Origin of the sequence: Spirosoma endbachense, from assembly GCF_010233585.1 — a bacterium.
Taxonomy (GTDB): Bacteria; Bacteroidota; Bacteroidia; order Cytophagales; family Spirosomataceae; genus Spirosoma; species Spirosoma endbachense.
Genome location: NZ_CP045997.1, coordinates 6,614,360 through 6,845,045, shown reverse-complemented (window position 1 = coordinate 6,845,045; position 230,686 = coordinate 6,614,360). Strand labels below are relative to the sequence as shown.

Here is a 230,686-nt window from a genome sequence, read left to right as displayed (position 1 = left end):
TGGACACTCGAACTCGCATCCTACCTGGAAGATGCTCCCTGGCCTGCCACCAAAGACGAACTGATTGACTATTCAATCCGCTCTGGCGCTCCACTAGAAGTTGTTGAAAACTTACAGGAGCTTGAAGATGACGGCCAACCTTATGAAAGCATCGAAGAAATCTGGCCGGATTATCCGACCAAAGATGATTTCTTCTTCAATGAAGACGAGTACTGAGCCATCCGGACAGTCTTCACATCAAAAAGGCGTGACCCATTTATTCATTGAGTTACGCCTTTTTGTTTATATGCTGAGCGAATAACCTGCTTATCCAGCTCCTGATTATTCTTCTTTAACGCTGGCTGGTGCGCTCTTCACCGTGCGGTCGTATTTTTTTGGCGCGTACAGAAAACCGAATGCTTCGGCCCCTTCTTTCGTATGAACTTTGTGGTGAATGTAATGCGCCCGCATGATGCGCTGCATGTATCGGCCACTGGTATCGACCTTCATCTTCACCCGCCGATGAACAATGATATCATGAAACACAAAGTAAAAGAAACCATATAGCGTTACACCAGCACCGATCCAGGCCAGAAAATCCAAGGCTGGAACCTCAACGCCTATGATGATAAGACTGATAGCTGTCAGGCTGAAAACAACCGCAAAGAAGTCGTTTCGCTCAAAAAAACCCTTATGATGGTTGTGATGATCGCGGTGCCAGGTCCACAAAAAGCCGTGCATGACGTACTTGTGTGTGAACCACGCTACACCCTCCATGAACAGAAAAGTCCCTAGAACCAAGGCAACGTTTAGCAGCATTTTTGTGTTGGTTAAGTAGTACAAAGGTAACTGGGTAGCTTGAGTAATTCGTTGCCTATGAATGGCGTTAATCATTTTTTATGACTAATTACTCCAGGTGTCAGCTCGCCAATAACGAAGTAATAACGGTTTGTTTTATTGAAAAGTTGGGTTGACCAGACCGACTTTTTAACGAAAAATAGAGATACGTAACAACCATTTGCATGTTTGGGGAAAAGCCGTATCTTTATCCCAATTCAGTACTCAACCAGATGAACCCATCGGTTATGGACTATCAGGCGCTTAAAAACCTGGTTAGACGGGGAGAGGGTAGCAATTTAGAGTTCAAACTGAAAACGAACCATCCCGAGAAAATTATCCGGGGTGTGGTCGCTTTCGCGAATACAAACGGCGGCATCATGCTGATAGGCATCGGTGACGATAAGAAGATTGTCGGGCTGAAATACGCCGACGAGGACGAGTACCTGCTCGTTCGGGCAATCAATAAATACTGCTTCCCGCGGATTAGCTACACGATTGAGCGAGTTCAACTCTACGACGAACGCGAAGTTCTCGTGATTCGGGTACCCCCCAGCCCAACTCGCCCCCATTACATTATCCCCGATCCGGCCGAGCCCGAAAATAAAAAGGCATACGTACGTGTCGCCGATAAATCGGTTCAGGCCAGTCGCGAAGTGCGCGAGATCCTAAAGGGTGAACAGGCTGATCGTGATATTCGCTTTAGCTATGGCGATAAAGAGCATAAGCTAATGCAGCATCTCGGCGAACATAACAGCATTACAGTCGATCTGTTTGCCTCCATTGCCGGAGTTTCCCGCCGAATTGCCTCCCGAACACTCGTTTTACTTGTATTGGCCAACGTCCTCGAAATTCACCCGAGTGATGTGGTCGATCAATACACGACACGATCCGTGTAGATAACTAAAAAACAAGGTCACTCCTGCGTCAATTCTTCCGAAAATGGCGCAGGAGTGACCTTGCTTGATTAAAAGCTGTTCAATAGCTCCTCTATTTGCGCATAAGTGTACTGCAACTGTTCATCGGTTGTACAGTATGGAGGCATCAGATAGAGTACATTACCCAGGGGGCGCATGAGCACCCCCCGATCGAGCAAAAAGGTATAGGCGCGGTCGCGAACGCTGTTGAAATAAGACGTTTGCTCACCAAGGGTTAAGTCAAAAGCGAGTAATGTGCCGCACTGTCGGATGTTAGCTATCGTTGAATACTGCCTCAATCGTTGGCTAAACGCTGCGTGGCTTTTGGCGATACGCTGAATACTGGCCTGTGTCTCATCCGATAATAACAAGTCCATACTGGCCAGAGCCGATGCACAGGCTACAGGGTTGGCAGTAAAGGAGTGACCGTGGAAAAGGGTTTTGGTCTTATCGCTTGACAGAAACGCGTCGTAGATAGCCTGCGTACAGGTCGTTATGCCCAGCGCCATTGTTCCACCCGTTAACCCTTTCGATAGACACATCAGATCAGGCTTTTCTGGCAAATGATCAGTGGCAAACAGCTTGCCGGTTCGGCCAAAACCCGTCATCACCTCATCGGCAATAATGAGCGCCCCCTGTTGGCGGGCCATCTGAAACAATTCGTTTAAAACGCCTGGCTCATACATAACCATGCCGCCAGACCCCTGCACCAAAGGCTCTACAATGAAAGCCGCGATCTCATCGGTGAATAACTCCTTCGCCTGCTCGATAACGGCCTCTTCCTGTCCGGCAATTGGCGCCGGTAAATACGCCACATCGAATAGAAAGGGGACAAATGGAGCAGTAAAGGCACTTCTTCCGCCAACAGCCATAGCACCGAATGTATCGCCATGATACGCTCCCTCCAGTGCAACCACTTTAAATCGCGGCAGACCAAGATTATGCCAGTACTGAAAGGCCATTTTCAACGCTACTTCGACGGCTGTCGATCCATTGTCAGAGTAAAAAACTTTTGACTGATTTAGTGGTAAGATACTGAGCAGCCGCTCGGCCAGCTCGACGGCAGGCTGATGCGTAAAACCCGCAAAAATGACGTGTTCCAGCACCTGTAACTGTTCTGAAACCCGCTGGGCAATGTAGGGGTGCGCGTGGCCATGCAGATTTACCCACCACGACGCAATCATGTCGAGGTATTCGCGACCGTCGGCGTCGTAGAGCACCGAACCGCTTGCCCGCACAATCGGGATCGGTAACGGTGCCGTTTGCATTTGTGTGAATGGATGCCAGATCACAGCTTTATCGCGCTCCGATAAGCTCTGTAAACTGGTTGGCGTAGTGTCGGATAACATCCTTGGTAAGACTGGTTTCCTGCCCGATTCGGCCCAGACAGGGAATGATTGTATAATTCAGAATAAACGATTCGGAGGTGGTAACGGTTGGCCCGTTAAAGACGATTCCTGCAATTGGAATGTTTCGGCTACGGCAGCACTCGATCGACAGTAATGTATGGTTTATACTGCCCAGATAGTTGCGGGAAACCAGTATAATTGGCAGCCCAAGCCGCTGAACTAAATCAATATTCAGCTCATGTTCGTTGAGTGGAACCATTAATCCGCCTGCCAATTCGACCACCAGCGCGTTGCTGGTTCGCGGTAACGTAATCGCGTTTAAATCGATGTGAACACCATCCAGGTCGGCGGCTGCGTGTGGTGAAAGCGGTTGCGAGAGCCGGTATGCTTCCGGATGAAACTGCGTGGTCGAGTTACTAATTAGTTGGCGAACCGTTTCGGTATCTGAATCGTCGGCGGCTCCTGATTGAACGGGTTTCCAGTAGTCGGCTTGCAAGGCTTCAACCAATATGGCTGAGACAACCGTTTTCCCGATTTCGGTACCGATACCAGCAATGATAAACTGAGCGGGTAATTGGGCTGAAATCATAGATGTACTGCGTTAGTGAGAGCTGACTGAAAGGCCGAAACTAATCGATCAATCTCTTCGGTCGTGTTAAAGAGGTGAATACAAATACGTAATCGTTCCTGTCCAACGGGCACTGTTGGACTCAGAATGGCTCGTACGTCGAACCGTGCCCGTTGCGCTTCGCTGGCAATATGTCGGGCATAGTCATTACCCGGCACAATCAGACCCTGAATGGGTGACGAACTATTAGTCCAGGTAGTTTCGGGTAATTGACTGGCTACACGCTGATGAAAATACTGGATTCGCTCATGTAGGCTTTTTCGGGCGTTTGCTGAAAGTTGGACAAGTTGATGGGCACAACGGATGGCCAGTAGACTATGCGGTGGAAGAGCAGTTGTATAAATAAATGGCCGGGCAAAATTGATCAGGTAATTGCGAAGAACGGAAGATCCGACAACGGCTGCACCATGAACGCCCAATGCCTTCCCGAACGTATGTACACGGGCCAGTATCCGATCTGCCAGACCCAACGCCACCACCATGCCTTCGCCATTGGGACCGTAAACGCCGGTTGCATGCGCTTCGTCGACGATCAGAGCCGCTCCATATCGCTCACACAGAGCAACAATTTCAGTTAATGGAGCCAAATCACCATCCATTGAATAAACCGACTCAATAGCCACAAAAACCTGACCTGATTGGCCTGACCTGGTTGTTTGCTGAAGCTTTGAGTCGAGATCGTTCAGGTCGTTATGGCGAAAACGGTGGCGACTCGCATAGCTGAGCCTTGCCCCATCGATCATGCTGGCATGGACAAGTTCGTCTGTCAGGAGGGTGTCATTCGCTTGGGGCAAACAGGCAAGCAGACCCAGATTGGCATCGTAACCCGAGTTAAAAATCAGAGCGGATTCGGTCTGATAAAAGGATGCCAGTTCATCTTCAACAGCAGCCGCCAGATACGTTTGACCTGCCAGCAGCCGAGAGCCGGTTGCACCCGTTCGCGCATCGGACGCGCTGGCGTCTGCCTGCTGAATGGCTTGTTTCAAATCGGCCGATCGGGCGAACCCGAGGTAGTCATTCGAGCAAAAATCGATCAGGTTATCAGCCGTGCGGAGTTGACGCAACAAACCATTTTGCTGTCGGATTTCCAGCCGTTCGGAGAGCGTATTTATGATGGAATGTGTCAGTTCAGACATGACCGCAAAGGTAAAGGGGGCTGGTCATACGATTGATTGTAAAATCGTAATATTCTGGAAATGTGAATAAAGTAATAGTTATCCACAAACAGAATGTGGATAACTATTCTGAAATAGAATTATTTCGATAAAAAATAATTTAATGGCCTGACAGATGGACAAACCTTTATGCTAAATGATTGTTACTCACTGATTTTAAGAACAAGCTTACCGAATTGTTTTCCTTCAGTCATTTTACGCATTGCCTGTTCAGTATCGGCCAGGGGAAAGACTTCATCGATTACCGGAACGAGTTGTTTTTCAGCTACAAATGAGACCATGTCGGCAAATTCATGTTCTGTACCCATCGTTGAACCAAAGATGTTTAACTGTTTGAAAAATACCTTCGCCGGTACAATATCAGTGATATTACCCGTCGTGCCACCGTAGAACGCAATGCGCCCGCCCGGCGCAGCCACATCCACTAGCCGGGCAAATCCAGGTCCGCCAGAACTGTCGATTATCACGTCAAAATAGCCCCGGTTGATGCCGCTCTGCGGACCACCGCCGGTTTGTGTCATGAGCGTTTTTGCCCAATCGGATTCCTTGTAGTTTACACCACCCCTGGCACCTAATGTCTTGGCCCGTTCCAGTTTCTCATCGGAGCCTGATGTTACCCAAACTTCGGCACCGGCTGCCACCGCGAATTGCAAAGCAAACAGGGCCGCCCCTCCACCAATACCTGTTATCAGTACTTTTTCGGGCGTGTTGCTACCGGTTGCATGTAATCCGACGCGGGTCATGAGTGTACGCCAGGTGGTTAGGCCCACGAGAGGAAGAGCTGCCGCCTGCTCGAATGATAGATGTGCGGGCTTATGATGAATGTATCTGGCATCGACAACCACATATTCGGCAAACGTACCGTTGTCGGGCATTCCCAGAATTCGAAAATCCGGCCCATAGAATTTCGGGTTAGGACCCCAGTTGTGCCCACAATTGATGATAACTGCCTGACCACGCCAGACGCGGTCAACACCTTCGCCAACCTCAACCACGACACCGGCGCCATCGGAACCCAGAATGACAGGCAATTTAATTCCTGGATACAAGCCTTCCTGAATAAATACATCACGGTGATTGAGGGCCGCAGCTTTGAGTTGAATAAGGACCTGGCCCGGCCCGGCGGTAGGTGTTGGCATATCAACGTACTGGATGGGCTGATGTATGCCGGGGAGATAAATCGCTTTCATGAGTCAACGAGTGATTGCGTGATGAATGACTAACGTAATTCGGCGTGTCTTGCTCTTTATATTTGCTCAATTAATTCAGACTGGGTTATGATCACCTACAGGGAGGCAACTAGTAACGATGCAGAGCAGATCGCCAGACTACATAGCCTTAGCTGGCAGCAAAACTACGGAGGTATTTGGAGCGATGAATTTCTGAATGGTAATGTACTTGAAAATAGACAGCAGGTTTGGCTGGAACGACTAAGTCAACCAGCAGTTAATCAATATGTTATCGTTGCTGAGTCGGATAAGGTAATCTACGGCTTTGCCTGTGCCTACGCCAACAACGACCCCCATTGGGGAACGCTACTCGATAATCTGCATGTTCGTATGGAGCAGAAAGGACAGGGAATAGGCACAGTGCTCATCAAACTGGCGGCTCGTTGGGCATACGACAAAAATCCTGATTCAGGCTTCTATTTGTGGGTATTACCCCAAAATACAAGTGCCCGAAAGTTCTACCAGAATTTAGGTGCAGTAAACCACGAGCTGGTAACGCATGCCAGCCCCGACGGAGGATTTTCAGAGGCTTATCGGTACGTATGGGCTGATGTGAACCAATTAATTTGATACAGCAGGCCTTTGGCTTCGAGTCGTGCCACCGCAGCCGGTGGTTATTTTAGAGCGTCATGGTTAACCGTGGCACGGCTCGAAGTTAAAGGCTAAAGACGGCAAGTTGCAGGACCTCGTTTTTACCCGCAAAGGCATCGCTGACACTAAATAAAATACACATGATTCGATTTTTCAACGAAGACGTTACCTATAAACTTCCACAAAAGCAGGTCATTCGCCAGTGGCTTAAACAACAAGCCGAGCGTGAAGGCTATGCTGTGGGTGATTTGAATTATATTTTTTGCTCAGACGAATACGTGCTGCAAGTCAACCGTGATTATCTCGAACACGACTATTACACGGATATTATCACCTTTGACCAGAGCGAAGAAGAAGGCAAAATTGAAGGCGATATTTTTATCAGCGTCGATCGGGTAGGCGATAACGCTACTCAGCTGGGTGTTCCGGCTGAGCAGGAGATGCGTCGGGTTCTGGCTCACGGCCTGCTCCATCTTTGTGGTTACGGCGATAAAACGGATGAGGAAGAAGCGCAGATGCGGGCAAAAGAGGAAGAGTGGCTACGGTATGCCTAACAATTTATTCTCTGTTTTTTCGAAGATGAGCATTCTACGTTTATTGACTTGTTTAGTGTTTCTCCTGACCACACGGGCATACGGACAGAAACAGATCGCCATTACGGTCGATGATTTACCGGCGGTATCCAAATATGCCACCAGCCCCGAATCACAGCAACGACTGACCCAAAAATTGCTGACTCACTTCTCGGCCTTTCAGGTACCCGCTATTGGTTTTGTTATTAGTGGTTTTCTGCAGACCAATGGCCAGCCAGATCCCCGCAAAATTGCACTCATGACCATGTGGCTGGATGCTGGTCTGGAACTCGGAAATCACACATTCGCTCATAAAGATTACAATCTCGTTTCGTTTGACGAGCTGAAGGCTGACGTGATTGGTGGTGAGCAGGTTATGAAAGATCTGGTTCAACAACGAGGCAAACCGTTCCGTTATTTCAGGCATCCCTATTTGCGCAGGGGCGATACGCCCGCTAAGAAAGACTCACTTGAAGCGTTTTTGCGCCAGCGCGGCTACCGGGAAGCGCCCGTTACCATCGATAATTCGGATTGGTTATTTTCTCGTGCCTACGACCATGCACTGATCCTGAATGATACGGCGCTGGCGGCTAACGTAGGCAAACGCTATGTCGAGTATATGGGCAATTGCATCGCCTACTACGAAGCACAAAGTGATTCGCTTTTTGGACGGCCGATTTCTCAAACAATACTTCTTCATGCCAACACCATCAACGCCGATTATCTGGATGATTTACTGACTGTACTCAAACAGCGCGGCTATTCATTTGTGTCGTTGGATAAAGCCCTGACGGACGAAGCCTATCAGACGGTCGATCGGTTTTGTGGGAAGGGTGGTATTTCGTGGCTGCACCGCTGGGCGCTGACCAAGGGTAAAAAAGGCTCTTTTTTCAAAGGAGAACCCGAAGTACCCGCAATGATTGATGAACTGGCGAATCGGAAACTGTGAGATTATCCGGCAGTTAACCCGCCATCCATCTGAAGCGCCTGGCCGGTATAAAGGGCGTTTTCGTCGGCGCAGAGCCATAAAATGGCCTGAGCGATTTCTTCCGGCTTACCTAAGCGTCCAATTGGAATAACACGGCGCATTCGTTCTTCCATAATTGGCGCAGCCAGAATAAGTTCGTCGACCAGTGCCGAATGCGTGTAGACCGGGCAAACGGCATTGATCCGAATATTCTTTTTTGCATATTCCAGAGCAGCGGTTTTTGTGAGGCCAATAACGGCATGTTTCGATGCACTATAGGGTGCGCCCATCGCCATGCCCCGGACGCCCGCAATACTGGATACATTGACAATTTTGCCCCGATCAGAATGGCCATTTTCTGGTTGGCTCAGCATTTGCCTGATTTGCGCCTGCATTCCATAGAAAACCCCGCCGACGTTAACGGCCATAATCTGGTTAAAATCGTCGGAGGTCTGGTCGAGAAGCCGGGCAAACCGTCCGCCGATACCCGCATTGTTAATGCCAATGTCTAGCCGACCATACACCTTAACCGTTTGCTGAATGGCCGCTTCAATTTGAGCCGGATCGGCAACATTACAGGTTATAAAAAGCGCATCGACGCCGGTTTCCTTAATAAGCTGAACTGTTTCGTGACCGTTGGTTTCATTGATGTCTGCTACTATAACCTGCGCTCCGGCCTTTGCAAATGCCAGCGCCGTTGCCCGGCCAATGCCTGAGCCTGCACCTGTGATAAATGCTACCTGATTGACAAAATTTGACATATATTGCTGAGCTATGAAGTCGAAAGACGTGCCGAAAATAAGCCTATTTTGCAGTCTATTCGTAGATTATTCACTAATTCCTGCCATTCCTGCTCAGTGAAAACCCTCTGGCGCGATCTTCGCGATCATCTCCGCACCGACTTTCGACCCGACCTCTATCTGTCTGTAGCACTTTGGGCCGCTTTACTATTGACAGTTAATTACTACGTCGATCTCGAAGATTCGTACATCGATACGTTTCAGGGTGATCCACGCTGGCCAGTGATGTACTTCGCCTTATATGCCACGACCTATTATGTGAGTGTCTGGCTCTGGACCCATTTTCACCATCGTCCCGACATCTGGCGAAACCGTGATTTCTGGCTTCGGAGTGGCTGGGCACTCATTTGTTATTCGGCTTACTCCGGATTTTATGCACACAGCGAATGGAGTCGTCAGCTTTTCGACGGGCAGATTTATGTTTTTGCGTATTACTGCCTGCATAATCTGCAATCGGCGCTCACGATTGTATTGCCGCTTTATGTGTTTTATAAACTTATAGATCCGCATCCGAGTAGTTTTTATGGCATGGCTCCCAAGCGAAAAGGGTTGATTCTGTACGCCATTTTGCTGGGATTAATGATACCACTCATTACACTGGCGTCATTTCAGCCGGATTTTCTGGCGTCATATCCAACCTATCACGACACCAATGCTAACGAGTTTTTCGGCGTGCCCGAATGGGTCACGGCCCTGGTTTATGAACTCTGTTATGGCTGGGATTTCGTTCCGACTGAACTGCTCTTTCGCGGATTTCTGGTCATCGGTATGAGCCGCGTACTGGGGCGCGGGGCCGTCTTGCCTATGATCGTCTGGTATTGTGCCATTCACTTTGGCCGACCGTTGGGGGAGGCAATTTCTTCCCTGTTTGGTGGTTATCTGTTGGGTGTTCTGGCGCTAAGTACCCGGAGCATTTGGGGTGGTTTGCTCATTCATATCGGCATAGCATGGGGCATGGAGATTGCTGCTTTTTTGCAGCGGGCGGGGAATTGACAGAAAAATTGTTCACGCACAATTTTTGCTGCTCTGTACTTTCATATGAGTTTAGGACTTTCGCTGAGAGCCGTGCCACGGTTTGTTTATCCATCATTGGTAACCGTGGCACGGCTCTCAGCGAAAGTCCTAAACTCATCCAATTAACCTTTTTTTGAAATTTACCCCAGCATTACCAATTCTTTCAGTTCTGAATCGCTCAGATCGCCGAGCCAGGTTTCGCCGGTCTGGACACTCAGATTGGCCAGTTCACGTTTCGAGCGGATCATCGCATCGATTTTTTCTTCGAGCGTTCCCTGGTTCATAAGCCGGTAAACCAGTACATTTTTGGTCTGGCCGATGCGGAAAGCGCGATCAGTGGCTTGAGCCTCAACGGCCGGATTCCACCATAAATCGTAATGGATGACGTGGTTTGCCTGGGTCAGATTCAGACCCGTACCACCTGCTTTGAGAGATAGAATAAATGTGTGATCGCTCCGGTTGCGCTGAAATTGTTCAACCATCTGATCCCGCTCTGATCGGGAAGAGCCGCCGTGCAGAAATAAAGGTTGTGTACCAAACGTCTGCTGGATGAACTGCTGGAGTAATTCACCCATCTCGCGATACTGCGTGAAAATCAATACTTTTTCGTGGCTGGCATAGATGTTTTCCAGCAGATTGAGCAATAACGTAGCTTTGCCAGACAGCGCAGGCGACGGACCGGTTCCCCGGCTATTGCCTCGTTTAAGGTATTGATAGGGATGGTTTCCAATTTGCTTCAGAGCCGTCATTAGTTTCAATACCAGACCACGGCGGGCAATGCCATCCTTCTCTTCAATAGCCCGCAGACTCTCCTGCACCACGCTTTCATACAATGCTGCCTGTTCGGTTGTGAGGGAGCAAAACTGGTCGTTCTCAATTTTATCGGGTAGGTCGGTAATGATACTGCGATCCGTTTTGATACGCCGGAGCAGGAAAGGGCTCGTTACACGCCGGAATAGTTCGAGTTTCTGGTGGTCGCGTTCCTGCTGAATGGGTTTTCCAAAATCCTCATTGAATTTACCTAGCCCACCTAGATACCCTCTGTTTACGAAGTCCATGATACTCCAGAATTCCGACAAACGGTTTTCAACGGGTGTACCACTGAGCGCAATCCGAATCGGAGCTTTCAGTGCTTTTACGGCCTTCGTTTGTTCTGTGTCCGGATTTTTGATGTTCTGAGCCTCATCGATGACGACCGTTGCCCACGTCAATTTCTTGAGGGTGTCGAGGTCAGATCGGACTACGCCGTACGTAGTTAACAGCAAATCATAATCGTCGGCTTTAGTGGTAGCAGTTGGTAGTTTTCGATTCGCGCCATGATAGACCCGTGCTTTTAGATCGGGGGCGAATCGGGCAATCTCTTTCTGCCAGTTTGTCAATAGCGTCGTGGGCAGCACAACCAACCCTTTTTGCTTCTTAAAGCGTCCTTCCTGCTTAAATTTCAACAGGAGGGCAATGATCTGGAGCGTTTTACCCAGCCCCATATCGTCGGCCAGGAGGCTGCCCATGCCCAGAGTTGTATTTTTAAGGAGCCAGTCATAGCCACGCTGCTGATAGGGGCGAAGTGTAGCATTCAGCGCTTCGGGCAACGGTTGTGCTTCACTGTCTGTAAACTGTTTGACTAGCTTACGAACCTCTGCTGTCAGGCCGATCCGGGCACCTTTGTATTCTTCAGCCAGTGCTGCTTTAAGCAGGTCAGAGCCGGTCAGTTCAGGCGGATTTTCGAGTTGTTTATACAGTTTGGTAAGCTCAGCGGGATCGATCAGTACATATTGATCCTTAATTTTAACAAGGCCTTTCGAGGTGCTGACTAATTTTTGAAACTCGTTGACCCCTACCATCTCGTCGCCAAGAGCCACCTGCCAATCAAACATGAGCATGTCTTCAAGCCGCATGAACGCGTTTTTATCCGTGACTTTGGCTTTCAACCGAGCCCCTACCTGCGGTCTGACCCAGTGCTGGAGCGACTTGGGCAACCAGAGCGCGATGCCCAGGAGTTGCATGCGGGGAAGCGTTTCCAGCAGAACCTTCACAAACTCATCGGGTGAGTACGACAGGTAAGCAGGGCCTCCCATTTTCGTTAATTTTGCCAGATCAGGAAAGTGTCGCGACAGCACCAGCAAATCCTGTAAAACGGCCATCCGAATTCGCTCATGCTTCTTTTTCGTGAGCAGTTCTGGCAGCGGAATGGGTTGTTCGGGTGCTGCGGTTGTATTTACTTCTTCGCGGTCGCGAATGAGCAGACTTAACCGGAATTCATCGCCCCATTCACTGTCTTCAACGGCCAGAATGGGAACAAATCGTTTGTGGGTCAGGAAGAAATCATTGAGCCAAAGTTGTATGGCTAATGGCATTTCTTTTCGACCGAAACCCTCAAAACGTAAGGTTTCAACCCCAAAGAACAATCGATCAGCATCTTCCAGTGGCCAACGCTCCCAGAGTTCGATCGTACTCGGTTTGATTACCCGACGCAGAAAAAGGGAGCATAACGTCAATAGCTGTTGATCGTCGGGTAGGGCCAGCCATTCTTTTTGCCAACGTACCGTCAGTAACGTTGGCGGAATTTGGGTTGCCAGTTGACTGGTCAGGTCTTTAATCGTTTCGTTAAGCATGGCGGGTAGCCATCGTACCCGATACTGATCTTCGGTAGGCCCGACTTTCAGCAGTTGAGGCACTACAGCACCCCGGCGGAGCAGGGCAGCCGAAAATTGCTGAGTCAGATACAAGGCTCTTACCGAATCACTCATCTCGGGCCAGTCGGCTTCGGTGAGCCGGTCGAGCCAGCTAGTCAGGTCACCCATGGCAAAGCCCGCAATGGAGCGCGGTTCGCCGTGTTCGCTGAACATACTGATCTTTTTGACCTTCATGACCTCATCGAGTTGCAGCTCAATGCTATCGCTCGGGTCAGGATGAGGTTCATCGTCTGGAACAGGCTGTAGTAAAGACTTCTCCAGAAGTGGCTTGCTGAAGAGTTTGTACGCTTTGGAAAGCGACTTATGAAAATCGCTCTTTGTAAACGTAACATCGGTTGATAATAGGCCCAGCAACTGGTCGGCTAAAGGCGGGATGGTCGCAAAATCAAGTCCAGCCCGAATTTTATCGTCAGGATGCCAGTCTTCGTCGTCGGGCAACTCATCGGTACCTATTTCCCGAAAAGAGATAACCGTATTCATGCTGCCGGTAACAGAATCCAGCTGCCCTTTCTGTAATTCGGCCAGAATATCCAGTCCTTTCAGCAGAAAAACCTGAAATGGATTGCGGTCAATTTCGTTGGCCACCACATAGATGACAGCTGCAAGATGTTTGCAGGGTACGGCTTCATCAGGGCAGGAGCAGCCCATAATCAAATCCCGGAATGAGTGCGGAAACAGCTGCGTTCCCTGCCGGTTTGCAAATTCGATCAGTTCGGGTGGAAGCTGCCGATTTAAGAGTTGAGCCAGTATGGCCGGGTTTTCCCGGATTTCGGTCAGCAAACTTTCTTTTTCGGCTTCAGTAAACAACTGCACGGTCAGCTTGGTCCGATAAGGTCGGGGAGCCGACCCTTTAATGGAAGCTGAGATCTGATTAGTAGAAATAGTTAATCCCTGTACAGCTCCTTTATTGGCATACGTTTTGCCACGTGGTAGCCGATTGGCCATGTCAATGCTTGTCAGAGCGTTGAGCCATTGCTGTCCCCACCACGTTTTGCCGTAGGTGATGCGTTCCGCCATCTATACCGAAAAGTGATTTAGGTGTAAAAATAGGTGGTTTGCCTTCTGGCAAGTATACCCATAAAAAATTCACAACTAAGAATTTTAGAATGGGCTATAACCGGGCAATTGATTCTGCCCTGTTACGTCAATCGATAACGAATTATGGGTCGACGCTAGTGTTTTCAGGCACAGCCAGTCGTATTACCACCTGTACTCTAACGGTTGATACCCCAAAGTAGTTTGAATAAGATACTTGTTAATGGACGCATTTTAAGTAAAGAAATGATATAATTGATAAAATTTTGATAAATAATATGAAATCAAAATAATGTATATTATTTATTGTGAAATGCATGGGCTAAATTTTGAGTATATGGTATAATGTTGTAAACTTGTTTAGCCAACGACAATGAAGGCTGACTGTTTTCTGGCGCAGATACCCGGAACAACGAGCAAAATCCAGCAGCAAGCTATAACTGATTTTGTTGGCCAGTTGCTAAGAAATACGGCTTTCCAGCAGCCAACACAGTTATATCTTGGTATAAAGTGCCTGGTTTGGTAGTAATAAAATTGACCAGATTCCTTTACGTCTAATCACTTAATGCTATGCTATTGCAGACTATAAAGGAAGGTAATTGGCCTATTCGTGGCTGTGGCTCACAATTTGCCCAATAACAAGTAGTTCGTTACTTCCCGCTTACTTTTACGTATATACCTTTTTCCTCCCTATATCGCACATGTCAATCGTTAATCTGGCTTTAGACGCGCCCGTCGACACGGCACTTGGTCGAGGTATCAAGCACATTGGCATTGGCAAGTATGGCAGTAAGCCGCTTACGCCTGAGTTGCTGGTCGAATGTCGTGCTGCCCTGGAAGATCCAATGTCGCATCCGCTTCAACGGGGGGCATTTCTGGGCGCATTGATCGCGAAAGGACCGACTAAAGACGAAATGGCACTGGAGGAGGTCATTGGCAAGGGAGCATTTTCACATCCCACTTTTTTCATTAATAAAGTATGCCCTGATTTGCCAGTGGGCTTACATCCGATTGCCACTAAATTAGTAAGAGGCCACAATCTACAGGTAAGTGAAGCGCACCAGCTAGGAGATTATCTGTTTAGTGATGGTGCCGATGCGGATACGGATTGCGAAACATTTCGGGGACTGGCGGCCAGCATCATGCGGGTCAGACACGAAACCAATGAAGAATATCATGGTCTGATGAAGGCTGCTGAGAGTACATTTTCGCCCGGTTTCGGCCCTATTAGTTGTGCCGATCGGCCACTAATTCAGCTTGCCGAACCTTTTGATGGTGTCGATAACAGCTACCTGATAACTCCACTGCTGGCACAGTCTTTTCAGAAGCGGGGGTATGGAGCCGTTTCGATGGTAGGGCGCTCGGGGGGGCCGAAATTTACGCTGAATGCGCTTGATTTATACATGCATCTCGGGTGTCAGTTTTTACAAAGTAATCATGAACTCGATACACCTTTGGAGCGGTATGGCTGGGTACTCGACCAGAAAGCGCTTTCGCCTGCCCTTAATCGGTGGGTCGATCGGCGGCAGACCATCATAAAACGCCCATTTCTGGCTACGCTTGAAAAAGTACTGAACCCTTGCCACGCACAAATTCTGGTGACGTCGGTATTTCATATCACTTACCAGATGAAGATGGCCGAGCTTGCTCTAATGGCCGGATTTGACGCTGCCATTGTTCTTAAACGCGGTCTGGAAGGTAGTCTTGCTCCGTCGACCAGCCGGTCGAGCGGCATTTTGTGTGCTGTCCGGACGCCAAGAGGGCATCTGTTTTATCAGCATTTTGAGGGCGAGTCACCTGTATTTGCCCCTTTTCGTACAGAAAGCGACGCTCAATATGAGCAACCGCTGGCATCCGACAATGCCCGTCTGGTTCGGCAATTCATGACCGAAGGCCGTACGGCTAATGCTGATTTTGATAACCGGGTTCAGTTTGCCCACGCACTCTACGGTCGTGGCCTGGATTGGGTAGAAGGGCAACTAAAGTGATAGGTCAGGCTAATCATAGTTGTTGCAAAAGTCAATATGGACTAAAATAGGCTACCACTTTGAATTGACCTGGTATAGAACATCGCTTTTATTGGGGTCAGCTGATAGCCTGATTCGCTTTGTCTTTTACTGTTGCAACCACAACTGCCTTTATAGCAATTGGTGCTGAAATGATCGGGATTCTAATTCCATAACTGATTTGCGGCAGTCAGGATGATCGGGTGCTTATCCGTAACGACAATGGTGTGTTCATGCTGCACCGCAAAACTGTCCCTGGCAATTAACGTCCACCCATCGCCTTTCTCGTGTGCATACGTGGCTTTGGTGGATAAAAACGTTTCAATGGCCACAACCGAGTTCTTTCTGAATCGATCTTTGTTCGTCCGATCATAGTAGCAAAGAATCTCATGCGGCTCTTCATGCAAGCTCCGGCCTACGCCATGCCCGGCCAGATTCTTGATGACCCGATAGCCGTTTCGTTTGGCTTCTGTTTCAATGAAGCGTCCAATCGCAGCGATTTGTACACCCCCTCGGATCTGGCTAATAGCTTTGGCCAGAATTCGCTTCGACGCTTCCACCAGTGCACTATGTTGATGAATATCCTGCCCCAACACAAAGGAACCACCATTATCTGACCAGTAGCCATTTAGTTCGGCCGATACATCGATATTGACCAGATCTCCTTCCTGAAGGATTCGTTTCGCCGATGGAATACCATGACAAACTTCCTCGTTTAAGCTAATACAGGTCCAGCCCGGAAAGCCATAGGTGAGTTTAGGGGCCGATCGGGCACCGTGCTGTTCCAGAAGTTGTCGACCGTATTGGTCCAGATCAAGCGTCGACATACCTGGGCGGGCATATTGCTGCATAAGCTTAAGGGTTGACCCAACAACCTGGCTAATATGCTGCATACCGATCAGGTCTTCCTCAGATTTCAAGGACATAACTTAATTCTTTTAGTTCTATAATCGGTATGGCTAGCGCAAAAGTTCTGATAAGTGTTAGTTGGCTTACCGATATATGGGCAATTTTAGGACAGGCACTGACTTTTGCAACCGCCTACCTTATGTCGTCAACGTAATGCTCAGACCTTTCCTCAAGGTATTATGCACTTCTGCGATTTGGTCAGTGTACCGAATCAATTCTTCGATTTCAGCTGGTGGTGCCTCCGAGATTACATTGGCTTTATACGTAAAATTTGATCCCGGCTCTCCTTCTGCGCCAAACTCACCTGTAACCAGGACTTCTACCCCCGAAACGGCTATGTTTCTCTTGCCTGCCTCCCGATAGATGTCGTTGCAGAAGCAGGTAGCTAATGACAGCAGCAGCAGTTCGCCACCATTTATGGATGATCCAAAACCAGACGATTTTGTAGAAATCTGCATGGTTGTTGCCGATTCATTTGTCTGTACTACGGTCTCCTGGTGATTAAACGCACTTTTTATACTGGCCGAAATTTTCATGCTACTGAAGAGAATGTTTCCAACACGTTGTACATAACGCTCAAGGCTTGCGCTATCGCTGCCATGTATCACCGTAAGCCTTCTACCAAAGATAAATAGAATTGCTAATGTTTGATCGGTGGTTCAGGATACTAAACTGCTCGCTCCAACGATATTGGAATCAATCTTATCTCTTGAAAATAGGTGAACTCCTGTAAAACCAGGGCGAAAACAATGGGGAGGCTATACCGGGATTTTCGTTATGGCCGTTTTTTAGCGATAAACTGTCGTTACGCTGTACCTTTGCGGCTGGCAATTAGCCATTTTGGCATGACAGACGTAGTAATTATTGGCGGTGGCATTGTGGGATTAGCCACAGCTCTGCAACTAAAACAGCAACGACCTGAACTGAAGGTCATTTTGATTGAGAAAGAACCGGCTGTAGCCCGGCACCAGACCGGACACAATAGCGGGGTAATTCACTCCGGATTGTATTATAAACCGGGAAGCCTGAAAGCAACCAACTGCATCAACGGCTATCATATGCTGATTGACTTCTGCGATGCCGAGGGCATTCCCTATGACCTTTGTGGGAAAATCGTAGTAGCTACAAAGCAGGAGGAACTCCCTCAGTTAGATACGCTCTATGAACGAGGTCAACGCAATGGCCTGACCGGTTTAAAACGATTATCGCTACCTGAGATGCATGAAATTGAGCCGCATGTGAATGGTGTTGCGGGTATGTTTGTGCCGCAAACGGGCATTATTGACTATAAACAGGTATCTGACAAATACGCTGAGAAGTTTCAGGGACTAGGGGGCGAAATCCGACTTTCTGAACGTGTTGAGCAGGTGACACCTGGCACTAGCCTGAGTATCGTGGTGACCAATAAAGCTCGCTATGAGACGAAACTTGTGGTTAATTGTGCCGGCCTATATTCCGATAAAATTGCCCAGCTAACGCAGCGTGAACCCGTTGACGTGCGTATTGTGCCATTCCGGGGCGAGTATTACAAGATTCGGCCGGAGAAACAGCATCTGGTTAAAAATCTGATTTACCCTGTCCCAGATCCGAATTTCCCATTCCTTGGTGTTCACTTTACCCGGATGATTCATGGGGGCGTGGAGGCAGGACCAAATGCTGTGCTGGCTTTCCAGCGCGAAGGCTACACAAAGTCAGACATAAACCTCAAAGAACTCTTTGAAACACTGGCCTGGCCGGGTTTTCAGAAGGTAGCGGCCAAATACTGGCAAACTGGTCTGGGAGAAATGTATCGTTCTTTCTCGAAATCAGCTTTTACAAAAGCCTTGCAAGAGTTAATACCCGAAGTTCAGGAAACAGATCTCGAAGAGGGTGGTGCAGGTGTTCGGGCGCAGGCGTGTGATCGAACGGGCGGTTTACTCGACGACTTTGCTATTCTGGAAAGCGATAAGGCGATCAATGTGGTCAATGCACCTTCGCCAGCTGCTACGTCGTCACTGTCGATCGGCAAAACCGTATCGGAGAAAGTATTAGCCCGTTTTTAAGTGATCCTGGCGAACAATCGGATATAAATAAGGTTTCTCTGAGGAAAGAATTTCGACTTAAACGAACTGAATCATGAGTCCTATAAACCAGAATGAAGCGCTGGATACCCCCTCTGATCTTAAAGAGAAAGGTAGAGAGAAAGTGGCCGAGTCGCTGAATCGTCTTGTTGCTGATGCCTTCGCGCTCTATATAAAAACCAAGAATTACCATTGGCATATGTCTGGGCGTCACTTCCGTGACTACCATCTGCTGCTGGACGAACAGGCCGACCAGATTTTTGCAACGATTGATCCGTTAGCCGAACGAGTCCGGAAAATTGGCGGCAACACCATTCGATCTGTAGCCCACATTGCGCAGTTGCAACGCGTAAAAGACAATGATGAAGATTTCGTAGCCCCGAAAGATATGCTCACGGATCTGATTGTCGAGAACAAGAAGATGGCTAAAAATATGCGTGATGCTCATACAATTGCCGATGATGCGGAAGATGTTGCGACAGCGAGCCTGCTTGAAGTTTACATCGACGAAACCGAACGCCGTACCTGGTTCCTGTTCGAAACAACGCGGGATCTGAATTAACCTCCAAACCTTATAGGTCTCAAAGACCTATAAGGTTTTTAAAAGTTTTTACAGCGGTCGTCTTTTCCAACAGCAAATTGGGAAAGACGACCGCTCTTTTATAAGTTGCCTTCATGAAAGTCCGCCCGTCTGCTCTTATCTGGCGTCAGAACGCCAATCAAACCGAAGTGCTGCTGATGCGCTATAATTATGGTGGTCAGGATGTGTATGCATTGCCCGGAGGAAATCCTGACCGGGGTGAGATTTTGCCCGCAACCATTATTCGCGAACTTAGGGAGGAATTAGGCGTTTCGGTTGATGTTGGCGAAATGATTCTGGCTGGCGAAATGCTATTATCAGAACGAAATGACGATGTTCTGCATGTTGTTTTCGCGGCCCGAAACCTTCAGGGAGAGCCAGTGCTGAATCCGGATGAAACAACTGCGCTCGAATTAGTCTGGAAGCCGATAGCAGAGCTAGAGCAATTGAATCTATACCCCAATATTGGCAAAAAGATTCGACCGTGGTTTAGCTCGGCAACCTATCTGGGCTACGTCGGCCGAATTGAACAGCAGTATTTTGGCTAGGATAATCAGAAAATTTAATTCGTTTGTTCGTGAAGCGCTAACAGAGTATCATACATCTCATGCTTGTACAAATCCTGAAAACCTTATTTAACAGAGACCTGAATCGATTAAAGCAGGAAATTAGTGCCTACCAGACCGAGGAAGTAATCTGGCATATCGAACAGGGAATTGCTAATTCGGCCGGTAATCTGTGCTTGCATCTGGTTGGCAATTTAAATACGTATATCGGAGCCGAACTGGGCAAAACGGGCTATATACGCCACCGCGAACTGGAGTTCTCGCTTAAAAACATTCCTAAAGCAGAGCTTATAAAAAAAGTTGAGGAAACCATTACAGTCGTTAATGACGCGCTGGATACGCTCTTAGACGAGAAGCTTGACGAAGAATACCCGATGCTGGTTTTTGACGCGAAAACAACAACCGGCTATTTTTTGGTGCATCTGGCAACGCACCTGACCTATCACCTTGGTCAGATTAATTACCATCGGCGATTGCTGGATATGTAAGGAACCAGAAACGGATTCGTGAGCTTATGCGTAGCTGGGGAATTTCTGCAATTTTTTTTCTAAGAAGTCCGCGTAAAAATCAGGGATAGGGCTTGAATAGATTCCCTCAATAGTCTGCTGAATAGGATAGTTGACGTTGATAAGATCAAACATCAGAGAATCCGACCCAAAAGCCAGATGTTCGCCCGAAACGGTCATAATGAGATAGGTTGCGAAAGGATTTGCCTCTTTTGAACGACCCACGGACCCACAATTTATGGCCACCTTCGCTGGGCGTTTATCGGACGAAACCGGCAGAACGCGTATGTATGATTGATGCGTATGGCCCATCAGCAGTACATCTGCCTTTTTCTCATTCATCATAGCTTCCAGATCGGCCTGATCATGGGTTTCATAGATATATTCATCAATTGATCGCGTACTGGCGTGAACCAGAAGGACATTGATCGCCAGGTCTGCAAATGAAAAGGACAATTGAATCTGTCGGGGAAGGCTAGCCAGAAAATCTTTATTCTCCTGTCTAATGGCCCGGCGGGTATAATCAATTGCTTTTACTCGGGCTTCCGTTTCGGCCAAATTATGCTTTGCCAGTGAAACTACCGGGTGATCGAAGGCAATTCGTTCATCGTGATTACCCATCAGGGTTGGAATGCGATACTGCCTGATCAATTCTATTACTTCGTTAGGCCAGGGGGCAAAATCAACCAGGTCGCCGAGGCAAAATACCTGATCTACTTTCCGATCATCGATGTCTTTCAATACTGCTTTTAAAGCGGGTAAATTAGCGTGAACATCACTAAGGATAGCTATTCTCAACATAAACGGCTTACTGGAATGGGAAATCAGCTCTGCGGTTACCAGAGCGAATCATTGGCTGTGATACTAGATAAATCCATTCCTGATTGAATAGGTGCCCTGACCGTATGATTATTTGACAGCTATAAGCCTGACTCAGTAGGCATTTGATGCGGTTACTGCTCAAATACAGTAGACTACTGGTGTTTACCTGGGCTAAGCAGGCTGCCCGTAACCATGCCAATCGTACTGGCCAGTAGTCCCCAGAGCATTGGCGAGTAATCAGTTCCTATCCATAAACAAAGCAACCATACGCTGAAGCCAACCACCATCGAAGCCAGACAGCCAGTTAGGTTCGCGCGTTTCCAGTAGATTCCGGCTGCGAGCGGAACAAATAAGGATACCAGGCTAAATGCTGATGATTCGCCAACGAGATCAAAGATATTTGTGTCGCGTGTAGTACTCATCAGAACGCAGATAACCGTGATAATGACTACCGTCCATCGAATGATTTTAAGGAGTGCCTGATCGCTCAGATTAGGCCAGAAAAATTTAGCAACGTTTTCGCCAAATACAGTTGAAGGAGCGAGAATGGCCCCACTGGAAACACTCAGAATTGCGGATGTAACCGCCCCAAAAAACAGCACCTGTAAGGGTAAACCTCCATGCCTCATGACCATATTTGGAATGATAAGCTGGTTATCTTTAGGCAAATCGGGATGAAGAAGTTTAGCGCTTAGTGCAATAAACAAGGGCAACATCGCTATTGTCAGATACATTGCCGATGCCAGATAAGAAGCTTTAACCGATGTATTCTCAGTTTTAGCGGCCATAACGCGCTGAAAAACATCTTGTTGGGGGATCGATCCTAACCCAATCGTTATCCAGGCAGCAATGTAAGCCAGCCAGTCTTTGCCGGTCGATTGGGGCAAAAAACGGAAAAAGCCAGCAGGAGTTCGTTTTTGGATTGTTTCCCACCCACCAATATCATTCCACAGCATAAAGCCAAGCACTGCCAAGGCCAGAATAATGATGAGGTTATGGAAAAAATCAGTGACGGATATGGACCACATACCGCCCAGAAGTGTGTAAATCATGACAATGGTTGCGCTGGCAATGATGCAATACTCGCGCGGAATATCTGTTACAACACTTAGAACGATGCCGATCGCCACAAGTTGGGCAGAAATCCAACTGAAATAGGATGGAATAACCATAACGGCCGACAGCAACTCCGCTGATCGCCCAAATCGGATTCGGAAGTAATCGCAGAAGGTGGTGATATTGAGCCGATAGAGCGGTCTGGCAAAAAAAGCACCGACTAAAAATAGGCATAGGGCGGAGCCAAAAGGTTCTTCAATGACGGCCAGGAAACCACCTTCGACAAACATGGCTGGGGCACCCATGATGGTTTCGGAACCAAACCAGGTTGCAAAAGTTACCGAAGCCGCCAGCAATAACGGCAGCCGTCGGCCAGCCAATACAAAATCCTGCGACGTTGTTACCCGCCGGGCTGCCCATGCTCCGACGGCTACATTGGAAAGTAGATAAAGTGAAATGAGGAAGAGTAACATCAGTAACGGTTAAAACATCAAGGCACAAAGTACACAAAGATTCTTTGTGTACTTTGTGCCTTGATGACTCCTGGCCACAGATTATGGTCGTCTACTATTTATTTTAGGGCAATTTCTCGTGCAGGTATGCTAAAACGAGTTGTAGGGTTTGCTTCATGGTACCCATGTCCTGTTTGAGTTCAGCAACGTCCCGCTTTAACTCAGCGACATCCTGCTTCAACTCAGTAACATCCCGCTTTAACTCAGCAACATCCTGCTTTAACTCAGCAACGTCCTGCTTGAGTATAATTATGTCATTCTCTACTCTCTCAAGGCGAGTCTCCAGCTTGTCAAGCCTTAGCTCTACTTTGTCGAGTCGGGCGTTGACCTGTTTAAATCCTACAGTTTGGTCATGACGAATAGTCCGAACGTCGACCGTAAGGTCGGCGACGGCACGGGCCGTTGTTTCATTCTGTCGTTCAACTTGCTCAATACGTTCTTCAAGATACATAGTCCGGATTTATTTTCGGTGGGTACTATTTTCCTGAGCAAGCTTACTTATTTATCCTTACAACCGCAATGATGCTGGTAAATACTTGGCGATTAAGTCCTCATAATAAGGCTTCAATTCACTCACTACCGGTGGTTTAGGACTTTTTGAGTATAAGTCGTACGGATTGAACTTCCGCACCCATTTGAACATCTCGTGATCATGCTCATCCATCAGGTGATTGTAGGCTTCTTCGCGGTGTTGCGAATAGAACGAGTGATAACGCATCATATACAGAGCGGGCTCGGGCATATAATCCTTCATGATTTGGTACAGGTACTCATCATGACCCCACGACATATGCACGTTGCGCAAACCACAGTTGGGTTCATAAACACCATATTTCGTGTTATACCGCTCGTCGCGACTGTCTGGATTATTGACGAAAAACTCTGGATAAACGATCTTATCTGAATGCTGGCACCCAACCGGGAATGTGTCGCCAACAACGGCCCACTGTGATTCGCCAAACAGACATAATACTTTGCCCATATCGTGCAGGAAACCCGTCAGCACAAACCAATCGGGGTGACCATCAGCCCGGATAGCCTCAGCGGTTTGCAGCAGGTGCTGAAGCTGGTCAAGGTCAGTGTCTGGATCAGAATCGTCGACAAGTGTGTTCAGAAACTCCATCGCTCCCCAAACTGGTAATTCCTTCTTGTCAAATTTCAGGAACTCCCACTCTTTCTCCAGGACGAAGTCGTACGTTTGATAGGTATGGTTAAGCCGGTAAAACTCCCGAACCGTGTCGCGCTCAGGTGAGTCATAGTTCCGGTAGTCTTCTTTTGATTTATGCTCCGGTTCGGGGTAGCGACTCAGTAGATCGTCTTCCCACTGATCGAGGCTAGTAAGGGGGGCGGTTTCGCTAATCATGGCCAAATGAAAATTTTGACGGTAAATTTACAAATTTATTGCTGTTAACCAGTAAGATAGGTGCAATGTTAACGAACAAGTTATTATTGGGTCAGATCGTCTAAAGCCAGCATGTCGGCTACTTCCCTGGGGCCAGCGCTGGCCATCAGTTGAAGCAAAGCTGTCGCATTCGATTTATTATTGGCTCTGTTCGAAAAATAAACGATCAAAAACTGTTTTTCGGGTATCGCAACCACAAAGTTGTTAAATCCACAGGTGCTGCCAGAATGAAACAGAATCGGATTGTCTGGCTGACGATAGAACCACCCTGCACCGTAATAACTTCCCGATGTTGAGCGAATGGCTTGTCCTGTCCGAGCCAATACGGCAGGCAGATCAAGCAATGTATTATTCCTTAATGCATCGGACCACTTTTGATAATCGTTTAGGGACGTATAGACTCCACCGTCGCCTTTGGTCGCACTGGTTACACTTTGGTCGGAGAATACAAATGTGCCGGTCTTGTTGCGGGCGTAACCCATGGCCCGGTTAGGAATCGGTTTCCCGGCCTCATACACAACGGATTGCTCCATCTTTAAAGGCTGGAAAATATGCTGCTGAATAAACGATGGATAAGGCTGGCCTGATACGCGCTCAATGATCAGGGCCAGCAGGCAGTAGGCCGAATTGCTATATCGGAACTGACTACCCGGTTCAAAATACAATGAATCACGATCTTTCAGTAGTGTAAGTACATCGGCATCCAGGAGTTGTTGCTTCTGGTTTGGATTCATCACCATTTCATAATCCAGTATCCCCGACGAATGAGTGAGCAGATTCCGAATTCGAACCTTTCGGCTGACATCACCATTGAATTCGGGGAAAAATCGGGCTATTGGATCGTCCAGTGACAGCTTTTTCGCTTTCTCCAGCAACAGAATGCCCATAGCTGTAAACTGCTTCGAGACCGATGCCATCCGAAAGTTCGTTGTCGGTGTTATGGCCGATTTCGTTTCGACATTCGCCAGACCATAACCGTTTCGATATACCTCTTTCCCTCCGATAACAACCAACAAAGCCGTACCCGGTTGAGCAGCCTGTGTCGTCGCCTGCATGAGCGAATCAAGCCGTTCGCGCAGTTGTGCGTAAACTGAAGTTGATGCCAGCAGCAAGGTTGTCATCAGAAGTTTTACCATTCGTGTTGGTTTACCAGAAAACGGCGTACAGTACAGCCAAAATACTGAAAATTCCAATAGAACCTACAACAAACGAGGGTGATACCCGGAACATCTTTCGATCGACAATCAATCCTTTAACCTGGATAGAATCGGTGAGGGATACGACTACCATCAGGGCTACGTCGATACAAAATACCCAGGTTGTGCGGTGTAGAAAAGGAATTGAGTCGGCTGGTGCTCCGAACATGTCTGTCACTTCCGGCCAGAATTTAAGCAGTGTCGATAAGGGAATGGTGAGAATTGCCACGGTTAGCGCGGCTCGGTTCGTGGCCCGTTTCCAGAAAAATCCCAACAGGAAAATGGCAAATACACCCGGCGTAATGAAATTCGTATATTCCTGAATGTATTGATATACCTGATCGAGCGACCGCAGCATAGGGGCCAGGGCAATGGCAATGACGAAGGCCACAACAACGGCCCATCGACCAACATTTACCAGCTTCTGCTCGGATGCATTTTTATCGAAAAATTTCTTGTAAATATCCAGCGTAAAAATGGTCGATATGGAGTTGCATTTACCCGCAAGAGAGGCCACAACAGCTGCAGTCAGGGCAGCAAAGGCCAGCCCTTTCATACCTACCGGAAGTAAGTTCATCAAGACAGGATAAGCATGATCGGGTTTTACCACACCCGATGCATCGGTCATTGCCGCCCGGAATGGGCCACTCTGGTAGAGAACATAGGCTGCGATACCGGGAATAACGACGATCAGCGGGATCATCAGTTTCAGAAACGCAGCGAACAAGATGCCGCTCCGGGCCGTCTTCAGATCGGCGCCTAACGCTCGTTGAACAATATATTGATTACAGCCCCAGTACGACAGGTTATTGATCCACATGCCACCAGTTACCAGCGCCATACCCGGTAAAACATCATAATATGGATGACCTTTCGCAAAAAACATGTGAAAATGACCGTCTGCTTTTTGGCGTAACGCCATTAAGCCAGTCCAGACGCTCTGTGTGCCGGAGGTTTCCTGCGCTACCAATTGTAAGGCCAGATAGGTTACGACTAAGCCACCTATAATGAGCACAACGACTTGAATTACATCGGTATAACCAATCACTTTCATGCCGCCCAGGGTTATGAAAATGGCAAATATAGCCAGGCCAAAGGTGCATGTCGTGAATGAAATTCCAGCTAATGATTCAATCGCGATGGCACCTAAATAGAGAATAGACGTAAGATTGACCAGAACATAAACCACAAGCCAGAATATGGCCAGAATGGTGCTGACGGTATCACTATACCGTTGCGCCAGAAACTGCGGCATGGTGTAAATGTGGTTCCGAAGGTAGATCGGTATGAAATAGACGGCCACAATCACCAGAGTGGCTGCTGCAATCCATTCGTACGACGAAATCGCCAGACCCATCGCAAAGCCTGAACCAGCCATTCCAATGAAGTGCTCAGCCGAAATGTTAGAGGCTATCAGCGACGCCCCAATTGCCCACCACGTTAGAGAACCCTCGGCCAGAAAAAAATCGTTTGTGTTGACCTCGTCGCGCCGTCGGCGGTGATAGACCCAGTAGCCATAGCCAACAACAACGACTAAGTAAATGAAGAAAACAATGTAATCTGCAGTAGCAAGGTGATTCATGCGGGGTAGGAATAGTAAAAAAAACGGGTGTCTTGTATACAAAGCAAGACACCCGTTTTTTTTACCAGATACAGCCGTTTTCGCCTGCGTATAATTACTACAATGTACTGAAATCGAACGTTTCCAGAAACGCCGTAGTGAACTGACCCGATTTGAATTTAGGGTCGTCCATGAGTTTGATATGGAATGGAATCGTGGTTTTGATTCCTTCGATCACAAATTCCTGCAAAGCCCGCTTCATCCGCGTAATGACCTCCTCGCGCGACTGTCCTGATACGATCAGTTTCGCAATCATTGAGTCGTAGTTAGGTGGGATGGTGTAGCCCGTATACACGTGACTGTCTACGCGAACACCGTGACCACCCGGCATGTGCAACACGGTAATTTTACCCGGCGATGGCCGAAAGCCATTCGCTGGGTCTTCAGCGTTGATCCGGCACTCCATCGCGTAGAGTTTCGGAGTGTAGTTCCGCCCTGAAATTTCGACCCCGGCAGCTACCTTGATCTGCTCTTTAATCAAATCGAAGTCCGTTACTTCTTCCGTAATCGGATGTTCAACCTGAATTCGGGTGTTCATTTCCATGAAATAGAACTTCCCATGCTTATCGACCAGAAACTCAACCGTTCCCGCGCCTTCGTAGCCAATGGCCTGAGCACCTTTAATGGCGGCTGCTCCCATTTGCTCCCGAAGTTCCTGCGAAACGATTGGCGAAGGAGTTTCTTCTACTAGCTTCTGATGACGACGCTGAATCGAACAGTCACGTTCTGAAAGGTGACAGACTTTACCAAACTGATCGCCTACAATCTGAATTTCAATATGCCGTGGTTCTTCGACGAATTTTTCCAGATAAAGGCCATCGTTACCGAAAGCGGCACCTGCTTCGGTACGGGCATCATTCCAGGCTTTTTCAAACTCGCTTTCCGAGCGAATAATCCGCATTCCCCGGCCTCCGCCACCAGCCGTTGCTTTTACAATGACTGGGTAGCCCATTTCGGCCGAAAGCTTCTTGCCTTGATCGATGGATTCCAACAATCCCTCCGAACCGGGAATAACCGGAACACCGGCTGCTCTCATGGTCGCTTTGGCGGTTGCCTTATCGCCCATACCGTTGATTTGCTCGGCAGTTGCCCCAATAAACTTAATGCCGTAATCGGCGCAGATTTGCGAAAATTCAGCGTTTTCGGATAGGAACCCGTAACCAGGGTGGATGGCATCGGCTCCAGTCACTTCAGCCGCCGAAATAATGCTGGGTATACTCAAATAAGATAGTTTGCTAACCGGTGGGCCAATGCAAACAGCCTCATCGGCGAAGCGTACGTGCAGGCTGTCGCGGTCGGCTGTCGAAAAAACAGCTACCGTTTTAATGCCCATTTCGCGGCAGGTCCGAATGATTCGCAATGCGATCTCACCTCGGTTGGCGATTAATATTTTCTTGAACATAAAAATTGAATGATTGAGTGATTGAATGATTGAGTGATTGAATAAATAACCTGGCGCCAGCTATTCAATCACTCAATCATTCAATCATTCAATCACTAATTAAATGGGTTCTACCAAAAACAGGGGCTGATCGTATTCGACCGGGGTCGCATTCTCAACGAGAACTTTTACGATGCGGCCAGATACCTCCGACTCGATTTCGTTGAACAGCTTCATGGCTTCAATGATGCAGACTACTTTACCTTCAGTTACGCTATCACCGACTTCAACAAATGAAGGCGTTTCAGGATTTGATGAACGGTAGAACGTTCCGATCATCGGCGATTTAATGGTTATGTAGTTTGACGTTTCAGCTTTGGGCGCTGCTGCAACCGTTGGGGTGGCAACTGCCGATGGCGCGGTGGTCTGTGGTTGTGGTGCTACAGGTGCAAACGCAGCTGGAGCTGAAGCCGGGACGGTGGGTGCGCCCGAACCGTACCGTTTTACGCTGATTTTAAGATCAGTCGTTTCGATATTTACCTCATCCAGGCCAGATTGGGAGATGAAGTCGATAAGTTGCTGAATGTCTTTTGTGCTCATAGCTTTTGAATGATGAATTATGAATGATTAAGAACTGACAATTGCCATAGCGAATCGTTTACATTCATCATTCATAAGTCAAAAACTTATTTCACGCGTTCTACGTAATCCCGTGTGCGGGTATCGACCTTAATTTTTTCACCAGACTCAATGAAGAGCGGGACCATGATTTTAGCTCCCGATTCTACCTCAACCCGTTTTTTAGGGCTGTTGGCCGTGTCACCTTTAATGCCGGGTTCTGCATAGGTCACTTCCAGTTCAACGAACGGAGGCAGTTCACACGAAAGAGGGACTTCCGTTTCGGCATTGATCAAAATTTCAACTTCCTGGCCTTCTTTCATCAGATCGGCTCCATCAATGAGCTTTTCATCGATATTAATCTGATCAAACGACTCCTGATCCATAAAGTTATAGCCGGCTTCGTCCTTGTAAAGGTATTGGAATTTCCGGCGTTCAACCCGAACAGGATAGATCGTTACACCCGAGTTGAATGTATTATCGATTACCCGGCCTGTAGTTAGGCTTTTTAACTTTGTACGCACGAAAGCTGCGCCTTTACCGGGTTTCACGTGTTGAAATTCGGTAATCTGAAAGAGATCGTTGTTGAAGTTTAAGACTAGTCCATTGCGGATGTCTGCGGTCGTTGCCATTCTTACTAGTTTACAGTTTTCAATGTATAGTTTACAATTTTTAGTCTTTAGTTCCAGTAGAATACTGTCAGCTATAAACAAAAAAGTGTAAACTTATTTTAATAGGCCCATTTAACATAGGCAGCTCCCCATGTGAAGCCACCACCAAAAGCAGCTAATACCAGATTATCTCCTTTCTTTAGCTGTGATTCGTAATCAAATAAGCAAAGAGGAATCGTAGCTGCGGTGGTGTTTCCGTACTTATGGATATTCATCATGACCTTGTCCGACTCTATTCCCATTCGGTGAGCGGTAGCGTCAATAATTCGTTTATTGGCCTGGTGTGGCACCAGCCAGGCAACGTCGCTGCCCGCCAGGTGATTTCGTTCCATGATTTCAGCCGACACATCGGCCATATTCTTGACGGCGAATTTAAACACAGCCGGGCCGTCCTGATAGACGTAATGCCAGCGTTTTTCGACGGTTTCGTGCGTGGGCGGATAGCGGCTACCGCCAGCTTTCTGATACAGATGATTTTGCCCGACGCCATCTGATTTGATGATCGAATCAATCACGCCAAAGCCGTCTTCGTTCGGTTCAAGCAATACGGCACCAGCTCCATCGCCAAACAAAACACAGGTTGCCCGGTCAGTATAATCGATGATGGCCGACATTTTATCTGCGCCAACAATGACTATTTTCCGGTATTTACCGGTCTCGATAAACTGTGATCCGATGGTTAATGCGTACAGAAACCCTGAACAGGCGGCCTGAATATCGAAACTACCGATATTCCGGATTCCCACCATATCGCAGATCAGGTTCGCCGTGCCGGGAAATACGTAGTCGGGGGTAGTTGTTGCACAGATAAGCAGATCAATGTCTTCAGGTCTGGTATTTGTTTTCTCAAGTAGACCAGCTACTGCTTTGGCTCCCATATGCGATGAACCCATACCTTCTCCTTTCAGGATATGGCGTTCTTTGATACCCGTTCGGCTGGTTATCCATTCATCGTTTGTATCTACCATGCGCTCCAATTCGGCATTGGTCAGCACGTAGTCGGGGACATAGCCGTGGACTCCTGTTATGGCAGCTTTACTCATAAGTAGGTGGTACAAAAAAGTTTATAATTTAAAGTTTATAATTGTCAGTTTAGTTTCTGGTGTATCAACTGAAAACTATAGACTGTAAACTTTAAACTAACTGAGGGCTTGTGCAATTTTAGTGTAAGCGTCTGATTCAACCTGTCGGATGGCCAGACTAATCATGTTTTTAATGGCCAACGGGGACGAGATCCCGTGGGCAATAATTACGTTGCCATTGACGCCCAGAATCGGACTGCCGCCTACAGACTCGTAATTGGTTTTGTCTAAAAAATCATCACTGATGCCCCGTTGGGTTGCCATTGTGTAGAACGACTCACCCAGCTTAAACATCGTATTGCCCGTAAAGCCGTCAGTGACAATGACATCGGCCTGTCCGGCGAAGAAATCTCCGCCCTCGATGTTGCCTACAAAATTAATTTTACGGCTATCTTTCAGGAGTTGGTGGGCTGCCTGTGCCACAAGTGACCCCTTTTGCTCTTCGGTGCCGATGTTCATCAGAGCGACACGTGGCCGTTCAATACCAAACGTGTACTGGGCATAGATCGATCCAATTTCGCCAAACTGGGCCAGCATTTCAGGTTTACAGTCAGCATTGGCCCCAATATCGAGCATAACGGCATGACCGCCCGTAATTTGTGGGACAAAACCGGCGATACACGGTCGTAAAATGCCTTCAATTGCTTTAATGCTAAATAGTGCGCCTACGTGCATGGCCCCTGTGTTTCCGGCACTGCAAAAAGCATTGACCTGACCATCTTTCAAAAGCTTAAACCCAACTCCGATGCTGGAATTGGGTTTCTGCGAGAGCGCTTTGGTTGGGTGCTCACTCATTTCAATGACGTCGTCGGCGTTGACCAATTCGATATTGGTAACGGCTTCCGCACCGTATTTCTGAATTAATTCCTGCACAAGTGACTGCTTGCCTATCAGCACAATAGCTACGTTCTCCGGCAGTTCAGCAGCGGCCATTACAACTCCTTCTACAATAGCTTCGGGGGCAAAATCGCCACCCATTGCGTCCACTGCAATTTTCATTGACTCCGTTTGTTCAATACCTCCCAGATAAGCTGGTTTGCAATAAAAATATGCGTAAAAATAGGGAGGTAGCGGGCAATAAAAAAGTATTTCACGTTCATCTTCGGGAAGACGTCGGCGAAATACTCTTTATAATTGAATGATAATTAAGCTGTTTTAGCGTAATTCTCAATGATAATTTGCCCTTTATAAAATAGGTTGCCCTCAAAAACGTGGGCATGATGACGCTCATGAACTTCGCCAGTCTGGGCGTCGGTCGAGAGGGTTACGGCCGTAGCCTTGTAATGAGTTCTGCGCTTATCGCGCCGGGTGCTGGAGTGGCGTCGTTTGGGGTGTGCCATTTTTTTAAGTTGTAAAGTTGTATAGTTGCAAAGTCGTAGAGTTGGCCGTGGTAGAGACTATAAACCGTAAAGCTCTACAACTTTAAACACTACAACTCAATTCATTTAATTGTCACTCAGTTTACGCAAGGCCGCCCAGCGAGGGTCAATAGCAGGCTGGTCGTCTTCGTTAGTCTTTTCAGCATCAGAGCGATAGATTACTTTACCGTTCTGCTCATCGTCAATTTCGTCATCCTCATCACGAAAACGGGGATGCAGGCGCTTCATGGGTAGCGACAGACTGATGAACTCAAAAATGTAACGGGCTATATTAACGGTCGCCGTGTTACGCTCAATAAGTTCAATTTCGTCGCTCAATTCTTCGTTATGATCACCAAACTTCAGCAGCATCGTCTGCTGTGTGTCGACGGGTTCGTCATATTCATCGAGGCTCCGATCGCAGATCTGTTCAACGGCGCCCGTAATATGAAAAGCCAGCCGGATCATTGTCTCCGACTTGTCCAGAATCAGGTGCGTCTGAACGTTCCCTTTTTGGATCAAATCCTGCTCAAGCGCGGCAAAAAACGCATCCCCCGACGTAAAGTCGTATTCATAGCGTTTGTTATCCAGCCCGACAATGTTGATGTCGTATGCGCGTAGTGTATTCACCTCGTATCTCCTTCGCTCCGGCAGCCCGGTCCAAAAATAAGACCGCAAAGGTACGAAACGTTTGTTAATCAGGAAAGTGATAGGCAGAAAAAAGGTTATTTTGCTTTGAGATATACTGTGTTATTAGCATTAGCTACCCGCAATCGTCAAACGAATAAAGTAAATCATAGACCTTACCGCATGGCTATTGCGCATTTTTTTCGTATATTATTCTGATGCATCTATGCCGAACAGCCTATGCTATTAACAATTATTACCGTTACCACTTTCGCTGTTTTGATCCGAATCGTAGCCAATCCGCTCTCGAATGTCTTTCAGAAGCAGTTAACGCATCGATCCGCTGATCCACTCTTTGTTATCTCCGCAACCTACGGATTCCTGGCTCTGATTTGTCTGGTATTCTGGCCACAGCTCCGCTTTACGGGTTTGCCAATGGCCTTCTGGCAAAGTATGCTGGTGGTAGGCCTGTTTGCGATGGTCGGAAATGTATTTCTGGTGAAAGCACTGCATATAGGCGATCTGTCGGTGTTGGGGCCAATTAATGCCTATAAATCAGTAGTAGGGCTGATTGTTGGCATTTTTTTGCTAAATGAAATTCCGGGCTGGTGGGGTCTGGCTGGGGTTTTGCTGATTGTTGCCGGGAGTTATGTAGTGCTGAGTAATAAGCAACAGGGCAAAGGCTTTTCCTGGAGTTTATTTCAGCGGCAGGAAGTGAAATTAAGGCTGGCAGCGCTGGTATTTTCGGCAATTGACGGGGCATTTCTGAAAAAAGCGATTGTCCTGTCGACGCCAACTATCGCATTTTTTTATTGGTGTCTGTTCGGCTTCGGTTTTACATTCATCTGGATCGTGCTCACCATGAGAAATCGCTGGCAGGAGCAGACAACGCTGCTGTTTTCGCAGAAAATTACGTACTTAGCCCTGTTCCTGACGGTGGGAATTACGCAGGTGGCCAGTAATGTGGCTCTGGCCGGTATGCCAGTGGGTTATGCACTGGCATTATTCCAGACATCGGCGCTGGTAAGTGTATTATTTGGATACCAGTTTTTTAACGGACAGGGTATCGTTCGAAAGCTAATTGGAGCCGGTATTATGGTTGCTGGAGCTGTGCTGATTACTGTTCTGGGGTAAACATCTGCCCGCAAATCAGGTTATCGTATCTATGTTTATAGCCGTGGTGCCAGATCATGAACTATAGCAATTAACCAAAAACTGTTTGTTGTATGGCTAAGTACAAACTCGTAGAAAAGCACGCTGTTGAACATCACAATGAATATTATGAAGTAAAAATCACGCAGGATAGCGACCATCCGGAAAGCCTGTTTTTTACGACAAATGAAGAAAATCTGGAAGAGGTTGCTGCTGGTATCATAGCCGACCACAAGCCAGGCGTAAAACATTGGACGGTAATTCCGCACCGTAAAGACAGTTAACTTGACCGATAGAACCCAGGGTTTGTGACAAACGCCTTCCTTATCATTGATACACAATTTGATTTCTGTCATCCCGACGGCGCCTTGTTTGTGCCAGGGGCTGAGCAGGACGTTGAGCGTATGGCGAACCTCATTCGCCAGCATGCCGATCAGATCGATCATATTGTTGTAACGCTCGATACGCATCATCTGCTCGATATTGCTCATCCACTGTTCTGGCAGGATGAAAATGGGCAACACCCGGCCCCTTTTACCCACATTTCAGCCGATGACGTAGACGCAGGACGTTGGGTGCCTCGTTTTTCGGTCGAAAAGGCCCGTCAGTATGTTCATGATCTGGAGGCCGATGGCCAGTTTCAACACTTTATATGGCCTGAACATTGCCTGATTGGCTCGCGTGGTGCCGCCCTGCACGATACGTTGCTCGATGCCCTAAAAGTCTGGTCGCGGAAGCGTGAACTCGATTATGTGGCTGTTCCAAAAGGGCTGCATCCTTTATCAGAGCATTTTGGGATCTTTCGGGCGCAGGTTCCTGACCCGAACGTACCCGAAACGCAACTTAACACGAAGTTAATCGCTGATCTTGAGCGTTTCGATACGGTCTATCTGATGGGCGAGGCTAAATCGCATTGCGTGGCCAATAGTTTGAAACAGATTCTGGACTTCGCTCCGACTCTTATCGCCAAAATTGTCGTTGTAACGGATTGCATGTCAGATGTGACCGGCCTGGGCTATCTTGCTGACTCGATTTATGCGGAAGCTCGTGCACGAAACGTGCGTTTTTTGGCAGCTGACGCGATTTTTGGCTGAAAACCCGTACCTTTTCGACGCTATGGAAAAGACGTTACCGCTGTTCCCGCTTAACCTAATCGTTTATCCGGGCGAAGATTTGAACCTTCACATCTTCGAGCCGCGCTATCGCCAACTCATCAATGAATGTCTGGAAGAGGAGCGGACATTCGGAATTCCAGCCTTTATCAACAATAAATTGCCCGGCTACGGCACCGAAATGCACGTAACAACCCTTCACAAGCGCTACGACGATGGCCGGATGGACATTAAATCGAAAGGGGTGACCGTTTTTCGGTTAGTCAATTTTGAAAATCCGGTAGCCGGGAAACTCTACGCTGGCGGTGATGTCGAACTGGTTGAACCAGGAGATGGCTTTAGTGCCCATGCTATTCCGCTGACAGAACGGCTGGAACGGCTTTATAATTTATTGCAGATTGAAACGGATTATGATTCGGCCAGCGCCAATTTCTCCTATAAAGTCGCTCACAAAGTTGGTCTGTCTGTAGAGCAGGAATATGAACTCCTGACGCTTGAAACCGAAGCCGAGCGCCAGCTTTTTCTGATCCAGCATCTCAATAATGTGTTGCCTGTCGTTGCCGATATGGAGCGTACCAAGCAACGCATTCGCATGAATGGACATTTCAAGAACCTCGATCCACTCAATTTTTGATGTTGATACGGTGGTGTCGGGGTCTCCAACCCGACACCACGGCAATTATAGCAATTTCATCGTTTCATAATCGCCAACGTGTTGCAGATAGAGGAAGTGAATCAGCAGACCATTGACATTATTTACTACTTTATGTGCTTCGGGTAACGTTGTTACCACAGTTGTAATGCGCTCAAATTCAGATTGGTTACCCATATCTTTATGATGAAAGGCCATGATTTCGTCGCGGGGAAGCTCGCGTTCGATAAAGAAAAAATGCATGGCTTCGTCACTGGTGCCTGTGCTCGGAAACCACAGCCGTGGATTTAGTTTCGTAAGATCAGCGGCTGTAACGTCCAAACCAATTTCTTCCCCTAATTCGCGGGCTGCTACTTCATCTGGTGCATCACCGGCATCGACCATTCCAGCAGGGTGCTCGTAGGTTTGGGAGCCGTCCGAAATGCGACGTTGTCGTACCAGTACCACAAATTTTTGTTTCGTCTCGTTATCAATCAGCGAAACCAGGATCGACGCTGCATGGCCTTTCAGAAAAAGGGCAGGCGGAATTTTATCACCTTCAGGCGTATCGGCATCTACTTCAAGCATCGCAAACAACACTTCGCCGTTGTGCCGACGCCGGATATAAAAATCATTGATAGCGTTAATCTTGATGCCGTTACTTTCCATCTGACTTTTCCAGAACCGGAATTTTGGCGCATCCTGAAGGGCTTCTTGGTGTTTACTCATGTTAGTTTATCGAATCGGAAGTACGTTGCTCAGCCTTGCAGTCTTAGCTATTGCTGTAGTAGTGACAATGCGCAAAGCTAAAGGGAATCTGGGTGGATCGGCTAGAACTTGTTAGGCAGTGGTGGAAAATAAACGGATGGCATCTTTTTCACAGTCAACGCTCATAACATAGCCGCAACTAATCAGGAAGCACAATAAACCAATTACTTTGGAAAATAGGCACACACTAAATGGCGAGGATTTCTTATCGGATCAGTACGACGTTGCTAACGGGCCGCTCGCCGGTATGAATCCATTGTTTACTATCAGAAGGGTAATTGACCACGCCCTGACTACCCTGGCCAACCGACCGGATCCAGAGCGTTGTTGAGCCGCCCCCGTCGAGGTTAATGGCATCGCGGCAACCGAGCCAGCGCATTAAGTCGGTCAGTTCGTGAAGGTTCATTCCCTGAGCATTGGCGTTACGCCCATCAACCGTGGCCAGAATAAGTCGTTTGCCCGGACCTATACACAGGCAGGTACGCGGATGACGATTATCGTTGAACGCATTTTTAACCAGCGGGTGTGGTTTGTTATATTGGAGCAGGAGTGGGCCAGTTGTCATGACGTGCTCCTCGGGTAGCTGACGATCCCAACCGGGTCGATTCCCACCAAACACAATCTGAACCTTGTTATTATGAATCACAATGGCGGCCTGCTGGTGCTCGATCAGTGGCTTACCCGCTACTCGGGTTGTATCCATAACGTGCCCATCAATCTTGATCAGATCCACTGAGCCCCCGTTTTTTGTATCGAAGAATGTACCATTGAGGGCCACCAGTGCATTAAACTTCTGTCCAAACCAGCTGGTTGGCTTTAGGCTATCGCCCGCGGAAGCCAGGGTTACAGTTGGCCGTCGGCGTCGATTTTTGAGGACGATCAGATTTACATTTTGTTTGGCTTTAAACAAGCTATCGAAGTGGGCCTCCTGCCAAACAATATGTCGATTAAGGCGGGTACTTCGCCAGTTTGCATTTTTGACCTGTAGTGAATCGGTTTTGGATTGAGCATAAAGTGAAGCGGTACTTACTAAACCGATACTACAAAGCAAGACAACCCGGACTTGAAACATGATTTGGTATGACACAAAAGAAGCCGAAATAATCGTTGAAATCACAGCGCTTTTACGCTGCAATAGCGAATATCTCGGCTTCCTGTGGGTTTGCCAAATTAAATTATTTCTGCGTCAGTCCCTGGGCGTCGGGGCCAACATAGCGCTCGAAGAACTCATAAATTCTTAACATTCGGTCAATACGCTGACGAACATTACCCGACCGACTCAGTTCGTGGGTGGCACCCGGCATTCGAACATATTCGACCGGGCGGCCCAGAATTTTTAGACTCTTATACATCATTTCACTCTGAATTGGCCCGGTGCGAAGGTCATTTTCACCGTGTTTGATCAAAAGGGGCGTTTTGATGTTCTGTACGAAGGTGTACGGCGAATTGGCATCCAATACTTTAGCTTCGGGTGTCCAGGGAAAGGCAAAATAATTCGGGATCAGGCGCCAGGCATTGCCTTCGCCAAGGAATGTGGTAAGGTCATAAACACCCCGTTGGGCAAACGCTGCCTTGAACCGGTTGTCGTGCCCAACGATCCAGGCTGTCAGGTAACCCGCATACGAACCACCGGTAATAACCTGCCGACTCGTATCGACCCAGGCTTCTTTAGCGGCATCGGTAGCAGCGGCCAGCACATCTTCGGCAGGGCCAGTACCCCAGTCTTTAATATTAGCCCGCTGGAAATTAAGACCGTAACCGCCTGATCCGCGCGGGTTTGCATAGACGACGCCATATCCCTGCGAACACATATACTGGAATTCATGCCACATTGAAGCCTCACCAGGTCCCCACATGGCTGTTGGGCCACCGTGCATGTTTAGCAGAAGCGGATATTTTTTGCCAGCCTCGGCAAATGCAGGCTTCATAATCCAATAATCGACCGTTTGGCCAAGCGAGTTTTTGTAAGTACGCTTTTCGGGCAAGCTAAGTTGCCTCTGAGAAACCCAGTCATTATGATTGCTCAGCTTGGTTTGCGCCTTGGCTTCTGCGTTGGTAAGGTATAATTCCGATGGGTTTACGATTTCTGTTTTTGCAAAAACAACCTGATCGCCGACTACGTCGAAAGCCGTTACGCCACTGTCAAAAGTTGTCAGCTGTGTAACCTGCCGCGTCGCCGGATCAAGCCGATAGAGAGGAGCGCCACCGTTTGCCGATGCCGTGAAATAGATGGCATAGCCGGATACCGCTTTTTTGCCTTTGCCCGAAACAGGCAATGTTGTCCAGGTCAGGTTTCCAGCGGCCCGGTCGAAGGTAACAAGCTGACTGTTCGATACGGTTGCTCCTGACAGGGATGCCAGGCCAATTTGTGCGAAATTGACCCCTTCCGATGGACTGACCAGAAAGGCCAATTGTTTGCCATCGGGTGAGATTTCGGGGGAACCGTAACTTTTGCCTGCTTCGGCCAGAACGACCGTTCGGGTGCCAGCGCCATTTGCCGGAATAAATACGATCGCATTATCCTGTTCGCGGTCGGGATGTTTGAGCGAATCGCGATCTGTTACAGCCAGCAAACCCTGACCGTTGGTCAACCAGCTACCTGCCTGAAACGAGTAGAAACCACGCGTCAGGGGTTTGGGCGTTGCCCCTTCGGCTACATCGATTACGTATAGATGAGTGAACGAAATTTCTGGCTCGGTGGTCGATTCGCCCTGAAAATTAAGCCGGGTGATGACTTTTGCTTTTTTATCGTCAACGTCTTTGTTGAGGTATGCCCGGATTTCGGCCAGCGATCCATCCGGATTCGCTTTAATCTTTTTGTCTATTTTGATGAAGTTGTTAGTAGCAAAGCCTGGTTTTTCGAGCGACCAGGCCGGGCCGTTTTTGCCTGGATTCAATAACGAATCGGCCAGCATCTGCGTTGTCGTTACGCCACTTGAATAGGCAATCCGCTTGCCATCCGGCGACCAGATTGGGTTCGATGCTCCGTATATACTGGTGGTTAGCTGCCAGGCTTCACCGCCGTTCAGCGACATGATAAAAATCTGCCCTTTCCCCTTTACGGTGCGTACAAAGGCAATTCGCTGACCATCGGGCGACCAGGTAGGTTGCCGTGCTGATTCACTTCCCCGAGTCAGAGCTTTGGGGTCTCCGGCTTTTAGTCCAGTCTGGTAAATATGCGTTTTATACTCGTACTCTTCCTTCTGATCGGGGTTTGGCTCAATGGTTGTCAGTGTATAAATAGCCTGCTGGCCATCTGGTGACAATTCGATGCCGCCCACCTGCTTGATTCGCGTCAGGTCAGTGACAATGACCTTAGATTTTGTCTGTGCATGCACAACCTGTGCCGTCAGAAAGAGAAAGAGGAAAGTTTGTTTTAGCATAGCTGATTCAGGTATAATTGGGCGAAAATACAAAAAAGGGGGTATAGAATGCTCATCTATACCCCCTTTCCACGAATAGTCTACTGGTTAATCCAGTAGCGGCAGATAGCGCTCCCGGATTATGGTAGCATGGTGAAGTGCGTGGCCTACCACAACGTAACCCAGTGCCAGTGCAGAAATAGTTTGATTGAAGCAGATGCCATCACGTACCAGCATTTCATCATCGAAACTATTGAATAAAGAGATACTTGCCTTTCTGAGAATAGCGTACTCGTCGTATAGATCACTAAGTGACCGTCGGGTAGCATTGGCGTTTTGCCCGAACAATTCCTCGTCATACCCTGGTAAGGCCGTTTTGTCGTTACGGGCAAAGCGCATGGCCCGGTAGGTCATGATTCGCTCGTTGTCAATAACATGTTGCAGGATGTCTTTAACGGTCCATTTTCCTGGCGCGTAGCGAAGGTCGCCCAGTGCTTCCAGGGTTTCGATCGGGATCAGGCTGGAAAAAGTGGCTGTTTGAGTGAGAGCCTCGATGATGTCGATATTCTCGGCCAGATTAATGTATCTGTCGAAAAACTTTGGCATCACCTGAATGTCGGATTTGGTCATGGTGGTGTCGATTAACTTCCTGAATGTTCTAAAACTTTCGACAAGTTAGCAATTTTTGAAGGTGGGTCAGTTTCTAGCAATCAACGATCCTACGACAATAAACTGACCATCGATTTACCGAATAGACGGAGCGGGTTGGCAGGAATGGCAACTAAGCTGGTTAGTAGCAGGCGTATCTTTGTTTGAGATTTATCCGGAAATTTAATCCTATAGTGAAAAATAAGGGCCTGGTTAAGCTGCCGGATTGTTAAAATCCACGTAAACCTAAACCTAGTAAAGCCAATTTTGACTCTTTCAGTAACATTAAGTTTATCAATATATTTTGATACATAGGCGTTAATTATATATTGAAATTAATGTTTTAACAGTTTAAGGTAGCCACATTTTTTCTTCTCGCTTTATAATTAAGAACTCATCATTTTTAAGAATTTGATAACCATACTCATAGCAAAATACAGGGCTTTCTTATAAAACTGGCTGGGAGCCAGTAGTCTTACCTTTGTGGTTAACTAGACGACAAATTCATGACCCCTGTTCCCAGCACGGCTAAAACTACGGCTTTCTTTCAACTTCTCAACCAAATTTGGTCAAGAAGTTGGAAAAATGTTGTAGGTTTAGCCAAGCAGGGAGCGACAGTCATGGTTTTGTAGTCTAGAGAACCACAAAGGTATGGCTAACTGCTCCTTGCCGTTTTTATAAGAAAGCCCTGCCTATTTATTTAACTGCTAATCCGTTATAGGATTGCTAGTGGCACGGAGTAGTTATATTACAGATAGGTAAATGATTTTTGCAAAAAATTATTTCATACCTCCAGGGCTTCAAGGCTTAAATACATTCATCAAGATGCCAGTTTTTGCGAAGTTTACGAATGATGGGACCAAACATTTCCAGGCTTAGGGGCTTAGAGATAAAGTCATTAGCCCCTAACTCATAAGCTCGGTACCGATCATCTATTGCACTTGATGTCGTTAGAATAGCAATGGGCGTATCTTTATAAAGGGGATTACTCCGCAAAACAGACAAAGCCTCCAGTCCATTGAGACGGGGCATATTGACGTCCAGAATTATAAGACAGGGATGCGAATCGGTTTGAGCCAATGCATCAAGCAGAACGAGCCCGTCCTGCGCGAAAACAAGCTGACATTCCGGACTATGCTGTTGAAAGGCTAGTTGTAATAAAAAACGATCGTCTTCATCATCATCGGCGACAAAGACAGCCTGAGAAGCATTCTGTTCCATCTTAAAGCTGTTACGGTAGCGATGGCGAATATACGAATAAATAAACCTTGTGTTTTAACTGTATAAGTCTTTCTAAATGGAATTGTCAGTCCTGTCCCAATTCTACCAGCCTTCAATAGGAATACACAAAGAATGAGCAGTAATCACGATTATAAAAACCCGGTAGCCCCACTACGAGCTACCGGATCGCGGTTAAACTACTCCACAAAGCACGTTGCATGATGAAGTTGATGTAAAATTACACGTTAGTCATTGACACATCAAGAAGCGTTGATTCATATGTAAAAATTAGATTTATAGGTTAGATCAAATCCATAAACCTGCTGAGAGGCATTTCATTACCAGTAGGCATAATGAAATGCTAAAACCAACTCCATGCTAAGGTACTTAGTGATCAATCTATTCGGCCACGACAATTGGTGGATACAGAGAAAGCTCACTTAGGGCGTTTTGGCGGAGTAACAATGGACATGAAATCCCTTTGTTTCAAAAACAGTTGAATGGTCAAGTCTCTGATGCAAACGAAATACCACCTATTGAACAACATACGCTGGCAGATCAAGCAAATTGACTCGTACGTTTTTGGCAAAAAAATACTGGGCGTGGCATTGATGCTGGTAATAACTGCTTCAGCTCATTTTGCGCAAGTGCCAAAAGAATATAAGGGTAAGCCGTTTAAAGATGCTGAATATACAAAGGGTGCACAGCTAATACCCGGACGCCTTGAACTGGCTTATTATGATCTGGGAGGAGAAGGAGTTGCTTATCACGATACCGACCCAATTAATAATGGAAGTGGGAAACTCAATCGTGAACCCGACCATCAGCGGCCAGGAGTATCCGACTATCTGGTGCATTTTCGGGCCAATGAAGGTGTGGACATTTCGTTTACAAAGGACTTTGCAGATTTCAATCATCCCAACAAAGTCGATCCCAAAGTAAACCAGTTATATATTGGCTGGCAGGATGATGGCGAATGGACCAATTATACGGTTGACGTAAAAGTACCAGGCCTGTATAAGATCATTACTGTTTATGGCTTTCAGGATAATAAATCATCGTTATGGCTGAATAATAAAAAAGCCGTTGACCTGATATTGCCTGAGAATACCGGGGATTTTCATCGGTGGACCCAGGCTACCGTTGGTGAAGTTACCTTTCCCGTAGCTGGGACTAATCTGCTTACCTTACACTACAACAAAGGGTCCAATCTTGCTTATCTCGACTTCGTGCTCGTTAAGCAGCTACCAGCAAACAAACAGTAATGAAAGCTTAGTATCAGGGAATGCTGGATCAGCTTTCTTCTTGATTTGCTGGTTAAAGGTCTAATTCTATCGCATTAGCCGCAATTTTCGGGAAAGGAATACTTGTCCAGAAGCTGACGGCTTATACGAACGATTCGCCAGCGATTAATGCGGCAGATTAGCTTAAGTTTTGACCATTCTTAACTAAACGTGATCGGCAGCTAGGCAATAGGAAGCCGTTCGAAGCACAACTTTTCTGGATCGTCGCTATCTATTTGGTAAAATCCATTTTTAACTAATGCCCCGATCGATGCTTTATTAGTGGGTAATGTATGGGCAATGATTCGTTTAACACCTGTTTGTTGCCATCCATTATTCAGTAGGGTAGCAATAATTTCGGTGGCTATGCCCTGCCCTCGCCAAAACTCAGAAACTGAATACCCAATTTCGAGTACTCCTTCTGTACTGGGTGGGCCAAAATAGCCACCAGCAGCCACTAAAGTAGCTAGTGTTGTCGTAGTGGGATAAGCAATAACGTACCAGCCATACCAGCCAATCGCATCCTGTCCACCTGCTAGAAGTTGGTCCAGAAAAAACTGAATCGCATCTTTATCATACTCGCCTGGCGGCCAGTCAGAAGGCGTATCTACGTTAAGTAATTGAGCTAATTGAAAAGTATCCTCTAGCTCAGCTTGCAATAAAGTTGGTGAGCTGGCAATAAATAGCAGACGAGGTGAATAAAGGAAAGGCGATTTCATTAAATAAAATGACTGATACGTCCACAAAAGAACATTATTCCAGTTAATAGAACGATACCGCACAACAAAACACAACAGATAGTAGTCTTTATTTTAACACTAAATAAGACCAAGTCATGTCAAAGAAAGGGTTTTCATTGCCGTTACAAATTGGGAAACGTGGAATTAGACAAGCCAGGGTAGGGCAACTGGCGATCGGAGCCCTGGCTGTTGGCGCTTTAGCTGTAGGAGTTCTGGCTATCGGAGCACTAGCCATTGGGCAATTACGCATTGGACGGGCTAACATCCGTAAACTTCGAATTGGCGAACTGGAAGTAGATCAGTTGGTTGTCAAAAAAACTGAACCGGCAAAAGAGGACAATGAAGCCTAAAGATTTAGATATTGCTTCGTTTAATAACAGATATATCTCCTGGTAAGTAGCGTAAAACAACTTGACTAAACAGATTACGACTGGTATGCAGGATAGCTCAAGTCGGATCGGTGTTTATTCTAGAGAAAATATGTAAATACGCTTATTTGCCGGTTAATTAATTCATTAGTCCTTAGCAAGTATCTCTTTACAGATGAGTAGCTTTAAATGGGAAGCTGTATATAATGAGATAGACGCCATTCGTACGGCTTACCCTGTCAGGTTTATTGTCTGGCAGGGTTAATTATTCGTTGAATAAAAAGAATATCGCCCGACTTTTAGCTGGCGGAGTTTCATCGTTTATAATTGTTGAAATAGTTGATTCCTTTCGAATAAAATAGGGGCAAATTATCTCCTGAAGAGCCTATGTCGTGAGTACTTTCGCTCTGATCTGTTTAAACGCTAAGCTAATAATCATATCATCTTAAATTAGATTACTCTGGCGGGCACTTCCGCGATTGATAGTCAATGAAAAAGCCCGACTTCAAAATGAGCCGGGCTTTCCGCTTCTATCCACACCAAAACAAACTTGTTCGGAGAACAGAGTTTGTTTTTCAAGGCGAAACTACCATTTGTTATTCACTTATACTAAAGAAAGGCCCGACTGCAACAAGATGCGGCCGGGCTTCAGGTAGTATAGAGTGGCATACTGGTATGGTGAAGCGGGAAGCCTCGCTAAAGAAATAACGTAGAAGAGAGGCAAACCTATTGATTAAGAGCGAAAAAGTATCGGCAACTAATCCATTGGAGCCGATTTCGAGCCCATGAATAGGAAAAACTCCATCACCAAAAAATATAGCAGGCTGTCGTGTGTAAAGGAATACTGCCTTGAAGCGCCAGGTAGATTGCTTACAATACAGTGATGAAAGTTTTTCTAGGAGGCATTCAGCGAGCTTAAGACAAGAGCCCGCTGGATTCGTTTACTCTGCTGTTGAAGCTTTAGCGTATGTGAATGAAGCCGCTCGATATCCTGGTCAAAGCATGGTAGATCATTCATGTCGTTTACTAATTGATGGAGTTCGTCAAACATCACTTTACGCAACTGTTCAAGCTCGCATGATGAATACTGACGAAGGGGAAGAGCGCCTTTATAGGTTGAAAGACGTTCTACCTGCTCACGTACTGCAATGGTTTGCATTAAAATCTTGTACAAATTATAGAACTTGGTGGCAGCCTGCTGCCAGTTTTCTATGGGAGAGAGCAGGTCAGCAGTACGTATGGCATCGCTCTTGCTAACTTGCTTTTTAGTAATCATCATTATGATTTTGTTGAACGGTATAGGTATCTAACGTGCTATTTGGACGTTCTTGCTTAAACAAAGTCACTTTATTTGTTGATTATACGGTATTCTTGTTTAATGGCTATAAAATCTATACGCATAAAATTTTGATAGAGCCTGGCCAGTAGACAAAGTGCTGGCCTAACAATCAGTCAAATGTGCCCTTCTGGAAGTATGGTGGTTTACTAAGCATAGCACTATAGTCGTACCTCAGTATAGCTCTGCTCTTTGTAGACTATCGAAACCGAAATTTGTCATTAATACTCGGGTATATTTTCTAAAATCAGGAGTAGGCAGTGGATAAATTGTCGATCTTGGGTTAAAGGATTAACCCATTCTCACGTAGCGTTCCGCATTTGTACGATGGCGACCCATCCATCCGGAGTGATACCCATAATCTCCGTGGCAACGCCCAACGGTTGGTAGGTGTCGAAGAAAGCCATCCGCGCAATGGGATGGTCGACTTCGCTAATGATTGTATAACCTTGTTCGTGCAGTTCGCTGGTGACCCGCTCAAAATCGCTAACCGGCAAACGGAAGGCAAGGTGCTGTGTGCCGCCTGCCGGATACCGGGTGATGTAATCGTGAAACATGCTTTGGCCGGAAACGGGCTGGATGAGTTCGATGAAGACCCCTCCGTTATAAGTCTGGGTGGTCAGCCATTCGCCGGCCACGACCTGGCCGTAGTAGGTCATGCCCAGATCCTGTGCGCGAATATGTTCCGGCTTGGGAAAGCCAGCGATCGTCAAAGCGTTCGACAGGAATTCTACAGCAACTTGAATATCCGGAACTACCCAGCCAATTTGGGCCAATTCAAGTCCGGCAATGGTATTATTGAGCCTTTTCATGTTTGTTTACCGTTCGGTTTATGGTAGAACAAAGTTAAACCGGACGGGTTTCTTATGTCAGGCGTAGTCGCGCCAATAGGAGGGCAGTTTGCGACTAATTTAGGCGTTGTGCAACAGCCACGCAGACTAAATAAATAAGAGCAGAGCCTGCTACCGCCTATGAAGAAGATCACACAGCGGCTGATTGAGGATTCGTTGGGTTATGAGTAAGCCCGGATCAAAATAGGTCCGGGCTTACTTATAACCGGTTTCAAACGTTAAGGCCTTAATAGTTTCACCTGCTGGTGTTCTGTGGCCGTATGGACCTGCAAGAGGATGATTCCCTTGCCAGTACCGATCGGCACGCTCCCCCGCTCTACTGAACCCGCTTTCTCCAGCCGCTGCTGATGAAGCACCTTGCCCTGCAAATCGACCAGATTCAACTCCACAGCCTGACCCACAACCCCCCGAATCTCCAGCTCCACAGAGTTGCCCTCAATCGGATTGCCCAGTACGGTCACCTGTAAACCTGTTGGGGCTTCCCCCGATCCGACCCGAGCTGGTGGATTGCAGACCGAAAGCCAATTGTAGACAAAGCTGGCCAGGGAGCCTCCCTGTTTGGCCGTCAGGGTAATAGCGGGGTTATCTGTGTATAGATTCAGACTATACGGACCCGGATTGGTGGTCGCCACCAGCTCGTTGACCACCGAGAAACTAATGGGTGAACTGTCGGTGCCCCCGTACTGGGGGGTAAACGTCACCCGGCGAAGACCGGGGCTCAAGACCGCACAACTCACCGTCGAGACCCCCACGATGGTAAAGCCAGCGGGCGAAGTCGGCATCGGATTCACCGTCAGCTGGAAGCTGGTTTGAGCTGACAACCCACCCGGATCGAGGGCCGTTATCTGAACACTACTCACCCCTGTGCTGGAAGGCGTACCACTGATCAGAGAACCATTGAGGTTCAGGCCAGCGGGTAAACCCGTCACTGAGAAGGTCAGCGCCTGTCCATCAGGATCGGAGAAATAGTTGGTCAACTGCAATTGATAGGCCTGCCCCGCCAGGATGGTCTGGTTGGGAATACCGCTGGTCGTGGGTGGGCTGTTGGGGTTGTTGCCCGTCTGACAGGAAGCCAGCCAGTTGTAGGCAAAGCGGGCTTCGGAGTTACCCGCCTGATTGGCCACCAGGGTGATCACCGGATTGTCATTGTACAATTGAAGCGAATAGGGAGCGGGAGCCGTGGTGGTGGGCATCTCATTGACAACGGAGAAGGAGATGGGATTGGCATTGTTGCCCACATACAGGGGGGTGAACTGGACCTGATAGCGTCCTCTGGGCTGATCGATGAGGGTACAGTTGACCATGGTGACTTTGGTAATGGCAAAGCTGCCGGGCAGGATCTGCAAGCTCAAGGGCGTCGCCTGGGGACTGGTGCAGCTTCCCAGGGTACAACTGGCCGAGAGGGAGTAGTTACCGGGCTGGGTGAAGGTATAGACCTCACCGTTGGCCAGCCCTGTTCCCCCCTGGGGCAACCAGTTGATGGTGCCCGCGCAGCCGCTGGCCGTCACGGAGATGGGTTGATTGGTGGTTGAGGGAGCACTGGCCAGCAGGGTTGGGGCCTTCAGGTTGGAGTTGGGCTCTACGGTGGTGGTGGCCACGGCTGAGCAACTGTTGCCACTGGTCATGGTCACCGAGTAGGTGCCCGGCGTGTTCACCGAGATCTGACTCTCGGTCGAGCCTGTATTCCAGCGGAAGGGGCCGGAGCCATTGGCCGTTAGGGTCACCGATGGGTTGGCACAGGTCAGGGTGGCACTGGTTGGGCTGATGCTCACCGAAGGAGCCGTCTGATCGGCGGACACACTGACTGATGTACTGGCCGTACAGCCCCCGGTCGAGGTGACCGTGACTGAATAAGTACCAGCCTCATTCACCACCGCCGTGCCAGTTTCTCCATTCTGACTCACTAGTCCGGGCCCACTGAAGCTATAACTTGCCCCTCCACTGGCTGTCAGGGTGACACTGCTCGTCGCACAGCTCAGGGTGCCACTGGCCTGGAGGCTGGGGGTAGGCAACGCATTCACCAGCAGGCTAGTGGTGGCACTAGCCGAGAGGTCATTACTACGAATAATCAATGAAAAGCTCTGATTGCCGGAACTGGCTGCGACCAGGCTCTGGCTGAAGCTGGTACTGCTACTGCTGCCCGTTAGGGGATTGCTGCCATTAGTGAGCGTGTAGGCATAGCTGCCCGTCACGTTACCCAGTGTGGCGGTGAAAGTCACGGGGCTACCCACACAGACCACACTGGGGGTAGGGGCCAGGCCGGCAAGGGTGGGCTGGACACTGCTGACGGTTATCGAAACGGTGGCCGTCTGGCTACAGGTTGTCCCATTGCTGACAACCACGGTGAAGGTCTGTAGGCCGGCTTGGGTGAGCGTGGCCGAGACCACACTCGCTGTCGCCGGGCTGCTGAGCTGAGCCCCAGCGGGCGCTATCCAGCTGTAGCTGGAGCCGCCGGCGGTACTCAGACTGACCACCCCGCCCACATTCACGGTGGGTGTACTGGCACTGGCGGTGGGCACAAAGGCCTCGCTGCCCTGTCCAGTGGCACAGAAGGCCGCAAAGGCCGAATTGCTACCTCCTCCGGGCAGGCCCGCGTTGTTGGCAAAGCTTTTAGAAGACACCCCACAGAAAGCTGACAGCGAGGCTGGCCAGCACCCACTCAACTGATTGCTGTGCAGATAAAGCGTTGTTAGATTGGTCAAATTTCCGAGCGTAGCGGGGATACTGCCACTCAACTGGTTATCGTACAGAAAAAGATTTTGCAGGTTGGTTAGACTTCCCAGTGTGGATGGAATACTGCCACTTAACTGGTTCGTGGACAGAGTAAGCACTTGCAGGTTGGTCAGACTCCCCAGGCTTGATGGAATACTGGCACTCAACTGGTTTTCGCTCAGATTAAGCGATGTTAGGTTCGTTAGTGCACTCAAACTAGCCGGGATACTCCCACTTAACTGGTTACCGCTCAGAAAAAGCTGTTGCAGGTTGATCATGCTCCCCAGTGTAGATGGGATACTGCCACTCAACTGGTTCGTGGACAGAGTAAGCAGTGTTAGGTTAGTCAGACTCCCGAGCGTAGTAGGGATACTGCCACTCAACTGGTTATCGTTCAGACGAAGGAATTTCAGGTTGGTCAGGCTACCGAGCGTAGCGGGGATACTGCCAGTTATCTGGTTGTTGAACAGCTCAAGCTGTTGCAGATTGGCCATACTGCCCAGACTAGCTGGGATATCACCACTCAACTGATTTACGCTCAGATTAAGCGTTTGCAGATTGGTCAATGCACTCAAACTAGCGGGGATACTGCCACTTAACTGGTTCGAGGCCAGATAAAGCAGTTGCAGGTTGGTCAGATTACCCACACTAGCGGGGATACTGCCACTTAACTGGTTCGTGACTAGATTAAGCGTTTGCAGATTGGTCAGACTCCCCAAACTAGCCGGGATACTCCCACTTAAGCCATTGCTTGAAAGTAAGAGTTGGTTTACCCGCCCACCTGAGCAAGTCACCCCAAACCAGGGGTTTCCGCCATTGCCCGTACAAGGGTCACAACTCTGGAGCCAGCCCGTCTTATTGGTCCAGCCCGACCCATTGGTGCTGTTGTAAAAATCGACCAGGGGCTGGTAGTCAGGATGGCTACCCACCGTCAGGGTTGTAGTGGCCACCGCCGAGCCACCAGCCGTGTTCACCACCAGACTGAAGCTCTGACTGCCAGACCCGCTCACCACCAGACTTTGGCTAAAGCTGGTACTGCTACTGCTGCCCGTTAGGGGGCTGCTGCCATTGGTGAGCGTATAGGCATAGCCGCCTGTCACATTGCCCACCGTGGCGGTGAAGGTCACCGGGCTACCCGAACAGACCGTACTCAAGGTAGCGGCAAAGCCACTAAGGGTGGGTAAAGCCGAGCCCGTACCCGTCACCGAAACGGTGGCGGTCTGACTACAGGTTGTCCCATTGCTGACTACTACGGTGAAGGTCTGTAGGCCGGCCTGGGTGAGCGTGGCCGAGACCACATTCGTCGTCGCCGGACTCCAGAGCTGAGCCCCAGCGGGCGCTATCCAGCTGTAGCTGGAGCCGCCGGCGGTACTCAGACTGACCACCCCGCCCACATTCACGGTGGGGGCACTGGCACTGGCGGTGGGCACAAAGGCCTCGCTGCCCTGTCCAGTGCCACAGAAGGCCGCAAAGGCTGAATTGCTACCTCCTCCGGGCAAACCCGCATTACTGAAGAAACTATTGAATGCACGGCCGCATAGTGCCGTTAGACTAGCTGGCCAGCACCCACTCAACTGGTTCGTGCTCAGACCAAGGGATTGCAGATTGGTCAGACTAGCCAGACTCCCTGGGATACTCCCACTTAACTGGTTATTGTTTAGAGAAAGCACTGTAAGGTTGGTCAGACTACCCATACTCTCTGGGATACTCCCACTCAACTGGTTATTAAACAGAGCAAGGTAGCTCAGGTTGGTCAGACTCCCCAGACTAGCCGGGATACCCCCACTTAACTGGTTATTGTACAGAGAAAGAGATTGTAGATTGGCCAGACTACCCATACTCTCTGGGATACTGCCACTTAACCGGTTATCGTTCAGCTTAAGCTCTTGCAGGTTGATCAGACTACCCATACTCTCTGGGATACTACTCAACTGATTAGTGGTCAAGTCAAGGTATTGCAGCTTCGTCAGACTGCCAATCGTAGCTGGAATACTGCCACTTAACTGGTTATTGTTCAGAGTAAGCTCTTGCAGATTGGTCAATGCACTCAAACTAGCGGGGATACTCCCACTTAACTGATTATTGCTCAAACCAAGGGATTGCAGATTGGTCAATACACTCAAGCTAGCCGGGATACTGCCACTTAACTGGTTAACGCTTAGAGTAAGCCGTTGCAGATTGGTCAATGCACTCAAGCTCGTTGGGATATTGCCACTTAACTGATTAGCGCTCAGATTAAGCTCCTGCAGATTGGTCAACGCACTCAAACTAGCCGGGATACTCCCACTTAAGCCATTGTTTTGAAGATCGAGTCTGTTTACCCGCCCAGCTAAACAACCCACCCCATACCAGGGGAACCCTCCATTGCCCGTACAGGGATCACAACTCGTCAGCCACCTCGTCTTGTTGGTCCAGTTTGACCCATTGTTGTTGTTGTAAAGGTCTACCAGGGGCTGGTAGTCAGGATGGCTACCCACCGTCAGGGTTGTAGTGGCCACCGCCGAGCCACCAGCCGTGTTCACCACCAGACTGAAGCTCTGACTGCCAGACCCGCTCACCACCAGACTTTGGCTAAAGCTGGTACTGCTACTGCTGCCCGTTAGGGGGCTGCTGCCATTGGTGAGCGTATAGGCATAGCCGCCTGTCACATTGCCCACCGTGGCGGTGAAGGTCACCGGGCTACCCGCACACGCCGTACTCAATGTAGCGGCAAAGCCACTGATGGTGGGGTTCTGGGCCGAGACCGTCGTCGTCAACAGCACCACCAATAACCAGGAAATGAAGAGAGTGAACGCCCGGAGAGGCAACCGGAAAGTAGAAAAGTGAGTCATAGTTATTAAGTAAATGGTTGAGAAAAACAGACCCATTCATAAGGTTGAGTTCAGAAAGTGTGGCTGGCCGGTTGCTATGGCAGCAACAATGGGCCTTACCCATCAATGGCTTCCGGCTCTGAGCAGCAAACACGCCCGCCAACCGGATTAGGACCAGATTAGTTTAACCCGGCAGTTTATAGCCCAGCAGACTACCGAGGAACGCAAAAAAACGCATCACGCCATGAGGAGGACTAGCCGATTTAATTTCCTTTTCGTGCTCGACAAACAGCATCGATAGGCGCATCAGTGATCCAAAATTCTTCGGCGGCAGCGTCAGTTTACCGCTGGCAATCAAGGCATGCATCCGTCGGAAGAAACGCTCAAAGCCCAGAGCGGGCTTATGCACGTTTAATAGACGAACCTCCACGGGATGCGCATTTTTCAGGGTGTGGGTCATCCCGGCCGGAACAATCGCCGACTCACCGGGGCCAAGCTGTCGCCATTCGCCATTCAGGTTCACATCCAGCGTACCTTCCAGCACATGATAGCTCTCCTCGGCTTCCGGATGTACGTGCAGCGGGGGGGCGTCAAACCCTGGCGCCAGCACATTGATGGCTTCAAAAAAAGCGCCGTGGGTATCTTTCGTCGATTGGGTAATTTCCCACCACATACCGGCGGCAGCAAAGTCTAGAATTCGGTCCTGATGGGTCTGCATGGTCGTAGTCGGTTAAAAAAGGAGTTGTAAAAACGTGCTTGCCGTTGCTGGGGCTAGCGAAAACAGGGGCCACCGCGATCCTATTTTTAAGGCTACAAACAGCCTCACAAGTCTACGGGAAGGCCCGCAGATGAGAGGTGGAGAATCAGGTCAAATAGGTAGAGGATTATCCTAATAGCCGAAATTTGCCTTGTCTCCGGCCAAATTCTTCGAAAAATACCTGGCTGAAGTATTTAGGGTCCTCAAAATCTACTACATAAGCCACTTCGGAAATGGACTGGTATGCGAATCGTTTTTCAACGTATCGCATACCTGAAAACCATCTTTAAGAGACATCATCACAACACTCAGAATCAGATCTGTACTTGTTTCCAGCGCCAGCTTGGTCCAATCCAAAAATGAATTGAGCTATTACTTGTAAGCAATAGCAGCACTGGAGGGCCCTGCCAACGGAATTACGTCAACGCTGCGGAATCCGACCTCCTTCGTCCACCGTTCAAAATCAGCGCCGGTGAAATCAAAAGCAACGCCGAACTCGATCAGCATATTGAGGGACATCAGGAGGCCAAACGCGTTTTTCCGACGGTCATCATCGATCAGGGCTTCCACCACGATCAATGCACCACCTTCCGGTAAAGCATCATAGGCTTTCTGGATCAGCATCATTTTATTAGGAAGGTCCCAGTCATGTAGGATCATGCCCATGGTAATGACATCCGCTTTGGGAAACTCGTCTTTAAAGAAATCAATGTTTGCGGTCTTCACCTGTTCCGACATGCCCTGCGCGGCTATATAGTCCCTGGCAATGGACTCAACTGATGGCAGATCGGTTGTCGTGCAGGCTATGTTTGGGTGCTGCCTGGCCACCTCAACGGAGAGGACACCAGCCGCTCCACCTATATCACAGAGACTCGAATACCGTGAAAAATCAAATTTTTGGGCCAGGGCCATGAAGTTACCGGTAGAAATACCAGACATCGCATTGATAAACTGTTTCAGGCGTTCCGGTTTCGCATACAACTCTTCAAACATTGACCGGCCTGTGTGCTTGATCTCATTCTGGGGTTTGCCCGTCAGCAACGCTTCATCCAGATCGGCCCAAAAGGGGTACAGGCGGTCATTGGCCATTTCCACAAATCCCCCAATGTAGGAAGGCTTGTTTTTGTCGAGAAATACCTCTGTTTCCGGTGTATTGGAATAAGTGGCTGTTTCCAGCAACCCATCGCGGTTTAAAAAACCAAGGGCTACCAGCGCATCCAGGAAATCGTAAACAGCCCGATCGTGTAAGTTTAAAGCTTTTTGAATCGCTTTACCGGATAAGGATTGATTGCCGGAAAGTGTGGTAAAAACACCAAGTTTAACGGCGCTCAGGAACGTTTTCGACGCAAAGAAAGCCGTTGCGGTTTCCATGATACGAGCCGGAGAAATCTGAATTTGTTCGAGTGTTGTGTTCATGATGTCCAGGATTGGATTTTTAGGAAAATTTTTGAATTGACAATAGAACGCTGATTTTTAAGACCATTAAAATTGTTTATGATTAAAGTCGAGATAATTTGCTGACTTTTAATGTGTTGCATTTGATAGTCTAAGGTGAAATCAGTGCAAATCATAGGGATCATAAAAATCAGCGTTCTATTAAATTAGACGAAGGGTGTAGACAGGAACGACCGGTCTGTAAATCAGGATAGATAACAGGAGTCTCAAGATTTATGGGTAGAAGGGTACTTCAGTAAAGAGGAAAAAGAGGAAGGGAAATTGACTCATTGAGCATGATGGAAATCGAAGTAACAAACGTTACGTGCTTGTTACCCCTTTGTGTTACTTCTTAATGGCGTATCCTCCATATAATATATTCATATCAGTACTCTCCACTAAGCGAAAATTCTTTCCAAGGTCGGCAATCGTCCATTCGCCTTTAACCCGCTTTCGGAGGTAGGTCAGCATCGTGGGAATGGAAACATTGGGTTGCGATCCGGTATGGTTTTTCCACTCAAAACCGTTTGCTGCTAAAAGCGTCTTGATTTCTTTCGGTTTGATAAACATTTTCCAGACATGCGTGTTGGGCGGCATAAAGGCCCACCGTTTCCATTCTTGCCATATTTTAATGGCCACCAGATTGCTGATGAACGTTCGGTTCAGGGTGTCGTAGATAAAAAGCCCACCGGGTTTAAGGACTCTTGAAATCTCAGAAAAGACCTTCGGCAAATCGCGGACGTGTTCCAGTACATCACAGCAAAATACGCAGTCAAACGACTGGTCTGCGTAAGGAAGCTGTTCGCCCGACCCGTGATCATACGTGATGGAAAGCCCGGTGGCTCTGGCGTGGTTCGCTGCGGTTTGAACCGACGTAGCAGCCGGGTCGATGCCGGTCGTAGTAAATCCCATTTTACAGATTTCCTCTGTCAGGATTCCACCTCCGCTTCCCACTTCAAGCGCGGTTTTGCCGGTAGGGTCAAAGTTGAGACTCTTTAACACGTTAATGGCATAACCCACCCGCCAGGGATTTATCGATGTTTTCAGCAGATGCAATACGGCATCTGGCTTCCACCAGGTGTCGCCCTGCGCTTTGTAAACTTCATTGTCTATCTGCTCATAAACTGAAGGTGCTATTTTTTCCATAGTACGTTTTGTTTAGGAATTAGTTAAAAATAGAGGGGATTAGTCTCCAGTAGTTGCTTCACCAGACGTCAGGAAGAGTACGGCCGTGAAGCAACAAACCAACCGCGAGTGGGTGGCAAAGGGAAGGTAAAGATCGTTTTCATAGCTGTGAGCTGCCGGGGAAAAGTGGTCATAAAACCGGCACTGCAAGTCTACGATCGGACCTGCCAACTAAGGTGGATAATTAGGTCAAATAGGTGGAGGATTATTTCACAAGTCGAAATTTGGCCGGAGAGAGGCCAAATTCTTCCGAAAATTGACGGCTGAAATACTTCGGGTCTTCGAAACCTACCGCATAAGCCACTTCGGAAATATTCAGATCGGAGGAGATCAGTAATTCTTTGGCCTTCCCTAATCGAATCACCCGGATATAAGGGATAATCGACATACCCGTCAGGCCAACCAGCTTCCGATGGAGCGTGGAGCGACTCAAACCGATCTGCTGGCAAAGTTCATCAATCGACAACTGGGAGTTTTCCAGCTGTGGTTCCAGCATCACACGTAGTTTATGTAAAAACTGATCCTCCAGCGAATCCGTTTCTGTGTCTACAGGTTGATCGGCCCGCGTCGTTTGCAGGAGCTGTTGACTGTAATGAATCTGTAGAATCCGCCTGGATTGCAGCAGGTTCGTGAGCACCACGTCTAGCTCCTCTCGCTGAAAGGGTTTGGTCAGGTAAGCGTCAGCACCCCGGCGAAGGCCCGCAATCCGGTCTGTCACTGCGGCACGGGCCGTGAGTAAGACAATAGGAATGTGACTGGTCCGTTCGTCGTTTTTCAACGTATCGCACAACTGAAACCCATCTTTGAGGGGCATCATTACATCGCTCACGATCAGGTCGGGAATGGTTTCCAATGCCTGATCGATACCCTGTTGGCCATTATCGACCCGGATAATCTGATAATCGGCCTGGAGGCAGCTGGTGATGTAAGCGGCTACGTCTTCGTTGTCTTCCACCAGCAACAGCATCGGTTTATCCTGCGGTTGGTCAGCCATCGAATGGATGACTTCCACTCGGTCAGGATGAACACGGATGGGTTCGACAACGGGAAGTGGAACAGATAATGCCTGCCGGGTATGACGCAGGCTAATGACAAACTCAGTCCCCTGACCGGGCTGACTACGAACGGCCAGGCCACCGTTCATCAACAGGATCAACTCGCGCACCAGCGATAGCCCAATACCCGTTCCACCAATTTCCGTACCAGGCTGACCACTCACCGAGTTGATAGAACCTGCATCGGCGGAACCCTGAAAAAAACGGTTGAAAATCAACGGTAGCTGGTCGGCATGGATGCCTGAACCGGTATCTCGCACCTGGATACTTATCCAGGAAGCATCCCGCTGTTGGGTAGGAACAATTTCTTCGTAATAACCCTGGTTCGCTAATGAACGCCAGCCTTCCTGAACGCTAAGCGTTAGAAAAATCTGGCCTCCAGCGGGCGTAAATTTGAGCGCATTCGTGAGCAGATTGGACAGAATATCCTGTAGTTTGTCCTTATCGAAATCCGTTTCCAGCGTTGGATTGTCGGCCAGAAAATGCATCTCGACGTTTTTAAGGAAAGCCATCGTATGGAACGACTCCGATACATAGCGGGCAAAACTGGCCAGATCGGCCTGTATGGGTTGCAGATACATTTCTCCGGCTTCGAGCTTCGACAGGTCCAGAATCTGATTAACCAACCGTAGCAGGTTGCTGCCATTGCGTTCGATGAGGTTCGCCACCCGCTGACGGTGTTGAGCCAGTTCATCGAGACTATACCGTTTCAGTTCCGAAGTCATGCCCAGAATCACGGTAAGCGGGGTGCGGAACTCGTGTGAAATGTTGGCAAAAAAGCGGGATTTCGTTTCGTTGAGTTGATAAAGTGCCTGGGCTTGTTGCTCAATCACGTTCTTATCGGCTTCGATCCGTGCTGTGGCCTGATTGATCTCGGTTTGTAGTCGTTTCCGCTCCTGCTGGTGGTTCCAGATACGCCACTTCAGCCAGCCCCAGATTCCGGCGATAACGAACAGCCCCGATAGCACCAGAAACCAGACTTTCAGGTAAAACGGTCGTTGTACATCTACCGCAATCGACAGCACATTCGACGACCATTGTCCATTAGCGGCCTGCCCCTTGATCAACAACTCATACTCTCCGTAGGGCAGATTCCCCAGCCGCAACGATGATTCGGTCTGCTGGGTCCATACATTATCCAGCCCTTTGAACTGGTAGGCATATACGTTCTTTTCGCCATCGGTGAAATTCAATAGGGCAAACTCGACCACCGATGTCTGATCCCCTGGCCGCACCACGAGTTGATGGCTTTGGGCCAGCTCTTCCGTTTTGTCGATGAGTTTATTACTTGCCTGGTCAAACTGACGAAACGATACCAGTTGTATTGGGAGTGGAGCCGGTGGAGGTTCGACAGCAAAATCCCGCGGATCGAAGGTTGTGATTCCGTTGAGACCGCCGAAGTAAATCCGACCAGCCTTGTCCTGGGCATGCGCAATCCGATTGAACTCATTATGGGTAATACCATCCTGCACAAAGTAGGTACGGGTCGTGAGCCGAATCGGATCGAACTGCATAATGCCGTAGTCGCTGCTAAGCCAGAGATGCCCTCGCCCATCGGCATAGACGGCATAGATATTGTCATTGGATAACCCCTCAGAGCGTCGGAATTGTCGGTACAGATGCGTCCTCCGATCCCAGCGAATCAGGCCGGCATTTCCCGTAGCCAGCCAGTAGATCCCCTGTTTATCGGCATAAAAATGCTGATAGTTGTCGGCAGGCAGGTGAAAACGACCTTTACCCCCACTCCAGTAGCGGGCAGTAATGCCTTTTATCGGGTCTATAGTATACAATCCGGTAGACGCGCAAATCCAAAGTGTACCCTGCCGGTCAGGAGCGATATGGAGAATGTGTCCCTGAGCCAGTTCGGCAAACTGATTATATTGACCAAATAGGTTTGCCTGCTGTTTTTTGGTATCCATCAGCCTAAGACCTTTTGGCGTACCAACCAGCCACTGGTTGGTGCTCAACGGATAGAGTGCCCAGGCCTCCGAATCGATGGGTAGGGATATGGTGGTAGCGTTTCCCGACGATGGGTCATAGTTAACTACCTGATTAACATCTCCTTTGTAGAGTTTACCCTGCTGATCCTTCGCTAAACCATAGGCAAAAAAACGATTCCCGGATATCTTTTTTGGTTTACCGCCCTGCCGCGGAACCGTATAGAGGCCGAACTTTTCCTGGTTAGCATACACCTGATCGCCCAGTACCGTAATACCCCGAATGGCGGCTACCTGATCGCCTTTGTTGCCCGGCTGATAAAATAATCGGTGGAAATAGTTTGGGGTTAATTTCACCTGGTAGACACCAAAGCTGGTTCCTAACCAAAGCAGACCGCTCCGATCTCGGAAAAAGCTCCGATTCTCAATGGTTTCACCCGCAGTCTGGTCGGTAATAGATAGCAGGGTTCGGTTGGTAGAATCCCTCAGCGTGATTCCATCCCAGAGTAGACCATCCCGGTTCAACGGATAGCAGATCGCGCCCGTATACCGAGCCATAGCATCGATCAGGGCAGAAGGCCACTGCTGCCGCCGACCTTGTTCATCGACTCTGTAAAACAGCCGTTTACCCCCTTTTGCTGGGTTATAAACCGAATAGAAAAACTCGATACCCGCGTTTCGCTGGCCGAAATGCCAACTTATTTGATCGCCCTGCCCATGAGAAAACTGATGCAGCACCCGGCCATCGGGAGTCAATTCAACAATATGTCGATCATCTGCAATGCACCAGACCGTATTTTCGTCCGTCGACTGAAAGCTGCCTAGTGTCTTAAACTGCGGTAAAGAAACAGAATGCAGGCCCGTTGTTGGGTGATAAACGGTGAGTTTAGCCGAGCGAGAGTTCGTTAAAATGATGGTACCATCATGACCACTTAACAGACCTACAGCTTCATGAACGAAAGCGGTATCCTGTTGAACATTACGTATGCCGTTAAAAGCAACCGGCTTACTCGTCAACGGGTTGAACAAGGCTATCCGCGATTCATGGTAGGGCCCCATTAACCATAACAAACCATTGGCATCCTGAGCGATAGCATGAATATCGTCAAAGACGAGTCCATTGCGGTCTTTGGTGAACGTAGTGAAAGTCTTTCCATCAAATCGACTCAGGCCAAACCTGGTACCGAACCACATAAACCCCTGCCGATCCTGAAAAATGGCATTGACTTCCCGGTGTGCCAGCCCATCCTGCGGGGCATAATGCTTCACCCAGGCCACATAGGGTTGGGCTTCTACCCAGGTACAAAGCCCAATGAGCAGGCTTAGTAGGTAAATGGCCGGTTTTACAGCCATCAGCTTAAATCGGTAAAAAGCAAAATGTATATACGTTTCTGGCAAAAGAGTACACACCTGTTTCTGGATCAGTCATCTACAAATGGATAACAGGCATTAAATATACTGTTTAGGACGAATGAAATCCTCGATGGTCATTATTAAGAAATGGCTCAAACAACCTTATGTTCAGCTGTAGTTGAATCGGGTTGAATCAAACAGGGTATCCTGGCCATACCTAAGCCATTTGCATGAAATAGCCACGAAAATGCTCTGCCAGATATAGCCACTGTGAATGCTAAATTAGCGATCATCCGGCTAACTTCTTCCCGGCCAAAAAGGATACGAAAACGGCAGCCCTCGGAACTACTGTACTGAAAGCGACTCCGCAGCCGCGAATGTAGCCTTGCCTGATTGTTTATGTTTATTATAATGAAAATTAAACTTAGATGTAGCCAAAAAAATGGCCGAAATTTTGACATTTAAAAGATAAGTGTCATTTTTACACCAATAAATAATATCGCCGTATTAGCTACCGACTCTACTATCGTTGGGCAACTCAGTACAGCACAGCTTTGGTGAATGATGTGTTTCTGTGACCAGACTAGTAGAGGCACTGTAAAGTTGGGTTATCAGAGTATTTGTACTTATTGGGCAAAGTTGTCATCTGTAGTCGTGTGTAGAAGCCAAAGAGTGCTATTGCTCATTAATTTCGGGATTTATGCATACGCGTTCAGCTGCTCTACTCATTCGTGTATCCTAACGTAACTGCTGGCTGCCTTCTCAAATTTTATTCAGATAAAAAGAATTACTTATTGTACAATTTAAAACATTTGTATGATTTTTTTATTTTTGTAAGCCTACATCTTAACTAGTTTCATGATTTTTCAGCCACAGGACCAAGCGCTATGGCAAGCCTATCGCGCGGGTGATAAACAGGCATTAGGTTTACTGGCCGAACGCTATTATGGCGTACTGAAACACTATGGGCTAAAATTTATGGTTGAGGAATCGATCGTAGAGGACTGCATACAGGAATTATTTTTACAGCTCTGGCAAAATCGATTACAGATTAACGAAACGGACTCGGTTAAGCATTATTTACTAAAATCAATCCGGAGCCATATAATACAGCATCTTCGCGCTCAAAAACGGTTAAAATACGAAGAACTGGACTGGGATACGTCGGTCGCAGAGGATGTTGACTCAGAAACATTACTGATCCGCCAGGAATCATTGGTCAATATGACGAAAATGATACAGGAGCAACTGGCAGCCTTGCCAGCCCGTGAGCGGGAAGCTTTATATCTACGTTATTACGAAAATTTATCCATACCGGAGATTGCCGAGGTAATGAACGTAAACCGCCAATCGGTCTCCAATTTTCTCCAGAAAGCACTTAATAAGCTTCGGAGCCAATGGCTTGTCCACATATTTCCGGTGATTTGTATTTTTTTTCAAAAAAATTTCCTTTGAGAAGGGTATCGGCGAATAGGAACTTCATACTATCAATAAAAATAGTAGAAAAGTACCAATGACTCTGCCCCCCGACCATTTTTCAAGTGTTGACGACTTCTTAGAAAACGACGCCTTTCGGACGTGGGTTCGTGAAAGGCGGCCGGAAGATCAGGTGTACTGGCAACAATGGCTGGCCCAGTATCCCGAAAAAAGGGACCTCTACGAGCAGGCCGTAGCTACCTTATTGGTACTTCAGGGAAAGCAGGTTGAGATTTCAGACCAATCCGTAAAAGAAAATACAGAAAAAATACTGGATCAGCTTACGCCATCGACTACCCTGGTAAAACCTTTATCCAGTTGGCATTGGGGGCGGTGGGTTGCTGCTGCAGCAGTGGCTGGTTTAATAATCTGGTGGCAACTAGGTAACCCCATTCCCAACCAGATAGCGGTATTCAACAAGCAAGTAGAGCAGCCTGTACAGGATGCCGGCTGGAAAATTGTAAAGAATGTAACGGGCCAGCCTCTGGTCATTCTGCTGCCAGATAACTCCTCCGTATTGCTCTCGACAGGAAGTCAGCTGCGTTTTCATAAACAAAACACGCATAAGCTTCGGGAAGCGTATCTACAGGGAGAAGGATTTTTCGAAGTGACTAAAAATCCGGCCAGACCTTTCATTGTTTATACAACCAATCTGACCACTAAAGTGCTGGGAACCAGTTTTCAGGTACGTTCTTTCGACAAGGAAACGGCGGTTTATGTCAAGGTGAAGACGGGCAAGGTTTCGGTTACCCCCATTGATTCGCCCGGCAAAACGGTTTTGCTGACAAGAAACGAACAACTCAGTTTTGAAACTAAAACAGATAAGGTTGTTAAGCAGGATTTCATTCCAGCGAAAGAAATTACGTCAACCATTGTTAACCAGCAGTTTAGTTTCGAATTCACGCCTGTATCGGACGTATTTGCTCAACTGGAATCCAGCTATAATATGCCCATTCAATATGATAAGCACTTGCTTACAAAATGCACTTTTACCGGGCAACTCAACGATGTCCCTTTTCTGGAGAAAATCAGACTTATCTGTCTAACCATTGAATCTACCTTTGACGTTGTTGATAACCAGGTGATTATTCATAGTCGCGGGTGTAATTGATTGTTCCTGTAACCTTTAACCAATCTACTATCTATGGTATAAAAAACTATCCTTTTTCTAAAAGAAAAGCGATAGTGCTACCAACACTATCGCCCAAATTCCCCTAAATGTGTCAGATATACACATTATCTCTTCGAGTAGAGAAGGGATACGTTTTGTGTCATTTCCTCCTAAAAACAACAAAAACGCATAAATGTATGCAATACCTTTTCATCAATCGCAATGTTTGGATCAGGATTATGAGAATTTCAAGCCTGCAAATCTTACTTGCACTTACCCTAACTAATATAGGCTTTGCCCTCGACGGCAAAGCGCAGGAGCTTTTAAGTCGACGAGTCAGTATCTCAGCCCAGAATGAGGATGTTGAGGTAACGATCAGGCGAATTGAAAAACAGACGAGCGTTCAATTTTTATTCAGCCGGGAAATCATTCAATCGAAACGGAAAGTTAATTACCAGGCAAAAAATGAACAGCTTTCGCAGGTATTGGATCATATCCTGACGCCACTTAATCTGAGCTATGATGTTGTAGGACAGCAAATTGTGATAAAAAGATACACTGCGCCAGCAACCCAGCTTCAGCAAAATGCCTCCAGTGAACTCAACACGGAGGCCGCTGTGGATAAACAACTGACTGGCCGGGTCACGGGTGAAAATGGCGAAAGTTTACCAGGCGTAAATATTCAAATAAAGAATACAACGCGTGGAACAACTTCAGACGGTGATGGTAATTACAAACTTTCCATTCCGGATGAGGCCAGCACTGTGCTCGTTTTCTCCTTCATCGGCTTTGCTACGCAGGAGGTGACCGTGGGGAATCGCTCTGTTATTAACCTCACACTGGTTGCCGATGACAAAACGCTCAATGAAGTGGTCGTTGTCGGGTACGGCACCCAACGTAAACGGGATGTTACAGGTTCGGTAGTTTCTGTGAATGAAAAAACCTTAAAAGAAGTGCCTTCCCCAAACATCGTTAACCAGTTAAAAGGCCGGGCGGCTGGTGTTTCCGTTATCAGTAATGGCTCAACACCTGGTTCGCAGGGGCAGATTAGAATTAGAGGTAACCGAACACTAACCACCAGCTCTGGCTCAAGCGATGGACTTGATGGCCCGTTGGTGGTTGTCGATGGAATTCCTTATGGTGGGCTGAATGACATAAACCCGGATGATATTGTCAATCTTGAAATTCTAAAAGACGCTTCGGCGACGGCCATCTACGGTTCAAGAGGTTCTGGTGGCGTTATTCTGATAACCACTAAACGAGGGAAAGTAGGAAAGCCCGTTTTCAGCTACGACGGCTATCATGGCGTGACCACGATTATGGGCAAATTCAACGTGATGAATGGCCAGGAATATGCCCAGTTTAAAGACGATGCGACTAAATACAACCGCACCAGCCCTGGTACTACGGCCTATCCGCTTACCCAAAAAGAAAAAGATGCGCTGGCGGCCGGTGTTTCTACCGACTGGCAGGGGTTACTCTACAAACCCGGCTTTATGACCAACCATCAGTTGGGTATGACAGGCGGCAATGAAAACACACAGTATTCGTTGGGCCTGGGTTATTTTAATGAGACAGGTATTATTCCCAGCCAGGATTTTAGCCGGATAAACATACGGGCAACAATCGACCAGCGAATTGGGAAGCACATTAAAGTAGGGTTGAATACGCTGAATACACTTACCTATCAAAATACGCCGGGCGGTGGCGGTATTCCTGGTGGTCTGGTCCGGTTAACGCCGTTGGCCGCTCCATATAATGCAGACGGTTCCGTAAACTTGTTTCCGGCAGAAGGCTCCATTGATGCGGCTACGATCAGTCCATTGACGATCATTACCAAAAAGGATGCATACTTAGGTCGTACCCGGTCGTTGCGAACCTTTAATAGCTTGTACGCTGAGGTAGGTATTCTGCCTGGCCTGCGTTATCGGTTCAATGCTGGTTTGAATTTCAGCCAGTCGAACTACAATGGGTATGGTGGCCCACTGACCTATTTTAATACCGCAACGGTGCAGTCTTCGTCAAATGCCGAGATCAGTAATACCGAGTATTGGGATATAAACCTTCAGCACTTGTTATATTATGATAAAACGTTTGGCAAGCATAGACTAGGCTTTACCGCGCTCTATGAAGTTACCAAAAATCATTCCCTGGGCAGTCGATTTACCGTGACGGGGGTTCCGGCCGATTACATTAAAACATCCAATTTTTCACTGGCTTCCGGAACGCCAGTTGCCCCTACGGATTTTGGCAACTCCTTCTCGGAAACCGGTTTGCTTTCTTACATGGGTAGACTTAATTATAGCTACAATGACCGCTATCTGTTAACGCTAACCCTAAGACGCGATGGCTCCTCTACATTATCGCCTGGTAACCAATATTTTAACTATCCGGCTATTGGCGCAGGCTGGAATGTTATCGAGGAAAGCTTCATCAAAGAAATTCCGTTCATATCGAATCTGAAACTACGGGGTAGCTGGGGCCTTTCCGGAAATAGAAATGTAGGAGCTTATGCGACGTTGGGTGCGTTATCGGCTGGCTATTACAATTTTGGCACCAGTACCTCTGGCCAACAGTTGGCGTATACCGTTACCAGTCTACCAGCTACCGGGTTGGGTTGGCAATCGACCTCTCAGGTGGATATCGGTATTGACTTTGGCTTCCTGAATAACCGAATTACGGGCTCAGTCGATTGGTATCACCAGAAGACGAAGGATATTCTGCTGTCAGTGCCACTGCCACCCAGCAATGGAGCCGGTTCGACCTTAAAAAACCTGGGGAGAACGGAAGGTAAAGGGTTAGAAACGGCGCTGACTTTTGAGATTTTCAGGAACCCAAAAGGATTTAACTGGAGTGCCGATCTGACCTATTTCTTCAACCGGGAGAAAATTACGCAGCTCACTACACCGGCTGAACTCTCCAATGTAGGGGCTGGCTGGTTTGTTGGCCAACCGCTTTCCGTAATCTATGATTACAAAAAAATTGGTATCTGGCAGACATCAGATAAAGAAAACGGCACGTTGGCCAAACAGACCTCGCCAACTCAATTCCCCGGACAGATTCGGGTCGAAGATCTGAATGGAGATAATAAAATCGATGCCTCGGACCGGCAGATCCTTGGCAATTTCCAGCCCAACTGGGAAGGAGGGCTTACCAACCGATTCAGCTTTAAAAACTTTGATCTGTCCATTGTAACCTTTGCCCGCATGGGAATGAAGGTAATCGTACCCTATCTGACGGGTAATTCCACGGGTTCGGGCGGTTTTGCGTTCTTCAACCAGGGCCGGGTAAACCAGGTGAAAGTCGATTACTGGACAGAAACAAACCCGACCAATGCATTCCCGGCACCGGATGCTGCCAGCGCAGTAGCCTATTTTGGATCAACGTTAGGGTACTACGACGGTTCGTTCATTAAGTGCAGGAGTATTAACCTGGGCTATACCTTTTCCAGCCAGATGATCAAAAAAATTGGGATGAGCTCGGCCCGGATTTATTTCAATGCAACCAATCCGTTCATTATTTATTCGCCACTTGTCAGCCAGAATCTGGCCGTTGATCCAGAGGGGAATAGCTATGCCAGTGGTACCTCAACGCTAAACCCACAGGGAGCCAGCGAACGCGGAACACCGGAGCGCCAGATTGCCGTAAACCTGAACAACCCACCCGTACGTCAATTTACGCTTGGAGTAAATCTTAAATTCTAACCGTCGATAGAATCATGAAAACACTGAAAGTCTGGGCTATACTTAGTCTTACAGCATTGCTTAGCGCTGGCTGCGAAAAAATATTACAGGAGAACCCACAATCACAAATCGTTCCGTCTTACTTCAATAGCCCATCTGGCGTTTTAGGCGGAATTGCCGGCGTATACAACGATATCCGGGGTCAGTGGGGCACTGAAGGGTTCACCGTTGAAATGCAGGCAGGAACGGATGAATTTTTGCAGGGCGCCAGCTCGGGGGGCGGATCGGCTTACACCTATAACGGTTTGAACGGGAGTAATTTTGGCTCGGCCTGGGGCATCGCTTTTCAGGATATTAATACCCTGAACGGCGTACTTAAATACGGACAAACGATTGATTTGCCGGAAGCTACCCGAAAACAATATCTGGCCCAGGCCAAGTTTCTGCGTGGGTTCTGGTACTTTTATCTGGTACAGACCTGGGGTGATGTTCCGCTCAACACGGAGTTTATAACGGTGCCTTCGCAAGCGGCTTCCCGCCAGCCGGTAGCACAGGTTTACGAACAGATTATCAAAGATTTGACCGAAGCCGCTGCTGATCTGCCTAACCAGCCCACCGCACCATTTTTGGGGAAAGCGGCCACCAAACCCGTGGCTCAGTTGCTGCTGGCAAAGGCATATTTAACCCGTGGATGGCTCAATAATACGGCGGCTGATTTCACGCAGGCGGCTTCTCTTTGCGCCGACATCATTGCCAACAAATCCACCTATGGTCTTGATTTATGGCAGGACTATGGCGATGCATTCGTTCCTGCCAACGACTATGGCAAAGAAACCATGTTTGTCAGTGACCACATGCTCGATGCAAAATACGGCTACTACAAGGTTGGATCCGGAGAAAGCGGGGGCGCGGCCAATAATCTGACGCCCTGGTTTACCACCTGGAATTATCCCAACAATAGCGGTGTCAACTCCTTCAAAAGTGCTGCGGGAGCTTATGTTAATAGTGGTACCTCGTTGATGATTCGGGATTCGCAATATGGACGCCCCTATGTTCGGATGCGGCCAAACAGCTACAAGTGGCCTTCGGGGGCCAATGCCGGTAAGAACTATTTCCTGGATCAGGCCTTTACGAACCGGAATGCCGATTCCCGATTTATAAACTCGTTCTATACGGTTTATATTTCCAATACCTCTGTTACCAATACGGCCACGGCTGCCAATAACAAACGGGGAATCAGCTATACAACCGTTGTGGGAGCAGATACCGCCGTTTGGATGCCCGATTTTGAAGTAGAAGGTGCACCACAATTCATTGGTACAAGACCGTTTAAAGGGCTTGTTGTGCCGCCGAGCTTATGGGATAATGGGATTTTTCCGTCCCTGAAGAAATTCATGGACCCCAGCCGGGGCGCGAACTTTAACGACCCATCGACAAGACCCTGTATCCTGTACCGCTTTTCGGATGTGTACCTGACCGGTGCCGAAGCCTACCTGAAAGCAGGTGATGCCACCAAAGCAGTTGCGCTACTGAACACGGTCAGACAACGGTCCGCTTTCCGGAAAACCAATACGGCCGCTCAAAATGCAGCCGCTGCAACGGCTATGGCTATTACTACGGCCGACGTAACCGTAGACTTTATTCTGGATGAGCGTACCCGCGAATTGTTCGGTGAATGGCAACGGTGGCATGATCTGGTCCGCACCCGTTCACTGGTCCGTCGGGTGAAAGCCTGGAATCCTGAGGCCGCGACCTACATACAGGATTTCCATATGCTGAGACCCATTCCGCAATCACAAATCGACAGGGTAGTTGAGGGGCCGAAGTTCCCGCAAAATCCTGGTTATTAACCGGAATACTCACGAACCTATTTATACCTGACCAAGGTCTTTCATCAGTTCCGGTAAGACAGTGGTCAGGTATAAATGACGGTTAGTAAGCAAGTCAGAAAAACTTATCATCTGATTACTTTTCATGCCGGCTGGTTCTGGAAGGCAGTAGAACAATATGGCCGGATAAGCTAATGTAATTTATGGCAATCATTATGAGAAAATACCTTTTCTCTTTTGTTTTTTTTGCATTTTCTCTGGTTTTGAGCAATACAGGCTTTGCTCAGACTACCTTGATCAATCCCATTCTAACGGGCTTCTATCCTGACCCGAGTATCGTGAAGGCTGGGCCGGATTACTACCTGATTAATTCGACCTTTTCCTACTTCCCCGGCATTCCTGTCATGCACAGCCGGGATTTGAAAAACTGGAAGCAGATCGGGAATGTGATCGACCGGCCTGAACAACTGGATTTTATGGGCGAGCGGATGACAAGGGGCCTTTTTGCACCCGCCATCAGCTATTTTAGAGGAACGTTCTACGTTACCTGCACCGACATTGACCACGATGGAAATTTCGTTGTCACGGCCAAAAATCCCGCCGGTCCGTGGAGTAACCCCGTTAAACTTCCTCAGGTGCACGGCATTGATCCGTCACTGTTTTTTGATGAAGAGAGTAATAAAGCTTATATTCTTTATAACAGCGATGCCCCCGACCGTAAACCGTTGTATTCGGGGCATCGAACCATCCGAATGTATGAGTTCGACCCGGTTAGTTTAAACGTGATAGGCGAAGAAAAACAATTGGTTAACGGTGGGGTCGATATTGCCAAAAAGCCCGTCTGGATTGAAGGGCCGCATATCCTGAAAAAGAATGGCTGGTACTATCTGTACGCAGCCGAAGGAGGTACGTCAGTCAACCACTCGGAAGTGGTGTTTCGAAGCAAAGAGGTTTGGGGACCTTACGTTCCCTACGAACATAATCCTATTCTGACGCAAAAGGGTCTTCCCGATGATCGAAAAGACCCCATTACCTCGGCGGGACACGCGCAGTTTGTAGAAGGCCCCGATGGAAAAATGTATGCCATTTTCCTGGCTGTCAGACCTTACGAAGGCGATTACTACAATACAGGTCGCGAAACGTTTATCGCACCCGTTGACTGGAAAGATGAATGGCCAATTATTAATCCCGACAGCAAAGAGATAAAGTATTCATACCCAGTTAGCTACAAAGAGGTAAAGCAGAAAAACGCACTCCCGCAAGCTGGTAATTTTGCATACACCATACTCTTCGATAAGGAGCTTGATCCTGCCCTTCTGTTTATGCGGACGATTGACAAAAGCTCGTACTCGCTGTCGAAAAAACAGGGGCTGACGCTGAAACTGAAGCCCGAAACCATCATGGAAATGGGTAATCCGGCTTTCATCGGGAAGCGTCAGCAGCATCTCTACAGTACAACTGAAACAGAACTGGCTTTTACTCCAAAATCAGAGAAGGAAAAGGCGGGGCTGGTTGTTTTTCAGGACGAAAGCCATTTCTATTTCCTGTGCCAATCACAGTCGCAGGGGAACGATGTTCTTCAGCTATACAGGAGCGTTCCCAAAGAAAAGGCAATGGAATTACTGACTGAGGTTAAGCTGGATTCGAAATCAGAAAAAGTCGGTCTACGCATTAAATCGCAGGGCGATACGTACAGTTTTTACGTATCGACCGACACGAAAAACTGGCAGCTTCTGAAAGATAAAGTCGATGCTAAATTCCTGAGTACCAAAGTGGCGGGAGGATTTGTCGGGTGTCTATACGGTATGTATGCTACATCGTCCGGTGAGGCAACGTCCAGTTCTGCTTCTTTCCAATTGCTGAAATACCAGGGCAATGACCCCATGTTTAAAAAGTAAACGTCCTTCCCGGAATCCAATGCGTATCAGTTACTAGCAAACGAAGATTTTCCGTTGAAAACGAACGTATTACATATCCTAGTCCTTCTTCTGGTCAGCTTTTCGGGATTGGCGCAGATGCAGCCATTTTCCTTGCAGGACGTGAAGCTAACGAGTGGGCCGTTTAAGAATGCGCAGGACGTTGACCTCAACTATATCCTGGCCCTGAACCCAGATAAACTCCTTGCGCCCTATCGGATCGATGCGGGGTTACCCCTTAAGGCCAATCGGTATGGGAATTGGGAAAGTTCAGGGTTAGATGGGCATATCGGCGGCCATTATCTGTCGGCATTGGCCATGATGTATGCTGCTACGGGGCATTCTGAACTCAAAAAACGGCTGGATTACATGATTTCCGAGTTGGCCCGTTGCCAGGCCAAAAACGGGAATGGATATGTGGGCGGGATTCCACAGGGGAAACTGTTTTGGGAGCGAATCCATAAAGGCGATATTGATGGAAGCAGCTTCGGGTTAAACAATACGTGGGTACCTCTTTACAATATCCATAAGCTCTTTGCGGGCTTACGTGATGCGTACGAATACGCCGGTAACCAACAGGCAAGACAGGTATTGATCGGATTGGGCGATTGGTTTATCGACCTCATCAAACCCCTTTCCGACGATCAGATCCAGCAGGTACTTCGCACGGAACATGGTGGCATCAACGAAACTTTTGCCGATTTATACAGCCTGACCAATGACAAAAAGTACCTCGAAACCGCGCAGAAACTATCGCATCGCTCACTGCTGAATCCGCTGCTCGAAAAACAGGATAAACTGACGGGTCTTCATGCCAACACGCAGATACCGAAAGTGATTGGCTTTGAGAAAATTGCCACTCTTTCGGGGAAGGCAGACTGGTCGGATGCCGCTCAGTTTTTCTGGCAGACTGTTTCGCAGAATCGTAGTGTCGCATTCGGTGGTAACAGTGTGCGTGAGCATTTCAACCCGACAACCGATTTCAGCCGTATGGTCAAGTCGAACCAGGGCCCCGAAACCTGCAATTCGTTTAACATGCTACGATTGAGCAAAGCGTTGTTTCTGGATAAGGCCGATCCGGGCTACCTGGCTTTTTACGAACGGACGCTCTACAACCATATCCTGTCGACGCAGCACCCCGAAAAAGGTGGATTTGTTTATTTCACGCCCATTCGCCCCAATCACTATCGGGTGTATTCACAGCCGGAAACCAGCATGTGGTGTTGCGTAGGTTCGGGGCTGGAAAATCACTCCAAGTATGGCGAGTTGATCTATAGCCATTCCGCAAATGATCTCTTTGTCAATCTGTTTATTCCATCTACGCTAAACTGGAAAGACAGGCAGGTTCAACTCGTTCAGAAGACCGAATTTCCCTACAAAAACGAATCCGAACTGGAAATTAAACTGACTAAACCTCAGCTATTTTCGGTGAATATCCGCTATCCGAAATGGGCCGAAAATCTTGCTATTCTGGTCAATGGGAAGGCCCAAAAAGTTGATGGTAAATCAAAACAGTATATCGCCATCAACAGAAAATGGCAGAAGGGCGATAAGCTTACGGTACGCTTCACGACGTCGACTCATCTGGAGTATTTGCCCGATGGTTCTAACTGGGCCGCTTTTGTGCATGGTCCTATTGTGCTGGCCGCTAAAACATCAACAACCGATCTGGACGGACTTTTTGCTGATGATAGCCGCATGGGCCACGAAACGAAGGGCAAATTATACCCTATCAATGATGCCTATGCGCTGATTGGAACCCCCGATACGTACACGTCGAACATAAAGCCACTCAGCCAGCTGAAATTCAGGATGGATTCGCTGACGCTGCAACCCTTTTACGAGATCCATGAAGCCCGCTATCAGATGTATTTTCAGACGTTTACACAGACGGCCTTCGACGACCTGAAGGCGAAGCTGAAACAACAGGAAGCCGATGCATTAGCCGTCGATGCGAAAACGGTTGATAAGGTTTCCTGTGGCGAGCAGCAACCTGAGGTCGATCACCTGTATAAAGGCGAAAAAAGCGAGTCCGGCTACGATGAAGACGGTTATTTCTGGCGGAACACGCGTTCCTATATTTCGTACCAGTTGCAGAACAAAAACCTGTCAGGTAAATCCATAGAAATCAGTACATTAGATGCTATCAAGGCCGATAATCTGATCATTCTGATCAATGACAAACCCGCTGAGATCGTTTCGATGGAAAATAAAGAAATTGTCTTGAAGGTAGATGATAATCAGGTGATTACTGTAAAGGTTATTGCAAAAGAAGGGAAGCAGACACCGCGCTTTTATCAAATCAGACTTGTGAAGTAGTAAGGGATGATCCTCTTCAAACAGCGAACGAGAATGACTCAGTTGAATTGTGTTCAGGAGACACAAGTAGAACGGATGTTGTATTGAAATTTTCTGTGTGTAAAAGGTCCTGATGGAAATTTTATAGAACTAATTGAGCCGCCTGACATCGTTTGTCGTCGTGCTGTCAGGTTCTCAAACCAGACAGTTCGCGCCAGCAATCGTGTCGGGTTTGAGAACCCGACACCAAGGCAACACCCCGACATCACAATCTATTGAGTTTGTATAAATGAGACACAGGCAGATGATTTTACCCCAGATGAAAATCCTTTTCTTACGATTTTGTCGACTGGCAATAGGTCTTTATCTGATGCCATGCTCATCAATCGCCCAGACCGCCCATAACCCGATCATTTTCGCTGATGTACCCGATATGGCCATGATCCGGGTAGGTAATACTTACTATATGAGCAGTACAACCATGCACCTGAGTCCGGGCCTGCCCATTATGAAATCGAAAGATCTGGTGAACTGGCAACTGGTTGGTTATGCCTACGATACGCTGGCTACTGTCGATGCTTTAACGCTCAACAATGGCAGAAGCACCTACGGAAGAGGTTCATGGGCCAGTAGTTTACGTTATCACAACGGCACATACTACGTAACCACGTTTGCCCAGACAACCGGCAAAACCTATATCTACACTACGAAAGACATCGAAAAAGGCCCCTGGATAGCGCATTCGTTTAAACCGGCTTATCACGATCATAGCTTGTTTTTTGATGATGACGATCGGGTATATATGATTTATGGAGCGGGCAAACTCAAATTAGTTGAACTAACCACCGATGCCTCCGACGTAAAACCCGGCACAACCGAACAGGTCATCATTGAAAATGCCAGTACGCCCTCGGGCACTACAGGCGGCCTGCCCGCCGAAGGATCACAGCTCTTTAAGGTGAATGGCAAATACTACCTGTTTAATATCACCTGGCCCAAAGGGGGTATGCGAACAGTTGTCATTCACCGGGCCGATAAAATTACGGGGCCATACGAAGGCGGGATTGCGTTGCAGGATTTAGGAGTAGCCCAAGGCGGACTGATCGATACGCCCGATGGAAACTGGTATGCTTATCTTTTCCGCGATTTTGGTGGCGTGGGCCGTATCCCTTATATGGTTCCCATCAACTGGGAAAATGGCTGGCCGGTATTGGGTGTTAAGGGCAAAGTTCCGGAAACACTGAATCTGCCTGCTAACAAAAGTTTACTTCCGGGCATTGTTGCTTCCGACGAATTTACCCGTAAAAAAGGTGAGCCTGCATTGCCGCTGGTATGGCAGTGGAATCATAATCCTGACAATACACTCTGGTCGGTTAACGACCGAAAAGGCCATTTACGACTGAAAACGGGACGTATCGATACGTCGTTTGTGCTGGCTCGAAATACGTTAACACAACGTACCATTGGCCCCGATTGCGCAGGATCTACAAGGCTTGATGTATCGAACATGAAAGAGGGAGACCTGGCCGGTTTGAGCCTCCTGCAAAAGAACTACGGGTTCGTAGGCGTAAAAATTGACAATGGTACCCAATCGATTGTCATGGTGAGTGCCAGTTCCGGGAAACCGGTTGAGATTCAACGCATTCCGCTTACCAAAAAGATAGTCTACCTGAAAGCAGCCTGTAATTTCAACGACCGTAAAGACACCGCAACTTTCTTTTACAGTATGGATGGTAAAACCTGGACAGGCATTGGCGAACCCTTAAAAATGCCTTATACCATCCCACACTTTATGGGGTATCGCTTTGGGCTGTTCAACTTCGCGACCCAGACGGTGGGCGGTTTTGCTGACTTCGATTATTTCCGTATCCATGATAAAATTTCTGATAGCTAATCCCTAAACCATGAATCAATTTTTAACTGTCTGTATGCTGGCTGTTTGGTCAGTGCTGTGCCTTTTCGGTATAGCTACCGCGCAGCCACCGAGAGGACCACTGGTAGTATCGCCCCAGGTAAACGCTGATAAAACCGTAACGTTTCGTTATCTGGCTCCATCGGCTAAAGAAGTAAAGCTGAGTGCGCAATTCGAGAAAGCGCCGGTACTCATGACTAAAGATGGGCAAGGTATCTGGAGCGTAACAGTGGGGCCAGTTAAACCCGATATTTATCCGTACAGCTTTCAGGTCGATGGAGTTACGGTCATGGACCCGGCCAATGTAGCGTTTTTCCCCAATGAGCGGTTTAAAGCCAGTTTAGCCGATATTCCTGGCGATACGCCGTTGGTTCACGCCATGCAGGATGTGCCACATGGAAGTATCAATTACGAATATTACCCGTCTGCTGAAGGCACTACGGGGTCGCTCGTCGTTTATACGCCACCCGGATACGATAAAAGTCCGGCAAAGAAATACCCGGTTTTTTACCTCATCAGCGGTACGACCGATACCGAGGAAACCTTCTTTAAAGTGGGCCATACCAACCTGATTCTCGACAATCTGATTGCCGCAGGAAAAGCAAAGCCTATGATCATTGTGATGCCCTACGGCAATATCGCAGCCAGGGTAGCCGAACAAAAAGGGGGAACCAAACCCGCTGACCCGACAGTACGCGATGGAGCCGATGCTATAAGTAGGGCCAAAGCCTTCGAGATCGATTTGCTGACCAATGTGATACCCTATACTGAAAAGAACTACCGGGCTATTGCTAATCGGGAAAGCCGGGCCATTGGTGGATTTTCGCGCGGAGGAGGGCAGACGCTTCGGGCAGCTTTGGGCAATATGGACAAGTTTGCCTGGGTATGTAGCTACAGTTCGTATCTGTCGCCTACCGAAATGGACAAGAGCTTTAGTCAGATTGGCGCTAAGCCCGAAGCCACTAATAAACAGTTGAAATTGCTGTGGGTGAGTGTGGGTAGTGACGACTTCCTCTACAAGGGCACCGTCGAATTTATGGACTACCTGAAAGCGAAAAACGTGACCTTCAAAAGCCTGATTACCGACGGGGGCCATACCTGGATGAATGTCAAAAAATACCTGGCCGAAACCGCACCGCTACTTTTCCAATAAGCCTGCTCATGAAAAATACCCTATATCTCCTGTCGGCCCTGCTTTGTTCGACTCTTACGATTGTTGCGCAGCGGCCGCCTTCCATCAGTTCCCCCGATGTGCATCCCGACCACAGCATCACGTTCCGATACTATTCCCGGACTGCTAAAAAGGTTACGATGAACGGCGAATTTTTAACGGCTCCAGTAGCCATGACCAAAGATACGTCGGGGATCTGGAGTGTTACAGTGCCTCCCGTGAAGCCCGACATCTATCCGTATAGCTTTTCGGTCGATAGTGTTCAGCTCGCCGACCCGAACAATACGTACGTCTTTGCCAACGAACGCTTCAAACGGAGCATTGTCGACGTTCCGGGCGACCAGCCGCTGATTCATTCACTGCAAAATGTAGCGCACGGAAAAATCAGCTATCGCTATTACAAATCTGCTACCCTGGGCCAGACTCGCCCCTTATTGATCTATACGCCACCCGGTTTCAATCCCAATAGTAAGACAAAATACCCGGTGCTGTACCTGATTCACGGCGGTTCGGATACGGAAGAAACCTGGACCAAAGTAGGGCGGGCCAACTTCATCGCCGACAATTTAATCGCTCAGGGTAAGGCGAAACCCATGCTGATCGTAATGCCCTACGGCAATGTACGTCCTGCGCCCATGTCCGACTTCACTAAAGACATGGTGAATGACATTATCCAGTTTATGCAAACAAATTACCCCGTTATAGCCGATAGCAGATACCGGGCCGTTGCGGGCTTTTCAGTAGGTGGCGGGCAAACGCTCAATATCGGCCTGACGAACCCCGACAAGTTTGCGTATGTGTGTGCGTATGCGCCCTATACGGCTACCGACGAGTTTAAAAAAAACTTCACCGACTGGAATCCCAATGCTGAACAGATGAATAAACAACTGGCGGCATTTACCATCAGCGTTGGCACCGACGATTTTCTGTATGAGCCTGTCAAACAAAACATTGCCATGTTCAAAGGAAAGAACCTGAAGCTGGATACGCTGATCGTACCCGGTGGTCATACCTGGATGAACTGCAGGCTTTATTTCGCCAATACGTTGCAGCAGCTTTTTAAGTAATACGTCTCCTTTTTTCGCCCCTAAACCAATAACAAAATGACTCGTAAGATTATAGCTCTTCTGTTCACAGTCGCTTTGACAAGTGCGACGTGTTTTTCGCAGACAAACCAAACGGCGGTAGTGGAGGATTTCAAACCATCCACGTTAAATCAGCCGGGGCAGGAATACCCTCAGGTAAACTCCCAGGGTTATGCTCGATTCCGTATAAAAGCCCCCCAGGCCGATAGTGTTAAGGTGAGCCTGGGACTGGGCGGAAGGGGAGGGACAAAGCTCACAAAAGGAGCCGATGGATTCTGGACAGGCACCACAGAAGGGCCGATGGACGAAGGATTCCATTACTACCACCTGACCATTGATGGAGGCACCTTCAATGACCCCGGCGCTTTAAATTACTACGGTTCCGTTCGGTGGGAAAGCGGTATTGAAATCCCCGCTCACGATCAGGACTTCTACGCCCTGAAGGATGTTCCTCACGGTAATGTGCAGCAGATTCTTTTCCCCTCCAAAAGCACCAATACATCACGCCGGGCTTTTGTTTACACCCCGCCAGGCTATGAGAAGGATAAATCGAAAAAATATCCGGTGCTATACCTACAGCATGGTTGGGGAGAGGATGAAACGGCCTGGAGTAATCAGGGACACGCTAATCTGATTATGGATAACCTGATCGCTGAAGGCAAAAGCAAGCCCTTTCTTATTGTGATGACCTACGGTATGACCAACGAGGTGAAATTTGGTAAGATAAGAGAGTTCAAGATCGACCCCTTCCAGACGGTTCTGGTCGACGAATTAATTCCGTATGTGGATGCCAATTTTCGCACACTGACCAACAGAGACAATCGGGCTATGGCAGGCCTATCGATGGGTGGCATGGAAACCAAAATGATTACCGTCAATAAACCGGAAGCTTTTGGGTATTACGGCTTGCTCAGTGGTGGAGTCTACTCACCCGACGACCTCAAGGATAAGCCAAAGGCAAAGCTCATTTTTATTAGCTGCGGTAGTAAAGAAAAACCAGATGGTGTAACGAAAGCCGCTACCGACTTAAAAGCCGCTGGCTACAATGCGGTTTCGTATGTTTCCGAGAAAACAGCACACGAGTTTCTGACCTGGCGTCGCAGTTTGCATGAGCTTGCGCCGTTGCTGTTTAAATAATGAAAATAGCAATGATAGTCTCATGCATTTCATGAGTAATATTCTGACTGTTAGTGTATTAGTTGATTCGAAGCCTAAATGCTTGTCTACAACATGAAAAATAGTGTATTCCCGAAAGGGGCGTATATGGCCATTGCCGTTGCCATGTTGATGGGGTCAACGGCCTATGCGCAAACCATTGAAAAAGAAGCACCCAAAGGCTTCGACCAACCACGAACGGGTATTGCTCAGGGAAAACTTGACTCCGTTCAGTACGATTCGAAAACGGTGGGTACCAAACGGAAAGCCCTGGTATATACTCCACCGGGTTATTCCAAAAAGCAAAAATACCCAATACTGTATCTACTGCACGGCATCGGTGGTGATGAAAAGGAATGGCTTAAAGGAGGTACTCCACAGGTAATTCTGGACAATCTCTATGCTGAGGGTAAACTACAACCCATGATTGTCGTGATGCCCAATGGGCGGGCCATGAAAGACGACCGCGCGGTTGGCAATATATTCGACAAAGATAAAGTCGAGGCTTTTGCTACGTTCGAGAAAGATCTACTCAACGACCTAATTCCGTTTATTGAAAAGAAATATCCGGCATTGACTGATCGGGAACATCGGGCCATTGCTGGGTTGTCGATGGGCGGTGGCCAATCCCTGAATTTCGGATTGGGCAATCTCGACAAATTTGCCTGGGTGGGTGGCTTCTCGTCAGCTCCCAACACCAAACGGCCCGAAGAACTGGTTCCAAACCCCGAAGATGCCAGAAAGAAGCTGAAACTACTCTGGATTTCCTGCGGGGATAACGACGGATTGCTTACGTTCAGCAAGCGCACGCACGATTACCTATACGAGAAAAATGTACCGCATATTTACTACGTTGAACCAGGCGTGCATGATTTTAAAGTCTGGAAAAACGGGCTGTATATGTTTTCCCAGTTTCTTTTCAAGCCGGTTGATGGTTCATCACTCACCAGATATACAGTACTGGGCACTCCGGCTGCTACCAACATCCGCTCAGCGAAATACCCCCAGATTTTACCAGACAATCGTGTTGTGTTTCGGGTGAAAGCACCCGATGCGCACAAGGTCCAGATCGATCTGGGCAAAAAATACGAAATGGTGAAAGATACAGCCGGATTCTGGACCATTACGACCGATTCGATCAGCCGGGGCTTTCATTATTATTCGCTACTGATCGATGGCCTGCCCGTTGCCGACCCGGCCAGTGAAACATTTTACGGGATGGGACGGATGGCCAGTGGCATTGAAATTCCAGACAAAGACGGTGGCTTTTATGCCATGAAAGACGTCCCCCACGGCGACATCCGAATCAAACGCTACCTGTCAAAAGCCTCGAACACCTGGCGTGAGATGTACGTCTATACCCCGCCGGGCTATGATCAGTCGACCGAAAAATACCCCGTATTGTATCTCTTGCATGGCGGTGGCGAAGACCAGACCGGATGGGCTACGCAGGGCAAAACGGACCTGATTCTGGATAACCTGATTGCCGAAAACAAAGCAAAACCGATGCTGATCGTCATGCTCGACGGCAATGTGAGTAACGCAGGACTGGCCGGTTTTAACGAGAATGTACTACGCGCTTTTGAAAACGAATTGAAGCAGGGCGCTATACCATTTGTCGAAAGCAGTTTCCGGGTAGCAACCGATGCAAAAAGCCGGGCCCTGGCGGGCTTGTCAATGGGTGGCCTACAAACGCTTTATGCGGGTATGAAGAATACGCCTATGTTCTCGTATCTGGGCGTGTTTAGTTCGGGCTGGTTCGCCAATAACCCCAAGCTGACTGAGCCGCAGTATGAATTCATGAAAACCAATGCCAGTTCCATCAATAACAACCTGAAACAACTCTGGATTTCGATGGGTGGTAAAGAAGATATTGCCTATCAGAATTGTCAGATCATGATGAAAAAGTTTGACGAAATGGGCGTTAAATACCAGTACAGCGAATATACTGGCGGTCACACCTGGCCGGTTTGGCGGCACGATTTGTTTGCGTTTTCACAGTTGCTGTTTAAGTAATAGAAGCCCTTTACCCTAACGAATTATGAAAAAATTAACAGGATTAACGGTATTGCTGGGTGGCTTGATCGCTACAGGAGCAACGATGGAGCCAGGTTACCACATGGCTCAGCCTACCTTAAAAGAAGCTTATAAAAACTATTTTCCCATCGGGGTGGCCGTCAACCCGCGTATGGTGCAACCTGGGCCGGATGCCGAGTTGATTAAAGCCCAGTTTAACAGCATGACGCCCGAAAATGCGATGAAAATGGGGCCCATTCATCCGGAAGAGAACCGCTATTACTGGAATGATGCCGACGCCATCGCCGACTTTGCCCAGCAGAATAAGATCAAGCTGCGGGGCCACACGCTTTGCTGGCACAACCAGACACCACGCTGGTTTTTTACCGACTCAACGGGTAAAACCGTGAGTCGGGACCTGCTGCTGGCCCGGCTGAAGCGGCACATTACCGACGTAATGGGTCGATATAAAGGGAAGATCTATGCCTGGGACGTAGTGAACGAAGCTGTTCCCGATACAGGTACAGGCATTTATCGTAAAACGAAGTTTTACGAAATCATTGGGGAGGACTATATCGAGAAGGCGTTTCAGTATGCCCATGAAGCCGACCCCTCTGCGCAATTGTTTTACAACGATTACAATACCGAAAACGCATCGAAGCGGCAACGGATCTACCAATTACTAAAGAAGCTCAAAGAAAAAGGAGTTCCCATCAACGGAGTGGGTTTACAGGCTCACTGGTCTATCTACGAGCCTACTAAACAGGAGCTTGACGAGTCGATCACTAAGTTTGCCAGCCTGGGTTTAAAGGTGCAGTTCACGGAAGTTGACGTATCTGTTTACCCGAAAGAACACGAGCGTCGGGCCCGTCGCGATACCGACAAAAGCGAGTTTACACCCGACATGAACGACAAACAGGCGGACCACTACAAAATGCTGTTCGAGGTATTTCGCAAGCACCGCGACAAGATCACGGGCGTTACGTTCTGGAATCTGACCGACAAATATTCCTGGCTGGACAATTTTCCGGTTCCGGGTCGCAAAGATTATCCGTTGCTATTCGATCAGAACGGACAGCCCAAAAAAGCGTATGAGAGCGTAGTGAAGTTCTAAGCTACGACCGTCAACAAGCCCTCTCACTTGCCAATGAATGAGTCGGTAAACGAACCGACTAGTAATAGCGACTGTCTACATCCGGGATTTTCTCCCTTACAGACAGTCTGTTACGCCAAAAGAAAACAGAATACAGTTACCTAACATTACGGCAAAATGATACGAAACCTGATTGCTGGCTTTTTAATCCTCTGTTTTTCAGTATCTGGCCGGGCGCAAAGCATCCTTTCTGACAAATCCACTTTTGCCGTTACTGACGCGGTGATCTACGTCGATAACCGCGAACCAGAACTTGTAAAAACATCGGCAACAGCCCTGCAGGAGGACATTGAACGGGTTACCGGGAAAAAGATACCCATTGTTACTACGATTGATCAGGTTCGCAAAAACGTGATTGCCATCGGTACGATTCAGCAGTCTTCTTTCCTGAAATACCTGGCTTCGCAGAAAAAAATCAGCACGAATGCCATCCAGGGGAAATGGGAAGCCTCACTAACGCAAATCATCCACAAGCCCACGCAGGATATAGAACAAGCCCTGGTCGTGGCCGGTACTGATCGGCGGGGGGCGGCTTATGGCGTATTCGAACTCTCGAAACAATTCGGCGTTTCGCCCTGGTATTGGTGGGCAGACGTACCCGTTCAAAAACGAAAGGAGATTTACATTAAGAGCGATGTTAGCCTGACAGCTGCGCCGAAGGTAAAATATCGCGGCTTATTCATTAACGATGAAGCCCCGGCGCTTTCCGGCTGGACCAAAGAAAAATTTGGCGGGTTCAACCACAAATTCTACGAGAAGTTTTTTGAGCTGATTCTTCGTCTGAAAGGCAACTACATCTGGCCAGCGATGTGGGGCAACGCTTTTTATGCGGATGACTCGCTGAATATAAAAGCGGCCGATAAATACGGGGTGGTCATTGGCACCTCGCACCACGAACCCCTGATGCGGGCACACGACGAATGGCGGAGAGTCGGCGGTGGCCAATGGAATTATGAAACCAACCAGGAAAAGCTAAAACAGTTCTGGCGCGACGGTATCAAAAGAGCTACCAACGAAAAGATCGTGAGTATTGGCATGCGGGGAGATGGCGACGCACCCATGTCGCGAGAAACGGCTACGGCGCTGCTGGAACATATTGTCGCCGATCAGCGGGAAATTATTCGCGACGTAACGGGCAAACCAGCGGCCGAAACCCCACAGTTATGGGCCTTATATAAAGAGGTACAGGAGTACTATGACAAAGGAATGCGGGTTCCGGACGACGTGACGCTGCTGCTTTCCGACGACAACTGGGGGAATCTTCGCAAACTACCCCGACTGGATGAAAAGCCCCGAAAGGGCGGATATGGCATTTATTATCACTTCGATTACGTGGGTGGTCCGCGAAACTACAAATGGCTGAATACCAATCCACTGCCCCGGATATGGGAACAAATGCACCTAGCCTGGGAATATAAGGTTCGGGATATCTGGATTGTGAATGTGGGCGACATCAAGCCCATGGAATTTCCGATCTCCTTCTTTCTCGACTATGCCTGGAATCCCGAAAAAATCGACGCCGACGCGCTGATGGCCTATACAGAAAACTGGGCGGCTGACCAGTTTGGAAAGCAGCACGCCAGTGACATTGCATTCCTGCTGGCGAAATACGGAAAATACAATTCCCGAAGGAAGCCCGAACTGCTCGATGCCAACACCTACAACCTGCTCACAGGTGAATGGAAAGCAGTAGTTGATGAGTATATGGCTCTTCTGAAAAAAGCGGAGGAAATAAACGACGGATTACCGGCTGCCTATAAAGACGCCTATTTTCAGTTGGTACTGCATCCCATCAAAGCCTGCGCTAACCTGAATGCGATGTATTATTATGCAGCCCTGAATAAGCAGGCATATAGTAACAAACAGAAAGAAACCAACCAGTATGCTGATAAGGTAAAAGAGCTGTACACCAACGATTCGCTGATCACGCGGCAATACCATCAACTCAACAATGGTAAGTGGAATCACCTGATGAGCCAGACTCATATCGGCTATACGTACTGGCAACAGCCTAACCAGCAAAAAATGCCGGTAGTACAGTATATCTCGACCGATTCAACGGTTGCGGGCAATGCTATTCCCGTTCAGACGACCCGGCAGGGAATGTCTATTGCCGCCGATCAGTACACCAAAGCGGTCAATACAAACAATATCAACTGGAAAGTCCTGCCAGATCATGGCCGAACCGGTTCGGCCATGACACCTTTCCCGGTGACGGCCAGCGAACAGAAACCAGGCGGTAATTCACCCCACTTACAGTACGATGTCGTTACGGATAATCAGGGAGCGTTTACGATCAATGCCTATTGCTCGCCCACGTTAAATCTGTTCAGGGATGAAAACGGGCTGCAATATGCCATTTCGGTGGATGATGAACAACCGCAGACCATCAGCCTCAACAAGGAGGATAAAACCAGCGACAAAGGCATCTGGAATAAATGGGTGGCGGAGAACATCATTATCAAATCCAGTACGCATAAAATTACCCAATCCGGAAAGCACACGGTGAAATTCTGGATGGTCAGTCCCTGCGTCGTTCTGCAAAAGCTGGTACTGGATTTCGGTGGTCTGGAGCACAGCTATCTTGGACCGGAAGCAACCCTGAAGAAAAATGCAAAACAATAACCAAATGCCAACCAGATTTGCCTCCGCAGTTGGGTTGTGCATCCTGATTCTGCTCCTGACAATACGTATAGATGTACAGGCTCAACTTCGTTTACCCAAATTAATCAGCGATGGTATGGTGCTGCAACGGGATGCAACGCTCAAGATTTGGGGGTGGGCCAAAGCGGGCGAGAAAATCACCATACGCTTTAACCGAAAGACGTATAAAACCGTAACAGCAGCCGACGGAAAATGGCTACTTACGTTGCCTCCTATGCCAGCGGGTGGACCTTACAGCATGGACATTTTGGGGGATACACAGCTTATGATAAAAGATATCCTGATTGGCGATGTCTGGTTTTGCAGTGGTCAAAGCAACATGGTCCACCAAATGAATATTCATGACGTAACGTACGCCAAAGAAATTGCAGAAGCGAATTATCCACAAATCCGGCAGTTCTGGGTGCCCTCGTTAACAAATCTGCAGGGCACTCAAAGCGATCTTCCAAACGGGCAATGGAAAGCAGCAGTCGGCGACGATGTTCGGCCGTTTTCGGCGGTGGCTTATTTCTTTGCCAAAAAGATTCATTCGGCCTATAAAGTGCCCGTTGGCATCATCAACGCCAGTGTGGGTGGTACGCCCATCGAAGCCTGGACGAGCGAGGAAGGGCTGGCTGATTTTTCAGCATTGAAAGCTACCATTGAAAAGAACAAAGACACGACCTACATCAATAGCCTGACGAGGCCCGGCCTGACCCGAAGAGCACCAGAGCCTGCAAACAGACCGGCTCCGCCCGTTGATTTGGGTCTGGCGGGTGCCACAAAATGGTATGACGTTTCGTATGTACCCAAAGGCTGGCATCCGATCAACGTACCGGGTTATTGGGAAGATCAGGGAATCAAAGACCTCAATGGCGTCGTGTGGTACCGGAAAGAAATCGACATACCCGCTTCGATGACGGGTAAGCCCGCCAGGGTTTTTCTGGGAAGAATCGTCGATGCCGATGAACTCTACATCAACGGTAAATCAGTTGGAAAAACCACTTATATGTATCCGCAACGTCGGTACAACGTTGCAGCTGATCTATTGAAAGCTGGTAAGAATGTGTTTGTCGTACGGGTGACCAACAACGCTGGTAAAGGAGGCTTCGTGCCCGATAAGCCGTATTGTGTTTTTGCGGGTGCAGACACCGTTGATCTGAAAGGAACCTGGCAGTATAAAGTAGGCACTGCCTACCGGCCCTTTGCGGGTGTAGGCAATCCAGCCGGGGGCATCAACGCCCAGAATCAGCCAACGGCGCTCTACAATGCGATGGTAGCCCCGGAAATCAACTACGCCATCAAAGGCTTTTGCTGGTATCAGGGGGAAAGCAACGCCGGTAAACCCCAGGAGTACGAAGGGCTACAGGTGGCCTTGATCCATGACTGGCGAAACCAGTGGAAACAGGGGCCATTGCCCTTTCTGTATGTGCAGCTTCCGGGTTTTATGGACTATAATTACCAACCGACGGAAAGCAACTGGGCCAGGCTGAGGGAAGCGCAACTCAAGGCTCTGTCGGTGCCCAACACGGCTATGGCCGTAGCAATTGATCTGGGCGAATGGAACGATATTCACCCCGATAACAAGAAAGGTGTCGGCGACCGATTGGCCCTGGCCGCTATGAAAATCGCCTACAAGGAAAATCTCATTTCTTCGGGCCCGTTGTATGAATCGGCAAGCATCGACGGCAATAAACTAGTCATCAGTTTTACGAATACAGGCGGTGATTTGACAACCAACGATGGCGAAGAGTTAAGTGAAATCTCCATTGCAGGCCCGGATAAAAAATTCGTCTGGGGCAAGGCTAAAATTGACGGCAATAAACTAATCGTATGGAGTGACGAAGTACCAAATCCCCAATACGTGCGCTACGCCTGGGCCGATAACCCGGTCAACCCGAATCTGTACAATAAAGAGGGCCTACCGGCCTCACCCTTCCGAACCGACCAGTAAACCGTTCCTAACCCCTAACTACCATGCAGAAATACCTGGTGTTTGCACTGTCTATCGCCTTGTCTTACAGGAGTGTAGCGCAGCAGATTGTCATCGACAGCAGCAAGTACCCTCCGCTTAAGACCTGGACGGCTATTCAGGATCAGGCCAACATGATGCAGCAACTGGGCATCAAAAAATTAAGACCCGGTCCAAGTCCCAACGAATCGGAGCCTAATCACGCGAATTACGACGAAGCTCAGGCAGACCCCTGTCCGCAGTTGCCCGATGTACTGACCACGAAGAATGGGAAAAAAGTAACCACGTCCGATCAGTGGTGGAAGGTCCGTCGCCCCGAACTGATCGAAGATTTTGAGCAGGAAATGTATGGCCGGGTCCCTAAAAACGTACCGAAAGTAACCTGGATCACAAAAGTTACAGACAACGAACTGGTAGGCCGCATTCCGGTAGTAGCCAAACACCTGATTGGTCGGGTCGATAACAGCGACTACCCGTTGATCAGCGTAAACATCAACATGGTTTTGGTCCTGCCGCAGAATGTGAAAGGTCCGGTACCCGTCTTGATGATGTTCGGTTTTCTGCCCCCGACCTTACCTGCCCCAGCCCAGCCTTCGCTCGCTGACATGGAAAAAATCAATACGACATTCAAGGAGATGATGATCAGGCAAAATCCTGAGATGAAGGCCATTTTTGACAGGTATCCGGCTTATGCGCCTATCACAAGGTTACCGGGTCCCAATTTCTTTGCCCCCGCCCCGAACGGCGATTCTCCACCGACCGAACAACTGCTGGCGGCAGGCTGGGGTTATTGTACGTTAGAAACCAGCAGTATTCAAGCCGATAACGGTGCCGGTCTGACAAGGGGAATCATTGGGTTAGTGAACAAAGGTCAGGCCCGCAAACCCGACGATTGGGGAGCCTTGCGTGCCTGGGCATGGGGAGCATCCCGCGCCTTAGACTATTTAGAGACCGAACCCCAGGTGAATGCCAGACAGATTGGTATTGAAGGCGTGTCGCGGTATGGCAAAGCAGCTTTAGTAACCATGGCCTTCGATCAGCGTTTTGGCCTGGTTTTAATCGGTTCATCGGGAAAAGGAGGGACGACCCTACAGCGCCGGGTTTTCGGTGAAGCCGTTGAAAGCCTTGCCAACAGCGGAGGCTATCACTGGATGGCTGGTAATTACTTAAAATATGCGACTGAAGAATCGTCTTTTGGCCGGAAGACCGGTTGCGACCTTCCGGTTGACTCGCACGAATTACTGGCCCTTTGTGCCCCACGACCGACCTTTGTCAGTTATGGGATACCCGAAAAAGGTGATGCCAAATGGCTCGACCAGACTGGGAGCTATAAGGCTACGGTAGCCGCCGGGCCGGTATTCAAACTGCTGGGAGCAAAGGACTTGGGAGTGAGTGACAATTATACGACCGAAAAAATGCCACCCGTACTAACTGGCCTGACGGACGGTGAACTGGCCTGGCGGCAGCACAATGGTGGTCATACGGATGCGCCTAATTTCCAGTTTTTCATCCCCTGGGCCAGTAAACTGCTACGGTATGAACGGACAAATAAATAGGATTTAGCCAATAATGTGCCCATTAGGTTATGCTGATACGTCTCAAAATTAACCAGACGTTTTCGCAGGTAATCTGATTAATCAATTCTAATGATTGTAACGGGTTGGCCTATAGTAAGTTAGGGGTTACATTCAGTAAATAGTCATTACTGAACGTAACCCCTTCTTATGGTTGATCGATTCGTTTAGGCGAAATCCTACCAAACGATTATACGTTCATTTTCAGGCTTATACATTTTATCGCCCGGTTGCACATTAAATGCGTTGTAAAAAGGCGTGAAGTTCATCAGAGGGCCATTCACACGCCACCTTGCCGGTGAGTGCGGATTCGTGTTTACATACATGCCCATATACGCGTCCCTGGTTTTTACCCGCCATATCCTGGCTATCGAGATGAAGAAACGTTGGTCGGGTGTAAAGCCATCCAGTTTCGTCGTGTCTTTTCCTTGTTCGGTCAATTTAAAGGCATCGTAGGCAATGGCAACCCCGGCAATGTCGGCGGTGTTTTCCCCTACAGTTAAGGCACCTTTTACATGCACTGAATCCAGCACGGTAAACTTATTGTATTGATCAATCACCTGCTGGGTTTTCGCTTTGAATTTTTCATAGTCGACTTTGGTCCACCAGTTGGTCACGTTGCCGTATTTATCATACTGTGCTCCCTGATCGTCAAACGAGTGCGTTATTTCGTGACCAATCACCATACCGATACCGCCATAGTTAAGCGCATCATCGGCATTCACATCGAAATAAGGAGCTTGTAAGATACCGGCCGGGAAAACAATTTCATTGAGCGGAGGATTGTTGTAAGCCGTTACCGTTGGCGGAGTCGTATGCCATTCGGTTCTGTCGACCCGCTGTCCTACTTTAGCCAGGCTGTAGATATAATCGTTTTTATTTGTCGACAACCGATTTTCAAAATAAGCGTCTCTTTTTATATCCGCCTTCGAATAATCTCTCCATTTATCAGGATAACCGATCTTCTGGGAGAAAGCATACAGTTTTTCTTTCGCCTTTGCCTTCGTAGAATCACTCATCCAGTCCAGCCTGTTGATGCGGGCTTCAAATGCTTTTTTGAGGTTGTCGACCAGGACGGCTATCCGTTTCCTGGCTTCTTCCGGAAAGTATTTTTTTACGTATAACTGGGCCAGCGCATCGCCGAGCGAGCCATCGACTGCCTGGGTCATATCTTCGGCTCGTGTTTTCTTAACCGCTTGTCCGGTCAGAATTTTGGCATACGCAAAAGACGCATCCACAAACGGTTGGCTTAAAAAGTTCGAATAGTTGGTTAGTGCATGCGCTTTTAAATAGACTTTCCAATCACCGATGGAAACGGATGTCAGCAGCGTATTCAACTTGTCATAATAAGCCGGTTGGGCTACGTTGACCGAATCAACCTTTAGACCTAGGTCGTTTAACAACATTGTCCAGTTTAGGGTCGGCTGTTTTTTGGCAAGATCAGCGACCGCCAGTTTATTGTAGTTCGCCTTTACATCCCTGCGTTCAATATTGGTTCGATGGGCGGTTGCCAATTGTTTTTCAATGTCGTAGGTAACCGTTGCGTTTTTCTCCGCGGTAGTTGCATCAGTCCCGGTCAATGCAAACAAGCGAGTGAGATAGTTTCTGTACGCTTTTTGAATCGAAAGAGTTGACGAATCGGTCTTGAAATAATACTCCCGTTCTGGCAAGCCAATGCCGGTTTGAGAAAACTGAGCAATATTGATCGTACTCTGCCTGTTGTCGGGGCCTACATAAAAACCAATAATGGACCTATCACTTACTTTTTGTTCTTCGGCCACCAATGTTAATAACGAACGAATATCGGTCACAGCATCGATGCGGGCAAGCAGTGGCTTGATGGGTTCATACCCGCGTTTATTAATGGCGGACGTATCCATTCCCGACGCATAAAAATCACCCACCTTTTGCTCGAGACTTCCCGCCGGATGTTTGTCTGCCGAAACGCTGTCCAGAATCCCCTGCAGCCGTATGCGTTGGGGAAAATTCATAAAGGAATAAGATCCCACCCCTGTTTGACTGGCCGGTATCCGGGCAGTATCATACCAAATAGCGTTGGCGTACGAAAAAAAATCATCTCCGGGTTTTTTGGAAGCGTCTATTCCCGTTATGACTACGCGTTTCGTATGCATAATAGAAGCTTGCTTACACGCGCCTGCCAAAAACAGCATTAGACAGATACATAGTAGTCTTTTCATCGTTTTTATTTATTGATGGTAGTCCATGGACATCAACTAATTCGCGTCAGAATTATAAATAAACCAGTCTGAATTGGGTGAGTGGGAAAACAATTTTGCGACGATTGCGAATGAGTTCTGCTTTCTGGGCAAAGCTAAAGCTAGTCAATAAGCGCACACGAAGCGATTGGCAGCAGCAGCGTTCAGAATTTATTTATCGTTTGGGGTTCAATTACGTTTGGTCATGCTTGAACGTGAAGACTTATAAACCCCTGAAAGTTAGCTTTTAAAATCCGGTGGGCCGGTCTATTTTTAGTGGCTCACTTTATGGGGTTCAGGACAACATAACGGTAAATTTGGGCAGACCATTTTGGCCTGGAATGCAGACTGACCTGTGAACCAAGACTGCATTTCTTCCCGTTATATCGTTTAGTTAGGGGAATAGTCTAAAAGACACATAGCTATAGGCTTTGCCCTTTTAATACATATAGATTTAATTTGAACCCTAGTAACAACCGCTGAATAATACGCACCAGAAGATGAAAGGAACTAAGCTGGATTTGTGCCTGAGTATGGGGTATTTTCGGATGCAGCAGGACATTTTTACCTGCCACTCTGTGCTATTTGATAATGCGCTTTATTCTGTTCACTGGTTGCGTATTACGCTGGCAAATGTTGACTATGGAACAAAGCAACTTAGATTGCTTAGGAGTAATGAGAAATTTTCGGTCGAGATCAAGCCTTTCGTTCTTACCGAAGAATTAGAATCGCTTTATGCGCGATACAAAAGTGCCATTAATTTTGATGCTCCCTATTCTGTAGAAAGCTGCTTGCTGGATGGAGATACCTATAATGCGTTTGATACGTATGTGATTGAAGTGCGGGATGGAAATAAGTTAATTGCAGCCGGAATCTTTGACAATGGCTCACAAAGCATTGCTGGCATTATGAACTTTTACCACCCAGACTATCGAAAGTATAGCTTAGGTAAATACCTCATGCTACAGAAAATTAATTACGCCCGACTTCAGCATAAAGCTTACTACTACCCAGGATACTTAGTTAGTAATTACCCTAAGTTTGATTATAAATTATTTCCCTGTGAAGCAGCAACCGAAGTATTTGATAGCAATAGGAGAAGCTGGTTGCCTTTCTCGTGGGGAACAATAACTGCTTTATTAGCCTGATAAACACTACTGCCATTAAAAGATAAAGGTCATCGCGTCGATAATTTTCGCATTGACGCGATGACCTGACACAAAAATGCCCGGCCATCAGCCAGGCATTTTGTGCTATTATAAATCAGTTTTACGTAATCACAATCGTTAAATTCTACCGTTTAGTCTTAATCCGTTCTTGATTCCGGATTGTTATCAACCACATTAAAATTAACTGTTCCTTTATTGCTGTCCGATTAGGTAGGTGTAGCTGATTCTACAGGCTTGCCCTATCAGAAAACTGTAGTTGTATTCATTGATACGCACAAAAACCAAAAGGTAACAGAAAAAATATGGCTCCTCCCTCGTAAGGCCAGAATTTTATCCTTGCCTTGAACGGAATGGTTAACTACCGAAAAATCAATTTTATACGGGAAGGCTAGGGTTTTAGGCTCTATTCCTATCTAATGCATAAGCCTGTTTTTGTTCAAATAGGACTTTAGAAGGAATACGGGTTCCTGCCTGGCTATTGGCTGGGTGGGGCTTTTATACTAAATAAAGCCTGATAGACTACTCCAAATCACAGCAGGCGACGCCAATAAATTTGGAGTAGGAAATTTTAAACGAGTGCAGTGCAACCGGTTAACCACGTCTGGCAGCAGAATAGCCGTGACCTGAACTTTGCTCGAAATCTTGGCTATTTTGCCTTTTCTATCCGTGTAATTGACAAGGAAAAACAAAAAAAATAGTAATATAAAGGGTGTCCCAACAAATTTATAGTGATTTATGGCAGTAATTGACGTAAATTAGGGGGATGAATCAAGATACATACACAGCCATACCTGATACTTCGGACACGAACTATTGGGAATTAAAGGCCGCCAGTGGTCAGGACCGCAGTCAAACGTTTGTGCCCAGGGACAAGGAGCTCCACCAAAAACTGAAGACTCAAGCCTGGAAAGCCATTCAGACCTCATTGTCCCACAGAAACAGAAAGATTAAGTATTAAGCTGTAAAAGAAATAAAAAGCCGGTGCTCGATCAATTGATCGAGCACCGGCTTTTTATATAGTCCTGGCGTCAATAATAAAAATAGAAAATGCCCCGATCTGGTTTCACACCATCAGATCGGGGCATTTTTAGTATTGGTCATAACTTTTAGCATCACGGCTTTAACTTTTTCACCGCTTTACTATAAACCTGCTATCGAACATTTTTATACTAACGCTATATGTTAACGCAACTACTTCCACAATTCTTGAAAAAGCCAATGAAACAGGCTTACACGAATGCAATTGATTACGGCGAATTACTGCTGGGATTTCGTGACGTATTGACACCACCACGTTCCAGAATTTTTATTGGTGCTGGAGACTATAAAGTAGTAGGCCAGGAGTTTAAACGACATTTTATTAACATCGGTGGCTTACAACCACACGAATCGGTATTAGATGTGGGTTGTGGTATTGGTCGGATGGCGGTTCCTTTGACGGATTACCTCACTGCCCCTGGTCGTTATGAAGGGTTCGATATAGTTGGTCACGGAATCGATTGGTGCCTACATAACATTACGCCCCGCTTTACTAATTTCAATTTTCAAGTGGCAGATATCTACAATAGCCACTATAATCCATCGGGAAATTATCAGGCTTATAACTACCGATTCCCTTTCGACGATAACAGCTTCGATTTTGTGTTTCTGACTTCGGTTTTCACGCATATGCCCGTTCAGGAGGTGGACCATTATTTATCCGAAATCAGCCGGGTGCTTAAGCCGGGTGGGCGCTGTTTTTCTACCTTCTTTTTATTGAACGACCAATCGCGTCGACTCATGAAGACTGAAAATAGCACCTATAATTTTCAATATAAGTTAGATGGCCGGTATGTTTTTAGTTTAGAAGACCCGGATCTGGGAACAGCCTTCGACCAGTCTACCATACAGACTATGCTGGGGCGCTACGGCTTATCGGCTCAAAATTTTATCTATCCTGGCAGTTGGTGCGGACGAAGAAATACCGCTACTTTCCAGGATATTGTCGTCGCCTATAAACGATAAGATTTGAACGACAATGGTAAGACGCGGTCTGCCTCAACCAGATCTCTATGAAGCGTTCAAATCTCTTCCTGACCGTTTTATTAACTGATACGCCTAACCTTATGCTGACTGGCCGTTAACTTTCCTTTTCGTGTCTAACTTCAAGTAGGGTAACGGTCTCAAACCAGTACGTTCGTAAGTTACTCAAATAGGTTTTCCAGTCGGCATAACTAAAAGGCTTAATCGTAAATGAAGAAGCGCCAAATATGTAAGCACGCTCAACTAACTTAGCTGTTTTACGGGCCGATAGCATCACCACGGGTAATAAACGACCTTTGGGATGTGCTCGTAATAAGGCCAGAAAATCTAACCCATCTACCTTATCTTTTAAGTCTATATCCAGCAAAACTAGTTTAGGGCCTTTTCCCTCCAGGTTATCAATATATAACTTGGCGTCTTCGAAACTAGTGATGTGTATGAAGGATGCCTCTGGAAAATTAGTTTTGGCAGCTCGGTCAAGAACTTCTGCAACCAGTGGGTCATCATCGACGAGTAAAATGGGAAACAACGATTTCTGCATAAAGGATTAGTTGTAAGCGCTAATAAATACGTAAAGTGAACAAAATGAGATAGATCATGCTAGTTGAAACGAACAGAACTGCCTCTGCTATACAATTTGGCAAATCTATTGTAGTGGTAAATACACACTAAAGGTGGCTCCCTTGCCAGGTTGGCTGCTAGCCGTGATTGCTCCACCATGATTATCGACTACTTTTTGGCAAATGGCTAAACCTACTCCTGTGCCGGCAAATTCATTTCGACCATGCAGGCGCTGAAAGACCTGAAAGATGCGGTCTGCATATTTGTCATCAAAGCCAATACCATTATCGACCACCTCAATACAGCAGTAAATTGTTGCCTGTCGGGCAGGTTTTATCGTAGAAGGGAGGTCAGTAGCCATCACATAGTAGGCAATTACTTTGATCTGGGGTAAAATTCCGGCTGTCGGTTCACGACGACTGAATTTGAGGGCATTGGACAATAGATTCTGGAAGAGTTGCTCTAATTGCAAGGCATCACCCTGCACACTGGGTAAGGTGCCAATCTGGATTTGAGCATTGCTCTCTTCAATGGCTACCGATAAATTTTCCAGTGTCTGGTCAATGACGCTGGTCAATGGGACGGTAGCCTCTGATACCTGACGGATTGAAATGCGGGAAAATGCCAACAAATCTTTAATCAGCATCGACATGCGGCTGGCTGCCGACTGCATCCGTTCCAGATAAGCTAGCTCTTCGCCCAGAGAACCGATATAACGCGACTTGAGCAAATCGCTGAATTGTTGGATCTTACGTAATGGCTCCTGTAAGTCGTGAGAAGCAATATAGGCGAACTGCTCCAGATTCTCATTGGAACGGGTAAGCAGTTGATTGGACTCTTCAAGTCCGATATTAACGGCTGCAACTTCTTCATTAACGGCCGTAAGCTCCTCGTTGGTAGCGGCTAATTCCTCATTTGTTGCTGCTAATTCTTCATTGGCAGTTTCGAGTTCTTCTGTCCGCTGCTGGATTTGCTGTTCCAGCGCTAACTGGATTCTACGGTGCTCGGTAACGTCTTGCGCCGTACCACTTAGAACAGCCGGGTTTCCGTCAGAATCCGTGAAAACCTGTGCCTGAGCGTGAATAATACGTATTTGACCCGTAAGTCGGTTAATGATTGGATGTTCATTGTCATAAAAGCCAGATGAACCGGACTGAATGACGGCAGCTATAGCATCTGCAACAGACTGTCGGTGCTCGTCTGGCAAGGGGTTGTAGGCTTCATCCAGGCTCTTGGTACTTTCTGAAAAGCCGAGCCATTCCATAAAACGTTCCGAATAATGAAACGTGCCGGTTTGAATATCCATGCTCCAGGTAGCCAGCTCGGCCAGTTCGATGGCACCCCGCAAGCGTTGTTCGCTTTTTTCCAGGCTCTGCTTGATCAGTACCAGGTCTGTTATTTCGGCGGCCGTGTTCATTACACCATACACCTGGCCGTCGGCATCATAAAGAGGAGTGAAGCTATAATTAAAGTAATAGGGCTGTAATTTACCATCTACCTGAATATCTACACGCTGATTCCTGGCATGGAAAGAAACACCAGTTGTATAAACACTGTCTAACTGAGAGTAGATGTGCTGATCGGCTAGTTCGGGTAATATCTCCGAATAGAGTTTCCCAACGACATCATTACCCTTTCCCCATATATTGATAATCGACTGATTGGCCAGCTGAATGCGCATTTGACGGCCTACATAGACACCAATCGGAAATGGCGCGCTGGCCACCAGACTGCGCAGGGTTTGCTCACTTTCGATTAAGGCTTGTTCCGCTTTTTTGTGTTCGGTTATATCCTGTAAGGTGCCATTGAAGCGGTAAGCTTTTTGAGCCTCGTTGAACCACGCTTTTCCTTTTGCCTTTACAAACCGCTCCTGTTGAGTTGCTGGATGAACGATGGTATAGTCAATGTCATATCGGCCCCCTGATCCATATTGTAGAGCCTCGTTAATTGCTTCTGCTACCCGTTTTCTATCGCTTTCTGCAATTGCGTTGATAGCTAAAGGCAGTTCAATCTCATCGTTGGGTTGTAGGCCAAACCAGTGTTTCAAACGGGCATTGGCGGTAAATCTATTCGTGATTGGATCCAGATCCCAGGTGCCTAATTCAGTGGCCTCAATGGCAAATGTCAATTGTTGGTTACTTTCTTCAAGGTGCTTTAAATTCGTTACTTTTTGAGTGGTTTCGGTGCAGGTAACAAATACGCCTGCAATACGATTAGATTCGTCAATAACCGGGCTGTAACTAAATGTCCAGTAAACATCGTCAAGCTCCCCATTGCGATAGATTGGTATAAGCTGGTCCTCACTCCAGGTGGCTTCTCCACCAGCAAGTACCTGATCAATCAACGGTTTGATTACCGGCCAGATTTCTGGCCAAACCTGGGCTCCCGGCTGACCGAGCGCATCAGGATGTTTGCCTTCATTCCCCAGGCTGGGACGATAGGCATCATTATAAAAACAAAGGTGTTGCTCTCCCCAAAATAGAAACATGGGGAATTTGGAATTTAGAATAATACTCAGGGTAGTCCTCAGGCTTTGAGGCCATTGGACGGGTGTGCCGATTGGGGTCTGTTCCCAATTATACTGACGGGTAAGTTCACCCATCTCACCACCCCCTCTTAAAAACGGATAGTTCGTATTTGTAGCTGCGGTTTCCAAGGTAAAAATAGAGCTAATCTTCCAGGAGTGTACGTATTCTGGTTTATGTACAAGCCACCGATTTCGGCGATTATTTCCTGATAGAAGAGAGGTTTATCTCAAACTATAATGGCTGACTACTGAAATATGATAGACACGGTAAACGAGCTAAATGTTTTGACGAAAATACTCTAAACAAAGCCTCTGCCATGCTGGTTATAAAGTACTCTGACCACATCATGCAAAAGACAGAAACCCAGGATGGCATTACCATTACAGCCTACCTACACGACGACGGTCGGGTGATGCTGGACAAGCCAATGCAGGTTCGTTTTGAGTTGCCTGATGGGGGAGTTTATAATGAAGAACTCTACCCCGAATCGGCCGACGGGCTTAACTATGGCGGGCTTTCATCCCAGTTCACCTTTGTGAAAGCGATTAGGTCCATCAAGTCAGCCCTGTAGAAGACACAATTAAATTTAGTTCCTTACTATCTGAGTATATAAGTATAGAATTTATTGTTATATGTACAATAAATTCCCCTGCGGGCTATGGCTCCGTCTAATAAATAATACTTTATACTTACATACGACGGCTTGGCGCGGGTAGGCCTATACCGTGTTATAGTTTCCTGAATTTGAGTGATACAGTTCCCTGCTGACCATCCATCTTATACTGAAATACATTAATTTCTTCACAAGTCATTGTCAGCACACCCGCTGCTTTGGTCGAGGTCAGATTTATACTGTAGCTTACACAGGCTCCCTGAAGATCTGTTCTGGTGACCTGCTGACCTACCTGGGCACTTTTGTAAACAAGGCTGTCTCTGGGTTGACCATCAACTGTAGCTACCAACGTCATATCCACCCGATCCGTGGCTACTCGTTCCACAGTTAGCCGAAAGATTTGCCCTTGAATAGGAAATACGGCATTATTGGCCTTGGCTTCATAGGTGCCGGAAATAGTCTGGGCAGGTTCGGGCAGGACTACCTTATTACTAACGCAGCCGGTAATACCGACTACCGATGCAAGGCAAAGGCTGGTTAGAAGTTTACTCGTGACCATCTGCGTTTAGGAATGTTTCAGTACGGAAACGAAAGAATAGTTATAACTACTATAAACGATCATATTGAACTTCTTCGGGGTTAACGAAATTTACTTTTCGGTACGCGCTTCAACAAACTAGGGCTTTCGCTTGGAGCCGTGCCACGGTTTCTACGCGCACTAGTAGAAACCGTGGCACGGCTCCAAGCGAAAGCCCTATAAAATTTTAATTATTTTGCAAAGGTCAGATAGTCAAGAATTTAAATAGAAGGATGATGTAGCCAGATGATAATAATTCATGTAGATACATGAATTATTGTACTTTCTTAAATTAATAGCGTCGAACTAGTGTTAAGTAGATTACAAAGAAGCTACAAAGGTTTCTTTCAGTACTATGAAATATGCAATTGACTCCATCTTTACCAGCCTGCTTATCATTATACCTTTACTGATTTACGGGCTGGCTGACATCTTCATGTGGCTGGCTGTGGGGAAAGGCCAATACGTGCAAATTATCGGCTTTCCTTTGTATTGTATACTTTTCCTATGGTTATCGAATGCCTGGATAAAGTGCTACAACCAACGAAAGATGACCTCCTCAGTATAAACTGTATCACGCTAAAGTAGCGTGTTCGGCCATACAGCCAATGCCACAATTTTTGGTAGTTACCGCATCGGCAGACCGTAAATTACGGAAACGCACCCAAGTGGTCGGAGCTTTCGTTTTTGCGCTTCACCAGGCAGGTGGTTTCTCAAGAACTAAAATAGCCGACTGCTTCCACAGTCGGCTATAAATGTTTTTCAGAACGTTGAGTAAATCAGTCCATCCTTAACGCTTCCTGGCTCGAAAAGTCTGAATCAACTCGAAACGATGAGGAAACGGCCTTTTGGAGTGTCTATGAAGTCATTTTTCTGCTGGAATAACGATCAGACCAATCTCATTGGTACTGTCCACAGGGTAACGTGATCCAGTTTGAAACGAGAACCTGGATGCATTTTACTCGCCATCTCCTTCCAACAGCTCTTCTTCCAAATCAAGTCGATGCTCGACTAATCGGATTACATCGTCATCGTAATCTGGCAGTCTACGAAATGAATGTAGCTTTTTACGCTCTTGTTCGGTCACGTTCAGCATAATTTTTTGGAAGTGACCGAGCAGGAGAATTGCCTGTTGTCTAGTGCCATCATCGCTATTGGCCTCCTTTAACAGGTGTAATTTGTGCTTTATAAACTGAACCCGGTGCTGAAGAAGCACACTTTTCTCAATATCAGCCTGATAAACGGACTGCAATTCTTCAAAAGCAGCTTTATAGAGGGCCAAATCGATCTCTAATCGTTGCTGATCATCCGATTTGGCATCCGCTAATTCTTTTGGCTTGACCCGCCTGATTACCCAGGGTAATGTAAGCCCTTGACCGACAAGCGTAACGATGATGACCACAAACGTGATAAACAGAAAAAGCGGACGGTTGGGGAATGGCTGCCCATTAGGTAACAACAGTGGAATAGCTGAGGCCGAAGCCAGCGAAACCACACCCCGCATGCCTACCCAACCGGCTACAACTGGGTTTCGCCAGCCAGGCCTGCTCTGGGCAACCCTAATAAACCGGCTGATGTATCGGGTAAAGACCGTACTGGTAAAGCCGGAAATCATTCGAACGACAATAACAACTATGGTAACAACTAAGGCATAGTTGAGGGCTGTCCATATAGACATGTTCTGGATCGACCCGGTGATTTCGTTCAGTTGAAGGCCGATCAAAAAGAAAACGACAGCGTTGAGGATAAAGACAACTGACGACCAGAGAGCAGCCGCTTTCAGCCGGCTCTGGTGGGGAAAAACAAAGTGAATCTGGTAAGCAATGAACAAGCCGCCACTAACCACCGCTAGCACACCCGAAGAATGGACTGCTTCGGCCGTAATGTACATCAGGTAAGGAAGCACGATTGAAAAGGCAACATCCAGATTGGCATTGGTCGGTAGCCATTTATAAATGGCATAGGATAACAGACCAAACGCCAGGCCGATACCAATACCCGAAACAACGACGAGCGAAAACCCGGTTACGGCTTCGTACCAAACGAATTGATGAGTGGTAATAGCCGCCAGCGCAAATCGAAATAAGGTCAAACTTGTGGCATCATTCAGCAGGCTTTCTCCCTCTAAAACAGAAACAACTCCTTTGGGGAGCTTCGTGAATTTTAAGACGGAAACGGCTGCAGCCGCATCGGGGGGCGAAATAATGGCGCCCAGCAGAAACCCCTGACTCAAGGTAAATCCGGGAATGAGCCAATGGCTCACAAAGGCGACGGCGGTAGCGGTTGCCAATACATAGCCTAACGCTAATACGCTGATAATTCTTCGCCACTTCCATAATGCTTTCAGCGACATATTCTGGGCAGCATCAAATAAAATCGGTGGTAGAATGACCAGAAAAACTAGTTCAGGGTCAATATGAATGGCTGGAATGGCTGGCACAAAACTGACAAGCAGGCCAGCCAGTACGAGAAATACCGGATAGGCGATCTTCAGCTTTTGGGCGAGAACAACCAGTAACGAAACACAAAAAGTAAGCCCCAGACAGAGGAGGATAAGGCTTTGAAGGTGTCCTGGCATAATACGATCGGAGAGGTGACGGAAAGTAAAACAACTTTTTCGGTCAACACTTAACTGGCTTCATCCCATCATAATCTGGCTCCAATCCGTTTGTTTGTAGTATCGAAGTAAAATCCAGAAGGTAAGCACAGACAAGGGGAGCGCAATCCAGGTGCCGTACGGAATGTAAGTTAAACCATAATGAGAGAATCCAACAAGTCCCAAAACAAGACTGGTCAGTAAGCCACGAGCGGTGTTACTTTGTTTTAAGGCGTCCTGTGCGGTAGAAAACGGCATGTATCGGCTCGACAGCAGGGCAGCGCTTATGAGCATTACCAATGAATTGCTGAACGCTAGTAACACATCACTAATTTTATCGATACCGTAGCGATAGAGAATGTAGCTCGCCAGTAGGCTGTAAAATGGGAGCAGGAGCTTGATAATAAGGGCTTTTAGTGAGCCCGACAATACATCGCCGGGCGTTTGAATTGGTGCGCTGCCGTATATCCAGGAGGCACGGTAATTATCAGAAACACTCAGTTGATATTGAGCCACCATTACATACAAACCCGCAAAATAAAGGGCGAACAGATAGAAAAAACCACTTGAGCCAAAGCTGGACCCCTGAAGCGACATAACAATAACATAGGCCAGACCGAACCCCAATTGTGGGTAAGTCTTAAGCTTGAATTTACGATCGCGACCAGTTATGCGCCACGTGAAGGCAAAAGCAGCCCGTTCGAGCGCGTTGTCCGTAAACCAGGCCGATAGCTTGTCGACCCAGGCTACCCTGCCCGATTGAACTGTTTGCGTTGAGGTAGCCAACGGAACAGGCTGACTTTCCTGATCCATACTACCTAGTTTCTGCGTAAAATTGGTTGTCAGGAACCGGTTCATAAACCACAAACCCAGAATGGGTGTGACGATGGCCAGAACCGCAAAAATCAGGTGCGTAGAATCCAGGATGGGTTGAATGACAATTTCGATGGTCCCCGCCATCCACATGGGCGGAACCAGATAATGCCACCATTGAATGGCAAAAGTTTGCGTCAAAACTTCGGTACCGATCAGACGGGGCAGAAACTGATACCCGCCATAAAACAGCACTGCCATCACAATCTGAAAATAATTGATAACCTCCCGCAGCTTCTCCTCACTGATAAAGCGCATGAGCAACAAATAGAAAATGTTGGTCAGAAATACCATTAACACGGCCGATAGGAGGCTCATTACTAAAAACAGTAATCCCGCAATCGCTCCGAAACGATACCCAATAAACAGAATCGCAACTACCGACAACGACAGGGCGATAGCGAACAAATAGCTGGTTATATGCACTACACGAGCCAGCCAGAGCGTACGGCTGCTCACCGGCCGGGGCAGAATAATCTGATTATCAGATGAATCGAGAATGACCGATGAGAAGTCGGAGATCAGTGTCATGGCACACAAGGCCATGATGTAGGAAAACTGAAGGGTCAGCGGGAAAAATAGCCGGTCTTTATCGGGAGTAGCCAGCATACCAAGGCTGATAAGGCCGCCAATGAATGCATAGATGGCCAGAATACGCGTGAACGTATTCGTACTCTCTGCGGATGATTTGCCATACCGACCGAGCGTAATACTGTTTCGGCGATTGTCCATCGTCAGCTTTACCTGTACAATGGCGCGCAATTGGCCGTAGTCGGCGCCCATTGTTTGGAACAATGGCTTAAGTCGGTCAAGAAGCCAGAGAATGATAGTGGTCATGCAGGTAAAGAAGGTTGGACACTGAATTTCGCAGGATTGCGATCAGAAGCCAGTAGCTAAAGCTTTAGCGTATGAATAAACTCTTCGGCCACGCTCGTTTGGCCGTCGCTCCCGGTAAGCTCGGCGAATAGTTGTTCGAGCGATTCGGGGCGCTGGTGCTGTAGCTCCGCAAAGGTGCCATCTGCAATGATCTGCCCCTGATTAATGATGATGATCCGATCGGAAATCTTCTCGACAACATCCATAATGTGTGAACTGTAGAAAATAGTTTTGCCACTGTTGGCGAGCTGGCGGATAATTTCCTTTACCAGCACAACCGCATTGGCATCCAGGCCCGACAATGGTTCGTCCAGAAAAATAACATCCGGGTTGTGGAGCAGTCCCGAAATAAGCAGCACTTTCTGGCGCATACCTTTCGAAAAGGTGCTCATTCGGGCATCGACATGATCGCTTAACTGAAAGAGACGAAGTAGTTCAAGGGCTTTTCGTTCAATATGAGCGGTGTCCAGTTCGTATAACTGTCCAATGAATTGCAGGTATTCCATGGGCGTAAGCGTATCATACAAAGCAGCATTCTCTGGAACATAACCAATCCGGCGTTTGATGTCGATCGCACGGGTTTTCACATCCATGCCAAGTACGGTAGCCTCGCCCGAATAATCGGGTAACATTCCGATCAGAATCTTGATGGTAGTCGATTTTCCGGCGCCATTCGGACCAATGTAGCCGACGACCTGACCAGCTGATACGCTTAGATTGATGCCTTTAAGAACGGGGGTCGAACCATACGATTTATTGAGGTTCTGGAGTTGGATAACGGGGTCCATAGAACGGGGCAGCAGAATACCATTTTGTTAACAGGTATTGAAGATACGCAAAAAGTCCCGCCCGGTAGCAAACCGAACGGGACTTTGGGTAATTAGCCGGGAAGAATGGTTACGCTACTACTTCGCCTGCTTCCACCAGATTATGTTTCAGTAAATATTCGGCGATCTGAACGGCGTTTGTTGCGGCTCCTTTACGAAGGTTATCGGCCACGATCCACATGTTCAGCGTCTTAGGCTGGCTCTCGTCACGACGGATACGACCCACGAAAACCTCGTCTTTCCCGTGCGCTGTCAGCGGCATTGGATACACTTTATTTTTCGGATCGTCCTGCACAATAACGCCTTCTGCATTCCGCAGCAACTCAACAACTTCTTCCAGTTCGAAGTCATTCTCGAACTCAATGTTTACCGCTTCAGAATGGCCGCCAATGGTCGGGATACGTACCGTGGTAGCCGTGACCTGAATGGAATCGTCGCCCATGATTTTTTTGGTCTCATTGACCATTTTCATCTCCTCTTTGGTGTAGCCATTGTCGAGGAACACATCGATGTGCGGCAATACGTTCAGGTCGATCGGGTGCGGATATACTTTGGCAACGCTATCATCGCCATTACGTTCAGCAAAGAGTTGATCAACAGCCGCTTTGCCAGTACCCGTCACCGACTGGTAAGTCGATACCACAACCCGCTTAACAGTATAACGGTCATGCAGCGGTTTCAGCGCAACCACCATCTGAATGGTCGAGCAGTTTGGATTGGCAATGATTTTATCCTCGGGTGTCAGCGTGTTTGCGTTGATTTCAGGAACAACCAGTTTTTTGGTCGGGTCCATACGCCAGGCCGACGAGTTATCGACAACGGTAATACCGGCTTCGGCAAATTTAGGAGCCAATGCCAGCGATGTGCTGCCACCAGCCGAGAAAATCGCAATGGCAGGTTTGGCTGCAATGGCATCCTCGAAGCTAACGACCGTGTATGGTTTACCCTTAAACTCAACCTGTTTACCAACCGACCGCTCGGAAGCAACAGGAATAAGTTCTGATACCGGGAAGTTACGTTCTTCCAGAACCTTCAGGATTTCGCCACCGACCAGGCCCGTGGCTCCAACGACTGCGATTTTCATGCTTTTACGCGGGAGAACTCCGCTTTTAACTGGTTAATAAAAAGCGGATTGTTTGCCCGCACTACATTTTGGAGTGCAAAAGTACGGTAAAAGTTTGAGGCACAGTATAATTATTTAGAAAAAAACCAGACTTGTTCTGGTGTGATGCAGACTTCCAGTGGAATATCGGTTTGCTCGATTCCGTCAATATGATCGACCGGTTCAACTAATGATAAACCAACGGTCAGGCAATCGGGTCGGCAGTTGGCCAGAAAACGGTCGTAGAAGCCGCCACCATAGCCAACCCGGTGGCCGCTTGGATCAAAAGCCAGGAGCGGTACAAGGACGATGTCGATACTAGCGGCCTTACTGGCTAACGATTGATCGGAAACCGGCTCAGGAATACCCCAGTGGTTTTCGACTAAAACCGTATTGGGTGTAAGCTCGTAATGAGTAAGGTGATGAGCCTTCGCGTCAGTTACAGAAGCAATAACCCGAACCGCCGGAAAGTCGGCCCAGAGCCGATGAATAATCGGCCAGGTGTTAACCTCGTTCTGGCGTAGGATGGGCAAAAAAGTATGGACAATAGGGCTACTATCCATCCAGTTCTGATTAAAAAAAAGCTGGCAGATTTGTTGACTTCGGGCCTCAATCTCTGCCACCGGCAATGCTTTTCGCAGACCAAGAAAGTGGCGACGTAGTTCAGCTTTTGTCATACGGCAGGTCAGGTCAACCGACCTCAACGGACGATTTTATTCGAGACAAAGCTGCATCCGATAGTCGAAAGGGTCAAATACCGACAGCATTTTTTGAAGAAACTCCCGATCGTTCAGGTAAAACGTCAGGAAATTTTCACTACGCTCCTGTAAACCACCATTGGGGAATAGTTCGTTCTTAACGGCCAGTAACTGTCGAACACCAATTTCCTGATTGTGCTCTTCGGCCCGGCGCATCTTTTTCTCCAGCCGGGCAACAGCATTGGCAAATCGCTTCGTTTCGGCCAGAACGGCTCGTTCGAGCGTAGGATCAACCATTTGCGCCTTATGGAGAATACTGTCCAGTGCTTTGTTGACGACTTTATTCTCGTTGTCGAATTTGAGCGTATGCCGGGCGTGTGTTTCAACAAATTCACGCTTAAGCAACAGCGTATCCTTAAACAGTTCTTCTGGCGTCAGGCCAAGTTTCCGAACACGCTTCGCGCTTACGGTTGGCACATACATCGCAAAGTTGCGGGGCATCAGAATCGGGAATGTAGTCTGGAAATGCTCAAAAACGGGCTTTAGTTGTAACCAGTAGGGCACTTCGGACGGCCCGCCGATATAAGTCAGATTAGGCAGAATTGTTTCCTGATAGAGTGGCCGTAGCACTACATTAGGACTGAATCGCTCCGGATGCTCATCCAGCAATGCCAGTAGTTCTGATTCTGAAAACCGAAGTTTAGTATGCAACACACGATACGTACCATCTTCCTTACGCTCAATGCGTTCGCGGAGTTGGTCGTCCAGATAAAACAGGTTGATATCGCGGGGTGTAATAACTGTCTTATAACCCAGATTTTCGAGTAATTCAGTCTGTTTTACTACCAGCTCACCAGCACGCTGATGGATTAGTTCATCCTGCATAACCGGCGCGAAAATGCGCTTCAATGCGGCATCGTCAGCATCGAGACAGACCAGACCTTCAGCTCCAAACAACTCATTGACGTAATACCGGGCGGCATCAGCCAGTGTGTTGTGGTTCAGGTAGGCGTCTTCAAAGAGAGTCAGCTTTTCGGGAATCTGATTGAAGAGGGTCTTTAATTCCTGCGGATTTATACGCCCAACAGCTCCACGTTGCTCGGTTGTCCAGGCATAATTTTTACCGAACAGCGAAAAATGATTGATTTCAGCAAAGTCGTGGTCTTCGGAGGCCATCCAATAGATCGGCACGAAATTGTAGTCTGGATAAGCTTCTTTCAACTGACGCGACAGATTGATTGTCGTAATCAGTTTGTAAATGATATAGAGCGGTCCGGTAAAAATGTTCAGCTGATGGCCCGTCGTAACCGTGAATGTGTTGGGCTGGAGCAGTACCGAAAAATCGGGTTTACTGGTAATCTGTGCGTACTGTCGGTCGAGTGTATCAACCAGAATTCGCCGTTTTCCTTCGTCGAACGATTTCTCATCGATCTGGCCTTTAAACGCTGACAGCTCCGGGAAACGATTGTAAAAAGGTTCTAAGGTATCTTTTTTATTGATGTAATCGAGGAATAGTGGGGAAAACTGGCCGGTGGATGCTAGCGGCAGGTACTGACAGTCCATGCAGGTTGGGATTTATTCGGCTCAACAACGGAAAAACCCGCAAGGTTCGGGTTCGATTGTAATGATCGGCCTCGAACCTTGCGGGTCTATGAAAACTCAGGAGACAACCTCTCCGTATAAATCAAATTCTTCGGCCCGATTAATCCGGACATTGGCGAAGTCGCCCTGCCGAACGTATTGATTGGCGGGTACAAGTACCTCGTTATCAACTTCAGGCGAGTCAGCTTCGGTGCGACCAATGAAATAGCCACCTTCTTTCCGATCGAAAAGCACCTTATAGGTCTGGCCGACTTTTTTCTGATTCAGTTCCTGCGAAATTCCCTGCTGAAGTTCCATCAGTTCGTCGGCACGTTCCTGTTTAATGTCGGCCGGAATATCGTCGGGCATGGAGAACGAATGGGTGTTTTCTTCGTGCGAGTATGTAAACACACCCATCCGGTCAAAACGCATCCGTTCTACGAAATCATACGTTTCTTCGAACATCGCGTCGGTTTCGCCGGGGTGACCAACAATGAGCGTCGTGCGGAGTGTAATGTCGGGGACTTTCTCCCGAATTGTCTCAATCAGGGCTTCCGTTTTTTCTCGGGTTATACCCCGGCGCATCAGTTTCAACAACTCAGTTGAGCCTGTTTGCAGAGGCATGTCGAGGTAATTACATACGTTCGGGCGGTCGCGTATAACGTCGAGCACCTCCAGAGGAAAGCCGGATGGATAAGCATACTGTAGCCGAATCCAGTCTATCCCCTCCACATCGGCGAGTTGATTGATAAGATCGGCAAGATTCCGCTTTTTGTACAGATCCAGACCATAATAAGTCAGGTCCTGAGCAATCAGAATCAGCTCTTTGGTGCCACGCCGGGCCAACGAACGCGCTTCGGTGAGTAACTCATCGATTGGTCGTGACACGTGCCCTCCACGCATGAGCGGAATCGCGCAGAACGAACAGGGACGATCGCAGCCCTCGGCAATTTTAAGGTAAGCGTAGTGAGCGGGCGTCGTGAGAAGCCGTTCGCCAACGAGTTCGTGTTTGTAATCGGCGCGGAGTGTTTTCAGCATCCGGGGAAGTTCATTCGTACCGAACCACGCATCGACCGTTGGCATCTCTACTTCGAGTTCATCTTTGTAGCGATGTGACAGACAGCCCGTTACGTAGACTTTGTCGACAATGCCTGCTTCTTTTGCATCTACGTAGCGGAGAATCGTATTGATCGATTCTTCTTTAGCGTTGTCGATAAAGCCACACGTATTGATCACGACAATATTCGCGTCGTCTTTCTTCGATTCGTGCGTCACGTCCATGCCGTTGCCCTTTAGTTGCGTAAACAGCACCTCCGAATCCACGAGATTCTTCGAGCATCCCAGCGTGACTATATTGATTTTATTGGTACGTATTCCTTTCGTTTTCATTTGCTTCACTCATAAATTGATGCATCCTTCAATGCATCTGCGAACAACTGCCAACTGAGTTGGTCAGGGCTGATACTACCCGTCGTATTTTGGTAGTACCCATTTGTAGTTTCGAAGGAGCTAACGAACTGAGAAATGCCTGCAATGTCAGATTCTCACACTCTTCTGGATGAGATTCTCATACTGAGTATAACGTCCCAATAATTGTGCTAACTCGTTTCTCGACTTTATTATAACGGCTCTAAAAGACTGCCTGATGAGTAATCTCTACGTTGATTGTTGACTGGCGGTTTTTCTGGACGTTGACCGGAAAAATATTGTTTTGGGTATCAGATAGGTTCGCATAGAGGCCCTTGGGCTCCCGAACAATTACCGAGTACCGTCCAATGGGCAAACTCACGCAGAATTTACCGTTTTTATCGGATCGTATGGTCTGGATCGGCTTTGCTTCTCCAACGGACTTGATAAATCCATTATCTCCGGCTTCGACCTGGCTCAGGTTGAGGATCGGAAAAATGAGCACTTCCCGCGCAACGGGTGTTCCGCCAGCATTTGTCCTGGGTGCGCCGGGGCCTGGCATCTGATTCCCACGCTTTTCAACGACGGTGCCGCAGATACCCTGAACAGGTTTCTTTTGACGGACAGGTTTCGGGCCTGCAAGTACTTCAGTAATTCCAATTGCTAAACCTAGTAAGATAAGCCAGGGATAGAGTTGGCATATCCAGCGATTATAGCAGGAGGGTGAATTAGTACGCATAGTGCTGTTTAACGAAAACCAGAAATTTCTCCTGATTTTATAAAGTGTAATGAAAACATCTCACGAGCAGCCGAATGCCGTTTTGTAACAATGTCCTTATCGGCTAGTAAACCGCGAACGAGCCAGAAGAAACAATAGTAACTTGACGTAATAGTACCATTAGGAAATCCGGTAGCGATCAACGTTTTAGCATTCGCTAAATACCCCTCTGCTTTCCTGATGCAATGGCTTAAATCCTCGCTCATAGATGCATTTCCCATCTTTTCTTACCTCACGGTAAAAGATACGATTTGAGGTAGAATAGTGGCTATACGAAACGACAACAACTGAGATAGGAATGAATGTGTCAAGATAATAGGCATTTCGAGCCGCAATTGTGGCGGATACTTCGGTAAATGACGATACGTTTTCTTCAACTAACACGACTAGATAATCAACGTCTGAATCGTCATGAAAGTCGCCACGAGCATAAGAGCCGTTTAAGAAGCCGATTTCCATAGTGTCGTCTCATCATGACGGTCACGTCCTCATTGACCAATTCTAACTTTCCTACGACTGCCATGATGTTCCTCATTTTTTGAAAAACGAATCCACGAACTCCATCTTGTTGAAGGTCTGCAAATCGTCGATTTTCTCGCCAACACCGATGTACTTGACCGGAATCTTGAACTGATCCGAAATGCCAATCACGACGCCACCTTTGGCCGTTCCGTCTAGTTTTGTAATGGCCAGCGCCGAAACTTCCGTTGCTTTCGTGAATTCGGTTGCCTGAATAAACGCATTTTGACCGGTTGAGCCATCAAGTACCAACAGCACCTCGTGGGGCGCATCGGGGGTAAATTTTTGCATAACCCGCTTGATTTTGGTCAACTCGTTCATCAGGTTGATTTTCGTGTGCAGGCGTCCGGCAGTATCGATAATAACAACGTCGGCCTGCATATCAGTCGCTGTTTTAACCGCATCGAACGCTACCGCCGACGGGTCGGTGTTCATGCCGTGCGATATGACTGGCACGCCCACCCGATCGCCCCAGAGCTTAAGCTGGTCGACAGCGGCAGCCCGGAACGTATCACCAGCGCCCAGAACGACTTTCTTGCCCCGTTTGTGAAATTGGGCCGCTAGCTTGCCAATGGTCGTCGTTTTACCAACGCCATTAACGCCGACAACCATAATAACATACGGTTTTTTGCCCGCAGGCAGGGCAAAGTCATCGCTGACATCTTCGGTATTGTTGCTAGAGAGTAATCCCGCAATTTCTTCGCGGAGAATACGGTCTAGTTCGTCCGTACCCATGTATTTGTCGCGGGCAACCCGTTCTTCAATCCGACGGATAATTTTAACGGTTGTTTCAACGCCTACATCTGATGAGATCAGGACATTTTCGAGTTCATCCAGTACTTCTTCATCAATGGTCGATTTGCCGACGACGGCCCGGCCAAGCTTAGAGAAAAAGCTATCTTTTGTTCTCTCCAAGCCTTTGTCGAGCGTTTCTTTCTTTTCTTTTGAGAATAAGCCGAATAAAGCCATGTTAGAATCAGTGAAATGGTCACAATGAGTAAGAGGGTCGATTGGCAAGGTTATAGGATTCATCAATAACCCGATTCTTCGGCCCAATAACTGGCTAACTGTTTTTTAACACAAAAAGTCCCACTAGGCCAATTAGGCTGTGGGACGTTTCGGTGTATTGATGTAGGAAATTGATTCCAACAGGTCCTAGCTTTTCAGCGCAGCCTGTACTTCGTCAACCGGAACCATTTCTTCTTTGAAGGTATAGGCGCCAGTTTTTGGCGATTTAACGGCTCTGATAATCTTAGCGAATGCTTTACCGTTATCCTTCGTTTTCAGGGTTGCAACTACCTTTTTTGCCATGACAGTTTATGCTTTGCGGTTTTACAGTTTTCAGATGCGATAATAGATCGGCGTAGCAAAATACATCATAAGCCGAAAACTATAAGCCCAGAAACTATTTAATTTCTTTATGCAGCGTTACTTTCTTGAGGAACGGATTGTATTTCTTCCGCTCGATACGCGCCGGCGTATTTTTCCGGTTTTTCGTGGTGATGTACCGGGACATACCGGGAACACCGCTGTCTTTCTGCTCGGTGCATTCCAGAATAACCTGGATTCTATTGGCGCCTTTCTTTGCCATTTCTAAAGTTCGTTTTCTCGATAAGGAGCGCAAAGGTACGAAATTAGTTTTGTCTGGCAAATACTTCGTCGATAAAAAGTGATGATTTGTAGTAGGTTAGCCCCAAATCAATAATCTTTTGGCTTTTAAGCCCATCTGACGACCTTTGCTACTAAATAGCTCCGGGTAACCTACGATCGTTTCTCAACAAGAATATAAACAGACTACGATCATCCGTTTAGCTGTTTGCTACAGATTATGACCACGCAAACAATTCAATATGAGTATTCTCCCGGTCATTTTCGGGCCTCAGAACCGAACGTTTATCGGCCTGAAATGCTCAATGAAGGTGAGATGATTCTGAATATGGGGCCGCAACACCCATCGACGCACGGGGTGTTGCGGCTTGAAGTCGTTACCGATGGTGAAATCATTGTGGATGTAGTGCCGCATCTCGGTTACCTGCACCGTTGTTTCGAAAAGCATGCCCAGAAATTACCGTTCAATCAGACCATTCCATTCGTAGACCGGCTCGATTATCTGGCTGCCATGAACGCTGAACACGCGTTTGTTATGGGCGTTGAGCGGATGCTGGGAATCCAGCATGATATTCCGAAGCGAACCGAATACATCCGGGTATTAGTAGCTGAATTAAACCGGATTGCGGCCCATTTTGTCGGGATCGGTACGTATGCACTGGATATTGGCGCCTATACTCCTTTCCTCTGGCTCATGCGTGACCGAGAGCACATACAACGGCTCCTCGAATGGGTCAGCGGTGCCCGAATGCTTTACAACTACATTTGGGTGGGTGGACTATTTTATGATCTGCCCGTCGGTTTCGAAGAACGATGTCGCGAGTTTGTGCGGTATCTAAAACCAAAACTGGTCGAGTTGCAGGAACTGGTTATTGAAAATGAAATTTTCGTGAAGCGCACAGCCAATGTTGGCGTACTGCCGTTGCCAGTAGCGATCAATTATGGCTGCACAGGGCCAATGCTGCGCGGATCAGGGCTTCGCTACGACCTTCGCCGGGTCGATGCTTACTCCGTTTATCCCGAACTCGACTTCGACATTCCGATTGGCGAGGGCAAAATGGGAACGGTGGGCGATTGCTGGGATCGCAATAATGTGCGGGTGCAGGAGTGCCACGAGTCGATACGGATTGTTGAGCAATGCCTTGATAAGCTCACGACTGATTATCGACGTACCCGCGATTATGACCCACAGGCGGTGGTGCCCAAGAAAATTCGCCCGAAGGCAATGGATTTTTACGCCCGCGCCGAGAGTGCCAAAGGTGAGCTAGGCTTCTTCTTCCGGACAGATGGCCGTTCTGATGTGCCGGTGCGCTGCAAAGCCCGATCCTGTTCATTTCACAACCTGTCGGTCATCGGCGAAATTACGAAAGGAGCTATGCTGGCCGATCTGGTTGCCGTTATTGGATCAATCGACGTTGTTATGGGTGAAGTAGATCGATGATGAGAGGACTCGATCTACTTACTGTAATACCAGAATGTCGGGCGTATTACGTCCGAGCCCATCATAATCCAGGCCATAACCCAGTACAAAGCGATTTTCGATCTCGAAACCCACGTAGTGCAGGTCAAGCTGCTTTTTCAGCGCTGCCGGTTTAAACAGCAGGGTAGCGATTGTCAGGGATGATGGCCCTTTGGCCTGAAGCTGGTCGCAAACCTCATAAAGCGTAAGGCCGGTATCGACAATATCCTCGACAACAATCAGATCGCGGCCTTCAATGGATTCGTTTAAGCCCAGAATCTGCTTGAGCTGACCACTGGATTCAGTAGCCGTATAAGAAGCAACCCGGATAAATGTGATTTCGCAGGGAATTGTCAGGTGTTTGGCCAGGTCGGCTGCGAACAGAAAGGCTCCATTCAGGACGACTACGATCAGGGGTTGTTTAGCGGCATACTCCTGATTAATCTGTTCGGCCAGTTCCTGAATGCGCGTTTGAATAGCCTCAGCACTAATGAACGGGACGAAGGTTTTGTCTTTAATTGTTATCATGTCAGCGTCTGCGTGGCGTCAAAGATACGCCTATGCTCAGGTAGCAGACAAAAAATCACTAAAAAATAACTGTTTGCAAACGTACTGCCAGCAGATTACGTTGATAAAGAAAGGATAAGCGGTAAAACTTTCGCTTAGCACCGTGGCACGGTTACAGAAGCAGCATCAGTAACCATGCCACGGTGCTGAGCGAAAGTTCTAAGCTAGTTTCATAATAAAGCGATTTAACGAATGAAAAAAGCATTGTTGACGGTATGGCTCATGGGATTAGCTGCCGTAGCGCAGGCCCAGTTGTACGATCCGTCGGCGTTTGATAAGAAATACGATGGGTTATTGAAGCACCCCGGCGTTCAGATCGAATCGGCGGAGGCAATCAACCTGATGTACAATTATAAGTTTTACGATGCTGACAAAGAGTTTCGGTGGTTGCGACTGCGTTACCCTAAGCATCCGATGCCTTATTTTCTGATGGGCCTGGCCGAATGGTGGAAAATCGTACCAAACACGGATGTGACAGACTACGATGACCGCTGTCTGGCTCTGATGGACACGACCATCACGCTGGCCGAAAAACTTTACGACGAAAGTGATAACAAACTGGAACCGTCATTTTTTCTGGCGGCTGCCTATGCGTTCAAAGGGCGGCTTTATTCGGAGCGTAAAAAATGGACAAAGGCAACGTTTGCGGGTAAAAATGCGCTAAAGTATTTTGAGAAGTGTAAGGGGAATGCCGACTTCAGTCCCGAATTGCAATTTGGCGACGGTATGTACGATTATTACGCCCAGTGGATACCCGAAAATTACCCTCTGCTTAAGCCGATTCTGATGTTTTTCCCAAAGGGAAACAAAGTCACCGGCATCAAAGAGTTAGAAAAAACGGCGAATACCGCGTTTTATACGCGGGTTGAGGCTCGATACTTTCTGATTCAGATCTATAGTATGGAGAACCAGTACGACAAAGCGTACGAGATGTCGAAGTACATGGCAGAGCAGTATCCCGACAATCCATTTTTTGAGCGCTATTATGCCCGATCTGCCTTTGTGACGGGACGTTTGAACGAAGCGGAACGAATATCAAAGGACATTCTGGCGAAAGTAGAACGGACTCAGTCGGGTTATGAAGGCGTTAGCGGTCGCACGGCGGCTTATGTTCTCGCCTACATCAACCAACTGTTTTACAAAAACCTGCCTGAGGCAAAAAAATACTATCAGCAGTCTATTGACTTTGCTAAACAGACCAATGCGCTGAATGCTGGCTATTATTGGTCCTCTGTGCTGGCTTTGGGGAAAATTGCGAACGAAGAAAAGAACTATGATCAGGCGCAGGCTTACTTCAAAGAGGTGATCGATAAATCGGACCGGAAGTCAAGTCAGCATAAAGACGCTAAAAAAGCACTGGACGAGTTGAAGAAATCGCGCCGGGATGAGCGGAGAAAGCGTAGGGAATAATTCATTGGATACATACATAGCAAAGAGCCACCCGCTTTTATCCGACTTCGGAATAGCGGGTGGCTCTTTAGTTATGCACTAATCAAAAAGTCAAGGAATTGGCAATACTTTGCTCTCCTTAAATGTAGACATGATAACCATGGTCTGCGTGCTGGCAACTTCATCAATTTCGTTGATAACGTCCAGCATCAGCGCCTGATAAGAAGCAATATCCTTCGCGATAACTTTCAGCAGGAAGTCGCCAGATCCAGTAATGTGATGGCACTCAATAATCTCAGGGATTTCATTGGCTCTGTTAACGAATGACATTGTGGTTTCTTTCTTGTGGCCTACAAGCGTAACCATCACAAATGTCGTAACTCCCAAACCTACCTTTTCGCGGTTTAGTTGAGCGTGGTAGCTCTGAATAATACCCGATGTTTCGAGTTTTTTAACGCGCTCCAATGTGGGAGCAGGAGAAAGACCTATTTCTTTAGAAAGCTGGGCGTTGGTGATTTTAGCGTTGGCTTGCAGAATTTCTAATACGTTGCGATCTATCTGATCTAATTTATGGCTCATACTCAAAGCGGTCTGTTGTAAACTTCATTTCTGGATGTCGCAAAAATAGTACCTTTTTGGCTGAAAATAATCTAAAAAGATGTTGATATTTTGCAAAAATCAGAAGAATTTTTTCTTATATCTTATTTAAGCGGCACAAAACTAAGGGAAATCTGTAAGATACCAAATGTAACACTTATCGTCCGGTTATATTATTGAATGTTACCAGTCTTTGTCTATTGGCTTTAAACCGGGCATCATCAACGGCCGATAATGCTGCGTGTTTAGTCGAACGACTTTGTACACGGGCACGCCACCGACGCCAGGAGGCCCGTTTTAATTCCCGTCGCATGATTAGAATGACACCCTGCTCCGAAAGGCCAAACTGAGCTTCGATGGCGTCGAATGGCGTGCGGTCTTCCCAGGCCATTTCAATAATACGATCAATATCGGCATCGCTCAGCGACTGAATTTTTTTGGATAGGTTCATACTGGCCAAACAGGCTGATCTAACGAAGTGTTTTGTGTCAATGAAAATGCGCAGGAAATCAGATCTGCCAGTCAAAACCTGCCCGATCTGCAACCGACCGTTTACCTGGCGGAAAAAGTGGGAACGCGATTGGGATAACGTTATTTATTGCAGTGATTCCTGCCGGGCAGCCGGTAAAGAACAAAAATTGCCTTATCGATAAACGTAGGTATGCTTTCCTATCGTTATTTTTGGCGATTAACCTGCTCTGTCAGATGCGCTCAATTGCTTTTCTTCCTCTGTTTTTTATTATCTTACTATGGGATGGTTGTCGCCGTCCAGAGCCTGTGGTTACGAAAAGGCCACCCGTCGCTGCCAGACGGCCACCCATTAGTAAACCCGCCCCGCCGAAACCCACTGCCGCGAAGCCCGAGCCAGCTAAACCTACTCCTGCAACTGCTATAGTGCCTGCTAATAAGCCTGATACGATTGAAGCTGAAAGCGTAGCTGATCAAATGCCAGTCGAAAACGGCCCCGTTCCGCCGAAGCGTGAATTTCGGGCGGTCTGGATTGCAACGGTCGATAATATTGACTGGCCAAGCAAAAAAGGGCTTCCCGTTGCAGACCAGCAGCGGGAAATTATAGAAATGTTCGATCAGCAACAGCAGATGGGAATCAACGCAGTGGTCGTTCAGGTTCGGTCGGCCGCTGATGCATTTTATGCCAAAAGCTCAGAACCCTGGTCCGAATGGCTGACAGGCCAACAGGGATTAGCACCTGCGCCGTTCTATGATCCGCTGGAATTTATGATTGAGCAGGCACACCAGCGTGGCATGGAATTTCATGCCTGGTTTAATCTCGATCGGGCTACATTTAGTAAAGTGTCCAGTGTTGCCCCAACGAATATTATTTATCGTAAGCCGGATTGGGTCTTTACCTATGGTGGGCGTAAACTATTCAACCTGGGTATGCCTGCTGTACGCTCGTATATTGCGGGAATAGTCGCGAACGTGGTACGCGAGTATGATGTCGATGGCATTCATTTCGATGACTATTTCTATCCATTTGGCGTTACTGGGCAAGCATTGCGTGACGACAATATCTATCAGGCCAATTTCAATGGCATGAAAAAGGAAGACTGGCGACGCGACAACATCAATAAACTAATTGCTGAGCTACGTGACTCGATTCGGAGTAATAAGCCGTGGGTTAAGTTTGGCATTAGCCCATTTGGTATCTGGAAAAATAAGAGCAATGATGCCGAAGGGTCGGCCACAACCGGCGGGCAGTCATACTACGATCTTTATGCCGATACCCGAAAATGGGTTCGTGATGGCCTGATTGATTATATCGTTCCCCAGGTCTACTTCAGCACTGAATTTAGCCGGGTGCCTTATAAAACGCTGGTTGAATGGTGGACGCGAAACTGCGGGAAGTGTCATCTCTACATCGGACACGGAGCCTATCGGGTTGGACATGGCTCGGAACGTGATCCGGGTTGGGGGCGAGCCACTGAATTTCCCGATCAGATGCGTTATAACCGACAACAGCGAGCGGTACAGGGAAGCATATTTTTTAGCGCCAAATCCCTGAAAACGAATCCACTGGCCATCCGCGATTCACTCCAGACAAACTTTTACCGCTACCCGGCTTTGGTTCCACCAATGACATGGCTGGATAGTATTCCGCCGTTGTCGCCCCGCGATTTGAAAGCAGCTGATACGGCAGAAGGCGTTGAGCTGTTCTGGCAACAACCCGCCGAAGCGGAGGATGGCGACGGAGCCAGCTATTACATTGTTTACCGATTCGAAGGTATTCGATCCCGCTTACGCCTGGATGACCCCCGGTGCATTGTGGCACAATGCGTGGGCGAATCGACCACCCGCTTCGTCGATAAAACGACCGATCCAAAGAAGAAATATGTATACGCTGTTACGGCAGTTGACCGCCTGCATAACGAAAGCAAAGAGGTCATCGTGAAGGTGCGGTAGGTCGCATTACGATGACTGCATTACGGAGGCCATAACATCGTCGATAGGCCGGGCTCCGGGAAAGAAACTGGCCAGTTTAAGCAGAATGCCCTCTACGGTAGCATCAGGGCAGGATGCCCCGCAGGTTAAAAGAATAGTAACAGGTTCACTGGCTGCCTCCTCCAGGCGTGGCAGAAAATTTTCGGTGACCACTTCCTGCCTGGTATGACCATTGTAATGACGAATCAGCTTATTCGACAGAATTTTCTGCTCTGACTCAATAAAGTACGTCGGTAGCTTCTCTTCGCAAAGCTCTACGATGTGTGATGTATTGGATGAATTGTAGCCGCCAGCTACGATGGCCAGATTGGCAGGGTAGGTCAAAAGCGCGTACGTTGCGTCTTGATTGTCGTTGGTTGCATAACAGAGCGTATCGCGTGTATTGGCAAAATAGGGGTCAATCTGGTCAGGCGAAGCCGTCTCGCCAAGGTTATGTTTCTGGCTCATTACCTGTTTCAGGTAATCGGCAATGCCCTGTGTATCAGAAGCCAGCATCGTTGTCTGGTTAACTACGCCAATGCGTTGTAAATCGCGGGTTGGGTCGAAGCCATTGGAATATTGACCGGCAAACTCGGTATAAAACTGTTCGGCAGGCGACTCGCCGGTTATGTATCTGGCCAGGCGTTTTGTCTGCTCCATGTCTTTCACCACCACGGTTGGGCCTGATTCTTTACTGTGTGAAAAAGTAGCGCGGGTTTCTTCGTGGTTCGGCTTCCCGTGAACGATAATGGTGTAGTTTTTCTGGCCAATTTGCCCGGCCTTATTCCAGACTTTTTCGACAAAGGGGCAGGTTGTATCGTATTTTTCAACGTCCAGACCAATCGATGCCAGTTGATTTTGAGTTTCCAGCGTTGTGCCAAACGCTGGTATAATGACAATATCGTCGGACGTTAGTTCAGACCACGGAATGAGTTGGCCCCCTTTCGTATCCATAATAAAGCGAACGCCCCGGTCCTGCAGGTCGGTGTTCACATCGGGATTATGAATCATTTCACTAAGCAGGAATATACGTTTACCCGCGTTTTCGGCAATCGCTTTGTAGGCAATCTCAACGGCATTTTCGACGCCATAGCAAAAACCAAAGTGCCGAGCAATCAAAAACCGAACCGGACCGAAATCGAGAAGCGTAGGCGTAAAGTCCCGTTTTAGTTTATCCCGTTTCCGTCGAAATTCCTTCAGAGGAGTAATAATGCTGCTACGGTAATAGTCGGGAATGTCGAACGATTTCATTGACGTAAAGAGTGAAAGAGCAAAAGAATGAAAGGGCAATAAGCGCTTATTTCTTTACTCACTAGTAACCACGTTTGTCATTAGAACAGCAGAACAAAAGGCTACGTTCGCTACAAATTTAATCACTTCTCTTAACGACTCATTGTCAATCTTATGCTAAAACGGTTATTGAAATACAAAAATTACGATGTTCATAGTATCACGACCATGGCTGGCATTGGTACGACAGACCAGCGGTATAATGCCAATATTGTTACCTGGCTCATGCAAACCGACATGAAAATGAAGGTGTTGGCCATTGCCCTCTATAAAGTTGATTATACCATTGAGCTAGTGCGTGAAAGTGGCATTCTCAATGTGAATCTGCTCGCTACGAACCAAAGCCGACTGATTCGAAAGCTGGGGCAGCAATCGGGTCGAACTGAGAATGGGATCTATAAAAACAAGTTTAAAAACGTACCATATGCGCTCGATGAGCGCGGCTGCCCGTACCTGACAGAAGCCATTGGGTATGTGCAGTGCCGCGTGCTACACAACACAGATGCTGGTGACCACGAGCTGTTTATCTGTGCCGTGCAGAAACAGGTTGTACTCAATCCCGAAAAAGAAGTGATGACCTATGCATTTTTAAAAGCACATAAATTGATACGAGGCTAATTAGAGGCTTTCCTTATATTTGGGTATAGTCACACTATAACCTTCTCGAAACCAACTCTTTCATTTATGTCCGCTGTTGCTGTTCATCCTACCGGCCAATGGTCCTGGTGGCGTAAGGTATTGTTTCGTTTTTGCTGTATTTACCTGCTGTTGTACATAACACCCTGGACGTGGCTTGGCGATATACCCATATTGGGCTTGATCGGCGACTATTACAGCAAGGTCGAAACCTGGCTTGTTACGCTTGCCAACCAGTACATCTTTCACGTAAAGGACGTACTGGTGCCCCTGAATGGTAGCGGAGATACGTCGTACGGATATGCTCAGTTGTGTTTTTTTACACTGATGGCCGTTGTGGGTGCCGCCGGCTGGACACTTTTCGATAGACGTACAAGCTATAATACGGCCTATTACTGGCTTCTGGTACTGGTTCGGTATTTCGTCGCCATGATGTCATTGAGCTACGGTATCATCAAACTGTTTGGTTTGCAAATGATATTTCCCTCGTTAAGTGCATTGGCTACGCCACTGGGCGACCTTTTACCCATGCGATTCTCCTGGTATTTCATTGGCTATTCGACGCCATACCAGTTTTTTTCGGGCGCAGTGGAGGTATTGGCTGGAGTATTATTGCTGTTTCGCCGTACCAGCACCCTGGGAGCGCTTGTAGCCGCAAGTGTATTTCTCAATGTCATGATGATGAATCTCTGCTACGACATTCCCGTCAAGGTATTTTCTATCCATCTGTTCGTGTTTAGCAACTTTCTCTTGTTAAGCGATGCCCAGCGGCTGCTTAATTTCTTCGTATTCAACAAGCCAACGCAGCCTGCATTCCGTTTTACGATGCCTAAAAAATGGATGCGTTCGGCGCAGGTAGTCCTGAAAGTTGCGTTCGTCGGCCTGTTTTTAGTATGGCCTGTAGCCAGATCGTACCAGCGTTGGTTAACCTCGAAAGAAATGCATACTACCAATAAACTGGCTACTGGCTTTTTTACGGTCGACCAATTTCAGGGCAATGTTGCCGATAGCTTACGCTGGAAAGATGTCGTTTTTGAAGCGACCAATTCGGGGAGTATTCAAACGGCGGATACCTTATTCCGGCAGCGGTATCGTCGGGGCTATTTTAGCTACGAACTCGATTCGCTGGCTCATACCATTACGTTCAAAAAAAATGCGGCTGATACAACCACCCTTTTCTCCATGCAATACACCGTGCCCGATACCAATCACATTCAGTTGCGGGGAAAAATTCGTAACGACTCCGTTGTAGTAGCTCTCCAACGGCAGCGTCGGCATTTTCAGCTCACCGAACGACAGTTTCACTGGCTTTCGGAAGCGAATCGATGACAAACAACAGCTATAGCTCCAGAACCCGCCCCAGAATGTCATCCAGATACTCGCGTGAATTGGCCAGCCGTGGCACTTTATGCTGACCGCCTAACTTGCCGCGCTGTTTCATCCAGGCATAGAACGTACCACGCGGAACAACATGAACGCGGGGCCGTTTCAACACCATGTCATTATAACGCTTGGCGTCGTAATCGGAGTTGATTTCGCGTAGCGTTTCATCTAAAAGCTGGTTGAAATGCTGCTGGCTATCGGGCTCCCGCGAGAATTCGATCACCCACTCATGGCAGCCGTTAGCGCCGTTGCTCATATAGACCGGCCCAGCGGTATAATCGGCAATGACAGCGCCTGTTGCTTCGCTGGCCCGCGTAATGGCTACTTCAGCATTTTCAACGATAACTTCCTCGCCAAAAGCATTGATGAAATGCTTCGTCCGTCCGCTGACTTTTAGCCGGTGAGGGTAGAGTGAGGTAAAGCGTACAGTATCGCCGATTTTATAGCGCCACAAACCTCCATTTGTCGAAACGACAAGCGCATAGTTTTTATCCAGCTCAACCTCGTCAATGGTCAAGGCTTTGGGAAATGGCTGATCGGCTTCGTGGAATGGAATGAACTCGTAGAAAATGCCATAATCAAGCATAAGCAACATTTCACCGATACGGGATAGATCGTCCTGAATGGCGAAGAAGCCTTCCGATGCGTTGTAAACCTCCTGATAACGAATGGTATTTGTCGGGAAAACCTGCTGCTGGAATAGTTCGCGGTATGGCTGAAAATTAACCGCCCCATGAATCATCACTTCAAAGTTTGGCCATACTTCAAGAATGTTTGATTTACCGGTTAGGGCCAGAATTTTGTCAATCAGGACCAGCCCCCAGGTCGGTGCGCCCAGCATGCTCGTCACATTTTCCTGGGATGTGATCTCGGCCATACGCTCCATCTTGGCTTCCCATTCATCCATGAGAGCAATTTCAATCGACGGAGTGCGGATGACCTGCGCCCAGGTCGGCAGGTTTTTCATAACCACTGCCGAAACATCACCAGCGGCACTGTTGGTGCTGTAGGGGTTCTGATGCAGGCTGCCACCAATAGAGAGTCCTTTCCCTTCAAATGTCCGCGTATCAGGGTAGTTGGCTACATAGAGGGCCATCATGTCTTTACCGCCCTTAAAATGACTTTCGTCCAGTGATTCGGTCGTGACCGGAATGAACTTGCTACGGGCATTGGTCGTGCCCGACGATTTCGAAAACCAGCGTACGGGCGAGGGCCAAAGCACTTTGCTTTCGCCTTTCATAACGCGCTCTATATATGGATAGAGGTCTTCGTAGCTCGAAACAGGAACCTGCTGCTGAAAATCAGCGATCGTGCGAATGGATTGGTAATCGTGCTTTTTTCCCCATTCCGTTCGACGACCTGCCCGGATGAGCTGCTCAAATACCTTTTGCTGCACCGGACCGGGATATTTCATCATGGCTTCGATGCGGGGTAAGCGTCGTTGCAGGAGCCATTTGAGCGTAGTATTCAGGAAGGTCATACCGTTAAAATACGCGTAAACTAACCTACTTGGGTAGATTAGAGATAGAAACTTACAAAAGCACCAGTTAGTTTACAAACTACCTGCCCGATCAGGGTAATCGGTAATTAGCCCATCGACACCCCATTCTTTCAGGCGTTTCATGTCATCCTGCTGATTAACTGTCCAGGGAATGACCTTGATGCCCTGCTCATGGAGTCGGTCAATTTTACGGTGACTCAAGAGCCGGTAGTAGGGGCTGTAAATATCGGGTTTGAAGCCTAACTCATCTATGTTTTTTTCGAAGCTACGAAGATTTTCAACGAGTGCCGACAGCCTAACGTTTGGATATTTCCCGGCATTGGCCTGTTGTTTCCAATGCCTGAGCATGGCAAAGTCAAAGCTTTGAATGACAACGCGTTCGGTTGGTAACTGTTTCCTGATGACCGTTTGAACAAGGTCACAGAAATCAGCTGGCTCCGGCTGGCTTTTGTTATACTCCGACGGTTCGCTCTTAATTTCAATATTATAGGAAAAGTCAGACAGATTTTTGGCCGTTCGGTAGGCTTCTGCCTGTTCTATAACGTCACTTAATAAAGGCTTATAAACCTTGAGCTTTTGTTGTTCGGGATAGGCCACATTGCCATTAGAGCCAACGTCATAACGCCTGATATCAGCATAATTCATTTGATAAAGCACCCGGCTTTTCTGGTCTTTTTTATCAACCGGTTGTCCATCTGGCCCTATACTATAGGCAGCATTGAAATAGGGTTCATGCGAAACAACGACCTGCCGATCTTTACTGATTACGACATCCATCTCCAGAGTCGTAACCCCAAGATCGAGGGCTTTCAGGAATGCCGGAATGGTGTTTTCGGGCATCAATCCCCGACAGCCCCGGTGTCCCTGCAAGTCGAAAGCAGAAGGAGACAACGACGTAAAAGTGGTGGCAATCATGCAACTAAGTAGAACGTTAAAACGCATGCAGTTCACTGGATGGAATGCTCAAAAGTACAATTTCTTTTTTAGTAAGGCTTTTTTTCTGCAACTCGTGATGATTGAGACAAATAACCACCACCCCAACTATACTCTATTTTTCGCTTTAGTCCTGCTGCTTTTGTTTGTGTCGTAGACGTATCTGTTGCTTTTACCCGCTCATACCTTGCCCGTCTGGTTGTTTCTGCAAAAACGCGCATGGGGCCGTTATTTTGCGTGGCAACATAATAGAGTTGCCCATTGGCCAATAGAACTGAGGCTAATGATTTCGCATCACCATCGACAATAAAACCAGACTTCGCGGGTGATAATGGCTTAAAATGTCCATGCCCATCTCCCAGAAGACATAAGCCCAATCCGGCATCCTGCCAGCCCGATAGTATTTCCGTCGAATAGTCGTTGCCTGTTAGCAGTATATCCAGATTGCCGTCGTGATTCAGGTCATTGGCCACTGTTCCGAATACGGTCGAAAACTGGGCTTCAATCGGCAGTTCGTGAAGTATGAGCGTTCCCGCCCGATTCTCAAGATAGGCCGATGAACAATAAGTCGCTTGTTTATGAATAGCCTGTTTTTGCTGCTCGTTATCCAGCAGATCGCTCAGTTTCATTTTTCCATAACTGGCATACGACGTCATTTTCTTTTTGAACGACGGAACCTGATCGGTCAGAACATCACGGGGGTGAACAGGATATTCGGTTTCTCCGTTGAAAAAACTCAGAATGGGGTCCAGCGTGCCGTTTTTGTCGTAGTCAGCAGCGTAAACGGATACCGGATGTGAAGCCGATGCCTGTAAACGGCTGTTAAGGCCCAGATTACCCACTATATAATCCAGATCGCCATCGTTGTCGAAATCACCCGGTGTAAGACTATTCCAGAAACCAACCGCTTTTTCCAGAGTTGGCATCTTCAGGGGAGTTAACCGGCTACCCTTCTCATTTTTGAACACGGTGATCGGCATAAACTCACCCGCCAGCATCAGATCAGGCCAGGTATCGTTGTCAACATCGGTCCAGAGTGCCGAGCAGATTAACCCCGCCTGGCCAAGTCCGGGTGCGAACTGATCGGTTACGTCGGTAAAGTGCGGAACGGAGGGGCTATTTCCTCGCTCGTTATTCCTTGCTGCCAGTCCATCATTTCGTAATAAATAGCTTCTCGGGGGCTCCGGAAATCGTTGCGGTATTATACGGCCACCCACAAATAAATCGAGGTCGCCGTCGTGGTCGAAGTCGGTAGCTACGATGCACGAACCGCTCGATGTTGTGTTGGGCAATGACGTAGCAGACGAGCGAAAATTTCCTCGCCCATCGTTCAGGTATAAACTGTCCTGATAGCGAGCTTCATTTTTGCCGAATTCGGTGCTGCCATGAACAGCATACAGGTCAAGGTCGCCATCACGGTCGGCGTCGAATAACAGAACGCCGGTTTCTTCGGGCTCTTTTGCCGGACGATCTTTGCGCTGGAAACGATTTTTGCCGGAAGGATCGATTTGTTGCAGAAAAAATGTGCCACCCCGATGTGCTGCCCCGGCAATATAGATATCGTCGAGCCCATTGCCATCTACATCCCCAACGGCTATGCCCGGCCCGATCTGTGAATGTTTATGAGAGAGCAGCGTTTGCTGGGCTTTATAGTCTACAAAATCGTCTTCCTGATGCTGAAAAGAAAGCCCAGGCGGTGCCGAAATTTCAGTAAGCAAAGAGTTGACAGGCGTTATTAACGGTAAAGAAGCAGGTTGAGAAATTGCTTTTTGCTCATCCAGTGTCAGCACCTTAGATAACCTAACGTTCCGGAGAATCTGTGCGTTGCCCGACGGCCATACGATTTTTAGCGAATCGATGCGTTGTGCATGACCTAAACCAACATGAATACCCGACTCCATCGTGGACAGATAGCCGCGTTGCCGGGTATATTCTGTGTAATGCATAGTACCCGCTGCCCAAATCGTTACTTTGGCTCCCAGCCCTTCCCGATTTCCGGGTTTACCGATCAGGTTTATCTTCAGAAACCGATTGGCTGACGAATCGGTAGAATTATCAATGGTTCGATTTCGATACAGAAAGGCAGGATCGTTGATGTTATTCATAACGACGTCCAGATCGCCGTCGTTATCGAAATCGGCATAGGCAGTTCCATTGGTAAAGGAGGGTTCACCCATGCCCCAATCGTTGGCCACGTTCGCAAAGTGAAGATCTCCTTTGTTATGAAACAGGAAGTTTGGTTTATAAACAGGTTCTAATTCCTCGATTCGCTTCAGCAACTGAGCGCGTCGGGCGGCATCGGTGCCGAACAGGCCAGCGTCGCGATTGTAGCTGATAAAATCGAGGTCTGTAATGTCTTTCCGATAGCCGTTGGTGATCAGTAAATCGCGAAAGCCATCATTATCCAAATCCGCGAACAGGGCGCTCCAGCTCCAGTCAGTGGCAGCCGTACCGGCCAGATAGCTAATGTCGGAGAATAAGGGCATGGTGCCAGAACCTTGACCTCTATTCAGTTGTAGCACATTCCGGACGTACTGCGGCTGATAGCCAAGCCGTCGGGCCATCTGAAAACGATCATAGGGAATAGTGGCAAACATGGTCTTCTGCCGTAGATTATCATCGGGTAGCATATCCACGACTGCCAGATCATTCAGGCCGTCATTATTAATGTCGGCTATGTCCATGCCCATGCTGTTGTGGCTCTGATGCTTCAGTGCTTCGGCAATCTTATTACCAAATGTCCCATTCTGGTTGTTGATGAGCCAGACATCGTTGGACTGAAAATCGTTGGCTACATAAATATCAGGCCAGCCATCCTGATTCACATCATTGACAACCACACCTAACCCCCAGCCTTCGTGAAGCAAACCGGCCTGGTCCGAAACGTCGGTGAAGTGCGGGAGTAAAGTGGGGGAATGGGATTGAGCATTCGCCCGTTGCGCCTTAGTCACTACTGCCTGACCATCATTCCGAAAGAGTTTATCCCGACTTTTAGCTGAACCGTCATTACGGGCCCCAGTGACGTTATTCCGGTTATAGGCTTCCAATGCATTGGTCAGTAGAAAAACATCCAGGTCACCGTCTCGATCATAATCCAGGAAGGTAGCCTGGCTGGAATAACTGGAATCGGCCAGCCCGACTTCGCTGGCAACCTCCTTAAATTGGGGTGTTCCCGAAGCGTCGTTACCCTGATTGAGAAAAAGCAGGTTCGGTACGACCCGGTTGCGGTCGGGGTGAATGGTTGACACGTAAATATCCTGCCGACCATCCTGGTTAATATCAGCAACGGCAACGCCTGTACACCAGAATTTAGTGCTGACACCTGCCTGCCGGGTTATATCCTCGAATTTAAAATCGCCTTTATTGAGGTATAACCGGCTGGAGACCTGATTGCCCGCAAAAAATACATCACTCAGACCGTCGCCATTGAAATCGCCAATGCCAACGCCACCGCCATTGAACATGTATTCGAATTCCAACACGTTCAGTGAGTCAGTTTCTGTAATCGTATTGGCAAAGTCGATACCCGTTTGTTCGGTAGTGAGACGCTCAAAACGGGTAGGCTGGTGGGTACAGCTGGCTAGGAAAAGGAGCAGGAAGCCGCTCAGTCTGAACAGATAATGCATAATCGAAATATAGACAAAATCCCCGGCTCAGCAACGAAGGCCAGCCGGGGATTTAACCCTCTACTTTTACTTGGTTGAGTTAATAGCCCGGATTCTGATCCTTCTGGCTCAGTTTACTGTTATTGTCCAGTTCCTGTTGTGGAATAGGCATCAGTTCCTGCTTGCCTTTCACGAAATACGAAAAAGGTTCTGTTTTGAGCTTGTTCTGTGCCCGCCAACGCAGAATGTCACGATTACGGATTTGCTCACCCGCCTGCTCGACCCGCTTTTCATGCATGATGGCACGGAGTACTTCATCCTTGCTATTGACTGGATATTTCGCCGTCGGATAAGCAGGCATCGCAACGCTTTTTCTGGCCCGAATCTGATTGAGCAGTGTGATCGCATTCGCCATATTGCCCGTTTCGTTTTCGGTTTCAGCCATCATCAGGAGTACCTCCGCATAACGAATCAGCCGCATATTGATGCCCGATGTATAAAAGGTTTCGTTGTTTTTATACATCGCCGTATACTTCCGCCAGCTAATTTTCTGCGCTACGCCATTGAAGAGGATCGTATTGCCCTGAACCTGCGAATCCATCAGGGTATTCAGGCCATTATTGTACGTATCGCCAATGAAATAGAAATTGAATTTCAGACGCGGGTCGGTTTTGGCATCGCCTTTTGCCGTATGTTCATATTCGGCTACTAAGGTCTCCGATGGAATCAGGTTGCGCCAGCCAATGGCTGAGTACTCCTGACTCCGGGTCATGTTTTCATTCGCGCCGTTATCATTACCATCAGCGTCCCAGTTAAACCCGCCAACCAGCGAAAACCCGATTTCAAAGATTGACTCTGAATTGAATTCAGTTTCTTCGATGAAGTTGTCCATATACTCATCGGTCAGCTTGTAGGTACCCGAACTAATGATCGACTGAAGCTGGGTTTTAGCGTTCGCATAGTCGCCTTTTTGCATATACACCCGTGCCAGCAGTGCCTGGACAGCTCCTTTGGTTGACCGGCCAAGGTCGGCTCCACTGAAACTGGCGGGTAGATCGGCCTGAATCGCCAGCAAATCGGTCGTTAGCAGCGTGTAAATATCATCTACGGAGGATTTCGGCTTGGTTCCATCGACGTTCGTTACATAGTCAGTATACATCGGAACGGCTCCCCAGATAGTGACCAGATCGAAATAAGCCAGCGCCCGTAGAAATTTAGCTTCAGCTACGACCCGCTTGGCCAGCGTTGGATTGTCCTTGACGGTAGCACCGTTGTCAATCACTACGTTTGCCCGGTGTATGGTCCGGTACAGCCCATTCCAAACAGAAAACGCTACCGCATTTGTCGGATTTTGAGCCCCAATCAGGATTTGACTTCGGGGCGCTTCCAACTGACCTCCCCCCGTTGCTACGTCGTCGGAGCGGAGATCGTTCAGGAAAAACCACTCCCGGCCAGTCAGATTTGCACTTTGCCAAATTGCATATACCGAATTGACACCTTTAAGCAGTTCATCGGACGTTTTATAATAATTATCGGTAATAACCTGATTAGGATTCACTTTGTCGAGGCTACTGGTGCTGCATCCGAAGAACAGCCCCATTGCCACTATACCTGTGTACCAGTATGTAGATTTCATAGTGACTTTGTTTTTTGTCTCGTTCGTTAAAAACCAAGTTGTAACCCGACCATAAATGAGCGAGCCTGTGGAAACTGACCATAGTCAATGCCATTGGTCAGTGTTGGATTGGTGTTGCTGGTACGTGAGCCAACTTCGGGATCGTAGCCGGTATATTTCGTAAACGTCAGCAGGTTCGTCGAGGCTACGTAGAGCCGTGCCCGGCTGAGGGTTCCACGCGAGAATGATTGCAAAGCTGCCGCGGGTACAGTATAACCAATACTGAGGTTCTTCAGTCGCAGGTAGGAGCCATCTTCAATAAAGCGGTCCGAGGTGCGGGTGTTTCCATTAGGATCGCCGTCAACAGCACGCGGTACGTCGGTATTGGTGTTTGTGGGTGTCCAGGCACGAAGTACATCCGTACCTGAATTGAACAACCGCAACATTCCCTGTTCAAGGACTTTTACGCCGTTATAGATCTTATTACCCTGCACGCCCTGGAAAAACAGCGACAGATCGAAACCCCGGTAATTGGCTGACAGGTTTAGCCCATAGGTAAATTTTGGTAGAAAACTGCCCAGATTCACGCGGTCACTTGCGTCAATTTTGCCATCATTATTTATGTCAGCAAATCGAATGTCACCGGGTTTGGCATTGTCCTGCGTTGGGGCTGCTTTGATCTCATCCGCTGTCTGGAAAATACCCACTACCTTATAGCCATAGAAATACTGAATTGACTGCCCGGCTTCAGTGCGGGTAATGTCGCCCCCGCCGTAGTCAGCATTGGCACCGTTCAGTAGGGGTGATACCGTTGGCCCCAGACTCAGGACTTTGTTACTGATGAAACTAATGTTACCGGACGCATTAAATCGTAAGGCACCTTTCGTCTTGTTATAGCCTAATTGCAATTCCACGCCATTATTACGCATGCTGCCTACGTTCACAATGGGTGATTGGGTGTAACCAATCGAAGGCGCAATCGGCTGATTCAGAATTAATCCATCTGTATTCCGCTGATACACTTCGGCAGATAACGTAATGCTGTTGTTGAGCAGCCCCAAATCCAGACCAAAGTTGCTCATCTTCGTTACTTCCCAGCGTAAGTTAGTATTGCCCAGGCGATCGAAGTAGGTTCCCTGTGTGCGACTGTCACCAAAAATGGCGTTGGTATTTTGCGAAACCGCTACCTGCCAGGAGTAATCGCCGATGCCATTGAAGCCCATTGTACCATAACTGGCCCGCAGCTTTAACTCTGAGATGGTCGGTATATTTTTGAGGAATGCTTCTTCACTGATACGCCAGCCTGCCGACACGGAGGGGAAGTTGCCCCATTTGTTGCCAGGCGCAAACCGAGATGATCCATCACGACGGAACGATGCCCCAACTAAATATTTACCGGCATATTCATAGTTGATACGTCCCAGATAAGATTCCAGTATGTTTTCTGACCGTGTGCCACTCAGGCCCGCACTGGTACTGACAACCGCGTTTAATTCGCGGATCGTGTTCGACGTTGCCTGGCCTGTTCCAATGATTTCGAGGGTTCTGCCCGCCTGCCGTTCGGCTACCACCACAGCATTGATGGAATGTTTGCCGAATACTTTCTCATACGTCAGCTGGTTCGAAATCAGCGGTGAAGCGTAAGTGAGACGGTCGTCTGACAACTGGGCCAGCGCACGGGCATTGAAACTCTCACTGTAAATCGGCAGGAACGAATAAGTCCGGGCCGTTACGTAGTCAATGCCGCCACGCAGTCGATAGGTCAATCCATCAATGAGTTTAACGTCAATATAGGCACTACCCAGAATTTTCATGCGCTGGGTGTTGCTTTGGTCCTGTAAGGCAGCCCGTACGGGGTTTTGGGGGTCAGTACCGTCGGAACCATCCGGACCACGATAGCCACCTGCCAAAGTCGGATCTTCAATGGGCATGTAGGGCGTCATCCGAATCATGTTCTGAACCTGTGTTCGCCCGCCCGCACTAACTTCATTGAGCTTATCGTCGTAGGATATCGTCAGGTTTTGACCGAACGAAAAACGCTTGCTGATGATATGGTCGGAGTTGATGCGGAAGTTTCCCCGTTTGTAACCTGTACCAATCATAATCCCCTGCTGATTAAAATAACCCACCGACGAATAGAATCGTGACCGCTCATTTCCACCCGACAGCTGAACGCTGTGTTGTGTGATGGGCGCATTGCGGAAAACGGCCTTCTGCCAGTCGGTATCGGTTTGCGCGTACGTTTGCGTTGTTCCGGCATAGATCGGCTGATTCATGTTGTTAAACCGGGCCGGAATCGGCTGTCCGGCATTCGTACGCAGCGCGGTGCCGAACTGGAGGTATTCATCCCGATTCAGCAGGTCAAGCTGCCGCCAGGCAGTCTGAGTACCAACGTAGCCATCATAATTGACGTGTAGCTTTCCATCGCCACTGCCTTTCTTCGTGGTAACAATAATGACACCGTTGGCCGCCCGTGACCCATAAATTGCCGCCGATGAAGCGTCTTTCAGGACGTCTACAGACTCAATATCGCGTGTATCAAAGTTATTGAGATCACTCGTTGGAAAACCGTCGATCACGTATAGCGGATTAGCCGCGTAATTGATCGAGCCAATCCCTCGAATACGTACAATCGGTGTTTCGCCCGGCGAACCATTTGCCGTTACAGTGACGCCCGGCACCCGCCCCTGAATGGCCTGCTCAACACTAGGCACGGGCAATTGAGTAACTTCCTGTGCCGATACCGACGAGATGGCACCGGTAACTGATGCCCGCTTCTGGGTGCCATACCCAACAACAACGACTTCGCTGAGGGCTTTCACATCGTCGAGCATCGTTATGTTAATCTGGCTTCGGTTTGATACCGGAACTTCCTGCGATGTATAGCCTACAAAGCTGAAAACCAGTATGGCATTATTGGCCGCATTCAAACTATACTCGCCACTGGCATTGGTGGTTGTACCGCGATTGGTCCCTTTAATAATGACGCTAACTCCCGGAATACCCTGTCCGTTTTTGTCGGATACTTTCCCATTGATATCCGCCAGTGGTTTGGCCGATGTCATTGACCAGCCACTCCGTTCCAATTTATCGATGGTCCGTTCGGGTATGTTTACGGGTGTTTGGGCCTGATCGGTGCTGGTTTTGGTTTCAATTTGTTCGATTTTTCGAAAAAGCCGGGGATTTTTCCCTTTATCGGCCGATACTATAGCGTAGAAGTTAGGCTGAACCTTGCGATAGGTTAATCCTTTATTGGCCAGTAAACTGGTTAATTCAGCCTCCAGATTCTGACTATGGCGGTTGACCATCACTACTTTTGTGTCAACCAGATTGGTCGGGTAAATGAACGAAACACTATAATACTGTTCCAGTTCGGCAAGGGCACTGCGTAAGGTAATCAGGCGGGTATCTACTTCCCGGCTTTGATATGTAGCAAAGCGGTCGCTGGAGGCCAGTAGCTGAGCCCGTACGGGCAAAATACCGGCCACAAACAACGATCCGAGTGCAATTAATTTTTTATTCATGGTTGTGGTAGGCTGGTTCGTTGAAAAATAATTTGATTGTTTTGTTGAGTAATATGGAGATCGAACAGCGTTGAAAGGCCATTCAGAATGGTTTGCATCGACTGGTTTGGAATGGTGCCAGACAGCGTTTGTCGACGCAGATCAGGATCGTTGATGACTACTGTTACACCGTAGGTATCTTCCAGCATCTGGGCTATTTCTCGTAAGCTGGTTCCCTCGAATTTCAGCTTGCCAGTCTGCCAGGCAGATTGAGCGGCCGGGTCTACGCGCTTTCGGTAGTATTCCTTCGTTTTCACATCGGCATATACCAGATCGCCCGGTTTCATAATCAGCTTGTCTTTGGATCGTTCGCCCACATCAAGCTGAATTTTACCGTTGTTCAGCACCACTTTTGCCCGGCTTTCTCGTGCCAGCACGTTGAACTGAGTGCCTAAAACTTCAATGTTGAGCTTATTAGGCAGGTGTACGACAAAGCGTTCGTGATTTCGCTGGTGCGTTACATGAAAGAAACCTTCACCACTGAGCCATACTTCCCGGATTTGGCCGCTTTTCCAGTGGGGTGCATAACGCAGACAGCTATTGCCATTGAGCGTTACCATTGAACCATCCGACAAGGTCAGTCGGGTTGTTTTGCCATAAGCGGTGTGCTGAATCAAATCGACCGGATATAGCTCACGATAACCAAAGAAGGCGGCTGTTGCCAGCAAGAGAGCACCTGCCAAAACCGCAGCCCATCGCATTGGCTGACTAAACCAGCCAAGCCGCCGAACGGATGTTTCCTGGTCTGTTGAACGATCGGCCATTCGTTGCCGCATCGCATGCAGCATCTGGTCGGCATCGGGCGTAGGAACGCCGGGAGGAGCGTGCCAGTCTGTACTACTAAGCTGGTCGTTAAGTCGCCATGTCAGATAGGTCTGACCGTCTTCGGTGTCAAACCAGGCTAGCACACGCCGGGCTTCATCGGGCGTGACCTGGTTGGCGAAGTACTTTTGGAGTAATGCTTCAGTCATAGGTGTAGGCGTAGGAAAGCCATATGCTCCCTATACACCACCCGAAGCAGGAAGTATTATTGGAAATGAAAAAAAATCTGGATTAATTGAAAAAAACGGCCAGCCATATAATCATGGCTTCAATACCAGCGTGTTGCCGCAAATAGTCGCGGAGAAAACGGCAGGCATGGTAATACTGTACTTTCACGGTATTAATTGAAATTTGAAGCTGAGAGGCCACTTCTTCGTTGGTTAGTCCTTTCTCTGAGCGCAACAGAAACACAAGTCGGCGCTGGGCCGATAGCTGCCGCAGGCCATCAAGCACTACCGATCCGTACTCACTCAGAACCAGCGTTTCCTCGGTAGATGTGTCTACATCGGGGCGTGAAGCCTGAAGACTGAGGTGACGCAAAATAGCCCGCTTTTCGTCGCGGAGCGTATTGATCATTTGATGGCGCATGGCTGTTGCGAGATAGTTTCTAACCGATTGAGATTCGTTTAATTGTTCCCGGTGCGTCCATAGTTTCAGGTACACCTCCTGAAGAGCATCCTCTGCCAGGTCCGGATCTTTCACGTATTGGATAGCTATACTGTAGAGATAACGATAGTACCGCCGAAACAATGTTTCGAACGCGGCCTCGTCGTGTTGTTTCAAACGAAGCGTCAATTCCGTATCCGTCAGTTCCATAGAAGTTTATGCAGGATTACTGCGAACGGTTACACTCAGAAGGCAACTGAATAGTGCTTTGGCAAATGTAGTAAAGAATTATGGCGATTAGGAAAAGAATACTTTTTATTTGCTGGATGCAATAGTAAAATTGCAAAATAAATTTTCTTCAATTGCTCCTTCCTTTTCATGCGATACCTAAAAGCTATTGTAGTTTCTCTGATTGCAATACTAGTTGTTTGTGCATTAAATCGTCCCTGGGGGAGCATTCCGGCGTTTGGACCATTACTTAGCCCCTTTGTTGGATTTTGGCAAAATGCGGAGTCTGTTCCTGATTCTGATGAGGAAATAAGCGTAAATGGCACCCAGGCTCCTGTTACGGTCGTCTTCGATGACATGGCGGTTCCGCATGTCTTTGCCCAGAATGATCATGATGTATATTTTGCGCAGGGGTATCTTACCGCCCGCGATCGGCTCTGGCAAATGGAGTTTCAGACTCATGCTGCTGCAGGGCGTCTCTCCGAAATAGTTGGCGACCGGGCTCTTCCGCTTGATCGATTCAATCGCGAGATCGGTATGATTTACGGAGCAGAACAGGCGATGAAAGCTATGATGAGTGATCCGATCGCAAAGCAGATTGTTGAAGCCTATTCGGCTGGTGTCAATGCCTGGATTTCGCGACTTAAACCCGCCGATTATCCTATCGAATACAAGCTGCTGGGCTATGCGCCCGAACCGTGGTCGGTTCTGAAATGTGCGCTTTTGCTCAAAGCCATGACCAGTACACTGGCCAGCGGAGCTGATGACCTGCAAATGAGTAATGTCAGACAGAAATTCGGCGCGGCTGTTACCAATGACCTTTTTCCTGATTATCCTGACCACGAAGATCCGATCATTCCGCCCGGAACGAAATGGGATTTTAAACCTCTGAACGTTCCGAAATCAGCCGATTCGGGGTCTATTGCGAATTCACTGGCCCTGAACTGGCCAGCCAGTGATCCGGCTATTGGCAGTAACGACTGGGCCGTGGGTGCACAGAAATCGGCAACGGGCTACCCAATTTTGGCCAACGACCCACACCTGACCCTGAGCCTTCCGTCGATCTGGTATCAAATTCAACTGGTGTCACCTACGATGAATGCTTGTGGAGTTTCGCTGCCCGGATCGCCCGGTGTGATTATTGGATTCAATAAAAATATTGCCTGGGGCGTAACCAATGTTGGCGCCGATGTGCTGGATTTTTATAAAATCCGGTTTCGGGATGCCAGTAAGCAGGAATATTTTCACGGCGGAGTATGGAAACCCGTGCGTCGACGGCTCGAAGTGATCAAAGTAAAGGGTCAATCAGATGTAATCGATACCGTTTATTATACACATCATGGCCCGATTGTGAATCAGGCTGGGCAGCGAGGGTTTCGGGCCAATATTCCGTCGGGTTATGCCGCCCGCTGGATTGCTCATGAACCTACGAATGAACTTCGTTGCTATTACATCCTGAACCGGGCAAAGAACTATACCGATTATGTAGAGGCATTGGCCTACTACGGAGCACCGGCCCAGAACTTTGTATTCGCCGATAACAATAAAGACATTGCCATTTCTCCGAACGGAAAGTTTCCGTTGAAGTGGAAAGAACAGGGGAAATACTTGCTGGATGGCACAAACCCCGCTCATGACTGGCAAGGCTGGATTCCTCCGGCGCAAAATCCACGGGTGAAAAATCCACCGAGAGGATTCGTTAGCTCAGCGAACCAGTTTTCTACCGATCCCAGCTATCCGTATTATATTAACTGGCAGTTTGCTCCCGCTGAGCGCGGCATTCGCATCAACCAGCGCCTGGCCGCTATGCAGCGTGTTACGACAGACAGTATGCGCCAGTTGCAGAACGACTTGTATAATCTGAGGGCAGCCATGGCACTTCCCAAACTGCTTCCCACTATTAACGCTTCTACCCTGAATGGTGATCAGGCCAGGGCGTTAACAATTCTCAAAAGCTGGAATTATCAAAATGATACAAGTGCCATTGGCGCGACGATTTTCACGGAATGGAATCGGCAACTAAACGATGCGATCTGGAAAGACGAATTTGATCGGGGCGATACACTGCTGACACGCCTGCCTAGTTTCGACCGTACGTTACGTCTGATTGAGCGAGATCCTAAAGCCCATTGGTTCGATAATGTAAATACCAGGCCTATTGAAACGATGACTGATGTGTTGGCGAGCAGTTTTCGGGCTACCTGTGATTCGCTCGCGAAAAAGCATGGCCCAATAGGGCCAGCCTGGGCATGGGGAACCCACAAAGCTACCGCGATTCGGCATTTAGTGCCCGGTTTAGATGCGTTTAGTGCCTTGAATGTACAGATCGGAGGGGGAAGCGGTATTGTCAATGCCACTACTGAACGCACTGGCCCGTCGTGGCGGATGGTGGTTGAGTTAGGACCTACACCTAGCGCACATGGCATTTATCCGGGCGGCCAATCGGGTAATCCCGGTAGCCCGAATTACCAGAATATGATTGAAACATGGCGCACGGGCCAACTTACAGAATTGGTTTATCTTCAATCGGCGCAGGACAAAAACCAGCACATAAAAAGAACGATGACACTGAAGTAAGGTGTCAGAATGCTACTAGAATCAACCCCTCATGATACAAATCCTGCTTATTGCCCTGATTAGTTTGCTGGCTCAATTGATATTTCCGTGGTGGAGCCTGGCTATTATTGCCTTTCTGGTCTGTCTCTGGCGAAGCCAAAGTGCCGGACGTGCCTTTTTTTATGGCTTTATGGGTATAGCCTTGATCTGGATTGCCTATGCGCTGCTAATCCATCTACGCACCGATGGGATTCTTACAGGCCGCATGAGTCAATTGCTTTTTAAGACAACGAACGCGATTTTACCACTGATGGTAACCACCCTTATTGGCGGATTAGTTGGCGGTTTGGCGGGGCTATCAGGCTTCTTTGTTCGACAAGTAACCGTAAATCAACGGTAAATGGTACTTCATAAATTGTAAATCCCCTACCTTTGTCCTATAAACTTGCAACTAACCAATCCATTTTCCTGTGAAGAATGCCTCATTGATTCTAAACGTCATCCTGGCGATAGCCGTAGCTGTTCTATATTACCTACATTTTAAAGATCGCCAGCCCGAAACGGCTTCCGTGGTTACGTCTCCTGCCGAGGCAAAAGGTAAATCGATCGTCTATGTAAATGTCGATTCATTACTGACTAAATACGATTATTTTAAAGACACGCAGAAAGTTCTGGAAAGCAAGCGGTTTCAGTTAGAAAACGATCTGGCTTCTAAGGGACGTAATCTGCAAAATAAAGTAGCTTTCTTTCAGCAGCGGGCCGCTACCATGACCCAGGAACAGGGCCGTGCGACCGAAGCTTCTCTTCAAAAGGAACAGCAGGACATTCTGGCCTATCGTGAGCGGGCAGCGCAAAATCTGGCCGCTGAAGAGCAGGACAAGAACAAGCAATTATACGACCAGATCTACGATTATCTCAAAAAACAGAATGCTCAGAATAAGTATGAGTTTGTGTTGGGATATACCAAAGGTGGAGGTATTCTCTTTGCTGATCCATCCGGCGATCAAACCAGCAAGATACTGGCAGGTCTGAATAAAGAATATCAGGCTAAGCAAACGAAAAAATAAGAGCAGACCTCCTGCAAATCCTTCAGAAACCGCACGCTTGCCAAACTTGGTTCGTTTGGCAAGCGTGCGGTTTCTGTTGAAAGACCTGATAATTACCTTATTTGGTAAGAATTGCAACTTTCTCCAACCTTACAAACCTCTGGTCAATTTTCTGTGTTGTTGATCTTACCGGGCTATTTTTGTAGCCTTGTTGAGTTATTTGTTTGGATTAGTGATTGCTGACATATGATTTCAGGTTGTAGACTGCCTGATTGATCGTGCACAGCCATCATAATCGTTCTTATTATTCCATGGCCTCTGCTTCTATTGTTAAACAGGTTGATATTCGAAACCGTCGGGCATCGTTTGAATATTCGTTTTTAGAAACGTATACGGCTGGCATTGTCCTGACCGGTACCGAAATTAAATCCATCCGGCAGGGAAAAGTAAACCTGCAGGATGCCTATTGCCTGATTCATGGTGACGAGTTGTTTATTCGCCAGATGAATATTTCGCTTTATACCGAAGGCACCCATTACAACCATGAGCCCCTCCGGGATAGAAAACTTCTCCTGACAAAACGGGAAATTAAACGGCTTACCGAGAAGCTGAAAGACCAGGGACTGACCATCGTTCCTGTTCGGATGTTTACGAGCGAACGCGGTTTTGCCAAAGTTGAAATTGCGCTGGCAAAAGGTAAAAAACTGTTCGATAAGCGTGACAGTATCAAAGAACGTGAAGTAACCCGCGATTTGCAGCGCGAGCGCTATTGAGCCTTTAGTGGGCGTTAGTTCACTTAAATTGCTGACCGCCTACTGCTGACTGCCTACTACCCACTGTTTACGCCTAACTGCCCACTGACTAGTAAATTTTCCACAATTCTTGCCGTTATGTGGATAACTCTGTAACTTGCTACCGTACAGAGGCATTTAAACGCGATATGGGCAGGAAAGTATTAGTCTTAAATCAAGATTACAGTGCACTCAGCATCTGCTCCGTTCCTAAAGCATTTTTGCTGGTTTTTTTAGACAAAGCCGAACTCATTGCTGAATCCGAACAATTCACCTTACGAACAGTCTCAGCTGAGTTCCCGATGCCGTCGGTTATCCGGTTACATCGATACGTAAGTCTGCCATATAAGGGCGTAATGCTTACCCGGCAGAATATCTTCAAGCGCGACGGCCATCATTGCCAATATTGCGGAACAACGGAAGACCTGACGCTTGATCATGTTCTGCCAAAATCGCGGGGAGGGAAAACCAGTTGGGACAACCTCGCCACTGCCTGCAAACGATGCAACTCCCGCAAAGGAGACTACACCCCAGAAGAAGCTAACATGAAATTGCGCCAGAAACCATTTAAACCAACGTTTCTGGTTTTTCTACGCGAATTTTCAGGTTCGCTTGAGCAAAGCTGGATGCCGTTTCTGAGCAAAAAAGAAAAAGCGTTTCAATAACAATTCTTCGAGTACTGCTTTTTTGCAGGATAGCCCGCCGTCGGGCACGAAAAGGGGATAAAAGAAAGGAAAGGAATTTGCTCGGTGCATTTGCCTTCCTCTCTTTTGTCCCCTTTTCTCTTTTGTCCCTCAATTTCAAAGACTTTTGCCTCTACCGAGACTTTTTTCACAAAGCAATTGCTATCTTTGCAGTCCTTTTTTGAAGGTACTTTAATTTTCAACCAAAAGTCAGTCCGCCATTGACCCACGGACTGATGTACCGAGTGGGTCAGGAAAACTTTTTTTATGAGCAAAACGCAGCAACGCGAACTGCCGGCATTTGATTGGGACCGGGCAGACAACAAAGGATTCGGAAGTGGCTATTCGGATGCGGAGCGCACCCGGATGTTAGAACTGTACGACAACACCCTGTCGGAGGTTAAGGAGAAAGAAGTGGTGATGGGAACCGTCGTTGGGATTACGGACCGTGAGGTACTGCTCAACATCGGCTTCAAGTCGGACGGGTTGGTTCCAGCTTCCGAATTCCGGGATATGCCGGAGCTGAAGATGGGTGATGAGATTGAAGTGTATGTAGAAAATCAGGAAGACCCGAACGGCCAACTGGTTCTTTCGCGCAAAAAAGCGAAAGTGATTACAGCATGGCAGAAAATCCAGCGTGCACTGGACGAAGACCTCGTTATCGATGGCTTCGTGAAGCGCCGGACAAAGGGTGGCCTGATCGTTGATATTTTCAGTATTGAAGCTTTCTTACCTGGTTCGCAAATCGACGTAAAACCGATTCGTGACTTCGATATTTTCGTTGGTAAGAAAATGGAGGTTAAGGTTGTTAAGATCAACTATGCAAACGACAACGTTGTTGTTTCGCACAAAGTACTGATCGAGAAAGACCTCGAAGCACAACGCGCTCAAATCCTGAACAACCTCGAAAAAGGTCAGGTTCTGGAAGGTGTGATCAAGAATATGACCAATTTCGGTGTATTCATCGATCTTGGTGGTGTCGATGGTCTGTTGCACATCACGGATATTTCGTGGGGTCGTATCAGCCACCCATCCGAAGTGCTCCACCTCGACCAGAAGGTCAACGTGGTTGTACTGGACTTCGACGAAGACAAAAAGCGGATCTCACTGGGCATGAAACAACTTCAGGCTCACCCATGGGATGCGCTGGAGCAGGATATTCAGGTTGGTTCGAAAGTGAAAGGCAAGATCGTCAACGTAGCCGACTATGGTGCGTTCCTCGAAATCATGCCGGGCGTAGAAGGACTGATCCACGTATCCGAAATGTCATGGTCGCAGCACCTGCGTAACCCACAGGAATTCCTGAAAGTGGGCGACGAAGTTGAAGCGGTTGTGTTGACTCTTGATCGCAGCGACCGCAAAATGTCGTTGGGCATCAAACAACTGACCGAAGATCCCTGGACTCGTCCAGAACTGCGTACGAAATACGCAATCGGTACCAAACACAAAGGAGTGGTTCGTAATCTGACCAACTTCGGCCTGTTCCTCGAACTGGAAGAAGGTATCGATGGTCTGGTACACGTATCTGACCTGTCGTGGACGAAGAAGGTGAAACACCCTTCGGATTTCATCAAGGTTGGCGAAGACCTCGAAGTAGTTGTTCTGGAACTCGACATCGAAAACCGTCGTCTGGCTCTGGGTCACAAACAACTCGAAGAGAACCCATGGGATACGTTTGAAACTGTGTTCGCTGTCGGTACGATTCACCGGTGCACGATCATTAGTAAGAACGACAAAATGGCAACGCTCGAATTACCTTATGGTATCGAAGGCTTCTCGTCGCTGAAGAACCTGGCTAAAGAAGACGGCACATTCGCTGAAGTAGGCGAAACGCTCGACTTCAAAGTAACCGAGTTCTCGAAAGAAGAGAAACGCATTATGTTGTCGCACACGAAAACATGGCAGGAGAAAAACGAGCCGGTGAAAGAACAGAAGCCTAAAGCGGCTGCTGCGAAACCCGCTTCGACTTCGAACCAGGCCGATCGTGGTGCAACCTTAGGTGACCTCGATGCTCTGGCAGCACTGAAAGAGCAGCTCGAAGGCCGCAACTAATTAATGGCGCGCTTTTTATATAGGAATCCCCTGATCCAAAAGGTTCAGGGGATTTTTTTTGCAACACTATTTTCAAAAGAGCGGATAAAAGCGTATGTTTGCACTCCCGAATCCAGGACCTGTCATGTATTCGGTTATAAGGTTCCGTGGCCGAGTGGCTAGGCAGAGGTCTGCAAAACCTCGTACAGCGGTTCGAATCCGCTCGGAACCTCACTCACCCATCGGTAGATTACATAACACTGCCATTTGGCCTTATCTATAGCAAGGATTGGCCAAATGGCTTTTTTTATGCGGTATGGCTTCATTCAGCAAATTTATCTACACGGAAAATGAATACCAGTAGCTATATTAATTAGAAACAATATAAATAAAATTGAGAAGGCAAAATAACTAAACACCAACTTTTGCCTATACAGCAATCGTGTCGTACTTTTGTGGACCTATGAAAAGTCAGTGGTGATTATGTTGATCAACTTAATGAATAGATGTCTAACAATGAGTCGTTTGTCTAAGTTTTGCGGGGCCATGGCCCTGTCACTGGCGCTGTTGATTAACGGCGGTCAGCTAAAGGCGCAGGACTCATCTGCGGCTGCAGGCGGTGGTTCGGCTGCAGCTACACCAGCTTCAGGGGGTGCTGGTGATGCTGAAAAGGGTAAAAGTCTGTTTACTAATAACTGTGCACAATGCCATTCAGTAACAGATGAGAAAGTCGTAGGTCCAGGTCTGAAAGGTATTGAAGGGCGTGCTCCAAGCAAAGATTGGTTGCACAAATGGATTAGAAATTCATCGGCTGTTATTGCTTCAGGCGACGCGTATGCTAACCAGGTTTTCAATGCCAACGGTAAAGTACAGATGTCGAGCTTCCCTAATTTGACGGATGCTGACATTGATGGAATTCTGGCTTACATCGATGGCGCTAATAAACCGGCAGGACCTACTACGCCTGGCAATGTTGGCCCGGCGCCTGCACCAGGTGAATCAGCGTCGACAGGTGGCCCATCAGAATTATTCACTTTCGTTTTGATTGCATTACTGGTCGTTATGTTGCTCGTATTGGGCGTACTGCTGGTAATCGTTACGATCCTTTCGAAAGCTGTAACACCAGCCATAGCTGATGGTACTCTACCAGCTGCTTCCTTTGGTCAGCGGTTGAAAGATGGCTTCTCAAACGCCTTCAACAACTCAACACTTCGTTCTATTGTCATCTGGTTGTTCATTCTGGTCGCTACGAAAGAAACGCTGGATGGTGCTTACAGCATTGGTATTCAGCAGGGCTACGCTCCGAAACAACCAATTGCCTACTCACACAAGCTTCACGCAGGTCAATACAAAATCGACTGTAACTACTGTCACACAGGTGTTAATAAAGGTAAGAATGCTACGATTCCTGCCGCAAACATCTGTATGAACTGCCACGGTGTTATCAAGAAAGAGTCGCCGGAAATTCAGAAAATCTACGCAGCTATTGAAGCGAATCGCCCGATCGAGTGGATTCGTGTTCACAACCTGCCTGATTTGGCTTACTTTAACCATGCTCAGCACGTAAACGTCGGTAACGTACAATGCCAGACCTGCCACGGTGAGATCGAGAAAATGGAAGTAGTAGAGCAGCGTTCTTCATTGACAATGGGTTGGTGTATTGACTGTCACCGGAAAACGGAAGTCAATACGAAAGACAACGCCTACTACGATAAGCTAGTCGCTCTTCACCGGAAAGAAAGTAAGGAGCCGCTCAAAGTGGCTAACATCGGTGGTTTGGAGTGTTCTAAATGCCACTATTAATCCACCGGGCCATGATAGGCCGGCTCAACCAATAGGTATCTTACCGATTACAACACGCATGGAAGAAAATACGACCAAACGGTATTGGAAAGGGGTTGAAGAATTACGCAACGATGCAACGTTTGTAAAGAACGCTAACAGCGAGTTTGCGAATCCTGACCTGGGCGATTCGTCGGATGACCTTGATGGTCTGCTCGGTGGCTCAAACACCCAACGCCGTGATTTCCTCAAAGTAATGGGCTTTGGGATGGCAGCAGTAACGCTGGCTGCCTGCGAAACCCCAGTTCATAAAGCCATTCCGTACATCAACAAACCGGAATTTACATTCCCTTCTATTTCAGACTACTACGCGTCAACATATACCGACGGTGGCGATTATGCCGCTGTTCTGGTCGAAACTCGCGAAGGACGGCCTATAAAAATTGAAGGTAACCCGCTGTCCAGCATCTCGAAAGGAGGTACTACGGCCCGAGTTCAGGCATCTGTATTGTCTTTATATGATATAGACAAACTGAAAGGTCCGAAACGGGGCGAGTCAGACATTGACTGGGCAACGGCCGACCGTGAGATTGTTAATCAGCTAAATTCAGTAGCAGCTAAAGGCGGAGCTATCCGGATTGTTACATCAACAATTCTTAGTCCGGCAACGAAAGCAGTTGTAGCTGATTTTGTGGCTAAATTTCCAACTGCCCGCCACATTATGTACGATGCGAACTCTGCGTTCGGAATTGTACAGGCCAATCAGGCTTCCTTTGGTAAAGCAGTTATTCCTTCCTACGATTTCAGCAAAGCACAAACCATCGTTAGTGTGGGCGCTGATTTTCTTGGAACGTGGATAGCCCCCCTTGAATTTATGCGTCCGTACGCACAGGGCCGGAAAATCGGCGCTGTCGGTGGTGGCAAAAAAACAATGTCGCGGCACTACCAGTTCGAAACGGGTTTGTCGATGACGGGTGCTAATGCTGACTATCGTACAGCCATCAAGCCGTCGCAGGAAGGATTAGTTGTTGCTGCACTCTATAATAAGGTCGCTGCAAAACTGGGCGGATCTGCTGTAAGTACATCATCAATCACGGTTTCTAATCTCGATAAGGCAGCTAACGATCTTGTTAGCGCACGCGGGAAGGCATTGGTTGTTTCGGGATCTAACGATCCAAACGTGCAAATCGTTGTCAATGCCCTAAACAACCTGTTGGGTAGCTATGGCACAACGATCGATATCAATACACCGATCAATTACCGTCAGGGTAATGACCAGCAAATGAGCGCCTTCATCGATGAAGCGAAAGCAGGTCGGGTCGGTGCAGCACTGTTTTTCGGTGCAAACCCAGTATATGATCACCCGCGTGGTGCCGAACTGGCAGAAGCGCTGCCGAAAATAGCACTGTCTGTTTCATTTGCTGATCGCGCTGATGAAACCGCTTCTCTGGCAAAATACATCACGCCCGCTCCTCATTATCTGGAATGCTGGAATGATGCCGAGCCTAAGCAGGGTTTCTATAGCCTGACTCAACCGGCTATTACTCCTATCTTCAAAACGCGTCAGTTTCAGTCCAGTTTGTTGACATGGGCAGGTAAGCCAAGTGATTTTCAGACCTATCTGAAAAATTTCTGGCGCACAAATCGCTATCCGCAGGCTTCTGGCTTTAGTTCGTTCGATGCGTTCTGGATTAAGAGCCTTCATGATGGCGTATTTGAACCTGGCAAAGGAGCTCCCGTTGCTGGTGGTGCTTCGTTTGCCGGAAACATTGCCCAGGCTGCCGCTGGCATTGCTCAGCGTTATAAGCCAACAACGGGTATCGAGCTGGCCTTGTATGAGAAAGTAGGTATCGGTACGGGGTCGACGGCAAATAATCCCTGGTTACAGGAGATGCCTGATCCTGTAACGAAAGCTTGCTGGGATAACTACGCTGCCATTTCGCAAAAAACAGCTCATGACTTAGGGCTTGCTCAGAATGATCTGGTAACTGTCTCTGCCGATGGGAAATCGGTTGAATTGCCTGTTTTAATACAGCCAGGCCAGGCCGATGAAACGGTTTCGGTGGCGATTGGCTACGGCCGTGAAAAGGCGGGTAAATCGGCCAATGGCGTCGGGAAAAATGCGTTCCCTTTTGCGAAAATCGCTAATGGTTATATTGCCTACTCGTCTTTTAGTGCGAAAGTAGACAAAGCGAGTGGTTCACGGGAGGTTGCGCAAACGCAAACGCATGATACTGTGATGGGCCGTAAGGCTGTTTTGCAGGAATCAATCCTTGCCGAATACCAGAAGAACCCGATGGCGGGCCGTTACGAGCCAAGAGTCGTAACGTCTGAAGGTGCAAAACCATCTACTGATATATCGCTTTGGAATGGCTATGGTAAGCCTAACCATTCATGGGGTATGGTCATTGACCTGAACTCCTGTATTGGTTGTAATGCCTGCGTAATTAGTTGCCAGTCAGAGAATAACATTGCTGTTGTTGGTCGTCAGGAAGTAATAAACCGACGCGAGATGCACTGGATTCGCATTGACCGCTACTATAGCAGTGATGCTGATCCCGAAAATCTGAAAGAACTGGAAGTTGCATCGGCAAATCCCGAAGTAACATTCCAGCCAATGCTTTGCCAGCACTGCAGCAATGCTCCCTGCGAAACGGTTTGCCCTGTTCTTGCAACAACTCACAGTACGGAAGGTCTTAACCAAATGACCTATAACCGTTGTGTAGGTACGCGTTATTGCGCCAACAACTGTCCCTATAAAGTACGCCGATTTAACTGGTTTAAGTACTTCGATAATGACAATTTCGATTATAACTTCAACAATGACCTCGGTAAGATGGCCATTAATCCGGACGTAACCGTTCGGTCTCGGGGTGTAATCGAGAAATGTTCATTCTGCGTACAGCGTATTCAGGAAGGTAAGTTGACTGCCAAAAAAGAACGCCGTCGGCCCATGCCCGACGAAATTCAAACGGCTTGTGCGCAGGCTTGCCCAACAGATGCGATCATTTTCGGCGATATGAACAACCCGGAAAGTACGATTTCCAAGACACTGGAAACCGAACTGAAAGGCCGGGCTTTCCATGTTCTTGAAGAGATCAACGTGAGACCACAAATCTCGTATCTGACCAAAATTCGGAATAAAGACGAAGAACCAAAGAAGGAAGCTCGTCAGGAATCGCAGGCATAATATAACTTATGACTTATGGTTACTAATTGCGGTGTTTTTAAACATCGTGATGCCACAAACCGTAAGTTGTACATCGCAAATCGAAAAATAAAAAAGTAAGTATATGTCGCATGTAACATCAGCCGTAAGAACTCCCCTGGTCACCGGTGGCAAGACCTATGCCGACGTGACAGAGGATATCAGCAGACAGGTTGAGGGAAGCCCCACCCGCGAGTGGACGATTGCCTTTACCATCTCGGTGATTGTGCTACTCTACGGAACCGCCTGCGTGTTCTGGACCTGGTGGGAAGGCCTTGGTGTTTGGGGCTTGAATAAAACAGTCGGTTGGGCGTGGGACATCACCAACTTCGTATGGTGGGTCGGTATTGGTCACGCTGGTACGCTGATCTCAGCCATTCTGCTGTTGTTCCGTCAAAAATGGCGGACAGCTGTTAACCGGGCTGCCGAAGCTATGACCATCTTCGCCGTTATTTGTGCTGCCTCGTTTATTCTGATGCACATGGGGCGGCCCTGGCTGGCCTACTGGGCATTACCATTGCCGAACACATTTGGCTCACTTTGGGTAAACTTCAAGTCTCCGCTTGTTTGGGACGTATTTGCCATCAGTACTTATTTTACCGTATCGCTGGTATTCTGGTACATGGGTCTGGTTCCTGACCTGGCTACCATCCGCGACCGGGCTCGTAGCAAAGTATCTCGTTATATCTACGGTGCTTTCGCGCTGGGCTGGAACGGTTCGGCTAAAACATGGGCACGCTACGAATACATGAGCTTGATCCTGGCCGGTCTTTCTACTCCATTGGTACTGTCAGTACACACCATTGTAAGTATGGACTTTGCCACGTCGGTTATTCCTGGTTGGCACACCACCATCTTCCCGCCCTACTTCGTTGCAGGTGCTATCTTCTCGGGCTTTGCCATGGTGCAAAACCTGGTTCTGATCATTCGCGTCGTTTTCAAACTGGAAGATTATATTACACTGGAGCACATTGAGTCGATGAATAAAGTTATTACGCTGACCGGCTCTATTGTTGGGGTAGCGTATTTGACCGAGTTCTTCATTGCCTGGTATTCTGGCGTTGAATTTGAAAGCTATGCTTTCATAAACCGCGCCACTGGACCATATTGGTGGGCTTACTGGGCTATGATGACCTGCAACGTAATTACACCGCAGTTGTTCTGGTCACGGGCTATCCGTCGGAGCATTGTCTGGACCTTTACCTTATCGGTAGTTGTGAACATCGGTATGTGGTTTGAGCGGTTCGTTATTATCGTTACCTCCCTGCACCGTGATTACCTGCCATCAAGCTGGGCGATGTTCCACCCAACTTTATTCGACATCAGCGACTATATTTTCTCGTTTGGCTTATTCTTCACCCTGTTCCTGCTATTCTCCAAGTTTTTGCCGGTAGTGAACATGGCCGAAGTGAAAACCGTCATTAAATCGTCTTCTGAAAAATTACCGGTATCCGTATCGGGAGTTGCTAAAGGCGAACGCGTGGCGAATCCAACGTTTAATAAAGGCGTAGAATAAAAACTAGTTCGAGCCGGGTAGCCGGGCGGCTCGACGTTTGTGGCCATAAACTATAAACGTCGAGCTATAAACCTCAAACAATAATCACTGATCATGTCAGATGTAAATGGTAACGGTAAATTCTTGGTAGGCATCTTCGATGATGATGATGTGGTGCTGAAAGCCGTTAAGGATATTAAAAAAGAAGGTGTACGTATTCATGAAGTGTATTCTCCTTTTCCGATCCACGGATTAGACGTTGCACTTGGACACCCACGCTCCCGGCTAGGAATTGCCGCTTTCCTATTTGCTTTGTCGGGCACGACGACGGCGCTTTTGCTGACCTTCTACACGGAAGGTTTTGACTGGCCAATGATTGTTGGGGGTAAAGATTCCTTTTCGCCGATCATTTATGTGCCGATTATCTTTGAATTAACGGTACTTTTTTGCGCCCTGGGCATGGTTGGTACTTTTCTGGTATCGAACGGTCTTGGTCCAACAGTGAAACCCTTAATGTATGACCTCAGAACTACCGATAATAAGTTTGCAATGGCCATTGACCTGAGCAAAAACACGATTGGTGAAGGTGATATAGAGCAGATTTTGAGAAAGTCGGGCGCTGCAGAAGTTAACGTTAAGCAGTTTTAATGGTCAGGATGAGAATGATAACTAAACATACAAGCGTAACGGCGTTGGCTATCGTTGGACTGTTGTTTGCAGGAACCTCCTGTAAGCGTGGTCATGATAATCCTGGCCTTGAATTCGCCCCAAACATGTACGATGCTGTTGGGTATGAACCGTATCGTCAGGTTCGGTCCAATACGATAAACGTAAAGGAAAACGGCCTGAACATGCGTCTGCCTGCCAAGGGTACAGTGTCTCGTCCGAACTACCATACTAAATTCGGAAGTGGCGACAGTGCATCAACAGACTTGATGATCTATAACATCCCCGCCGATAGTATTTCGATCGCGGAGCGGACATTAACAAACCCAATTCCTCAGAGTGACAAAACGCTGGATGAAGGAAAGGTTTTATATACCCGCTACTGCTCGCACTGCCATGGTGAAGGTGGTAAAGGTGATGGACTCGTTGGCAAAGAGTATAAAGGCGTTCCGAATTATTCGACGGATGCCTATAAAACAATGAACGACGGTCATATTTTCCATGTGATTACACACGGAAAGGGCCGTATGTGGCCACACGGATCACAGATTACGCCTGAAGATCGGTGGAAAATTGTGCAGTACGTACACAAATTGCAACAAGGATAAATTTTTAGTAGGCAGTAATCAGTTGCTAGTCAGCAGAAAGTACCTACCGCCTATTGGCAACTGCAAACTTTTAAAAAATGGCATCGGCTCACGCAATACCGTCGTTAGACGAAGAATTTGAATTTACTGCGGAATCCAAGCGTCGACTACTGATCGGCATCGGAGCCGGAGTGGCGCTGGTGGCAATCGGCGCGTACTTATTGGCATCGGGTGCTGGTTCTCATGAGACTCACGAAGTTGTTCATGGTGCTGGTGCACACGAGGGCCATGAAGCAGGACACCACGCTTATAAGTGGACCAACCGCTTGTGGGCCAATGTCTGGCTAAATGCGGTCTATTTTGCAGGAGCATCCGTTATTGGCCTGTTTTTCATTTCCTATAACTACTTGGCTCAGGCAGGCTGGGCAACCGCTTTTAAGCGTATTCCCGAAGCAATGCCCGCTTTTTTACCATTTGCAGGGATTGCAATTCTAGCTGTGTTTTTCCTGGCTGGTCATGATTTATTTCACTGGACCAACCCAGCGCTGTTTGACAAAAGCAGCCCTGAATTTGATCCGATTATAAATGGCAAGTCAGGCTTTTTAAATACGCCATTCTACCTGGGCCGTATAATTGCCTATTTTGGCCTTTGGTATTTCCTATGGCTGAAAATACGGAACTTCTCATTGCAGGAAGATCTGGAAGGTGGCACGGAATACTACGAGAAAAGTATTAAATGGGGCACTGCTTTCCTGCTTGTATTTGGTGTAACGTCATCGACATCGGCATGGGACTTTGTGATGTCTATCGATACCCACTGGTTCAGCACCATGTTTGGCTGGTATACACTGGCAAGCTGGCACGTTACAGGGTTGGCTATCATTACACTGACTGTAGTAACGCTAAAAGAGCAAGGTTATCTGAAGATCGTTAACGAGAGTCATCTACACGATTTAGGCAAGTTTATGTTTGCCTTCAGTATTTTCTGGACATACGTGTGGTTTGCCCAGTTCATGCTGATCTATTACGCCAACCTTCCTGAAGAAACCATTTATTATCGGGAGCGTTTCAGCGGTTTCGGCGGCATTTACAAAGCCCCGTTCTTCATAAACATTTTCTTAAACTTTGTTTTTCCATTCCTGGTTTTGATGACAAGGGATGCAAAACGTACGTACATTTTCCTGAAACTGGCTGCATGGGGAATCATTATAGGTCACTACTTTGATTTCTACACCAACATCATGCCGGGAACGGTAGGCGAACACGGTGGTTTTGGACCGATTGAATTCGGTATGATTCTGATTTTTGCCTGTGGTTTCATCTGGACACTTTCATCACAGCTGTCGAAAGCCAATTTGATTCCAAAGAATCACCCAATGCTGGAGGAATCTTTACACCACGACATTTAATCAATAACCCGCTCACAAAATGGTTTATATAGTCGCTTTATTATCGGTTATCTTTCTGGGGTTGGCTGCTTTGGTAGTTTCCCGGATAGCCACCGTCGTGAAGAATGCATCGGGGCCAGCCGAAGAAGGTCGGATTGGATTAAGCAATAAGATCAATGGTGCAATGTTCATGATCTTTTTTGTGGTTGGATTAATCGGAGCCGTGTGGTCATTTTTATACGCACGCCAGTATTTCCTGCCAGAGGCTTCATCTCCTCATGGACGACGCACAGATTTCCTGTTCTGGCTCTCGATGGCTATTATTACGATAGCTTTCGTTGTAACAAATGCGCTTTTATTTATCTTCTCGTGGCTCTATCAGCATAAAGAAGGACGCAAAGCTGCTTATTATCCAGAGAACCATAAGCTTGAGTTAATCTGGACGGTTATTCCCGCTATCGTAATGGCAGTAATGGTATTTACCGGCTGGCGTGCATGGCGTGATATTATGGCAGAAGCACCTTCGGATGCGCAGGTATTCGAGATTGTAGGGAAACAATTCAACTGGATTGTTCGCTATCCAGGTGTCGATAATAATAAGCTTGGTTCTTATAATTATAAGCTCATTGACAACAACAATGAAACTGGAATCGATTACACGGATGAAGCGTCGTTCGATGATTTTGTTTCTACATCTGAGCTTCATATTCCAGTTGGTAAGCCTGTATTGTTAAAAATCCGTGCGCGGGATGTACTTCACAGTGTCTTTATTCCGCATTTGCGCGTGAAAATGGATGCCGTGCCAGGTATGCCAACTCGGTTCTGGTTTGTAGCGGATAAGACGACGGATGAAATGCGTAACATTACCGGCGATCAGAATTTCGGGTATGAGATTGCCTGTACGGAAGTTTGCGGTCAAGGCCACTTCTCCATGCGTATACGTTTAATCGTAGAAGATGAAGCCTCCTGGCAAGCCTGGTGCAAACAGCAAAAGCCATTACTTTCATCGACTCCTGAGCTGGCAGTTCGTATTCCGGCAAATCTAAAAGCAAAAGCCGCTAAGTATTTGCCTGCCGATGCAGCCGCTGCTCCGGCCGACAGTGTAACAGCGTCAATCAAGCAAGGTGGTGGGGTATCGGTAGCCCGTGCTACGATCCGTTAATCTTTAAACTCACAAGTAACCAAATACTATGGCGACTGTACCAGCTAATTCGGCAACCGTGGCTCATGTAGAAGAGCATGATCACCATGAGCCGCAAAGTTTTTGGCGCAAATACATTTTTTCTGAAGATCACAAGACAATTGCCAAGCAATATTTGATCTCAGGTATCTTCTGGTCCATTATTGGGATCAGCTTATCCGTAATGTTCCGACTTCAACTGGGTTTCCCCGCAATGAAGCTGGAATTCTTACGGCCAATTCTCGGTGGCTGGATTAATGAGGCTGGCAAACTCGATCAGGACTTTTACCTGGCACTGGTAACCATGCACGGAACGATCATGGTATTCTTCGTGCTAACGGCTGGTTTGAGTGGAACATTCTCAAACTTCCTGATTCCGTTGCAGGTCGGCGCTCGTGATATGGCATCTGGCTTCCTGAACATGTTATCCTACTGGTTCTTCTTCGTAGCTAGCGTACTTATGCTGTCGTCTCTGTTTATTGAAACAGGTCCGGCTGCGGGTGGTTGGGTTGTATATCCACCATTAAGTGCATTACCACAGGCACATAAAGGGTCAGAATTAGGGATGACATTGTGGCTGGTAAGTATGGCGCTGTTCATTGTGTCGCAGCTACTGGGTGGTATTAACTACATTACTACCGTTATCAACCTGCGTACACGCGGAATGTCGTTCAGCAAATTACCGCTGACGATCTGGGCTTTCTTCCTGACGGCGGTTCTTGGTCTGATTTCTTTCCCGGTTCTGTTGTCAGCTGCGCTGTTACTTATCTTCGACCGTAGTTTTGGCACAAGCTTCTATTTGTCTGAGATTTATATCAAAGGGGAAGCCTTACCAAACGTAGGGGGTAGCCCAATTCTGTTCCAGCACCTGTTCTGGTTCCTGGGTCATCCTGAAGTGTATATCGTACTGCTTCCGGCGCTTGGTATGACTTCGGAGATCATTGCTACGAATTCACGTAAGCCGATCTTCGGTTATCGCGCTATGATCGCGTCCATGATGGGTATTGCCTTCCTGGCCTTTATCGTGTGGGCGCACCATATGTTCGTAACGGGTATGAACCCATTCCTCGGTTCGATCTTCATGTTCTTAACGCTGATCATTGCTGTACCATCGGCTGTAAAAGCGTTTAACTACATTACAACTCTTTGGCGCGGTAATATCCGGTTTACTCCGGCTATGTTATTCTCAATCGGTCTGGTATCGTTCTTTATCTCGGGTGGATTAACCGGACTTATTCTGGGTAACTCAGCCTTAGATATCCAGTTGCACGATACATATTTCGTAGTAGCTCACTTCCACCTTGTGATGGGTGCTGCTTCTGCATTTGGGTTGTTAGCTGGGGTTTATCACTGGTTCCCTAAAATGTTTGGTCGGATGATGAATGAAAAGCTTGGCTATATTCACTTCTGGATGACATTTATCGGTATCTATCTGGTATTCTTCCCGATGCACTATATTGGTATCGCAGGTTTCCCCCGCCGATATTATGCCTTTACGAGCTATGATTTCACGAAGAACATCTTCGCTGACATGAATAGCTTCATTAGCCTTGCGGCAATTTTCACCTTCGCGGCTCAATGGATCTTCATCTACAACTTTGTTCACAGCCTGATCAAAGGAAGGAAAGCTCCACAGAATCCGTGGAAGTCGAATACACTGGAGTGGACAGCACCGATTAACCCAGGTCATGGAAACTGGCCCGGCGAAATCCCTGCCGTTTATCGCTGGCCATACGATTATAGCAAGCCAGGGGCAAAGGATGATTTCATCCCCCAAAACGTGCCGTACTCACAAACTCCCGAGTCGAACCTTCCACATGAGAATGAGTTGATTTCGCTGGAGAAAGAGATAGAGGCACAGAACCTGAATGACCAGTTCAAGCAAGCTCATTAATAAAAACGGGCAACGATTCCGGAGTCTGGCGCTTCTAACTATACTGATTATCTATCTGCTCATTCTGGCAGGAGGTATTGTTAGAGGTACAGGCTCCGGAATGGGCTGTCCTGACTGGCCGAAATGCTTTGGCCGTTGGGTTCCGCCAACCGAATTATCTCAATTGCCACCAAATTATCAGGAGATTTACGGCGCGAAACTGAAAGGTGAAGTTGAGTTTAACGCCGTTAAGACCTGGATTGAATACGCAAATCGATTGCTGGGCGTCTTGTCTGGTTTTTTCGTATTTGCTACGCTGATCGCTTCATTTCCTTATATACGAAGAGATAAAGCTGTTTTTGTGGGTAGCGTTGTTGCGTTTCTATTGATAGGAGCGAATGGATGGCTTGGTTCGCGTGTAGTAGCTACGGAATTGGCGCAATACATGATTTCACTTCATCTATTCCTGGCCATTTTAGTAGTTTTCTCACTCCTGTTCGTCTTTATTCGCTCAAGCCCACCTCATCCGATAAACGGTGAGAGCAAAGCGCTCAGTTCACTTTTGTTAGTGACAATGCTGTTGACATTAGGACAGGTTTTATTGGGCACAGTAGTTCGGGAAGCGCTCGACGAAGCAGTAAAACGATTAGGCTACGATCAGCGGGCGAATTGGATTGGCAGACTGGATTGGGCGTTCTATATTCATCGTTCGTTTTCACTCGTGGTGTTGGCCCTGCATTTCGGCGTTATTTATCAGCTTCGTCGTTTTAGTAAGAATGCGTGGCTTTCAGGAGTAGCAACCAGTTTGGTGATACTGGTCCTGGTTGAAATTGCAACAGGAGTTATTATGGCCTATCTGGAGGTACCAGCTGCGGCCCAGCCTATTCACTTACTATTGGCTATAGTAATTGTAGGATTGCAATTCGTTGCGTGGTTAGTGTTGACACCGAGTCTGATTTCTACGAAAAGAGACATTGAGCTGTCGCATGTATTGAACGTGTAGTATGGAAAAAACGATTGCGCTGAGCGGTATTAACGCAAAGGCTAAAGCATACATTGAATTAATCAAATTAAAACTCACACTGGCGGTTGTCTTTTCCGGTGTGTTTGGTTATTGTCTGGCAGCCGATCAGGTTAATTGGTGGAAAATCGCCATTCTGGTCATCGCTTCTATTGCAATTACCGGGGCCGCTAATATCATTAATCAGATCATTGAAAAAGATTCTGATAAACTAATGAAACGGACGGCTGTTCGTCCATTACCAACGGGTCAATTGTCAGTAAATGAAGCCGCAGTTTTTGCCTTCCTGTTATTTAGTATTGCCTGCTATTTGTTTGTAGAGGTCTTTAATATTAGAGCAGCTGCACTGGCTGTGCTATCATTATTGCTGTACGGATTCGTCTATACACCGCTAAAGCGTAAAGGTCAGATTGCGGTTTTTGTCGGGGCTTTACCGGGTGCTTTCCCCCCAATGATTGGATGGGTAGCCGCAACGAATCACTTCGGTTGGGCCCCTGGTATTTTATTCGCAATTCAGTTTTTCTGGCAATTCCCGCATTTCTGGGCAATTGGCTGGTTGGCATTTGATGAATACAAAAAAGCCGGAATTCAGATGATGCCTGGGAGTGGTAAAAATGCTGATACCGCCTTTCGAATCATGATTTATACCCTGTTTCTGGTTCCTGTGGGCTGGTTGCCCTATTTGCTTGGGATGACAGGTATTAATTCAGCACTGGTCGCAATGATTGGCGGAATCTTGTTTCTGGCGCAGACGTTTCACTTAATGAGGACCTGTACAGATAAAGCGGCTTTACAGATGATGTTTGGCTCGCTGCTGTATCTGCCTGTTGTGCAGATTGTTTACCTGTTAGACAAAGTTTAAGGAATCATGAGTGATCTAGCGAATAACATTGCCATAATTGAAGAGCCAGAAGAAACGCTCTCGATGAACCCCAGGAAGTTTATTCTCTGGTTGTTCATAGTAAGTATTATTATGCTTTTTGCGGCTATGACCAGTGCCTATCTGGTTCGCCGTGCTGAAGGGAACTGGATGGAATACACAATACCATCTGTTTTCTCGTATAGTTCAATTGTTTTAGTTATAAGCAGCCTGACCATGCATTGGGCTTATCTGGCTGCAAAAAAAGATAGCTTCAGCAGTCTGAAGACAGCGATAACTATTACTTTTGCACTTGGAGTTGCTTTTCTGTACATGCAGTTTCAGGGTTGGGTTGAGTTAGTCAATCAAAATGTATTTTTTGTTGGTAACCCGGCTGGCTCTTTCATGTATATATTTACGGGATTGCACGCATTCCACCTGATTTCGGGTCTGATCGTATTAATTTTTTCGCTGGTAGCAGCTTTCAGACTCCGGATTCACGCAAAGAGCTTAAATCAACTGGAAATTGCTGCTACTTACTGGCATTTTTTAGACGTTTTGTGGTTGTATTTGTTTTTCTTTTTAGTCTATTTTCATTGATAATCTTTTAGACGCATGGCGGCTACTGTAACCCACGATACCCTGACTACAGACTCGGATCAAATATTCGAAAAAAAGACCTGGATGGGTGGAGTTGAACCGATGAAAGTGAGCTACGGCAAGCTGATGATGTGGTTCTTTCTGATTTCCGATACGTTTACGTTCTCAGCTTTGCTGGTAACGTACGGTCTGATTCGATATAGCTACCCAGCCTGGGACCCAGCCATTTACGGGGAGGTCTTCAAGTTTTCGAATCTCTACTGGCCAACCCCCGAAAAGGTTTATAACTCATTACCGTTTCTACATGGACTTGATTTGCCGCTGATTTTTGTCGGTATCATGACCTTCATTCTCATCTTCAGTAGCGTTACAATGGTGCTTGCTGTTGAAGCAGGCCACCGGATGGATCGCGCAGATGTAGAAAAGTACATGTTATGGACAATTCTGGGCGGTCTGACCTTTTTAGGCAGTCAGGCCTGGGAGTGGAGCCACTTTATTCATGGGACCGAAACGGGTACGACCATCAGCGAACTTGTTAACGGACAAACTATCCAGCGTACAATTTTCGGAGCGAATCTGGTAGAGAATCAATATGGCCCTCCGGCTTTTGCCGACCTGTTCTTCTTTATTACCGGTTTCCACGGAACGCACGTATTTAGTGGTGTTGTACTGAATGTTCTGATCTTCTACCGGGCAGCCACGGGTCTTTATGATCGTCGCGGTCATTACGAAATGGTTGAAAAAGTTGGTCTGTACTGGCACTTTGTCGACCTGGTTTGGGTATTCGTTTTCACCTTCTTTTATCTGGTCTAATCATCTATTATCATGTCTGATCATTCACACGGAACCCATGAGGTTGGTGAAATTCCACCAGCAAATACAGGTGTTATCTGGCGCACATTTACCATTCTTTCCGTTATCACGGCATTTGAATTTACGCTGGCTTACTTTATGAAAGCCGGTGGTTTCAGAACGTCTATTTTCGTCTTGATGACGCTCGTGAAAGCATTTTACATCGTGGGTGAATTTATGCACCTGAAACACGAAGTGAAGAGCCTGATCTGGGCGATTGTCATTCCTGTGATTTTTATCATCTGGTTGCTTATTGCATTATTGACCGAAGGCGGTTCAATTTTTGAATTGCGTTAAGTTATGACGGCCACTCGAAAAGCCGGGATCCTGCTTGCTACGCTGCTGGTCCCGGCTTTGCTGTATTTATTCCTGCGGTTTGGGACCCAGAACCACTATGTACTGCCTCGCTATCTGCCTAAAATAGATTCTGCCAAAGGAGAACCTTTGATGGGAAAGGTGAAGCTGGCTGATGGGCGTGAGATCGTCGATACGATCTACAATCACATTCCGCCATTCAAGCTGATTGACCAGGACGGAAAATTTGTGGATCAATCCGTTGTGAAGGGCAAAATTTACGTTGCCGACTTCTTCTTTACGCGTTGCGGAACGATCTGCCCTAAGATATCATCTCAGCTAACTCGCGTTCAGGACATCTTCGTCAATAATCCGGACATTATTTTTTTATCGCATACCGTTGATCCTGAACATGATCGCCCGGAGCAGCTTAAAGCGTATGCCCGGAAATATGAGGCTATTCCAGGAAGATGGTATTTTCTAACGGGAAGTAAGGCTGAAATTTATGATCTGGCGATGCATGGCTACTATCTTCCAGCTGTCGATAAAGGCGTCAGGGAAGGCAAACCCGACGAAACTTTTATTCATAGTCAAAAGTTGGTATTAGTAGATAAACAGGGCATTGTCAGAGGATTTTATGACGGAACTGACAAAGAAGACGTCGACCGAATGGTCCTTGAAATTCGCGTATTGCTGGATATTTACGGCAAAGAATAACCTCACTTTATTATGGAAACGCTGCAGCCTCTTCAGGAGCAAAAAGCCAACCGGATTATTAACATCTTATCGTTAGCCATTCCGATTGCCGTAGCCGTACTTTTAGGAATTCGTCAGAAAGTTGATCTTGGTGATTGGACAACGTATTTACCGCATATCAACGGGATTATCAACTCTATGACCTCGGTATTGCTGCTTTTAGGTCTGTATTTCATTCGGCAAAAAAACGTTGAGGCCCACAAACGTACCATGTTGTCGGCTTTTACACTGGGTTCATTGTTTCTGGTGAGCTACGTGTTATACCATTTAACAAACGAATCGACGCCATTTGGGGGAGAAGGTTGGATACGGCCTGTTTATTACTTTTTGCTGATATCTCACATTGTCCTGTCTGTGGTGGTGGTCTGGTTTGTGTTGCGGGCAGTTTATTTTGCGCTGAGTGGCCAAATCCAAAAGCATAAACAGATTGTAAAATATACGTTTCCAATCTGGCTGTATGTCAGTATTACAGGAGTGATTGTCTATCTGATGATTAAGCCGTATTATATCCATTAACTCGGAAAAAACTATGAGAAGTTGGAAAGTGTGGTTCATTCTGGTTGTTCTGGTAGCCGTTACGCCAGATTTGATGGCACAGTGTGCTATGTGTCGTGGAACGGTCGAAAGCACGGTAAGCAACGGTCGTAGTATCGTCGCTTCAGAGTTGAATTTTGGTATTTTATATCTGTTAATGGTGCCCTACCTCATTGTTGCGTCAATCGGCTACTTGTGGTATCGAAATAGTAAGCGGGAGCATGAAAGACGTCTCGAAATTACAGGCCGCGTTAAACGGGCTTTGTCCCAGATGTAGAAAAGGGAAAATATTTAAAAGACCATTCTACTCGCCAAGAGGATTTGACGAGATGTATGAACACTGTCCGCACTGCGGCTTGCGCTACGAAGTTGAACCGGGCTATTTCATTGGTGCCATGTATGTAAGCTACGCCATATCGGGTGGAGTCGCTTTAGTCATTGGGTTTATGCTATTCTATTTTGCCGGTGATCCTGAAGGATGGGTTTATGCGGCAGTGGTAGCTCCGGTTATGGTGCTGATTGCGCCGATCAACTTCCGAATATCACGCGTTATCTGGTTGCATTATGTAGCGGGAATAAAATATGTAAAAGGGCTATAATAAGCGTTTTTAGCAGTAACAAAGAGGTACAAAACCTACAGAAGAAAATTCACGCTGTAAGTTTTGTACCTCTTTGTCATTTTTTTTAGTAGCCATGCAACCTGCTCTATACTATCTTGCATCTAGTCAGTGAACCTAAACAAACATGCTCCGACTTATACCGTTTTTTACGACCGAATCGCAGCTGATTGCTGCCTTGAAGCGTGGCGAAGGCCGTGCTCACAAGGTCGTTTATGAACGGTTTGCGGGTAAAATGCTGGCAGTATGCACACGCTACTGCGCTAACCGTGATGACGCCGAAGAAGTTATGTTAGATGGGTTTATGCGTGTGTTTGAAAAGATCAGCCAGTTTCGGGAGGATGGCAGTTTCGAGGGCTGGATTCGGCGAATCATGGTGACAGAATCGCTGATGTTTCTTCGGAAGAACAAACAATGGCGACAGGAGATACCCATTGAAGAGGTAACCGTTGAGCCCGACTATGAGTGGGCCGATACGGCTCTCAATGAAAATGAATTGTTGCGTATGGTCAATCAACTACCCGATGGCTACCGGACAATTTTTAACCTATACGCTATCGAAGGGTATGCGCACGCCGAAATTGCCGAGATGCTTGGCATTTCGGAGGGAACGTCGAAATCGCAGTTGAGCCGTGCCCGAACTATGTTGCAAGCGAATTTAAGAAAACTGGAACAGGAACCGGGACGCCGGGGACAGACCGAACACTATGAAAAAACATACCGAAAAGCCTCCAATTGATGACCTGTTTGCCAGAAAATTGGGTAATATGTCATTGTCGCCCGGCTCTGATGGCTTTGCGCGATTACAGGCACGTATGGGGCAACAAAAGCCGGAAGCTAAAGTCGTATTCTGGCGAAATCCTGCTGTTTATGGCTATACGGCAGCTGCCGCCTGTCTGGTATTGGTGTGCTTATTCGGCTGGCTTTATTGGCCATCAGGCAATGTAATGAAAGTAGGCGGGGCCGAAGTTGCCACGAATAAACCAGTTAAGGAACGTAAGCATAGGCAAACGATGCCGGTAAAGACTGGTCATTCGGAGAAGACTGTGCATGACGCAACTGTAGAGGAGCCATCGGTGATTGACAAGGTAAGTCGGCCAGCCGATACGGAGCAGCTGGTTGCAACTCATTCAGTCAGGGGTAATAGCACAGGGAAAGATCAAAGCAGCCGTAAGGTCAAGTCGGATAAAGTCAACGCTGAAATCGCGAAAACAGGAACAGACGAATCGGTTTTGGCGCAGATCAAACCCGTTGACAATAAAGCGAAAGAAGAAAATGCCGCGATAAGCACGGTTGCATCAGCGCAGCCAACGCTTACCGATCAACCAGTCATCGCTGCTGTAAAACCAGTACCAACATCAGAGCGTGGTCTGGTCGTAACGATTGCTGAACCTGAAGCACTCGTAGCGGCTCGTGAGGCTGCAAAATCGGCTGTTGAGGAGAAAGCGAAAGCGGTGGTAGCGACCAATGATAAGCCTGAAAAGGAAAATAAAGCTGGCCATCTCTGGCAGCAGGTAAAACGGTTTAAACAGGGTGAAGTCTTTGCCAGAGGTGACAATGGCGACAATGAAAGCGGTCTGCTTGGCCGGGCTTATAGCGGCCTAAAACATAGTATTGAAAAAGATAAATCAGCGAAACAATGAAAAGTGTGCTGAGACTAATTGCTTCGGCAATGTTACTTATAGCATCGTATAGCGTTCAGGCAGCTCCCGAACACCTGGCCGATTCGCTGGTGATCCGGTTTGCTAATCGTACCCGACTCGTCATTTATGCGCCGGACAAAGCCTCTATACAGGCACTTTCCAGCTATGATCTCAATAAAATTGTCCGTGAGATGAGCATGAAGCTCGATTCTGTGCCGGGCGGAGAAACGGCAATTTCTCAGGATGGTGGTCGGTATTTGAAGGATACTGTTTTGGTAGTTACGAAAAAGAAAGACGGCGTATCGATTGTAATAAACACCAGCGACACGACCAAATCTGATTCCATACGAAATCGACGGGATTATAAACGGTCTACAGTTAGGCGAGGTATCAACTCCTGGTCGCGGGGCATCGATTTTCAGATTGGCCTCAATACGTTTCTAAATCAGTCTGCGGTAGCTTCTTACCCAAGTGATTTATATTCCTTAAAACCCTTAGGTTCGCGTTATTTCGCTGTTGCTTTTTCGCAGCGGCCAACATTGATAAATGGTAAGCGGGCAAAATTTAGCCTGTACTACGCGCTTGAAGCGTCCTGGAACAACTACATGTTTGAAAATAATGTGGTGGCTCAGAAAGGAACATCGCAGGTTGAGTTCAATCCATATCCTGAGCAACTGAAAAAAAGCAAACTGACAACTTTTGCGCTGCAATTGCCGGTTGTGCCGCGTATAAGCTTCTATAACAGCTCAGGCCGCAAGGTTTTCCATCTGGGTGTGGGTGGATTTATTGGTTACCGACTGGACAGCTACACTAAGATCAAGCGCCAGAATAATGACAAAGAGCATGAACATTCCAATTTTTACCTGAATGATTTTCGCTACGGTTTAGTTGGGCATATAGGCATTGTTCGCACGAGTTTATTTGTTAAATATGACCTGAATCCGGTTTTCCAGGAAGGAAAAGGTCCAGATGTGCGTACATTGAGCTTTGGTATAACGTTTTAATGAGTCAGGAAACCGTTTCGATTATTGGTTGTGGATGGATAGGATTGCCTTTGGCTGAGCAACTGGTAAGGGCAGGTCACCACGTAAAAGGAAGCGCTACATCCGCTGAAAAGGTGATTTTATTGCGTCAGAAAGGAGTTGATGCCAGTCAGTTGCAGTTAAATCCTGAACCAGTTGGCGATCTTTCCACATTGCTTCAGGCTGATACCCTCCTTATTGATATACCGCCAAAAGCTGCTCGAATGGGTGATGGCTTTCACCCAGAGCAGATTCGGTATCTGGTGGATAGTATTCGACAATCACCGATAAAACATGTTATTTATGTAAGCTCAACGTCAGTTTATCCTGAACTGAACCGGGTTGTCACGGAAACGGATGTAACAGAACCCAAACAATCGTCAGCACCAGCTTTAGTTATGGCTGAGCTACTGGTAGAGGAACTTGAACCAGATCGGTCCGTAACGATTCTCCGCTGTGGAGGATTGATGGGCTATGACCGGATTCCGGGTAAATATATTGCCGGAAAAACAATAAATAGCGGGGCCGTTCCGGTTAATTACCTGCACCGCGACGATGCGGTTGGTATCTTAAACGCGTTAGTTCTGCAAAAGCCTGGTGGAGTTTTTAACGCCGTCGCTCCAGTACACCCTCCGCGAGAAGCAATCTACCGCAAAAGTTGTGCAGATTTTGGATATGCTCTGCCAACGTTTGTTGAGCCTCAGAAACCAGTCGATTACAAAATTATCAGCCCGGACAAATTGCTTAACGTCGTATCATACACTTTCCAGTATACTGATCCTTTGTTATTCTGGTATAAGGCATGAATCGGTTATGACCGCAGAATATGCCTGACCCGCGTCCGGAAGAACCCTCCCTGCGATTTGCGTTTAGGTGTTATGGCCCGGTTCAATGCCGCTAGAAATAGGAAATAGCCTTGCGCGTGCCACGCCCGAAAACGCTCACTGACTTGTGCATCATAACGGGGCAAGTAATCTAGCAACTGGTCGAGGTCAAATCGATCGGAAGCAATACCAACACCTGCCCGCTGTCCATCGATAGCGTTACAGGACTGCTCGAAGTGATTTGGTTGAGGAATCATGAGTGCGGGCTTACCCAGGTAAGCCGCTTCACATACCGACTCAAAACCTGCTGTTGTCACAATGGCCTTACAGCGCGACATAAAATCCAGAAACCGTTTTCCGTCAATCGCGTGGTAAGTCAGTGTATCATCAATCACTTCGTCAGGAACGCTCACACCCGAATGAAAACCGTCCAGCCTGACGTCAGGGTGTTGCTGATGTGCTTTCATCAGTTCAACTTTCAAACCGGGCTGTGTCACATAGGCCAATAGAAAATCGCCCATTGTTGGCTTCATATCGGTGATTTCCTGGCGGAGCAGTGGTGGCACGACACGAATACGCTGGCTTGGTTCATCGGCCTGTTTATCGAACGATAGCGCTAATAATTCATGCGCTCTGAAACAGGTTAGCCGCGTATTTAATTTGAACGCCTGCCGATAGAACCACTGGCCTTTGGGGCGCTGAAAATTTGAATGGAAGGCGAAATACTGATGAGCAATACAAACCATCGGCACCGAGGGGCGAAGGAATGCATAGGTTAAGCCTCCCAGCATCTCATAGAAATTGACAACTACGTCTGGTCGTTGTGTTTCAATAGTATCCTGTACCTGCTTCAGACTACGCCAGAAAGGGCGGGCGTATCGAATTGCCTGAATCGTTGTTTTACCTGGTTCGAGTTCATTCGTCCCCGCATTATAAACCAGTCCAGGACTGAATATTGGCGTAATTGGAGCCGTAAATTTCTCACTAAAAAACGCTGGAACACCTCTTTCGGCTGTTACGCCAACGAGCGCTCCTATGACTTCATGACCGGCTATATTCAGGATCTGCGCCAGTGATAGTGCCTGTGTTAAATGGCCTCGTCCTTCTCCCTGTACTAAAAATAAAACGCGCATGAGTATGATATTAATCGGCCTGAACACTCAGTACTGGATCAATTCTTCTTTTGATGCCATTCGTAAGGGTCTTTTCTTCCTCTTCCTCATCTACATCCGACGTGTAGTAGAGTAAACTCCAGTTACCATCATGATCTTCAACGAGGGCGCTAAGCGATTCGACCCAGTCGCCGGAGTTCATATAAATGATACCGTCGAAGTTGTGGATGGCTGGCTGGTGAATGTGTCCGCAGATAATGCCATCGCAGTTTCGTGCCCGAGCCAATTCGGTGAGTTTTTGTTCGTAATCGGAGATATAGCTGACAGCCTGTTTAATTCGTCCTTTAATCTGTTGGGAAAGAGAGTAATAGGGCAAGCCACGCCAGGAGCGATATTGATTATAAAATTTATTAACCCAAAGCAAAAATGTATAGCCCAGATCGCCCAGATAAGCCAGCCATTTCATTTGCGATGTAATGGAGTCAAAAACATCACCGTGAGTGACGTAAAACTTTTTGGTTCCGGAAGTGAGCGTGTAATCTTTGCGTATCGAAAAATTCTTACCCACTTTAAGTGGCATTATCTGGTCCAGAAAGTCATCATGATTACCGCGGAGGTAAATGACTTTCGTATCGTAGTGAACGATTTGCTTTAAAACCGTTTTAAAAAAAGCAGTATGTTTCTTTTTCCAGGTGCCATACTGTTTCAGTTGCCAGCCATCAATGATATCACCATTGAGAATAAGCTTCTGACAGGAGTAATTTCGCAGAAATTCGGTAGCCTCTTTAGCTTTCGATCCAGCGGTGCCAAGATGAATGTCAGAGAGCACGATTGTGCGAAACTGCGTACTTGATTTCATGGACGAATTTACCTTCCATGTATGAAGTAAGATTTATCCTAATGTTACCAAATTGCCAACATTAATGTCCTTATTGGATAGTTCTTTACATTGACTTAATACAATACGATAAATGGAGAATCCAGTGCTTATTTTCGGAGCCGGGAGCCTAGGCCTGACCGTTTTAGATCTATTCCAGCGCAATAACGTGGTCGTATACGGCCTTCTGGATGACAATAAAGAATTGCATGGCAAAGAATTCGGGGACGTGTCTGTATTAGGTGAAACCGACGACGATGGCTTTCTAAAGCTCATTGGCCAGAAATGCGAAGCGTTCGTTGCGATTGGTGACGGACGTGTTCGTAAACGGCTTGTCAAGATGCTGAACGAACGACGCAAAATTCAGCCCGTTAATGCCATTCATGAAAGCGCAGTTGTATCACGAATGGCAACAATTGGACACGGAAACCTGATTGCTGCCCGAGTCGTAATAAACCCATTTGCCAGCGTTGGCCAGCATTGTATCATTCAATCGGGGGCTATTATCGAGAGCCAGGCTAAACTTGGCGACTACGTTCAGGTCGGAACGGGGAGTATAATAAACAGCGGTGTGATCGTTGAAGAAGGGGCTTTTATTGGCACAGGAGCAACGATCATTGCCGGGGTGACCATCGGGAAGAATGCCCGCATTGGAGCGGGCTCAGTGGTCGTAGAGAACGTTGGGGCCAACACGACCGTATTCGGTAATCCGGCCAGTAAACTGTAGCAAGACTTAGTAGCCGGTCTGATGGCTCAGACCGGCTACTAAATGTAAATTAGTCTACTCGACGTACAGGACCTCATTAGCCAGAAAATCCTGATAGGTACGTTCTATTCCTTCGCGAAGCTCAGTTGTATGTTTCCAGCCCATTGCATGAAGCCGAGAAACATCCATAAGTTTACGTGGGGTGCCATCCGGTTTATCGGTATTCCAGCGTAAATCGCCTTCAAAGCCAACCGTTTCTTTGACCATTTCGGCCAGTTCACGAATGGTTACGTCTTCGCCCGTACCGATGTTCACAAACAGCTCGTCGTTGTAATGCTCCATCAGGTAAAAGCAAGCGTCGGCAAGGTCATCGGCATGGAGGAATTCACGTTTTGGTGAACCTGTGCCCCAAACTTCGACCGATGGCTGATCATTGATTTTGGCTTCGTGGAACTTACGAATCAGGGCTGGCAATACGTGCGATCCCTGTAAGTCGTAGTTATCATTAGGACCATATAGATTCGTTGGCATTGCCGAAATAAAATTACAGCCATACTGGCTTCTGTAAGCTTCACAGAGTTTAATACCTGTAATTTTGGCAATAGCATAAGGTTCATTGGTCGGTTCCAGAAAACCACTCAGTAAGTACTCTTCTTTGAGTGGTTGCGGAGCCATTTTTGGGTAGATACACGACGAACCCAGAAATAGCAACTTGGTAACCCCTGTTTCGTAGGCACTATGAATAATGTTCGACTCAATTAACAGGTTATCGTAAAGAAACTCAGCACGATAAATGTTATTGGCCATAATGCCCCCAACTTTGGCAGCTGCCAGAAACACAAAATCGGGCTTTTCTTCGGCGAAAAAACTGGCTACAGCCGCCTGATTTCGTAGATCTAATTGGGATGACGTGCGGGTAATTATATTTTCATACCCTTCGGCATGTAACTTGCGAACAATAGCTGAACCGACCATCCCCCGGTGTCCGGCAACGTAAATGCGAGCCTTTTTTTCCACGATCTTTGTTTATATACGAATGCCGGATAGTCCGGTAATGGATTTACAAAATAATACTATATAACCAAGCGTTGCAAACTTAACAAACTTAAGGCATCAATCGTTTGTCCTGATTATGTTCGTTTTATTATTTAAACGTTTTCTTGTTGTTGTCTTATTTTTTAAAATAGGAACATCATTTGCGCAGGTTCAAACCTCGCAACCGGCTTCATTGACAACGGCTACGAAACCAGTACTGGCTCCTTCAGGATCGTCAGGAACGTCGTTTTCGTCAGTCACTTCATCGCTGGGCCTGCCATCTATGTCTGCGCTGAAAGAGAAGAAAGAGGAATATCTATCTAAAATCAAAGGCGATAAAGAAGCACTGGTTTCTGATGCGATGCCTGACCTTGGCTTAAAAATAAAACAGTTAAAGAAGCTAAAGTCGGAGAAAAAAGACAAGAAAAAGGTAGCGAAAAATGAATACGAAGGCTTAACCATGATTAAAGCCTATACTAAAATTGGGAGTGGCGATCGGACAATTGTTGAGGAGTTTCACATTCTGAAAGATAATGATGCTGCCAAACCACTGCCCTATGTGCGCGATGTATACCGATATTATCAGCGGAGTGGCCGGGTTTCGAGTTCAATTATAAAGGACGAAGGCACTGGATTGTTATTGCATGGCCCCTATAAACGATACCAGAACGGCGATTTGATAGAAGAAGGGTACTATTACGCTGGCATGAAAGACGGCCGGTGGGAAAAATATGATTCCCACTTTATGCTTACCGATAAAAGTCGCTGGGATAAAGGCGTTCCGGCCGAGTCGAGAATAACATTTTACGACTCGACTCACAGGAAAGTGAAAGAAATTATACCAGTCGAGTATGGTAAAATTAAAGGTACCTACATGGCTTTTCACGAGAATGGGTTACTCGCTGAAGAAGGCAAATATGATAACGGTGTAAAAACGGGTCGCTGGACGGAGTTTTATCCAATTAGCCCAAGTGGACGCCGGATGCGCAAAAAGCTTACTCAATATGCCAGTGATCAGTGGGATACTGATTTTGAGCCGTATACAATCAGCGAGTGGGATGAAAAAGGAAAGGTAACCTTCGAACGTGCCAAGGAAAAAGTAATCCAGGAAGAAGAAACGGAAAATTAGCGGCTAGGTAGCTCTTACTTAAATACGCCTTTGGGGTCGGGGCGTTTGGCAAGCAGTTCGTTTAAAAAATTAAGATCCAGCACGGAAAGATCCAGGCTACGGGCCTGATGAAAATACTCCCAGGCCTTTTCGTAATCGGCTTTCAGGAAGTTCACTAAAGAAAGCTTCTGGAAAGATACCGCATTGGCTGGCCCGATCGCCAGTGACTTTTGCAGATTCTGTTCGGCTTCGATCAGAACATCCTGTTCGGCTTTTTCCTGGAACTGTTTAATCTGCACAGTTGCCAGATCGGTCATCAGCACGGTATTCGTATCTTCTACAGCTAAGCCTTTCTTAAGCATTCGAATGGCATCGGTGAGATTTTCTTTCTGGTAGCAAACGACACCCAGCCCCCAATAGGCATCCGCATTTCGGTCGTTGAGCAGCCAGGACAAATTGAAGCGATGGGCAGCCGTATCCAATTGACCACTGGTGATGTAGTCCCAGCCACGGGCAGCAAAAAAATCACTGGCCTCAGACCGACTGGCAAAATTTCGGTCACAATCGTTCAGAAAGTGAATTTCCTGATCGATCTGCACGGCTGTTTTAGCCCGTTCGCCGAAAAGAGGCAACGTATTCACATCGCCAGCTGCTTCTGACGTGGCATTATCCGTAGTAATTTCAGCTTTTGGATGCTGCCGTTCAGTTACAGTTGCTGTGCTGCTTACCGTACGGGCAGTATTTGGCCGCGCCGACGTTATAAGCTGTTTGGGCTGGGCCAACGATATAAATGGCACCATTACCAAACTCCACTGCACCAGATTCATCCGGACGTTCATACTAACTTACACACTGCTGGTATTACGGTAAAACGAATGGGGAATCCAAGTTAGTACATTGTTTTGATACTACCGACGGCCTCCCCGTGCCCCTGGCCGTTTTGTTCCACCCGTTGCTCCTCCTGATTTACGTACTGCTCCACCAGAACGTGGCCCTGCGGCTCGTGATGCGGGTTTCTTGGCACCCGTCATTTTAGATTTTGCTTTTAATCGGTCTTTCCCGCTAGGCGTATTTTTCCCTTTTTTTTCGTGGAAGGCGCCCAAAAAGGTTGGATCTTCTTTCCGGCGTTGCTCGTCAATTTCGCGCAACATGGCCTGCTGTTCATCGAAAGGCGTTTCAACAACCTCAACCAGACCGGGTAAGGGTTGCCGGGGAATGGTCATACGAATGATCTTTTCGATCTTCTGTATGTGATATTCCTCCGCAATTGTCATAAATGTGATAGCCTCACCGGTATGATTCGCGCGCCCGGTTCGTCCAATTCGGTGAACGTAATCTTCGTAAATAAGTGGAACATCGAAATTGATAACGTGACTTACTTCGATTACATCAATGCCCCTTGAAGCCACATCCGTGGCAACCAGCACCTGAATGTTTCCTTCTTTAAAGGCCTCCATCGAATTAATTCGCGTATTCTGGCCCTTATTGGCGTGAATGACCCGAATCTTATCAGTCTCGACCACTTTCCGTGCCAGAAACTTATAAATATTTTCAGCGGTAGTTTTTGAGCGGGCGAAGATGATAACCCGTTGAAAAGCATCTTTACTGATCAGATAATCAAGCAGATTGATCTTCGTCCGGAAGTTTGGTACTTCATAGAGTACCTGATTCACCATTTCGGCCGTTGAAGCTTGAGGAGTTACTTCTATCTTGATGGGTGCTTCCAGAAATTCAGACGAAAGCCGTTCTACACGCCCGCCGAATGTAGCTGAAAATAACAGGTTCTGGCGCTTTGTTGGTATCACTTCGAGAATGGATCGAATTTGGGGCATAAAGCCCATATCCATCATCTTGTCGGCTTCATCGAGAATCATTGTCCGAATGTCTTTCGTGACAATTTCACCCATCCGATACAGGTCCATAAAGCGACCAGGAGTTGCTACCAGCAAATCGACGCCTTTGCGAAGGGTCTCAATCTGGGTTTTAGGGCCAAGCCCGCCGTACAAGGCAAGGTGCCGCAAGTCGGTGTACTTTCCCAATTCGCTTACTGCTTCGTTGATCTGCATCACGAGTTCGCGGGTAGGGGCCAGAATGAGCGCACGCGGGACTGTACCTTGTGCATATTTTATTTTCATGAGCAGAGGTAACAGGTAAGCGGCTGTTTTGCCGGTACCTGTCTGCGCAATGCCCAATACATCATGATTGCCTAAACTCAGCGGAATGGTCTTCTGCTGAATGGGTGTTGGTTCTGTATAACCGAGGTCGGCAATCGCATTGAGCAACTGTCGGTTAAGCTCAAATTGCTCGAAAGACGTAATTTCCATGTAGTATAGCCAACAGCAAGGTGCTATCGGTGTTATGATCGTCAAACTAGTAAATGACGACGGTGTTGTTAACCAGCGCCTAGAGGCCGCTGGTGCGGAGACATGCAATTGAGTACGCTTAAAACTGATTTAACACACGCTCCACACCGCTAACGTATCCGGAGCCAAACAGATTCACATGGACCAGCAAAGGATAAAGATTATAGATAGCCACCCGGTCATTGAAGCCGTCCAGAAGTGGGAAAGCCTCGTCGTAGGCTTCGTAGAAACGTTGGGCAAATCCGCCAAATAATTTAGTAAAAGCCAACTCGGCCTCGCGGAAACCATAGTAGACCGATGGGTCAATCAAAGCAGGTTGACCCGTCTCGGTCACCATAACATTACCCGACCACAGATCGCCGTGAAGGAGAGCTGGGCGCTCATTAGGAATTAATTCGGGCAAACGAGCCTGCAATCGAAATAGAGCGTCATAGGCCGTTTTTGATAGTAAGCCTTTATACAACGCCAGACCGGCCTGTGGCAGCAGTCGTTGTTCGAAAAAGAAATCTGCCCCATTAGCCGTAAGTGTGTTAGTCTGGGGTAATGAGCCAATGTAGTTACTGAAATTTAAGCCGAATTTGGTCTGGGTATGGGAATGCATCACCGCCAATGCCTGACCCAGCGATTCCCAGTAATTGTTAGCGGGTGAGCCTGGATCGATGTATTCGAGAATTAGGTAGGATTTATCGAGCTGTTGACCATACCCAATAACCTGCGGTATGTGCAGGGCGTCAGTTTGGCGGAGCAAATCCAGGCCACGGGCTTCAGTCTCGAACATATCATGCTGGTCGGTATGATTCCATTTAATGAAAAAAACACCTTCCGAAGAAAATACCTGCGCAGCTGTATTGATATCACCCCCCGACAAAAATTGGGTTTCTATGACCTCTACCGGTTGGCCCAACGCCGAAAACAGAATGCTTTCAAAAAAGGAAAATTGTTCGTCACCCCAGAAATTCATGCTTACTTTCGGTTTCCGGTTAATGGTTTCAGGATTCAGTAGCGTATCAGTAAAAAAAACGGATACGCTACTGAATCCGGGCAATTACAACTATAAACTATTGATTATAAATCACAAACCTGTATGAACCCGCAGATTCAACATCTCTATGATATTGCTACAAAACCTGAACGTTGGATTATTGGTTTAATGTCTGGTACTTCGCTCGACGGACTCGATGTTGCTCTGTGCCGAATTTCAGGTAGTGGGCCCGCTACGGCTGTTGTGCTCGACCGCTTTACGACGGTATCCTATAACGACGATTTCAAAGAGGAGATTCGTACCATCTTTGCCAAACGTGAAATTGACTTCGAGCGGTTGTGTTTATTGAACCCTTATATCGGTCGGCTCCATGGTCGAATGATTCTTGATTGTCTGCACGAGTGGGAAATTGAACCAGATGCTGTCGATATTGTCGCCAGTCATGGCCAAACAGTTTATCATGCCCCCAAAAGTCAGCACCGGCACGATTCGTTTCCCAATGCCACGCTTCAGATCGGTGATGGAGATCATATAGCGGCCACTACGGGTATTATTACATTCAGCGATTTTCGACAGAAGCACGTAGCGATGGGGGGCGAAGGGGCGCCATTGGCTGTTTACGGCGATTATTTTATGTTCTCTAAAAAGGGTGAGAACCGAATCCTGCTCAACATGGGCGGTATTGCCAATTTTACCTACCTACCTGCTGATGAAGATGCCAGTAAAGTATTCACGACCGATACAGGGCCTGGTAATACGCTTCTGGATGCCTACGCCCGACGATTGTTGAATAATCCATACGATGAAGATGGTCAGCTTGCTGCCAGCGGTCAGGTGAACGACGCTTTACTCGATTCGCTCAAAAATAATCCGTTTTTCGACGCGCCTTTTCCTAAAACCACTGGCCCGGAAGTCTTCAATGTTGCTTACGTGGAAGAAGCACAGGCAAGAAGTCAGACGTCTGATCTGTCAGCTGCCGACCTGATGGCGACACTTGTTCAGTTTAGTGCCAATACGATTGCCAGCGCCATCCGGCGCGTTATACACGAAGACGAAACGCACATCTATATGAGTGGTGGCGGTATGCATAACCCGATACTAACCGGCGCGATCCAAAAGTTATTGCCGGGTTGCCTATTCGGCTCGACTAATGAGCTAGGCATCAATGGCGACGCTAAAGAAGCCGTGTTGTTTGCTGTATTGGCGAATGAGAGCCTTGCTGGGGGTACAACATCATTTGGCGACCGGCAGGGCGTGCCAACCATATCGATGGGCAAGGTGAGCTTCCCGAGGTGAATTCGTCTGTCTGAGTGGTGATGTCGGTTTCTAAAAACCGACACAGCGATGACGAAAACGGGCAATACGAATCCACCGTGGTGCAGCTATTTTCATATTGATCCGGTCCTGACGGAAAATCACTGGATAACCGCGTCACGGTGTCCCCATTTTGCATCAAATCTATCAACAAGGCCGTTTTTACTCAGGCCTTGTTGATAGATTTGATGTTTATTGATTAATAAGTTGGTTTCTAGGATTTTAATTGAATTTTTTTGCCAGTTTCGGCTGCCTGATAAATTGCCTGCAAGAGCTTTACATCACGAAGTCCCTCTTCACCAGTAATGTGATCGGGTAGGTTTTTTCCATCCAGCAAATCTTTACACACGCCGTCCATATGCGTAGCCTGATGATTGACAACGGGTTGCTCAATAGGGCCTTTACTGGTGCGGCCTTTGAGTGGTCCGTAACCAAACGCAGGGGCTAATTCAAACCATCCTTTTTCGCAGGAAGCGTAAAGCCGTTCCACACCAGCTGCATAGCTGGTTGTCGAATTAGACATTGCACCACTGGGAAATTGAAACTGCCAGAACATTGCTTCTTCAACATCCTTAAACTTTTGTGGATCCGTCTTCGGCGCAAACTGTGCTGTTACCGAAATCGGTTCCTCGCCCGTTACGTAGCGCGCTCCTTGTATTGCATAGATGCCTACATCCATCAGTGGACCACCCCCAGCCATGCTTTTCTTCAGACGCCATTGATTGGGGTCACCACTCCGAAAGCCGTCGCTACTTTCCACGAATTTAACAGGACCAAAAACTTTCTCCTGGCCAAGTCGCATCACTTCTTTTGTAAATGGTTCATAATGAAGTCGATAGCCAATAGCCAATTGCTTATTTGCCTTTTTACAGGCATCAATCATATTCTGGCATGCTTTGGGCGTGATGGCCATCGGTTTTTCACAGATGACGTGTTTGCCCGCCTGAGCTGCCCGAACAACAAATTCCTCGTGCATCGAGTTAGGCAGAACAACGTAAACGACATCGATGTCTTTATTATCGGCGATGCGATCGAAGGTCTTGTAGTCGTATATATTCGCTTGCGGAATATTGTACTTCTGTTTCCATTCTTCGGCTTTTGCGGGAGTGCCTGTCACAATACCTGCCAGCCGACAATTCTGGGTTTGCTGCAGTGCCGGTGCCAATAGATTTTTGCTATAATACCCCAGCCCAACTAAGGCAATGCCTAATTTTCTACCCTGATTTGGTGAATCAGACTGAATCGGATTGCCGAACACATCAGTCAGAGCGGGTAGTGCGAGAGCCGATGCGCCGAGGCCCGCCAGGAAGTTTCTACGCGAAAGGGAGGTTGGTAGCATAATTGAGTTGATTTTAGGTAACTCAATTAGAAAAGACACCCCCGAAAGTTATCTACCTAAACAAAAGAACCTCACTTATTTCGAAGTGAGGTTCTTTATCTATCAAACCTAACGGTTGGTTTCCCGATCAGAAAATATATTTGTTCTCGGCAATGATCGCATCGGCAATCTGACGGCGGGCATCCTTGAGGTTCATCGGCTCAATTTTAGTGAACCGTTTCAATCCCATCAGCATGCCACGTAGTTCATCGCCTTCAGCAAATGAAGTGATCGCTGCCCGTCCGGCATTATTTACTTTCTCGACGGCTTCGTGCAAATAGACCGTTGCCATTTGCTTTTGTAAGGTAACAGCATCTTCACCTTTGATGCCAATGAGCTTTTCAACGCGGAGCAGTACTGATTCGGCCACATAAATTTCGATGGCCATATCGGCAACGTTCATCAGAATTTCCTGTTCGTTCGACAGGTTCATCATGAATTTCTGTACGGCGGCACCGGCTACCATAAGGGCTGCTTTCTTCAGATTTCGAAGCACTTTTTTCTCGGCAACGAAAAGTCCTTCTTCTTCCTCCGAGTTGAAATCCGGAATAGACATGATCTCTTTAGCCACCGCCATTGCTGGCCCCATCAAATCAAGCTCACCTTTCATGGCACGCTTTAAGAGCATGTCAACAACCAGCATCCGGTTAATCTCGTTGGTTCCTTCAAAGATGCGATTGATACGAGCATCGCGATACGAGCGATCCATGGGCGCATCGGCTGAATAGCCCATCCCACCATATACCTGTACCCCTTCATCGACAACGTAGTCGAGCACTTCGGAGCCGTGTACTTTCATGATGGCACATTCGATCGCAAATTGTTCCAGAGCTTTCAGCTTAGCCGGACCATCTTCCAGACCCTGGCTTTTGAAATCTTCAATCAGGTCATCGATATTCTGCCCGGCACGATAACTGGCTGTCTCGGAAGCGTATACTTTTAGTGCCATTTCGGCCAATTTGTGCTTAATAGCACCAAACTGCGAAATTGGCGTTTTGAATTGCTTACGTTCGTTTGCGTATCGAATGGCGTGATTAATGACCTCTTTTGAACCACCAACGGCAGCAATTCCCAGTTTAATCCGACCAATATTCAGAATATTTACGGCGATTTTGAAACCGTTACCGCGTTCAGATAGCAGGTTTTCAACGGGCACTTTCACGTCGTTGAAGAAGATCTGACGTGTGTCAGAACCTTTAATACCCATCTTGTGCTCCGATTCATTCATCGTAATGCCTTCATAGGTGCGCTCGACAATAAACGCTGACAGGTTTTTATCGGCCTGGCCACTACCATCGTCTATTTTGGCGAAAACAATGTACAGATCCGCAAAACCTCCGTTGGTAATCCACATTTTCTGACCGTTCAGCACGTAGAATTTACCGTCTTCGGTCAGCGTAGCTTTCATTTTACCCGAATTGGCGTCCGAGCCTGAGTCTGGTTCTGTCAGGCAGTAAGCCGCTTTCCATTCGCCCGTTGCCAGTTTGGGTAAATACTTCGATTTTTGATCGTCGTTGCCGTAATAAACGATCGGCAGGGTGCCAATGCCGGTGTGGGCTGATAACGCGACCGAAAACGAATGACCTGCTCCCGTCACTTCAGCTACCAGCATGGATGTGTTGAAGTTCATGCCAAAACCACCAAACTCTTCAGGTACGGATGTTCCGAGTAATCCCAGTTCACCCGCCTTGTCCATCAGGGATGAAATCAGTTCGGGCGACTTGGCATTATCAATATCATTCAGGCGAGGCCAGATTTCGCGTTCCAGAAATTCGCGACTACTGGCGGCAATCATCTGTTGTTCTTCAGTAAATTCTTCAGGAATAAAAACGTTTGCCGCTTCAGTTTCTTTGATCAGAAATTCGCCACCTTTAATGGAAGCTTTTGGTTCTGTCGAAATCATATCGAAAGGGGGTTATTATGCGTGCATACTAATTCTTAAACAAAGAAAATCATTTAAAAAGTAGTATGCAAGCATACTAATAATAATTTGCAAATGGAAATATGCTTAAACGCAAACATCCCGAAAGTTCACAACTTTCGGGATGTTCATTGGCCAGATTTCTAGCTATTTAGCGTAATAGGACGAGTTAATTCAGGCGCTCAAAAATACCCGCAACTCCTTGCCCACCACCTACACAGGCTGAGACCATACCGTATTTTTGATCCCGTCGGCGCATTTCGTTCAGCAATTGCACGGATAACCGGGCACCCGTCGAACCGAGTGCATGCCCAAGAGCAATGGCACCGCCGTTCGGATTGATTTTACTCCGGTCCAGACCTAATTCCTGAATAACCGCCAGAGACTGGGCTGCAAAAGCCTCATTTAGCTCTATCAGTTCAATGTCGTCCTGCTTCAGCCCTGCTTTTTGCAAGGCGATCGGGATGGCTGCTACAGGACCAATACCCATAATGCGCGGCTCAACACCGGCCGTGGCATAGGAAACCATCCGGGCAATAGGTTGCAGGTTCAGTTCATTGACAAGCCGCTCTGACATAACGATGACAAAAGCCGCTCCATCTGAAGTTTGCGATGAATTACCCGCCGTTACCGATCCGCCTGCGGTGAAAACCGGTTTCAATTTTGCCAGTCCTTCGGCGCTGGTATCCTTGCGTGGACCTTCATCCTGAGCAACAGTCCATTCGCGGGTTTTCTTTTTATTACTTTCTGCATCGAAATAGGTCTCACTCACCTTGATGGGAACAATCTCATCCGTGAACTTGCCTTCTTTCTGAGCGGCCAGCGCTTTTTGATGGGATTCAAGGGCAAATTCATCCTGTGCGTCGCGACTGATCTTGAACTGCTGAGCAACCTGTTCGGCCGTTAAGCCCATGCCAATATAGTAGTCAGGATGTGCCTTAGCGATTTCGTAATTCAAGGCTGTTTTCCAGCCCATTACCGGGACAAGTGACATTGACTCAGTACCACCGGCAATGATGCAGTCGGCCAGACCAGCATGGATCTTTGCCGATGCAATAGCGATGGCTTCCAGCCCTGAACCGCAGTAGCGATTAATTGTCATACCCGGCACACTGTTTGGCAGCGATAATAAGGCAATATAACGGGCAATCTGCATGCCCTGCTCAGCTTCGGGTACAGCGTTTCCAACGATAAGGTCTTCAACGCGGGCAGGATCAAAATTGGGAACCTGACTGATTAAATGCTTGATGACTTCAGCCGCCAGGTCATCGGGGCGAGTGAAACGGAGACCTCCGCGTGGAGCTTTACCCACGGCAGTGCGGTATCCGGCTACAATGTATGCGTCCATAAAACAGACTGTTGATTACTGGTTAAGCAGGAAACTCACTGCAATAACTCAATTTTTACGGGAATAATTACAGCCTGAACGAAAATTATTATGCAAGCATACTATATATCTTTCAGGGCATCAGTTGCCGTTTAAAGAAATTCCAGGACTCCAGATAGACATTAATATCGTTGGGGTAATCATGTTTGCCACCAAGGACTTTTAGCAATGTAATTTCTGGTTTGCCCCTTAATTTGTAGGTATACCGCTCTATTGTTTTTCCATCGGCTGGGTCAGTATCTGGAAGGAGTTCTTTCACCGGTTTATTCTGGTAGCCTGCGAGGGATGCCCAGTAACTGAATGTACGGTCGGTGGAACGAACGAGCCCCAGGCTGATCGTTCCGGTAATAACTTCACCACCATTGTAGGGGTTAACTTTGTCGTCGGTGCCGTTGACAATCATGACGGGAATCGGAACTCGTTTCTCGGGGCAATCCAGATTATTTGTGTCCGGAAGGTTCGCGATTAGTGCTGATATGGCCCGAAACTTTTCGGGCATGGTTAGGGCAAGCTTATAAGCCATATGGCCACCTCCCGATGTGCCTATGGCAAAAATCTGCTTTACATTGATTTTGTATTTCGTATCAAAATAGGTGATCATTTCTCCGAAGAATGAATTTTCGTTGATATTCTCCAGATTTGCCGCTGAATTTGCCGTTTTTCTACATTCATTCCAGTATCGTTTGTAGCCGTCTGGATAAACAAGCAGGAGGTTTTCGGTATCTGATTTTTCCTCAAGTTTGCTGGCTCCTTTTCGAATCCCCAACCCGTCTCCTCCCGAACCATGCAGCACAAAAATTAATGTTGCATTAGGTTTTGGTGGTTTAAGGAAATGGAAGGTTCGATAATGACCTTCTACCAAAATGGAGTCGGTTAGTAGTGGTTTTTGGGCAAATGAAGAACCAATTCCAAAAAGAATAAAAAGGCAGGTGAAGCGAAGCATAGGTTAAAAAGTATATAGTGAGCAATTGCCCGGCCTTGAAACCAGGGAGTTCCAGGTGGCTATGTACGTTTCAGGAAGTTAAATGATAGGATATTATACTTAGGCCTTTCGCTGTCAAGCGTGCCACGGTTATTAAAAGCAGCATCAGTAACCACCCTCCGCGGCTGCGTTGGCACGCATCTGGGCGAAAGTCCTAATACGTTATTAGCACGCTGGCCTTTCATAAAAATAGCCGCTTTTTGAGCGGCTATAAAAATCAAATTCGATAAATCGTATAAATCCTGAAAGTAGATCTGTTCGGTTAGAAATGACGGTCACCTGCTTCGCGCTTGCCCAGCATAACGGCGCCAACCATAGCGACCAGAAACAGGACCGAAGCCAATTCGAATGGCAGGATATAATCACTGTAAAGAAGATTGCCCAGGTTCTCGACCAGGCCTGTTTTAGCGCTAAATGACACCGGGTTGACTGTAGGAACCTGTGCACTCTTAGCCCGGAAGATGGTAATGAGCATCACCATCAACAAACCGCCTACAACAACGGAAGCCATCTTTGTCAGATTCGTTTTCGATTCTTCATCATCCTTCCGCAGGTTGAGGAACATGATGGTGAACAGAAACAAGACCATAATCGCACCCGCATACACGATAATGTTGACTGCGGCCAGAAATTGGGCATTCAACAGTATATAGTGGCCCGACAGACAAAAAAATGTGGCAATCAGTGCCAGAACGCTGTAGATCGGATTACGAGCTGTCACAACGCCAATTGCACTGAACAGCGTGACGGCCGTCAGAAGCAGGAACAGATAGCCAGTAGGAGTAAGGGCTTTAAAGAAATTTATAAATTCTGTCATAGTTCAGGTGAATGAAGAACGATGGTGGAGATGATTGCCTAGGTAGCAGCCCGTGTCAGGCTAGGTTCCGTTGGTGTGGCTTTAACTTCTGAGTTGGCAACCCGAATATAACGGTCATCCATCTTTTCGACGAGCTGCTCTTTTCCGTAAACCACTTCGTCGCGCTCCTGAAAAACAGGAACCATCCGATCGTGACGGAGATAAACTGCCTGTTTGGGGCAAGCTTCTTCGCAGAGACCGCAGAAGATGCAACGTAGCATGTTGATCTCATAAACAGCCGCGTATTTTTCTTCCCGATACAGATTTTCTTCTCCTTTTTTACGCTCGGCTGCTACCATCGAGATGGCTTCGGCTGGGCAGGCAACGGCACATAAACCGCAAGCTGTACAGCGTTCGCGGCCCTGTTCGTCGCGCTTCAGGATATGGTGCCCGCGGTAAACGGGGCCGAGGTATTTTTTTACCTCCGGGTATTGAATCGTCGGCTTTTTCCGGAAAAAGTGGCGAATCGTGATGGCCAGACCACCAACAACGGCAGGCAGATACATCTTCTCCGCCAGCGTCATTTCCTTATTGCTGACTTGTTTGGAGCGATTGGTTAGTTGCATGTTTTGTCCGTTTTCGGTTTTCGGTTTTCAGTAATGAACCATCGGCTACACTGAAAACCGAAAACCATAAACTATTAAGACCGTTGTGGAATTACTGCTTGTTTCGGCGCACGGGCGGTAGACATTACTGCCAATACGATCATCACAATGGCGATGAGCCAGGTTGCATACTTAAAGTTATACAGCAGACCAGCGCCAGTTACGACTACATTCAGGATGGAGAGCGGAATGAATGTCTTCCAGCCCAGGTTCATCAGTTGGTCGTAACGGAAACGTGGTAGCGTCCAGCGAACCCACATGAAAAAGAAGATGAAGAAGAAGATCTTACCGAAGAAAACGACAAACTGGATTGCCGTTGCCAGGTTATGACCGGCTATAGCTCCCAGTGATTTTTCTAACGCTGATCCTATTTCGTTCATGAATGGATAATGGAAACCGCCAAAATAGAGCGCCGAGATGAACGCGGATGAAACGAACATATTGATGTACTCAGCAAACAGATAGAAGCCAAGTTTCATGGAGCTATATTCGGTATGGTAGCCGCCAACGAGCTCCGTTTCGCACTCCGGCAGGTCGAATGGGGTACGGTTACATTCGGCAAATGCGCAGGTCAGGAAGATGATGAAGCCGAGTGGCTGGGTAAAAACGTTCCACTCGAAGAAACTGGCTTGCTCGGCAACGATCGCCCGAACCGATAATGAACCCGTCATCATCAAAATGGCAATCATCGACAGACCGAGCGCAATCTCGTAACTAATGTTCTGTGAAGCTGCCCGAATAGCGCCGAGCAGCGAAAACTTGTTGTTCGAAGCCCAGCCTCCAACCATAATGCCGTATACACCCAACGACACTACGCCAAAAATGTACAACACACCGATGTTGATTTCGATGGCTTGTACCGGGATTTCGTAGTTTACTTTATTCCAGGCGAACCTGATGCTATCGGCAAATGGAATAACCGAACTCGACATAAGTGCGGTAAGCATGGCCAGGCATGGTCCCAGGATAAATAGCCATTTGCTAGCCTGCGATGGAATGAAATCTTCTTTGAAGAACATCTTGCCCGCATCGGCAATTGGCTGAAGCAAGCCCCAGGGGCCCGCACGATTAGGGCCGATGCGGTCTTGCAGAAACGCGGCCACCTTACGCTCGGCGTAAGTGGAGTAGGTCGCAATGAGGAGCGTTATCCCGAAAATAACGAGGATAATGATTCCTTTAACGATTAATATGGTTAGGTCCATTGGTGAACGTTTCGGTTTATAGTTTTCGGTTATAATTACTGGCAAATACGAATTAGGAGAACCGTAAACTAGTTAACTATAAACTACTCAAGGTTCAGGTTCCATTGCCGATGGCAACTTCGCAAAACGCTCGGGTGGTAATTGTTGAATTGTCAATTGCGACGTATCGCGTTCATCATGAATGGGCTTGTACTCTGCCGCTGCGAGCCGTTGACCGAAGCCTGGCTTTATGGCATCAGCCCGGTATTTATTGGCCGAAATCACAGAACTGCGCGAGATTTTTGTCGGCCCTTCAATTGTCCAGTCGCTGGTTTTTTTGGTTTCGAAGCGGCAGGTATTGCAGATGAACTCCGTTACCTCGTTCCACTCGTTTTTGCGAGCCGTTACCCGAATCACCTCTTCACCCCGATACCAGAGCGTTACTTTCCCTGAGCACGTTGGGCAGTCGCGGTGAGCATCGACAGGTTTCGAGAACCATACGCGATTCTTGAACCGGTACGTTTTATCCGTCAGGGCACCAACCGGGCAAACATCGATAACATTACCCGAGAAATCATTGTCAATGGCTTTCTCGATGTACGTTCCAATTTCAGAAGCGTCGCCACGCCCTAATACACCATGAACCCGTTTTTCGGTAATCTGGTCGGCGGTGTAAACACAACGGTAGCACAGAATGCAACGCGTCATGTGAAGCTGTATGAAGGGGCCAATGTCGTGTTTCTCGAACGTCCGGCGATCCTCTTCGTAGCGTGTCGTAACCTTGCCATGATCGAAGGCAAAGTTCTGGAGGTCACATTCGCCTGCCTGATCACATACTGGGCAGTCGAGTGGGTGGTTCAGGAGCAAAAACTCAACGATACCGTTCCGCGCATCAATTACCTGTGGATTCGTGGTATTTTCAACAACCATACCGTCCTGCACAGCCGTCAGACACGACGCCACTAGTTTAGGCATGGGCCGTGGATCTTTAGCAGAACCCGCTGCCACCCGAACCAGACAAGCCCGGCATTTACCGCCACTACCTTTCAATGGCTGATAGTAGCACATGGCAGGAGGAGCCACATCCGGGCCGATCTTGCGGGCGGCCTGCAAAATGGTCGTTCCCGGTTCCACCTCGACTTCGATTCCGTCGATAGTGACTTTCAACAGTTGCGGCTTTACGTCTTCCATATATCAGTATTGCGGCCAAAAACCGCTCAGTATTAATTGGTTTGCAGCTTTTCAGCCGCACTAGATTTATACCAGAGCCATATCGCCCCGATAAACAGCGCCGGGCTGAGTTGCTTCTGAAGGATTGTCAATATGCCATTGGAATTCATCACGGAAATGCCGGATTGCGCTGGCAACAGGCCAGGCGGCCGCATCCCCAAGCGGGCAAATGGTATTCCCTTCTATTTTCTTGGCTACATCGACCAGCAGGTCAATATCCTGCTGATGACCGTGACCATATTCAATCCGATGTAAAACTTTTTCCATCCAGCCAGTACCCTCGCGGCAGGGACTGCACTGGCCGCAGGACTCATGGTGATAGAAGCGGGAGAAGTTCCAGGTATTACGAACAATGCAGGACGTTTCGTCGAAGACAATAAAACCGCCGGAACCCAGCATTGTACCCGTTGCAAATCCGCCATCCGACAGCGACTCATAAGTCATCAGGCGCTTATCGCCATTGGCGAGCGTCAGAGCCAGATTGGCGGGTAAAATAGGAACAGAAGAGCCTCCGGCAACCAGTGCTTTGAATTTATGGCCTGGCCGAATGCCACCACACCATTCATCAGCATAAATAAAATCTTCGACCGGAACGCCCAATTCAATTTCGTAAACACCCGGCTTATTGATGTGCCCCGATGCCGAAATCAATTTTGTGCCCGTACTTCTGCCAATACCAATGGCGGCATAAGCATCACCACCGTTATTGACAATCCACGACGCGGTTGCAATCGATTCTACGTTATTGACTACAGTTGGGCATTGATATAAACCCTTGACCGCCGGAAATGGTGGTTTATTCCGTGGATTACCCCGTTTGCCTTCGAGCGATTCGAGCAGGGCTGTTTCTTCGCCACAAATGTAGGCTCCACCACCCGGTTGTACGACCAGTTCGAGGTCATAGCCTGTACCTAAAATATTTTTACCCAGAAAGCCTTTTGCTTTTGCTTCGGCGATGGCTTTTTCGAGAATGCGAATAACGTACATCAGTTCACCCCGAACATAGATGAACGACTTATTGGCTCCCAGTGCAAATGATGAAACAATCATTCCCTCAATCAACAGGTGAGGAAGGTTTTTCATCAGGTAATGGTCTTTGAACGTTCCGGGCTCCGATTCGTCGGCGTTGCAGACAAGATAACGCGGAACGCCCTCCGGCTTAGCCAGAAAGCTCCATTTCATACCCATCGGGAAACCAGCGCCACCACGCCCCCGAACGCCCGCTTTTTTCACTTCTTCAACAATGGCCTCGGGTGTCATTGTTTTAAGCGCTTTCTCAACGGCCGTATAGCCGCCCTGTTTCCGGTATACATCGAAGGTTTCGATGCCGGGAACGTTAATATGTTCGGTCAGTATTTTGGTAGCCATGGGTTACTTCGACAACTCGTCAATGATCTCGTCTACACGCTCGTTAGTCAGATTCATATAGTATTTTTCCCGAATCTGAAACACTGGGCCCATTCCACAGGCGGCTAGGCACTCAACTTCTTTGAGTGTGAACTGTCCGTCGACTGTTGTTTGGCCGGTGTCGATGCCAAGGCGTTGTTTCAGATGGGCATATACCTCTTCGCCACCCATCAGGCAACATGGACCCGTACGGCAATACTCAATAACATGCTTACCGACCGGGTCAATGTGGTACATGGTGTAGAATGTTGCTACCTCATAAACCTCAATTGGCTGGATACTAAGCAACCGGGCTACGTAGTCCATACCTTCGGGACTGGTCCAGCCTTCCTGCTCCTGCAACAGATGAAGCAGCGGCAATAGCGCTGACTTCTGCCGCCCGTCAGGATAATTGGCAATAATTTCCTGCGCTTTCGTTAAACGCTCTGGGGTAAAAACCACCGGTTTATTTTCAACAGTCGTGCTCATAAACTGAAAACTGTACTATGCATCTAACTCACCTGCAATGACATTCATACTACTCATAATGACAATGGCATCAGATAGCGTGAGGCCTTTACACATTTCCGGGTAAGCCTGGTAATAGATAAAACACGGACGACGGAAGTGTAGGCGGTATGGTGCGCGACCTCCATCGCTGATCAGGTAGAAGCCAAGTTCGCCGTTACCGCCTTCAACAGCGTGATAAACTTCACCAACGGGTGCATCGATCTCGCCCATCACAATCTTGAAGTGATAGATGAGGGCTTCCATGTTTTTATAGACTTCCTGCTTTGGCGGTAAGTAATATTGAGGAGCGTCAGCATAATAGGGGCCCTCCGGCAGGTTGTCCATCGCCTGCTGAATAATCCGAAGACTCTGCCACATTTCCTCATTCCGAACCATGAACCGATCATAGGTATCGCCACTTTGTCCGACAGGAATGTCAAACTCAAAGTCCTGATAGGATGAATACGGGTTCATCACACGAACGTCGTAATCGACACCCGCGGCTCGCAGGTTTGGGCCAGTAAAGCCATAACTAAGGGCGCGTTCTGCCGAAATTGACCCAACGTTTACAACGCGATCCATGAAAATCCGGTTGCGATTAAATAGATTTTCAAACTCGCGTAATATTTTAGGGAAACGTACCAGCAGCTCTTTAATCTTACGGATGGCAGTAGGAGAGAGGTCACGCTCCATGCCACCAATTCGACCCATATTAGTCGTTAAACGAGCTCCACAGATCTCTTCGTAAATTTCGTAAATGTTTTCACGCTCCTGATAGATATACAAAAAGCCGGTAAAAGCTCCTGTATCAACACCTAAAATGCCATTACAAACGACGTGGTCGGCAATCCGGGCCAGTTCCATCAGAATGACGCGGATGTATTGGGCCCGTTTCGGTATGTCGATGCCCAATAATTTTTCAACTGTCATGTGCCAACCCATATTGTTAATGGGCGACGAACAGTAGTTCATCCGATCGGTAAGCGTAGTAATCTGGTAGAACGGGCGACGCTCGGCAATTTTCTCGAAAGCCCGGTGGATGTACCCGATCGTCTGCTCGCTCGATACAATTTTCTCCCCGTCCATCTGAAGGACGTTCTGGAAAATACCATGCGTAGCTGGGTGGGTTGGACCGAGATTGAGCGTAGTCAGTTCATTAACATACTGAACCGGACCCTGTTCGGCAGGCAGGTTTTTGTTGGCTATATCGAGATCTTCAGAAACCATTTCTTAAAGAGTAAAAGAGCGAAAGAGTAAATGCGTAAATACGCATTCGCTCTTTCGCCAGTATTTATCGTCCAAACAATGCGTCAATTTTATCTTCGCGGGTGGCGTCTTCGAGCGGATATTCTTTGCGCATCGGGAAATAATCCATTTCCTCCATGTTCAGGATTCGGCGCAGATCAGGGTGTCCATCGAAAATAATCCCAAAAAAGTCGAAGGTTTCGCGTTCCATCCAGTTTGCACTGGCAAAAACGGGACTCGCGGTCGGAATGTGAAGATCATCTGCTGACAGATAGACTTTGACTCGCAACCGGAAGTTGTTGGTCAGACTGTGTAGATGATAGACCACACAGAACTCTTTACCCACTGAATCCGGGTAATGTATGCCGGTGATATCAGTCAAAAAACCAACCTGAAATGTCTGATGGTCTTTTAGGTAAGTGATCAGCGGGATAATCGTTTCCCGAGTAGTCGAAAAGGTTAGCAGGTCATACGGATCATCAAAATCACTGACAGCCTCGCCAAACTGATTAATAATGGTCTGCGCAACTTCTTCGTTGGTCAGCATCTTCAATTAGTGAATGAGTGAACGAGCGAACTAGTGAATGGGTAAGAAGAGGCTGGATGCTCATTTACTCATTCACTAATTTACTATTTATTGTATGCTATACGAATTCAACAGTTTCTGATACTCTTCAGTATTTCGACGACGAAGCGATTCGTTCTTGGCGAGTTCCTGCACCTGCATCACGCCATCCAGAATCTGCTCGGGGCGAGGGGGGCAACCCGGTACATATACATCGACAGGAATGATGCGGTCGATGCCCTGCAACACACTATATGTATCGAAGATACCACCACTTGACGCACAGGCCCCAATGGCAATTACCCAGCGTGGCTCGGCCATTTGCAGGTATACCTGCTTAACAACCGGCCCCATCTTTTTGGCAATTGTTCCGGCTACCAATAGCATATCGGCCTGGCGAGGTGAAAAACTTGGTCGCTCCGACCCGAAACGGGCCAGATCGAAGGTTGAGGCCATGGTTGACATGAACTCAATGCCACAGCAGGAAGTTGCAAATGGAAGTGGCCAGAGGGAATTTGCCCGAGCCAATCCAATAATTTTATCGAATGAAGTGGCGGAAAATCCCGGTCCATCGTAACTCGCGGGTGCTTCGGCCAGCTTAATGTCAGTTGCCATAAGATACGTTGTATTTGCTTACTATAACAACGAATAAATATGCTCGAAAATTCATTTGTTGAGGCCTATTCCCAATTCAGAACACCCTTACGGATGATGTAGTAGAAACCCGCCAGTAATAAGCCCATAAACAGAACCATTTCGATAAAACCGGTTAAACCCAGTCCTTTAAAATTTACTGCCCATGGGTACAAAAAGATTACTTCCACATCGAACAATACGAACAGGATAGCAATCAGGAAATACTTGATGGAAATTGGAGTACGGGCATCACCATGAACAGGAATCCCACACTCAAAGGGATCGTCCTTTTTTTGGCTATGACGCTTGGGGCCAATGGCGTGGGTTACAAGCATCGTTGTGACGATGAAACCAAGGGCTAAACCAAGCTGGATCAGCACCGGCAGATAGTCGGCCGGGAGGTAGGTTGCGTTCATACAATGAATTGAAAATATCGGCGCAAATGTAGCGATAAAACCAATAGACACATTTAGTTGCCATTGAACCTTAGCCCGAACATCTTCCAAAGATACAGAATAACCATCGTTTTTTCAAGATTAAGCAAGTCTCTGTTGATCCCTGGTCAGGTGTAAAACAAAATAAGACCTTTTCCAGGAAAAGGTCTTATTTATGTATAAACGAGTATTGCTTTACTTCTATCGGGCGATGATAATACGCCGGGAGACGTTAAAGCCTGCCGACCGGACGCGGATAATATATTCACCCTGAGCAAGACCCGATAAATTAAGCAATTTGCGCTCATCAAAAATTGGAACCACAAATGATGACAGTTGCTGTCCTGTTAATGAAAAAACGTCGACAAGGGCGTCTTTCAGGTTTTCAATCGTTTCGATGGTTACAACACCATCGTTTGACGGATTTGGGTATACACTGACTCCGCCGGTGGTCTGATCGAACACAAAATCTTTAGGCGCGCTGTAGTTAGAGTAACAAGTCAGATTGGAGCTATTATTCAATGCGAATGTCGTTTTATCGCGAGCTGAATAACTCCCGCTTACAATAACTTTTACGACTGGCCCATTCTGTGGAATAACTTCGCCGGACCGGCGCCAGTCAAACTGATCGATCTGTCCGCCTGTTGGGGTAGGTAGCGTTGCCTGTAGCGAGTAAGTACCGACTTGTTCGACCGTAGGTGCCGGTAATTTAGGGCGAGCCGTTAATGTGATGGTTGATGATTGTGCTGATTTGCAGCCATATACATTTACTGACTGAGCCGAATAAACCCCTGATGTGCCTACCGTAATTGATCTGCTGGCAATGCCTGTACTCCATACCGGAATACTGCCCGTGGAAGAAGTAGCGACCAGCGTTAACGTTGAATCGGCACAAATCTGTTGCTGAGAACCGGCCGGTTGCCCTGGCTGTTTACTCAGCGAAATTGTTGGAACTGTTGGCTGGATTACGCCTTGTACGTCAATAGCGGGTGATAAATATGTATTGCCATATTTATCTTTCAGAGTCGCACGATAAACTCCTGACTTATTGATTGTGATCGATTGTGTCGTTTGTCCGCTGTTCCACACATATGATTTATACAGATCAGGCAATGAAACTGTCAAGGCGTTATTTGCTGCACAAGTTATTTTAATGGCGGGTGAAGGGAGTGGTGTTAATGGACGCGATGTGGCGAAGAAAATAGAATTCAGGCTGTTGAACCAGGCCTGACCTAATTGCTTTAAGCCATCTCCGCCAAAGTGAACATCGCCTTCATAACGGGGAATCTGAATATTATCGGTAAAGGGTCCCGCAAAAACATTGTTGTTATAGGTATTGATAACGTCGTTTTGGGCCTGAATAATGTCTTCGCTTACCTGGCCTGTGTTGTATGATGATCGTGCCAAAACCCAGGCCGGATAACGATCTGTATCTGAGCGCGTCTTATTGATCAGATACTGCATGTCATCAGCGTATACTTTTCGAGTGGAGTGTATTGGAAAGTTATCATTTTCGCCCTGTTGCCACAACACAGCGCGTAACCCCTGAAGAGAGCAATAATAACGAAGGGCGATCACTAAGTTTGCGTAAGGCATTCCAGCCGGAAACGGCTGGCTGTTAAACCACTTGAGGGTTGTCTGATTGTTTGAACTTTCTACCCAGTTTTTGATGATCGTAGCTTCCCAGGCCGTATTGATGAACAGCACGGGAACATTATATTGTTTCGCAATTAAATCGCCCAGTACACCCCAGCACCAGGCACTCTGGCCGCGGGGCCCAATCAGTGAAGCGGCACCAAGTTGCTGAAAGGAAGGCGCTGGTGGATCGGCCAGCGAATTTGCCGTCGAGTTATCATAGGTAACGCAGTTGACCCGATCATCAGCTGCCCCTACTGCGCCGAAGTTCTGAAAACCTTGTGCATTAGACTGACCCGTGACAATGAATACTTCGCCAACACCAATTTTGCGGATTACGTCACTACCCACTATGGCTCCTCCCGAAAAGGCCTGTATCTCCAGCCGATACCAACCTCCCTGCGCCCGGATAGAGCTTTGAAAGATTCCCCCCTGTGGATTCCGCTGGATGGTAGCCCACTCGGTGTTTATGCCCTGTCCTGCAACCTCAGCAATAACACGAGCCTGGACACTATCAACTGGTTGGTAGTAATTGCCCGATACGTAAATTGTACTCGTGTTATCGGCTCCCCGTTGGAAAATGGCCCGGCTTTCAGGATACGTAATCTTTATTGCCTGACCGGTAGTCTGCGCTTTAGCATTGGGAAGCATAGCCCTCTGACTAAATAGCAGAAAAATGTACAGGATATAATAGTTTTTCATGTGTCAGTTTTCTTCAGTCCTGTTGCTAGTAGGTATGCTGATCAAGGCGTAATTTATTTCTTATAGCAACAATCAGACCTTACTTAATAAATACACCGTTCAATCATAAAATCCCCGGCAAAATACAAATTTTGCCGGGGATTTTATGATTGAACGGTGTATTTGGCAATAATATTACAAACCGAGCAAAATTCGTTTGGACCCAGTAAAGCCAGAAGCTTCAACTCGTAGAATATAAACACCAGCTGGTAAGTCGGTTAGGGTAAGTTGCTTCCGCTCATCGAATACCGCAATGTTTCGAACCAGAACTTTTTGGCCAGTCAACGTATATAACGTGAGCGTAGCGTTTGCTAGGTTTTGCTGGGTTTCAACAATGACAATTTTATTTGGATTTGGGTTTGGGTAAACGCTAAGTCCATTAAAACTTGGATCAATTGTCAGCAGATAGGCGGCCGAGGGTAACGAGAAACACGTGAGTGTATTTGAATAAACGATCGATGAGCGGGCGGTATAGTTACCTGATGTTCCAGCTTTAATAATGGCGGTTTGGACAGCTAATGAATCATTATCCCGACGCCACAGAAAACGATCGCCATTGGTCGAACTAACCGCTTCAAGCGTATACGTTCCAATCGAATTTATGGTTGGAGCAGGAGGTAGCGCTTTAACATCAACAACGGTAGGATTTGATTGTGTCGAAACACAGCCATTTACATCGCGAACTCGTGCGGAGTAGTTGCCTGCCTGCCCGGTTGTAATACTACGAGTGGAATCGCCGGTTGACCAGAAGACTGTATAAGGACCCTCTACTGTAAATGTTACCCTATCGCCCTGGCAGATTGTTGGCGAACGGCTGGATAATATGGTTGGAGCGTTAGGTAAAGGATTTACGCGTACATTAATAACCGACGAGAAAACAGATAAGCAACTATTCTGGTCACGAGCCTGTGCGGCATAATTGCCCGATTGATTTACCGTGATCGTTTTGTTCACCTGCCCGCTCGACCAGACTACATCGAAAGGAGATGTTGCATTTAACGCAACACTATTGCCAGCACAGAACGTTGTGGCTCCAGCTGCCGATACGGAAGGCGTGGGAGGAAGCGGGTTTACCTTGACTGTAACAATATCGGATGGCACAGATGGGCAACCGAACTGATTTCGGGTGGTGAGGGAGTAATCGCCAGACTGAGTAATGGTCAGGCTTTGAACCGTTTGCCCGTTTGTCCAGAAATAGGCCGTTTCAGTTGAAGCAGTCAATATAACATTCCTGTCTGCGCAGAAAGTAGTAGCGCCATTGGCTACAATGGTGGGTTTTGCAGGCAACGGATTGGATACTACCTGAAGCACATTAGATGGTTTTGATGTGCAACCGTTCTGATCGGTTACGGTAGCCGTATAGGAACCTGATGTCGTGACGGTAATTTGCTTGGTTTTTTGTCCATCACTCCAGTTATAGACAACATTATCGCTGGAAGCCAGCAAAACAGTATTATCGCCCTGGCAAAAAGTGGTTGGCTTACTGTTCGTTATAGTTGGAGTTGCCGGAAGAGGATTGAGTGTAAGCTGGAGGGTATTTGAAACAAAATCACAGCCACTGACATCCCGGTATCGAACCGAATAGGCACCAGCCGCGCTGGCATTAAATGTTTTCCCTGAAGCAACACTGGTATTGTTGGGCTGACTAAGCCAGGTTACATTATCGTAATTAGCGGTCAGGGCGAGTGTGCTTCCATCACAGATCGCAGGTGGCCTATTACTGACTATTGAGGCTACTGGCGTATCTGAAACGCGCAGGTAACTGGTAAAATTTGTATTCCCCTGTGCATCTTTAACCTTGGCTCGGTATAGCGTACCGGGCCCTTTTGTTATGCTTTGGGTTGTTTCACCCGATTCCCACTGAATGGACGAATAACTACCATTAATTGTGAACGTTAAGTTATTACCTGCACACGCTACCGTAACCGTTGGGGCCAAAGCGGGGCCATGAGGAGTCGATGTCTGGAAGAAGGCATCACTTAAGCTACTATTCCAAAGATTAGAGACTGAGATTAATCCATTAAAATCGAAATGAACACGATCAGGATCAAAAAGGGGCGCACGATAACGTGGAACCTGAACGGTGTCGGTAGAGGGACCAGCAAATACATTAGGCGTTGTCGCAATAACCTGATCCTGGGCAGCGATTATTTTGCTACTTGGCCCTAAAGGATCATAATGGGAAGCTCTGGCAACTACCCAGGAAACGTTTCTGCCAAAATCCTGCCGGGTTTGATTAATAACAAACTGAAGGTCGGTGACGTAGCTTTGAGTCGTTGTATTGAACAAATTGTCAGCTTCTCCCTGGTGCCATAAAACAGCCCGTACACCAAGCATATTGCAATAATTCTGTAAGGCAAATTTGAGGTTTATATAAGGTTGCCGAGCCGGATAAGGTGATCCCCCATACCCGTAGGCCGTACCACCCGCTGGGGCACTATCACTCCAGTTTCGAACGGATGTTCCTGTAAAAGCTGCGTTAAAAAACATAACAGGAACATTCAGCCTAGTGGCCAAAAGATCACCCAGGCGGCCCCAGCACCAACTTCCCATGCCACGGGGAGCAATAGTAAAACCTGCCCCATTGTCTAAGTGCGAGAATTGAGGTACGGGAGGGTCATTCGGGAAGCCGTTGTCGGGGTATCTATAGTTTACGCAATTAACCCGATCATCTGTCGAGATAGGTGCACTATAGTGAACGCCCTGTGCGTTTGATTGGCCGGCTACGACAAATACTTCTCCTACACCAACGCGTTCGACAGTAATGATATCTCCAACCTGCTGCCCGTTGTTCATACCCCGTACCTGAAGATCATACCAACCGCCCGATACAGTAAGATCGCCTGCGTAGGTTCCACCACCTGGGCTATTTTGGATAGGCTGCCAGTCTACAGAAGTACCTTGCCCATTTCTGGCCTGTACTCTGGCCTGTACCTGTGTGATCGTGGCTGTGTAGTAACCGGTGATCCTAATAATCGCCTGATTGGCATTATTACGCTGAAAAACAGCCCGGGTAGTAGGAAACGATACTTGAATCTGAGCCATCAATAGAGTTGGCAATAATAGCCACACTGCCAGATAGCAGGCCAACGAAATATGTTTCATAGTGCGTATAGATGCGGCCAGGTTGTATTCTTGGCGGCCAGATTTACTAAATTCGAAACTATTTACTCGGCTGGCTCTGGATTTGCCGTTAAGCGTTGCCAGATGCTGTCCTTCAATTCATCTAATCCAAGTTGGCTAACCGCCGATATAAACGTTACGGGTAATTTCTTTGGTAATGTTTCTTTAATCCGTGCTATGTCGCTCTGGTCAACCAAGTCTATTTTTGAGATAGCCAGTAAGCGATCTTTATCCATCAATTCTGGATTATATTCACGTAATTCATTCAGTAGCGTATTATACTCCTGACGAATATCATCGCTGTTCGCTGGTATTACGAACAAAAGAACCGAGTTGCGTTCAATATGCCGCAGAAAGCGCAGACCGAGCCCTTTCCCCTGAGACGCTCCCTCTATAATGCCCGGAATGTCGGCCATCACGAACGATTTATAATCTCTATACGCTACGACACCTAAATTAGGTACAAGGGTTGTAAAAGGGTAATCAGCAATTTCGGGCCGGGCCGCCGATAATACAGATAACAGCGTGGACTTACCAGCATTAGGAAAGCCGACCAGGCCAACATCAGCCAGAAGTTTTAATTCCAGTACAACCCATTCTTCAAGGCCCGCTTCGCCTGGTTGAGCATAATCGGGGGCCTGCTGGGTTGCTGATTTAAAATGGTCGTTGCCTAAGCCACCTCTGCCGCCAGGAAACAGAATGATTTCCTGCCCGTCTTCAGTAATTTCGGCTAACTGCTTTCCTGTATCGGGATTGCGGGCAATGGTTCCCAGTGGTACTTCCAAAATAACGTCCTGGCCTTGCGCACCACTCCGTCGGCCACCTTCACCGGCTGTTCCGTTCTCCGCTTTTACGTGTTTACGATATTTTAAGTGAAGCAACGTCCAGAGTTGAGCGTTTCCTTTTAAAATAATATGGCCACCCCGTCCACCATCACCGCCATCAGGGCCACCTTTAGGGGTATGCTTTTCGCGTCGGAAGTGAACCGATCCAGCTCCGCCCGCGCCCGAACGACAGTTTATTTTTACGTAGTCAATAAAATTGGATGAAGCCATATGTTATATACTCCCTATACCTATAGTGTAGGTATTCTTCTGGGTTGGTAACGAAAATCTAACTAACGGCCTGCTCAATCTTACTACAGATAAGACTGAAGATCGTTTCAATATCACCAATACCATCGATGGCGGCAAACTTTCCCTGCTGATTATAGTAATCGGCTACCGGGGTAGTTTTGTCGTTATATTCTTTAACACGCCGTCGAATGAGTTCTTCATTCTGATCATCCGGGCGGCCAGAGGTTTGCCCTCGCAATAATAAACGCCGGGTTAACTCTTCATCGTCTACAACAAGAGCAATCATGGTCGTAATCTGAGTATCGTGCTGACTCAACAGTTGATCCAGCGCTTCTGCCTGAGGAACAGTTCGCGGAAATCCATCAAAAATGAATCCTGCGGCAGATTGATTCTCTTGTAACTTATTTTCAATCATGCCAATCACTACCTCATCTGGTACTAATAAGCCCTGATCCATCAATTGCTTTGCCCTCTGCCCTAATTCTGTACCAGCAGCAATTTGAGAACGTAATAAATCGCCAGTAGATAAATGAACCAGATTGTATTTGCGGATTAATTTCTCGCTCTGTGTTCCTTTGCCAGCACCTGGAGGGCCAAACAGTACAAGGTTAAGCATACGGCTTCTATAAGGTAGTGTCGTCTGGGTAAAAATTTGCGCCCGCAAAGTTACGATTCCGCCCGGAAAATAATATACGCACTGGAAACGGGTAACAGGTTTTTATTAACTGGAAATCAAATAAAAAGCGCAGACGGCCGCCTGCGCTTTTTATTTGATTCATTAGTCCGTGAAATTATTTACCGGCTGTACTCTTTTTAGCCGGAGTCTTGGGTTTAACCGCAGGCTTAGCCGGAGTAGCTGGTGCTGGTGCTTCTTTCGGGCCTTCCAGCGCTTTTTTCACACTTTCATCATTTGGATCAATGGCCAGCACCTTTTCGAAATATTCCTTCGCTTTGGCGTCGTCTTTCTTTAAAATACTGAATCCGGCCAATGCTTTATAAGACGTTACTAAGTATCGCTTATAGTCCGTCTTATCCGAAGAATCCGGAGCAATTGCCTGCTCAATGAATTTTTCATAAAGCGGACCCGCTAAACTAGCTGCTTTATCCTTATCGTTCGGGTAAGCATAGTAGTTAGCACCGGCCCGATAATAGTAAGCCAAAGGATACTTTTTACCATCTGCTTCAATTCGTTGCGCCATTTGTGTAAACGCCGAATCTGCCCGTAAGTAATACTGTTGCTTCACCTGCTTAATCTGCGCGGTGTCCATCTGCGCAACTGTGCTATCCCGACCTACTCGTGGAGCATATTGATAATTGGCAAGACCTAACCACAAGAAGTCATTGTTTTGTGGCTTTTTGTCGTTCGCGATTGTTTTTGCGTAATACGTAGCCGCCTTGTCGTACTTCTTGTTCTTATAAAGCTTCTCGCCAATCTCACGGTACAGATTCTCCGTCGTATCCTGAGGAGCTGCTTTCTCCAGATTAATAATGCTAAGCGAATCGCCTTCTGGTGTTCCTAGTTGCGAGTATGCCCGTCCAAGATACTTGTAATCGTCATAAATTACTTTCTGAGGAGCAGTCGAAATGAACCGGTTCAATGATTCGACCGATTCATTGTTTTTGCCCAGAGCCGAGTAAGCCCAGCCATACATCCGATCAATAATTGGGTTGTTGATTTTCCCTTTCAGTTGGTCGAGATAGGCAATTGCTCCCTGATAATCCTGAGCCAGGAATTTGTAGCGAGCTACATCAAGTAATTGCTCCGGATCGGTTGTTCCACTCTTCTGTACGTACAGTTCATAGTTTGTAGCAGCCGCTTTGTAGGCACGGGAGTTTGCGAGTGCATCAGCGTATGCCCGATACGTAGGAGCAAACTCTGGATCGTTCTGAATAGCCAGTTTGAAATATTCCTGAGCTTTTACATAGTTCTTCCCACGGAGATATAAGCGGCCAATTTTGTAGTTAGCCTCCGCCAGATTGGGAGTAATCGTTAATGCGTTTTCGTATTTCGAGATCGCATTACCACCGTCATTTTTCAAGAAGTACGCATCGCCCAGAAGCATCTCGATCTCGGCATTTTCGTTCTTTTTGTCTTTTTCGTCAGCGATGGTGAGTAGGCGAATCGCTTCTGCTGGATCATTTGTTTCTTCCAGCGTGTACATTTCACCCGCCCGGATCAACGCATTCTGATCTTTGCTCTTCGTTGCGGAAATAGCATTATCAATTAACGTTTTGGCAGCGGCCCGATCTTTTTTTGCTAAGGCTACGCCAGCCAGACCAATATTATTTAATTGATTTTTAGCATCGGCAGCTGCTCCCTTGTCGAAAGCTGCTTTAGCCTGATCGATTTGTCCACTTCTCAGGTAATAATAACCCAGGTAGAATTGATTCTCAGCCGATGGCGAACTGGTGGCTAACTGCGTAAGAGTTTGGCCTGCTTTCGCAAATCGCTCAGCCTCCACGTCTTTCAGTGCCGTTTGGACGTCCTGCGCCATCAATGGAGCAGTCATGGCCCCCACGAACAGGATGGTCAACAGCGATTTTTTCTGGTTGTTCATCATGTATTTCAGGTTGGAAATTAGAAAAAAGGTTTTGTGAGTATTAAACAATTAGCAAAACTAAAAAATTGCTTTTAAATCAAAAAACTTGCTTTTACGTTTGTCTGTTTAGCGATCTGCCAAACACCGCCTTTTTTACACATAACTATATAGATAGGGGATTTGTATGCACGTATGTGGTATTTTTTTTGAATTATATATTTCCGGATCGTTCACAATATTTTTAGTTCGGCTATAAATTAATGTGATTCGGTAGCCACAATTACTAAAAAACAGCAGAATAGCCTTTTTTCTTTGTATTTTTACTGTTGATATTAATTACATATGAGTGAACATTCGATTAAATAATTTATACTTGCAGCAGGAGCCGACTTGGTATTATAAATATTGATACCTTAGCTTTGTGCATAAAGCTCCAAAAGCTAGTATCTACTCTTCTATCACACACCGGAATGTTGGAACGATCCTGAAAATAGTTTTAGGGGTCAACTGTATTTCGGGGATAATCAATAACCCAAAAATACAGTCCAACTTCGTTTTAAATAAAAAAAATGCAAACGATATTGACAGATGAACCGCCTGCCTTGACCAAAGACCTTCTTCGTATATCGCATAGAAAAAAGGCTGTTACATTTTGGGGGCTGACCATACTTATAACGTTAAGTCTACTATTAATCTGTTATGTATATGATAATTTTATCACTAATGGAGATGGATTAGTTGCCAACTTCGCCTATAAAAATATTGCGAAACTTAGTATAGTAGTTGCCATAATTGGATTCTGCCTGCATTTAATGCTGCTGTCACGGCATAAATTGATACAAAATCTATCGCTTGCTTTTCTATCAGCCCTGTTTTTCCTGATGTTGTTGGAAACAATTGGGCATACCGTATTAGGTCTACAGCTTGTTAAAAGCTCTCCATTTGTATTTAGACGATTTTATGTTTCTCCGGGTGTAACCGCTATTCGCCCCTTTCCGGCTGGAGATTTAAATCCAATTGCGGGGCGCTCTCATTTGCCAAAGGGCAAGGATCGATTTGTGAATTGTGAAGGAGATTCAATCCGGCGTTCCTACAACTCTGTTGGGGCTATGGACCGTGAACGGTCTTTAACCAATTTAAATCCACACAGAAAACGAGTAGCTATAGTAGGCGATTCGTTCATGGAAGGGTATCTGGTTAATGAGCCCTATCGATTCTCATCTATATTAGAACGCGAGACCGGAGCTGAACATCTGAATTTTGCCGTAAATGGCTCTAATCCTGTTCATTACTTCCTCATGTACAAAGGCATTGTCAAGCAGTTCGACCATGATATCGTACTTGTTGGTTTTTTGCCTGCCAATGATTTTGAAATTCTTGATGAACGGCAGGATTATATGCGTGTAGATTGGCCAAGTTATGTACCTTACTGGCATGGTAAAGCGCCTAATTATACGCTTAACTATAGCCTGGCCAATACAAGTCAGGCGCTGTCCAGTGGTCATCAGACTAACTCGAAAGTACTGAAAGTCGTTGATTCATTGTATTCTGCCCTGTCATTTGGCGATAAACTCAAAGCTGATTTATTGGCTCATTCCAGTTTGTTTCGACTATTGGGAGAAGCTAACGCTAAAAGCTTTCAAAGTGGAAAAATGACCAGATATCAGTCATTTAATGAAGAGCAGTGGCAATATGTTCGCCAATCGCTTACCCAATTGATTAAAGAAGCCAAAGGAAAGCAAGTACTTATTCTGTCATTACCTACTTTAGCCGATCTTTCGGCATTGAAACAAGGAGCTGAAAATCGGATTGACCCCATTTTGTCCGATTTCTGCCGTAGAAATGGAGCCACTTTCATTTCTCTTGCTCCAGCTTTTCTGTCTTATAAAGGCACTTTAGCCAGTTTATACATCAGTTGCGATGGTCACTGGTCGAAACAGGGAGAAGCCTTTGCGGCCGATTTTGTATTGCACCATCCTGCGTATCGTAATTTGCTAAATATGCCCTAATCGAAGCAATTTTCACCATTAATGTTGCTGTCTCGATTACTCTTTATACCAATAGAGATGTGGCGGTTGTAAACAGATATGTAGGTATTTAAGCAAGACTTTATCGCATGTAGCGATAGTTGGGATATAAAAACCCCCACATTGAATGTACCATCAAATGTGGGGGTAGAAAAATAAGTATAGCTAATTTTCGAAAAATATTAGTCTCAAGAAAACAATGTTATTTCCTGAGATTTACTTCGCGGTTATAGGCAATTGAAGGCCAAAGCCCAAGTTTGTAAATAATAAGCGACCCGGCATCCCGCATAACGTAATTTACGAGCCCTCCACCCAGCCCCGGATGTGATTCACGACTCAGTACGTAGACAGGTCTTCGTAAAGGGTATCGCTGCATTCCTAAATCTTCCTGAAAGGGCTGAAAGTAATCAGCTCGCTTTGTAGGGTTCTCTTTTGACGAAATACCAACAACGCGCAAATCTTTAGAAAGCTCGGCAGTAAGTGGTTCATCGCCGTCGCTAATCCAGTTGACACCAATAAAGCCTAATGCAGATGGATTCTTTCGGACAAAATCAATAACCTCCCGGTTTGATTTAGTCGTGAAAATGCGTAGCCCTTTAACATCAGTAATCCCGAAGGTATGCAGGATAAAATCCAGGTTACTGGAGTTGTTATTATCAAATACCAGCGTAATTGGCCCTGATTGATTCCCATCTTTCAATTGCGACCATTGAGCGAGCTTTCCGGTGAAAACCTGTTTCAGCTCACTCATTGTTAACAAACTATCGTTGTTGGCTTTGTTGATTATAAGCGCTACACCATCGGTGGCCAATTTGGTTGTTGACCCAACAATTTTTCGTTGATTTAAAACAGCCTTTTCGTTGGTCGACAGCATTCGGGTCGTAAAAGCAATCCGGGCGCTATCCTTTAGCATTAAGTTGATTGCCTCCTGTTCAGGCTTATAAATTACTTTAAAATGGGCGTCAGGATAAATACCTGAGTAGGCCGACGTTAACTGGGTAACCAATGGCCGGAATGACTCGTCGGCTGCTATTACGATAGAGCCTCTGGATGGATTATCCAAGGGTGGTTTTCCACTATCACAGCTAAGCAATCCTAGCAGAAGGACGGATCCCCCAATTCCTAATCTAATCATTTGCTCGAAAACCTTGATAGGCACGATAAGCCCGAAAACTTCCATAAATCAACAGGAGTGTTGCTAGTCCATACCGTAAAAATCCGGCTTCAGGAAACACTCCAAAAGACTGAGAGGAGGCAATCAGTGCGATGCCTCCTCCCAAGTATGCCAGCGAAGCTAGTACTGAAATGTATAGTGTTAGCTTCGCTGGACCTCGATTTTGTCCGCGCATAGATTGATTATTCCAGCGTGAAGTTGATCGGTAGATTATACTTTACCCGAACCGGACGGCCTGACTGTTTGCCTGGACGCCACTTTGGCATACCCTTTACCACACGCTGTGCTTCTTCATCTGTACCGAAGCCCAGACCTTTCAGCACCTGTACGTCCTGAATACTACCATCGGTATTAACAACGAAGCTAACGAACACACGTCCTGAAACGTTGGCCCGCTGAGCAGCTGCCGGATAGCGAAGGTTTTTGCTCAAGTATTGGCCCAATGCAGCCATTCCACCCTGAAATTCTGGTTGTTGTTCTACGACCGTAAAGATTTCTTCTTCTTTCGGAGCAGCTTCAACGGCAGCTTCAACTTTGGTAGGGGCTGCCGAAGCTTCAGGAGCAGCAATTACTTCCTCGGCATTCGGGTCACCTTCCTGGGTTTTTTCAGCAGCAACAGCTTCTTTAAGCTCTTCAACGGCTGGTGGCGGAGTTTCTTCCGGTACTTCCTCATCCGGCTTTACTTCCGGGGGTAGGAATTTCACCGTATTCACCTTCGGTAGTTCGACCGGTGGTGGTGGCGGTGGTGGAGGTTCATTCGGGTCAATTGGCGGTGGCGGAAGCTTCATCAGATCCACCTCAACCATTGCCTGTTCTTGTTTTTCCGGGGTCAAAGCCGTTATGATGGTTGGTGTAAGTACGCCAAGCGTAAACAGAATACCACCAATAATTAAGGCACGCGTAACAGTCTTTGGATATGATTTCCGCAGATCGTAGGCACCATATGCTTTGTTCCGATTGGCAAACACGATATCATCGAGCGTTGCCTGGGATTCTAGTTCTGCCATGGTGTTATGCGTCTAATTTTGCTTTGTCTTTGAGCAGCTTCTTCTCGTCCGCGGTCAGCTGGTCTACCAGTGCGTAACGCTTAAGCTTGGTAATTGCCATTTCGTCCAGCACATCAACCATATTCTTATAGGTTGATTGTTTTGTTGGTTTGATAACGACTACAAACTTTTCGCCACCCACTTTTTTGGCGTTTTCCTGAAGCGCCTGCCGGAATTCGTACCCGTAGCCAACAGTCTTTACTTCGGGATCTTCATTGGCAGCCTTACCAAAAATATAGTGGGCTTTATTGTCTTTCCCGAGAAAGATCGTCATTACGTTGGAGGCCTTGATTGGCTCCGTTTCTTCTGTTTTGGTTTTATCCGGTACGTTGAGCGTCATCGAAGATGGCTTGCTCAAGGTGGTGGCTAAGATGAAAAAGGTGATTAGAAGGAAGCCCAAGTCTACCATTGGCGTCATGTCCACACGGGTAGACGCCTTCTTGGACCGTACCTTACCACCATCATGCTTACCACCACCACCACCGGTGTTAATTTCTGCCATGGCTTATTTTGTTTGTGGTTTGTAGTTTGTGATTTATTGTTCTATTGAGGAACTGTAAACCACGAACCACAAACTTGGTTAGTCTGCTTTCCAACCTGCTGGAGGAGCTTCTGTTCCTGTGATCAGGTTGAATTTGTTAATATTCTGCGCTTGAAGCGTAGCCAATACGTTCTTGAACTCGGGGAATTTAGCGAGGTTATCACCTTTCAGCGCAATTCGAAGTCCGTTATTAGCCTTACGGGCATTGAAAACCCAGTCTTTCAGTTCGTTTGTAGGAGCAGCACCCGTCGAATCAGTCGGAATGCCAGGCTGTTTTACTTTTGCCTGTTGTTCCTTTGGAAGGCTCAGATACGATTTTAACTGATTAATGGGTAATCCAAAGTTTGACATCAGCGAGAACTCTTTCTTTTCATTGTTCGTGAACGTAAGACCTTTCGCTGCAGCAATGTTATCCAGCATGGCAATGCGGTTCTGTGCATTGTCGATACCGAAATAGACTTTACCATCCCGGCCAAGTCCAATAGTCATAATATCACTATCGGGAACTTTAATGCCGGAGATCGACGACGGGGTTTCAATGGTTGCTGCATCCTGCGACCGGAATTGGGCTGTCAGGATAAAGAACGTCAGCAACAGAAACGCCACGTCGCACATTGCCGTCATGTCCACTGTGGAACTGGCACGTTTAATTTTAACTGCTGGCATGAGTTATTTTGTTTCTACCTGCCCGGTATTACGCCGGGCAGGTGGTTTAAATACACTGTCTCGACTAATAGTGAGCAGCAAAGTTCTGCTGGATGCTCAGGCCGATTTCGTCGATGTTGTAGGTCAGAACGTCAATCCGGCTGGTAAAGTAGCTATACATGATCGTTGCAATAGCAGCAGTACCGATACCAAGAGCTGTGTTTACAAGGGCCTCAGAGATACCCGTCGAAAGAGCACCTGTATCTGGCTGACCCGTAGCACCCATGGCTGCGAAGGCACGGATCATACCAAGTACCGTTCCGAGCAGGGCGATCAGTGTAGAAACCGAAGCCAGCGTAGCGATGATCGTCAGGTTCTTTTCCAGCATTGGCAGTTCGAGCGTAGTAGCTTCTTCCACTTCTTTTTGCAGAGCTACCAGTTTTTGCTCTTTGTCTAACTGGGTATCCGTAGCCAGTTGTTGATATTTCAGCAAGGCTGTTTTAACAACGTTGCCGATAGAGCCTTTCTGCTTGTCGCACTCCTGAATAGCCGCAGCTACTTCATTGCGGTCGAGCAGAGACTTCACCTTACGGACGAAGTCATCAATTGAGCCAGTACCAGTTGCACGACCGATCGTGATAAAGCGTTCGATCGAGAACACCAATACGGTTAAGAAACAGGTAAACAGAATCGGTACGATAAAGCCGCCCTTGTATACGGTACCGAAGTAGTCGCCGGGTAGTGGTTCTTTCGTATTGTCACCTTCCTGAAAGTGGCTGCCATCACCAAAGACGAACATGTACGTCAGGATACCAATCACCAGCAGAACTGGAATTATTAGTGCGGGATTCAAGCCACTTGACTTCTTTTTTGGTGCCGCTGCTTTGGCTGGTGCTGGAGAAGGAGTTTGTGTTTTCATTGGAACTGGACTGTAGGGTTAAATTTGAAAGTTGGTTTGCCCGGTAAAAAAAGCAAAAAAATTAGACTCTTTCGGTTTGTTCAGTTAAAAATTTGAGTGAAAGCCGTCGAAACCTCTACAAAACTATGGTTTTTCCGACGAATACAACGCAAATGTATTAGCCAAATTTTCTTTGCTTATAATTAGCCATCAATAATTACTTGGGCAGGTCTTTAAGGGTAAAATCTGCACTTTACTGATGTTTTAACCGGTAAAACCTTGTTTTTCAAGTGTACCATATTGGGCGTTTCCAAGAGAGGTAAACCACTAAGTTGATAGAGGGAGGGGCTTTGTTCATAAAATAATTGTTAAGGCATCTTCAGCAAACAGGAAACCATGTGCTATCTCTTTCTTGTAGATGCCACTGTTGATCAGATTCCATACGGATAAAAATATTTTTTTTGTTTACTAAAAATCCAAACGACCTACTTAAATCGTATATGGTTTGACCATTGGGATAAATCAATTAAAAATTGTTCTTTTGCGTTTATAAGAAAAACTAAATATTGGATAAAGTCAATATAAGATGATTTGTTAATTCACCTCTTGTTGGTATTGACGATTAGTTTTTTTATACCATGTTGTACATTTATTATATCCGTGCAGCAACTGTGCTAACCACTTGGGGAGTAACTACCTTCGATTTTTTCCAATGGTTTGTCACAATTTCGAAAGGATGGCTCCTGGCGGAATGGCTTGTCTTTACTTTTTTATTAATAATCGCTGCAGTAGTGTGTGGGGCATTGACTGCCCATGCCTTATTGTCAGTATGGCAGGGTACATCGTTCGTTCGGGACATAGTCGATTATGAACCAGACCCTGCTCTAAGTAACTGAAATAGTGGTAAACAAAAAACCTGCTCTGAGCAGGTTTTTTGTTTACCACTATTTCAGTTCTAAAAAGTCTATAGGCAAAATAGAAGTGTCTCAGCTTCTATCATTGCTTGATAACACTTAATGTTTTAACCTGAGATAAAGTACTGACATTTACGATGTATATACCCGGTGATGCACCTAAACGAAGTGTTTGCCGATCAACTACTTCAGCTTGCTCAATCCGCAATTGACTCATCGGTCGTCCATGCTCATCGATTACCTGGTAGATTACTAGCTGGCCACCAGCTCCTTGTACTTCAATCTCTACAGTCTGACCTGATACGGGGTTAGGCATTGCCACGATACTCATGGGAGTCAGTGATTCAGAAGCTGCCTTACGAAGACTACCACAGGCTAGTTTCCAGTTGAATACATAACTCGCTTCTCCTACTGTTCCTTCTTGTGTTGCTTTCAAGGTAATGGCAGGGTTGTCCGAATATAGTTCAAGCCTGTAAGGTCCTGGACTAGTGGTAGGCTGTAATTCATTGACTACTGAAAATGATATAGGCTGACCAGTCAAACCTGAATATTGAGGAGTAAAGGTAACCGCTTGTTTTCCGTCTGTAATGGGCATACAACTCACGGCTGATACACCTGTAATTGCAAACGATGTTTCAGTCGTTGACGTATTTATTTTTGCCAATCGGCAGTTCGTGTTGATATCCTGATAACGGCTGTAAAGCGTATTGTTTAGTACTGCCAAGAAGCCATCATGGCCCCACCCTCCATCAGGATTAGGAAGGAGCGTTAAGGTCGTGCCATCAAATTTGGCTAATCGAAATAAATAATTTGCATCTCTATATTGGCCATAAATTGCGTTATTAAATACGATTTGATTCCCTGTATATCCAGGACCATCATCAGGATTTGAAATGAGTTTTATAGTAGTACCATCAAATTTCGCTAACCGACCTCTGTTTGTTGGATCAGTATACGTACAGTATAACGATCCATTCAATATGACTGGCGGATAGGTAGACGTATATTGGCGGGCATCCATGAAACCAGTATAGTTGTGCCCCTGCTCAAGTTCAGGAATGAGCGTTATCGTTTGAGCATAAAGCCCATCTATTGAAGAAAACAGAATAGCCAGCAACAGGCACCCCGCAAATTGTAAAGTTGTTTTCATAACGAATAATATTAAGTTGAGTTTTAATGAAATGTTGATAAGTAGTAAGGCAATCAGAAGAGTACATAACAACCTTCCTCAGAAAAATTCTATAAATTCTAAGTTTATTGTTTTATTGGCCAATACAAAATAATTTTATTAACCGTATATAAGTATGGCGACTACTACTGCTTGGGCTATGAAAAATTTCCATTAGTTACCATAAGTTGATGAAAGAAACATCCAATGTATTCTCCATTTTACTGGAATGGCCCAGCGTCATATGATTGTGACGAATACATATAATATTCTGTGGAACAAGTATATATGGATGTTCTTTTAGCCGAGTAAGAGGATCGAAGGCTATTGATACCGAGCCGAATAAAAGGCTTTATTTTTTACGACTTAACCTCGCTCTTGGGAGTTAATCCGCAGAATACACCTGCTTTTCTACCCGGCGTACGTAATGGAGAAGATAGGCAGCGCTGTTATTGTTGTACCTAACGTTGTACCTAAAAGCAAAACAGCCACCTACAAAATTTGTAAGTGGCTGATATTTACTGTCGGGAAGGCGGGATTCGAACCCACGACCTCTTGCACCCCATGCAAGCACGCTACCGGACTGCGCTACATCCCGAATTGGATTGCAAAAGTAATGGATAATGGATAATGTACAATGGCTAATGATGTAAATTATAAACACCACTAGCCATTGTGCACGATTACTTAATTTTTACCGCTTCCCTGGGTGGCAGGTGGTGGGGTAGCCCGGCGCTGTTGCTGCATCGGATTAGGACCCTGTGGACCAAACCGTTGCTGCTGTTTGAACAACTGGAAGCGTGTAGGCTGGGCTACACGCGGGAACGAGTTGTTTTCAGCATCAATGTCAGCAATCTCCTGATAGGGGTCGAGCGTCCATTGGGTCACCTTCTTGGGAGTAGCAATGACCTTTTTAATCGATACGTCATTGAAGCGCCAGATTTCGGCCGGGAAACGAGCTACCGAGTCGGTACCATCTTCAAATTGCATCCGGATAATAACCGGCATCGGTATACCACCTTTGTTCTTGAGCGAAAGCGTGTAGAAATTTGTACCAGCATTCGTTTCAAGGGACTTCCGTTCATCTTCGCTTAGCGTTGCCAGATAATCCTGATATTTCTTTTTGTCAGTATCTGTAACGGCATATGGATCGTAGCTGTTATAAAAATCCTTCATGGTCGAATCTTTCGCTACAACAGTTTCTGCCTTGGTGGCTGCATCACGCTGCTTGCTGATGGTTCCGGCTCGAAGCTGGGCTTCGGCTTTTGCTGCCGCTTTTGTTGCCACTGGATCGCCTGCATCTACTTTAAACCAGTCGACTTCTACAAGATCCTGATCGACGGGCTCAACACCATAAAACCAGCCTTTCCAGAACCAGTCCAGGTCAACGCCCGATGCATCTTCCAGAGTTCTGAAGAAATCGGCAGGCTCGGGCGATTTGAACGCCCACCGGCGGGCATATTCTTTGAAAGCGTAATCAAAGAGTTCACGGCCCATTACCGTCTCCCGAAGGATGTTCAATGCCGTAGCGGGTTTTGCGTAAGCATTCGGACCAAGGCTAATCACGTTATCGGACGAGGTCATAATGGGCGAGAGCACCGATTTGTCGGACTTCATGTAGTCGACAATATACTGAGGCTCGCCCCGGCGGCTTGGGAAATTGTAGTCCCATTCTTTTTCGGCCAGATATTGACAGAATGTGTTTAGCCCTTCGTCCATCCAGGTCCATTGCCGTTCGTCGGAGTTGACAATCATCGGGAAGAAATTATGACCAACCTCGTGAATAATCACACCGATCATGCCCGCTTTCGTTTGCTCTGAATAGGTTCCATCTGGCTCAGGGCGACCACCATTGAACGAAATCATGGGATATTCCATGCCGCCACCAGCCGTTGCATGGCAGGAAATAGCTACTGGATATGGGTATTTGATCGTCCGATTCCCGTACGATTTCAGCGTATGCTCAACTACCCGCGTCGAATACTGACCCCAAAGCGGGTTCCCTTCTTTGGCATAGTAAGACATCGACCAGATTTTGCGTCCATCGCCATAAACATCGGTCTGCATGGCATCCCAGATAAACCGACGGCTGCTTGTGAAGGCAAAATCGCGCACGTTAGCTGCGGCAAACACCCATGTCTTCTTGCTTACTTTATCGCTAGGTTTGGTTTTTAGCGCTGTCTCGGCTTCGTCCTGCGTCACGATAACGACTGGGTTTTTAGACGTAGCCGCTTGCGCCAAACGCTTCTGTTGGGTAGCCGAAAGTACTTGCTTATAGTTCTGGCACTCGCCCGTGGCACCAACAATGTGGTCGCTGGGAGCGGTGATAGCAACTTTGTAATTACCGAAAATCAGGGTAAACTCGCCCTGCCCCAGAAACTGTTTGTTCTGCCAGCCGTTTACGTCGTTATACGCACACAAACGGGGAAACCAGTGGGCAATGAAGTAATTGTAGTTCCCATCTTTCGCGAAAAACTCCATACCGCTCCGACCATAGTATTCGGTGACGAAGTAGTTCCAGTCTACGTTGAATGAATAGCTGGCACCGGGTTTCAAAGGGGCTGGCAGATCAATTCGCATCATGGTTTGGTTGATCGTATATTTAAGCGGGCTGCCTGATTTCGAGTCCTTAACGGATGTAATCTTGTAGCCATACTTATCGGTTGCCTGCTGGCTGCTGCGCTCGCGAACAGACGTCAGGTTCTGCAACTGAGCAAAGCTCATTCCGCTTTCGTTAACACCACCTGTGCGGGTTACACTACCAGTAGAACCTTTGGCGAACAGATTCTGGTCGAGTTGTAGCCAGATAAATGGCAACTCATCGGTTGAGTTATTATGATAGGTAACGGTTTCCGTACCGATAATTTTTTGATTCGCATCATCAAGTTCGACCTTGATGTCATAATCGGCACGATTCTGAAAATAGTCTTTTCCAGGTGCGCCAGCGGCCGTACGGAAGGTGTTTGGTGTAGGCAGCGTTGGCCCGAGCTGTTCAAAACGCGTATTGGCGTTTTGGGTCGGAGCGGTTGGGGCCTGGGCCAATAAAGCTGCCGACCAAAGGGTCAGACCAGCCATCAACACTGTTTTTCTCATAGTCTATTGGAAGTTAAATTCTTGGTTAATTACGACCGGTTCCTTGCTTGGCCGGTGATTGTTGACGTTGTTGCTGCATTGGATTAGGGCCAGCTGCTCCTCCGCCCTGCCGTTGCTGCTTAAACAACTGGAAGCGTGTAGGCTGTGGGGTTGGCGGGAACGTATTGTCTTCAGTATTGATGTCTGCGATCTCATAATAAGGGTCGAGCGTCCATTGCTTCACTTTCTTAGGCGTTGCGATTACTTTTTTAATCGACACATCATTGAAGCGCCAGATTTCGGCTGGAAAGCGAGCTACGGAATCCGTTCCGTCTTCAAACTCCATCCGCACAATGACCGGCATGGGTATGCCGCCTTTATTTTTGAGGGATAGTGTGTAAAAGTTTGTCCCGGCTTCGGCCAGCAGCCGTTCTTCGGCCGAGAGCGAGGCCAGATAATCCTGATACTTTTTGCGATCTTCATCAGTAACTGCATAGGGGTCGTAGCGATTGTAGAAGTCACGCATGGAGCTGTCCTGCGCAACGACTGTCTCATCCTTGCTTAGCGCGTCGCGCTGTTTGCTGATCGTGTTTAATCGTTGCTGAGCAGCTTTCCGGGCTTCGGCCTTCGTTATTTCCGGATTCTGCGAATTAGCCTGGAACCAGTCAACTTTTACCAACGACTGATCGACGGGCTGAACGCCAAAGAACCAGCCTTTCCAGAACCAGTCCAGGTCAACGCCCGATGCATCTTCCAGAGTTCTGAAGAAATCGGCAGGCTCGGGCGATTTGAACGCCCACCGGCGGGCATATTCTTTGAAAGCGTAATCAAAGAGTTCACGGCCCATTACCGTCTCCCGAAGGATGTTCAGTGCCGTAGCGGGTTTTGTATAGGCATTTGGTCCGAACGTATTTCTCGGAATGTTATCCGAACTGCTCATGATTGAGACCTGCTGCGTGGAATCGAGCTGCATATACGGCACGATGTATTGAGGATCGATTCCATGTGCAGGGAAATCGGCATCCCATTCCAGACAGGCTAGCCCCTCCAGAAAACTGTTTAGTCCTTCGTCCATCCACGACCATTGCCGTTCATCGGAGTTGACGATCATCGGAAAGAAGTTATGGCCAACTTCGTGAATAACTACCGAGATGAGGAAATTCTTGGTGCCCTCAGAATACGTGCCATCTGGCTCAGGGCGAGCGCCATTGAACGAAATCATGGGATATTCCATGCCGCCAACGGGGCCATGAACGGAGTAGGCTACTGGATACGGATAGGCGATGGTCCGGCTTGAGTAGGAGCGGAGAGTATGGGCGACAAGTCGGGTAGAATACTGACCCCAAAGTGGGTTGGCTTCTTTAGGATATAATGACATCGCCCAAACTCGTTTCCCTTCCACGTTTGGTTGAAGAGCATCCCAGATGAATTTCCGACTGCTGGCAAAGGCAAAATCGCGGACGTTATCAGCCTTGTAAATCCAGGTTTTAGTCCCTTTAACATCGCCCGGCTTGGCTTTTTCGGCCGCTTCAGCCTCAGCCTGCGTCACAATCTGTACGGGGTTTTCGCCCGGCTTATCACCCCGTCCTTTTGCTTCGTTCCAGCGTTTTTGCTGTGTGGGTGTTAGAATCTGCGCTGGGTTCTGAAGTTCGCCGGTTGCGCCGACAACATGGTCGTTGGGAACTGTCAGCGCGACTTTATAATTGCCAAAAATCAGCGTGAATTCCCCCTGCCCCAGAAACTGCTTGTTTTGCCAGCCAGTCACATCGCTGTAAGCACACAGCCGTGGAAACCATTGAGCAATTTCATAGACGTAATTGCCATCTTTCGGGAAGAATTCAAAACCCGACCGAGCGCCAACACTTTTAACGTCAACAATTTTGAAATTCCAGTCGATTGAAAACGTTACCGATTTCCCCGGTGCCAGTGGCTGAGGTAAATCGATCCGCATCATGGTCTGGTTAATGGTATATTTAATTGGCTTCCCGGCCTGGTCGCGGACAGATGTGATTTTCTGGCCATAATCTTTATCATTAAGAGCCGTCATTGCACCCAGTTGCTGAAACGATGATCCACGTTCGGCACTGATGCTATTGGTTTGCGATGTTCGGCCGGTGGCATCGGGCTTGAACAGGTTCTGATCGACCTGAAGCCAGATATAGGGAAGCGCATCCGTCGAGTTATTGTGGTAAGTAATCGTTTCGGAAGCGGTTATTTTCTGGTTGGTATCGTCGAGAGTCGCTTTGATATCATAGTCGGCACGATTTTGAAAATAATCCTTTCCGGGCGCTCCAGAGGCTGTTCGGAATGTGTTGGGCGTAGGCAATATCGGGCCAAGCTGCTCAAAGCGCGTGTTAGCGTGTTGCGTCGAAGGAGGTGGCGCCTGAGCTTGAGCAGACCATGTTGAAATGGTTAAACTCGTTACCAGCAAAATTATCTTTTGCATAAATTGGATTATAGTTGTTGACAGAAGGGCTAAAAATACAAAAAAAAGATGTTTACCCGATCTGTATTTTGATGAGAATAAGGTGCCAAAGGAGGAGCGGTAATTCTTATTTCAGTAACTCGCCCAAATACTCGTTATTAATAATCAGCGATAAAGCCATTCCGGCCACTATACCCGATACAATGAGTGTCCAGCGAAGTCGGCTGCTTCGGAACACGTCAAGCACAATATAGGCAATCGCCAGTATGATACTGACAATAACCAGTTGCCCAAGTTCCAGCCCAATGTTAAAGGCTAGTAATGGCTTAACAATATCGGCTTCTCGACCTAGTAGACTACGCAGATAATTGGAGAATCCCATGCCGTGAATCAGCCCGAATGCCAGTGCCAGTGCATAGCGCCAGGGCCGGCCTGATTGGTTCGACGACGCCAGCGACCGCGATTTCGTCTCCTGAAAAAAGAAATTCGTTATCGCTGTGATAAAAATTGTGATCGGGATCAGTAATTCGATCAGCGCGGTTTTGTAGGTAATAAGCTGGAGTGTAGCCAGCGCTAAAGTAATCGAGTGTCCAATTGTAAAAGCGGTCACTAAAATCAGAACTTGCCGCCACTGCCTGAGTGTATAAACGGCGCAAAGGGCAATGACAAATAAAATGTGATCATAACCACTGGGGTCCGTAATGTGGTCGAAACCCAGACGGAGGTAAATTAAAAAGTCATCCATGTGCTGAGAAGGGTACGCAGTATTCAGTTTGCGCTGGGCTGACGGGGTAGCCAGAGCAGCAATAATGCTGACGTTTTAGCTGCCATGAGCCTACTTAAACCAACCAGCGTACATGACATAGTTGTTGGCAGTACGCATGAATATTTCTTCCTGTTCGGGCGAAACTACTTTCAGGAATCGGGCCGGATTCCCGGCGTAAATTGAACCGGGTGGTACTATGGTATTTTGGGTAACGATAGCGCCAGCGGCAACGATGCTTCCTGTTCCGATTACGGCTCCATCCATAACAATCGCTCCCATTCCAATCAGCACTTTGTCTTCGATGGTGCAGCCATGAACGATCGCATTATGGGCAATCGATACGTAATTGCCGATTGTGGTCTTATGCCGTTGGTACGTGCAATGAATTACCGCTCCATCCTGAACGTTACAGCGGTCGCCAAATGTGATCGAATTAACGTCGCCCCGAACAACAGCGTTATACCAGACCGTACAATCGCGGCCCATCGTGATCTGGCCAACAAGGGTAGCGTTTTCAGCAAACCAGCAATTGTCGCCAAACGTGGGATGAATCCCATGAACAGGTTTTATTAATGCCATACTGCAAATATAGCTTGTGGTTTGTGGTTTGCAGGGCATTGATACGTTCAGGCAAAAAAAAGGACTGGCCTTTCAGACCAGTCCCAACGGATAGAGCCAACAAATGATTACTTTTTGTCAATCTTATCGCCCATTTTTTCAATGGCATCTTCAATATCGTCGACTGTGCGGTTGGCTTCGCGCTTCACTTTTTTGAAATCATCTTCGCCCGACCGCTGAACTTTATAATAGGAGTCTGACAACTGGCGACGTTTATCCTCAAGATCGTTGATGCGGTCTTCACGTGCTTTTCGATCTTTACGGCTTTCGTTTTTTACCTCGGCTTTGGCATCATCGAGTTGGTCGTCGAGTTTATCCATTTGTTCCGAAATACGGTCGGACAGATCTTTCCGATCATCGCTGTATTTATCATTATTTCGGCTATTCCGGTCGCCACGATCCGTATCCTGGCGACGGTCGCGATCGTCGCGTTGACTATCGCGATCATCATTGCGGCTGTTCTGACTGTTTCGGCTATCGCGGTCGTCGTTCCGCTGATCGTCGCGACGGCTATCTCTATCCCGGTCATCATTACGGTTGTCGCGATCATCCCGATCCCGACGATCAAACAGATTGCTTAAGCCACCCCGATTGCTACGGTCACTATCGTTGTTAGAGCGATCATTATCCCGGTCGTCGCGTTGGGAATCCCGGTCATCATTGCGGTTACTGCGATCATCATAACGCTGATCATTGTAGCCGGATCGATCGTTTCGGCGCGAATCCTGGTCATTATCCCGGTTGTCGTAATTGCGGCTGTTATCGTTTCTATTCCGAGAATTGTTGTCAGAACGGTAGCCATACGAGTCGCGTGAATCCCGATCATCGTAGTTGCTGCGGTTGTTGGAGTAGCGGTCGTTATAAGAGTCTCTGGAGTTGGAGTAGCGATCGCGGTCATCATTGCTGTAGGAATCCCGGCGATCATACGATTGATCATTGTCGCGATTACTGTAGGAATCGCTATCAGACACACGATTGGGCCGGTCGTCCCGGTTATCTGATGACCGATACGAGTTTCGGTACGAATCAGACGAGTTATAGTTGCGCGAATCGTTCCGACTCATGCGTTCATCTTGCCTATCGTCACGATTCCGGCTGGATCTGTCATCCATATCATCCGACGAACGTCTTCGCGAGTCGCGGGTATCACTCGTGCGATCCCGTTGTACCATGTCCTGTCGACTGTTTTTCGAGCCGCCATAGAGCCAGCTTTCAAACGAAGCGCAGGACGACAAACTTGTCATAGCTGCCAGCATAGCCGCTACAACCCATGTTTTCCTTTCCATAACGTTAGTATCATTTGTTGGTATGTTACCAAAAACGGCTCAAAAAACGTACCACACCGTTTTTTGAGCCGTCAGACACTACTAAGCACTAAGTTGGGGAAGCTATTGCCCTAAAAACTGTAGAGATAAATGAACACTCCACAACGAAACGCATGGTCAAAAGCAGGCACATTAATTGACCACTAAAACTCCTGCTCCATTGTAGCTTCGGTAGTCACCATTATACATCGCATCGGCTGAAACAGGGCCTAGTACGAATCGGCCTTTTGAAACGGCTCGGGCGAGGTAATAGAAGGTTCGTTCCTTGCCGCTGGCCGTAGTGTAGAAATTAATTCGATCGTCGCGTAAGTCGAAATGGTCAAGATTGGTCGGGTTCTTGATCCAGGGCATATCGCGCTGTTCGGTCAGTCGTGGATTTTCGACCTCCAGCCCAGCGGGCAGTAAGTCGGTAACAACGACATTCTCAACCTCTAAGCCGTTGGTGCTTGCCAGTGTGATTTTTACAACGACCAGATCATTCTGCCGAATCTCACGCTGCGGATTCCCGTCGCGATCAAGAAACTCCCGACGAACATGCAGACCATTATCCTCTTCGGTAATCCTGCCATTTTCCGGAACGCCTTCACTCTGGACAAAATAATACACATTGCCGGAGCCTTTGGTATTTAAAGTCAATGGTTGATTGCCTGGTACACGTTTAATGTTCAGAAATGCATCGGTCATCGCACCGAGTGATTTTCCGCCAGCCGTTAAAGTCGCCGTAGCGGTGCTGCTGGCCGTCTGACGAGCCAGTTTCCCCAGTGCTAAAAAAGCGAAGGCTGCTTCCTGCGTGTTGAGATAACTCGACTGGCGCAATGCATTCGAGAGCTGACGGGCCAGCGCCGGAACCTGCAAATTGTCGCGATCGGTGTCTACAAGGGCGTCGAGCACCAGGGCGAGGTTCCGCAGGGGTGAGGCATAGCTGCCACCCGTTTGCCGTTCGGTTGTGTTGTCCGTGAATCGTTTTGGTAATATCGCTGTAAAGCTGCGCGTATCGCCTACCCGGAAGAATGCCGACGCCAGCAGGTAGCGGCTGTCAGGTGTTAGCGAACCCGCATTCTGTTTGTAGTAATTCATGGCTGACCGGTTTGGCTTACCTGCCACCGCCAGCGCGTAGAGTGCATAAATACTGGTTCGGCTGGCTACTTTTTTCACGGTTCGTCCACCAGCCTCATCGAAAGAAACGGCATTTTCAGTCGCGGGGTTGTTGGCGAAGTTGGTTAAATGCTCGAGGGCCGAACTGAGTACCGAACTCCGAACCTCATAACCTGCTTCCTGGGCTTCGCTCAGGAAATGCACGGCATAGGCTGTGGCCCACTCATCGACTTCTGTTTGACCAGACCACATCGAAAAACCGCCATTCTGAGCCTGTAATCCCTCAATCTTCTGGATGGCTTGCCTAACATTGGTAGACGGATTCAGGTCACTATCTCCGGCCCGAACAAAATACGTATTGGCCCCAAGCTGTTTGGTTAAATCGGCGAAATAGATCTGCGGAAAAGCTTTGGAAATCGTCTGTTCAATGCAACCATGGGGGTAGCCCAGCAAGAACGACAGCTCTTTGCCATACTGAGCCACCGGTGACCGACTCAATGTAACGCTCGTTCGGGCTGTTCCAGGCAGGAAACGGTTACCGGCCAATGCCAGTGTTTGCGTTTTCCCGCCAGTAACGGCACCAGAGAGGGTGGTTTTCTGCAACGAAGCCGCCGGGCGAACGGTTATGTCCGTTTTCTCGATAAACGTTTCACCCTGCATGGATGTGCCGGAGCCATTCACCGTAACCGTAATTGCGCCGGGACCAATAGCCTGGGTTGCCTTAATTCGGAAGATGGTACGACTTTCGCGGCCGGGCTGAATGGTTAGTTTCTGCGTGGTCAGGCTATCGGCTGAGAGGGGGCCTGTCAGGCTAAGCCGGGCCGTAACAACGGCTGGTTGTTTGGTCGTGTTGCTTAGATTAACGGGAAGTTCGACCTGATCGCCGGGGGTAAGAAAACGCGGTACGCCAGTACTGATCACAATTGGATCGGCTACTTTCATATTGGTGTTTGCTGACCCGAAGGCGTTGTCTTTGTAGGATACCGCCATTACCCGCAGATCGCCCGAAAATTGGGGAATATCGACAGTAAACTCAGCTTCTCCATCCAGTCCTGTTTCCAGAATTCCGCTCCAGAGCGCAACCAGCTTCACCCGGCCATTGCTGAGTGGATTAACCCGTCGTTCAAGATCATAACCATCGCCCCCGACACTGGACGACGAAAGAAGCGAGAGTTCGGGGTAAAGCAGCGCATACAGGTCGTGGCTCCCTACTTCGAGCGCCCGTTTCTGGTAATAGAACCCGTGGGGGTCCGGTGTTTTAAAATTCTTGAGTTGCAGAATCCCTTCGTCGACTACGGCTACCGTTACCTGCGCATTCCGGGCAGTTTTGATCTTTATCGTTTGTTTCGTTTTCGAGCGCGATTGTGTGGCTGCGGTAATCGTGACGGGTAGTTTCGTATCCATATCTTCAACCGATACGGGAGCAAAACCATGGGCAACTGTCAGAGGCAGGTTTGTACCAGCGCCCGAGTCAATCGCCCGGATCAGTGTTGCTGTAACGTATACATTGGGCAGATGCTCGGCCCCGACCGAAAAACTCCACTCTGCTGATTTATTGGTTGTTGTTAGCCAATGATGTTCAAGCACACGGTTTCGTTCGACGGTTACCAGAAGTTTACCATCGAAAGGAGCTTTGAAAAGAACTTTGGCCTTATCCCCCGTCTGGTAAACGGGTTTGTCCAGCGTCATCAGCACCTGTCCTTCCTGACTTACTTCAAACGACGAAGCCGACGTGCTGCCGTAGCCGTAAGCATAAAAGCCCGTAGCGGCATAACTTATTGCGGAAGCATCGGACTGGCCCGGCCGACGAACCCGGATTTCGTATTCGCCCGAAGTCGTTGGTACATACCGGAAGCCAGCTTTACCCGCTTTGAAAATCAGTGTATTGCTGTACACGGATTTCTCGCGCCGTTTGGTCGTGTATTTGATCTGATCGTTCTTTTTTTCGATGACCGTCTGGTAATCGTACCGAATTACCTCTACGCTGGCAGAGGCCGACTGTCGGATGGCACCCGTTGGATCGACGGCAACCAGTTCGGCGGAAACAGGCGCGTTGGTTGCGACATACCGATCGGGCAATCGGACCCCAAAGAATGTATCCTGAGTGAGTACATCGAAGCGCCGAAGCCGATTGACAGGTCGGCCATTTTCGTCAAAAACGGTTACGAACAACTTGCCTTCCAGAACGCCAATGGCCTGATAAAGAGCCGGAATCGGGAATCGTTCGGTTGCCTGCCCATTGGCATTCGTACGACCCTGCCGGAGATCTTTCGGAAATGTCGTTTCGTTCGGAATATCGAAATTGTAGTCGCCAAATCCTTTTGGAGCAAACACCTTCCGTTTAAGCTGCAACTCCATTTCATAGGCGCGGTCAGAAGCAGGGGGGCCAAACAGATTCAACGCAGTAGCTGAGAGCGTGATCGTCTGTCCCGATTTATAACTGGTTTGATCGCTCAGAACATCTACTTTGATGCGATCGGGTATAAACTCTTCGACACTCACGGCCTGTGAGGTTAGCAATACGTTGTTCGCATTCAGCACTTCAATCGTATAGCTGCCCGTGACGGCGGCCGGGTCGAGTGGAATGTCGGTTGTTACAGCTCCCTGCGCATTAGTCGTTTTGCGGAACGCCCGGAATTCGCGGCCATTGGGCATCAGGAGACGAATCAGAACGGGAATTTCGCCCACGCTTGCCCAGGTCTGCGACCGGATTACGGTATTGAAGTGAATGGTTTCGCCGGGTCGGTAAATATCACGATCGCCATATACGAACGCATCGAATCCTGATTCATTATCACGTTTGCCTTCTACATCGAAACGAGATGTTTCGACCTGCGTGTCAGGTAAGAAAAGAAAATTAAAGTCGTCGTTGTCGGGAGCCTCCAGTTTTGCGGTAACCAATGCGATTTTGAAGCCGGGCGCTTTTTCGGCAACTTTCTCAAATCGGGCGAATCCGCTGCCATCGGTTTTTAGCGTATAAACCGACTGATTATTACTGCTAACCAGCGTCAGTTCAACACCTTGCAACGGTTCGGCCGTTTGAATTGAATTGGCCCAGATCAATACTTCGTCTTTGGTCTGGCGAGCTACCAGGCCAATATCCGACACCGATACCAACTGACTTGCCCGCAGATAAGCTTCGTCTTTAGAGCCAACCGTTACCAGATAAACACCCCGGAGTGGATGTTCCTGAAGCGGATGCTCGCCGAGGCTTTTATTGTGGTCGGGTAAGGCCAGATTTAGAGCCGACACGCCCCGAACTTTAGGCAGGTCGGCCGTTTCGACGGTCTTGCTGACGAGCACATCGCTCAGGTCACCCGATTCGTCATCGCTGTAGTTGAATGCGCCAGAAGGTTTCCATTGACCATCGGCATTTTCAGCGTATTCTTCGTAGCGATCTGAGCGGAGGTAGTTCAGGATATTATTTTCGTAGAGCTTCGCGATCTTGATTTGCACTTTGGGCACGTTGACAATAGCCAGGCCTATATTTTTGGCCCCTTTCGACGATAAATACAAGGCTTGTTTGTTGGCAAACTGAATGCTGGCGGGCATTTTTCCGAAAAACAAATCGCGGGTTACGGGCTCGTTAAGCTTCGTGCCAAGCGTGCCCCGGATCTGATCAGTGAGCGTTAACACATACGTATCGGTTTCACTGAAATTGCCGTGAATGATAAAACCATTTTCAGTTAGTTCGGCAGTTGTTTCGACCTCCGGCTGAATGGTGTAGTATCGATTAAGCTCACCGGGTTGTAATTCCTGAGTTGTAATGACCCGTACAACACCCTGTGGTCCTGCGCCAGCGTGGTTGTTTTCGAAACTCGTCTGTACATCGACAATATCGATTTTGTAGCGCGATGGGAGCGTTCCGGTTTCTTCAATCACGTCCTTACTAACATAGGCAGTGTTCGGAATTTTGATCCCTTTATCCAGTTTGATCGCCAACGGTTGTTCATTCTTTTGCGCGGGTGCATTCGCCAGAATTAGGGCTACACTAGTTGGAGCATCGCTTTGGGCAACCTGTGTTGTTAAGGGTTTGTCTTCTGACGAAATGCCTACTTTGGCCGATACCTCAGCCGAACTGATGGGGTAATTGAAGTTAAGCCGGGTCCTGGCTACCGGCTGCCCGGTTTCCTTCGATTTCGCCCACCAGCTTTCGGTGCCAGTCAATTGCAGGTAAGGCGTGTGAAAGGCAATGTCATCGCCAGACACTTTGAGGTCTTTCTGATCAGACCGTTTCAGAATATCATCGGTCAGCTCGGCACGGTAGTCGGTTGCCGGATTAAAGGCGACCGCCGGAGAAAATACCAGCTCGTTCGGGGCGGTCCATTTGAATTTGCCGCGCACGGCTGGAATGAATCGTACATACTGGGTCGAATCCCATTCGTCAAGTTGTGCGTTGGGGCCAACGTTCTTGTTAAACGAGAAGGTGAGATTTTGTGTCTGTTGTACTTCGTCGCCAAAATTGCGACCGACTACCGTTACTTCATTGAATGAAAGCCGGGAACAGTTCAGTAGAAAAAGGAAGGGCGTAAGGATTAACAGGAATAGTCCGCCAATGCGAGAATGGCGGAACAGACGCGTTTTCATATAGTGTAGTAATGAATGGTCAAAGATTGACGAAAAAACCCACTCAAAATTGGTGAGTGGGTTGGTTTTTCAATCTTTGACTTATTGAGCGGTTATCAGTGCGTCGGCGTGAACTGAACATTCGCTATTTTCCAGGAGCCACCCTGCTTGGCCGAGACGATAGAAAACGATACTGTGGTGTCAAATCCCTGACCCTGAACACTACCCTTCGCTTTCCAGGTTCCTGTCATTATAGCTGCGTCGTTGTTGTATTGCCGTGTCCGCGTATTTGAAACAGTAGCGGTTTCGACCACGACATACCCACCAGAAACACCCTGAGCTAATAAGTCTCCTTCAACCGCATTACCGTCGAAGCTGGTAAGGCTGAAATCACTGGCGAGTAGCTTTCCGATGGTGGTGCCATCTTCATCGAGCATAGCCTTAAAGAATGCATTCCCAAGAGCCGTTGGATCTTGCGCTGGGTCGGTAGTTTGTTGGGCAAAACTGACTGTGGTGAACAATAAAGCCGTAGCTAATACAAGTAAAGTTTTCATTGATCGTATGATTGAATTTTCCAACGGAAATGTGTTGATAAATAGTGGAAAAGCAAAATGAAGAAACTATTACTCATTTTTTATCATCACCCGTAAATCGCTATAACGTCCTTTGTCGTCGGCACAGGAGATTTTTAACGGGCCGGGCTGAGGTTTAAAGAAAATGGCTTCGGTTGGTTTTGCTTTTCGATACAGTTTGTCATTGAGGTACCAGAATACGGTTTCTACATCGTTGGCCGCCTGACAACCCAGTTCCAGATCGGCCGGTTGTTTTGGATTGATAAAATAATCGCTACCATCGTTTAGGCTCGTTATCAGCGGCCCCGCGTTGCCACCAAAAACTCGTTCACAAGCCGGATTATGGGGAGGCATTTTATCGAAGGGAATATGCCTGCTCTGGTAAAAGACGGCAACCTCCGGCGATAAATTGGCGTATGATCGGCGTACCGCGCCAGAATCTGGACGACAATGGGCGCAGTAGGATAGTGTTCCTGCTGCGTTCGTAAAAGCGGCTTTTCGATGCTGGCACCGTCGATAATGGGACACGCCCATGATGCAATAGTCGGTGATCGGATTGGCGCAGAATTCGCCGGGTATGTCACCGGTTTCGGGACAGACGAGCCGCATCGACAAACTGCTTGCTGGCTTTCGGAACCATCCATTGGGCGAGTTATAATCCAAGGCATTGAAAAGCTGAAATAATAATGGTGTTGCCGTATTGGCACCACTGAGTTCAGCGACCCCAATGCCTGAAAAATTCCCAACCCATACGCCAATGGTGTAACGCTGATTATACCCAATACTCCAGGCATCGCGCCGACCGTAGGATGTGCCCGTTTTCCAGGCAATTCGGGGGAGGTGATAACTATTGTCGAAATTGTTGGGCAAATCAGGCCGGGTAATCTGTGTGAGCGTATTGGTGATGAGATAGGCAGCTTCTTTTGACACTACGCTGACTCCTTTCTCCTGATTTGGGTGAAGACGGGCCGTTGCGGGCTGAGTAGTGTAGTGTAACTCGCTTACTGTTCCTCCATTGGCCAAGCCTGCATACAATCGGGTCATCTCTTCGAGTGTAACCCCACAACCGCCCAGAATCATGGAAAGCCCTAAATCGCTGGCCTGTTTCCTGATCGTTGAAAAACCGGCTTTGCGCAGCGTTGCAATGAAGGCCGGTGTGCCAACTTCTTTCAGCAGGGAAACTGCCGGTATGTTGAGTGAATTGGCCAGGGCAAACTCGGCCGTAACGGGGCCATTGAATTTCCGGTCATAATTGTCGGGCTCATAACCGTTGAAGTTTGTCGGTACGTCGTTGAGTTTTGTCTTGGGGGTAATAGCTCCCGCATCGAAAGCCAATCCGTATAACAGGGGCTTCAAGGCACTACCCGGCGACCGTATGGCCCGAACCCCATCTACCTGCCCACCGTCGAACGCATTGCCGAAATCAGACGAACCGACATAAGCAATTACTTCTCTGGTTTGGTTATCCACAACCAGTACGGCCGAATTGTGGATATTATACGCTCGAATGCGATTCGAATAGTTCTGAACTAACTGCTCGGCGGTGGCCTGCGTTGCTGGTTGCAGCGATGCGTGAATAATGGGTGAATCGGGATTTTCGGCCCGAAGTCGACGCGACAGATGGGGAGCCAGTTGCGGGGCAGAACGCCGGTAAGCAATGAGTGGCTCATTCAGCGCATCGGTAATGGTTTCATCGTTGAAGAGGTGATTCGTGCGGAAGCGGGTAAGCCAGCGGTTTCGTTCCTGAACAACGAAAGCATTGTTCGTGCCGAGCCTGAGGCTCGATGGTCGATTCGGAATAATAGCTAAGGTGGTTAGTTCGGCCAGACTGAGTAGCTTGGGCGGTTTGCCAAAGTAGAGCAGGGAGGCCGATTTCAGGCCTTCGATATTTCCGCCATATGGAATCAGGTTCAGGTACAGTTGCAGAATTTCATCTTTGGAATAATGGACTTCCAACTGTACGGCCCGGAATAGTTCGATGAGCTTGCTCCGGTAGGTTCGTTGGCGGGGTTCGAGTAGTCTTACGGTCTGCATCGTGATGGTCGACGCGCCCGATGTGCGTCTGCCCGACAGGAGATTTCGCCCGGCGGCCCGAATCATGGCTACCGGATTAAATCCGAAGTGATACCGGAAATACTTGTCTTCCTTGAACAAAATAGCGTCGCGGAGAGTAGGAGTTATTTCGGGCAGTTCGGCATACATCCTCCATTTGTCGTCGCGACTTAAAAAAACGTGCAGGATCGATCCATCACGAGCCGTAATCAGGGTAGAATACGGAATCGTTGTTTTGACCGGAAATGAAAAATCGACGCAGAAAAATAGCAGGAATACAGCCAGAAGAACTTTCACGGAGGGTGATTGTCCGATTCGTTTGGCGATGACGCGAACGTTTCCCAATATTGATCCAATCATTGCTTTGTTCTTCGTGACTTCTCTACACTTTTGGGTCTGGAAAGTAAACGCAAAAATCAGTGAATTCCCTTAATCAACGAAACCATACGTTAAAACGATGACCATTCAGTTCTTTGGTGCCGCTCGTACCGTAACAGGTAGTAAACATCTGCTTACAATCGCATCGGGTAAGCAGATTCTGCTCGATTGCGGGCTATTTCAGGGCATCAATACCGACGAGCTTAATCAGCAGTTCGGTTTCGATCCCGCTCAGGTAGATTATATGGTGTTGTCGCACGCCCATATCGATCATACGGGTTTAATTCCCCGGCTCGTGCGAAAAGGTTTCCAGGGGCCAATTTATACCACATCGGCAACGATCGACCTGTGCGAAGTTATGCTTATGGATAGCGCACGCATTCAGGAGCGTGATCTCGAACGGGTCAATGAGCGACGCCAGCGACGGAGCCAGCCCGAACTTGAAGCGCTTTATGACGAAGATGATGTTCGGCGGGCGTTAGACCAAATGGTGGCTGTTGGCTACAATACACCCTTTGTTATCTGTGACGAGGTAACTGGTTTACTGACCGATGCAGGCCACCTGCTCGGAAGCGCATCGGTAAGCCTGACGATTCGCGAGAATGGCGCAGAAAAGCAGCTCTTCTTTAGTGGCGATATTGGGCGGCCTGACGACAAAATTCTCCGCTCACCCGATACGTTTCCGCAGGCCGACTATATTATCTGCGAATCGACCTATGGTGACCGACTTCATGAGGCCGAGCCTGATATGAAAGCCCATTTGTTACGGATTGTACAGCAAACGTGTGTGGAAGGTCGCGGTAAGCTGATTATTCCTGCTTTCGCCGTTGACCGGACCCAGGAATTGATTTATGCCCTGGACCAGCTATCGAGCGAAGGAAGCCTGCCCCGACTGCCTGTTTATATCGACAGCCCAATGTCGGTAAAAGCAACCGAGGTCATGCGCGATCATGAAGAAGATTTTAATCCTGATATTCTGGCTTATATCAAAAAAGACGGCGACGCTTTCAATTTTCCCAACCTGCACTATGTAGCGGATGTTGAAAGCTCAAAAGCAATTAATGATAGCCGTGAACCTTGTATCATCATTGCGCCATCGGGTATGGCTGAAGCTGGCCGTATCAAGCACCATATCAAGAATAATATCGAAAAGCCAAACACGACTATTTTATTGGTTGGGTATGCATCGCCTACCAGCCTGGGCGGTGCGATCAAACGGGGTGATAAGGAGGTTACTATTTTCGGTGATCGTTATCCGGTTCGGGCGAGGGTAGAGATTATGGATTCTTTCTCTGCACATGGCGATTACCGGGAAATGATCCAGTTTCTGAGCTGTCAGGACCCGACACGCGTCAAAAACGTATTTCTGGTACATGGTGAGTATGACAAACAGGTCATCTGGAAGGAGAAACTGGAAGCCGTTGGTTTCAGGAATATTGACATTCCTGATATGAAACAGAAAGTGACGCTGTGAGAACGGTACCTGGTATACGGTTGCTAATTGCATTCGTGCGGCAGCCCTATGTTAACCCACTTAAATTAAGAACATAAAAATACCCCGGCTTCATCAACCGGGGTTTATTAATTTTGCAGGAAAGTAGAGTTGCTTTGTCAGGTAAAACGTACCCGGGCGAAGCCTCGTGTAAAGCAACGGTTCAGTACAACACGATACACTTTACCAAATTGGGCGTAACACCAGCGTTTAAGCTGTCTTACTTCTTTAGGGATAAGCATTTTGATGGCTTTAGCCAATTCTTTTTCAAACAGGGATTTATCAAAACTCACCTTCTGAAGGATGGTTTTGATATACTCAAGCATAGAAAGCATGGTCTGTCATTTTTTTTGGTTAAAGAAGCTTATGGATACTGAAAGAGGTTGACTGGTTCGTTCTTATTGGGCTACTTAAACCGTAACGGCTGATCTTATAAAATTGTTGCCCCAAATTAACAATGATGCTTGCAATATTCCGCAATTTTCTTGCATTATTTTTTTGTGTCTCAATTGCTGGCTTTAGCCAAGTAATTGAAAATGACATAACTATTGAGTTAGGTCAAACAAATTTTCCGATTGAACGGCCTTTCACTATTTCTGTTATCATTCCCAACAGTGACACCCGGCCATCCATCACTTTTCCTGATATTGCGGGGTTCACCAAAAAGGGGACCTCCGCGAGCGTTACGCCCAGTGAAATTGGTGGAAAAACAATTACTAATCAAGTTATTACGCAAAATTATCAGGCACGGGCACCGGGACGTTTTCGAGTCCCGCCATTTAGTATCCAGGTCAATGATGAAACGGTGCAATCGGAGGGTACGATTTTAGTGGTTCGTTCGTCGGCAACCGCGTCAATTCCTACTAATTTGACGGCTACAGCCATTGTTCCTCCGCCTAATGGGTCGGCTTTCCTATCACTTCGAGCCTCAAAATCTATAATTTTTTCGGGCGAAAGTGTAGCGCTGACGCTGTCGTTTTTTGTCGCCGACAATTATCCTTATAAACTAAGTTTTACCGCTCTCGATAAGCAGTTACAGGCAATCAATAAAAAAATCCGGCCGGCCAATGCGTGGGAAGAAAACCTGAATATAACCGAGCTAAATCCTATGCCCGTATCGGTTGGCGGAAAAAAGTTTCGGGAGTTTCGGCTTTATCAATCCGTTTTTTTTCCGTTATCGAATCAGACGTTAAAATTACCGGCGGTGACCCTGTGGCTGGGCAAGGAGCCTATTATTGGTCCACCATCGGCTAAGCCAGAAACGATTGTCTTTACCAGCAAACCGCTTACTGTGGCCGTTCGGCCGTTGCCAGCGCATCCCTTGCGGGGGCGGGTGCCCGTTGGATTATTCCGCCTGGAAGAAGGCCTGGAACGGCAGCGAGTCAGCGTTGGGCAAAGTGTTCGCTATACATTTTCTGTGACAGGTGAAGGTAATATCGCGACGCTTCCGGCACCCGAAACGCTTAGTGACACCACCGCTGTTGATGTGTTTCCTCCCAAAGAACGCCATACCATTAATAATTCGGGCACGGAGGTTACGGGCCATAAGACGTTTACTTATTTTGTTGTGCCCCATCAGAATGGAATGATTTCATTGATCAATCGCTTTCAATGGATTTATTTTAATCCGCAAACGGCCCGATATGATACGCTTCGACCACGTTTACAGCTACAGGTCGGCAAAAAAGGATCGGCAATCGCTATTAATTCAACGGTAGAAGCTGCGTTGTCGGGCACAAACGGCGAAACCGTTGTTGTAACGCCCGCCGGAGATTCCCTGTATGCCGGTATCGAAACGATGGATAGTACGCATCAACCCTTGAGTATTCCGGTTTTAATTCGAGCGATTGCCAATGTGTTGATTGTATTGATGCTATTAGGAATGATCTTTGTATTTTTTAAGAGATAAATGAGTGGATTCGAGATGATGCATTCGGGAAAGGGTTGTTTTCTGCGATTCAGTATCTGAGCATCGGCATCCACTAGCCATAAGCAAGCATGAGTAGTACGTACGGAACACTATTTAAAATTTCTACTTTCGGCGAATCACATGGGCCAGCCATTGGCGTGGTTATAGATGGTTGCCCGGCCGGATTGACGTTTGATACTGATTTTATTCAGCATGATTTGGATCGGCGTAAACCTGGCCAGTCACGAATTACAACCCAACGGCGTGAGGCTGATGAATTTGAGGTATTGTCGGGCGTGTTTGACGGAAAAACACAGGGAACACCCATCGCACTAGTAATTCGCAATACCGACCAGCGAAGTAAAGACTATGGCCATATTGCCGAACAGTTTCGGCCTTCCCATGCCGATTACACCTATCAAACTAAATACGGCTCCCGTGATTATCGGGGTGGTGGGCGGTCATCGGCGCGCGAAACGGCAGCGCGGGTTGCCGCGGGTGCGGTAGCTAAACTGCTCCTGGCGCAGCAGGGTGTTCAGGTTCAGGCTTACGTTTCGCAGGTTGGTACGATGAAGCTCGAAAAAGCATATGCTGACCTAAATCTGGCCCTTGCCGAAGAGAATCCTGTTCGTTGTCCTGATCCCGAAATGGCCGAACGCATGTTTCAATACATTGACGAAACTCGCAAGCAGGGCGATTCGATCGGCGGAATAGTCGATTGCGTCGTAACGGGGGTCCCAGTTGGTTGGGGCGAGCCGGTTTTCGATAAACTCCATGCCGAACTGGGCAAAGCGATGCTGAGCATCAATGCTGTTAAAGGATTTGAATACGGCAGCGGATTTGCGGGTGCAGCATTGTACGGTTCGCAGCATAACGACGAATTTTATACGGATGAACAAGGGCGAGTTCGTACCAAAACCAACCAGTCGGGGGGAATTCAGGGTGGAATCAGTAACGGCGAAGACATTTACTTTCGCACCGCTTTCAAACCCGTAGCGACCATCATGCAGGATCAGGACAGCGTAGATATTCATGGCCAGCCGGTAACTGTTTCAGGAAAAGGCCGACATGATCCATGTGTTGTACCGCGTGCCGTGCCTATCGTCGAGGCAATGGCCGCTTTGGTGCTCGTGGACATGTACCTGCGCAACAAAGTCTCGCAGATAGACCGCCAGGAGGCCGGAATTTTGTAGATTTGACTTCAGCCTGGAATAAATTCTTTCAGTGCAGACTTATGTCGGCAATAACGGTTGATAAACCAACTGCTCAATATGGAAACGAAGATAACCACATCCCGCGCGAAACGTCGGTCGGCACCGCAAACGGTTGCCGAATTCGAAAAGTGGCTTGCCCGTAAAAAAACGGATGTAAACTACGAGTTCGTGCGGGGAAGAATCATCAGGAAACCCGCCATGAAGCAGGAAGAATTGTTTATTGCTCGATTTTTAATGCGTGCCTTTGCCAAAACACAGTTATACCAGCAAGGAGCAGAAATGTTGTCAGAAGGAGATGCGTATGTCGATGCGTTTCGCAAACGAATCCCTGATTTGGCTATTTTCACCGATGAGCAGATAAGAGAAGCTAAAATAGGTAAACGCTTTATGCCTCCCTTAGCCATCGAGATTTTATCGGACTCAGAGTCGCAGAACGACGTGCTGGAGAAAGTGCAGGACTACTTTGATGCGGGTGTTCAGCTGGTCTGGTACATTGCTCAGAAACAACAGAAAATTTATGCCTACTCCTCGCCCGATGATATCAGGGTATTTAAAGGGCAGGATGTTTGTTCAGCCGCCCCTGTGGTACCCGATTTTCAATTTGTGATCGAGGATTTATTCAAGGCTTGATCCAAGAATAAGAATACTACTTTTTCTTCAGAACAGCCTGCATAATAGCAAAACCCAAAAAGCCGAAGCCAATAGCCTGACCCAGAATGCCTAGTGTCAGTAAGGTCCCGGCTGCATCGGAATGGTTATTTCTGGCCCATGCACCAATCAGGAGAAGCACAATTCCGATTATCCAGAAGGCAGCGGCCAGTAAAACGAATTTATTTTTGATCGTGACCATAATACGATTAGCAAAATTTCCCGTAGAAGCCTTATCTCAATTTCAGTGGAAACACTTCTACAGGTTAATAAATTTACGTCATAAACGCTTAAGACGCACCCTATTTCCTTCTCGACTGGCAATACATCTGCTGATCGCCACCTTATTCCTTTCTACCTTTTGTACGGCTCAATCGGTTGCACATCGCTTTACGTTTCATCGGGGTTTGATGGGCACGCAGTTCAATGTAATTTTTTATACGGCTGATAGTGTAATGGCACAGCGAGCCAATGCCGCCGTTTCGGCCAGAATGGACTCCCTGAATCAGATCATGAGCGATTATCTGGACGGTTCCGAAATTAATCGTTTATCGGCAACCGGTGGTTCCGGCCAATGGGTACCTGTGTCTGCTGAGTTATTCGATGTCTTGAATAAGGCACAAACCATAGCCCGACTCTCAAACGGGCGCTTTGATCCAACCGTCGGACCCTTGTCGCTTTTATGGCGAAGAGCCGTTCGACGAAAGGAATTTCCAACGGCAAAAGAACGTCGTCGGGCCAGGCGGTCAGTGGGTTATCGGTTAATGGAGTTAGATAGCATTCATCATTCAGTAAAGCTTCGACGGTCGGGTATGCGTCTGGATGTGGGTGGTATTGGGCAAGGTTTTGCTATCGATGAAGCGTTGACAGTATTGCACCAGTTCGGAATTCAGTCGGCGCTGATAGACATTGGGGGTGATATTCTGGTAGGCGATCCACCGCCAGATAACCCGGCAGGCTGGCGTGTCGGTATTGGATCAGGAAAGGCCGGAGATCCCGATACCGCAACCGTTTTTCTCAAAAATGCTGCCATAACGACATCGGGCGACACCTACCGGTTTCTGGAGTATAAGGGTCGACGTTACTCACACATTATGGACCCGCGTACTGGTCTGGGCCTGCATCATTTTGTTCGAGCCACTGTGATGGCTCCCAACGGCTACCACGCCGACGCGCTCACGAAAGTATTTAGCGTGGCCGGGTTGACTAAGAGTCGTCGGTTAATTAACCGTTGGCCGGGGGCAAACTTGCTGATTATCGAAACTAAAAAGGGCCAATTGCGCCAATGGCAATTGGCCCCATTCCGGTAACCTATACCTGTTCCACATAAGCAAGCTTCTCATTCAGTTTGATCTGCTTTGGCTTTAATCCGTACAGTATACGAGTGAGAACAAAAGGACGGATCAGGAAATGATATAGCGTAAATAAAAGGAGAAAGCAAACAAGGATCAACGCCACCAACTTCACTGCAATGGGGCTGTTCCATTGAACAATGTAATAGCCTGTTGATACAATAATCGTTTGATGAAGAATGTAAAATGGGTAAACGGCTGAAGTTAAATACCTGAGTGTTGGATTCGTGAAATTTAAATGCCGTTTGGCAAAACCAATAATAGCCAGAATGGTCGACCAGATATGCAGACCGTCAAAAAGGCCGTATAGATAAAGTGAATTATCCTGTTGCTTCGGCAAATTGACCGCCCAGTAATAGTTCCAGAATAAAACGGCCATACAAAGCAGGGAAACTGATAAAAAAAACTTGCGGTATTTTTCGCAGGTGATCCAGAAGGATGATAAATCGCCGAGAAAGTAACCGAAAAAATAAAATGTGATCGATGAGTTAAACACAAACCAATCATCAAATAAACTGCCCTGAGCTGGCCATCGAATATACAAAGTAAAATAGTAGAGTATAAAAGGAATTGCCAGTGATAGATTGGCGAGTGGATGGCTAAAAAACGGATTGATTTTTTGCTTCCAAATCCGCAGAGCCCGAACGTTGAATAAATAGAAAATGGGCAGCAGCAAAATTGTAAATACGAATAAGTAGACTACAAACCATAAATGACTCCAGGTAAGGGTGCCCTCAGGATAGGGGATAAAAGTCCAGACTGAGGGATAGAAATGCCAGTAACTTTCATCGATCCGCTTTTCCTGTAGGCGCTCAAAATACACCTGCAGGGGAATGACAAAAAGCATGGAGAAAAGCAAGGGGATGAATAACCGGATAACTCGCTCCCCGAAAAATGAAAGAACCGACCGCTTCCGTATAGAAAAGCTAACTCCAACTCCCGAAATGAAAAATAATAAAGGTAGCCGCCACTGGTGCAACCAGATTATAAGCCGATCGAGGACGATCGAATGTTCTTCGTTTTTGATCTCCCAGCCAAACCGCACAAAAGGCATGGAGCAATGAAAAAAGATTAAGACCATGAAGGCGAGAACCCTGATCCAATCGATATAGTGTTCTCTTTGGTGCTGAATGGTAGCCATAAAAAGGATTAATATTAGTCCAGTTAGCTACCAGATGCAATACCGGTTATTGGGGTTGCTTATGCCACTCAAACTAGTTATTAATCAAATAGATAGACAGGATTTTACGAATTAAAATAGTCGCTTTCTGAAACAGAATAAGGCCGACTGCACAGTTGGCAGTCGGCCTTATTTTAACCAGATAAATACAGGAAGTTTGGTCTTAAACCGCTATTGTTTTACCCGGTACCGCTATTGGGTAAAACCCATCTTTATCGGGTAAACTCTTAGGCAGAGCATCCCAGGCCAGCGTTGAGGGGAAAAGATCGATCTGTGAATTTAGTGCTTCATCCCACTTCACAACTTTACCAGAGTAAGTAGCCATACGGCCCATAATGGCCGTCATTGTGCTTTTGGCAACACGTTCGGCATCCGCAAATTTATATTCTCCTTTGGCAATGGCTTCGAACAATTCGTCGTGTTCAATCTGGTAAGGATTCCCATCGGCTTTGCTATCATGGGTATAGATCGGCTGACCGTTATAGCCCATCAATGCGCTGCTTTTCTTTTCCATACCTTCAATCTTCCCTTTAGTTCCCAGGAACATTTCGTCGACCCGGCTGTAGGTGCCTTCATAGTGTCGGCACTGGCTGTTGATGGTTGTGCCATCGGCATAGACAAAATCGACAATATGGTGATCGAAAATTTCGCCATAATCTTTGCCTGTTCGTACCTGCCGACCGCCCGTTCCCTGGCACGATACGGGATAACTGTTTTTCACCCAGTTGGCCACGTCAATGTTGTGAACGTGCTGTTCATTAATGTGATCGCCACAGAGCCAGTTAAAATAATACCAGTTACGCATCTGGTAATCCATTTCAGTCTGATTTGGTTTGCGGGGCTTCTGCCAGACTCCTCCGCTAACCCAGTACACCTGTCCGCCCACGATGTCGCCTAAGGCACCGTCGTGGATGCGCTTAATCATATCGCGGTAGCTGGGTTGATAGCGCCGTTGTAAACCTACGACTACGTTTAATTTTTTCTTTTTGGCCTCTTCCGCAGCTGCCAACACCCGACGAATGCCCGGAGCGTCGGTGGCAACGGGTTTTTCCATGAAAACCTGCTTGCCCTGCCGAACAGCCTCTTCAAAGTGGCTTGGCCGGAAACCGGGTGGAGTAGCCAGAATTACTACATCCGCTAAGGCCATAGCCTGTTTGTAGGCATCAAACCCAACGAACTTATGGTCTTCCGGCACGTCTACTTTTGGCGTTCCATCGGCCGCTTTGGCACCACGTCCGATCAGAGCCTTATAGGCATCGTCGAGACGGTCGCGGAAGGCATCGGCCATGGCAACGATTTTGACGTTTTGTTTCGTGCTAAGAGCCTGTTGAGCAGCACCCGTTCCACGGCCACCACAGCCAATCAAAGCTACTTTTATTGTATCGTTCGCTGAAAAATGATAGCCAGGATGGCCAGTTTCGGCCTTTGCGCTGAACGGTAGACTGCCAAGTAGGGCACCACCTGTCAGCAGGCCGGAGGTTTTGAGGAAATCACGCCGGTTTGATTCGTTCGTCATCGTGGTAAGAGAGTATCGGTTGAGAAATAAGATGCTTAACAATGAAAAGGCATCTTAATTAGATATTTACTACTTTATCTATTGTCGAAGATCCATGAATTTGTTTGCGATTGACTGGTGAATGAATCAGCCAGGTAGCCGACGTGGTATGGGTTTCTTAAAAAAAGTGGTGTGAGTTTCTTAAAGATGTGGTGTCGGTTTCTTAAAACCGACGCTATGAGGGTTAGCCGACGCGATTCTCAAAACCTCGTCGTTCATGCCGGATGCGGTTTAGCAACCCGCAGGGGCAGGTTTAAGGCCATGCCCTAACGCCAAAACACTCTTTGAGCCTAATAAGACAGGAAACCCATTGAGGAAATAATTAATTAATGTCAAGATTTTCTTGCACAGAATAAAGACTTATCCGTATGTTTAGCATTAAAGTAGGTATTCTATAAGTTAACTATTTATTAACCAGCCACCTATGCAAAAATCAATTACTCACACATTCCTCCTGCCTGTGCTTTTCTGCTTGTTTTGTGTGGGGGCTATGGCTCAAACGCGAATTTCAGGCAAAATAACTGCGGAAGCGACGAAAGAGGAATTAGCCGGTATCAGCATTATCGTTAAAGGAAAAGTTATTGGTACGATAACTGACCAGAAAGGTAATTTTTCCTTAACAACGAATACGCCTACTCCTTTCACTATTGCTATCTCGTCGATTGGTTTTCAGTCGCAGGAAGAGGTGATTAATGGCGATCGAAGTGATCTGAACTTTGCGTTGAAAGAGCAGGTCAATTTAGGGCAGGAAGTCGTTGTATCGGCCTCACGGGTCGAGGAAAGTGTGCTTAAATCGCCCGTATCGGTCGAACGGCTGGATATTCGAGCGTTTCAGGCTACGCCATCAGCGTCGTTTTATGATGCGATCCAGAATATAAAGGGCGTTGACATGAGCACCCAAAGTCTGACGTTCAAATCAGTCAACGTACGTGGTTTTGGCGCTAATGGTAACACAAGGGTTGTCCAGTTACTGGACGGGATGGACAATCAGGCACCGGGCCTGAATTTCTCCGTTGGCAACATTGCCGGTGTGTCGGAACTGGATCTGGAAAGCGTTGAACTCTTACCTGGTGCGGCCTCTGCGCTCTACGGCCCCAATGCTATCAATGGTTTACTCTTAATGACATCGAAAAGTCCGTTCCAGTATCAGGGGCTCAGCGCCTATGTGAAAGGCGGAGTAATGAATGCCAGCAATCGGTCAACGGCAACCACACCCTACTATGATGCGGCCTTTCGTTATGCCAAGGCATTCAATAACCGTCTGGCTTTTAAGGTAGGCATTTCGTACCTATCGGCTAAAGACTGGCAGGCGACCGACTATCGGGACCAGGGATTCTCTAATGGCTATACGCTTGAAACGGGTAACCGGGCTAATAATCAGGGTTACGATGGTATCAATATCTACGGTGATGCCAGTGCTAACCTGTATTCCAATCTCTATGGCAATGGGCAGCCCGGTACTGGGGCCGACGGTTCATCGCAGATATTGGGCCTGATTGCCAGTACGCCAATTCCGCAGGCAGGTAATAGAACGTTGCCGCAACTGACTGGCCTTACGCCCCAACAGATCTTCAACAACATTATTCCGAACCTGAATATCTCGCGGACAGGCTATCAGGAAAGTGAACTTGTCAATTACGATGCTACTAACCTAAAGCTAAATGGAGCTTTGCATTACCGTTTGAACGAGAACGTAGAAGCTATTCTGCAAGCAAACTGGGGTACTGGAACGACGGTTTATACGGGGGCCGATCGCTACTACATCAAAGGCTTTAAGTTAGGACAGTATAAACTCGAACTGAAAGGATCTAACTTCTTTGTACGGGCTTATACCACGCAGGAACGCTCGGGCGATGCTTATGCTACTGGTATATTAGGACAGGGGATCAATGAAGCCTGGAGTGGTAGTGCTGCCAAGTGGTTCCCGACCTACTTTGGGACTTATGCCCAAACGGCCTTTCAGGGCTATACCACCGCTTTTTTAACGGCTCTCGGTTCAGGACAGTCGCCTACAGCTGCGCTGGCTGCTGCACAGGCAACGGTTACAAACCAACAAAGTGCCTGGCTTAATGTGGCTCGGGGCGCGGCTGACCAGGGGCGTTTATTGCCCGGTACCGCTGGTTTCCAGCAGGCTTTCGATGCTGTAACAGGGAAGCCTATACCGGGCGATGCAACGGGCGTAGGTGCCCGGTTTCTTGACAAAACCAATCTCTACCATGGTGAAGCAATGTATAACTTCAGCAAGGTAATTGACCCAAAATTGATTGAATTGATCGTAGGTGGAAATGTGCGCCGATATGCTTTGAACTCAGAGGGGACCCTGTTTGCCCGTGACGAAAACGGCAAAGAGTTTACGATCGATGAATATGGGGTTTATGCGCAGGCATCGAAAACACTGGCTGATGTACTCAAACTCACGGGATCACTTCGTTACGACAAAAATCAGAATTTTAAAGCGCAGGTAAGCCCTCGTTTATCGGCGGTATTGACAGTGGCCAAGGTGCATAATTTCCGGGCATCATTTCAGCGTGGTTTCCGCATACCAACAACGCAGGATCAGTACATTGATTTGACTACACCTACTGCACATTTAATAGGTGGTCTGCCTTTGTTTAAGCAGCGCTATAATTTTGCTGGTAGCCCCATTTATACCCTTCAGTCTGTACAGGCATTTGGAGCAGCTTTGCAGACGGGTGGTGCTGCTGCGTTGCCACAAGCCCTCGGATTACTTAAAACCGCTGTTGATACTGGCTATGACCCTGAGCGGGTAGAAACGTATGAAGTGGGTTATAAAGGGCTGATTGGTAATAAGTTATTTATTGATGCTTATTATTACTACAATCGATTCCTTAATTTCCTGGGTACACAAACGGTAGTACAGGGAAGGCAGCCAGTTTCGCCAACGAACCCGACGTCAACGTTACAGCTTATCAGTGCAGCAACTCGTAACGTATATTTCTATCCTGTCAATTCGACAACCCAATTGAAAAATGCGGGTTGGGCGATTGGGTTGGATTATCTGCTACCAGGCAATTATAATATCGGAGCCAACGTATCGTCGAACTATTTAATTGATCAGGATCAGATTCCGACTGGATTCGTGACATTCTTTAATACGCCGAAGTATCGGTATAATCTGTCGTTTGGCAACCGGAATATTGCGGGC

Annotated in this window: 185 protein-coding genes and 2 tRNA genes (2 of these 187 cut by a window edge); 79 read left to right on the top strand and 108 right to left on the bottom strand. The window is 47.5% G+C overall.

Annotated elements, in window-relative coordinates:
- Positions 1 to 216, top strand: partial view of a DUF2795 domain-containing protein gene (locus GJR95_RS27930; RefSeq protein ID WP_009284883.1) — the 3' portion only. It extends 6 nt beyond the left edge of the window; 216 of the gene's 222 nt are visible here — the last part of the coding sequence; its start codon lies off the left edge, out of view; the stop codon is at positions 214 to 216.
- Between the two features lie 105 nt (positions 217 to 321).
- Here the strand turns inward: GJR95_RS27930 and GJR95_RS27925 are convergent, their stop codons facing one another.
- Entirely contained in the window at positions 322 to 798 is a 477-nt protein-coding gene (locus GJR95_RS27925) for a sterol desaturase family protein (RefSeq protein WP_162388987.1), read from the bottom strand.
- Positions 799 to 1,049: 251 nt separating this feature from the next.
- Between GJR95_RS27925 and GJR95_RS27920 the strand changes: the two genes are divergently transcribed.
- On the top strand, positions 1,050 to 1,715 hold the full coding sequence (locus GJR95_RS27920; protein WP_162391888.1) for an AlbA family DNA-binding domain-containing protein: 666 nt from the start codon (positions 1,050 to 1,052) through the stop codon (positions 1,713 to 1,715).
- Positions 1,716 to 1,783: 68 nt separating this feature from the next.
- Here GJR95_RS27920 and bioA read toward each other — a convergent pair whose 3' ends face one another.
- The 4 genes from bioA to GJR95_RS27900 all read right to left on the bottom strand — a co-directional run bounded on the left by bioA (position 1,784) and on the right by GJR95_RS27900 (position 6,075).
- Positions 1,784 to 3,082 carry an adenosylmethionine--8-amino-7-oxononanoate transaminase gene (gene bioA / locus GJR95_RS27915; protein WP_162388986.1) on the bottom strand — a complete coding sequence of 433 codons (1,299 nt, stop codon included), beginning with the start codon at positions 3,080 to 3,082 and terminating at the stop codon, positions 1,784 to 1,786.
- Entirely contained in the window at positions 3,030 to 3,671 is a 642-nt protein-coding gene (gene bioD / locus GJR95_RS27910) for a dethiobiotin synthase (protein ID WP_162388985.1), read from the bottom strand. Before bioD ends, bioA begins: the two co-directional genes overlap by 53 nt.
- Entirely contained in the window at positions 3,668 to 4,846 is a 1,179-nt protein-coding gene (locus GJR95_RS27905; RefSeq protein ID WP_162388984.1) for an aminotransferase class I/II-fold pyridoxal phosphate-dependent enzyme, read from the bottom strand. The genes bioD and GJR95_RS27905 overlap by 4 nt, the downstream gene beginning before the upstream one ends.
- Positions 4,847 to 5,028: 182 nt before the next feature.
- Positions 5,029 to 6,075, bottom strand: a complete 1,047-nt coding sequence (locus tag GJR95_RS27900) for a zinc-binding dehydrogenase (protein WP_162388983.1) — start codon at positions 6,073 to 6,075, stop codon at positions 5,029 to 5,031.
- Positions 6,076 to 6,162: 87 nt separating this feature from the next.
- Between GJR95_RS27900 and GJR95_RS27895 the strand changes: the two genes are divergently transcribed.
- From GJR95_RS27895 to GJR95_RS27885, 3 genes are all read left to right on the top strand, one after another.
- Positions 6,163 to 6,684: a GNAT family N-acetyltransferase gene (locus tag GJR95_RS27895; RefSeq protein ID WP_162388982.1), complete on the top strand. Its 522-nt coding sequence runs from the start codon at positions 6,163 to 6,165 to the stop codon at positions 6,682 to 6,684.
- Between the two features lie 161 nt (positions 6,685 to 6,845).
- The gene (ybeY, locus tag GJR95_RS27890; RefSeq protein WP_162388981.1) at positions 6,846 to 7,259 is read left to right on the top strand and encodes an rRNA maturation RNase YbeY; all 414 of its coding nucleotides are present in this window, start codon (positions 6,846 to 6,848) and stop codon (positions 7,257 to 7,259) included.
- Between the two features lie 25 nt (positions 7,260 to 7,284).
- Positions 7,285 to 8,226 (top strand): polysaccharide deacetylase family protein, encoded by a 942-nt coding sequence (locus GJR95_RS27885; RefSeq protein WP_162388980.1) that lies wholly within the window; start codon positions 7,285 to 7,287, stop codon positions 8,224 to 8,226.
- Between the two features lie 2 nt (positions 8,227 to 8,228).
- Here the strand turns inward: GJR95_RS27885 and GJR95_RS27880 are convergent, their stop codons facing one another.
- Positions 8,229 to 9,005: a glucose 1-dehydrogenase gene (locus GJR95_RS27880; RefSeq protein ID WP_162388979.1), complete on the bottom strand. Its 777-nt coding sequence runs from the start codon at positions 9,003 to 9,005 to the stop codon at positions 8,229 to 8,231.
- Positions 9,006 to 9,101: 96 nt separating this feature from the next.
- On the opposite strand from GJR95_RS27880, the gene GJR95_RS27875 reads away from it, so the two are divergent.
- Positions 9,102 to 10,037 carry a CPBP family intramembrane glutamic endopeptidase gene (locus GJR95_RS27875; protein ID WP_162388978.1) on the top strand — a complete coding sequence of 312 codons (936 nt, stop codon included), beginning with the start codon at positions 9,102 to 9,104 and terminating at the stop codon, positions 10,035 to 10,037.
- A 161-nt stretch (positions 10,038 to 10,198) separates the two neighbouring features.
- Here GJR95_RS27875 and GJR95_RS27870 read toward each other — a convergent pair whose 3' ends face one another.
- The gene (locus GJR95_RS27870) at positions 10,199 to 13,768 is read right to left on the bottom strand and encodes a DEAD/DEAH box helicase (RefSeq protein ID WP_162388977.1); all 3,570 of its coding nucleotides are present in this window, start codon (positions 13,766 to 13,768) and stop codon (positions 10,199 to 10,201) included.
- A gap of 719 nt (positions 13,769 to 14,487) precedes the next feature.
- Between GJR95_RS27870 and GJR95_RS27865 the strand changes: the two genes are divergently transcribed.
- Positions 14,488 to 15,774: an anthranilate phosphoribosyltransferase gene (locus GJR95_RS27865; RefSeq protein WP_162388976.1), complete on the top strand. Its 1,287-nt coding sequence runs from the start codon at positions 14,488 to 14,490 to the stop codon at positions 15,772 to 15,774.
- A gap of 182 nt (positions 15,775 to 15,956) precedes the next feature.
- Here GJR95_RS27865 and map read toward each other — a convergent pair whose 3' ends face one another.
- Positions 15,957 to 16,718, bottom strand: coding sequence for a type I methionyl aminopeptidase (map, locus tag GJR95_RS27860; protein WP_162388975.1), 762 nt, complete (start codon positions 16,716 to 16,718; stop codon positions 15,957 to 15,959).
- A 120-nt stretch (positions 16,719 to 16,838) separates the two neighbouring features.
- Positions 16,839 to 17,237 carry an OsmC family protein gene (locus GJR95_RS27855; RefSeq protein WP_162388974.1) on the bottom strand — a complete coding sequence of 133 codons (399 nt, stop codon included), beginning with the start codon at positions 17,235 to 17,237 and terminating at the stop codon, positions 16,839 to 16,841.
- 309 nt (positions 17,238 to 17,546) lie between these two features.
- On the opposite strand from GJR95_RS27855, the gene lhgO reads away from it, so the two are divergent.
- The 4 genes from lhgO (at position 17,547) to GJR95_RS27835 (ending at position 20,395) form a co-directional block, all read left to right on the top strand.
- Positions 17,547 to 18,743: an L-2-hydroxyglutarate oxidase gene (gene lhgO, locus GJR95_RS27850; protein ID WP_162388973.1), complete on the top strand. Its 1,197-nt coding sequence runs from the start codon at positions 17,547 to 17,549 to the stop codon at positions 18,741 to 18,743.
- A 73-nt stretch (positions 18,744 to 18,816) separates the two neighbouring features.
- Entirely contained in the window at positions 18,817 to 19,323 is a 507-nt protein-coding gene (locus GJR95_RS27845; RefSeq protein ID WP_162388972.1) for a Dps family protein, read from the top strand.
- Between the two features lie 113 nt (positions 19,324 to 19,436).
- Positions 19,437 to 19,889 carry an NUDIX hydrolase gene (locus GJR95_RS27840; RefSeq protein WP_162388971.1) on the top strand — a complete coding sequence of 151 codons (453 nt, stop codon included), beginning with the start codon at positions 19,437 to 19,439 and terminating at the stop codon, positions 19,887 to 19,889.
- Positions 19,890 to 19,948: 59 nt separating this feature from the next.
- Positions 19,949 to 20,395 (top strand): DinB family protein, encoded by a 447-nt coding sequence (locus GJR95_RS27835; protein WP_162388970.1) that lies wholly within the window; start codon positions 19,949 to 19,951, stop codon positions 20,393 to 20,395.
- A gap of 24 nt (positions 20,396 to 20,419) precedes the next feature.
- On the opposite strand, the gene GJR95_RS27830 is transcribed toward GJR95_RS27835, so the two are convergent.
- The 13 genes from GJR95_RS27830 to GJR95_RS27770 form a co-directional block, all read right to left on the bottom strand.
- Entirely contained in the window at positions 20,420 to 21,214 is a 795-nt protein-coding gene (locus GJR95_RS27830) for a metallophosphoesterase family protein (protein WP_162388969.1), read from the bottom strand.
- A 173-nt stretch (positions 21,215 to 21,387) separates the two neighbouring features.
- On the bottom strand, positions 21,388 to 22,764 hold the full coding sequence (locus GJR95_RS27825) for a sodium:solute symporter family protein (protein WP_162388968.1): 1,377 nt from the start codon (positions 22,762 to 22,764) through the stop codon (positions 21,388 to 21,390).
- 103 nt (positions 22,765 to 22,867) lie between these two features.
- Positions 22,868 to 23,254 carry a hypothetical protein gene (locus GJR95_RS27820; RefSeq protein WP_162388967.1) on the bottom strand — a complete coding sequence of 129 codons (387 nt, stop codon included), beginning with the start codon at positions 23,252 to 23,254 and terminating at the stop codon, positions 22,868 to 22,870.
- Between the two features lie 57 nt (positions 23,255 to 23,311).
- Positions 23,312 to 24,166 (bottom strand): inositol oxygenase family protein, encoded by an 855-nt coding sequence (locus GJR95_RS27815; protein ID WP_162388966.1) that lies wholly within the window; start codon positions 24,164 to 24,166, stop codon positions 23,312 to 23,314.
- Between the two features lie 83 nt (positions 24,167 to 24,249).
- Positions 24,250 to 25,341 carry a serine hydrolase domain-containing protein gene (locus tag GJR95_RS27810; protein ID WP_162388965.1) on the bottom strand — a complete coding sequence of 364 codons (1,092 nt, stop codon included), beginning with the start codon at positions 25,339 to 25,341 and terminating at the stop codon, positions 24,250 to 24,252.
- A gap of 10 nt (positions 25,342 to 25,351) precedes the next feature.
- On the bottom strand, positions 25,352 to 26,983 hold the full coding sequence (locus tag GJR95_RS27805; protein ID WP_162388964.1) for a sodium/sugar symporter: 1,632 nt from the start codon (positions 26,981 to 26,983) through the stop codon (positions 25,352 to 25,354).
- Positions 26,984 to 27,080: 97 nt separating this feature from the next.
- Entirely contained in the window at positions 27,081 to 28,424 is a 1,344-nt protein-coding gene (gene accC, locus GJR95_RS27800) for an acetyl-CoA carboxylase biotin carboxylase subunit (protein WP_162388963.1), read from the bottom strand.
- A gap of 99 nt (positions 28,425 to 28,523) precedes the next feature.
- Positions 28,524 to 29,003 carry an acetyl-CoA carboxylase biotin carboxyl carrier protein gene (gene accB / locus GJR95_RS27795; protein WP_162388962.1) on the bottom strand — a complete coding sequence of 160 codons (480 nt, stop codon included), beginning with the start codon at positions 29,001 to 29,003 and terminating at the stop codon, positions 28,524 to 28,526.
- A gap of 86 nt (positions 29,004 to 29,089) precedes the next feature.
- Entirely contained in the window at positions 29,090 to 29,653 is a 564-nt protein-coding gene (gene efp, locus GJR95_RS27790; RefSeq protein ID WP_162388961.1) for an elongation factor P, read from the bottom strand.
- Between the two features lie 98 nt (positions 29,654 to 29,751).
- Positions 29,752 to 30,735, bottom strand: a complete 984-nt coding sequence (locus GJR95_RS27785; protein ID WP_162388960.1) for a beta-ketoacyl-ACP synthase III — start codon at positions 30,733 to 30,735, stop codon at positions 29,752 to 29,754.
- A 96-nt stretch (positions 30,736 to 30,831) separates the two neighbouring features.
- Positions 30,832 to 31,773 carry a phosphate acyltransferase PlsX gene (plsX, locus tag GJR95_RS27780; protein ID WP_162388959.1) on the bottom strand — a complete coding sequence of 314 codons (942 nt, stop codon included), beginning with the start codon at positions 31,771 to 31,773 and terminating at the stop codon, positions 30,832 to 30,834.
- Between the two features lie 146 nt (positions 31,774 to 31,919).
- Positions 31,920 to 32,114 (bottom strand): 50S ribosomal protein L32, encoded by a 195-nt coding sequence (rpmF, locus tag GJR95_RS27775; protein WP_162388958.1) that lies wholly within the window; start codon positions 32,112 to 32,114, stop codon positions 31,920 to 31,922.
- Positions 32,115 to 32,219: 105 nt separating this feature from the next.
- Positions 32,220 to 32,762 carry a YceD family protein gene (locus tag GJR95_RS27770; RefSeq protein ID WP_162391887.1) on the bottom strand — a complete coding sequence of 181 codons (543 nt, stop codon included), beginning with the start codon at positions 32,760 to 32,762 and terminating at the stop codon, positions 32,220 to 32,222.
- A 237-nt stretch (positions 32,763 to 32,999) separates the two neighbouring features.
- Between GJR95_RS27770 and GJR95_RS27765 the strand changes: the two genes are divergently transcribed.
- The 4 genes from GJR95_RS27765 (at position 33,000) to GJR95_RS27750 (ending at position 35,657) form a co-directional block, all read left to right on the top strand.
- Positions 33,000 to 33,893: a DMT family transporter gene (locus tag GJR95_RS27765; protein ID WP_162388957.1), complete on the top strand. Its 894-nt coding sequence runs from the start codon at positions 33,000 to 33,002 to the stop codon at positions 33,891 to 33,893.
- 92 nt (positions 33,894 to 33,985) lie between these two features.
- The gene (locus GJR95_RS27760; protein WP_162388956.1) at positions 33,986 to 34,195 is read left to right on the top strand and encodes a hypothetical protein; all 210 of its coding nucleotides are present in this window, start codon (positions 33,986 to 33,988) and stop codon (positions 34,193 to 34,195) included.
- A 24-nt stretch (positions 34,196 to 34,219) separates the two neighbouring features.
- Complete coding sequence (locus GJR95_RS27755) at positions 34,220 to 35,005, top strand: cysteine hydrolase family protein (protein ID WP_162388955.1); 786 nt, start codon at positions 34,220 to 34,222, stop codon at positions 35,003 to 35,005.
- 22 nt (positions 35,006 to 35,027) lie between these two features.
- Positions 35,028 to 35,657 (top strand): LON peptidase substrate-binding domain-containing protein, encoded by a 630-nt coding sequence (locus GJR95_RS27750; RefSeq protein WP_162388954.1) that lies wholly within the window; start codon positions 35,028 to 35,030, stop codon positions 35,655 to 35,657.
- Positions 35,658 to 35,702: 45 nt separating this feature from the next.
- Here the strand turns inward: GJR95_RS27750 and GJR95_RS27745 are convergent, their stop codons facing one another.
- From GJR95_RS27745 to GJR95_RS27725, 5 genes are all read right to left on the bottom strand, one after another.
- Positions 35,703 to 36,383: an NUDIX hydrolase gene (locus GJR95_RS27745; protein WP_162388953.1), complete on the bottom strand. Its 681-nt coding sequence runs from the start codon at positions 36,381 to 36,383 to the stop codon at positions 35,703 to 35,705.
- Positions 36,384 to 36,627: 244 nt separating this feature from the next.
- The gene (locus GJR95_RS27740) at positions 36,628 to 37,494 is read right to left on the bottom strand and encodes a phosphodiester glycosidase family protein (protein WP_162388952.1); all 867 of its coding nucleotides are present in this window, start codon (positions 37,492 to 37,494) and stop codon (positions 36,628 to 36,630) included.
- Positions 37,495 to 37,597: 103 nt separating this feature from the next.
- Complete coding sequence (locus GJR95_RS27735; protein WP_162388951.1) at positions 37,598 to 39,805, bottom strand: S9 family peptidase; 2,208 nt, start codon at positions 39,803 to 39,805, stop codon at positions 37,598 to 37,600.
- Positions 39,806 to 39,892: 87 nt separating this feature from the next.
- On the bottom strand, positions 39,893 to 40,414 hold the full coding sequence (locus GJR95_RS27730; protein ID WP_162388950.1) for a DinB family protein: 522 nt from the start codon (positions 40,412 to 40,414) through the stop codon (positions 39,893 to 39,895).
- A gap of 825 nt (positions 40,415 to 41,239) precedes the next feature.
- Positions 41,240 to 41,653: a response regulator gene (locus GJR95_RS27725; RefSeq protein ID WP_162388949.1), complete on the bottom strand. Its 414-nt coding sequence runs from the start codon at positions 41,651 to 41,653 to the stop codon at positions 41,240 to 41,242.
- A 500-nt stretch (positions 41,654 to 42,153) separates the two neighbouring features.
- Here GJR95_RS27725 and GJR95_RS27720 point away from each other — a divergent pair, with 500 nt between their 5' ends.
- Positions 42,154 to 42,918 carry a carbohydrate-binding protein gene (locus GJR95_RS27720; protein ID WP_162388948.1) on the top strand — a complete coding sequence of 255 codons (765 nt, stop codon included), beginning with the start codon at positions 42,154 to 42,156 and terminating at the stop codon, positions 42,916 to 42,918.
- A gap of 200 nt (positions 42,919 to 43,118) precedes the next feature.
- Here GJR95_RS27720 and GJR95_RS27715 read toward each other — a convergent pair whose 3' ends face one another.
- Positions 43,119 to 43,655, bottom strand: coding sequence for a GNAT family N-acetyltransferase (locus GJR95_RS27715; protein ID WP_162388947.1), 537 nt, complete (start codon positions 43,653 to 43,655; stop codon positions 43,119 to 43,121).
- A 116-nt stretch (positions 43,656 to 43,771) separates the two neighbouring features.
- Here GJR95_RS27715 and GJR95_RS27710 point away from each other — a divergent pair, with 116 nt between their 5' ends.
- The gene (locus GJR95_RS27710; protein WP_162388946.1) at positions 43,772 to 44,026 is read left to right on the top strand and encodes a hypothetical protein; all 255 of its coding nucleotides are present in this window, start codon (positions 43,772 to 43,774) and stop codon (positions 44,024 to 44,026) included.
- A 913-nt stretch (positions 44,027 to 44,939) separates the two neighbouring features.
- Here the strand turns inward: GJR95_RS27710 and GJR95_RS27705 are convergent.
- The 7 genes from GJR95_RS27705 to GJR95_RS27675 all read right to left on the bottom strand — a co-directional run bounded on the left by GJR95_RS27705 (position 44,940) and on the right by GJR95_RS27675 (position 59,474).
- The gene (locus GJR95_RS27705) at positions 44,940 to 45,323 is read right to left on the bottom strand and encodes a hypothetical protein (RefSeq protein ID WP_162388945.1); all 384 of its coding nucleotides are present in this window, start codon (positions 45,321 to 45,323) and stop codon (positions 44,940 to 44,942) included.
- 359 nt (positions 45,324 to 45,682) lie between these two features.
- On the bottom strand, positions 45,683 to 46,192 hold the full coding sequence (locus tag GJR95_RS27700; RefSeq protein WP_162388944.1) for a VOC family protein: 510 nt from the start codon (positions 46,190 to 46,192) through the stop codon (positions 45,683 to 45,685).
- 257 nt (positions 46,193 to 46,449) lie between these two features.
- Positions 46,450 to 51,774 (bottom strand): leucine-rich repeat domain-containing protein, encoded by a 5,325-nt coding sequence (locus tag GJR95_RS27695; protein ID WP_162388943.1) that lies wholly within the window; start codon positions 51,772 to 51,774, stop codon positions 46,450 to 46,452.
- A gap of 163 nt (positions 51,775 to 51,937) precedes the next feature.
- Positions 51,938 to 52,471, bottom strand: a complete 534-nt coding sequence (locus tag GJR95_RS27690; protein WP_162388942.1) for a cupin domain-containing protein — start codon at positions 52,469 to 52,471, stop codon at positions 51,938 to 51,940.
- A 411-nt stretch (positions 52,472 to 52,882) separates the two neighbouring features.
- Complete coding sequence (locus GJR95_RS27685; RefSeq protein WP_162388941.1) at positions 52,883 to 53,926, bottom strand: methyltransferase; 1,044 nt, start codon at positions 53,924 to 53,926, stop codon at positions 52,883 to 52,885.
- A gap of 363 nt (positions 53,927 to 54,289) precedes the next feature.
- Entirely contained in the window at positions 54,290 to 55,090 is an 801-nt protein-coding gene (ubiG, locus tag GJR95_RS27680) for a bifunctional 2-polyprenyl-6-hydroxyphenol methylase/3-demethylubiquinol 3-O-methyltransferase UbiG (protein WP_162388940.1), read from the bottom strand.
- Positions 55,091 to 55,334: 244 nt separating this feature from the next.
- Positions 55,335 to 59,474 carry a hybrid sensor histidine kinase/response regulator transcription factor gene (locus GJR95_RS27675; protein WP_162388939.1) on the bottom strand — a complete coding sequence of 1,380 codons (4,140 nt, stop codon included), beginning with the start codon at positions 59,472 to 59,474 and terminating at the stop codon, positions 55,335 to 55,337.
- Between the two features lie 858 nt (positions 59,475 to 60,332).
- Between GJR95_RS27675 and GJR95_RS27670 the strand changes: the two genes are divergently transcribed.
- The 15 genes from GJR95_RS27670 to GJR95_RS27600 all read left to right on the top strand — a co-directional run bounded on the left by GJR95_RS27670 (position 60,333) and on the right by GJR95_RS27600 (position 86,450).
- Entirely contained in the window at positions 60,333 to 60,929 is a 597-nt protein-coding gene (locus GJR95_RS27670; RefSeq protein ID WP_162388938.1) for an RNA polymerase sigma factor, read from the top strand.
- Positions 60,930 to 60,987: 58 nt separating this feature from the next.
- The gene (locus GJR95_RS27665; protein ID WP_162388937.1) at positions 60,988 to 62,061 is read left to right on the top strand and encodes a FecR family protein; all 1,074 of its coding nucleotides are present in this window, start codon (positions 60,988 to 60,990) and stop codon (positions 62,059 to 62,061) included.
- Between the two features lie 239 nt (positions 62,062 to 62,300).
- Positions 62,301 to 65,765, top strand: coding sequence for a TonB-dependent receptor (locus GJR95_RS27660; protein ID WP_162388936.1), 3,465 nt, complete (start codon positions 62,301 to 62,303; stop codon positions 65,763 to 65,765).
- Positions 65,766 to 65,779: 14 nt separating this feature from the next.
- Positions 65,780 to 67,594, top strand: a complete 1,815-nt coding sequence (locus GJR95_RS27655; protein ID WP_162388935.1) for a RagB/SusD family nutrient uptake outer membrane protein — start codon at positions 65,780 to 65,782, stop codon at positions 67,592 to 67,594.
- 194 nt (positions 67,595 to 67,788) lie between these two features.
- Complete coding sequence (locus GJR95_RS27650; protein ID WP_162388934.1) at positions 67,789 to 69,471, top strand: glycoside hydrolase family 43 protein; 1,683 nt, start codon at positions 67,789 to 67,791, stop codon at positions 69,469 to 69,471.
- 54 nt (positions 69,472 to 69,525) lie between these two features.
- Positions 69,526 to 71,808 carry a glycoside hydrolase family 127 protein gene (locus GJR95_RS27645; RefSeq protein ID WP_162388933.1) on the top strand — a complete coding sequence of 761 codons (2,283 nt, stop codon included), beginning with the start codon at positions 69,526 to 69,528 and terminating at the stop codon, positions 71,806 to 71,808.
- Between the two features lie 349 nt (positions 71,809 to 72,157).
- Positions 72,158 to 73,681 (top strand): glycoside hydrolase family 43 protein, encoded by a 1,524-nt coding sequence (locus GJR95_RS27640; protein WP_232541298.1) that lies wholly within the window; start codon positions 72,158 to 72,160, stop codon positions 73,679 to 73,681.
- 10 nt (positions 73,682 to 73,691) lie between these two features.
- Entirely contained in the window at positions 73,692 to 74,852 is a 1,161-nt protein-coding gene (locus tag GJR95_RS27635; RefSeq protein ID WP_394369966.1) for an alpha/beta hydrolase-fold protein, read from the top strand.
- 8 nt (positions 74,853 to 74,860) lie between these two features.
- The gene (locus tag GJR95_RS27630) at positions 74,861 to 75,937 is read left to right on the top strand and encodes an alpha/beta hydrolase (RefSeq protein ID WP_162388931.1); all 1,077 of its coding nucleotides are present in this window, start codon (positions 74,861 to 74,863) and stop codon (positions 75,935 to 75,937) included.
- 36 nt (positions 75,938 to 75,973) lie between these two features.
- Positions 75,974 to 77,092 carry an alpha/beta hydrolase-fold protein gene (locus GJR95_RS27625; RefSeq protein ID WP_162388930.1) on the top strand — a complete coding sequence of 373 codons (1,119 nt, stop codon included), beginning with the start codon at positions 75,974 to 75,976 and terminating at the stop codon, positions 77,090 to 77,092.
- 126 nt (positions 77,093 to 77,218) lie between these two features.
- Positions 77,219 to 79,126 carry an alpha/beta hydrolase-fold protein gene (locus GJR95_RS27620; RefSeq protein ID WP_162391885.1) on the top strand — a complete coding sequence of 636 codons (1,908 nt, stop codon included), beginning with the start codon at positions 77,219 to 77,221 and terminating at the stop codon, positions 79,124 to 79,126.
- Positions 79,127 to 79,211: 85 nt separating this feature from the next.
- Positions 79,212 to 80,240 (top strand): endo-1,4-beta-xylanase, encoded by a 1,029-nt coding sequence (locus GJR95_RS27615; protein ID WP_232541297.1) that lies wholly within the window; start codon positions 79,212 to 79,214, stop codon positions 80,238 to 80,240.
- Between the two features lie 156 nt (positions 80,241 to 80,396).
- The gene (locus GJR95_RS27610) at positions 80,397 to 82,904 is read left to right on the top strand and encodes a glycosyl hydrolase 115 family protein (RefSeq protein ID WP_162388928.1); all 2,508 of its coding nucleotides are present in this window, start codon (positions 80,397 to 80,399) and stop codon (positions 82,902 to 82,904) included.
- 4 nt (positions 82,905 to 82,908) lie between these two features.
- Complete coding sequence (locus GJR95_RS27605; protein WP_162388927.1) at positions 82,909 to 84,876, top strand: sialate O-acetylesterase; 1,968 nt, start codon at positions 82,909 to 82,911, stop codon at positions 84,874 to 84,876.
- Positions 84,877 to 84,899: 23 nt separating this feature from the next.
- On the top strand, positions 84,900 to 86,450 hold the full coding sequence (locus GJR95_RS27600) for a glucuronyl esterase domain-containing protein (RefSeq protein ID WP_162388926.1): 1,551 nt from the start codon (positions 84,900 to 84,902) through the stop codon (positions 86,448 to 86,450).
- A gap of 197 nt (positions 86,451 to 86,647) precedes the next feature.
- Here the strand turns inward: GJR95_RS27600 and GJR95_RS27595 are convergent, their stop codons facing one another.
- Positions 86,648 to 88,666: a M13 family metallopeptidase gene (locus tag GJR95_RS27595; RefSeq protein WP_162388925.1), complete on the bottom strand. Its 2,019-nt coding sequence runs from the start codon at positions 88,664 to 88,666 to the stop codon at positions 86,648 to 86,650.
- A 518-nt stretch (positions 88,667 to 89,184) separates the two neighbouring features.
- Here GJR95_RS27595 and GJR95_RS27590 point away from each other — a divergent pair.
- Together GJR95_RS27590 and GJR95_RS27585 are read left to right on the top strand one after the other, a co-directional pair.
- A complete protein-coding gene (locus GJR95_RS27590) occupies positions 89,185 to 89,832 on the top strand; it encodes an arginine-tRNA-protein transferase (RefSeq protein ID WP_162388924.1) in 648 nt (215 codons plus the stop codon).
- A 1,239-nt stretch (positions 89,833 to 91,071) separates the two neighbouring features.
- A complete protein-coding gene (locus GJR95_RS27585; protein ID WP_232540880.1) occupies positions 91,072 to 91,857 on the top strand; it encodes a class I SAM-dependent methyltransferase in 786 nt (261 codons plus the stop codon).
- A gap of 115 nt (positions 91,858 to 91,972) precedes the next feature.
- Here the strand turns inward: GJR95_RS27585 and GJR95_RS27580 are convergent, their stop codons facing one another.
- Both GJR95_RS27580 and GJR95_RS27575 read right to left on the bottom strand, forming a co-directional pair.
- Positions 91,973 to 92,416 (bottom strand): response regulator, encoded by a 444-nt coding sequence (locus GJR95_RS27580; protein WP_162388922.1) that lies wholly within the window; start codon positions 92,414 to 92,416, stop codon positions 91,973 to 91,975.
- Between the two features lie 105 nt (positions 92,417 to 92,521).
- A complete protein-coding gene (locus GJR95_RS27575; RefSeq protein WP_162391884.1) occupies positions 92,522 to 95,038 on the bottom strand; it encodes a PAS domain-containing sensor histidine kinase in 2,517 nt (838 codons plus the stop codon).
- 272 nt (positions 95,039 to 95,310) lie between these two features.
- Between GJR95_RS27575 and GJR95_RS27570 the strand changes: the two genes are divergently transcribed.
- A complete protein-coding gene (locus GJR95_RS27570) occupies positions 95,311 to 95,535 on the top strand; it encodes a hypothetical protein (protein WP_162388921.1) in 225 nt (74 codons plus the stop codon).
- Between the two features lie 157 nt (positions 95,536 to 95,692).
- Here GJR95_RS27570 and GJR95_RS27565 read toward each other — a convergent pair whose 3' ends face one another.
- The 15 genes from GJR95_RS27565 to rpmG form a co-directional block, all read right to left on the bottom strand.
- Positions 95,693 to 96,136, bottom strand: a complete 444-nt coding sequence (locus tag GJR95_RS27565) for a hypothetical protein (RefSeq protein ID WP_162388920.1) — start codon at positions 96,134 to 96,136, stop codon at positions 95,693 to 95,695.
- A gap of 976 nt (positions 96,137 to 97,112) precedes the next feature.
- Positions 97,113 to 98,732: a Na+/H+ antiporter gene (locus GJR95_RS27560; protein ID WP_162388919.1), complete on the bottom strand. Its 1,620-nt coding sequence runs from the start codon at positions 98,730 to 98,732 to the stop codon at positions 97,113 to 97,115.
- Positions 98,733 to 98,792: 60 nt separating this feature from the next.
- Positions 98,793 to 100,460 (bottom strand): ABC-2 family transporter permease, encoded by a 1,668-nt coding sequence (locus tag GJR95_RS27555; RefSeq protein WP_162388918.1) that lies wholly within the window; start codon positions 100,458 to 100,460, stop codon positions 98,793 to 98,795.
- Positions 100,461 to 100,516: 56 nt separating this feature from the next.
- Complete coding sequence (locus GJR95_RS27550) at positions 100,517 to 101,287, bottom strand: ABC transporter ATP-binding protein (RefSeq protein ID WP_162388917.1); 771 nt, start codon at positions 101,285 to 101,287, stop codon at positions 100,517 to 100,519.
- A 109-nt stretch (positions 101,288 to 101,396) separates the two neighbouring features.
- Positions 101,397 to 102,410, bottom strand: coding sequence for an aspartate-semialdehyde dehydrogenase (locus GJR95_RS27545; RefSeq protein WP_162388916.1), 1,014 nt, complete (start codon positions 102,408 to 102,410; stop codon positions 101,397 to 101,399).
- Positions 102,411 to 102,520: 110 nt separating this feature from the next.
- Positions 102,521 to 103,105, bottom strand: a complete 585-nt coding sequence (locus GJR95_RS27540) for a 5-formyltetrahydrofolate cyclo-ligase (protein WP_162388915.1) — start codon at positions 103,103 to 103,105, stop codon at positions 102,521 to 102,523.
- 36 nt (positions 103,106 to 103,141) lie between these two features.
- The gene (gene bshC / locus GJR95_RS27535) at positions 103,142 to 104,689 is read right to left on the bottom strand and encodes a bacillithiol biosynthesis cysteine-adding enzyme BshC (protein WP_162388914.1); all 1,548 of its coding nucleotides are present in this window, start codon (positions 104,687 to 104,689) and stop codon (positions 103,142 to 103,144) included.
- Positions 104,690 to 104,785: 96 nt separating this feature from the next.
- A complete protein-coding gene (gene rimO, locus GJR95_RS27530) occupies positions 104,786 to 106,096 on the bottom strand; it encodes a 30S ribosomal protein S12 methylthiotransferase RimO (RefSeq protein WP_162388913.1) in 1,311 nt (436 codons plus the stop codon).
- A 5-nt stretch (positions 106,097 to 106,101) separates the two neighbouring features.
- Positions 106,102 to 106,233: a DUF7660 family protein gene (locus GJR95_RS42980; RefSeq protein ID WP_449618982.1), complete on the bottom strand. Its 132-nt coding sequence runs from the start codon at positions 106,231 to 106,233 to the stop codon at positions 106,102 to 106,104.
- A 104-nt stretch (positions 106,234 to 106,337) separates the two neighbouring features.
- The gene (locus GJR95_RS27525; RefSeq protein ID WP_162388912.1) at positions 106,338 to 106,853 is read right to left on the bottom strand and encodes a hypothetical protein; all 516 of its coding nucleotides are present in this window, start codon (positions 106,851 to 106,853) and stop codon (positions 106,338 to 106,340) included.
- 8 nt (positions 106,854 to 106,861) lie between these two features.
- Positions 106,862 to 107,098, bottom strand: a complete 237-nt coding sequence (locus tag GJR95_RS42890; RefSeq protein ID WP_162388911.1) for a HEPN domain-containing protein — start codon at positions 107,096 to 107,098, stop codon at positions 106,862 to 106,864.
- Positions 107,040 to 107,351 carry a nucleotidyltransferase domain-containing protein gene (locus GJR95_RS27515; protein ID WP_162388910.1) on the bottom strand — a complete coding sequence of 104 codons (312 nt, stop codon included), beginning with the start codon at positions 107,349 to 107,351 and terminating at the stop codon, positions 107,040 to 107,042. The genes GJR95_RS42890 and GJR95_RS27515 overlap by 59 nt, the downstream gene beginning before the upstream one ends.
- Before the next feature lie 72 nt (positions 107,352 to 107,423).
- A complete protein-coding gene (gene ftsY, locus GJR95_RS27510; protein WP_162388909.1) occupies positions 107,424 to 108,380 on the bottom strand; it encodes a signal recognition particle-docking protein FtsY in 957 nt (318 codons plus the stop codon).
- Positions 108,381 to 108,566: 186 nt separating this feature from the next.
- The gene (locus tag GJR95_RS27505) at positions 108,567 to 108,722 is read right to left on the bottom strand and encodes a DUF4295 domain-containing protein (protein ID WP_093825626.1); all 156 of its coding nucleotides are present in this window, start codon (positions 108,720 to 108,722) and stop codon (positions 108,567 to 108,569) included.
- Positions 108,723 to 108,816: 94 nt separating this feature from the next.
- Complete coding sequence (gene rpmG, locus GJR95_RS27500) at positions 108,817 to 109,002, bottom strand: 50S ribosomal protein L33 (protein ID WP_012929817.1); 186 nt, start codon at positions 109,000 to 109,002, stop codon at positions 108,817 to 108,819.
- 237 nt (positions 109,003 to 109,239) lie between these two features.
- Here rpmG and GJR95_RS27495 point away from each other — a divergent pair, with 237 nt between their 5' ends.
- Positions 109,240 to 110,460, top strand: coding sequence for an NADH-quinone oxidoreductase subunit D (locus GJR95_RS27495; protein WP_162388908.1), 1,221 nt, complete (start codon positions 109,240 to 109,242; stop codon positions 110,458 to 110,460).
- Positions 110,461 to 110,478: 18 nt separating this feature from the next.
- Here the strand turns inward: GJR95_RS27495 and hpt are convergent, their stop codons facing one another.
- Positions 110,479 to 111,006 (bottom strand): hypoxanthine phosphoribosyltransferase, encoded by a 528-nt coding sequence (hpt, locus tag GJR95_RS27490; RefSeq protein ID WP_162388907.1) that lies wholly within the window; start codon positions 111,004 to 111,006, stop codon positions 110,479 to 110,481.
- A gap of 231 nt (positions 111,007 to 111,237) precedes the next feature.
- Between hpt and GJR95_RS27485 the strand changes: the two genes are divergently transcribed.
- Entirely contained in the window at positions 111,238 to 112,455 is a 1,218-nt protein-coding gene (locus tag GJR95_RS27485; protein WP_162388906.1) for a tetratricopeptide repeat protein, read from the top strand.
- A 90-nt stretch (positions 112,456 to 112,545) separates the two neighbouring features.
- Here the strand turns inward: GJR95_RS27485 and GJR95_RS27480 are convergent, their stop codons facing one another.
- Both GJR95_RS27480 and GJR95_RS27475 read right to left on the bottom strand, forming a co-directional pair.
- Positions 112,546 to 113,013, bottom strand: coding sequence for an Lrp/AsnC family transcriptional regulator (locus GJR95_RS27480; protein WP_162388905.1), 468 nt, complete (start codon positions 113,011 to 113,013; stop codon positions 112,546 to 112,548).
- A gap of 175 nt (positions 113,014 to 113,188) precedes the next feature.
- On the bottom strand, positions 113,189 to 113,482 hold the full coding sequence (locus tag GJR95_RS27475) for a TIGR03643 family protein (protein ID WP_162388904.1): 294 nt from the start codon (positions 113,480 to 113,482) through the stop codon (positions 113,189 to 113,191).
- Positions 113,483 to 113,522: 40 nt separating this feature from the next.
- On the opposite strand from GJR95_RS27475, the gene GJR95_RS27470 reads away from it, so the two are divergent.
- Positions 113,523 to 113,684, top strand: a complete 162-nt coding sequence (locus GJR95_RS27470; protein ID WP_162388903.1) for a DUF2256 domain-containing protein — start codon at positions 113,523 to 113,525, stop codon at positions 113,682 to 113,684.
- 52 nt (positions 113,685 to 113,736) lie between these two features.
- Positions 113,737 to 115,452 carry a glycoside hydrolase family 10 protein gene (locus tag GJR95_RS27465; protein ID WP_162388902.1) on the top strand — a complete coding sequence of 572 codons (1,716 nt, stop codon included), beginning with the start codon at positions 113,737 to 113,739 and terminating at the stop codon, positions 115,450 to 115,452.
- A gap of 6 nt (positions 115,453 to 115,458) precedes the next feature.
- On the opposite strand, the gene GJR95_RS27460 is transcribed toward GJR95_RS27465, so the two are convergent.
- Complete coding sequence (locus tag GJR95_RS27460) at positions 115,459 to 116,721, bottom strand: 4-hydroxy-3-methylbut-2-enyl diphosphate reductase (protein WP_162388901.1); 1,263 nt, start codon at positions 116,719 to 116,721, stop codon at positions 115,459 to 115,461.
- 153 nt (positions 116,722 to 116,874) lie between these two features.
- Between GJR95_RS27460 and GJR95_RS27455 the strand changes: the two genes are divergently transcribed.
- Both GJR95_RS27455 and GJR95_RS27450 read left to right on the top strand, forming a co-directional pair.
- Positions 116,875 to 117,378 (top strand): flavin reductase family protein, encoded by a 504-nt coding sequence (locus GJR95_RS27455; RefSeq protein ID WP_162388900.1) that lies wholly within the window; start codon positions 116,875 to 116,877, stop codon positions 117,376 to 117,378.
- A 66-nt stretch (positions 117,379 to 117,444) separates the two neighbouring features.
- On the top strand, positions 117,445 to 118,725 hold the full coding sequence (locus GJR95_RS27450) for a hypothetical protein (RefSeq protein WP_162388899.1): 1,281 nt from the start codon (positions 117,445 to 117,447) through the stop codon (positions 118,723 to 118,725).
- A gap of 10 nt (positions 118,726 to 118,735) precedes the next feature.
- On the opposite strand, the gene GJR95_RS27445 is transcribed toward GJR95_RS27450, so the two are convergent.
- From GJR95_RS27445 to GJR95_RS27415, 7 genes are all read right to left on the bottom strand, one after another.
- Positions 118,736 to 120,259, bottom strand: coding sequence for a GH3 auxin-responsive promoter family protein (locus GJR95_RS27445; RefSeq protein WP_162388898.1), 1,524 nt, complete (start codon positions 120,257 to 120,259; stop codon positions 118,736 to 118,738).
- A 72-nt stretch (positions 120,260 to 120,331) separates the two neighbouring features.
- Complete coding sequence (locus GJR95_RS27440; protein ID WP_162388897.1) at positions 120,332 to 121,195, bottom strand: glycerophosphodiester phosphodiesterase family protein; 864 nt, start codon at positions 121,193 to 121,195, stop codon at positions 120,332 to 120,334.
- Positions 121,196 to 121,263: 68 nt separating this feature from the next.
- A complete protein-coding gene (locus GJR95_RS27435; protein ID WP_162388896.1) occupies positions 121,264 to 124,839 on the bottom strand; it encodes a VCBS repeat-containing protein in 3,576 nt (1,191 codons plus the stop codon).
- Positions 124,840 to 124,918: 79 nt separating this feature from the next.
- Positions 124,919 to 126,454 (bottom strand): RagB/SusD family nutrient uptake outer membrane protein, encoded by a 1,536-nt coding sequence (locus GJR95_RS27430; RefSeq protein ID WP_162388895.1) that lies wholly within the window; start codon positions 126,452 to 126,454, stop codon positions 124,919 to 124,921.
- Positions 126,455 to 126,480: 26 nt separating this feature from the next.
- Positions 126,481 to 129,957, bottom strand: coding sequence for a SusC/RagA family TonB-linked outer membrane protein (locus tag GJR95_RS27425; RefSeq protein WP_162388894.1), 3,477 nt, complete (start codon positions 129,955 to 129,957; stop codon positions 126,481 to 126,483).
- Complete coding sequence (locus tag GJR95_RS27420; protein ID WP_162388893.1) at positions 129,954 to 130,967, bottom strand: FecR family protein; 1,014 nt, start codon at positions 130,965 to 130,967, stop codon at positions 129,954 to 129,956. The genes GJR95_RS27425 and GJR95_RS27420 overlap by 4 nt, the downstream gene beginning before the upstream one ends.
- Positions 130,968 to 131,049: 82 nt before the next feature.
- A complete protein-coding gene (locus tag GJR95_RS27415; protein ID WP_162388892.1) occupies positions 131,050 to 131,634 on the bottom strand; it encodes an RNA polymerase sigma factor in 585 nt (194 codons plus the stop codon).
- Positions 131,635 to 131,802: 168 nt separating this feature from the next.
- On the opposite strand from GJR95_RS27415, the gene GJR95_RS27410 reads away from it, so the two are divergent.
- From GJR95_RS27410 to GJR95_RS27275, 28 genes are all read left to right on the top strand, one after another.
- Positions 131,803 to 134,229, top strand: coding sequence for a penicillin acylase family protein (locus tag GJR95_RS27410; RefSeq protein WP_162388891.1), 2,427 nt, complete (start codon positions 131,803 to 131,805; stop codon positions 134,227 to 134,229).
- 31 nt (positions 134,230 to 134,260) lie between these two features.
- Positions 134,261 to 134,608, top strand: coding sequence for a hypothetical protein (locus tag GJR95_RS27405; protein WP_162388890.1), 348 nt, complete (start codon positions 134,261 to 134,263; stop codon positions 134,606 to 134,608).
- Positions 134,609 to 134,678: 70 nt separating this feature from the next.
- Positions 134,679 to 135,275, top strand: a complete 597-nt coding sequence (locus GJR95_RS27400) for an OmpH family outer membrane protein (protein ID WP_162388889.1) — start codon at positions 134,679 to 134,681, stop codon at positions 135,273 to 135,275.
- Positions 135,276 to 135,565: 290 nt separating this feature from the next.
- The gene (gene smpB, locus GJR95_RS27395) at positions 135,566 to 136,027 is read left to right on the top strand and encodes an SsrA-binding protein SmpB (protein WP_162388888.1); all 462 of its coding nucleotides are present in this window, start codon (positions 135,566 to 135,568) and stop codon (positions 136,025 to 136,027) included.
- Positions 136,028 to 136,194: 167 nt separating this feature from the next.
- Positions 136,195 to 136,710 (top strand): HNH endonuclease, encoded by a 516-nt coding sequence (locus GJR95_RS27390; RefSeq protein ID WP_162388887.1) that lies wholly within the window; start codon positions 136,195 to 136,197, stop codon positions 136,708 to 136,710.
- 285 nt (positions 136,711 to 136,995) lie between these two features.
- The gene (gene rpsA, locus GJR95_RS27385) at positions 136,996 to 138,780 is read left to right on the top strand and encodes a 30S ribosomal protein S1 (protein ID WP_162388886.1); all 1,785 of its coding nucleotides are present in this window, start codon (positions 136,996 to 136,998) and stop codon (positions 138,778 to 138,780) included.
- Between the two features lie 140 nt (positions 138,781 to 138,920).
- A tRNA-Cys gene (locus tag GJR95_RS27380) sits at positions 138,921 to 138,991 on the top strand.
- 284 nt (positions 138,992 to 139,275) lie between these two features.
- Positions 139,276 to 140,562, top strand: coding sequence for a c-type cytochrome (locus tag GJR95_RS27375; protein ID WP_394369965.1), 1,287 nt, complete (start codon positions 139,276 to 139,278; stop codon positions 140,560 to 140,562).
- A gap of 58 nt (positions 140,563 to 140,620) precedes the next feature.
- Complete coding sequence (locus GJR95_RS27370) at positions 140,621 to 143,731, top strand: TAT-variant-translocated molybdopterin oxidoreductase (protein ID WP_162388884.1); 3,111 nt, start codon at positions 140,621 to 140,623, stop codon at positions 143,729 to 143,731.
- Positions 143,732 to 143,834: 103 nt separating this feature from the next.
- Positions 143,835 to 145,265: an NrfD/PsrC family molybdoenzyme membrane anchor subunit gene (gene nrfD, locus GJR95_RS27365; RefSeq protein ID WP_162388883.1), complete on the top strand. Its 1,431-nt coding sequence runs from the start codon at positions 143,835 to 143,837 to the stop codon at positions 145,263 to 145,265.
- 93 nt (positions 145,266 to 145,358) lie between these two features.
- On the top strand, positions 145,359 to 145,892 hold the full coding sequence (locus tag GJR95_RS27360) for a DUF3341 domain-containing protein (RefSeq protein ID WP_162388882.1): 534 nt from the start codon (positions 145,359 to 145,361) through the stop codon (positions 145,890 to 145,892).
- A gap of 14 nt (positions 145,893 to 145,906) precedes the next feature.
- Entirely contained in the window at positions 145,907 to 146,518 is a 612-nt protein-coding gene (locus GJR95_RS27355; protein WP_162388881.1) for a c-type cytochrome, read from the top strand.
- A 77-nt stretch (positions 146,519 to 146,595) separates the two neighbouring features.
- Positions 146,596 to 147,906 (top strand): quinol:cytochrome C oxidoreductase, encoded by a 1,311-nt coding sequence (locus GJR95_RS27350; protein ID WP_162388880.1) that lies wholly within the window; start codon positions 146,596 to 146,598, stop codon positions 147,904 to 147,906.
- A gap of 19 nt (positions 147,907 to 147,925) precedes the next feature.
- Positions 147,926 to 149,047 (top strand): cytochrome c oxidase subunit II, encoded by a 1,122-nt coding sequence (locus GJR95_RS27345; RefSeq protein ID WP_162388879.1) that lies wholly within the window; start codon positions 147,926 to 147,928, stop codon positions 149,045 to 149,047.
- Positions 149,048 to 149,075: 28 nt separating this feature from the next.
- Complete coding sequence (locus GJR95_RS27340; protein WP_162388878.1) at positions 149,076 to 150,959, top strand: cytochrome c oxidase subunit I; 1,884 nt, start codon at positions 149,076 to 149,078, stop codon at positions 150,957 to 150,959.
- Positions 150,934 to 151,941: a COX15/CtaA family protein gene (locus GJR95_RS27335; RefSeq protein ID WP_162388877.1), complete on the top strand. Its 1,008-nt coding sequence runs from the start codon at positions 150,934 to 150,936 to the stop codon at positions 151,939 to 151,941. The genes GJR95_RS27340 and GJR95_RS27335 overlap by 26 nt, the downstream gene beginning before the upstream one ends.
- A 1-nt stretch (position 151,942) precedes the next feature.
- A complete protein-coding gene (gene cyoE, locus GJR95_RS27330) occupies positions 151,943 to 152,821 on the top strand; it encodes a heme o synthase (protein ID WP_162388876.1) in 879 nt (292 codons plus the stop codon).
- A 6-nt stretch (positions 152,822 to 152,827) separates the two neighbouring features.
- Positions 152,828 to 153,418 (top strand): cytochrome c oxidase subunit 3, encoded by a 591-nt coding sequence (locus tag GJR95_RS27325; RefSeq protein WP_162388875.1) that lies wholly within the window; start codon positions 152,828 to 152,830, stop codon positions 153,416 to 153,418.
- A gap of 15 nt (positions 153,419 to 153,433) precedes the next feature.
- Complete coding sequence (locus GJR95_RS27320; RefSeq protein WP_162388874.1) at positions 153,434 to 154,231, top strand: cytochrome c oxidase subunit 3; 798 nt, start codon at positions 153,434 to 153,436, stop codon at positions 154,229 to 154,231.
- Between the two features lie 12 nt (positions 154,232 to 154,243).
- Positions 154,244 to 154,567 carry a cytochrome C oxidase subunit IV family protein gene (locus GJR95_RS27315; RefSeq protein ID WP_162388873.1) on the top strand — a complete coding sequence of 108 codons (324 nt, stop codon included), beginning with the start codon at positions 154,244 to 154,246 and terminating at the stop codon, positions 154,565 to 154,567.
- A gap of 3 nt (positions 154,568 to 154,570) precedes the next feature.
- Positions 154,571 to 155,281: an SCO family protein gene (locus GJR95_RS27310; protein ID WP_162388872.1), complete on the top strand. Its 711-nt coding sequence runs from the start codon at positions 154,571 to 154,573 to the stop codon at positions 155,279 to 155,281.
- A 12-nt stretch (positions 155,282 to 155,293) separates the two neighbouring features.
- The gene (locus GJR95_RS27305; protein WP_162388871.1) at positions 155,294 to 155,836 is read left to right on the top strand and encodes a DUF420 domain-containing protein; all 543 of its coding nucleotides are present in this window, start codon (positions 155,294 to 155,296) and stop codon (positions 155,834 to 155,836) included.
- 13 nt (positions 155,837 to 155,849) lie between these two features.
- Positions 155,850 to 156,131: a hypothetical protein gene (locus GJR95_RS27300; RefSeq protein WP_162388870.1), complete on the top strand. Its 282-nt coding sequence runs from the start codon at positions 155,850 to 155,852 to the stop codon at positions 156,129 to 156,131.
- A 52-nt stretch (positions 156,132 to 156,183) separates the two neighbouring features.
- Positions 156,184 to 156,453, top strand: coding sequence for a DUF983 domain-containing protein (locus GJR95_RS27295; RefSeq protein WP_232540879.1), 270 nt, complete (start codon positions 156,184 to 156,186; stop codon positions 156,451 to 156,453).
- A gap of 145 nt (positions 156,454 to 156,598) precedes the next feature.
- Positions 156,599 to 157,210, top strand: coding sequence for an RNA polymerase sigma factor (locus GJR95_RS27290; RefSeq protein WP_162388868.1), 612 nt, complete (start codon positions 156,599 to 156,601; stop codon positions 157,208 to 157,210).
- Complete coding sequence (locus GJR95_RS27285) at positions 157,179 to 158,114, top strand: hypothetical protein (protein ID WP_162388867.1); 936 nt, start codon at positions 157,179 to 157,181, stop codon at positions 158,112 to 158,114. The genes GJR95_RS27290 and GJR95_RS27285 overlap by 32 nt, the downstream gene beginning before the upstream one ends.
- Positions 158,115 to 158,143: 29 nt before the next feature.
- Complete coding sequence (locus GJR95_RS27280) at positions 158,144 to 159,118, top strand: outer membrane beta-barrel protein (RefSeq protein WP_232540878.1); 975 nt, start codon at positions 158,144 to 158,146, stop codon at positions 159,116 to 159,118.
- Entirely contained in the window at positions 159,118 to 159,942 is an 825-nt protein-coding gene (locus tag GJR95_RS27275) for a Rossmann-fold NAD(P)-binding domain-containing protein (protein WP_162388865.1), read from the top strand. The genes GJR95_RS27280 and GJR95_RS27275 overlap by 1 nt, the downstream gene beginning before the upstream one ends.
- A gap of 5 nt (positions 159,943 to 159,947) precedes the next feature.
- Here GJR95_RS27275 and GJR95_RS27270 read toward each other — a convergent pair whose 3' ends face one another.
- Positions 159,948 to 161,093, bottom strand: a complete 1,146-nt coding sequence (locus GJR95_RS27270) for a glycosyltransferase family protein (RefSeq protein ID WP_162388864.1) — start codon at positions 161,091 to 161,093, stop codon at positions 159,948 to 159,950.
- Between the two features lie 10 nt (positions 161,094 to 161,103).
- Positions 161,104 to 161,931, bottom strand: coding sequence for a UDP-2,3-diacylglucosamine diphosphatase (locus GJR95_RS27265; protein ID WP_162388863.1), 828 nt, complete (start codon positions 161,929 to 161,931; stop codon positions 161,104 to 161,106).
- A gap of 112 nt (positions 161,932 to 162,043) precedes the next feature.
- On the opposite strand from GJR95_RS27265, the gene GJR95_RS27260 reads away from it, so the two are divergent.
- Positions 162,044 to 162,676 (top strand): acetyltransferase, encoded by a 633-nt coding sequence (locus GJR95_RS27260; protein WP_162388862.1) that lies wholly within the window; start codon positions 162,044 to 162,046, stop codon positions 162,674 to 162,676.
- A gap of 54 nt (positions 162,677 to 162,730) precedes the next feature.
- On the opposite strand, the gene fcl is transcribed toward GJR95_RS27260, so the two are convergent.
- Complete coding sequence (gene fcl / locus GJR95_RS27255; protein ID WP_162388861.1) at positions 162,731 to 163,672, bottom strand: GDP-L-fucose synthase; 942 nt, start codon at positions 163,670 to 163,672, stop codon at positions 162,731 to 162,733.
- 115 nt (positions 163,673 to 163,787) lie between these two features.
- Between fcl and GJR95_RS27250 the strand changes: the two genes are divergently transcribed.
- Positions 163,788 to 164,819 carry a toxin-antitoxin system YwqK family antitoxin gene (locus GJR95_RS27250; RefSeq protein ID WP_232540877.1) on the top strand — a complete coding sequence of 344 codons (1,032 nt, stop codon included), beginning with the start codon at positions 163,788 to 163,790 and terminating at the stop codon, positions 164,817 to 164,819.
- Positions 164,820 to 164,833: 14 nt separating this feature from the next.
- Here GJR95_RS27250 and GJR95_RS27245 read toward each other — a convergent pair whose 3' ends face one another.
- From GJR95_RS27245 to GJR95_RS27235, 3 genes are all read right to left on the bottom strand, one after another.
- Positions 164,834 to 165,637, bottom strand: a complete 804-nt coding sequence (locus GJR95_RS27245) for a tetratricopeptide repeat protein (protein ID WP_162388860.1) — start codon at positions 165,635 to 165,637, stop codon at positions 164,834 to 164,836.
- A gap of 69 nt (positions 165,638 to 165,706) precedes the next feature.
- Positions 165,707 to 167,122 (bottom strand): DEAD/DEAH box helicase, encoded by a 1,416-nt coding sequence (locus GJR95_RS27240; protein ID WP_162388859.1) that lies wholly within the window; start codon positions 167,120 to 167,122, stop codon positions 165,707 to 165,709.
- A gap of 118 nt (positions 167,123 to 167,240) precedes the next feature.
- Positions 167,241 to 168,122, bottom strand: a complete 882-nt coding sequence (locus GJR95_RS27235; RefSeq protein ID WP_162388858.1) for a fructosamine kinase family protein — start codon at positions 168,120 to 168,122, stop codon at positions 167,241 to 167,243.
- Positions 168,123 to 168,245: 123 nt separating this feature from the next.
- Here GJR95_RS27235 and GJR95_RS27230 point away from each other — a divergent pair, with 123 nt between their 5' ends.
- Positions 168,246 to 169,439, top strand: a complete 1,194-nt coding sequence (locus tag GJR95_RS27230) for an anhydro-N-acetylmuramic acid kinase (protein WP_162388857.1) — start codon at positions 168,246 to 168,248, stop codon at positions 169,437 to 169,439.
- 232 nt (positions 169,440 to 169,671) lie between these two features.
- Here the strand turns inward: GJR95_RS27230 and GJR95_RS27225 are convergent, their stop codons facing one another.
- The 19 genes from GJR95_RS27225 to GJR95_RS27135 all read right to left on the bottom strand — a co-directional run bounded on the left by GJR95_RS27225 (position 169,672) and on the right by GJR95_RS27135 (position 192,909).
- Complete coding sequence (locus GJR95_RS27225; protein WP_162388856.1) at positions 169,672 to 170,796, bottom strand: Gfo/Idh/MocA family protein; 1,125 nt, start codon at positions 170,794 to 170,796, stop codon at positions 169,672 to 169,674.
- A 127-nt stretch (positions 170,797 to 170,923) separates the two neighbouring features.
- A complete protein-coding gene (locus GJR95_RS27220; protein ID WP_162388855.1) occupies positions 170,924 to 172,738 on the bottom strand; it encodes an acyl-CoA dehydrogenase family protein in 1,815 nt (604 codons plus the stop codon).
- 187 nt (positions 172,739 to 172,925) lie between these two features.
- Positions 172,926 to 174,104 (bottom strand): acetyl-CoA C-acyltransferase, encoded by a 1,179-nt coding sequence (locus tag GJR95_RS27215; RefSeq protein WP_162388854.1) that lies wholly within the window; start codon positions 174,102 to 174,104, stop codon positions 172,926 to 172,928.
- 112 nt (positions 174,105 to 174,216) lie between these two features.
- Positions 174,217 to 175,086, bottom strand: a complete 870-nt coding sequence (locus GJR95_RS27210; protein ID WP_162388853.1) for an alpha/beta hydrolase family esterase — start codon at positions 175,084 to 175,086, stop codon at positions 174,217 to 174,219.
- Between the two features lie 301 nt (positions 175,087 to 175,387).
- Positions 175,388 to 175,942, bottom strand: a complete 555-nt coding sequence (locus tag GJR95_RS27205) for an NADH-quinone oxidoreductase subunit J family protein (protein WP_162388852.1) — start codon at positions 175,940 to 175,942, stop codon at positions 175,388 to 175,390.
- Positions 175,943 to 175,980: 38 nt separating this feature from the next.
- A complete protein-coding gene (locus tag GJR95_RS27200; protein ID WP_162388851.1) occupies positions 175,981 to 176,547 on the bottom strand; it encodes a NuoI/complex I 23 kDa subunit family protein in 567 nt (188 codons plus the stop codon).
- A gap of 74 nt (positions 176,548 to 176,621) precedes the next feature.
- A complete protein-coding gene (nuoH, locus tag GJR95_RS27195) occupies positions 176,622 to 177,788 on the bottom strand; it encodes an NADH-quinone oxidoreductase subunit NuoH (protein WP_162388850.1) in 1,167 nt (388 codons plus the stop codon).
- Positions 177,789 to 177,875: 87 nt separating this feature from the next.
- Positions 177,876 to 178,958: a 2Fe-2S iron-sulfur cluster-binding protein gene (locus tag GJR95_RS27190; RefSeq protein WP_162388849.1), complete on the bottom strand. Its 1,083-nt coding sequence runs from the start codon at positions 178,956 to 178,958 to the stop codon at positions 177,876 to 177,878.
- 66 nt (positions 178,959 to 179,024) lie between these two features.
- Positions 179,025 to 180,365, bottom strand: a complete 1,341-nt coding sequence (nuoF, locus tag GJR95_RS27185) for an NADH-quinone oxidoreductase subunit NuoF (RefSeq protein ID WP_162388848.1) — start codon at positions 180,363 to 180,365, stop codon at positions 179,025 to 179,027.
- Between the two features lie 3 nt (positions 180,366 to 180,368).
- On the bottom strand, positions 180,369 to 180,872 hold the full coding sequence (gene nuoE / locus GJR95_RS27180; protein WP_162388847.1) for an NADH-quinone oxidoreductase subunit NuoE: 504 nt from the start codon (positions 180,870 to 180,872) through the stop codon (positions 180,369 to 180,371).
- A 15-nt stretch (positions 180,873 to 180,887) separates the two neighbouring features.
- Positions 180,888 to 182,120: an NADH dehydrogenase (quinone) subunit D gene (nuoD, locus tag GJR95_RS27175; protein ID WP_162388846.1), complete on the bottom strand. Its 1,233-nt coding sequence runs from the start codon at positions 182,118 to 182,120 to the stop codon at positions 180,888 to 180,890.
- Between the two features lie 64 nt (positions 182,121 to 182,184).
- Positions 182,185 to 182,685, bottom strand: coding sequence for an NADH-quinone oxidoreductase subunit C (locus GJR95_RS27170; protein WP_162388845.1), 501 nt, complete (start codon positions 182,683 to 182,685; stop codon positions 182,185 to 182,187).
- An 87-nt stretch (positions 182,686 to 182,772) separates the two neighbouring features.
- Complete coding sequence (locus GJR95_RS27165) at positions 182,773 to 183,318, bottom strand: NADH-quinone oxidoreductase subunit B (RefSeq protein WP_162388844.1); 546 nt, start codon at positions 183,316 to 183,318, stop codon at positions 182,773 to 182,775.
- 65 nt (positions 183,319 to 183,383) lie between these two features.
- Complete coding sequence (locus GJR95_RS27160) at positions 183,384 to 183,755, bottom strand: NADH-quinone oxidoreductase subunit A (RefSeq protein ID WP_162388843.1); 372 nt, start codon at positions 183,753 to 183,755, stop codon at positions 183,384 to 183,386.
- Between the two features lie 219 nt (positions 183,756 to 183,974).
- Positions 183,975 to 186,110 (bottom strand): T9SS type A sorting domain-containing protein, encoded by a 2,136-nt coding sequence (locus GJR95_RS27155; protein WP_162388842.1) that lies wholly within the window; start codon positions 186,108 to 186,110, stop codon positions 183,975 to 183,977.
- Between the two features lie 174 nt (positions 186,111 to 186,284).
- Positions 186,285 to 189,254 (bottom strand): T9SS type A sorting domain-containing protein, encoded by a 2,970-nt coding sequence (locus tag GJR95_RS27150; RefSeq protein WP_162388841.1) that lies wholly within the window; start codon positions 189,252 to 189,254, stop codon positions 186,285 to 186,287.
- Between the two features lie 62 nt (positions 189,255 to 189,316).
- Positions 189,317 to 190,327, bottom strand: a complete 1,011-nt coding sequence (gene obgE / locus GJR95_RS27145; RefSeq protein ID WP_162388840.1) for a GTPase ObgE — start codon at positions 190,325 to 190,327, stop codon at positions 189,317 to 189,319.
- A 58-nt stretch (positions 190,328 to 190,385) separates the two neighbouring features.
- The gene (locus GJR95_RS27140) at positions 190,386 to 190,964 is read right to left on the bottom strand and encodes an adenylate kinase (RefSeq protein ID WP_162388839.1); all 579 of its coding nucleotides are present in this window, start codon (positions 190,962 to 190,964) and stop codon (positions 190,386 to 190,388) included.
- 175 nt (positions 190,965 to 191,139) lie between these two features.
- Positions 191,140 to 192,909 carry a tetratricopeptide repeat protein gene (locus tag GJR95_RS27135; RefSeq protein WP_162388838.1) on the bottom strand — a complete coding sequence of 590 codons (1,770 nt, stop codon included), beginning with the start codon at positions 192,907 to 192,909 and terminating at the stop codon, positions 191,140 to 191,142.
- A gap of 860 nt (positions 192,910 to 193,769) precedes the next feature.
- Between GJR95_RS27135 and GJR95_RS27130 the strand changes: the two genes are divergently transcribed.
- Positions 193,770 to 194,897 (top strand): SGNH/GDSL hydrolase family protein, encoded by a 1,128-nt coding sequence (locus GJR95_RS27130; protein ID WP_162388837.1) that lies wholly within the window; start codon positions 193,770 to 193,772, stop codon positions 194,895 to 194,897.
- A gap of 220 nt (positions 194,898 to 195,117) precedes the next feature.
- Here GJR95_RS27130 and GJR95_RS27125 read toward each other — a convergent pair whose 3' ends face one another.
- The 15 genes from GJR95_RS27125 to pbpC all read right to left on the bottom strand — a co-directional run bounded on the left by GJR95_RS27125 (position 195,118) and on the right by pbpC (position 218,152).
- Positions 195,118 to 196,095, bottom strand: a complete 978-nt coding sequence (locus GJR95_RS27125) for a PstS family phosphate ABC transporter substrate-binding protein (protein ID WP_162388836.1) — start codon at positions 196,093 to 196,095, stop codon at positions 195,118 to 195,120.
- A 176-nt stretch (positions 196,096 to 196,271) separates the two neighbouring features.
- Positions 196,272 to 197,096, bottom strand: coding sequence for an energy transducer TonB (locus GJR95_RS27120; RefSeq protein ID WP_162388835.1), 825 nt, complete (start codon positions 197,094 to 197,096; stop codon positions 196,272 to 196,274).
- A 4-nt stretch (positions 197,097 to 197,100) separates the two neighbouring features.
- The gene (locus GJR95_RS27115) at positions 197,101 to 197,637 is read right to left on the bottom strand and encodes an ExbD/TolR family protein (protein WP_162388834.1); all 537 of its coding nucleotides are present in this window, start codon (positions 197,635 to 197,637) and stop codon (positions 197,101 to 197,103) included.
- 78 nt (positions 197,638 to 197,715) lie between these two features.
- On the bottom strand, positions 197,716 to 198,342 hold the full coding sequence (locus GJR95_RS27110) for an ExbD/TolR family protein (RefSeq protein WP_162388833.1): 627 nt from the start codon (positions 198,340 to 198,342) through the stop codon (positions 197,716 to 197,718).
- 64 nt (positions 198,343 to 198,406) lie between these two features.
- Positions 198,407 to 199,240 (bottom strand): MotA/TolQ/ExbB proton channel family protein, encoded by an 834-nt coding sequence (locus GJR95_RS27105; RefSeq protein WP_162388832.1) that lies wholly within the window; start codon positions 199,238 to 199,240, stop codon positions 198,407 to 198,409.
- Between the two features lie 975 nt (positions 199,241 to 200,215).
- Positions 200,216 to 201,283 (bottom strand): T9SS type A sorting domain-containing protein, encoded by a 1,068-nt coding sequence (locus GJR95_RS27100; protein WP_162388831.1) that lies wholly within the window; start codon positions 201,281 to 201,283, stop codon positions 200,216 to 200,218.
- A gap of 542 nt (positions 201,284 to 201,825) precedes the next feature.
- Positions 201,826 to 201,899, bottom strand: a tRNA-Pro gene (locus tag GJR95_RS27095).
- 89 nt (positions 201,900 to 201,988) lie between these two features.
- Positions 201,989 to 204,394, bottom strand: a complete 2,406-nt coding sequence (locus GJR95_RS27090; protein ID WP_162388830.1) for a M1 family metallopeptidase — start codon at positions 204,392 to 204,394, stop codon at positions 201,989 to 201,991.
- A 25-nt stretch (positions 204,395 to 204,419) separates the two neighbouring features.
- Entirely contained in the window at positions 204,420 to 206,819 is a 2,400-nt protein-coding gene (locus tag GJR95_RS27085; RefSeq protein WP_162388829.1) for a M1 family metallopeptidase, read from the bottom strand.
- A gap of 106 nt (positions 206,820 to 206,925) precedes the next feature.
- Positions 206,926 to 207,543 carry a HupE/UreJ family protein gene (locus GJR95_RS27080; protein WP_162388828.1) on the bottom strand — a complete coding sequence of 206 codons (618 nt, stop codon included), beginning with the start codon at positions 207,541 to 207,543 and terminating at the stop codon, positions 206,926 to 206,928.
- Positions 207,544 to 207,633: 90 nt separating this feature from the next.
- Positions 207,634 to 208,143 (bottom strand): gamma carbonic anhydrase family protein, encoded by a 510-nt coding sequence (locus GJR95_RS27075; RefSeq protein WP_162388827.1) that lies wholly within the window; start codon positions 208,141 to 208,143, stop codon positions 207,634 to 207,636.
- A gap of 107 nt (positions 208,144 to 208,250) precedes the next feature.
- Positions 208,251 to 209,468, bottom strand: coding sequence for a sll1863 family stress response protein (locus GJR95_RS27070; protein ID WP_162388826.1), 1,218 nt, complete (start codon positions 209,466 to 209,468; stop codon positions 208,251 to 208,253).
- Positions 209,469 to 209,639: 171 nt separating this feature from the next.
- Complete coding sequence (locus GJR95_RS27065; RefSeq protein ID WP_162388825.1) at positions 209,640 to 215,189, bottom strand: alpha-2-macroglobulin family protein; 5,550 nt, start codon at positions 215,187 to 215,189, stop codon at positions 209,640 to 209,642.
- Positions 215,190 to 215,284: 95 nt separating this feature from the next.
- Positions 215,285 to 215,722 (bottom strand): nuclear transport factor 2 family protein, encoded by a 438-nt coding sequence (locus tag GJR95_RS27060; protein ID WP_162388824.1) that lies wholly within the window; start codon positions 215,720 to 215,722, stop codon positions 215,285 to 215,287.
- Between the two features lie 69 nt (positions 215,723 to 215,791).
- The gene (gene pbpC / locus GJR95_RS27055) at positions 215,792 to 218,152 is read right to left on the bottom strand and encodes a penicillin-binding protein 1C (RefSeq protein ID WP_162388823.1); all 2,361 of its coding nucleotides are present in this window, start codon (positions 218,150 to 218,152) and stop codon (positions 215,792 to 215,794) included.
- 97 nt (positions 218,153 to 218,249) lie between these two features.
- Here pbpC and GJR95_RS27050 point away from each other — a divergent pair, with 97 nt between their 5' ends.
- Positions 218,250 to 219,644, top strand: coding sequence for an MBL fold metallo-hydrolase RNA specificity domain-containing protein (locus GJR95_RS27050; protein ID WP_162388822.1), 1,395 nt, complete (start codon positions 218,250 to 218,252; stop codon positions 219,642 to 219,644).
- A gap of 137 nt (positions 219,645 to 219,781) precedes the next feature.
- Here the strand turns inward: GJR95_RS27050 and GJR95_RS27045 are convergent, their stop codons facing one another.
- On the bottom strand, positions 219,782 to 219,997 hold the full coding sequence (locus tag GJR95_RS27045) for a hypothetical protein (protein WP_162388821.1): 216 nt from the start codon (positions 219,995 to 219,997) through the stop codon (positions 219,782 to 219,784).
- A gap of 122 nt (positions 219,998 to 220,119) precedes the next feature.
- Between GJR95_RS27045 and GJR95_RS27040 the strand changes: the two genes are divergently transcribed.
- From GJR95_RS27040 to GJR95_RS27030, 3 genes are all read left to right on the top strand, one after another.
- Complete coding sequence (locus GJR95_RS27040; RefSeq protein WP_162388820.1) at positions 220,120 to 221,571, top strand: BatD family protein; 1,452 nt, start codon at positions 220,120 to 220,122, stop codon at positions 221,569 to 221,571.
- A gap of 89 nt (positions 221,572 to 221,660) precedes the next feature.
- Positions 221,661 to 222,764 carry a chorismate synthase gene (gene aroC / locus GJR95_RS27035; protein ID WP_162388819.1) on the top strand — a complete coding sequence of 368 codons (1,104 nt, stop codon included), beginning with the start codon at positions 221,661 to 221,663 and terminating at the stop codon, positions 222,762 to 222,764.
- A gap of 78 nt (positions 222,765 to 222,842) precedes the next feature.
- The gene (locus GJR95_RS27030) at positions 222,843 to 223,415 is read left to right on the top strand and encodes a Uma2 family endonuclease (protein WP_162388818.1); all 573 of its coding nucleotides are present in this window, start codon (positions 222,843 to 222,845) and stop codon (positions 223,413 to 223,415) included.
- Between the two features lie 16 nt (positions 223,416 to 223,431).
- On the opposite strand, the gene GJR95_RS27025 is transcribed toward GJR95_RS27030, so the two are convergent.
- Positions 223,432 to 223,635 (bottom strand): hypothetical protein, encoded by a 204-nt coding sequence (locus tag GJR95_RS27025; protein WP_162388817.1) that lies wholly within the window; start codon positions 223,633 to 223,635, stop codon positions 223,432 to 223,434.
- Positions 223,636 to 223,843: 208 nt separating this feature from the next.
- Here GJR95_RS27025 and GJR95_RS27020 point away from each other — a divergent pair, with 208 nt between their 5' ends.
- Positions 223,844 to 224,743, top strand: coding sequence for an FAD:protein FMN transferase (locus tag GJR95_RS27020; RefSeq protein WP_162388816.1), 900 nt, complete (start codon positions 223,844 to 223,846; stop codon positions 224,741 to 224,743).
- A gap of 1 nt (position 224,744) precedes the next feature.
- On the opposite strand, the gene GJR95_RS27015 is transcribed toward GJR95_RS27020, so the two are convergent.
- Positions 224,745 to 225,926: an acyltransferase family protein gene (locus GJR95_RS27015; RefSeq protein WP_162388815.1), complete on the bottom strand. Its 1,182-nt coding sequence runs from the start codon at positions 225,924 to 225,926 to the stop codon at positions 224,745 to 224,747.
- Between the two features lie 202 nt (positions 225,927 to 226,128).
- Positions 226,129 to 227,481: a Gfo/Idh/MocA family protein gene (locus tag GJR95_RS27010; RefSeq protein ID WP_162388814.1), complete on the bottom strand. Its 1,353-nt coding sequence runs from the start codon at positions 227,479 to 227,481 to the stop codon at positions 226,129 to 226,131.
- A 463-nt stretch (positions 227,482 to 227,944) separates the two neighbouring features.
- Between GJR95_RS27010 and GJR95_RS27005 the strand changes: the two genes are divergently transcribed.
- Positions 227,945 to 230,686 carry the 5' portion of a TonB-dependent receptor gene (locus GJR95_RS27005; RefSeq protein ID WP_162388813.1) on the top strand. Its footprint extends 276 nt past the window's final position, so 2,742 of the gene's 3,018 nt are visible here — the first part of the coding sequence; its start codon is at positions 227,945 to 227,947; its stop codon lies beyond the right edge, outside the window.

What these genes read in the sequence shown, in the direction of transcription:
- GJR95_RS27310 (WP_162388872.1), top strand. Translation starts at nt 154,571, where the DNA reads ATGACGGCCACTCGAAAAGCCGGGATCCTGCTTGCTACGCTGCTGGTC.
- GJR95_RS27725 (WP_162388949.1), bottom strand. Translation starts at nt 41,653, where the DNA reads ATGGAACAGAATGCTTCTCAGGCTGTCTTTGTCGCCGATGATGATGAA.
- GJR95_RS27020 (WP_162388816.1), top strand. Translation starts at nt 223,844, where the DNA reads ATGGGCACGCAGTTCAATGTAATTTTTTATACGGCTGATAGTGTAATG.
- GJR95_RS27760 (WP_162388956.1), top strand. Translation starts at nt 33,986, where the DNA reads ATGGCTAAGTACAAACTCGTAGAAAAGCACGCTGTTGAACATCACAAT.
- GJR95_RS27880 (WP_162388979.1), bottom strand. Translation starts at nt 9,005, where the DNA reads ATGTCAAATTTTGTCAATCAGGTAGCATTTATCACAGGTGCAGGCTCA.
- GJR95_RS27115 (WP_162388834.1), bottom strand. Translation starts at nt 197,637, where the DNA reads ATGGCAGAAATTAACACCGGTGGTGGTGGTGGTAAGCATGATGGTGGT.
- GJR95_RS27010 (WP_162388814.1), bottom strand. Translation starts at nt 227,481, where the DNA reads ATGACGAACGAATCAAACCGGCGTGATTTCCTCAAAACCTCCGGCCTG.
- GJR95_RS27895 (WP_162388982.1), top strand. Translation starts at nt 6,163, where the DNA reads ATGATCACCTACAGGGAGGCAACTAGTAACGATGCAGAGCAGATCGCC.
- GJR95_RS27260 (WP_162388862.1), top strand. Translation starts at nt 162,044, where the DNA reads ATGGAGAATCCAGTGCTTATTTTCGGAGCCGGGAGCCTAGGCCTGACC.
- GJR95_RS27235 (WP_162388858.1), bottom strand. Translation starts at nt 168,122, where the DNA reads ATGAATTTCTGGGGTGACGAACAATTTTCCTTTTTTGAAAGCATTCTG.
- GJR95_RS27925 (WP_162388987.1), bottom strand. Translation starts at nt 798, where the DNA reads ATGCTGCTAAACGTTGCCTTGGTTCTAGGGACTTTTCTGTTCATGGAG.
- GJR95_RS27110 (WP_162388833.1), bottom strand. Translation starts at nt 198,342, where the DNA reads ATGCCAGCAGTTAAAATTAAACGTGCCAGTTCCACAGTGGACATGACG.
- nuoH (WP_162388850.1), bottom strand. Translation starts at nt 177,788, where the DNA reads ATGGACCTAACCATATTAATCGTTAAAGGAATCATTATCCTCGTTATT.
- GJR95_RS27335 (WP_162388877.1), top strand. Translation starts at nt 150,934, where the DNA reads ATGACCAGTTCAAGCAAGCTCATTAATAAAAACGGGCAACGATTCCGG.
- GJR95_RS27600 (WP_162388926.1), top strand. Translation starts at nt 84,900, where the DNA reads ATGCAGAAATACCTGGTGTTTGCACTGTCTATCGCCTTGTCTTACAGG.
- nuoD (WP_162388846.1), bottom strand. Translation starts at nt 182,120, where the DNA reads ATGGTTTCTGAAGATCTCGATATAGCCAACAAAAACCTGCCTGCCGAA.
- GJR95_RS27475 (WP_162388904.1), bottom strand. Translation starts at nt 113,482, where the DNA reads ATGAACCTATCCAAAAAAATTCAGTCGCTGAGCGATGCCGATATTGAT.
- GJR95_RS27745 (WP_162388953.1), bottom strand. Translation starts at nt 36,383, where the DNA reads ATGAGTAAACACCAAGAAGCCCTTCAGGATGCGCCAAAATTCCGGTTC.
- GJR95_RS27695 (WP_162388943.1), bottom strand. Translation starts at nt 51,774, where the DNA reads ATGACTCACTTTTCTACTTTCCGGTTGCCTCTCCGGGCGTTCACTCTC.
- obgE (WP_162388840.1), bottom strand. Translation starts at nt 190,327, where the DNA reads ATGGCTTCATCCAATTTTATTGACTACGTAAAAATAAACTGTCGTTCG.
- GJR95_RS27495 (WP_162388908.1), top strand. Translation starts at nt 109,240, where the DNA reads ATGACCACGCAAACAATTCAATATGAGTATTCTCCCGGTCATTTTCGG.
- GJR95_RS27845 (WP_162388972.1), top strand. Translation starts at nt 18,817, where the DNA reads ATGAGTCCTATAAACCAGAATGAAGCGCTGGATACCCCCTCTGATCTT.
- GJR95_RS27155 (WP_162388842.1), bottom strand. Translation starts at nt 186,110, where the DNA reads ATGAAAAACTATTATATCCTGTACATTTTTCTGCTATTTAGTCAGAGG.
- GJR95_RS27655 (WP_162388935.1), top strand. Translation starts at nt 65,780, where the DNA reads ATGAAAACACTGAAAGTCTGGGCTATACTTAGTCTTACAGCATTGCTT.
- GJR95_RS27660 (WP_162388936.1), top strand. Translation starts at nt 62,301, where the DNA reads ATGAGAATTTCAAGCCTGCAAATCTTACTTGCACTTACCCTAACTAAT.
- lhgO (WP_162388973.1), top strand. Translation starts at nt 17,547, where the DNA reads ATGACAGACGTAGTAATTATTGGCGGTGGCATTGTGGGATTAGCCACA.
- GJR95_RS27690 (WP_162388942.1), bottom strand. Translation starts at nt 52,471, where the DNA reads ATGCAGACCCATCAGGACCGAATTCTAGACTTTGCTGCCGCCGGTATG.
- GJR95_RS27160 (WP_162388843.1), bottom strand. Translation starts at nt 183,755, where the DNA reads ATGAACGCAACCTACCTCCCGGCCGACTATCTGCCGGTGCTGATCCAG.
- GJR95_RS27840 (WP_162388971.1), top strand. Translation starts at nt 19,437, where the DNA reads ATGAAAGTCCGCCCGTCTGCTCTTATCTGGCGTCAGAACGCCAATCAA.
- GJR95_RS27555 (WP_162388918.1), bottom strand. Translation starts at nt 100,460, where the DNA reads ATGACCACTATCATTCTCTGGCTTCTTGACCGACTTAAGCCATTGTTC.
- GJR95_RS27150 (WP_162388841.1), bottom strand. Translation starts at nt 189,254, where the DNA reads ATGAAACATATTTCGTTGGCCTGCTATCTGGCAGTGTGGCTATTATTG.
- GJR95_RS27630 (WP_162388931.1), top strand. Translation starts at nt 74,861, where the DNA reads ATGAAAAATACCCTATATCTCCTGTCGGCCCTGCTTTGTTCGACTCTT.
- GJR95_RS27620 (WP_162391885.1), top strand. Translation starts at nt 77,219, where the DNA reads ATGGCCATTGCCGTTGCCATGTTGATGGGGTCAACGGCCTATGCGCAA.
- GJR95_RS27060 (WP_162388824.1), bottom strand. Translation starts at nt 215,722, where the DNA reads ATGAAAACTTTACTTGTATTAGCTACGGCTTTATTGTTCACCACAGTC.
- GJR95_RS27210 (WP_162388853.1), bottom strand. Translation starts at nt 175,086, where the DNA reads ATGCTTCGCTTCACCTGCCTTTTTATTCTTTTTGGAATTGGTTCTTCA.
- nrfD (WP_162388883.1), top strand. Translation starts at nt 143,835, where the DNA reads ATGTCGCATGTAACATCAGCCGTAAGAACTCCCCTGGTCACCGGTGGC.
- GJR95_RS27410 (WP_162388891.1), top strand. Translation starts at nt 131,803, where the DNA reads ATGCGATACCTAAAAGCTATTGTAGTTTCTCTGATTGCAATACTAGTT.
- GJR95_RS27805 (WP_162388964.1), bottom strand. Translation starts at nt 26,983, where the DNA reads ATGAATCACCTTGCTACTGCAGATTACATTGTTTTCTTCATTTACTTA.
- GJR95_RS27710 (WP_162388946.1), top strand. Translation starts at nt 43,772, where the DNA reads ATGTCAAAGAAAGGGTTTTCATTGCCGTTACAAATTGGGAAACGTGGA.
- GJR95_RS27480 (WP_162388905.1), bottom strand. Translation starts at nt 113,013, where the DNA reads ATGAGCCATAAATTAGATCAGATAGATCGCAACGTATTAGAAATTCTG.
- GJR95_RS27470 (WP_162388903.1), top strand. Translation starts at nt 113,523, where the DNA reads ATGAAAATGCGCAGGAAATCAGATCTGCCAGTCAAAACCTGCCCGATC.
- GJR95_RS27080 (WP_162388828.1), bottom strand. Translation starts at nt 207,543, where the DNA reads ATGGATGACTTTTTAATTTACCTCCGTCTGGGTTTCGACCACATTACG.
- GJR95_RS27570 (WP_162388921.1), top strand. Translation starts at nt 95,311, where the DNA reads ATGCAAAAGACAGAAACCCAGGATGGCATTACCATTACAGCCTACCTA.
- nuoF (WP_162388848.1), bottom strand. Translation starts at nt 180,365, where the DNA reads ATGGCTACCAAAATACTGACCGAACATATTAACGTTCCCGGCATCGAA.
- GJR95_RS27285 (WP_162388867.1), top strand. Translation starts at nt 157,179, where the DNA reads ATGAAAAAACATACCGAAAAGCCTCCAATTGATGACCTGTTTGCCAGA.
- GJR95_RS27275 (WP_162388865.1), top strand. Translation starts at nt 159,118, where the DNA reads ATGAGTCAGGAAACCGTTTCGATTATTGGTTGTGGATGGATAGGATTG.
- GJR95_RS27170 (WP_162388845.1), bottom strand. Translation starts at nt 182,685, where the DNA reads ATGCTGACCAACGAAGAAGTTGCGCAGACCATTATTAATCAGTTTGGC.
- GJR95_RS27835 (WP_162388970.1), top strand. Translation starts at nt 19,949, where the DNA reads ATGCTTGTACAAATCCTGAAAACCTTATTTAACAGAGACCTGAATCGA.
- GJR95_RS27465 (WP_162388902.1), top strand. Translation starts at nt 113,737, where the DNA reads ATGCGCTCAATTGCTTTTCTTCCTCTGTTTTTTATTATCTTACTATGG.
- rimO (WP_162388913.1), bottom strand. Translation starts at nt 106,096, where the DNA reads ATGAAAACGAAAGGAATACGTACCAATAAAATCAATATAGTCACGCTG.
- GJR95_RS27125 (WP_162388836.1), bottom strand. Translation starts at nt 196,095, where the DNA reads ATGGAAGTTTTCGGGCTTATCGTGCCTATCAAGGTTTTCGAGCAAATG.
- GJR95_RS27250 (WP_232540877.1), top strand. Translation starts at nt 163,788, where the DNA reads ATGTTCGTTTTATTATTTAAACGTTTTCTTGTTGTTGTCTTATTTTTT.
- GJR95_RS27830 (WP_162388969.1), bottom strand. Translation starts at nt 21,214, where the DNA reads ATGTTGAGAATAGCTATCCTTAGTGATGTTCACGCTAATTTACCCGCT.
- GJR95_RS27735 (WP_162388951.1), bottom strand. Translation starts at nt 39,805, where the DNA reads ATGCTAAAACAAACTTTCCTCTTTCTCTTTCTGACGGCACAGGTTGTG.
- GJR95_RS27300 (WP_162388870.1), top strand. Translation starts at nt 155,850, where the DNA reads ATGAGAAGTTGGAAAGTGTGGTTCATTCTGGTTGTTCTGGTAGCCGTT.
- GJR95_RS27720 (WP_162388948.1), top strand. Translation starts at nt 42,154, where the DNA reads ATGGTCAAGTCTCTGATGCAAACGAAATACCACCTATTGAACAACATA.
- GJR95_RS27015 (WP_162388815.1), bottom strand. Translation starts at nt 225,926, where the DNA reads ATGGCTACCATTCAGCACCAAAGAGAACACTATATCGATTGGATCAGG.
- GJR95_RS27345 (WP_162388879.1), top strand. Translation starts at nt 147,926, where the DNA reads ATGGTTTATATAGTCGCTTTATTATCGGTTATCTTTCTGGGGTTGGCT.
- GJR95_RS27220 (WP_162388855.1), bottom strand. Translation starts at nt 172,738, where the DNA reads ATGATTTCGACAGAACCAAAAGCTTCCATTAAAGGTGGCGAATTTCTG.
- pbpC (WP_162388823.1), bottom strand. Translation starts at nt 218,152, where the DNA reads ATGATTGGATCAATATTGGGAAACGTTCGCGTCATCGCCAAACGAATC.
- GJR95_RS27440 (WP_162388897.1), bottom strand. Translation starts at nt 121,195, where the DNA reads ATGATTGCCACCACTTTTACGTCGTTGTCTCCTTCTGCTTTCGACTTG.
- GJR95_RS27315 (WP_162388873.1), top strand. Translation starts at nt 154,244, where the DNA reads ATGTCTGATCATTCACACGGAACCCATGAGGTTGGTGAAATTCCACCA.
- GJR95_RS27445 (WP_162388898.1), bottom strand. Translation starts at nt 120,259, where the DNA reads ATGACCTTCCTGAATACTACGCTCAAATGGCTCCTGCAACGACGCTTA.
- ubiG (WP_162388940.1), bottom strand. Translation starts at nt 55,090, where the DNA reads ATGGAAAAAATAGCACCTTCAGTTTATGAGCAGATAGACAATGAAGTT.
- GJR95_RS27730 (WP_162388950.1), bottom strand. Translation starts at nt 40,414, where the DNA reads ATGACCAAATCCGACATTCAGGTGATGCCAAAGTTTTTCGACAGATAC.
- GJR95_RS27370 (WP_162388884.1), top strand. Translation starts at nt 140,621, where the DNA reads ATGGAAGAAAATACGACCAAACGGTATTGGAAAGGGGTTGAAGAATTA.
- GJR95_RS27325 (WP_162388875.1), top strand. Translation starts at nt 152,828, where the DNA reads ATGAGTGATCTAGCGAATAACATTGCCATAATTGAAGAGCCAGAAGAA.
- GJR95_RS27670 (WP_162388938.1), top strand. Translation starts at nt 60,333, where the DNA reads ATGATTTTTCAGCCACAGGACCAAGCGCTATGGCAAGCCTATCGCGCG.
- GJR95_RS27610 (WP_162388928.1), top strand. Translation starts at nt 80,397, where the DNA reads ATGATACGAAACCTGATTGCTGGCTTTTTAATCCTCTGTTTTTCAGTA.
- GJR95_RS27415 (WP_162388892.1), bottom strand. Translation starts at nt 131,634, where the DNA reads ATGGAACTGACGGATACGGAATTGACGCTTCGTTTGAAACAACACGAC.
- map (WP_162388975.1), bottom strand. Translation starts at nt 16,718, where the DNA reads ATGTCCTTGAAATCTGAGGAAGACCTGATCGGTATGCAGCATATTAGC.
- GJR95_RS27750 (WP_162388954.1), top strand. Translation starts at nt 35,028, where the DNA reads ATGGAAAAGACGTTACCGCTGTTCCCGCTTAACCTAATCGTTTATCCG.
- GJR95_RS27785 (WP_162388960.1), bottom strand. Translation starts at nt 30,735, where the DNA reads ATGAGTAAAGCTGCCATAACAGGAGTCCACGGCTATGTCCCCGACTAC.
- GJR95_RS27605 (WP_162388927.1), top strand. Translation starts at nt 82,909, where the DNA reads ATGCCAACCAGATTTGCCTCCGCAGTTGGGTTGTGCATCCTGATTCTG.
- GJR95_RS27685 (WP_162388941.1), bottom strand. Translation starts at nt 53,926, where the DNA reads ATGAACACAACACTCGAACAAATTCAGATTTCTCCGGCTCGTATCATG.
- GJR95_RS27190 (WP_162388849.1), bottom strand. Translation starts at nt 178,958, where the DNA reads ATGGAAGACGTAAAGCCGCAACTGTTGAAAGTCACTATCGACGGAATC.
- accC (WP_162388963.1), bottom strand. Translation starts at nt 28,424, where the DNA reads ATGTTCAAGAAAATATTAATCGCCAACCGAGGTGAGATCGCATTGCGA.
- GJR95_RS27075 (WP_162388827.1), bottom strand. Translation starts at nt 208,143, where the DNA reads ATGGCATTAATAAAACCTGTTCATGGGATTCATCCCACGTTTGGCGAC.
- GJR95_RS27040 (WP_162388820.1), top strand. Translation starts at nt 220,120, where the DNA reads ATGATGCTTGCAATATTCCGCAATTTTCTTGCATTATTTTTTTGTGTC.
- GJR95_RS27450 (WP_162388899.1), top strand. Translation starts at nt 117,445, where the DNA reads ATGTCCGCTGTTGCTGTTCATCCTACCGGCCAATGGTCCTGGTGGCGT.
- GJR95_RS27350 (WP_162388880.1), top strand. Translation starts at nt 146,596, where the DNA reads ATGGCATCGGCTCACGCAATACCGTCGTTAGACGAAGAATTTGAATTT.
- GJR95_RS27245 (WP_162388860.1), bottom strand. Translation starts at nt 165,637, where the DNA reads ATGAACGTCCGGATGAATCTGGTGCAGTGGAGTTTGGTAATGGTGCCA.
- GJR95_RS27625 (WP_162388930.1), top strand. Translation starts at nt 75,974, where the DNA reads ATGACTCGTAAGATTATAGCTCTTCTGTTCACAGTCGCTTTGACAAGT.
- GJR95_RS27515 (WP_162388910.1), bottom strand. Translation starts at nt 107,351, where the DNA reads ATGGAAATCGGCTTCTTAAACGGCTCTTATGCTCGTGGCGACTTTCAT.
- GJR95_RS27430 (WP_162388895.1), bottom strand. Translation starts at nt 126,454, where the DNA reads ATGAAATCTACATACTGGTACACAGGTATAGTGGCAATGGGGCTGTTC.
- bshC (WP_162388914.1), bottom strand. Translation starts at nt 104,689, where the DNA reads ATGGACTGTCAGTACCTGCCGCTAGCATCCACCGGCCAGTTTTCCCCA.
- GJR95_RS27305 (WP_162388871.1), top strand. Translation starts at nt 155,294, where the DNA reads ATGGAAACGCTGCAGCCTCTTCAGGAGCAAAAAGCCAACCGGATTATT.
- GJR95_RS27810 (WP_162388965.1), bottom strand. Translation starts at nt 25,341, where the DNA reads ATGGTAAAACTTCTGATGACAACCTTGCTGCTGGCATCAACTTCAGTT.
- GJR95_RS27705 (WP_162388945.1), bottom strand. Translation starts at nt 45,323, where the DNA reads ATGATGATTACTAAAAAGCAAGTTAGCAAGAGCGATGCCATACGTACT.
- GJR95_RS27030 (WP_162388818.1), top strand. Translation starts at nt 222,843, where the DNA reads ATGGAAACGAAGATAACCACATCCCGCGCGAAACGTCGGTCGGCACCG.
- GJR95_RS27375 (WP_394369965.1), top strand. Translation starts at nt 139,276, where the DNA reads ATGAGTCGTTTGTCTAAGTTTTGCGGGGCCATGGCCCTGTCACTGGCG.
- GJR95_RS27460 (WP_162388901.1), bottom strand. Translation starts at nt 116,721, where the DNA reads ATGAAATCGTTCGACATTCCCGACTATTACCGTAGCAGCATTATTACT.
- GJR95_RS27865 (WP_162388976.1), top strand. Translation starts at nt 14,488, where the DNA reads ATGTCAATCGTTAATCTGGCTTTAGACGCGCCCGTCGACACGGCACTT.
- rpsA (WP_162388886.1), top strand. Translation starts at nt 136,996, where the DNA reads ATGAGCAAAACGCAGCAACGCGAACTGCCGGCATTTGATTGGGACCGG.
- ybeY (WP_162388981.1), top strand. Translation starts at nt 6,846, where the DNA reads ATGATTCGATTTTTCAACGAAGACGTTACCTATAAACTTCCACAAAAG.
- GJR95_RS27455 (WP_162388900.1), top strand. Translation starts at nt 116,875, where the DNA reads ATGCTAAAACGGTTATTGAAATACAAAAATTACGATGTTCATAGTATC.
- GJR95_RS27505 (WP_093825626.1), bottom strand. Translation starts at nt 108,722, where the DNA reads ATGGCAAAAAAGGTAGTTGCAACCCTGAAAACGAAGGATAACGGTAAA.
- GJR95_RS27545 (WP_162388916.1), bottom strand. Translation starts at nt 102,410, where the DNA reads ATGAAAATCGCAGTCGTTGGAGCCACGGGCCTGGTCGGTGGCGAAATC.
- GJR95_RS27120 (WP_162388835.1), bottom strand. Translation starts at nt 197,096, where the DNA reads ATGGCAGAACTAGAATCCCAGGCAACGCTCGATGATATCGTGTTTGCC.
- bioA (WP_162388986.1), bottom strand. Translation starts at nt 3,082, where the DNA reads ATGTTATCCGACACTACGCCAACCAGTTTACAGAGCTTATCGGAGCGC.
- GJR95_RS27295 (WP_232540879.1), top strand. Translation starts at nt 156,184, where the DNA reads ATGTATGAACACTGTCCGCACTGCGGCTTGCGCTACGAAGTTGAACCG.
- GJR95_RS27425 (WP_162388894.1), bottom strand. Translation starts at nt 129,957, where the DNA reads ATGAATAAAAAATTAATTGCACTCGGATCGTTGTTTGTGGCCGGTATT.
- plsX (WP_162388959.1), bottom strand. Translation starts at nt 31,773, where the DNA reads ATGAAAATTGCAGTGGACGCAATGGGTGGCGATTTTGCCCCCGAAGCT.
- GJR95_RS27640 (WP_232541298.1), top strand. Translation starts at nt 72,158, where the DNA reads ATGCCATGCTCATCAATCGCCCAGACCGCCCATAACCCGATCATTTTC.
- smpB (WP_162388888.1), top strand. Translation starts at nt 135,566, where the DNA reads ATGGCCTCTGCTTCTATTGTTAAACAGGTTGATATTCGAAACCGTCGG.
- GJR95_RS27230 (WP_162388857.1), top strand. Translation starts at nt 168,246, where the DNA reads ATGAACCCGCAGATTCAACATCTCTATGATATTGCTACAAAACCTGAA.
- GJR95_RS27700 (WP_162388944.1), bottom strand. Translation starts at nt 46,192, where the DNA reads ATGAAAAGGCTCAATAATACCATTGCCGGACTTGAATTGGCCCAAATT.
- GJR95_RS27665 (WP_162388937.1), top strand. Translation starts at nt 60,988, where the DNA reads ATGACTCTGCCCCCCGACCATTTTTCAAGTGTTGACGACTTCTTAGAA.
- GJR95_RS27025 (WP_162388817.1), bottom strand. Translation starts at nt 223,635, where the DNA reads ATGGTCACGATCAAAAATAAATTCGTTTTACTGGCCGCTGCCTTCTGG.
- GJR95_RS27525 (WP_162388912.1), bottom strand. Translation starts at nt 106,853, where the DNA reads ATGCGTACTAATTCACCCTCCTGCTATAATCGCTGGATATGCCAACTC.
- GJR95_RS27485 (WP_162388906.1), top strand. Translation starts at nt 111,238, where the DNA reads ATGAAAAAAGCATTGTTGACGGTATGGCTCATGGGATTAGCTGCCGTA.
- rpmG (WP_012929817.1), bottom strand. Translation starts at nt 109,002, where the DNA reads ATGGCAAAGAAAGGCGCCAATAGAATCCAGGTTATTCTGGAATGCACC.
- GJR95_RS27135 (WP_162388838.1), bottom strand. Translation starts at nt 192,909, where the DNA reads ATGATGAACAACCAGAAAAAATCGCTGTTGACCATCCTGTTCGTGGGG.
- hpt (WP_162388907.1), bottom strand. Translation starts at nt 111,006, where the DNA reads ATGATAACAATTAAAGACAAAACCTTCGTCCCGTTCATTAGTGCTGAG.
- GJR95_RS27590 (WP_162388924.1), top strand. Translation starts at nt 89,185, where the DNA reads ATGAAAGGAACTAAGCTGGATTTGTGCCTGAGTATGGGGTATTTTCGG.
- GJR95_RS27105 (WP_162388832.1), bottom strand. Translation starts at nt 199,240, where the DNA reads ATGAAAACACAAACTCCTTCTCCAGCACCAGCCAAAGCAGCGGCACCA.
- GJR95_RS27085 (WP_162388829.1), bottom strand. Translation starts at nt 206,819, where the DNA reads ATGCAAAAGATAATTTTGCTGGTAACGAGTTTAACCATTTCAACATGG.
- GJR95_RS27435 (WP_162388896.1), bottom strand. Translation starts at nt 124,839, where the DNA reads ATGCATTATCTGTTCAGACTGAGCGGCTTCCTGCTCCTTTTCCTAGCC.
- GJR95_RS27090 (WP_162388830.1), bottom strand. Translation starts at nt 204,394, where the DNA reads ATGAGAAAAACAGTGTTGATGGCTGGTCTGACCCTTTGGTCGGCAGCT.
- GJR95_RS27550 (WP_162388917.1), bottom strand. Translation starts at nt 101,287, where the DNA reads ATGGACCCCGTTATCCAACTCCAGAACCTCAATAAATCGTATGGTTCG.
- GJR95_RS27405 (WP_162388890.1), top strand. Translation starts at nt 134,261, where the DNA reads ATGATACAAATCCTGCTTATTGCCCTGATTAGTTTGCTGGCTCAATTG.
- GJR95_RS27715 (WP_162388947.1), bottom strand. Translation starts at nt 43,655, where the DNA reads ATGAAATCGCCTTTCCTTTATTCACCTCGTCTGCTATTTATTGCCAGC.
- GJR95_RS27205 (WP_162388852.1), bottom strand. Translation starts at nt 175,942, where the DNA reads ATGACAGAATTTATAAATTTCTTTAAAGCCCTTACTCCTACTGGCTAT.
- GJR95_RS27240 (WP_162388859.1), bottom strand. Translation starts at nt 167,122, where the DNA reads ATGGAAATTACGTCTTTCGAGCAATTTGAGCTTAACCGACAGTTGCTC.
- efp (WP_162388961.1), bottom strand. Translation starts at nt 29,653, where the DNA reads ATGGCAACGACCGCAGACATCCGCAATGGACTAGTCTTAAACTTCAAC.
- GJR95_RS27885 (WP_162388980.1), top strand. Translation starts at nt 7,285, where the DNA reads ATGAGCATTCTACGTTTATTGACTTGTTTAGTGTTTCTCCTGACCACA.
- GJR95_RS27615 (WP_232541297.1), top strand. Translation starts at nt 79,212, where the DNA reads ATGGAGCCAGGTTACCACATGGCTCAGCCTACCTTAAAAGAAGCTTAT.
- GJR95_RS27825 (WP_162388968.1), bottom strand. Translation starts at nt 22,764, where the DNA reads ATGTTACTCTTCCTCATTTCACTTTATCTACTTTCCAATGTAGCCGTC.
- GJR95_RS27420 (WP_162388893.1), bottom strand. Translation starts at nt 130,967, where the DNA reads ATGACTGAAGCATTACTCCAAAAGTACTTCGCCAACCAGGTCACGCCC.
- GJR95_RS27565 (WP_162388920.1), bottom strand. Translation starts at nt 96,136, where the DNA reads ATGGTCACGAGTAAACTTCTAACCAGCCTTTGCCTTGCATCGGTAGTC.
- GJR95_RS27765 (WP_162388957.1), top strand. Translation starts at nt 33,000, where the DNA reads ATGCTATTAACAATTATTACCGTTACCACTTTCGCTGTTTTGATCCGA.
- GJR95_RS27905 (WP_162388984.1), bottom strand. Translation starts at nt 4,846, where the DNA reads ATGTCTGAACTGACACATTCCATCATAAATACGCTCTCCGAACGGCTG.
- GJR95_RS27560 (WP_162388919.1), bottom strand. Translation starts at nt 98,732, where the DNA reads ATGCCAGGACACCTTCAAAGCCTTATCCTCCTCTGTCTGGGGCTTACT.
- GJR95_RS27340 (WP_162388878.1), top strand. Translation starts at nt 149,076, where the DNA reads ATGGCGACTGTACCAGCTAATTCGGCAACCGTGGCTCATGTAGAAGAG.
- GJR95_RS27920 (WP_162391888.1), top strand. Translation starts at nt 1,050, where the DNA reads ATGAACCCATCGGTTATGGACTATCAGGCGCTTAAAAACCTGGTTAGA.
- accB (WP_162388962.1), bottom strand. Translation starts at nt 29,003, where the DNA reads ATGAGCACAAAAGACATTCAGCAACTTATCGACTTCATCTCCCAATCT.
- GJR95_RS27360 (WP_162388882.1), top strand. Translation starts at nt 145,359, where the DNA reads ATGTCAGATGTAAATGGTAACGGTAAATTCTTGGTAGGCATCTTCGAT.
- GJR95_RS27355 (WP_162388881.1), top strand. Translation starts at nt 145,907, where the DNA reads ATGATAACTAAACATACAAGCGTAACGGCGTTGGCTATCGTTGGACTG.
- GJR95_RS27280 (WP_232540878.1), top strand. Translation starts at nt 158,144, where the DNA reads ATGTTACTTATAGCATCGTATAGCGTTCAGGCAGCTCCCGAACACCTG.
- GJR95_RS27200 (WP_162388851.1), bottom strand. Translation starts at nt 176,547, where the DNA reads ATGCAACTAACCAATCGCTCCAAACAAGTCAGCAATAAGGAAATGACG.
- GJR95_RS27540 (WP_162388915.1), bottom strand. Translation starts at nt 103,105, where the DNA reads ATGACAAAAGCTGAACTACGTCGCCACTTTCTTGGTCTGCGAAAAGCA.
- aroC (WP_162388819.1), top strand. Translation starts at nt 221,661, where the DNA reads ATGAGTAGTACGTACGGAACACTATTTAAAATTTCTACTTTCGGCGAA.
- GJR95_RS27580 (WP_162388922.1), bottom strand. Translation starts at nt 92,416, where the DNA reads ATGCAGAAATCGTTGTTTCCCATTTTACTCGTCGATGATGACCCACTG.
- GJR95_RS27390 (WP_162388887.1), top strand. Translation starts at nt 136,195, where the DNA reads ATGGGCAGGAAAGTATTAGTCTTAAATCAAGATTACAGTGCACTCAGC.
- GJR95_RS27635 (WP_394369966.1), top strand. Translation starts at nt 73,692, where the DNA reads ATGAATCAATTTTTAACTGTCTGTATGCTGGCTGTTTGGTCAGTGCTG.
- GJR95_RS42890 (WP_162388911.1), bottom strand. Translation starts at nt 107,098, where the DNA reads ATGAGCGAGGATTTAAGCCATTGCATCAGGAAAGCAGAGGGGTATTTA.
- GJR95_RS27045 (WP_162388821.1), bottom strand. Translation starts at nt 219,997, where the DNA reads ATGCTTTCTATGCTTGAGTATATCAAAACCATCCTTCAGAAGGTGAGT.
- cyoE (WP_162388876.1), top strand. Translation starts at nt 151,943, where the DNA reads ATGGAAAAAACGATTGCGCTGAGCGGTATTAACGCAAAGGCTAAAGCA.
- GJR95_RS27225 (WP_162388856.1), bottom strand. Translation starts at nt 170,796, where the DNA reads ATGCTACCAACCTCCCTTTCGCGTAGAAACTTCCTGGCGGGCCTCGGC.
- ftsY (WP_162388909.1), bottom strand. Translation starts at nt 108,380, where the DNA reads ATGGCTTTATTCGGCTTATTCTCAAAAGAAAAGAAAGAAACGCTCGAC.
- GJR95_RS27870 (WP_162388977.1), bottom strand. Translation starts at nt 13,768, where the DNA reads ATGGCGGAACGCATCACCTACGGCAAAACGTGGTGGGGACAGCAATGG.
- GJR95_RS27050 (WP_162388822.1), top strand. Translation starts at nt 218,250, where the DNA reads ATGACCATTCAGTTCTTTGGTGCCGCTCGTACCGTAACAGGTAGTAAA.
- bioD (WP_162388985.1), bottom strand. Translation starts at nt 3,671, where the DNA reads ATGATTTCAGCCCAATTACCCGCTCAGTTTATCATTGCTGGTATCGGT.
- GJR95_RS27070 (WP_162388826.1), bottom strand. Translation starts at nt 209,468, where the DNA reads ATGGAAAGGAAAACATGGGTTGTAGCGGCTATGCTGGCAGCTATGACA.
- GJR95_RS27065 (WP_162388825.1), bottom strand. Translation starts at nt 215,189, where the DNA reads ATGAAAACGCGTCTGTTCCGCCATTCTCGCATTGGCGGACTATTCCTG.
- GJR95_RS27900 (WP_162388983.1), bottom strand. Translation starts at nt 6,075, where the DNA reads ATGAAAGCGATTTATCTCCCCGGCATACATCAGCCCATCCAGTACGTT.
- GJR95_RS27165 (WP_162388844.1), bottom strand. Translation starts at nt 183,318, where the DNA reads ATGGCAACTGACATTAAGCTGGCCGAAGCACCCGCGAGTTACGATGGA.
- GJR95_RS27320 (WP_162388874.1), top strand. Translation starts at nt 153,434, where the DNA reads ATGGCGGCTACTGTAACCCACGATACCCTGACTACAGACTCGGATCAA.
- GJR95_RS27290 (WP_162388868.1), top strand. Translation starts at nt 156,599, where the DNA reads ATGCTCCGACTTATACCGTTTTTTACGACCGAATCGCAGCTGATTGCT.
- GJR95_RS27575 (WP_162391884.1), bottom strand. Translation starts at nt 95,038, where the DNA reads ATGGGTGAACTTACCCGTCAGTATAATTGGGAACAGACCCCAATCGGC.
- GJR95_RS27270 (WP_162388864.1), bottom strand. Translation starts at nt 161,093, where the DNA reads ATGCGCGTTTTATTTTTAGTACAGGGAGAAGGACGAGGCCATTTAACA.
- nuoE (WP_162388847.1), bottom strand. Translation starts at nt 180,872, where the DNA reads ATGAGCACGACTGTTGAAAATAAACCGGTGGTTTTTACCCCAGAGCGT.
- GJR95_RS27815 (WP_162388966.1), bottom strand. Translation starts at nt 24,166, where the DNA reads ATGATTAGCGAAACCGCCCCCCTTACTAGCCTCGATCAGTGGGAAGAC.
- GJR95_RS27595 (WP_162388925.1), bottom strand. Translation starts at nt 88,666, where the DNA reads ATGAAAAGACTACTATGTATCTGTCTAATGCTGTTTTTGGCAGGCGCG.
- GJR95_RS27265 (WP_162388863.1), bottom strand. Translation starts at nt 161,931, where the DNA reads ATGAAATCAAGTACGCAGTTTCGCACAATCGTGCTCTCTGACATTCAT.
- GJR95_RS27100 (WP_162388831.1), bottom strand. Translation starts at nt 201,283, where the DNA reads ATGAAAACAACTTTACAATTTGCGGGGTGCCTGTTGCTGGCTATTCTG.
- GJR95_RS27855 (WP_162388974.1), bottom strand. Translation starts at nt 17,237, where the DNA reads ATGAAAATTTCGGCCAGTATAAAAAGTGCGTTTAATCACCAGGAGACC.
- GJR95_RS27585 (WP_232540880.1), top strand. Translation starts at nt 91,072, where the DNA reads ATGAAACAGGCTTACACGAATGCAATTGATTACGGCGAATTACTGCTG.
- rpmF (WP_162388958.1), bottom strand. Translation starts at nt 32,114, where the DNA reads ATGGCACACCCCAAACGACGCCACTCCAGCACCCGGCGCGATAAGCGC.
- GJR95_RS27820 (WP_162388967.1), bottom strand. Translation starts at nt 23,254, where the DNA reads ATGTATCTTGAAGAACGTATTGAGCAAGTTGAACGACAGAATGAAACA.
- GJR95_RS27675 (WP_162388939.1), bottom strand. Translation starts at nt 59,474, where the DNA reads ATGGCTGTAAAACCGGCCATTTACCTACTAAGCCTGCTCATTGGGCTT.
- GJR95_RS27650 (WP_162388934.1), top strand. Translation starts at nt 67,789, where the DNA reads ATGAGAAAATACCTTTTCTCTTTTGTTTTTTTTGCATTTTCTCTGGTT.
- GJR95_RS27140 (WP_162388839.1), bottom strand. Translation starts at nt 190,964, where the DNA reads ATGCTTAACCTTGTACTGTTTGGCCCTCCAGGTGCTGGCAAAGGAACA.
- GJR95_RS27215 (WP_162388854.1), bottom strand. Translation starts at nt 174,104, where the DNA reads ATGGACGCATACATTGTAGCCGGATACCGCACTGCCGTGGGTAAAGCT.
- GJR95_RS27740 (WP_162388952.1), bottom strand. Translation starts at nt 37,494, where the DNA reads ATGTTTCAAGTCCGGGTTGTCTTGCTTTGTAGTATCGGTTTAGTAAGT.
- GJR95_RS27130 (WP_162388837.1), top strand. Translation starts at nt 193,770, where the DNA reads ATGTTGTTGGAAACAATTGGGCATACCGTATTAGGTCTACAGCTTGTT.